This is a genomic window from Microtetraspora sp. NBRC 13810 (genome assembly GCF_030268685.1).
GTDB lineage: Bacteria > Actinomycetota > Actinomycetes > Streptosporangiales > Streptosporangiaceae > BSRQ01.
In genome coordinates, this window is sequence record NZ_BSRQ01000011.1 from 57,672 (window position 1) to 281,317 (window position 223,646).

215 protein-coding genes, 2 tRNA genes and 3 pseudogenes (1 of these 220 only partly in view) are annotated in these 223,646 nt (G+C 71.8%); 114 read left to right on the forward strand and 106 right to left on the reverse strand.

The window, feature by feature from the left end; translation table 11 throughout:
* The 3 genes from QSK26_RS22205 to ispH all read right to left on the reverse strand — a co-directional run.
* Positions 1-773: the beginning of a 1-deoxy-D-xylulose-5-phosphate synthase gene (locus QSK26_RS22205; RefSeq protein WP_285777146.1), read on the reverse strand. 1,069 nt of this gene lie to the left of the window's left edge; 773 of the gene's 1,842 nt are visible here — the first part of the coding sequence; its start codon is at positions 771-773; the stop codon falls past the left edge of the window.
* 98 nt (positions 774-871) lie between these two features.
* On the reverse strand, positions 872-1,915 hold the full coding sequence (locus QSK26_RS22210) for a polyprenyl synthetase family protein (protein ID WP_285777147.1): 1,044 nt from the start codon (positions 1,913-1,915) through the stop codon (positions 872-874).
* A gap of 41 nt (positions 1,916-1,956) precedes the next feature.
* Positions 1,957-2,904 (reverse strand): 4-hydroxy-3-methylbut-2-enyl diphosphate reductase, encoded by a 948-nt coding sequence (gene ispH / locus QSK26_RS22215; protein WP_285777148.1) that lies wholly within the window; start codon positions 2,902-2,904, stop codon positions 1,957-1,959.
* A gap of 293 nt (positions 2,905-3,197) precedes the next feature.
* Between ispH and QSK26_RS22220 the strand changes: the two genes are divergently transcribed.
* From QSK26_RS22220 to QSK26_RS22240, 5 genes are all read left to right on the forward strand, one after another.
* Positions 3,198-4,496, forward strand: coding sequence for an IS701 family transposase (locus QSK26_RS22220; protein WP_285777149.1), 1,299 nt, complete (start codon positions 3,198-3,200; stop codon positions 4,494-4,496).
* Between the two features lie 76 nt (positions 4,497-4,572).
* Positions 4,573-5,745, forward strand: a complete 1,173-nt coding sequence (locus QSK26_RS22225; RefSeq protein WP_285777150.1) for a 3-deoxy-7-phosphoheptulonate synthase — start codon at positions 4,573-4,575, stop codon at positions 5,743-5,745.
* Positions 5,746-5,800: 55 nt separating this feature from the next.
* Positions 5,801-6,571 (forward strand): 2,3-dihydro-2,3-dihydroxybenzoate dehydrogenase, encoded by a 771-nt coding sequence (locus tag QSK26_RS22230; RefSeq protein ID WP_285777151.1) that lies wholly within the window; start codon positions 5,801-5,803, stop codon positions 6,569-6,571.
* Positions 6,572-6,622: 51 nt separating this feature from the next.
* On the forward strand, positions 6,623-7,309 hold the full coding sequence (locus tag QSK26_RS22235; RefSeq protein WP_285777152.1) for an isochorismatase family protein: 687 nt from the start codon (positions 6,623-6,625) through the stop codon (positions 7,307-7,309).
* 27 nt (positions 7,310-7,336) lie between these two features.
* On the forward strand, positions 7,337-9,211 hold the full coding sequence (locus tag QSK26_RS22240; RefSeq protein ID WP_285777153.1) for an anthranilate synthase family protein: 1,875 nt from the start codon (positions 7,337-7,339) through the stop codon (positions 9,209-9,211).
* Between the two features lie 96 nt (positions 9,212-9,307).
* Here the strand turns inward: QSK26_RS22240 and QSK26_RS22245 are convergent, their stop codons facing one another.
* Both QSK26_RS22245 and QSK26_RS22250 read right to left on the reverse strand, forming a co-directional pair.
* Positions 9,308-9,751 carry a pyridoxamine 5'-phosphate oxidase family protein gene (locus tag QSK26_RS22245; protein ID WP_285777154.1) on the reverse strand — a complete coding sequence of 148 codons (444 nt, stop codon included), beginning with the start codon at positions 9,749-9,751 and terminating at the stop codon, positions 9,308-9,310.
* A gap of 37 nt (positions 9,752-9,788) precedes the next feature.
* Positions 9,789-11,177 carry an NDP-hexose 2,3-dehydratase family protein gene (locus QSK26_RS22250; protein WP_352244373.1) on the reverse strand — a complete coding sequence of 463 codons (1,389 nt, stop codon included), beginning with the start codon at positions 11,175-11,177 and terminating at the stop codon, positions 9,789-9,791.
* Positions 11,178-11,675: 498 nt separating this feature from the next.
* Between QSK26_RS22250 and QSK26_RS22255 the strand changes: the two genes are divergently transcribed.
* The gene (locus QSK26_RS22255) at positions 11,676-12,728 is read left to right on the forward strand and encodes a glucose-1-phosphate thymidylyltransferase (RefSeq protein WP_352244376.1); all 1,053 of its coding nucleotides are present in this window, start codon (positions 11,676-11,678) and stop codon (positions 12,726-12,728) included.
* Positions 12,725-13,699, forward strand: a complete 975-nt coding sequence (gene rfbB, locus QSK26_RS22260; RefSeq protein ID WP_285777156.1) for a dTDP-glucose 4,6-dehydratase — start codon at positions 12,725-12,727, stop codon at positions 13,697-13,699. The genes QSK26_RS22255 and rfbB overlap by 4 nt, the downstream gene beginning before the upstream one ends.
* Before the next feature lie 72 nt (positions 13,700-13,771).
* Here rfbB and QSK26_RS22265 read toward each other — a convergent pair whose 3' ends face one another.
* Entirely contained in the window at positions 13,772-17,059 is a 3,288-nt protein-coding gene (locus QSK26_RS22265; protein ID WP_285777157.1) for an ATP-binding protein, read from the reverse strand.
* A gap of 259 nt (positions 17,060-17,318) precedes the next feature.
* Here QSK26_RS22265 and QSK26_RS22270 point away from each other — a divergent pair, with 259 nt between their 5' ends.
* The 9 genes from QSK26_RS22270 (at position 17,319) to QSK26_RS22310 (ending at position 26,486) form a co-directional block, all read left to right on the forward strand.
* Positions 17,319-17,864: an NADPH-dependent FMN reductase gene (locus QSK26_RS22270; protein ID WP_285777158.1), complete on the forward strand. Its 546-nt coding sequence runs from the start codon at positions 17,319-17,321 to the stop codon at positions 17,862-17,864.
* 227 nt (positions 17,865-18,091) lie between these two features.
* The gene (locus QSK26_RS22275; RefSeq protein ID WP_285777159.1) at positions 18,092-19,522 is read left to right on the forward strand and encodes an alpha-L-fucosidase; all 1,431 of its coding nucleotides are present in this window, start codon (positions 18,092-18,094) and stop codon (positions 19,520-19,522) included.
* 39 nt (positions 19,523-19,561) lie between these two features.
* Entirely contained in the window at positions 19,562-20,395 is an 834-nt protein-coding gene (locus tag QSK26_RS22280; protein WP_285777160.1) for a phytanoyl-CoA dioxygenase family protein, read from the forward strand.
* A gap of 130 nt (positions 20,396-20,525) precedes the next feature.
* The gene (locus QSK26_RS22285; protein WP_285777161.1) at positions 20,526-21,632 is read left to right on the forward strand and encodes a nucleotide disphospho-sugar-binding domain-containing protein; all 1,107 of its coding nucleotides are present in this window, start codon (positions 20,526-20,528) and stop codon (positions 21,630-21,632) included.
* 54 nt (positions 21,633-21,686) lie between these two features.
* Entirely contained in the window at positions 21,687-22,808 is a 1,122-nt protein-coding gene (locus QSK26_RS22290) for a DegT/DnrJ/EryC1/StrS family aminotransferase (RefSeq protein WP_285777162.1), read from the forward strand.
* 25 nt (positions 22,809-22,833) lie between these two features.
* Complete coding sequence (locus QSK26_RS22295) at positions 22,834-24,081, forward strand: class I SAM-dependent methyltransferase (protein WP_285777163.1); 1,248 nt, start codon at positions 22,834-22,836, stop codon at positions 24,079-24,081.
* A gap of 31 nt (positions 24,082-24,112) precedes the next feature.
* Complete coding sequence (locus tag QSK26_RS22300) at positions 24,113-24,862, forward strand: class I SAM-dependent DNA methyltransferase (RefSeq protein WP_285777164.1); 750 nt, start codon at positions 24,113-24,115, stop codon at positions 24,860-24,862.
* Positions 24,859-25,488 (forward strand): dTDP-4-dehydrorhamnose 3,5-epimerase family protein, encoded by a 630-nt coding sequence (locus tag QSK26_RS22305; protein WP_285777165.1) that lies wholly within the window; start codon positions 24,859-24,861, stop codon positions 25,486-25,488. The genes QSK26_RS22300 and QSK26_RS22305 overlap by 4 nt, the downstream gene beginning before the upstream one ends.
* Positions 25,489-25,499: 11 nt before the next feature.
* Positions 25,500-26,486, forward strand: a complete 987-nt coding sequence (locus tag QSK26_RS22310) for an NAD-dependent epimerase/dehydratase family protein (protein WP_285777166.1) — start codon at positions 25,500-25,502, stop codon at positions 26,484-26,486.
* A gap of 43 nt (positions 26,487-26,529) precedes the next feature.
* On the opposite strand, the gene QSK26_RS22315 is transcribed toward QSK26_RS22310, so the two are convergent.
* On the reverse strand, positions 26,530-27,744 hold the full coding sequence (locus QSK26_RS22315) for a cytochrome P450 (protein WP_285777167.1): 1,215 nt from the start codon (positions 27,742-27,744) through the stop codon (positions 26,530-26,532).
* A gap of 361 nt (positions 27,745-28,105) precedes the next feature.
* On the opposite strand from QSK26_RS22315, the gene QSK26_RS22320 reads away from it, so the two are divergent.
* The 3 genes from QSK26_RS22320 (at position 28,106) to QSK26_RS22330 (ending at position 31,699) form a co-directional block, all read left to right on the forward strand.
* Positions 28,106-28,684: an NADPH-dependent FMN reductase gene (locus QSK26_RS22320; RefSeq protein ID WP_285777168.1), complete on the forward strand. Its 579-nt coding sequence runs from the start codon at positions 28,106-28,108 to the stop codon at positions 28,682-28,684.
* Between the two features lie 72 nt (positions 28,685-28,756).
* Positions 28,757-30,367, forward strand: a complete 1,611-nt coding sequence (locus tag QSK26_RS22325; RefSeq protein WP_285777169.1) for an MFS transporter — start codon at positions 28,757-28,759, stop codon at positions 30,365-30,367.
* Between the two features lie 282 nt (positions 30,368-30,649).
* On the forward strand, positions 30,650-31,699 hold the full coding sequence (locus QSK26_RS22330; RefSeq protein WP_285777170.1) for a hypothetical protein: 1,050 nt from the start codon (positions 30,650-30,652) through the stop codon (positions 31,697-31,699).
* A gap of 296 nt (positions 31,700-31,995) precedes the next feature.
* Here QSK26_RS22330 and QSK26_RS22335 read toward each other — a convergent pair whose 3' ends face one another.
* The 6 genes from QSK26_RS22335 to QSK26_RS22360 form a co-directional block, all read right to left on the reverse strand.
* Positions 31,996-33,339, reverse strand: coding sequence for an FAD-dependent oxidoreductase (locus QSK26_RS22335; RefSeq protein ID WP_285777171.1), 1,344 nt, complete (start codon positions 33,337-33,339; stop codon positions 31,996-31,998).
* 84 nt (positions 33,340-33,423) lie between these two features.
* Positions 33,424-34,593: an acyltransferase family protein gene (locus QSK26_RS22340; protein ID WP_285777352.1), complete on the reverse strand. Its 1,170-nt coding sequence runs from the start codon at positions 34,591-34,593 to the stop codon at positions 33,424-33,426.
* 260 nt (positions 34,594-34,853) lie between these two features.
* Positions 34,854-36,050, reverse strand: a complete 1,197-nt coding sequence (locus tag QSK26_RS22345) for an acyltransferase family protein (protein WP_285777172.1) — start codon at positions 36,048-36,050, stop codon at positions 34,854-34,856.
* Positions 36,051-36,157: 107 nt separating this feature from the next.
* Positions 36,158-37,756, reverse strand: a complete 1,599-nt coding sequence (locus QSK26_RS22350) for a class I adenylate-forming enzyme family protein (RefSeq protein ID WP_285777173.1) — start codon at positions 37,754-37,756, stop codon at positions 36,158-36,160.
* A 40-nt stretch (positions 37,757-37,796) separates the two neighbouring features.
* A complete protein-coding gene (locus tag QSK26_RS22355; RefSeq protein ID WP_285777174.1) occupies positions 37,797-38,339 on the reverse strand; it encodes an SRPBCC family protein in 543 nt (180 codons plus the stop codon).
* A 114-nt stretch (positions 38,340-38,453) separates the two neighbouring features.
* Complete coding sequence (locus tag QSK26_RS22360; protein WP_285777175.1) at positions 38,454-39,437, reverse strand: NADPH:quinone reductase; 984 nt, start codon at positions 39,435-39,437, stop codon at positions 38,454-38,456.
* A gap of 175 nt (positions 39,438-39,612) precedes the next feature.
* Here QSK26_RS22360 and QSK26_RS22365 point away from each other — a divergent pair, with 175 nt between their 5' ends.
* Together QSK26_RS22365 and QSK26_RS22370 are read left to right on the forward strand one after the other, a co-directional pair.
* Complete coding sequence (locus tag QSK26_RS22365; RefSeq protein WP_285777176.1) at positions 39,613-40,056, forward strand: nitroreductase/quinone reductase family protein; 444 nt, start codon at positions 39,613-39,615, stop codon at positions 40,054-40,056.
* A gap of 350 nt (positions 40,057-40,406) precedes the next feature.
* A complete protein-coding gene (locus tag QSK26_RS22370) occupies positions 40,407-41,198 on the forward strand; it encodes a DUF3050 domain-containing protein (protein WP_285777177.1) in 792 nt (263 codons plus the stop codon).
* Between the two features lie 340 nt (positions 41,199-41,538).
* Here QSK26_RS22370 and QSK26_RS22375 read toward each other — a convergent pair whose 3' ends face one another.
* Positions 41,539-42,336, reverse strand: coding sequence for a CPBP family intramembrane glutamic endopeptidase (locus QSK26_RS22375; protein WP_285777178.1), 798 nt, complete (start codon positions 42,334-42,336; stop codon positions 41,539-41,541).
* Between the two features lie 213 nt (positions 42,337-42,549).
* Entirely contained in the window at positions 42,550-43,233 is a 684-nt protein-coding gene (locus QSK26_RS22380; RefSeq protein WP_502888734.1) for a class I SAM-dependent methyltransferase, read from the reverse strand.
* A 227-nt stretch (positions 43,234-43,460) separates the two neighbouring features.
* Between QSK26_RS22380 and QSK26_RS22385 the strand changes: the two genes are divergently transcribed.
* The 5 genes from QSK26_RS22385 (at position 43,461) to QSK26_RS22405 (ending at position 47,624) form a co-directional block, all read left to right on the forward strand.
* Positions 43,461-43,634 (forward strand): hypothetical protein, encoded by a 174-nt coding sequence (locus tag QSK26_RS22385; protein WP_285777180.1) that lies wholly within the window; start codon positions 43,461-43,463, stop codon positions 43,632-43,634.
* A 211-nt stretch (positions 43,635-43,845) separates the two neighbouring features.
* The gene (locus tag QSK26_RS22390) at positions 43,846-44,142 is read left to right on the forward strand and encodes a nucleotide disphospho-sugar-binding domain-containing protein (RefSeq protein WP_285777181.1); all 297 of its coding nucleotides are present in this window, start codon (positions 43,846-43,848) and stop codon (positions 44,140-44,142) included.
* Positions 44,139-46,286, forward strand: coding sequence for an RNA polymerase recycling motor ATPase HelR (gene helR / locus QSK26_RS22395; protein WP_285777182.1), 2,148 nt, complete (start codon positions 44,139-44,141; stop codon positions 46,284-46,286). Before QSK26_RS22390 ends, helR begins: the two co-directional genes overlap by 4 nt.
* 215 nt (positions 46,287-46,501) lie before the next feature.
* On the forward strand, positions 46,502-47,032 hold the full coding sequence (locus tag QSK26_RS22400) for a hypothetical protein (RefSeq protein ID WP_285777183.1): 531 nt from the start codon (positions 46,502-46,504) through the stop codon (positions 47,030-47,032).
* A 7-nt stretch (positions 47,033-47,039) separates the two neighbouring features.
* A complete protein-coding gene (locus QSK26_RS22405; RefSeq protein WP_285777184.1) occupies positions 47,040-47,624 on the forward strand; it encodes a TetR/AcrR family transcriptional regulator in 585 nt (194 codons plus the stop codon).
* 10 nt (positions 47,625-47,634) lie between these two features.
* Here the strand turns inward: QSK26_RS22405 and QSK26_RS22410 are convergent, their stop codons facing one another.
* Positions 47,635-48,000, reverse strand: a complete 366-nt coding sequence (locus QSK26_RS22410) for a hypothetical protein (protein ID WP_285777185.1) — start codon at positions 47,998-48,000, stop codon at positions 47,635-47,637.
* A gap of 20 nt (positions 48,001-48,020) precedes the next feature.
* A complete protein-coding gene (gene yczR / locus QSK26_RS22415) occupies positions 48,021-49,505 on the reverse strand; it encodes a MocR-like transcription factor YczR (RefSeq protein ID WP_285777186.1) in 1,485 nt (494 codons plus the stop codon).
* Between the two features lie 309 nt (positions 49,506-49,814).
* Between yczR and yczE the strand changes: the two genes are divergently transcribed.
* Entirely contained in the window at positions 49,815-50,483 is a 669-nt protein-coding gene (gene yczE / locus QSK26_RS22420) for a membrane protein YczE (RefSeq protein WP_285777187.1), read from the forward strand.
* Between the two features lie 4 nt (positions 50,484-50,487).
* Here the strand turns inward: yczE and QSK26_RS22425 are convergent, their stop codons facing one another.
* Both QSK26_RS22425 and QSK26_RS22430 read right to left on the reverse strand, forming a co-directional pair.
* The gene (locus tag QSK26_RS22425) at positions 50,488-50,961 is read right to left on the reverse strand and encodes a hypothetical protein (RefSeq protein WP_285777188.1); all 474 of its coding nucleotides are present in this window, start codon (positions 50,959-50,961) and stop codon (positions 50,488-50,490) included.
* 84 nt (positions 50,962-51,045) lie between these two features.
* Positions 51,046-52,374, reverse strand: a complete 1,329-nt coding sequence (locus QSK26_RS22430; protein WP_285777189.1) for an MFS transporter — start codon at positions 52,372-52,374, stop codon at positions 51,046-51,048.
* Between the two features lie 178 nt (positions 52,375-52,552).
* Between QSK26_RS22430 and QSK26_RS22435 the strand changes: the two genes are divergently transcribed.
* From QSK26_RS22435 to QSK26_RS22450, 4 genes are read left to right on the forward strand one after another with little or no spacing between them, the layout of a single operon-like run.
* Positions 52,553-52,702, forward strand: coding sequence for a hypothetical protein (locus QSK26_RS22435; protein WP_285777190.1), 150 nt, complete (start codon positions 52,553-52,555; stop codon positions 52,700-52,702).
* Positions 52,699-53,544, forward strand: coding sequence for a shikimate dehydrogenase (locus tag QSK26_RS22440; protein WP_285777191.1), 846 nt, complete (start codon positions 52,699-52,701; stop codon positions 53,542-53,544). The genes QSK26_RS22435 and QSK26_RS22440 overlap by 4 nt, the downstream gene beginning before the upstream one ends.
* Positions 53,545-53,555: 11 nt before the next feature.
* A complete protein-coding gene (locus tag QSK26_RS22445; protein ID WP_285777192.1) occupies positions 53,556-55,283 on the forward strand; it encodes a bifunctional sugar phosphate isomerase/epimerase/4-hydroxyphenylpyruvate dioxygenase family protein in 1,728 nt (575 codons plus the stop codon).
* 9 nt (positions 55,284-55,292) lie between these two features.
* Positions 55,293-55,949, forward strand: a complete 657-nt coding sequence (locus QSK26_RS22450; protein WP_285777193.1) for a TetR/AcrR family transcriptional regulator — start codon at positions 55,293-55,295, stop codon at positions 55,947-55,949.
* A gap of 35 nt (positions 55,950-55,984) precedes the next feature.
* Here QSK26_RS22450 and QSK26_RS22455 read toward each other — a convergent pair whose 3' ends face one another.
* Together QSK26_RS22455 and QSK26_RS22460 are read right to left on the reverse strand one after the other, a co-directional pair.
* The gene (locus tag QSK26_RS22455) at positions 55,985-56,914 is read right to left on the reverse strand and encodes a CU044_5270 family protein (RefSeq protein WP_285777194.1); all 930 of its coding nucleotides are present in this window, start codon (positions 56,912-56,914) and stop codon (positions 55,985-55,987) included.
* Complete coding sequence (locus QSK26_RS22460) at positions 56,911-57,477, reverse strand: RNA polymerase sigma factor (RefSeq protein WP_285777195.1); 567 nt, start codon at positions 57,475-57,477, stop codon at positions 56,911-56,913. The genes QSK26_RS22455 and QSK26_RS22460 overlap by 4 nt, the downstream gene beginning before the upstream one ends.
* A 498-nt stretch (positions 57,478-57,975) precedes the next feature.
* Here QSK26_RS22460 and QSK26_RS22465 point away from each other — a divergent pair, with 498 nt between their 5' ends.
* The 4 genes from QSK26_RS22465 (at position 57,976) to QSK26_RS22480 (ending at position 60,459) form a co-directional block, all read left to right on the forward strand.
* A complete protein-coding gene (locus QSK26_RS22465) occupies positions 57,976-58,377 on the forward strand; it encodes an NUDIX hydrolase (RefSeq protein WP_285777196.1) in 402 nt (133 codons plus the stop codon).
* Between the two features lie 287 nt (positions 58,378-58,664).
* Positions 58,665-59,102, forward strand: a complete 438-nt coding sequence (locus QSK26_RS22470) for a Rieske (2Fe-2S) protein (RefSeq protein ID WP_285777197.1) — start codon at positions 58,665-58,667, stop codon at positions 59,100-59,102.
* 110 nt (positions 59,103-59,212) lie between these two features.
* A complete protein-coding gene (locus QSK26_RS22475; protein WP_285777198.1) occupies positions 59,213-59,902 on the forward strand; it encodes a hypothetical protein in 690 nt (229 codons plus the stop codon).
* Positions 59,899-60,459, forward strand: a complete 561-nt coding sequence (locus QSK26_RS22480) for a DUF6529 family protein (protein ID WP_285777199.1) — start codon at positions 59,899-59,901, stop codon at positions 60,457-60,459. Before QSK26_RS22475 ends, QSK26_RS22480 begins: the two co-directional genes overlap by 4 nt.
* A 9-nt stretch (positions 60,460-60,468) precedes the next feature.
* Here the strand turns inward: QSK26_RS22480 and QSK26_RS22485 are convergent, their stop codons facing one another.
* Together QSK26_RS22485 and ggt are read right to left on the reverse strand one after the other, a co-directional pair.
* Positions 60,469-61,518, reverse strand: coding sequence for an LLM class flavin-dependent oxidoreductase (locus QSK26_RS22485; RefSeq protein WP_285777200.1), 1,050 nt, complete (start codon positions 61,516-61,518; stop codon positions 60,469-60,471).
* 303 nt (positions 61,519-61,821) lie between these two features.
* Complete coding sequence (ggt, locus tag QSK26_RS22490; RefSeq protein WP_285777201.1) at positions 61,822-63,678, reverse strand: gamma-glutamyltransferase; 1,857 nt, start codon at positions 63,676-63,678, stop codon at positions 61,822-61,824.
* Between the two features lie 240 nt (positions 63,679-63,918).
* Between ggt and QSK26_RS22495 the strand changes: the two genes are divergently transcribed.
* Positions 63,919-66,042 (forward strand): transglycosylase domain-containing protein, encoded by a 2,124-nt coding sequence (locus QSK26_RS22495; RefSeq protein WP_285777202.1) that lies wholly within the window; start codon positions 63,919-63,921, stop codon positions 66,040-66,042.
* A gap of 81 nt (positions 66,043-66,123) precedes the next feature.
* Here the strand turns inward: QSK26_RS22495 and QSK26_RS22500 are convergent, their stop codons facing one another.
* On the reverse strand, positions 66,124-66,471 hold the full coding sequence (locus tag QSK26_RS22500) for a hypothetical protein (protein ID WP_285777203.1): 348 nt from the start codon (positions 66,469-66,471) through the stop codon (positions 66,124-66,126).
* Positions 66,472-66,849: 378 nt separating this feature from the next.
* Here QSK26_RS22500 and QSK26_RS22505 point away from each other — a divergent pair, with 378 nt between their 5' ends.
* Entirely contained in the window at positions 66,850-67,395 is a 546-nt protein-coding gene (locus QSK26_RS22505) for an RICIN domain-containing protein (protein ID WP_285777204.1), read from the forward strand.
* A 101-nt stretch (positions 67,396-67,496) separates the two neighbouring features.
* On the opposite strand, the gene QSK26_RS22510 is transcribed toward QSK26_RS22505, so the two are convergent.
* Positions 67,497-69,593: an FUSC family protein gene (locus QSK26_RS22510; protein ID WP_285777205.1), complete on the reverse strand. Its 2,097-nt coding sequence runs from the start codon at positions 69,591-69,593 to the stop codon at positions 67,497-67,499.
* 105 nt (positions 69,594-69,698) lie between these two features.
* On the reverse strand, positions 69,699-71,084 hold the full coding sequence (locus QSK26_RS22515) for a hypothetical protein (protein WP_285777206.1): 1,386 nt from the start codon (positions 71,082-71,084) through the stop codon (positions 69,699-69,701).
* Between the two features lie 444 nt (positions 71,085-71,528).
* Between QSK26_RS22515 and QSK26_RS22520 the strand changes: the two genes are divergently transcribed.
* On the forward strand, positions 71,529-74,510 hold the full coding sequence (locus QSK26_RS22520) for an AfsR/SARP family transcriptional regulator (RefSeq protein WP_352244374.1): 2,982 nt from the start codon (positions 71,529-71,531) through the stop codon (positions 74,508-74,510).
* 92 nt (positions 74,511-74,602) lie between these two features.
* The gene (locus QSK26_RS22525; RefSeq protein ID WP_285777208.1) at positions 74,603-75,253 is read left to right on the forward strand and encodes a M15 family metallopeptidase; all 651 of its coding nucleotides are present in this window, start codon (positions 74,603-74,605) and stop codon (positions 75,251-75,253) included.
* On the opposite strand, the gene QSK26_RS22530 is transcribed toward QSK26_RS22525, so the two are convergent.
* On the reverse strand, positions 75,254-76,126 hold the full coding sequence (locus QSK26_RS22530) for a LysR family transcriptional regulator (protein WP_285777209.1): 873 nt from the start codon (positions 76,124-76,126) through the stop codon (positions 75,254-75,256).
* Positions 76,127-76,187: 61 nt separating this feature from the next.
* Here QSK26_RS22530 and QSK26_RS22535 point away from each other — a divergent pair, with 61 nt between their 5' ends.
* The 3 genes from QSK26_RS22535 to QSK26_RS22545 all read left to right on the forward strand — a co-directional run bounded on the left by QSK26_RS22535 (position 76,188) and on the right by QSK26_RS22545 (position 79,375).
* The gene (locus tag QSK26_RS22535; RefSeq protein ID WP_285777210.1) at positions 76,188-76,673 is read left to right on the forward strand and encodes a nuclear transport factor 2 family protein; all 486 of its coding nucleotides are present in this window, start codon (positions 76,188-76,190) and stop codon (positions 76,671-76,673) included.
* Between the two features lie 414 nt (positions 76,674-77,087).
* Complete coding sequence (locus QSK26_RS22540) at positions 77,088-77,927, forward strand: alpha/beta hydrolase (RefSeq protein ID WP_285777211.1); 840 nt, start codon at positions 77,088-77,090, stop codon at positions 77,925-77,927.
* Positions 77,928-78,067: 140 nt separating this feature from the next.
* Positions 78,068-79,375 (forward strand): YibE/F family protein, encoded by a 1,308-nt coding sequence (locus QSK26_RS22545; RefSeq protein ID WP_285777212.1) that lies wholly within the window; start codon positions 78,068-78,070, stop codon positions 79,373-79,375.
* A gap of 21 nt (positions 79,376-79,396) precedes the next feature.
* On the opposite strand, the gene QSK26_RS22550 is transcribed toward QSK26_RS22545, so the two are convergent.
* Positions 79,397-80,275, reverse strand: a complete 879-nt coding sequence (locus tag QSK26_RS22550) for a helix-turn-helix transcriptional regulator (RefSeq protein WP_285777213.1) — start codon at positions 80,273-80,275, stop codon at positions 79,397-79,399.
* 103 nt (positions 80,276-80,378) lie between these two features.
* On the opposite strand from QSK26_RS22550, the gene QSK26_RS22555 reads away from it, so the two are divergent.
* Positions 80,379-81,326 (forward strand): DNA polymerase domain-containing protein, encoded by a 948-nt coding sequence (locus QSK26_RS22555; RefSeq protein ID WP_285777214.1) that lies wholly within the window; start codon positions 80,379-80,381, stop codon positions 81,324-81,326.
* Between the two features lie 25 nt (positions 81,327-81,351).
* Here the strand turns inward: QSK26_RS22555 and QSK26_RS22560 are convergent, their stop codons facing one another.
* Together QSK26_RS22560 and QSK26_RS22565 are read right to left on the reverse strand one after the other, a co-directional pair.
* Complete coding sequence (locus QSK26_RS22560) at positions 81,352-82,581, reverse strand: glycosyltransferase (RefSeq protein ID WP_285777215.1); 1,230 nt, start codon at positions 82,579-82,581, stop codon at positions 81,352-81,354.
* Between the two features lie 236 nt (positions 82,582-82,817).
* Positions 82,818-84,041, reverse strand: a complete 1,224-nt coding sequence (locus QSK26_RS22565; protein WP_285777216.1) for a hypothetical protein — start codon at positions 84,039-84,041, stop codon at positions 82,818-82,820.
* Positions 84,042-84,235: 194 nt separating this feature from the next.
* Between QSK26_RS22565 and QSK26_RS22570 the strand changes: the two genes are divergently transcribed.
* Both QSK26_RS22570 and QSK26_RS22575 read left to right on the forward strand, forming a co-directional pair.
* Positions 84,236-85,165, forward strand: a complete 930-nt coding sequence (locus tag QSK26_RS22570) for an NAD-dependent epimerase/dehydratase family protein (protein WP_285777217.1) — start codon at positions 84,236-84,238, stop codon at positions 85,163-85,165.
* On the forward strand, positions 85,162-85,998 hold the full coding sequence (locus tag QSK26_RS22575; protein ID WP_285777218.1) for a glycosyltransferase family 2 protein: 837 nt from the start codon (positions 85,162-85,164) through the stop codon (positions 85,996-85,998). Before QSK26_RS22570 ends, QSK26_RS22575 begins: the two co-directional genes overlap by 4 nt.
* Here the strand turns inward: QSK26_RS22575 and QSK26_RS22580 are convergent.
* The 6 genes from QSK26_RS22580 to QSK26_RS22605 form a co-directional block, all read right to left on the reverse strand.
* Entirely contained in the window at positions 85,884-86,417 is a 534-nt protein-coding gene (locus QSK26_RS22580; RefSeq protein WP_285777219.1) for a GtrA family protein, read from the reverse strand. The genes QSK26_RS22575 and QSK26_RS22580 overlap by 115 nt on opposite strands.
* Positions 86,410-87,141 (reverse strand): class I SAM-dependent methyltransferase, encoded by a 732-nt coding sequence (locus QSK26_RS22585; RefSeq protein WP_285777220.1) that lies wholly within the window; start codon positions 87,139-87,141, stop codon positions 86,410-86,412. The genes QSK26_RS22580 and QSK26_RS22585 overlap by 8 nt, the downstream gene beginning before the upstream one ends.
* Positions 87,141-88,301, reverse strand: coding sequence for an NAD-dependent epimerase/dehydratase family protein (locus QSK26_RS22590; protein WP_285777221.1), 1,161 nt, complete (start codon positions 88,299-88,301; stop codon positions 87,141-87,143). The genes QSK26_RS22585 and QSK26_RS22590 overlap by 1 nt, the downstream gene beginning before the upstream one ends.
* A gap of 309 nt (positions 88,302-88,610) precedes the next feature.
* Complete coding sequence (locus tag QSK26_RS22595; RefSeq protein WP_285777222.1) at positions 88,611-89,507, reverse strand: hypothetical protein; 897 nt, start codon at positions 89,505-89,507, stop codon at positions 88,611-88,613.
* Positions 89,504-90,061 carry an RNA polymerase sigma factor gene (locus QSK26_RS22600; protein WP_285777223.1) on the reverse strand — a complete coding sequence of 186 codons (558 nt, stop codon included), beginning with the start codon at positions 90,059-90,061 and terminating at the stop codon, positions 89,504-89,506. The genes QSK26_RS22595 and QSK26_RS22600 overlap by 4 nt, the downstream gene beginning before the upstream one ends.
* 83 nt (positions 90,062-90,144) lie before the next feature.
* Positions 90,145-90,933: a helix-turn-helix transcriptional regulator gene (locus QSK26_RS22605; protein ID WP_285777224.1), complete on the reverse strand. Its 789-nt coding sequence runs from the start codon at positions 90,931-90,933 to the stop codon at positions 90,145-90,147.
* A 177-nt stretch (positions 90,934-91,110) separates the two neighbouring features.
* On the opposite strand from QSK26_RS22605, the gene QSK26_RS22610 reads away from it, so the two are divergent.
* On the forward strand, positions 91,111-91,476 hold the full coding sequence (locus QSK26_RS22610; RefSeq protein ID WP_285777225.1) for a nuclear transport factor 2 family protein: 366 nt from the start codon (positions 91,111-91,113) through the stop codon (positions 91,474-91,476).
* Positions 91,477-91,529: 53 nt separating this feature from the next.
* Here QSK26_RS22610 and QSK26_RS22615 read toward each other — a convergent pair whose 3' ends face one another.
* On the reverse strand, positions 91,530-92,018 hold the full coding sequence (locus QSK26_RS22615) for an NUDIX domain-containing protein (RefSeq protein WP_285777226.1): 489 nt from the start codon (positions 92,016-92,018) through the stop codon (positions 91,530-91,532).
* A gap of 111 nt (positions 92,019-92,129) precedes the next feature.
* On the opposite strand from QSK26_RS22615, the gene QSK26_RS22620 reads away from it, so the two are divergent.
* Both QSK26_RS22620 and QSK26_RS22625 read left to right on the forward strand, forming a co-directional pair.
* Positions 92,130-92,957: a universal stress protein gene (locus QSK26_RS22620; RefSeq protein WP_285777227.1), complete on the forward strand. Its 828-nt coding sequence runs from the start codon at positions 92,130-92,132 to the stop codon at positions 92,955-92,957.
* Between the two features lie 158 nt (positions 92,958-93,115).
* Complete coding sequence (locus QSK26_RS22625; protein ID WP_285777228.1) at positions 93,116-94,489, forward strand: MFS transporter; 1,374 nt, start codon at positions 93,116-93,118, stop codon at positions 94,487-94,489.
* A gap of 264 nt (positions 94,490-94,753) precedes the next feature.
* Here QSK26_RS22625 and QSK26_RS22630 read toward each other — a convergent pair whose 3' ends face one another.
* On the reverse strand, positions 94,754-95,323 hold the full coding sequence (locus QSK26_RS22630; protein WP_285777229.1) for a DUF6624 domain-containing protein: 570 nt from the start codon (positions 95,321-95,323) through the stop codon (positions 94,754-94,756).
* A gap of 67 nt (positions 95,324-95,390) precedes the next feature.
* Positions 95,391-95,975, reverse strand: a complete 585-nt coding sequence (locus tag QSK26_RS22635) for a peroxiredoxin-like family protein (RefSeq protein ID WP_285777230.1) — start codon at positions 95,973-95,975, stop codon at positions 95,391-95,393.
* A gap of 71 nt (positions 95,976-96,046) precedes the next feature.
* On the opposite strand from QSK26_RS22635, the gene QSK26_RS22640 reads away from it, so the two are divergent.
* Positions 96,047-96,658 carry a TetR/AcrR family transcriptional regulator gene (locus tag QSK26_RS22640; protein WP_285777231.1) on the forward strand — a complete coding sequence of 204 codons (612 nt, stop codon included), beginning with the start codon at positions 96,047-96,049 and terminating at the stop codon, positions 96,656-96,658.
* 23 nt (positions 96,659-96,681) lie between these two features.
* Here the strand turns inward: QSK26_RS22640 and QSK26_RS22645 are convergent, their stop codons facing one another.
* A complete protein-coding gene (locus QSK26_RS22645; protein ID WP_285777232.1) occupies positions 96,682-97,455 on the reverse strand; it encodes an MBL fold metallo-hydrolase in 774 nt (257 codons plus the stop codon).
* 25 nt (positions 97,456-97,480) lie between these two features.
* Complete coding sequence (locus QSK26_RS22650) at positions 97,481-98,029, reverse strand: hypothetical protein (protein ID WP_285777233.1); 549 nt, start codon at positions 98,027-98,029, stop codon at positions 97,481-97,483.
* Positions 98,030-98,372: 343 nt separating this feature from the next.
* On the opposite strand from QSK26_RS22650, the gene QSK26_RS22655 reads away from it, so the two are divergent.
* From QSK26_RS22655 to QSK26_RS22665, 3 genes are all read left to right on the forward strand, one after another.
* Positions 98,373-99,527 (forward strand): inorganic phosphate transporter, encoded by a 1,155-nt coding sequence (locus QSK26_RS22655; RefSeq protein ID WP_285777234.1) that lies wholly within the window; start codon positions 98,373-98,375, stop codon positions 99,525-99,527.
* Entirely contained in the window at positions 99,524-99,736 is a 213-nt protein-coding gene (locus tag QSK26_RS22660) for a hypothetical protein (protein WP_285777235.1), read from the forward strand. Before QSK26_RS22655 ends, QSK26_RS22660 begins: the two co-directional genes overlap by 4 nt.
* 86 nt (positions 99,737-99,822) lie before the next feature.
* On the forward strand, positions 99,823-100,644 hold the full coding sequence (locus tag QSK26_RS22665; RefSeq protein ID WP_285777236.1) for a DUF1206 domain-containing protein: 822 nt from the start codon (positions 99,823-99,825) through the stop codon (positions 100,642-100,644).
* 22 nt (positions 100,645-100,666) lie between these two features.
* Here QSK26_RS22665 and QSK26_RS22670 read toward each other — a convergent pair whose 3' ends face one another.
* Positions 100,667-100,858 carry a DUF4236 domain-containing protein gene (locus QSK26_RS22670; RefSeq protein ID WP_285777237.1) on the reverse strand — a complete coding sequence of 64 codons (192 nt, stop codon included), beginning with the start codon at positions 100,856-100,858 and terminating at the stop codon, positions 100,667-100,669.
* A gap of 185 nt (positions 100,859-101,043) precedes the next feature.
* On the opposite strand from QSK26_RS22670, the gene QSK26_RS22675 reads away from it, so the two are divergent.
* Positions 101,044-102,204, forward strand: a complete 1,161-nt coding sequence (locus QSK26_RS22675; RefSeq protein WP_285777353.1) for a UDP-N-acetylglucosamine--N-acetylmuramyl-(pentapeptide) pyrophosphoryl-undecaprenol N-acetylglucosamine transferase — start codon at positions 101,044-101,046, stop codon at positions 102,202-102,204.
* A gap of 3 nt (positions 102,205-102,207) precedes the next feature.
* Here QSK26_RS22675 and QSK26_RS22680 read toward each other — a convergent pair whose 3' ends face one another.
* On the reverse strand, positions 102,208-103,179 hold the full coding sequence (locus QSK26_RS22680) for a hypothetical protein (RefSeq protein ID WP_285777238.1): 972 nt from the start codon (positions 103,177-103,179) through the stop codon (positions 102,208-102,210).
* A gap of 99 nt (positions 103,180-103,278) precedes the next feature.
* On the opposite strand from QSK26_RS22680, the gene QSK26_RS22685 reads away from it, so the two are divergent.
* The 3 genes from QSK26_RS22685 (at position 103,279) to QSK26_RS22695 (ending at position 106,211) form a co-directional block, all read left to right on the forward strand.
* Positions 103,279-104,055, forward strand: coding sequence for a DUF4184 family protein (locus QSK26_RS22685; RefSeq protein WP_285777239.1), 777 nt, complete (start codon positions 103,279-103,281; stop codon positions 104,053-104,055).
* A gap of 59 nt (positions 104,056-104,114) precedes the next feature.
* Positions 104,115-104,984 (forward strand): LLM class F420-dependent oxidoreductase, encoded by an 870-nt coding sequence (locus tag QSK26_RS22690; RefSeq protein ID WP_285777240.1) that lies wholly within the window; start codon positions 104,115-104,117, stop codon positions 104,982-104,984.
* Positions 104,985-105,245: 261 nt separating this feature from the next.
* Positions 105,246-106,211: a hypothetical protein gene (locus tag QSK26_RS22695; RefSeq protein WP_285777241.1), complete on the forward strand. Its 966-nt coding sequence runs from the start codon at positions 105,246-105,248 to the stop codon at positions 106,209-106,211.
* Positions 106,212-106,315: 104 nt separating this feature from the next.
* On the opposite strand, the gene QSK26_RS22700 is transcribed toward QSK26_RS22695, so the two are convergent.
* A complete protein-coding gene (locus QSK26_RS22700) occupies positions 106,316-107,074 on the reverse strand; it encodes an SDR family NAD(P)-dependent oxidoreductase (protein WP_285777242.1) in 759 nt (252 codons plus the stop codon).
* Between the two features lie 62 nt (positions 107,075-107,136).
* On the opposite strand from QSK26_RS22700, the gene QSK26_RS22705 reads away from it, so the two are divergent.
* Positions 107,137-107,598 (forward strand): MarR family winged helix-turn-helix transcriptional regulator, encoded by a 462-nt coding sequence (locus QSK26_RS22705; RefSeq protein ID WP_285777243.1) that lies wholly within the window; start codon positions 107,137-107,139, stop codon positions 107,596-107,598.
* Between the two features lie 25 nt (positions 107,599-107,623).
* Here the strand turns inward: QSK26_RS22705 and QSK26_RS22710 are convergent, their stop codons facing one another.
* The 7 genes from QSK26_RS22710 to pstS all read right to left on the reverse strand — a co-directional run bounded on the left by QSK26_RS22710 (position 107,624) and on the right by pstS (position 114,947).
* Positions 107,624-109,432 carry a serine/threonine-protein kinase gene (locus tag QSK26_RS22710; protein WP_285777244.1) on the reverse strand — a complete coding sequence of 603 codons (1,809 nt, stop codon included), beginning with the start codon at positions 109,430-109,432 and terminating at the stop codon, positions 107,624-107,626.
* Positions 109,433-109,651: 219 nt separating this feature from the next.
* Positions 109,652-110,092, reverse strand: coding sequence for a hypothetical protein (locus tag QSK26_RS22715; protein WP_285777245.1), 441 nt, complete (start codon positions 110,090-110,092; stop codon positions 109,652-109,654).
* 367 nt (positions 110,093-110,459) lie between these two features.
* Complete coding sequence (locus QSK26_RS22720) at positions 110,460-111,149, reverse strand: response regulator transcription factor (protein ID WP_285777246.1); 690 nt, start codon at positions 111,147-111,149, stop codon at positions 110,460-110,462.
* A 51-nt stretch (positions 111,150-111,200) separates the two neighbouring features.
* Positions 111,201-111,977: a phosphate ABC transporter ATP-binding protein PstB gene (pstB, locus tag QSK26_RS22725; protein WP_285777247.1), complete on the reverse strand. Its 777-nt coding sequence runs from the start codon at positions 111,975-111,977 to the stop codon at positions 111,201-111,203.
* 8 nt (positions 111,978-111,985) lie between these two features.
* Positions 111,986-112,861, reverse strand: a complete 876-nt coding sequence (gene pstA, locus QSK26_RS22730; RefSeq protein WP_285777248.1) for a phosphate ABC transporter permease PstA — start codon at positions 112,859-112,861, stop codon at positions 111,986-111,988.
* The gene (gene pstC / locus QSK26_RS22735) at positions 112,858-113,832 is read right to left on the reverse strand and encodes a phosphate ABC transporter permease subunit PstC (RefSeq protein ID WP_285777249.1); all 975 of its coding nucleotides are present in this window, start codon (positions 113,830-113,832) and stop codon (positions 112,858-112,860) included. The genes pstA and pstC overlap by 4 nt, the downstream gene beginning before the upstream one ends.
* Positions 113,833-113,837: 5 nt before the next feature.
* The gene (gene pstS / locus QSK26_RS22740; protein ID WP_285777250.1) at positions 113,838-114,947 is read right to left on the reverse strand and encodes a phosphate ABC transporter substrate-binding protein PstS; all 1,110 of its coding nucleotides are present in this window, start codon (positions 114,945-114,947) and stop codon (positions 113,838-113,840) included.
* A gap of 360 nt (positions 114,948-115,307) precedes the next feature.
* Between pstS and QSK26_RS22745 the strand changes: the two genes are divergently transcribed.
* Entirely contained in the window at positions 115,308-116,912 is a 1,605-nt protein-coding gene (locus tag QSK26_RS22745; protein WP_285777251.1) for a carboxylesterase/lipase family protein, read from the forward strand.
* A 12-nt stretch (positions 116,913-116,924) separates the two neighbouring features.
* On the opposite strand, the gene QSK26_RS22750 is transcribed toward QSK26_RS22745, so the two are convergent.
* Positions 116,925-117,179: a hypothetical protein gene (locus QSK26_RS22750; protein WP_285777252.1), complete on the reverse strand. Its 255-nt coding sequence runs from the start codon at positions 117,177-117,179 to the stop codon at positions 116,925-116,927.
* Between the two features lie 56 nt (positions 117,180-117,235).
* Between QSK26_RS22750 and QSK26_RS22755 the strand changes: the two genes are divergently transcribed.
* The 5 genes from QSK26_RS22755 to QSK26_RS22775 all read left to right on the forward strand — a co-directional run bounded on the left by QSK26_RS22755 (position 117,236) and on the right by QSK26_RS22775 (position 121,024).
* A complete protein-coding gene (locus QSK26_RS22755) occupies positions 117,236-118,114 on the forward strand; it encodes a helix-turn-helix domain-containing protein (RefSeq protein ID WP_285777253.1) in 879 nt (292 codons plus the stop codon).
* A 47-nt stretch (positions 118,115-118,161) separates the two neighbouring features.
* Entirely contained in the window at positions 118,162-118,932 is a 771-nt protein-coding gene (locus tag QSK26_RS22760) for a DUF6879 family protein (RefSeq protein ID WP_285777254.1), read from the forward strand.
* Positions 118,933-119,034: 102 nt separating this feature from the next.
* A complete protein-coding gene (locus tag QSK26_RS22765) occupies positions 119,035-119,340 on the forward strand; it encodes a hypothetical protein (RefSeq protein WP_285777255.1) in 306 nt (101 codons plus the stop codon).
* Positions 119,337-120,476 carry an NAD(P)-binding domain-containing protein gene (locus QSK26_RS22770; protein WP_285777256.1) on the forward strand — a complete coding sequence of 380 codons (1,140 nt, stop codon included), beginning with the start codon at positions 119,337-119,339 and terminating at the stop codon, positions 120,474-120,476. The genes QSK26_RS22765 and QSK26_RS22770 overlap by 4 nt, the downstream gene beginning before the upstream one ends.
* Positions 120,473-121,024 carry an NUDIX hydrolase gene (locus tag QSK26_RS22775; protein WP_285777257.1) on the forward strand — a complete coding sequence of 184 codons (552 nt, stop codon included), beginning with the start codon at positions 120,473-120,475 and terminating at the stop codon, positions 121,022-121,024. The genes QSK26_RS22770 and QSK26_RS22775 overlap by 4 nt, the downstream gene beginning before the upstream one ends.
* 52 nt (positions 121,025-121,076) lie before the next feature.
* Here QSK26_RS22775 and QSK26_RS22780 read toward each other — a convergent pair whose 3' ends face one another.
* Positions 121,077-121,589, reverse strand: coding sequence for a GbsR/MarR family transcriptional regulator (locus QSK26_RS22780; protein ID WP_285777258.1), 513 nt, complete (start codon positions 121,587-121,589; stop codon positions 121,077-121,079).
* An 86-nt stretch (positions 121,590-121,675) separates the two neighbouring features.
* Between QSK26_RS22780 and QSK26_RS22785 the strand changes: the two genes are divergently transcribed.
* Together QSK26_RS22785 and QSK26_RS22790 are read left to right on the forward strand one after the other, a co-directional pair.
* The gene (locus tag QSK26_RS22785) at positions 121,676-122,614 is read left to right on the forward strand and encodes an ABC transporter ATP-binding protein (RefSeq protein ID WP_285777259.1); all 939 of its coding nucleotides are present in this window, start codon (positions 121,676-121,678) and stop codon (positions 122,612-122,614) included.
* Positions 122,611-124,206, forward strand: coding sequence for an ABC transporter permease (locus QSK26_RS22790; protein WP_285777260.1), 1,596 nt, complete (start codon positions 122,611-122,613; stop codon positions 124,204-124,206). Before QSK26_RS22785 ends, QSK26_RS22790 begins: the two co-directional genes overlap by 4 nt.
* A 111-nt stretch (positions 124,207-124,317) precedes the next feature.
* Here the strand turns inward: QSK26_RS22790 and QSK26_RS22795 are convergent, their stop codons facing one another.
* The gene (locus QSK26_RS22795; protein WP_285777261.1) at positions 124,318-125,055 is read right to left on the reverse strand and encodes an SDR family oxidoreductase; all 738 of its coding nucleotides are present in this window, start codon (positions 125,053-125,055) and stop codon (positions 124,318-124,320) included.
* Positions 125,056-125,247: 192 nt separating this feature from the next.
* On the opposite strand from QSK26_RS22795, the gene QSK26_RS22800 reads away from it, so the two are divergent.
* Positions 125,248-125,940, forward strand: coding sequence for a TetR/AcrR family transcriptional regulator (locus tag QSK26_RS22800; RefSeq protein WP_285777262.1), 693 nt, complete (start codon positions 125,248-125,250; stop codon positions 125,938-125,940).
* A gap of 292 nt (positions 125,941-126,232) precedes the next feature.
* Here the strand turns inward: QSK26_RS22800 and QSK26_RS22805 are convergent, their stop codons facing one another.
* Positions 126,233-127,339, reverse strand: coding sequence for a sulfite oxidase (locus tag QSK26_RS22805; RefSeq protein ID WP_285777263.1), 1,107 nt, complete (start codon positions 127,337-127,339; stop codon positions 126,233-126,235).
* A 151-nt stretch (positions 127,340-127,490) separates the two neighbouring features.
* On the opposite strand from QSK26_RS22805, the gene QSK26_RS22810 reads away from it, so the two are divergent.
* Both QSK26_RS22810 and QSK26_RS41855 read left to right on the forward strand, forming a co-directional pair.
* Positions 127,491-128,501 carry a lytic transglycosylase domain-containing protein gene (locus QSK26_RS22810; RefSeq protein ID WP_285777264.1) on the forward strand — a complete coding sequence of 337 codons (1,011 nt, stop codon included), beginning with the start codon at positions 127,491-127,493 and terminating at the stop codon, positions 128,499-128,501.
* A gap of 98 nt (positions 128,502-128,599) precedes the next feature.
* A pseudogene (locus QSK26_RS41855) lies at positions 128,600-129,025 on the forward strand (LysR family transcriptional regulator); the annotation flags it as partial.
* Positions 129,026-129,055: 30 nt separating this feature from the next.
* Here the strand turns inward: QSK26_RS41855 and aspS are convergent.
* The 3 genes from aspS to QSK26_RS42125 all read right to left on the reverse strand — a co-directional run bounded on the left by aspS (position 129,056) and on the right by QSK26_RS42125 (position 132,240).
* A complete protein-coding gene (aspS, locus tag QSK26_RS22815) occupies positions 129,056-130,372 on the reverse strand; it encodes an aspartate--tRNA(Asn) ligase (protein ID WP_285777265.1) in 1,317 nt (438 codons plus the stop codon).
* 421 nt (positions 130,373-130,793) lie between these two features.
* Entirely contained in the window at positions 130,794-131,216 is a 423-nt protein-coding gene (locus QSK26_RS22820) for an SPW repeat protein (protein WP_285777266.1), read from the reverse strand.
* A gap of 472 nt (positions 131,217-131,688) precedes the next feature.
* Positions 131,689-132,240, reverse strand: a complete 552-nt coding sequence (locus QSK26_RS42125) for a type IV toxin-antitoxin system AbiEi family antitoxin (RefSeq protein ID WP_502888732.1) — start codon at positions 132,238-132,240, stop codon at positions 131,689-131,691.
* A 197-nt stretch (positions 132,241-132,437) separates the two neighbouring features.
* On the opposite strand from QSK26_RS42125, the pseudogene QSK26_RS22830 reads away from it, so the two are divergent.
* The 7 genes and pseudogenes from QSK26_RS22830 to QSK26_RS22860 all read left to right on the forward strand — a co-directional run.
* Positions 132,438-132,920 (forward strand): annotated as a pseudogene (locus QSK26_RS22830) (nucleotide disphospho-sugar-binding domain-containing protein); the annotation flags it as partial.
* Positions 132,921-133,033: 113 nt separating this feature from the next.
* Positions 133,034-133,282: a hypothetical protein gene (locus QSK26_RS22835; protein WP_285777268.1), complete on the forward strand. Its 249-nt coding sequence runs from the start codon at positions 133,034-133,036 to the stop codon at positions 133,280-133,282.
* Positions 133,283-133,430: 148 nt separating this feature from the next.
* Positions 133,431-133,688, forward strand: a complete 258-nt coding sequence (locus QSK26_RS22840) for a hypothetical protein (protein ID WP_285777269.1) — start codon at positions 133,431-133,433, stop codon at positions 133,686-133,688.
* Positions 133,689-133,778: 90 nt separating this feature from the next.
* On the forward strand, positions 133,779-134,075 hold the full coding sequence (locus QSK26_RS22845) for a HesB/IscA family protein (RefSeq protein WP_285777270.1): 297 nt from the start codon (positions 133,779-133,781) through the stop codon (positions 134,073-134,075).
* A 155-nt stretch (positions 134,076-134,230) separates the two neighbouring features.
* Complete coding sequence (locus QSK26_RS22850) at positions 134,231-135,328, forward strand: NAD(P)-binding domain-containing protein (RefSeq protein WP_285777271.1); 1,098 nt, start codon at positions 134,231-134,233, stop codon at positions 135,326-135,328.
* A gap of 65 nt (positions 135,329-135,393) precedes the next feature.
* Positions 135,394-136,473, forward strand: a complete 1,080-nt coding sequence (locus tag QSK26_RS22855; protein ID WP_285777272.1) for a M4 family metallopeptidase — start codon at positions 135,394-135,396, stop codon at positions 136,471-136,473.
* Positions 136,474-136,508: 35 nt separating this feature from the next.
* Positions 136,509-136,832 carry a protealysin inhibitor emfourin gene (locus QSK26_RS22860; RefSeq protein ID WP_285777273.1) on the forward strand — a complete coding sequence of 108 codons (324 nt, stop codon included), beginning with the start codon at positions 136,509-136,511 and terminating at the stop codon, positions 136,830-136,832.
* Here QSK26_RS22860 and QSK26_RS22865 read toward each other — a convergent pair.
* From QSK26_RS22865 to QSK26_RS22880, 4 genes are all read right to left on the reverse strand, one after another.
* Complete coding sequence (locus QSK26_RS22865; protein WP_285777274.1) at positions 136,826-137,839, reverse strand: polysaccharide deacetylase family protein; 1,014 nt, start codon at positions 137,837-137,839, stop codon at positions 136,826-136,828. The two genes, QSK26_RS22860 and QSK26_RS22865, sit on opposite strands and share 7 nt — an antisense overlap.
* Positions 137,840-137,994: 155 nt before the next feature.
* Positions 137,995-138,903, reverse strand: coding sequence for an NADP-dependent oxidoreductase (locus tag QSK26_RS22870; RefSeq protein WP_285777275.1), 909 nt, complete (start codon positions 138,901-138,903; stop codon positions 137,995-137,997).
* Positions 138,904-139,011: 108 nt separating this feature from the next.
* Positions 139,012-140,112 carry a glycerophosphodiester phosphodiesterase gene (locus QSK26_RS22875; RefSeq protein ID WP_285777276.1) on the reverse strand — a complete coding sequence of 367 codons (1,101 nt, stop codon included), beginning with the start codon at positions 140,110-140,112 and terminating at the stop codon, positions 139,012-139,014.
* A 42-nt stretch (positions 140,113-140,154) separates the two neighbouring features.
* Positions 140,155-142,221 carry a SpoIIE family protein phosphatase gene (locus QSK26_RS22880; protein WP_285777277.1) on the reverse strand — a complete coding sequence of 689 codons (2,067 nt, stop codon included), beginning with the start codon at positions 142,219-142,221 and terminating at the stop codon, positions 140,155-140,157.
* 466 nt (positions 142,222-142,687) lie between these two features.
* Here QSK26_RS22880 and QSK26_RS22885 point away from each other — a divergent pair, with 466 nt between their 5' ends.
* Positions 142,688-143,482, forward strand: coding sequence for an SDR family NAD(P)-dependent oxidoreductase (locus QSK26_RS22885; RefSeq protein ID WP_285777354.1), 795 nt, complete (start codon positions 142,688-142,690; stop codon positions 143,480-143,482).
* Between the two features lie 8 nt (positions 143,483-143,490).
* On the opposite strand, the gene QSK26_RS22890 is transcribed toward QSK26_RS22885, so the two are convergent.
* A complete protein-coding gene (locus QSK26_RS22890) occupies positions 143,491-144,303 on the reverse strand; it encodes a GNAT family N-acetyltransferase (RefSeq protein WP_285777278.1) in 813 nt (270 codons plus the stop codon).
* A gap of 43 nt (positions 144,304-144,346) precedes the next feature.
* Positions 144,347-144,940: an NADPH-dependent FMN reductase gene (locus QSK26_RS22895; RefSeq protein WP_285777279.1), complete on the reverse strand. Its 594-nt coding sequence runs from the start codon at positions 144,938-144,940 to the stop codon at positions 144,347-144,349.
* A 181-nt stretch (positions 144,941-145,121) separates the two neighbouring features.
* Between QSK26_RS22895 and QSK26_RS22900 the strand changes: the two genes are divergently transcribed.
* The 3 genes from QSK26_RS22900 (at position 145,122) to QSK26_RS22910 (ending at position 150,915) form a co-directional block, all read left to right on the forward strand.
* Positions 145,122-148,814 carry an AfsR/SARP family transcriptional regulator gene (locus QSK26_RS22900; RefSeq protein ID WP_285777280.1) on the forward strand — a complete coding sequence of 1,231 codons (3,693 nt, stop codon included), beginning with the start codon at positions 145,122-145,124 and terminating at the stop codon, positions 148,812-148,814.
* A 55-nt stretch (positions 148,815-148,869) separates the two neighbouring features.
* On the forward strand, positions 148,870-149,199 hold the full coding sequence (locus QSK26_RS22905; RefSeq protein WP_285777281.1) for a DMT family transporter: 330 nt from the start codon (positions 148,870-148,872) through the stop codon (positions 149,197-149,199).
* A 165-nt stretch (positions 149,200-149,364) separates the two neighbouring features.
* On the forward strand, positions 149,365-150,915 hold the full coding sequence (locus tag QSK26_RS22910) for an OmpA family protein (protein WP_285777355.1): 1,551 nt from the start codon (positions 149,365-149,367) through the stop codon (positions 150,913-150,915).
* Positions 150,916-150,928: 13 nt separating this feature from the next.
* On the opposite strand, the gene QSK26_RS22915 is transcribed toward QSK26_RS22910, so the two are convergent.
* Entirely contained in the window at positions 150,929-152,635 is a 1,707-nt protein-coding gene (locus QSK26_RS22915) for an AMP-binding protein (RefSeq protein WP_285777282.1), read from the reverse strand.
* A gap of 183 nt (positions 152,636-152,818) precedes the next feature.
* On the opposite strand from QSK26_RS22915, the gene QSK26_RS22920 reads away from it, so the two are divergent.
* The 6 genes from QSK26_RS22920 (at position 152,819) to QSK26_RS22945 (ending at position 156,338) form a co-directional block, all read left to right on the forward strand.
* Positions 152,819-153,016, forward strand: a complete 198-nt coding sequence (locus QSK26_RS22920) for a hypothetical protein (protein ID WP_285777283.1) — start codon at positions 152,819-152,821, stop codon at positions 153,014-153,016.
* Positions 153,017-153,246: 230 nt separating this feature from the next.
* A complete protein-coding gene (locus QSK26_RS22925) occupies positions 153,247-153,393 on the forward strand; it encodes a lasso RiPP family leader peptide-containing protein (protein ID WP_285777284.1) in 147 nt (48 codons plus the stop codon).
* Positions 153,394-153,407: 14 nt separating this feature from the next.
* Entirely contained in the window at positions 153,408-155,225 is a 1,818-nt protein-coding gene (locus QSK26_RS22930; RefSeq protein ID WP_285777285.1) for an asparagine synthase-related protein, read from the forward strand.
* A gap of 68 nt (positions 155,226-155,293) precedes the next feature.
* Positions 155,294-155,719: a lasso peptide biosynthesis PqqD family chaperone gene (locus QSK26_RS22935; RefSeq protein ID WP_285777286.1), complete on the forward strand. Its 426-nt coding sequence runs from the start codon at positions 155,294-155,296 to the stop codon at positions 155,717-155,719.
* Entirely contained in the window at positions 155,716-156,171 is a 456-nt protein-coding gene (locus tag QSK26_RS22940) for a lasso peptide biosynthesis B2 protein (protein WP_285777287.1), read from the forward strand. The genes QSK26_RS22935 and QSK26_RS22940 overlap by 4 nt, the downstream gene beginning before the upstream one ends.
* Positions 156,168-156,338 (forward strand): hypothetical protein, encoded by a 171-nt coding sequence (locus tag QSK26_RS22945; protein WP_502888733.1) that lies wholly within the window; start codon positions 156,168-156,170, stop codon positions 156,336-156,338. The genes QSK26_RS22940 and QSK26_RS22945 overlap by 4 nt, the downstream gene beginning before the upstream one ends.
* 272 nt (positions 156,339-156,610) lie before the next feature.
* Here QSK26_RS22945 and QSK26_RS22950 read toward each other — a convergent pair whose 3' ends face one another.
* Both QSK26_RS22950 and QSK26_RS22955 read right to left on the reverse strand, forming a co-directional pair.
* Complete coding sequence (locus QSK26_RS22950) at positions 156,611-156,817, reverse strand: DUF397 domain-containing protein (RefSeq protein ID WP_285777288.1); 207 nt, start codon at positions 156,815-156,817, stop codon at positions 156,611-156,613.
* 13 nt (positions 156,818-156,830) lie between these two features.
* Positions 156,831-157,691 carry a helix-turn-helix domain-containing protein gene (locus QSK26_RS22955; protein WP_285777289.1) on the reverse strand — a complete coding sequence of 287 codons (861 nt, stop codon included), beginning with the start codon at positions 157,689-157,691 and terminating at the stop codon, positions 156,831-156,833.
* A 458-nt stretch (positions 157,692-158,149) separates the two neighbouring features.
* Between QSK26_RS22955 and QSK26_RS22960 the strand changes: the two genes are divergently transcribed.
* The 7 genes from QSK26_RS22960 to QSK26_RS22990 all read left to right on the forward strand — a co-directional run bounded on the left by QSK26_RS22960 (position 158,150) and on the right by QSK26_RS22990 (position 164,602).
* Positions 158,150-158,578 carry an ATP-binding protein gene (locus QSK26_RS22960; protein ID WP_285777290.1) on the forward strand — a complete coding sequence of 143 codons (429 nt, stop codon included), beginning with the start codon at positions 158,150-158,152 and terminating at the stop codon, positions 158,576-158,578.
* Positions 158,579-159,101: 523 nt separating this feature from the next.
* Complete coding sequence (locus QSK26_RS22965; RefSeq protein WP_285777291.1) at positions 159,102-159,860, forward strand: endonuclease/exonuclease/phosphatase family protein; 759 nt, start codon at positions 159,102-159,104, stop codon at positions 159,858-159,860.
* Positions 159,861-160,487: 627 nt separating this feature from the next.
* Complete coding sequence (locus QSK26_RS22970; RefSeq protein WP_285777292.1) at positions 160,488-160,799, forward strand: ABC transporter permease; 312 nt, start codon at positions 160,488-160,490, stop codon at positions 160,797-160,799.
* Positions 160,800-160,879: 80 nt separating this feature from the next.
* Positions 160,880-161,146 carry a hypothetical protein gene (locus tag QSK26_RS22975; RefSeq protein WP_285777293.1) on the forward strand — a complete coding sequence of 89 codons (267 nt, stop codon included), beginning with the start codon at positions 160,880-160,882 and terminating at the stop codon, positions 161,144-161,146.
* Positions 161,139-162,176 (forward strand): polyprenyl synthetase family protein, encoded by a 1,038-nt coding sequence (locus QSK26_RS22980; RefSeq protein ID WP_285777294.1) that lies wholly within the window; start codon positions 161,139-161,141, stop codon positions 162,174-162,176. Before QSK26_RS22975 ends, QSK26_RS22980 begins: the two co-directional genes overlap by 8 nt.
* The gene (locus tag QSK26_RS22985) at positions 162,166-163,353 is read left to right on the forward strand and encodes an oxygenase MpaB family protein (RefSeq protein ID WP_285777295.1); all 1,188 of its coding nucleotides are present in this window, start codon (positions 162,166-162,168) and stop codon (positions 163,351-163,353) included. The genes QSK26_RS22980 and QSK26_RS22985 overlap by 11 nt, the downstream gene beginning before the upstream one ends.
* Before the next feature lie 100 nt (positions 163,354-163,453).
* A complete protein-coding gene (locus QSK26_RS22990; protein WP_285777296.1) occupies positions 163,454-164,602 on the forward strand; it encodes a carboxylate-amine ligase in 1,149 nt (382 codons plus the stop codon).
* A gap of 10 nt (positions 164,603-164,612) precedes the next feature.
* Here QSK26_RS22990 and QSK26_RS22995 read toward each other — a convergent pair whose 3' ends face one another.
* Positions 164,613-165,674 carry a hypothetical protein gene (locus QSK26_RS22995; RefSeq protein WP_285777297.1) on the reverse strand — a complete coding sequence of 354 codons (1,062 nt, stop codon included), beginning with the start codon at positions 165,672-165,674 and terminating at the stop codon, positions 164,613-164,615.
* Between the two features lie 159 nt (positions 165,675-165,833).
* On the opposite strand from QSK26_RS22995, the gene QSK26_RS23000 reads away from it, so the two are divergent.
* From QSK26_RS23000 to QSK26_RS23010, 3 genes and pseudogenes are all read left to right on the forward strand, one after another.
* Positions 165,834-166,328 carry a hypothetical protein gene (locus QSK26_RS23000; RefSeq protein ID WP_285777298.1) on the forward strand — a complete coding sequence of 165 codons (495 nt, stop codon included), beginning with the start codon at positions 165,834-165,836 and terminating at the stop codon, positions 166,326-166,328.
* Positions 166,285-166,413: pseudogene (locus QSK26_RS23005) on the forward strand (polysaccharide lyase family 8 super-sandwich domain-containing protein); the annotation flags it as partial. The gene QSK26_RS23000 and the pseudogene QSK26_RS23005, both read left to right, overlap by 44 nt.
* Before the next feature lie 89 nt (positions 166,414-166,502).
* Positions 166,503-166,637, forward strand: a complete 135-nt coding sequence (locus tag QSK26_RS23010) for a hypothetical protein (protein WP_285777358.1) — start codon at positions 166,503-166,505, stop codon at positions 166,635-166,637.
* Positions 166,638-166,654: 17 nt separating this feature from the next.
* Here the strand turns inward: QSK26_RS23010 and QSK26_RS23015 are convergent, their stop codons facing one another.
* Complete coding sequence (locus QSK26_RS23015; RefSeq protein WP_285777299.1) at positions 166,655-167,404, reverse strand: nucleotidyltransferase domain-containing protein; 750 nt, start codon at positions 167,402-167,404, stop codon at positions 166,655-166,657.
* A gap of 135 nt (positions 167,405-167,539) precedes the next feature.
* Here QSK26_RS23015 and QSK26_RS23020 point away from each other — a divergent pair, with 135 nt between their 5' ends.
* Complete coding sequence (locus QSK26_RS23020; protein ID WP_285777300.1) at positions 167,540-168,703, forward strand: lipase family protein; 1,164 nt, start codon at positions 167,540-167,542, stop codon at positions 168,701-168,703.
* A gap of 104 nt (positions 168,704-168,807) precedes the next feature.
* Positions 168,808-169,842, forward strand: coding sequence for a ketopantoate reductase family protein (locus QSK26_RS23025; RefSeq protein ID WP_285777301.1), 1,035 nt, complete (start codon positions 168,808-168,810; stop codon positions 169,840-169,842).
* Here QSK26_RS23025 and QSK26_RS23030 read toward each other — a convergent pair.
* Genes QSK26_RS23030 through QSK26_RS23060 form a run of 7 tightly spaced genes read right to left on the reverse strand, consistent with a single transcriptional unit; the run spans position 169,805 to position 179,105 of the window.
* Positions 169,805-170,626: a glutamate ABC transporter substrate-binding protein gene (locus tag QSK26_RS23030; protein WP_285777302.1), complete on the reverse strand. Its 822-nt coding sequence runs from the start codon at positions 170,624-170,626 to the stop codon at positions 169,805-169,807. The two genes, QSK26_RS23025 and QSK26_RS23030, sit on opposite strands and share 38 nt — an antisense overlap.
* 10 nt (positions 170,627-170,636) lie before the next feature.
* Positions 170,637-172,121: a GlnX family signal transduction membrane protein gene (locus tag QSK26_RS23035; RefSeq protein ID WP_285777303.1), complete on the reverse strand. Its 1,485-nt coding sequence runs from the start codon at positions 172,119-172,121 to the stop codon at positions 170,637-170,639.
* A gap of 5 nt (positions 172,122-172,126) precedes the next feature.
* Entirely contained in the window at positions 172,127-173,083 is a 957-nt protein-coding gene (locus QSK26_RS23040) for an FHA domain-containing protein (protein ID WP_285777304.1), read from the reverse strand.
* A 10-nt stretch (positions 173,084-173,093) separates the two neighbouring features.
* Positions 173,094-174,380, reverse strand: a complete 1,287-nt coding sequence (locus QSK26_RS23045; protein WP_285777305.1) for a VWA domain-containing protein — start codon at positions 174,378-174,380, stop codon at positions 173,094-173,096.
* Complete coding sequence (locus QSK26_RS23050; RefSeq protein WP_285777306.1) at positions 174,377-175,276, reverse strand: PP2C family protein-serine/threonine phosphatase; 900 nt, start codon at positions 175,274-175,276, stop codon at positions 174,377-174,379. Before QSK26_RS23050 ends, QSK26_RS23045 begins: the two co-directional genes overlap by 4 nt.
* Positions 175,273-177,918, reverse strand: coding sequence for a tetratricopeptide repeat protein (locus QSK26_RS23055; protein ID WP_285777307.1), 2,646 nt, complete (start codon positions 177,916-177,918; stop codon positions 175,273-175,275). Before QSK26_RS23055 ends, QSK26_RS23050 begins: the two co-directional genes overlap by 4 nt.
* Entirely contained in the window at positions 177,915-179,105 is a 1,191-nt protein-coding gene (locus tag QSK26_RS23060; RefSeq protein WP_285777308.1) for a hypothetical protein, read from the reverse strand. Before QSK26_RS23060 ends, QSK26_RS23055 begins: the two co-directional genes overlap by 4 nt.
* A 249-nt stretch (positions 179,106-179,354) precedes the next feature.
* Here QSK26_RS23060 and QSK26_RS23065 point away from each other — a divergent pair, with 249 nt between their 5' ends.
* A complete protein-coding gene (locus QSK26_RS23065) occupies positions 179,355-179,900 on the forward strand; it encodes a type 1 glutamine amidotransferase domain-containing protein (protein ID WP_285777309.1) in 546 nt (181 codons plus the stop codon).
* 63 nt (positions 179,901-179,963) lie between these two features.
* On the opposite strand, the gene lipB is transcribed toward QSK26_RS23065, so the two are convergent.
* From lipB to QSK26_RS23080, 3 genes are all read right to left on the reverse strand, one after another.
* Positions 179,964-180,599, reverse strand: coding sequence for a lipoyl(octanoyl) transferase LipB (gene lipB, locus QSK26_RS23070; protein ID WP_285777310.1), 636 nt, complete (start codon positions 180,597-180,599; stop codon positions 179,964-179,966).
* Positions 180,600-180,618: 19 nt separating this feature from the next.
* Positions 180,619-180,837, reverse strand: a complete 219-nt coding sequence (locus QSK26_RS23075) for a PspC domain-containing protein (protein WP_285777311.1) — start codon at positions 180,835-180,837, stop codon at positions 180,619-180,621.
* 84 nt (positions 180,838-180,921) lie between these two features.
* Positions 180,922-181,431, reverse strand: coding sequence for an HAD domain-containing protein (locus QSK26_RS23080; RefSeq protein ID WP_285777312.1), 510 nt, complete (start codon positions 181,429-181,431; stop codon positions 180,922-180,924).
* Between the two features lie 122 nt (positions 181,432-181,553).
* Here QSK26_RS23080 and QSK26_RS23085 point away from each other — a divergent pair, with 122 nt between their 5' ends.
* Positions 181,554-183,074 carry a M28 family metallopeptidase gene (locus QSK26_RS23085; RefSeq protein ID WP_285777313.1) on the forward strand — a complete coding sequence of 507 codons (1,521 nt, stop codon included), beginning with the start codon at positions 181,554-181,556 and terminating at the stop codon, positions 183,072-183,074.
* 222 nt (positions 183,075-183,296) lie between these two features.
* A complete protein-coding gene (locus QSK26_RS23090) occupies positions 183,297-184,136 on the forward strand; it encodes an undecaprenyl-diphosphate phosphatase (protein ID WP_285777314.1) in 840 nt (279 codons plus the stop codon).
* Between the two features lie 61 nt (positions 184,137-184,197).
* Here the strand turns inward: QSK26_RS23090 and QSK26_RS23095 are convergent, their stop codons facing one another.
* The 4 genes from QSK26_RS23095 to deoC all read right to left on the reverse strand — a co-directional run bounded on the left by QSK26_RS23095 (position 184,198) and on the right by deoC (position 188,419).
* A complete protein-coding gene (locus QSK26_RS23095) occupies positions 184,198-184,506 on the reverse strand; it encodes a hypothetical protein (RefSeq protein ID WP_285777315.1) in 309 nt (102 codons plus the stop codon).
* A gap of 492 nt (positions 184,507-184,998) precedes the next feature.
* Entirely contained in the window at positions 184,999-185,865 is an 867-nt protein-coding gene (locus QSK26_RS23100; protein ID WP_285777316.1) for an aldehyde dehydrogenase family protein, read from the reverse strand.
* 182 nt (positions 185,866-186,047) lie between these two features.
* On the reverse strand, positions 186,048-187,475 hold the full coding sequence (locus QSK26_RS23105; protein WP_285777317.1) for an aldehyde dehydrogenase family protein: 1,428 nt from the start codon (positions 187,473-187,475) through the stop codon (positions 186,048-186,050).
* Between the two features lie 5 nt (positions 187,476-187,480).
* Positions 187,481-188,419 carry a deoxyribose-phosphate aldolase gene (deoC, locus tag QSK26_RS23110; protein ID WP_285777356.1) on the reverse strand — a complete coding sequence of 313 codons (939 nt, stop codon included), beginning with the start codon at positions 188,417-188,419 and terminating at the stop codon, positions 187,481-187,483.
* A gap of 237 nt (positions 188,420-188,656) precedes the next feature.
* On the opposite strand from deoC, the gene QSK26_RS23115 reads away from it, so the two are divergent.
* Entirely contained in the window at positions 188,657-188,821 is a 165-nt protein-coding gene (locus tag QSK26_RS23115; RefSeq protein ID WP_285777318.1) for a hypothetical protein, read from the forward strand.
* Positions 188,822-188,990: 169 nt separating this feature from the next.
* Positions 188,991-191,846 carry an ATP-binding protein gene (locus QSK26_RS23120; RefSeq protein WP_285777319.1) on the forward strand — a complete coding sequence of 952 codons (2,856 nt, stop codon included), beginning with the start codon at positions 188,991-188,993 and terminating at the stop codon, positions 191,844-191,846.
* 192 nt (positions 191,847-192,038) lie between these two features.
* Here the strand turns inward: QSK26_RS23120 and QSK26_RS23125 are convergent, their stop codons facing one another.
* The 12 genes from QSK26_RS23125 to QSK26_RS23180 form a co-directional block, all read right to left on the reverse strand.
* Positions 192,039-192,866, reverse strand: a complete 828-nt coding sequence (locus tag QSK26_RS23125; RefSeq protein WP_285777320.1) for a CAP domain-containing protein — start codon at positions 192,864-192,866, stop codon at positions 192,039-192,041.
* A 309-nt stretch (positions 192,867-193,175) separates the two neighbouring features.
* On the reverse strand, positions 193,176-193,742 hold the full coding sequence (locus tag QSK26_RS23130) for a TMEM165/GDT1 family protein (protein ID WP_285777321.1): 567 nt from the start codon (positions 193,740-193,742) through the stop codon (positions 193,176-193,178).
* Positions 193,743-194,009: 267 nt separating this feature from the next.
* Positions 194,010-195,479, reverse strand: coding sequence for a glycosyltransferase family 39 protein (locus QSK26_RS23135; protein ID WP_285777322.1), 1,470 nt, complete (start codon positions 195,477-195,479; stop codon positions 194,010-194,012).
* A gap of 336 nt (positions 195,480-195,815) precedes the next feature.
* On the reverse strand, positions 195,816-196,880 hold the full coding sequence (locus QSK26_RS23140; RefSeq protein WP_285777323.1) for a UDP-N-acetylmuramate dehydrogenase: 1,065 nt from the start codon (positions 196,878-196,880) through the stop codon (positions 195,816-195,818).
* A gap of 35 nt (positions 196,881-196,915) precedes the next feature.
* Positions 196,916-197,995, reverse strand: a complete 1,080-nt coding sequence (locus QSK26_RS23145) for a glycosyltransferase family 2 protein (protein WP_285777324.1) — start codon at positions 197,993-197,995, stop codon at positions 196,916-196,918.
* A gap of 46 nt (positions 197,996-198,041) precedes the next feature.
* Positions 198,042-198,470, reverse strand: a complete 429-nt coding sequence (locus tag QSK26_RS23150; protein WP_285777325.1) for a MaoC family dehydratase — start codon at positions 198,468-198,470, stop codon at positions 198,042-198,044.
* Positions 198,467-198,916, reverse strand: coding sequence for a MaoC family dehydratase N-terminal domain-containing protein (locus QSK26_RS23155; RefSeq protein WP_285777326.1), 450 nt, complete (start codon positions 198,914-198,916; stop codon positions 198,467-198,469). Before QSK26_RS23155 ends, QSK26_RS23150 begins: the two co-directional genes overlap by 4 nt.
* Positions 198,917-199,265: 349 nt before the next feature.
* On the reverse strand, positions 199,266-199,430 hold the full coding sequence (gene rpmG, locus QSK26_RS23160; RefSeq protein WP_093169131.1) for a 50S ribosomal protein L33: 165 nt from the start codon (positions 199,428-199,430) through the stop codon (positions 199,266-199,268).
* A gap of 76 nt (positions 199,431-199,506) precedes the next feature.
* A tRNA-Met gene (locus tag QSK26_RS23165) sits at positions 199,507-199,580 on the reverse strand.
* 140 nt (positions 199,581-199,720) lie between these two features.
* Positions 199,721-199,793 (reverse strand) — tRNA-Thr (locus tag QSK26_RS23170).
* An 83-nt stretch (positions 199,794-199,876) separates the two neighbouring features.
* Complete coding sequence (locus tag QSK26_RS23175) at positions 199,877-200,110, reverse strand: transposase (RefSeq protein WP_285777327.1); 234 nt, start codon at positions 200,108-200,110, stop codon at positions 199,877-199,879.
* Positions 200,111-200,186: 76 nt separating this feature from the next.
* Positions 200,187-200,777, reverse strand: coding sequence for a C40 family peptidase (locus QSK26_RS23180; RefSeq protein ID WP_285777328.1), 591 nt, complete (start codon positions 200,775-200,777; stop codon positions 200,187-200,189).
* A 341-nt stretch (positions 200,778-201,118) separates the two neighbouring features.
* Between QSK26_RS23180 and QSK26_RS23185 the strand changes: the two genes are divergently transcribed.
* The gene (locus tag QSK26_RS23185; protein ID WP_285777329.1) at positions 201,119-202,999 is read left to right on the forward strand and encodes a sensor histidine kinase; all 1,881 of its coding nucleotides are present in this window, start codon (positions 201,119-201,121) and stop codon (positions 202,997-202,999) included.
* Positions 203,000-203,340: 341 nt separating this feature from the next.
* Complete coding sequence (locus QSK26_RS23190; RefSeq protein ID WP_285777330.1) at positions 203,341-203,985, forward strand: response regulator transcription factor; 645 nt, start codon at positions 203,341-203,343, stop codon at positions 203,983-203,985.
* A 110-nt stretch (positions 203,986-204,095) separates the two neighbouring features.
* On the opposite strand, the gene secY is transcribed toward QSK26_RS23190, so the two are convergent.
* Entirely contained in the window at positions 204,096-205,409 is a 1,314-nt protein-coding gene (secY, locus tag QSK26_RS23195) for a preprotein translocase subunit SecY (RefSeq protein WP_285777357.1), read from the reverse strand.
* A gap of 159 nt (positions 205,410-205,568) precedes the next feature.
* Here secY and QSK26_RS23200 point away from each other — a divergent pair, with 159 nt between their 5' ends.
* On the forward strand, positions 205,569-206,183 hold the full coding sequence (locus QSK26_RS23200) for a hypothetical protein (RefSeq protein WP_285777331.1): 615 nt from the start codon (positions 205,569-205,571) through the stop codon (positions 206,181-206,183).
* Positions 206,184-206,252: 69 nt separating this feature from the next.
* Here the strand turns inward: QSK26_RS23200 and QSK26_RS23205 are convergent, their stop codons facing one another.
* Positions 206,253-206,654, reverse strand: coding sequence for a carboxymuconolactone decarboxylase family protein (locus tag QSK26_RS23205; RefSeq protein WP_285777332.1), 402 nt, complete (start codon positions 206,652-206,654; stop codon positions 206,253-206,255).
* A 102-nt stretch (positions 206,655-206,756) separates the two neighbouring features.
* Between QSK26_RS23205 and QSK26_RS23210 the strand changes: the two genes are divergently transcribed.
* The 3 genes from QSK26_RS23210 (at position 206,757) to QSK26_RS23220 (ending at position 208,999) form a co-directional block, all read left to right on the forward strand.
* Positions 206,757-207,176 carry a LysR family transcriptional regulator gene (locus QSK26_RS23210; protein WP_285777333.1) on the forward strand — a complete coding sequence of 140 codons (420 nt, stop codon included), beginning with the start codon at positions 206,757-206,759 and terminating at the stop codon, positions 207,174-207,176.
* An 87-nt stretch (positions 207,177-207,263) separates the two neighbouring features.
* Complete coding sequence (locus QSK26_RS23215; RefSeq protein WP_285777334.1) at positions 207,264-208,379, forward strand: hypothetical protein; 1,116 nt, start codon at positions 207,264-207,266, stop codon at positions 208,377-208,379.
* Between the two features lie 62 nt (positions 208,380-208,441).
* Positions 208,442-208,999 (forward strand): DUF1707 SHOCT-like domain-containing protein, encoded by a 558-nt coding sequence (locus tag QSK26_RS23220; protein WP_285777335.1) that lies wholly within the window; start codon positions 208,442-208,444, stop codon positions 208,997-208,999.
* Here the strand turns inward: QSK26_RS23220 and QSK26_RS23225 are convergent.
* Positions 208,953-209,909, reverse strand: a complete 957-nt coding sequence (locus tag QSK26_RS23225; protein WP_285777336.1) for a class I SAM-dependent methyltransferase — start codon at positions 209,907-209,909, stop codon at positions 208,953-208,955. The two genes, QSK26_RS23220 and QSK26_RS23225, sit on opposite strands and share 47 nt — an antisense overlap.
* 108 nt (positions 209,910-210,017) lie before the next feature.
* On the opposite strand from QSK26_RS23225, the gene QSK26_RS23230 reads away from it, so the two are divergent.
* Together QSK26_RS23230 and QSK26_RS23235 are read left to right on the forward strand one after the other, a co-directional pair.
* Entirely contained in the window at positions 210,018-210,314 is a 297-nt protein-coding gene (locus QSK26_RS23230) for a hypothetical protein (protein WP_285777337.1), read from the forward strand.
* Positions 210,311-211,222, forward strand: a complete 912-nt coding sequence (locus QSK26_RS23235; protein ID WP_285777338.1) for a hypothetical protein — start codon at positions 210,311-210,313, stop codon at positions 211,220-211,222. The genes QSK26_RS23230 and QSK26_RS23235 overlap by 4 nt, the downstream gene beginning before the upstream one ends.
* A 50-nt stretch (positions 211,223-211,272) precedes the next feature.
* Here QSK26_RS23235 and QSK26_RS23240 read toward each other — a convergent pair whose 3' ends face one another.
* The 3 genes from QSK26_RS23240 to QSK26_RS23250 all read right to left on the reverse strand — a co-directional run bounded on the left by QSK26_RS23240 (position 211,273) and on the right by QSK26_RS23250 (position 213,704).
* Entirely contained in the window at positions 211,273-212,184 is a 912-nt protein-coding gene (locus tag QSK26_RS23240) for an efflux permease Rv1217c-related protein (RefSeq protein ID WP_285777339.1), read from the reverse strand.
* A gap of 73 nt (positions 212,185-212,257) precedes the next feature.
* A complete protein-coding gene (locus tag QSK26_RS23245) occupies positions 212,258-212,800 on the reverse strand; it encodes an ATP-binding cassette domain-containing protein (protein WP_285777340.1) in 543 nt (180 codons plus the stop codon).
* A 73-nt stretch (positions 212,801-212,873) separates the two neighbouring features.
* On the reverse strand, positions 212,874-213,704 hold the full coding sequence (locus QSK26_RS23250) for an oxidoreductase (protein WP_285777341.1): 831 nt from the start codon (positions 213,702-213,704) through the stop codon (positions 212,874-212,876).
* Between the two features lie 229 nt (positions 213,705-213,933).
* Here QSK26_RS23250 and QSK26_RS23255 point away from each other — a divergent pair, with 229 nt between their 5' ends.
* Positions 213,934-214,650 carry a GbsR/MarR family transcriptional regulator gene (locus QSK26_RS23255; RefSeq protein ID WP_285777342.1) on the forward strand — a complete coding sequence of 239 codons (717 nt, stop codon included), beginning with the start codon at positions 213,934-213,936 and terminating at the stop codon, positions 214,648-214,650.
* A gap of 485 nt (positions 214,651-215,135) precedes the next feature.
* Here QSK26_RS23255 and QSK26_RS23260 read toward each other — a convergent pair whose 3' ends face one another.
* The gene (locus tag QSK26_RS23260) at positions 215,136-215,372 is read right to left on the reverse strand and encodes a hypothetical protein (protein WP_285777343.1); all 237 of its coding nucleotides are present in this window, start codon (positions 215,370-215,372) and stop codon (positions 215,136-215,138) included.
* 218 nt (positions 215,373-215,590) lie between these two features.
* Between QSK26_RS23260 and QSK26_RS23265 the strand changes: the two genes are divergently transcribed.
* The 3 genes from QSK26_RS23265 to QSK26_RS23275 all read left to right on the forward strand — a co-directional run bounded on the left by QSK26_RS23265 (position 215,591) and on the right by QSK26_RS23275 (position 217,613).
* On the forward strand, positions 215,591-215,713 hold the full coding sequence (locus QSK26_RS23265; RefSeq protein ID WP_285777344.1) for a hypothetical protein: 123 nt from the start codon (positions 215,591-215,593) through the stop codon (positions 215,711-215,713).
* Positions 215,714-215,865: 152 nt separating this feature from the next.
* A complete protein-coding gene (locus QSK26_RS23270; RefSeq protein ID WP_285777345.1) occupies positions 215,866-216,780 on the forward strand; it encodes an ATP-binding cassette domain-containing protein in 915 nt (304 codons plus the stop codon).
* Complete coding sequence (locus tag QSK26_RS23275; RefSeq protein WP_285777346.1) at positions 216,777-217,613, forward strand: ABC transporter permease; 837 nt, start codon at positions 216,777-216,779, stop codon at positions 217,611-217,613. The genes QSK26_RS23270 and QSK26_RS23275 overlap by 4 nt, the downstream gene beginning before the upstream one ends.
* A 229-nt stretch (positions 217,614-217,842) precedes the next feature.
* Here QSK26_RS23275 and QSK26_RS23280 read toward each other — a convergent pair whose 3' ends face one another.
* From QSK26_RS23280 to QSK26_RS23295, 4 genes are all read right to left on the reverse strand, one after another.
* Positions 217,843-220,587 (reverse strand): alkaline phosphatase family protein, encoded by a 2,745-nt coding sequence (locus tag QSK26_RS23280; protein WP_285777347.1) that lies wholly within the window; start codon positions 220,585-220,587, stop codon positions 217,843-217,845.
* A 3-nt stretch (positions 220,588-220,590) separates the two neighbouring features.
* Entirely contained in the window at positions 220,591-221,946 is a 1,356-nt protein-coding gene (locus QSK26_RS23285) for an ABC-2 transporter permease family protein (protein ID WP_285777348.1), read from the reverse strand.
* Entirely contained in the window at positions 221,943-222,989 is a 1,047-nt protein-coding gene (locus tag QSK26_RS23290) for an ABC transporter ATP-binding protein (protein ID WP_285777349.1), read from the reverse strand. The genes QSK26_RS23285 and QSK26_RS23290 overlap by 4 nt, the downstream gene beginning before the upstream one ends.
* Positions 222,990-223,213: 224 nt before the next feature.
* Positions 223,214-223,646: serine hydrolase domain-containing protein (locus QSK26_RS23295; protein ID WP_285777350.1), on the reverse strand; the 433-nt coding region annotated here is incomplete at its 5' end.

The following is a 223,646-nucleotide window of genomic DNA, read 5'->3' on the forward strand; positions in this document are numbered from 1 at the left end:
TCGAGCTCGTTCTCCTCGGTGTGCACGAAGCCGCGGCCCTTCTCGGTGACCGCGTGCACGACCACCGGACCGCCGAGTTCGCGTGCCCTGGTCAGCGCGGACTCCAGCGCCTCGATGTCGTGCCCGTCGACCGGGCCGAGGTAGGACAGCCCGAGCTGCTCGAACACTCCCGGCCAGGACTGCCCCTCGCGCAGTACGGCCAGGTGGTCGGCCAGGCCGCCGATGGTCGGCGCGTAGGAGCGCGTGTTGTCGTTGAGCACGATGATCAGCCCGCGCTCGGGACCGCCGGCGATGTTGTTGAGCGCCTCCCAGGCCATGCCGCCGGTGAGCGCGCCGTCTCCGATGACCGCGACCACCGCCCGGTCGCGCACGTCACGGTAGGCGTCCGCGCGGGCCAGGCCGTCCGCGTACGACAGCGAGGTCGAGGCGTGCGAGTTCTCCACCAGGTCGTGCTCGGACTCGGCCGCGGACGGGTAGCCCGACAGGCCGTCCGCCTGCCGGAGCCGGTCGAACCCGGCCCGCCGGCCGGTGAGGATCTTGTGCACGTACGACTGGTGGCCGGTGTCCCACACCAGCCGGTCGCGCGGGGAGTCGAAGACGCGGTGCAGCGCGATCGTCAGCTCCACCACGCCCAGGTTCGGGCCCAGGTGCCCCCCGGTACGGGAGACCCGGTCGATGAGGAACTCGCGAATCTCGGCGGCCAGCACGTCCAGCTCCGCCATGTCCATCTGCCGCAGCCGGACCAGTCCATCCAGCGAGTCCAACAAGGCCAACGTGATCACTCCTAGAGCTAGTCCGGCCGGTTCCTGTTCACGGGGCGACGGCGCCGCCCGGATGCCCGTGACGCGCGGTCCCGGGCACCCGCGGCCGCTCACCGATCCCGGTAGGCGACTTCCAGCGCCATCTCTGTCAACTCGGCGCGCCAGGCATCGTCTACGGGCGCCTGGGCGATCGATTCGCGGGCCCGCTCGACCAGGTCGCCGATGTGCTTCTCGATCTGGTCGCCGATCCCGATCTCGGTGAGCCGCTCGCTGATCCGGCCGGTGTCCCAGTCCGGCGCGTCGAGCAGCCGCCGGACGTGCTCGTCCCGCTGCGCGGCCCAGGCGAGCAGCAGCGTCATCTTGTGCTGGTGCAGGTCGTGGCCGACCGGCTTCCCCGCGGCCCGGCTGTCGCCGAACGCGTCGATCATGTCGTCGCGGAGCTGGAACGCCTCGCCCAGCGCCTCGCCGTACTCGGCGAAGACCGGCGCCAGGTCGTGCCGGCCGGCGATCGCGGCGCCGAGCAGCAGCGGCCGGTGGATGCTGTAGCGCCCGGACTTGCACACCGCGATCCAGCGCAGCAGTTCCGGCTCGATCACCGATTCGGCGGCCACCGCCAGGTCCAGGTACTGGCCGACGGCGATCTCGGTGAGCAGTTCGTCCCAGACCTCGCGGGCCTGCGGCGACAGGGTGCCGGCGAGCCGGCCGGCGTAGATGTTGGCCAGATCGCCGGAGAGGATCGCGACCCCCTCGCCGAACCGGCGCGCCTCCCCCCGCCAGCCGCGCACCTGGTGCTCGGCGGTGTGCCGGACGTGCACGGCGGGCGCGCCGCGGCGCGAGTCGGCCGCGTCCAGCACGTCGTCGTGGATGAGGGCGCCCACGTGCACCAGCTCAAGCCCGGACGCCACGTCCACGATCGTGGTGTCGTCGAGACGGCCGCCGGCCGCGAGGAACCCGCTCACGCAGAACGCGGGACGCAGCCGTTTGCCGCCGGCCCGTACCAGCGCGGCCACCGCGTCCACCGGCACCTCGGCCCGGCGGTCCACCGTGCCCCAGCGGGCCTGCTCGGCGTCGAGGAAGGCGGTCAGCCGCCGTTCCACTCTCTCCATCAGCGAGAGGCGGAGCCGTCGTGCCTCCGTCACCGTGGTGTCCAACATCTGCAGTGCTCCTCCCTGCGGCCTCAACCGTCCCTACCGGCTCAAGTCGTCGCGGAGCCGGTGAGCCTGGCGGGCGGCGCGAAGACGACGTTCTCCTTCGCGACGCTCTCGATCTCCACATCGCTGTAGCCGTGCTCGGCCAGCTCGGCGAGCAGCTGGTCGACCAGGATCTCGGGCGCGCTGGCCCCGGCGCTCACCCCGACCGTGCCGACGCCGGCCAGCCAGCCGGAGTCGAAGTCGGTGACGTCGGGCACCAGGTGCGCCGGGACGCCGTGCCTGCGGGCCACCTCGACCATGCGGATGGAGTTGCTGGAGTTGCGTGAGCCGACGACCAGCACCAGGTCGCTGCGGGGCACGATGGCCTTGATGGCGTCCTGCCGGTTCTGGCTCGCGTAGCAGATGTCGTCGGTTCCCGGCCCCAGCAGGTCGGTGAACCGGCGTTGCAGCACGCCGATGATGTCCCTGGTCTCATCCACCGACAGCGTCGTCTGGGTGAGGTAGGCCACCGGCGTGTCCGGCGCCAGTTCCAGCCGCTCCGCGTCCTCGACCGTCTCGATGATCACCGTCTGCGTGGGCGCGTGCCCGTAGGTGCCCTCGACCTCCTCGTGGTCGGCGTGCCCGACGAGCAGCAGGGTGCGGCCCTGGACGGCATAACGCTTGGCCTCCTGGTGCACCTTGGAGACCAGCGGGCAGGTCGCGTCGATCACGTCGAGCTGCCGCGCCTGCGCGTTCTGCCGGACCTGCGGTGAAACACCGTGGGCGGAGAAAACGCAGACCGCGCCCGCCGGCACCTCGTCCTCGGAATCCACGAACCGCGCGCCGCGCCGTTTCAGCAGCCCGACCACGTAGTGATTGTGGACGATTTCCTTGCGTACATAGATAGGTGGCCCGTGGCGTTCAAGGGCCAGCTCGATGATGTTGATCGCCCGGCGTACCCCTGCACAGAAGCTGCGGGGTTCCGCAAGAATTACCTTCTTCTTCACCTGCATACCGACTCCGCTTCCACGCCGCCCGGCGGGTAGGCATTTCCAGCCATGACACAGACCGGACGCCGGAGAGTCAATCTGCACGGCAAGGAGTTAGCAGTAATCAGCCATGCATGGGCAGCCACCATGTACCACCCCTGCTCGGCATGATTCCGTCACCGCCTGCGGCCCCCGGAGCTGAACATTGCTGCCTTATTGTCATTCATCCTGAGGACAGGAAATCCATAGCATCGGGGAATCGAAGTCGCTGGAGAAGATCGTTTCCGGCAGGTGAAAACGACAGCCTGGGGACTGCCATGAGAACCGCCGACCTGAGATCCCTCGAACCGTCCGGCACGGACGCGACCGCGACGCGCTCGGTGGCGCCGCCGGCCATGCCGGTCGCCGGCGCCCAGAGAACACGCTCAGGCGCAGACGATCCGGCACAGGCCGTGGCGGATCCCAAGACGGTGTTCACCGAGCTCTGCGCGGCGCTGTTCGCCTTCCTGCGTCGCAGCGACCAGCGCAGGAAGGGCGAGGACTACGTCCGCGGCCTGCTGGAGGCCCCCGGGCGCAAGTCGATCCGGAGCATGGCGGCGATCCTCGGCGGCAGGGGCACCGCGCAGAGCCTGCACCATTTCATCTGCAGTTCCACCTGGGACTGGGTCCCGGTACGCCAGAGCCTGGCGCACTATCTCGTGGACACGACGCCGCCGGCCGCCTGGGTGCTGCGCCCCATGGTGATCCCGAAGGCCGGACAGCACTCCGTCGGCGTGGGCAAGTACTTCTCCCCTGCCGACGGGCAGATGCTCAACGCCCAGCAGGCCATCGGTCTGTGGACCGCTTCGGAGCAGTTCACCGGTCCGATCAACTGGCGGCTCCACCTGCCGGTCGCCTGGTTCGAGGAGGTGCAGGGCGACGGCCGGGCGGCACTCCTGGCCGGGGCCGGATCGGACCAGCCCAGCGACTGCGCGATCGAGGCGTACATGGAGGCGATGTCGGACTGGGGCCTGCCGGCCCGGCCGGTCGTGGTGAACCTGGAGACCACCCAGACGATGCCGGTCGTCCGCGCGCTGCACTCCATGGGGTCCAGGTTCGTCGCCAAGATCGGCGGTAACGTGCCGCTCACCGTGGACGACCCCGCGCTGACCGGCTACGGGGCGAGCACGCTCCCGGCCCGGCAGATCATGCACGCCGCCCGCAGGCTGCGGCGGCCGGTGATGTGGCCGGGTCAGTCGGCGAACGGGATACGGGGAACCAGCCTGCTCGCCTCCGTGCGGGTGCGCGAGGCCCCGACGGCCGACCAGGCGCCGGCGTCCATCCGGCGCGGGCGGCGGCTGCTGCTGTGGGGGGTCGCGGAACACGGCGGGAGCTGGCCGGGCGAGCTGTGGCTGAGCGACCTGGGCACCACCCATCCCGCCGCCCTGCTCCGGCTGAGCAGGCTCTCCGCCAAGGTGGACCACGACTTCAGCACCGTCTCCGAGCAGGTGGGCATCCGCGACTACGTCGGACGCTCCTATGCCGGGTGGCACCGGCACATCACCCTCGCCTCCGCCGCGCACGCCATCGCCGTACGGTCCGCCTTCTCCACGTGGCCGTTGAACAGGGCTTCTTGAGACACGACGGTTCGCGAGGCCGACCGTACGTTGCCGCACCACCGCCTCGCCACTCGCTTCGTTCAGGGAGACACCAGTGGAGGACGAGCTACTCAAGATCCGGTCGAGACCCGCGGCACAGCAGCCGGAGTGGGGGGACGCCCCGCTCCTGACCACGGTGCACAGGCGGCTTCGGAACAGTCCCGGGCTGGTGTGCGGCGATGACGTCTCCCGCCTGCGCTCGGTCCTGGCGCGGGTGGCGGCGGGGCAGGCGCTCGTCGTCCTGGCCGGCGACTGCAGCGAGGACCCGGCCGAGTGCACCGCCGCCTCCGTCGCGCGCAAGGTCGGGCTGCTGGACCTGCTCGCCGGCACCCTCAAGATGATCACGGGCAAGCCGGTCGTGCGCGCCGGGCGCATCGCCGGTCAGTTCGCCAAGCCCCGCTCCCGTCCCACCGAGCGCCGGGGCGACGTCACGCTGCCGGTGTACCGGGGCCACATGGTCAACAGCCCCGACCCCGATCCGCTCCGCAGGAGGCCCGACCCGCTGCGGATCCTGGCCGGTTACCGGGCGGCGGCCGAGGCCATGTCGCAACTGGGCTGGCTGGGCGACCGGACCGGGTTCGACATCGACCCGCCGGTCTGGACCGCCCACGAGGCGCTGCTCCTCGACTACGAGCTGCCCATGCTCCGCCGGGACGCGCACGGACAGCATCTGCTCGCCTCCACGCACTGGCCGTGGATCGGCGACCGGACCCGGGACGTGGACGGCGCGCACGTGTCGCTGCTGTCCATGGTGATCAACCCGGTGGCCTGCAAGATCGGCCCCGGTGTCACGACCGGCGAACTCCTGGAGCTGTGCCGGCGGCTGGACCCCGGCCGCGTCCCCGGGCGGCTGACCCTGGTCGCGCGGATGGGTCCCGAGGCCGTGGCCGACCGGCTTCCCCCTCTGGTGGCGGCGGTGCGCGGCGCCGGACATCCGGTGATCTGGCTGACCGATCCGCTGCACGCCAACACCGTCACCACCCCCAGCGGGCTGAAGACCCGCTACGTGGACACGGTCGTCCGCGAGGTCCAGCGGTTCCAGATCGCGGTCACCAGCGCCGGCGGCGTCGCGGGCGGGCTGCACCTGGAGACCACCCCGGACGAGGTGACCGAGTGCGTGGCCAACAGCTCGGACGACGACCGCGTGACCGACAAGTACACCACCTTCTGCGACCCCCGGCTCAACCCGAGCCAGGCCGTGTCGGTGATCTCGGCCTGGACCTGGTGACCAACGACCCATCGGCGGCGACTTCGAGCCCCGCCGTATCGAGGAGGGAACCGCGATGGACAACGGCATCGCCGTCGTTACCGGTGCCGCGAGCGGAATAGGCGCGTCGGTCGCCCGTGCCCTGGGGAAGCTCGGGGTCACGGTGGCCGCCGTGGACTCCGACGCCGACACGCTGCGGCGCACCACCGAGAAGCTCACCGCGGACGGACTGCACGCCGTGGGGTACGCGGCCGACGTGGCGGACCGCGCCGAAGTCGAGGCGATGGCCGAGGCGGTCGAACGTGACCTGGGGCCGGTGGACCACCTGGTCAACTGCGCCGGGATCCTCCGCCTGGGCCGGGTCCTCGACCTCACCCGGGACGACTGGGCCGCCAGCCTCGCGGTGAACACGACCGGCGTCTTCAACACCTCGCAGGCTCTGGTCCGGCGGATGGTGCCGCGGTCGCGCGGGGCCGTCGTCACCGTGGTGTCCAACGCGGCCACCACCCCCCGGATGGACATGGCCGCCTACGCGGCGTCCAAGGCGGCCGCCGCGGCGTTCACGAAGTGCCTGGGGCTTGAGGTCGCCGGGTACGGGATCCGCTGCAACATGGTCGCCCCCGGCTCGACGGACACCCCGATGCTCAGGTCGATGTGGACCGGCGAAACCGGCCCGCAGACGACGATCGACGGGCGGCCCGAAGCCTACCGGCTGGGCATCCCGCTGCGCCGGCTGGCGCGTCCGGACGACATCGCCGAGGCCGTGCTCTTCCTGCTGTCCGAGCGCGCGGCCCACATCACGATGCACACGCTGACCGTCGACGGAGGAGCCACCCTCGGCACCTGACCACCTTCGGGCACCGAAGCGTCACAAGCGCACCCGACCGAAAGGAAGACCATGCCCGGTATCCCGGCCATCAGCCCATATCCACTGCCCCAACAGGAAGATCTCCCCGGCAACGTCGCCGGGTGGTCCGCCGATCCGGACCGCGCCGTGCTGCTCATCCACGACATGCAGCGCTTCTTTCTCCGGCCCTTCGCCGCCGCCCCGGAGCTCAGGGAGACCCTGGTCGGGAACATCGCCCTGCTCCGCGAGCGGTGCGGCGCGCTCGGCGTCCCGGTGGCGTACACCGCGCAGCCGGGGAGCATGACCGACGAGCAGCGCGGCCTGCTCAAGGACTTCTGGGGGCCCGGCATGCGGGTGGATCCCGCCGACCGGCAGATCGTCTCCCCGCTGCTGCCGGGACCCGACGACTGGATGTTCACGAAATGGCGCTACAGCGCCTTCCACCGCTCCGATCTCCTGGAACGGATGCGCCGCCACGACCGGGACCAACTGATCATCTGCGGCGTTTACGCGCATGTCGGCGTGCTGATGACCGCCGTCGACGCGTTCACCCACGACATCCGGCCGTTCCTGGTCGCCGACGCCGTCGCCGACTTCTCCGCCGAGTTCCACCGGATGACCATCGAGTACGCGGCACAGCGTTGCGCGGTGGTCGGCACGACCGACGACATCCTCGCCCGACTCGGTGCGGCCACGACCGGCCAGGCCGCGGGGCATCTCCACGAGGCCATTCGCTGACCAAGACCGAGGAGGGAGGGAGCATCCGTGAGCCCGCACCCGCTCGACCTGGCACTGGCACCGCAGCCGCCCGCCTTCGCCCTGCTCCACCGGCCGGAGACGACCGGCCCCGGCATGGTGGACGTCATCGTGGGCGACGTGTCCACCCCGAGCACGCTGGCCGGGCTGCCGCTGTCCGACAGACCGGGGGAACCGACCGGTCCCCGCCATGACGTGCTGGCGGTGATCCCCTATCGGCAGATCGCCGAACGCGGCTACGCGTGCGTGGACGACGGCGCGCCGCTGATCGCGCTGACCGTCACCGACTCGGCCACGGTGCCGATCGGCACGCTGCTCGCCCGCATCCCCGAGACGGAGATCCGGCTGTCCGGCGGACGCTTCGACGTGGACGACGAAACCTACGCCGAGACCGTCCGGGCGGTGATCGAGAACGAGATCGGCCGCGGCGAGGGGTCCAACTTCGTCATCAAGCGCTCGTTCGTCACCGAGATAACCGGCTACACCCTGCACAGCGCGCTGGTGCTGTTCCGCCGGCTCCTGGAGCGCGAGTCCGGCACCTACTGGACGTTCATCGTCCACACCGGTGACCGGACCTTCGTCGGCGCCACCCCGGAACGGCACATCAGCCTGCGCGACGGCACCGCCGTGATGAACCCGATCAGCGGCACCTACCGGTATCCGCCGTCCGGCCCCACCCTGCACGAGGTCATGGACTTCCTGGCCGACCGCAAGGAGGCCGACGAGCTCTACATGGTGGTCGACGAAGAGCTCAAGATGATGGCCCGGATCTGCGACCTGCGGCTCCACGTGGAGGGCCCGTACCTCAAGGAGATGGCCAAACTCGCGCACACCGAGTACTTCCTGCACGGATGCAGCACCCGCGACCCGCGGGAGATCCTGCGCGAGACCATGTTCGCCCCCACCGTGACCGGCAGCCCGCTGGAGAACGCCTGCCGGGTCATCAGCCGGCACGAACCGCAGGGCCGCGGCTACTACAGCGGCGTCGTCGCGCTGATAGGCAGCGACGAGCACGGGGGCCGCACGCTCGACTCGTCCATCCTGATCCGCACCGCCGAGATCGACCGCGGCGGCCGGCTGCGGATCGGCACGGGTGCCACGCTCGTACGCCACTCCGACCCGGCCTCCGAGGTCGCCGAGACGCACGCCAAGGCGGCGGGGCTGCTCGGGGCGTTGCAGGCGAACGGGCAGCGGTCGCTGGGCGAGCACCCCGAGGTCCGGGCCGCGCTGGAACGCCGCAACGCGGCCATCTCCACGTTCTGGCTGTCCCGGGGCTCGGAGAAGATCCGCCTCGACCAGACGCTGGCCGCCCGCCGGGTCCTGGTCGTCGACGCGGAGGACACCTTCACCTCGATGCTGGACCACCAGCTCCGCTCGCTGGGGCTGTCGGTGGCGGTCCGGCGCTTCACCGAGCCCCGCGACTTCGACGACTACGACCTGGTGGTGATGGGGCCGGGCCCCGGTGATCCCTGCGACCGGGCACACCCCAAGATCGCTCACCTGTACGCGGCGGTGCGCACGCTGCTGGACGAGCGGCGGCCGTTCCTCGCGGTGTGCCTGAGCCACCAGGTGCTCGCCGCGATCCTGGGCTTCGACCTCGTCCGCTGTCAGGTGCCCAACCAGGGGCTGCAACGGGAGATCGACCTGTTCGGCGCCCGGGAGCGGGTGGGGTTCTACAACTCCTTCACCGCCCACAGCAACAGCGACAAGGTGGAGGTGGCCGAGACGGGGCTGGTCGAGGTGAGCAGGGACATCGCGACCGGGGAGGTGCACGCGCTACGCGGGCCGCACTTCGCCTCGATCCAGTTCCACGCGGAGTCGCTCCTCACCACCAACGGCAACCAGATCATCGGCTCGCTGTTGAGGGACGCGCTCGGTACCTGACCCGGAACGTCGTAGGTGCGAAGACGACCGGCCCCGCCACGATCGGGGACGAGCGAGGCCGATCGCACCGGACGACGTTCCGGGCCCGCGCTGTGCCTACAGTTCGGCGAACTCCGTCGTGGCGTCGTAGGTGAGCCACCGTTCCGGCCGGATCCTGACGAGGACCATGTCGTCTATGTACTCCTTGGTCGCCGCGATGTACCGCTCGGCCAGGTTGGGTTCGAGATAACGCATCGCGCTCGCCTCGTACCAGTCCATGGAGACCGACTCCTCGATCGAGACCGGTCCCTCGACGGACACGTACTGGAAGGGAACCTCCTCGGTCTGCACGAGGAAGGAGCATCGGCCCGCCACCCGGAGCAGGGCGAGCTTCCGGGTGTCGCCCCCGGTGGCGAACTCGATCTCGCCACCCGGCTCGTAGCGGTAACTGACCGGCACCGCCAGCGGCGCCCGTCCGCCGGGACGGGCGACGCTCACCACCCCCACGTGCACATCCGCCAGAAACCGCTCACGCTCCGACACGTTCATTCTCGATGACAACGATCTCTCCTCACTGAATCGTTTCGAGGCCGCCGGATCACCACCGGACCGCCCGGGTGTTGAAGCAGGCCAGAAGGGTCCTCGCCTGAACGTTCACGTAGTGCGGATGCCGGACCAGCGAGTTGAGCTGACCGGGCGTCACCCAGCGGAACCCGGTGGGCGGCGTGAGCGGCACCTGCGTCTCGTCCACCTCGATCACCAGGTACCGGCTCTCGGCGTTGCGGAAGCGTCCGCCCTCTTCGCTGAGCACGGCCTGGTACCGGATGCGGGCCGGGTCCGCGGACAGCGCCAGGTCCACGAACGGAGGGCGGGCCTCGGCGGCGAGGTGGGCGTAGTTGGCGGGGATGTACTGGATGGTGGGCCCCAGCTCCAGCGTGTCGAGGAAGCCGCCCTCCACCCTGGCGTGCACGAGCACGTGCGGGACCCCGCCGATCCGGCGGACGAGGAAGGCGACGACCCCCTCGCCGCAGGGTTCGAAGAGCGGCTGCGTCCAGCCGGTGACCTCCCGGTTGCCGCCGCGCACCGAGACCGCCACGACCCGGAAGTGCCGGCCGTCCTCACGCTCCATGGCGGAGTCGCCGCGCACCCAGCCCGGCACGGCGGACAGCGGGACCGGCTCGGCCGACACCTGGTGCCGGGAGCGCTCCGCGGTCAGCCAGGACAGCAGGTCGGCGTCGGTGTGCATCACGGCCGACGGCCCGCACCCGACCGGGGCGCAGGCGAGCACCGTGCGGGAGTCCATGTTCACCACGTTGTCCAGGGTGAGCAGCTCGCCGAGCTGGCCGAGGGTCAGCCAGCGGAAGTCCCCGAGGACGGGCACGTCGCCGAACACCTCGACGATCATGTTGCGGTTGCGCTTGCGCAGGAACCACGCGCCGTGCTCCGACTGCAGGACGTCCGCGAGCACCCGGCCGTGCCGGTCGGGATCGGTGAAGTACTCCAGGTACTTCACATCCGCGCCCTGGTGGGCCCTGGTGTAGTTGCTGCGGGTCGCCTGGACGGTCGGCGAGAGCTGGACCACGTTCGGGTTGCCCGGCTCCATCTTGGCCTGCATCAGGAAGTGCAGGACCCCGTCGAACTCCTTGGCCAGGATGCCGAGGATGCCGACCTCGTGCTGCCTGATGATGGGCTGGTACCACTCGGGGACCAGGGCTCCGCCGGTGGTCACGTGCAGCCCTTCGACGGTGAAGAACCGCCCGCTGCGGTGGACCAGGTTTCCGGTGCCCGTCTCGAAACTCCAGCCGTCCAGCTCCGCGAACGGGATCCGCTCGACCGAGAACCCGGCGGCCCGGGAGCACTCGGCGATCCAGCCGGCGACCTCCTCGGTCCGCATCCGGCGCCCCTCGCGATCGGCGGCGGACCGCGCCATCCGCGCGGGGAGGTCGAGATCCTCCCGCGGCCGCAGGCCGGAAGACTCTGCGCGCACCTGAGATCCCTTCATAATAGAAGATGATCTATAAATCGCGCAGAATAAGCAAAGGCGCTCCGGAAGTCTGTCAGGTCGCAGCCCCGCGAAATCGCGCGGCGACCGCCGGCGGCACCCGGACGGCAGATCGCGGGAGCCGAATCTGACACACTCCGCCGCAAAGTCCGAAGGGCGCCTCCCCGGTCGGCCTATATTGGTGCCGGTATCTCTGATCAGCACACGCGTTAACGTGTCCAATTACGGTGCGCGAACGCATTGAAGCCTTTCGGCCCCAGGTGTCCGCGCACGCGGGCGTCCGGTGCGCGATCCCGGTTCACGACCCCGTGACCAGGGCGTCTACCCGGCCGCCGTCTCCCACCGGGGCGGCGGAAGCGGTTGGAAGGGTGCACTCCGATCGGCGGGACCACAGGTGCCCGCCGCACCGAGTTTTTCGCCCGGAGTCAACGTTCCAAAGGAACTCTTCGGGCTTTCTGAGAGGGGTCGTTCGTGAAGGCTCTGGTGTTGGCGGGCGGGTCGGGGACCCGCCTTCGGCCGTTCAGCCACTCACTCCCGAAACAGTTGATCCCCATCGCCAACAAGCCGGTCCTGGAACACGTGCTGGGCAACATTCGTGACCTCGGGATCACCGATATCGGGGTAATCGTGGGAGACCGTGCCGGTGACATCGTCAATGCCATCGGCGACGGCACCCGGTTCGGCGCCTGGGTCACCTACATCTCCCAGCCGGAACCGCTGGGCCTGGCCCACTGCGTACGGCTGGCCCGGGACTTCCTCGCCGACGACGACTTCGTGATGTACCTGGGGGACAACATGCTCCCCGACGGGGTCGCCGACATCGCCAGGGAGTTCATGGCCACGCGGCCCGCCGCCCAGGTGGTCGTGCACAAGGTGAGCGACCCCGAGTCGTACGGCGTCGCCGAGCTGGCCCCCGACGGCGCCGTGGAGCGCCTGGTCGAGAAGCCGAAGGAACCCAGCAGCGACCTGGCCCTGATCGGCGTCTACTTCTTCACCCCGGCCGTCCACACGGCGGTCGCGGCCATCGAACCGAGTGACCGCGGCGAGCTGGAGATCACCGACGCGATCCAGTGGCTGGTCGAGAGCGGACACGACGTCAGGGCCCGGGAGTACACCGGTTACTGGAAGGACACCGGCCGCGTGGACGACGTCCTGGAGTGCAACCGTCGGCTGCTCGACGGGTTGCGGCCCGCCGTGCTCGGCCAGGTGGACGACGCCAGCGTGCTGACCGGGCAGGTCGTCGTCGAAGCCGGCGCCCGGGTGATCCGCTCCCGTATAGAAGGGCCCGCGATCATCGGCGCGGGCAGCCTGGTGGAGGACAGCCACGTCGGCCGGTACACCTCCATCGCCCGCGACTGCGAACTGCGGCAGGCGAGCATCCGCAGCTCCATCGTGCTGGAGTCGGCCACCATCACCATGCTGCACGACGTCTGCGACTCGCTGATCGGCCGGTCGGCGTCGGTGGGCTCGCCCGACGGCGGCGCCGGGCACCGCCTGATCGTCGGCGACCACACCCGGGTGGAGGTCGCGGCATGAACCTCCTGGTCACCGGCGCGGCCGGGTTCATCGGCTCGACGTTCGTGCGCACGCTCCTCGACGACGGGTACCCGGAGCTGGCCGGCGCCCGGGTCACCGCGCTGGACAAGCTGACCTACTCCGGCAACCGGGACAACCTGCCCGCCGACGGGCCACGCCTCACGTTCGTGCACGGCGACGTGTGCGACCGCGAGCTGCTGCGCCGGGTGCTTCCCGGGCACGACGCCATCGTGCACTTCGCGGCGGAGACGCACGTCGACCGGTCCATCGAAGGGGCAGACGAGTTCTTCCGCACCAACGTGCTGGGCACCGACACGCTGCTGAACACCGCCCTGCACTGCGGCATCCAGCGGGTGGTGCACGTCTCCACCGACGAGGTGTACGGCTCCATCGAGGAAGGGTCGTGGACCGAGGAGCGGCCGCTGCTGCCGAACTCCCCCTACGCCGCCTCCAAGGCGAGTTCCGACCTGGTGGCGCGGGCGTACTGGAGCACCCACCGGCTCAACGTCTCGATCACCCGGTGCTCCAACAACTACGGCCCCTACCAGCATCCCGAGAAGCTCATCCCGCTGTTCATCACCAACCTGCTCGAAGGCGAGCACGTGCCGATCTACGGCGACGGCTGCAACGTGCGCGAGTGGATCCACGTCGACGACCACTGCCGCGCCGTGTACCTGGTGCTCACCCGCGGGCGCTCGGGCGAGGTCTACAACGTCGGCGGCGGCAACGAGCAGACCAACCTCGCCGTCACCGAACGGCTGCTGGAACTCTGCGGCGCGGACCGCTCGGCGATCCGCATGGTGCCCGACCGCAAGGGCCACGACCTGCGGTACTCGGTCGACGACACCAAGATCCGCCAGGAGCTCGGTTACGAGCCGCGGATCCCCTTCGAACGCGGCCTGGCCGACACCGTCGCCTGGTACCGGGGCAACATCGGGTGGTGGAAGAGCACGAAACACGCCGCCGGGTGACATCCGGGAAGGTTCGCGCGGCCGGGGTGAGCGTGCGGCGCTCCCCCGTTCCGGGCGTCCCGCGCGGGCGGGCTAGAGCAGGTCGTCCTCGCCGAGGCGGGTGACGCAGGCGAGCTGCCTGACCAGTTCGCCGGGCTCCAGCGCGGCGCCCAGCTCCAGCTCGGCCTCGAACTCCTCCGCGTTCAGCACCGCGCGCACCGCCGTCGTGGTGCGCTCGATGTCACCGCGCTCCGCGGCGGGCAGCGGCACGCCGACCGACTGCCTGGCCGCGCCGGCGGCGCCGAGCAACCGCACGGCGTGCCGATGGTGACCGGCCAGGGCCTCCGCCCCGGCCAGGCCCTCCAGGGCGAGCGCGATGGCCCGCGGGTCCCGTGACGCGCGCGCCGCGGCGAAGCCGTTGAGCTGCAACGTCAGCGTCGCCCGCACCTCGCCGCGCAACTCGGCGATGTACCCGAGCTCGGCCATGATGAGCGCCACGCCGCCCGCCTCCTCGGAGGCGATCCAGTCCAGCACGTTGCGCAGGTGCCGCTCCGCGGCGTCGAGCCTGCCCTCCCTGCGCGCCCCCAGCCCCAGCCCCAGCTCGGCGTACTTCTCCCCGTAGGCGTCGGACTGCCCGGCGGCGATCCGCATCGCCCGCTCGTGGAACTCCCTGCTTCCCGCGTGGTCGCCGGTCAGCATGGCGACCCGGCCCAGGCCCGACAGCTGCCACGCCACCTCGGGCCACAGGCCGAGGTCCTCGGCGACGCGTAACGCCTCCCGATGCAGCCGGGCGGCCCGCTCGTAGTCCCCGACGACCACCGCCAGCGTCGCGAGCGGGCTGGTGGCCTGGACCTGCCCCCACAGGTCGCCGAGCGCGCGGAACATGCGCAGGCTCCGCCCGCCGTCGCCCTCGACCACCGCCAGGTCGGCGCGCATCAGGGCGTGCCAGGTGCGCAGGCTGAGCACGGCGGCCACCCCCCACTGATCCCCCAGGGCGCGGAACCCGGCGGTGGCCCGCTCCATCAGATCCCGGCTCACCGCCTCCTCCCCCATGTTGGACAGGGCGAAGGCCACGAACCACTGGGCCCTGGCCCGGTCGGCCGGCTCGTCGATCTCCTCGCAGTGCCGCTGCGCCGACTTGACCAGCTCCACCGGGAAGGAACCGGCACGCATGATCAGCGTGATGCCGGCGTGCCACACCGTGACCTTGGCCCGCAGGGCGACCGGCGCGGGGCCGTCGATGGCGAGGGCCGCGCCCAGCGCCCTGCGGCATTCGCGCAGCCGGCCTCGCAGGTACCGGTACCAGGCCGTCGCGTCGGCCAGCCGCAGTGCGAGCTGCGCGTCCCTGCGCCGGGTCGCGGTCTCCAGCGCGTCGCGCAGGTTGGAGGTCTCCTCGTCCAACCGGCGCAGCCATTCCCGCTGGCGGTGCCCGCGCAGGTGCGGGTCGGCCCGCTCGGCCAGCTCCGTGTAGTGGCGTGCGTGCCGGTCCCGCACCCACTCGGCCTCCCCGGCCTCCGCCAGGCGCTCGGCGCAGTAGGCGGCCACCGACTCCAGCAGCCGGTACCGCGGACCGCCCGCCTTGCTCTCCGCCACGGTGACGAGCGACCGGTCGACGAGGCGGGCCAGCAGGTCGAGCACGTCCCCGGCGGCGACGCCCGCTCCGGAGCACACCGCTTCCGCGGCTTCCAGCGAGCAGCCGTCGGAGTGCACGGACAGCCGGCGCAGCACCGTGCGCTCGGGATCGGACAACAGGTTCCAGCTCCAGTCGATGGTCGCCCGCAGCGTCCGCTGCCGGGCCGGGGCCCTGCGCGCCCCGGACGAGAGCAGCCGGAACCGATCGTCCAGCCGGTTGGCCAGCTCCCGCACCCCCAGCGCCCGCACCCGGGTGGCGGCGAGCTCCAGAGCCAGCGGGATCCCGTCCAGCCGCCGGCAGATCGCCGCGACCGCGGGCGCGGTGTCGCCGTCGAGGACGAACCCCGGGGCCGCGGCGGACGCCCGCTGCACGAACAGCCGCACGGCGCTGCTCTCCTCCAGCGCCGCGGGCTCGGTCTCGGCGCCGGAGTCCGGCAGGTCGAGCGGCGGCACCGGCCACAGTTGCTCACCCGGCACGCCCAGCGGTTCCTGACTGGTCGCCAGCACCCGCAGCTCCGGAGCGGCCCGCAGCAGCAGCCCGGCCACCTCGGCGACCCCGTCGACCACGTGCTCGCAGTTGTCCAGGACCAGGAGCACCCGCGCGCCGCGCAGCGCGCCGGTCAGCCGGCCGATCAGCTGGCCGGACCCGCCCGCGGCGGAGCCCGCCACCGCGTCGTCGCGGATGCCCATGACCTCGGCCACCCCTTCGGCCACCGCCTCCGCCACCGCCGTCGCCGTATCCGGTACGGCGTGCCGCCCGCGCCCGGCCAGCTCGACGATCCACACGCCCTCGGGGTAGGCGCCGACCAGTTGCGCGGCCACCTCAAGGGCGAGGCTGGTCTTGCCCACGCCGCCGGGTCCGGTGAGGGTCACCAGCCGACCGGCGCCCAGCAGGGAGACGACACCGGTGACCGCCTGCGACCTGCCGATCAGCTCGGTGACCGACGCCGGCAGGTTGGACCGGTGGTGCGCCGCCCGGGGGCCGGGGGCGGGCGCCGGCTCCAGCGCCGGGTCCTGCTCCAGGATGGCCTGGAACAGCGCCGCCAGGCCGGAGCCGGGGTCCAGCCCCTGCTCGTCGCGAAGTCGTCTGCGCAAATCCTGATAGCTCTGCAGCGCCTCGCTCTGCCGTCCCGAGCGGTACAGCGCCCGCATCTGGGCGGCGCGCAGCCGCTCGCGCAGCGGGTGCAGGGCCACCAGGTCGGCGAGCTCGCCCACCAGCAGGCTGTGCTCACCGAGGTCCAGCCTCGCCTCGGCCTGGACCTCCAGCGCGGTCAGCCGCTGCTCCTCCAGGCGGGCGATCACCGGCCAGGCGAACTCCTCGTCGGCGAAGTCGGAGAGCGCCGGGCCCCGCCACAGGGCGAGCGCCTCGGAGAGCAGCGCCGCCCGCGCCCTGGCCTCCCCGGTGGCGTGCGCCCGGCCCAGCAGCCGCTGGAAACGCACGGCGTCCACCGAATCCGGCTCCGTCTGGATCAGGTAGCCCGAGGGACCGAACACGACGAGGTCGCGCCCGCCGGACTCGGCCTCCTCCAGCGCCCGGCGCAGCTGCGACACCTTCGCCCGCAGCGCGCCCCCGGGTTTGCCCGGCGGGAACTCGCCCCACAGATCTCCGATCAGCCGGTCGACGGCCACCGGCCGTCCCTCGTGCAACAGCAGATCGGCGAGCAACGCGCGCACTTTCAACTCAGGGACCCGGACCGCCCGCCCGTCGTCGGTCCACACCTTGAGCGGTCCCAGCACCCCGAAGCGCATATGACCAAGGTAACTCAGCGGAACGACAAACCTACGGCGAAGATCAGAACCCGCCCGCCGGCATATCCGGCCACTCCCGTCCGGATATGCCGCGCGACAGGAAAACCGGATATGCCGCACGGCAGGAAAAAGGCGATGGTCTGCCATGCATCTGCTATCCCACAGCCAGGGTGAACGTTCCTACAGTGAGGCTCCGACCGATACCCGGAACAGCCAGGCCGGAGGGGAGACGATGCGGACCAGGGTCCTTCGACTGACTGTGATCATCGGAAGTGTCAGAGAGGGACGGTTCGGACCGACCGTCGCCCAGTGGTTCGTTGATGCGGTCCACCAGTTCGGACAGTTCGAGCTCGACGTCATCGACCTGGCCGACGCCCGGCTGCCGTCGGTCATCACCGGCGAGGCCCCGCCCGAGGTGACGGCGTTGCAGCCGCGGATCGCCGAGGCCGACGCCTTCGTGATGGTGACCCCCGAGTACAACCGCGGCTATCCGGCGTCCGTCAAGACCCTGATCGACTGGTACGTCGAGGAATGGCGGGCCAAGCCGGTCGGGTTCGTGTCGTACGGCGGCAGGGGCGGCGCGCTGCGTTCCGTGGACCACCTGGGGTCGGTCTTCAGCGATCTGCACGCGGTGCCGCTGCGGGACACGGTCAGCTTCCACAGCGTGGAGACGCAGTTCGATTCCGCCGGCCGGGTGAGAGCACCCGAGGAGTGCGGCCTGGCCGCCAAGACGCTGCTCATGCGACTGCTGTGGTGGTCCACCGCGCTCAGCGACGCCCGGGCCGCCCACCCTTACCAGACCTGAGCACCCGCCGAGCATTTATCCGGCCGATAAACGACGCCTTTTCGGAAAAGGGAATTCGATGGGACGCGGCGGGCCGGGACGCATCGGACGAGCCGTCCCCGGCTTTTCTCCCGAAGGTGACACAGTCGGCGGCGGATGCAAATCCCGGTAACGGCGCAAACCTACGATAGGTCCAACGGTGCCCAGGCTGCGCGCAGCATGCTGAACGACGAACATCTGGATGAACCATGGAAGCGACGAGCACGAACAAAGCGAACGACCGGGTGCCCCTATGGTTCGACGATGCCAAACTCGGAATCATCATTCACTGGGGATCCGCCGCGATTCCGGCCTATGCGCCGATGCGGAGATCGCACGTTCCCGACCCGTTCGTCGACGCGGACGCCTATGAGCGCGTGGAGTCCACGACCTGGTGGCGCACCGATCCGGACGCGATGATGTACCAGAACGCGCTGGCACTGCCCGGAAGCGCGGTCGCGCGCTACCACGCGGAGACCTACGGAGACCTGCCGTACGAGGCGTTCGTCGAGCGGTTCCGCACCGAGACGATCCCCGGCTGGGACCCCCGGCCCTGGGCGGAGCTGTTCGCGCAGGCCGGGGCCCGCTACGTGGTCTTCAGCGTCAAGGCCGAGGACGGCTTCCTGCTCTGGCCGAGCGACCACCCCAACCCGCACCGCAAGGACTGGCAGTCCGACCGGGACGTCGTGGGCGAACTCGCCGACGCCGTGCGCGGGCACGACATGCGTTTCGGCGCCTACTACAGCAGCTGGGACTTCTCCTTCTCCGACCCGCCGGTCCACGACCTGAAGTCCGCGATGGTCGCCGTGCCCCAGGGAGCCGACTACCGCGACTACTTCGTCGCGCAGTGGCGTGAGCTCATCCGGCGGTACCGGCCGTGCACCCTGTGGAACGACTACGGCATGTCCCCGCCCGGCACCGACCTGACGGAACTGTTCTCCTGGTACTACGAGCAGGTTCCCGACGGGCTGGTCAACGATCGCTTCGATCTGCCCAAGCAGACCAGCGGGGAGATTCCCGCCGACTACGTCACGCCGGAGCGGACCACGGTGGGCCCGGAAGGGCGCCGCTGGGAGGCGCTCTGGCCGCTGAGCCAGAGCTACTGCTACAACCGGCAGGAGACCGACGCCGATCACATCAGTTCCACCAAGCTGATCCACTGCCTGGCCGACATCGTGGCCCGCGGCGGGAACATGCTGGTCAACGTCGGCCCCACCGGCACCGGGGCCATTCCGTGGGCCGAGTCCCAGCGGCTGCTCGCGCTGGGCCACTGGCTGCGGACCGACGGTGAGGCGATCTACCGGACCCGCCCCTGGACGACCGCCGTCGGGATCACCGACGAAGGCATCCAGGTGCGTTACACCAGCACCTCCGAGGCGGTGTACGCCATCGTCCTCGGTACTCCACGAACCGCGGCGGTCGGGCTGGACGTCCGGCTGGCGCCCGGGGCCGAGGTCCAGCTCGTGGGCCGGGCGGGAACGCTCCGCACGACGGACTCCCCGCACGGGACCGTCGTCGAGCTGCCCGCGCCCCTCGACCAGCGCCCCGCGTTCACCATCCGGATGACCCCGCCGGGCACCGTGCGCCCTTTCGCCGGCGCGGCCGGGACGACGGCACCGCGGGCGGAGAACTCACATTGAGGCACGGCACACGAAGGGAAGGGCTTGGCAATGCAGGTCATGAGTGAATCGACGGCGCCGGGGATGTTGTCGGACCAGGCGGTGGCCCGGTATCACGACCAGGGATTCCTGCACGTCCCCCAGTTGCTCACCCCGGCGGAGGTCGCGGAGTTCCTTGAGGAGGGGAAGAGGCACTTCGCCCTGGAAGAGGCGCGGACGCACGGCCCCAACGAGGGGGTCAGGACCCACGAGCTCGACGAGGGGCTCGTCGTGGAATGGGTCAACCACGCCGGGCTGGACAACGACGTCCTGCGCAGGCTGTCGTGCCACCCGCGGATCGCCGAGGTGGCCGAGACGCTGGCGGGCGGGCCGCTCCGGCTGTTCAAGAGCGACCTCTACCGTAAGAAGGCGGAGTCGACGCTCACGCCCATCCACCACGACGAGGTGTTCTTCCCGTTCAGCGCCAGGTCGGCGCTGACCGCCTGGGTCGCCCTGGTGGACGTGCCGGCGGAGAAGGGGTGCCTGAGCTTCATCCCCGGCTCCCATCGGGTGGTCGTGCCCCCGTCGGCCGACAAGGACCCGATGGACGCGCTCGTCGAGGCGGAGGACCCCTTCAGCCGGTGGCCGGAGCTCGCCTACCAGCCGTTCGTCACCGTCCCGGTGCGGGCCGGCGACGTCACCTTCCACCACGGCCGGATCGCGCACTGGGCCGGCGCCAACAGGACGGACTCGACCCGGTTCTCCCTGATCACGATCTACATGGACGCCGCCGCCACCTTCCAGGCCACGTCCATCCACAACCTGCTGAACCCCGACGACCCGGACCTCGGCGGTCACCGGCCGGGTCAGCAGCTGGACGGCGACCGCTTCCCCCTGATCGCGAACGGCGGATAGCGGGCTCAGGACGGCGCCGCGCCCGACCGCGTCTCTCCCCGCCGTGAGGCGCCTGGGACGCCCCGGGCCCGGCGGTCCGCCCGAGGGTCACGCGAACCGGCGGCCACAGTTCCCGACCAGAGCAGGAGTCATGAAGGCGCTCTTCATCCCGGGAAACAGCCCGGCGACGATTTACACCCATGCCGCACTCGCCACGGCCGTGCGCAACGCCGGCCACAGCGTGTTCGTGGCCGGGATCAACTGGTTGCTGCCGGACATCGCCAGCGTGGGGTTGTCCGCGGTGCAGATCTCCCCGCTGTCCGAAGCGGATGTCTTCGCCTTCATGGCCCAGATGCCGGAGGACCCGGAGGAACTCGCCCGGGCGTCGGGCCGGGTCTACGCGGAGATCGCCGTCGAGGGCCTGCAGCCGCTGCTGGAGATGTCCGAGTACTGGCGTCCGGATGTGGTGGTCGGCGGCCCCATGTTCTACGGCGCCCCGCTGCTGGCCCACCACCTCTCGATCCCGTCCGTGCTGCTGGAGTGGGACCGGGGTGACGCGTCGATCTACGACCCGGGTGCGATGGAGGTGCTGCGGCCCGTGCTCGACGAGCTGGGCATCGACCGGCTGCCCGGCCCGGATCTGCGGATCGACATCTGCCCGCCGAGCCTGCGGCCATCGGACGCCCCGCCGGCGCAGCTGATGCGGTTCGTGCCGGTCAATCCGCAGCGCGCGCTGGAGCCGTGGATGTACGCCAAGGGCGACCGGCCGCGGGTGTGCATCACCGGCGGCAGCCGGGTGTTCCGGGGCGACGCGCTCCGGCGGCTCGCGGCCGGCATCGGCAAACTGGGCGTCGAGGTCATCATCGCCGCTCCGGAGCCGGTCGCCGCGCAACTGCGCGAGGAGCTGCCCGACGTGCGAGCCGGTTGGATACCGCTGGACGTGCTGGCCCCCACCTGCGACGCGATCGTGCACCACGGTGGCGGCGCCACGGACATGACCTCGCTGGCCTCCGGAGTGCCACAGCTGATCGCCATCCAGGACGTCTCCGTCGTGGAGATGCGGCGGCTCGCCGACGCCGGTGCCGCGATCATGCTCGGCCCGGACGAACAACAGTCGGAGAACATCGTCGCGGCGTGCGAAGAACTGCTCGCCAACCCCGACTACCGCGACCGGGCACGTGGGCTGGCGCAGGAGATCGCCACGCTGCCGCCGCCCGCCGAAGTCGTCGGTCTCCTCGAGAACCTGGCAACCGGCTGACCGAGCGCCGGTCAGGCGTGCGCACGGTTTGCGTGAACCTTGGAAGGTGTATCAGTGTCTACGCGCGTATGGGACTACCTGCCGGAGTACAAACGCGAACGCAAGGACATCCTCGAAGCCGTCGAGAGGGTCTTCGAATCCGGGCAGCTCGTCCTGGGTGAGAGCGTGCAGGGCTTTGAACGGGAGTTCGCGCTCTACCACGGCGTGCCACACTGCGTCGGCGTGGACAACGGGACCAACGCCGTCAAGCTCGGCCTGGAAGCACTGGGCGTCGGGCGGGGCGACGAAGTGATCACCGTTTCCAACACCGCGGCCCCGACCGTGGTCGCCATCGACGGCGCCGGGGCCACGCCGGTGTTCGTGGACGTGCGCGAACACGACTTCCTGATGGACACCACCCAGGTGGCGGCGGCCATCACACCGCGCACCAAGGCCCTGCTGCCAGTGCACCTCTACGGGCAGTGCGTCGACATGGCCCCGCTGCGGCGGCTCGCCCAGGAGCACGGGCTGAAGATCCTGGAAGACTGCGCGCAGGCGCACGGCGCCCGGCACAACGGCCGGCTCGCCGGCACCCTCGGCGACGCCGCCGCGTTCTCCTTCTACCCGACCAAGGTCCTCGGAGCCTACGGCGACGGCGGAGCGGTCATCACCTCCGACGACGCCACCGAGCGCAACCTGCGCCGCCTGCGCTACTACGGGATGGAGGAGGTGTACTACGTCGTCCAGACCCCCGGGCACAACAGCCGCCTGGACGAGCTGCACGCCGAGATCCTGCGGCGCAAGCTCACCCGGCTGGACGACTACGTCGCCGACCGCCAGGCGGTGGCCGAGCGCTACGCCGAGGGGCTGGCCGACCTCACCGGCCCCGCCGGGCTCGTCCTCCCGTCGGTGAACCCGGAGAACGACCACGTCTACTACGTGTACGTCATCCGCCACCCGCAGCGCGACCAGATCATCGAGCGCCTCAAGGCGTACGACATCGCGCTGAACATCAGCTACCCGTGGCCGGTGCACACCATGACCGGCTTCGCGCATCTCGGCTACGCCAAGGGCTCGCTGCCGGTGACCGAGCGGCTGGCCAAGGAGATCTTCTCCCTGCCCATGTACCCGTCGTTCCCGCGCGACCTCCAGGACAAGGTGATCGGCGCACTGCGCGACGTGCTGACCAGCCTCTGATCCCCCCTGTGAAAGGAGCACCACCATGACGGACCTGGCGAAGGCGGCACCGAGCGTGTCGGTGTGCCGGATCTGCGAGGGCGCCGTCCACGAGTTCCTCGACCTGGGACGCCAGCCGCTCTCCGACGCGTTCCCGCAGGCGGGCGAGACCGCCGGCGAGTTCTTCTACCGGCTCGCCGTGGGCGTCTGCGACGGCTGCACGATGGTCCAGTTGATGGAGGAGGTCCCGAGGGAGCGCATGTTCCACGAGGACTACCCCTACTACTCGTCCGGCTCCTCGGTGATGCGCGAACACTTCGCCCAGACCGCCCGGGACCTCATCAGGACCGAGCTCACCGGCGGCGACCCGTTCATCGTCGAGATCGGCTGCAACGACGGGATCATGCTGAACACCGTCCGGGATGCGGGCATCCGGCACCTGGGCTTCGAGCCCTCGGCGAGCGTGGCCAAGGTGGCGCAGGACAAGGGTGTCCGGGTGCGCACCGAGTTCTTCGAGGAGTCGACCGCGGTCGCCGTGCGCTCCACCGACGGTCCCGCCGACGTCATCTACTCGGCGAACACGTTCTGCCACATCCCCTATGTCGCGTCCGTACTGCGCGGCGCGGACGCGCTGCTCGGCCCCGACGGGGTGTTCGTCTTCGAGGATCCCTATCTGGGGGACATCGTGGCGAAGACCTCCTTCGACCAGATCTACGACGAGCATTTCTTCCTCTTCTCCGCGACCTCCGTGCAGGCGATGGCCAGGCGGTTCGGTTTCGAGCTGGTCGACGTGCGGCGGCTGCCGGTGCACGGCGGCGAGGTGCGTTACACGCTCGGCCGGCCCGGGATGCGCGAGCCGACCCCGGCCGTCGCCGCGTTGCTCGACGCCGAGCGCGCCGCCAGACTGGCCGACCCGGAGACGCTGCGAGGCTTCGCGGCCAGCGTCGCCCGGGTGCGTGACGACCTGGTCTCGCTGCTGAAGGAGATCAAGGCCAACGGGCAGAAGGTCGTCGCCTACGGCGCGACCGCCAAGAGCGCCACGGTCGCCAACTACTGCGGGATCGGACCGGACCTGGTGGCCTACGTGTGCGACACCACCCCGGCCAAGCAGCACCGGTTGACGCCGGGCATGCACATCCCGGTGAAGCCCGCCAACGCGTTCCAGGAGTCCTACCCGGACTACGCGCTGCTGTTCGCCTGGAACCACTCCCAGGAGATCATGACCAAGGAGCAGGGGTTCCGCGAGTCCGGCGGGCGCTGGATCCACTATGTGCCCGACGTGCACGTCACCTGAGAACCGTACGCCATGAGCAGGGGGTTCACCGATGAGCAAGCGCGAGCTCTCCGGCATCTACCACCGTGCCGACCTCTATGACGCGATCTACCGCGGGCGCGGCAAGGACTACCAGGCCGACTCGATGGCGATCGCGAAGCACATATCCGAGCGGAACGCCTCGGCGGCCTCCCTGCTGGACGTCGCCTGCGGTACCGGGTCGCACCTGAGACACTTCGCCGGGCTGTTCGCCCATGTGGAAGGGGTGGACCTGGCCCCGGACATGGTGCGGCTGGCCAGGGAGAACCTGCCCGGCGTCCCCGTGCACGAGGGGGACATGTCCGGGTTCTCGCTGGACGGCACGTTCGACGCGATCACCTGTCTGTTCAGTTCCGTCGGCTACCTGGGCGACGTGGCACGGCTCGACGCCACCCTGCGGTGTTTCGCCGAGCATCTCAACCCGGGCGGCGTCATCGTCCTTGAGCCGTGGTACTTCCCCGACAACGCCACCTCCGGCTCGGTGGTCGGCGACCTCGTCACCGTCGGCGAGCGGACGATCTCCCGGGTGTCCCATGCGGTGCGCCGGGAAGGGGCTCACCACATGGAGGTGCATTACCTCGTGGCCGACCGCGAGTCCGGGATACAGCACTTCTCCGACACCCACATCCTGTCGCTGTTCGACCGCCGGCAGTACGAGTCCGCCTTCGAGAAGGCCGGGTGCGCGGTGGAGTTCCTGGCACCCGGGGAGTCCGGCTCCGGCCCCGGTCTCTTCGTCGGCACCAAGCCGCGGAGCACGGGATGAGCACCGTACGGGCTCGCGAACTGGCGGTCGAGGGGGCGTTCGAGTTCACCCCGCGGGCGTTCCCCGACCACCGGGGGTTCTTCGTCTCGCCGTTCCAGGAGTCGGCGCTCGTCGCCGCGGCCGGGTTCCCGCTGTTCCCGGTCCGGCAGCTCAGCTACAGCCTCTCGCGCCGCGGCGTCATCCGCGGCGTGCACTACACGGCCACGCCTCCCGGCATGGCCAAGTACGTGCACTGCGCCAGGGGAAGGGTCCTGGACCTGGTGGTCGACGTCCGGGTGGGCTCGCCCACCTACGGCCGCTTCGACACGGTGCTGCTCGACCAGCGGGATTTCCGTTCGGTCTACTTCCCGGTGGGCGTCGGGCACATGTTCGTCGCACTGGAGGACGACTCCATCATGTCCTACGCCCTCGCCGGGGAGTACGCGCCGCGGCACGAGCGGGCGGTGTCGCCGTTCGATCCCCGGCTGGGACTGCCGATCCCGGACGACATCGTCCCCGTCCTGTCCGACCGGGACCGGCACGCCCCCACCCTGGAGGAGGCCGAGGCGAACGGCGAGCTGCCGCTCTACGCGAGGTGCCGCGAACTCGAAGCGGAGTTCGCGCGCACGCTCACGCCGAGCCCGTGACCGCCGAGCCCGTGACCACCCAGCCTGTGACCGCCGAGCCCGTGACCGCCGACCCCGTGACCGCCCAGCCCGTGACCGCCGGGCACGCCGTCGTGCTGGGCGGAACCGGCTGGGTCGGCAGGCACGTCTGCGCGGCGTTCGCCCGGCACGGGTACAAGGTCACCGTGGTGGCCCGCCATCGTGCCCCGCACCTGGCCGGCCACGCGTTCCAGCCGTGCGACCTCGCCACCGCCACTCCCGGGGCCATCGAGGAGCTGCTGCGTTCCGAACGCACCGACGTGGTGGTCAACGCCACCGATGCGGCGAACGCGGCCGACGGCTGGGACCGCACCGAGGCCGACCTGACCCTGATGAACGTGGACTCGGTCGAACGCCTGCTCACGGCGGTCGGCAGGCTGCCCTGGGAGCCGCGGCTGGTGCAGATCGGCACGGTCCACGAGTACGGCCCGGTCGTCGGCCTGATCGGGGAATCCGTCGAACCCCGGCCGGCCAACGCCTACGCCCGCACCAAACTCCAGGGTTCGGAGGCCGTGCTCGACGCGGCCCGAGCCGGCTCGGTGCGCGGCGTCGTGCTGCGCCTGGCCAACGTGTGCGGCCCGCATCCCTCCCCGGCGAGCTTCCCCGGCAAGCTGCTCGACTCCCTGCGCAGGGCCGCCGCGGGCGAGCACGTCTCCCTGACCGTCGCCGACGCCCACCGTGACTTCCTGGACGTGCGGGACGCCGCAGAGGCCGCGCTGCTGGCCGCGCGGGCCACCGTCACGGGCACGGCGATCAACCTCGGCAGCGGCGTCGCGGTCAGCATGCGTGAGCTGGTGACGCAGTTCCTGGCCGTCACGGGGCTGCCGGCGACCGCCGTCTCGGTGCGCGACGCCCCGGTGCCGAGCCTCGGCGGCGACTGGACCCAGGTCGATGTGGAGCCCGCGCGCCGCCTGCTGGGCTGGCGTCCCCGCACCGACCTCCGGCGATCATTGCAGGCGATGTGGGAGGCCCGGGGCTGACCCCCGCGCGTCGCGGAGAGCCGCGGCACGCGGGGGCCGGTCCTCAGGCGGCCTTGGCGGCGAACCGGATCGGCAGGCTGTTGATCCCGCTGAGGAAGACCGACTCGGCGATGCGCGGCTCACCGGCGAGCTCGATCTCGCCCACCCGGCCGAGGAACTCCGCGAAGAGCAGGCGCATCTCCATGCGGGTGAGGGGCGCGCCCAGGCAGTGGTGCGGGCCGCGACCGCCGAACGCGACGTGCTTGCCGGCTCCCTCGCGGGTGACGTCGAACCGCTCGGGGTCGGTGAAGACCTGCTCGTCCCGGTTGGCCGCCGCGTAGGACAGCATCAGCCGGTCACCCTTGCGGACCCGGACCCCGGACACCTCGGTGTCGGCCTGGGCGGTCCGCATGAAGTGCCGTGCGGGAGAGGTCCACCGGAGCATCTCCTCCACGGCGTTGGGGATCCGCTCGGGCTCACGGCGCAGCAGCTCCAGCTGCTCGGGGTGGCGGAGCAGCTCGAAGAGCCCGCCGTTCATGGCGAAGCTCGTCGTCTCGTAGCCGGCGTCGGCGATGAGCATGTAGTAGGTCGTCAGCTCGGGCTCTTCCAGCAGTTTCCCGTAGACGGTTCCGTTGGAGATCGCCGAGGCGAGGTCACCGGTCGGCGTCTTGCGCCGGGACGCGGTCACCTTGTCGAAGTACGCCAGGCACTCCAGCCAGTTCCGGTACGCCTCGTCCGGATCCTTGTCCCACACCATGATCTGGGTGAAGCGGTGCATCAGGTCGTAGTCCTGGTCCGGGAGTCCCAGGATCGACATGATCATCCTCAGCGGGTACCGTCCGGCCACCACGCGGGCGAAGTCGACCTCCGGGCCGCCGGCCAGCAGCTCGTCGACGCTCTCCCTGGCCAGCTCGGTCGCGTGCTGCTCCACCTGCTGCATGGTGCTGTACTTGAACCAGCCCTGGGCCAGCGCCCGGTACACCCGGTGGTCCTCGCCGTCACGGTGCGGCAGGGGCTTCAGGTCCTCCTGCGCCGTCTCGTCCGGCGGCTCCGCGTCCGCGAGGATCGGGCCCGGACGGTTGGTGAAGAGCTCGGGCTGGCGCTCGATCTCCATGATGTCGTGATACCGGGTGACCAGCCAGAACGGGAGGAAGCCCGATCCCTCCACCCACACGACCGGCTCGTTGCGGCGGTACTCGCCGAGCATCTCGAACATGGCCTCTGGCTGGGTCCAGGCGGACCTGTCCGCCAGAGCCCGGGGGGTCAACGTGATCGTCATTCCGCACCTCGCGTGTCGCCGGTTCGTACGGCCGGCCCAACCGGCCTGACGGTCCGTGGTCGGCCCGCCTGGCGGCGCAGATCGCCGGCCACCGCACGAGGCTCGTGCGTCCCGCGCGCATTCCGGCAGGCGGAAGGCGGCCGACTGGCGATCTGCCCACGATTGAACCCTGACAGCGAGCCCCTGCGGCGGGAACGGCTGAAGGTGGAGTTTGTCACATACGGCCGTACCGCCAACCGTGCCGCCGGCCGTCGCGCCATCCGCACCCGGCCCTAACTCGACCCGAACTCCGCCATAACAGCGTGCCCGCATTCTTGACACACCAGATCCTCAGGCGAGTCGTGCGGAGGGAGGGGGAGCGGTGTCCGAGGACCGGCTGAGAATCGCGATCATCATCGGCAGCATCCGCACCGGCCGGTTCGGCCCCACAGTGGCCAACTGGTTCGCCGCGCAGGCATGCCGGCACGGCGAGCTCGACGTCGACGTCATCGACCTGGCCCAGACCTGGCTGCCGGACATGATGACCGACGACGGGGACACCCCGCCGCCGGTGCGTGACCTGGCGCCGTGGCTGGCCGCGGCCGACGCGTTCGTGATCGTGACACCGGAGTACAACCACAGCTTCCCCGCGTCGCTGAAGAACGCCATCGACTGGTACGGCGACGTGTGGAAGGCCAAGCCGGTCGGTTTCGTGTGCTACGGCGGCCGTGCCGCCGGCCTGCGGGCCGTGGAAGCGCTGAAGCCGGTGTTCACCGAACTCCACGCGGTGAGCGTCCGGGAAACCGTCAGCTTCCACAACTATCCGCAGCAGTTCGACGCCAACGGCCAGCCCACCGACCCCGACGCTTGCAACGCAGCCGCCAAGAACCTGCTCGACCAGCTCATCTGGTGGGCCCTCGCGCTGCGGGAAGCTCGCGCCAAGCGTCCGTACGGCTCCTGAACGCCGGAGACCCGGCGCGTCATCACAGCCCGGTACCCCAGGGCGCCACGACCCACATCGAAAGGAATTCCCATGTCCTCCATCGCTCCACCGGAGTCCGAGGGGCGAGCCGGACCACGAGAGTGGATCGGTCTGGCCGTGCTGGCCCTGCCCACGATCCTCATCGCCCTCGACCTGACCGTGCTGTACATGGCCATCCCGCACCTGGGCGCGGATCTGAACTCCACCAACACCGAAGTGCTGTGGATCACCGACATCTACGGCTTCGTGATCGCGGGCTTCCTCATCACGATGGGCACCCTCGGGGACCGGATCGGCCGGCGGAAACTGCTGCTGGTCGGCGCGGTCGCGTTCGCGGCGGCCTCCGTGCTGGCCGCCTACTCCACCTCCTCCGAGATGCTGATCGCGGCCCGGGCCTTGCTGGGCCTCGCCGGAGCCACGCTGATGCCCTCCACCCTGGCGCTGATCAGCAACATGTTCAGGGACGCCAAGCAGCGCGCGATGGCCATCGGCATCTGGCTGACGTCCTTCTCGATCGGCGGCGTGGTCGGCCCGGCCATCGGCGGTGCCCTGCTGGAGTGGTTCTGGTGGGGTTCGGTGTTCCTGATGGGCGTGCCGGTGATGGTGCTGCTGCTGATCACCGGGCCCCTCCTGCTGCCGGAGTACCGCGACTCGTCGGCGGGACGGCTGGACCTGGCCAGCGTGGCGCTGTCGCTGGGCATGATCCTTCCCGTCATCTACGGCATCAAGGAGATCGCCAAGGACGGGGTGCAGCTCATCCCGATCCTCGCCATCGTGGTCGGCCTCGCCATCGGCGTGCTCTTCGTACGCCGCCAGCGCACGCTGGCCAGCCCGCTGTTCGACCTGCGGCTGTTCAAGAACCGCAGTTTCACCGGCGGCCTGGTGGCGATGTGGCTGGGCCAGCTCACGTTGTACGCCTTCGGGTTCTACTTCGCCCAGTTCCTGCAGTTGATCGAGGGGCTGTCGCCGTTGCAGGCCGGGGTGTGGTTCCTGCCGATGGGCCTCGCCACCATCGTCGGCGCCATGCTGGCGCCGATGCTCGCCGCGAAGTTCCCACCGGCCATGGTGATCGTGGCCGGCCTGCCGATAGCGGCGGCCGGGTACGCTGTGCTCGCGCTTCTCAACGTGGATTCCGGCCTGGCGTTCCTGATCTCCGCGAGCATCCTCATCTCGATCGGCATCAACCCGCTCCTGTCCCTCAGCGCCGGCATGATCGTCAGCTCCGCCCCGCCGGACAAGGCCGGATCGGCGTCCGCGGTGATGGAGACCTCCGGCGAGTTCGGCGCCGGCCTGGGCATCGCGATCTTCGGCACCATCGGCACGGCCATCTACAGCAACCAGATCGCCGAGTCGATGCCGGACGGCGTGCCCGCCGCGGTGGCCGAGACCGCCCGGGACAGCTTCGCCGGCGCCTTCGCGGCCGCGGGTGAGCTGTCCGCGGCGGTCGGCGACCAGCTCATCGCCGTCGGCCGCGTCGCGTTCCTGAACGGGATGAACGTCGTGCACGGCATCGCCGTCGTCGTGATGGTCATCATCGGCTGCCTCGTCATGGTCACGCTCCGGCACGTACCGCCGATCGGGTCGGAGGCCCCGGCGGAGGAGGCGGCGCCCAAGTCGGAGGAGCCCGACGCCCGCCCCGACACGGTCGGCACCACGAAATAGCCCCTGCGCGATGCGAAACCCCGGCCCCCGCGGGGCGCCGGAGAGCGGGAAAGGCTCATCGAGCGGTGGCCCCGTCCGCCCCACCGCGGCGGGCGGGGCCACCGCGTCGTGAGCACGGGAAAACGCAGCATTCATGGCAATGAATTGTCATCGGGCCGGTGATGGGGACACCCTCACCGGCCACCGAATACTGGACGTCAATGGACCCGCGTTTCTGCCGTATCCGGCGCAAGGGATGACAGAAACGGGGTTGCACGAAATTCGCCCCGAAGGAGCCGCATAATGCTGAGAAATTGGCGGAGCACGACCGCCATGGTGAGAATGCGGGCGCTGGCCGCCGTGACGACGGCCGCCGCCCTGGTGCTGAGCATGGCCGGCCCCGCCCAGGCCACGCCCGCCAGGGCCCCGGCGACCGGCGTCGCCCACGACATCGACGACTCGGGGGTCATCGTCGGCTACGTCGACGACGCCGCGGGTGAGCGGCGTGCGGTGCGCTGGAACCTCGACGGCACGGTCACCGAACTGCGCGCCCGGCCCGGCGCCACCACCAGCCGGGCCTACGGGATCAACGCGCGCGGCGTCATCGTCGGCGAATCCCAGGGGCTCCCGGTCCAGTGGAACACCAACGGCACGATCACCGAGCTGGCACATCCGCAGCCCGGCGTCTACGACCCGTACCGGATCAATGAGAACGGCTTCATCTCGGGCTGGTCCGGCGGGACGACGGCGCCGCGTCCGGTCAAGTGGAAGCCCGGCGGCAGGATCGCCGAGCTGCCGCTGCTCCCCGGCGGGCGCAACGGCCAGCCCTGGGGGATCAACGGGAGCGGCGTCATCGTCGGCGACTCCGAGATCCTCGACGGCGGCGAGTACGAGTGGCACGCGGTCCGGTGGAACACCGACGGCACGATCACGGACCTGGCCCCGGCCGGGGCCGTCGGAAGCACGGCGTACGACATCAACCCGAGCGGCGTCATCGTCGGCCCCTCCTGGACCGCCGATGGTACGTGGCGCGCGCTGCGGTGGAACGCCGACGGCACCACCACCGACCTGCCCGCGCTGCCCGGCGGCTCCACCCCCTACCCCATATCGATCAACGCGAGCGGTGTCATCGCCGGCTACTCCCTGAACTCCGCGGGCAAGTGGCGCGCGGTGCGCTGGACCCCCGACGGCAGGATCACCGCGCTGCCCGGACTGCCGGACAGCGCGGAGGACTTCGTCTGGGGCATCAACCGGAAGGGCGTCATCGTCGGCTACTCGGTGAACGCCGCGGGCGAGTCGCGCCCGGTGCGCTGGGGCCCCGACGGCAGGATCAGCCACCTGCCCGGCCTCTGACCTCCATGACCGACGCGTGGCCCGTCGCTTCCGGCGACGGGCCACACTCGTGCGCGCAGGCGGGTGCGCGCAGGCGGGTGCGCGTAGACGGGTGCACGTAGGCGGGACGACGCCGCACGACAGGGTCTCGCAGAAGCGGCGCCGTACGGTGGGGCCTCGCGGAGGCGGCGCCCCCTCGCGGAGGCGGCGCTCGCAGGGCGCGGGGCCGGGGCGTGGCCGGGGACGCGAGCGGGGCGCCCTCCCGGTGGTCTCGGGAGGGCGCCCCGTGTCGAACTCGGGCGCGTCGCGGCGGGAGCTCAGCCCGCGGCGGTCAGCGCGTGCGCGGCCCTGGTGCCGGAGAGCAACGCGGCCTCGGTGGTCGGCGAGTTGAAGTAGTCGCCGGCGAAGGCGACCGGCGGGCGCAGCCTGCCGATCACCTCGGCCGACTGGCGGTACCGGCCCGGCGCCGGGATCGGGAACCCGAAGGGACGCTCGGCGATCTGGAACGGCTCGGGGTCGGCGGGGAAGTCGCGCCACAGCGTGTTGAGCAGGGGCGTGACGGTCGCGAACTGCTCCTCCGGGGACGCGCCGAGCAGGCGCCGGGTGAGGGCCCTGCCCGGGTAGGCGAACACCAGCAGCTTGTCGACCGGCCGCCCCTGCTCGTCGCGTACCTTGCGGGGGTAGGTGATCATGTTCCGGATCGGCGGATCGGCGGAGCCGCCCGCCACGATGTGCGCCTCCGCCGGCAGGCTGCCGTGATCCACCAGGTAGGCGAACGAGATGGCGGGTTCGTACTCCTGCGTCTCCAGGAACGCGCGCGTCTCGCTGCCGACGACGTCGGCGGGCAGGGTCGCGGTGAGCTTGGCGGCGATCGGCGCCGGGGTGGCGACCACCACGTCGTCGAAGACCTCGCTGACCGGCTCGCCGACCGGCGTACGGGCGCTGACCTGGACCCCCGACCCGGTCAGTTGCAGGTCGGAGACCTCGTGCCCGAAGCGGGCGTCGGCCCCCTCGGCGAGGCGTTCCGCCAGGACCTGCATGCCGCCGCGGAACACGTAGAAGTCCGAGCCGCCGAGCCAGGCCAGCAGCGCCCGGCCGTGCACGTTGGAGACGTCCTCGCACCTGAAGTTCCAGAACCCCTCGACCTGCGGGCGCAGCAGGAAGTCGAAGCCGCGGGGGGACATGTACCGGTGCGCGAACTCGGCGATCGAGGTGCCGTCGTCGAACGGCGCCGCCTTCAACGGGTCGAACAGGTCCATCTGGTCACGCCGGAGGACCTCTCGTATCCCGGCCAGCGCGAAGGCGAACCTGTCCCGGAGCGAGGCGAGGGGGTATTTGAGGACGTTGATCGGGGAGTCCGATGAGAGCGGTACGGCGTCGCCGCCGTCGGAGATGTAGACGCTGCTGGAGATCTTCACGAGCTCGTCCTTGAGCCCGAACTCCTCGACCAGCTTCGACATCAGCGGGTAGAAGCTGACGTACATGAGGTTGATGCCGACAGTGGGCTCGATCTCCGGCCGGTGCCACGAGCGCGCCCGCCCGCCGAGTCCTTCTCCCACCTCGAAGATCACGACCTCACGGCCGCTCCTGACGAGTTCCCTGGCCGCCGCACATCCGGCCATCCCCCCACCGATAACTGCGGTCCTCGCAACGGACCCCATTGACGGTCACCTCCACCGGATTGGCACGAGATTACGAGAAGTCTGGATATTGGGTCGCTCGTCGCCTGAAAGCAGCACGAGCGGTTATTGCAGTGAACCGCCCTGCGGTTGCGGCACCGCGGGGTCCGTCACCGGCCGGGCGAGCGGGCCCGGCCGCTCGCGCTTCGTCGCGAACCTGCGCTGGATCGGCTTTTCGACGAGCTCGTAGAGCAGCCAGGACGCCACCACGGCCAGGGCGAGGCTGACCGCGAAGAACCCGACGGCGGACAGGCTCGTCGCCTGGAAGTCGAGGCCGATCACGTAGAAGACCAGGGTGATCGCGAACACGTGCAGGAGATAGAAGGCGTAGGAGATGTTGCCGAGCCAGACCATGGGCCGGGTGGCCAGCAGGGATCGGCGGCCACGGATGTCGACCGTCGCCGCCGCGGCGATCAGCAGGATGATCGGGATGATGGTCGCCGCCGCTATCGCGTACAGCGTGGGGACGTTCAGCATCACGACGTAGCCGGCGACGAAGACCAGCGCGGCCGCCCACAGCGGAAGGTTGATCCACTTTCCGGTCAGCAGGATCCTGGCCAGGAGGATGCCGATCACGAACTCGGCCATACGGGTGAGCGGGAACATGTAGACGAACCACATCTCCCAGTTGTTCAGTCCCCAGAACACGGGCTCACCGGCCGGAAGCAGTCTCGTCAGCTGCGGGAAGCAGAAGATCAGGACCACCATTCCGCCGACCCAGTACCACAGCCGCTCCGGACGGATCCGGTTCAGCAGCACGAGGAGGAACGGGAAGCAGAGATAGAACATCGCCTCGATGGACAGCGTCCAGCCCACCGTGTTGAACGCGGCGCTGATCCCCAGGTCGCTCGACCACGCCTGGAGCAGCAGCAACTGCGGCACGACCGCCGAAGCCTGTTCGCCCAGGCTCGGATAACCGACCGACGCGCCCATCCAGGCGATGAACAGCACCGCCACCCCGAAGGCGACGAGGTAGTTGGGGTAGATCTTGAAGAAGCGGCGCCGCCAGAACTTGGCCGCGGTGTCACTCGTGCGGACCGACCAGGTCAGCACGAAGCCGCTCAGCACGAAGAAGACGGAGACCCCCACCGACCCGGCCATGACGACCGTCGCGTTGATCGCCTCGCCCAGCCCGCCCGGGGGGACGCTGACCGGATCCTGTAACGCGTGGGTGAGAAAGACCATGAACGCCGCCACCCAGCGCAACCCGGTCAGCGAATTCAACTGCGCGGGCATGTTCGCCACGGAGGCCGATTGTTTTGACTGCACGGCGGACACGACCGCCCCCATTCCCCAGGTTCTCGCGACCACCATCCCGGTGGCCATCACTGTGTGCACGACTTCGTTGGCACGGAGCCTCGTGCGAAGGCCACGACGCGCCGGATTTCACGGATGCCGAGCCGGAACGTAACAGCGTCTCGCCGGCGGCGGCCAGCAATAAATTCCGAATTCGTCAAGTCGGCGGGCAGGTCCCCGACGCCTGCCCGCCGTGCGACTCAGGGGGAGACTTCCACCTTCCCCGGCCGGTGTTCCACCGACGGCCGGCGCTTCGTGGCGAACCTGCGCTGCATCGGCCGCTCGACGAGCCCGTAAAGCGCCCAGGACGCCAGGATGCTCATCGTGAGCGTGACGCCGACGAACCCGGCGGTGTGCAGGTACGTGCCCGCCTGGAAGTCGAGCCCGATGATGTAGAGGACGAAGATGATCGAGAACAGGTGCACCAGGTAGAAGGCGTAGGAGATGTTGCCGAGCCAGACCATGGGCCGGGTGGCCAGCGGGGACCGCCGGCGGCCACGGATGTCGGCCGTCGCCGCCGCCGGGATCAGCAGCACGATCGGGATGATGGTCGCCGCCACGATCGCGTACGACTTGGGCACGTTCAGCGTCACCACGTAGCCGGCGGCGAAGATGACGCCCGCCAGCCACAGCGGGACGTTGATCCAGCGTCCGGCCATGACGATCCTGGCCAGCAGGATGCCGATCACGAACTCGGGCAGGCGGGTGACCGGCAGCACGTAGACGAACCAGTACTCCCAGCTGCTCAGGCCGAGGTACGCGGCGTCGCCGCCGCCGTCCGAGAGGAGGTCCGCCACCTGGGGGACGCAGAAGACCACGAGCACCAGCCCGCCGACCCAGTACCACAGCCGGTCCACCCGGATCCTGGTCACCGCCGCGAGCAGCAGCGGAAAGCAGAGGTAGAAGACCGCCTCCACGGAGAGCGTCCAGCTCACCGTGTTGAACGCGAAGGCGGCCTGGAGATCGGGCAGCCACGCGTGCAGCAGCAGCACCTGCGGGATGAGACCGGGGAGCTGGTCACTCAGGGGGGCGAACCCCACCTGCTCCCCCATCCACAGGACGAACACCACCGCGATGAGAAAGGCGACGAAGTGGTTGGGGTAGATCTTGAAGAAGCGGCGCCGCCAGAACTTGGGCGCGGTGTCGTTCGCGCGTGAGGACCAGGTGAGCACGAAGCCGCTCAGCACGAAGAAGACGGAGACCCCGACATAGCCGGCCAGGGCCACCCCCGTGTTGATCGCCGTGCCGACCTCTCCTTGCGGGACGGCGTTCGGCAGGTAGAGCGCGTGCGACACGAAGACCATGAACGCCGCCACCCAGCGCAGACCGGTGAGTGAGTTCAGCTGCGCAGGCATCTTCGCCGTGGAACCCGGTTCTTCCTTTTGTTCGATGGCCATGATGACCTCTTTCTCAGGTCCCGCGAACCACCGCCCGCAGGCCCTGCAACGGCGTGACCGGACTCGTCGGCGAACGGAGTTCTCTCACGCGGTGGTGTTTCAGCGGATCACGCCGGCTCCGGCCGGGAGTCGCCGGTGTACGGCCTGGCACCGGAACGCAGCAGTTTCGCCAGTTCCAGTCGTTTGATCTTCGTGGTGGCGGTCTGCGGCAGGTCCTCCTGGCGCCACTGCACCGGGTCGGCCATCTCCGGCAGCCCCGCGACCGCGGCCCGCCACGCGGCCGGGTCGAGCGGCGCGTCGTCCCGGGTGCTCACCACCGGCTGGGGCAGGTCGTGCTCGTTCGGGACGAGGATCACCTCGATCAGCTCCGGCAACCGCGTGAGCAGCTTGTCCTCGATCTCCAGGGTGCTGTCGATCCCCGGGATCTCGTCCACCTCGCGGTCCAGCATGTGCAGGCAGCCCCACTTGGTGCGGTAGCCGACGTCGCCCATGCGCCACCACTCGCCCTTGGCCTGCTTCTCCCAGCGCTCGTGCTCGCCCAGGTAGGTCACGATCCGCCCGTTGCTGAGCACTTCGATGTACCCCGGCGAGGACTTGGTCGGCCGCTTGCCGTCACGGCTGACCACCCGGACATCCGTCATCCCGGGGAAGGGCCGCCCGACGCACCTGGCGTCGAACTCCGCGCCGCCCTTCTTGCTGTAGGTGCGCGCGGCGATCGGGCCCACCTCGCTCTGGCCGTACGCCTGGGCGAAACGCGGCGCCCGGCGCCGTGAGGCGCAGAGCATCCGGTGCACGGTCCGCGGGTGGATCGCGTCGAAGGTGGAGCTGAAGTACTTCACGTTGGCCAGCGGCGCGCGCGGATCGTCCGCGAGCACCTCCCACCGCAGGAACGCGTTGGGGTGCGCCTCGATGAAGCCGGGCGGGAACCGGGAGAACAGGTCGGCCGCGGCCTTCGGGTCGTCGTCCCGCATGACGATCATCGGGTGCCCCTGGAGGACCGAGATGGGCATGGCGGTGTACATCCGGGAGTGCACGAACGACACGTGGATGGCGATGGGCTCGCTCCTGCGGACCGCCGCGGCCACGATGGTCGCCTGCGGACGGTACCGCGCCTGCAACGTCCGCCCGGTGTGCACGGCGAGCTTGGGAATGCCGGTGGTGCCGGAGGTGTGGGTGATCAGGGTCGGATGGTCCGGGGGCATGTTCACCGGCGTGACCCGGTCGACGCCGGCGAGTTCGGCCAGCGGGGTGGCCTCGGGGTGGGCGCCGGAGGCGAGCAGCACGTGATCGGCGAGCTCGAACACCTTGTCCGTCAGCTCGGTCTCCAGCTTGACCTGGTCGGTGACCAGGTGCGGCCGGCCCATGCGACGCATGAGCTCGCGCACCGTGGCGCCGTCCAGCTTGGGGGACAGCAGCGCGGGAATCGCCCCGATCCGGGCCAGCGCGCAGGCCAGCAGGGAGATGTCGAAACCGTGCGACTTGTACACCACGACGCGTTCCCCGGGACGGACCCGGGCGGCCCAGAGCCGGGAGGCGAAGTCGTCCACCAGGTCCGCGAGTTCGGTCAGGACCAGTAAGCGCCCCCGCTCGGGAGCGATGTCGAGCTCGTGGTCGAGGATCACCGGGCTGGCCGGGTGCCGCGCCGCCGCCCGGTCGTACAGCGTGCCGAGCCGGATCCCACGGTTGTTTATTCGTTGCAGGAACATGCGACTGCCTTCCTTCCCAGCTGTTTCACCCGCACCGGGGTCACGACGTTTCGATGACGTCCTTGATCCGCTTCAACGTCTCGGAGAGATCGCCTTCCAGCTTCGCCGCCCACTCGGATACGAAGCGCTTTCTCGCCGCTTCGTCCATATCCGCAACGATCTTGTGAATGCCGGTGGTCGCCTTCCCCATCCGGAAGTGGTGCGTCAGCACGCTGCCGCCGTCCGCGGGCCTGATGTCGAATCCCCAGACACTCTCCTGGTCGGCCCCGGCGTAGGAGAGCATCATCCAGCGGAAGGTGCGGCCGGGCTCGGCTGCGACGATGCGGCATTCGGTGTGCCAGACGCCACGCACCAGCGGCGCCCAGGCGACGACCTCCGGACTCCGCAGGTTCTCGCCGCGGAACACGGATCCTTCGGCCGCCGGCTCACCGGAGATCCAGACGCCGCCCTGGCATTCCGGGCTCCATTCGCCGCTGCGTGGCAGGTCGCTGACCACCGCGTAGACGCCTTCGGGGGTCGCCGATACGGTTATGTCCGCACTTAGTTTGAAAAGCGGGGATGAGTCGATAATCGATGCGCCCATGACTCGCATCCTGGCGACGGCCTCCCCCGGCGGGCCAGGCACTTGGCCAGGGTTCGTCAAGTTCGGCGCCGGGCCCGGGGGACGGGTCGCCCTCCCGGCCCCCGGTTGCGGACCTCAGCCCAGATCGGTCCTGAGCACGATCTTCCCGCCGGCGCCCGTGCCTTCCTCGACCCTGCGGTGCGCCTCGGCCGCGGCGCTGAGCGGCAGCGTCTCGGCGATGCGCGGGCGCAGCCGGCCGGCCGCGAGCAGGCGGTTGACGGACAGCGCCGCCGCGGCCAGCTCGTCCACGGTGGCCTGGGAGATCGCGAAGCCGGCGATCGAGCAGTCCTTCAGGTACAGCGGGCCGACCGGGAGCACCGGGCGGGTGAGCATCCCGGCGAGCAGCACGATCCGCCCGCGCTTGGCGAGCAGCTCCACCGCACGGGTCAGATCGTTGCGCCCCGCGGTGTCCACGTAGAGATCCGCTCCTCGCGGGCAGCGGTCGCGCAGCAGCGCGGCGGCCTCCGGATCCCGGTAGTCGACGACCTCCGCCGCGCCCAGGCTCCGGCACAGCTCGGCGTCGCGGGCGCTCGCGCTGGCGACGACCCGCGCCCCGGCCTCGGCCGCCATCACCACGAGCGCGCTGCCGACGTTGCCCGCGGCGCCCTCGACCACGACGGTGTCTCCGGGGCGGACCCGGCCATGGACGAAAAGGGCCAGGTAGGCGGTGGCCGCCGGGTGCGCGACGGCGACCACGTCCTCGAACCCGACGCCGCCGGGCAGGTGGTACAGCCGTTCCGCCGGGACGGCCGCCTGCTCGGCCGCGGCCCCCTGACGACCGGCGTGGCCGAGGCTGTTGCACCACACCCGGTCCCCGGGGGCGAAGCCGACGACCGCGGAGCCGGCCGAGGCCACCGTCCCCGCCAGGTCCCGGCCGATCACGAACGGGAAGTCGAGCGGAGTACGCCAGGCCCCCGATCGCACGAAGGTGTCCACGTGGTTGACCGCGGTGGCGGTGACATCGACCAGCACGTCATGCGGACCAGGTCGCGGAGCGTCGAGTTCTCCGTACTTGATGACTTCCGGCGGGCCGAACTGCTCGATATAGGCGGCGTGCATGATCCCATTCTCTGGATGTTCCGCCTCCCTCGGGCGGCCCACCGGAAATGTTCGTCATGTAGCCGCGGGACCATACCCGGCATCGGACCGCGGCGGCTACCTGCGACGGCGTGAAGATCTCCACATTGTCGAGCGTGACGGCCCCAAGATCGACATATTCCCGTAAACTGCGCGGATGCTTCCTAACCTCGAAGGCGAGGCAGGTGTTCGCGCCGAGCAGCGCCTGCAGGACCAGTCGATCATCTGGCTGACGACGGTCAACTCCGACGGGCAACCCCAGACTTCGCCGGTGGGATACACGTGGGATGGGACCACACTTCTGATCATCAGCAATCCCGGCGCCCCTAAGATCCGCAACCTGCGCGGCAACCCCAAGGTCTCGCTGCACCTGGACCTCGACGGCGACGCGGAGCAGTTCAGCGTCCTCACCGTCGAGGGCGTCGCCGAGATGGACCACGCCGCGCCGGGCGAGCCGGCGCCGCTGACCGAGAGCGAGGTAGCCGCCTACCTGGAGAAACACCTGGAGTCGATGCGCTGGGCCGGCCTGACCCCTGAGCAGACCTTCGCCGACTTCTCCACTGTGATCCGGGTGAAGCCCACCCGGGCCCGCTCCTACTGACCCCCTTCCGCAGAGCCGGCGACCGGAACCGGCTCCGCCCTTCCGGTCGCCCAACCCTCACCCCGTACGGCTCACCGCGAACGTCGCGCCGCGCTGCCCGGCGCCCGGCCCGAAAGCGCCGGAGAGCAGCGGAAACAATGCTTCGCACAGTGTGGTTAATCGGAGTGTCAGCGCACTTCCACTAAATTCGCCGCACGCTCCGGCGGCGGAGTTCATTGTCTTCCTAAATGGCCGTCACCCCTGCTTTCTGCCAGGCGCCCCGCAAGCCTTGCCATCTCCCTGCTATTGCGGAGGGCGACCCCCGCTGACGAGACTTCGAGGAGTTACATCCCCCTAAAAAGGAGCGTCCAATGTCCCGCTACGATTGGGGCAAAGAAAACACGGCCATCGACGAACTGAAGCTCCGGATCGAGCCGGTCCGGGCCGAGGTGATCAAGCATCCGATCTACAGTCGGCTCAGGACGCTCGATGACGTCAACGTCTTCAACGAGCACCACGTGTTCGCGGTCTGGGACTTCATGTCCCTGCTCAAGCGCCTCCAGCAGCAGCTCACCTGCGTGGAGGTGCCCTGGGTGCCACGGGGTTCCAGCGAGAGCCGGCGACTGGTGAACGACATCGTCCTGGTCGAGGAGAGCGACGAACTCGGCGAGGGCTTCATCAGCCACTTCGAGCTCTACGTCGAGGGGATGCGCCAGGCCGGGGCCGACACGGCGACGGTGCAGACGTTCCTCGACCTGATCGGGTCGGGCACGCCCGTCCCGGCGGCGCTGACCGAGGCCGGCGTGCCCGCCGCGGCCGCCGCCTTCGTCGGGCACACCTGGGACATCATCGAGAACGCCCCGCTGCACTGCCAGGCCGCCGCCTTCGCCTTCGGCCGCGAGGACCTCATCCCGGAGATGTTCGACCAGGTCATCAAGATCGACGACCACGGCGGCAAGCTCGCCAAGTTCCGCGACTACCTCGCGCGGCACATCGAGGTGGACGGCGAGGAGCACACCCCCATGGCCATGGCCATGCTCGCCGACCTGTGCGGCACCGACCAGAGCAAGTGGGACGAGTGCGCCGACACGATCAACGCCGCCCTCCGGGCTCGCGTCAACCTGTGGGACGGGATCGTCGAGGCGGTCAACGCCCGGTCTTGAGGCCGGCCGAGGCCCTCTGAGCGTCTCCCCCTCCAGCGGCCCGGACGAGTCGAGCAGACCGGGGCCACGGGGACAAGACCGTCCGTTCAGCCGGACGCGTCACCGTTGCCCGTGACCCTGGCCCGCTTCCCCGGGAAAACAATTCCCCGGGAAAGCGACTCGCTCATCGTGCCTTTTTCACCGAAAGCTCGAACACATTCATCAGCATGGCCGCCGGCGGGCGCGCAGAAATGCTTCCGCGCATTCGGCCAGGCTTCCGGATATCAGCCGGCACAGCATTTGCCCCGGCTTTCGACCTCGTTGTCCCGGCGTTCGACATCGCCTTCGCCGAGAAACGTCCTCAACCGTTCCGCGCTTCCGTTCCGGTCCGGTTCCACAAGGCCGACCGGCGCGCCGTCGCCAGGATGAGGAGCCCGGTGAGGGCCAGCGTGGCGATCTGGATCGCGAGCTGCACGCCGTACACGACCCCTTCGGTGGCGAACAGGCGGAACGCGATGAGCGTCCCGGTGTGCACCCCGACCGCCATCCACACCGTGCCGGTTCGCGCCCGCGCCGCGCCGCAGGCGAAGCCCAGCGCCACCCCGGACACGACGTAGAGCACCCCCTCGACGACCTCCGACGCCTCGCTGCCGAAGGAGATGAGGTGGAGCGCGCCGAACGCCACCGTCGTGACCGGCAGGGCGAGCCGGGCGGGCAGCGTGCCGTACAGGTGGCCGCGGAAGAGCACCTCGTCGGGGAAGCCCACGCTGAGCACGACGATGGCGAGGGTCAGCGGGAAGTACCCCACCAGTTCCGACCTGGCCTCGGGCGGCACCCAGGAGGCCGCGCCGAACGCGACGGAGAGGGAGTTGGACGCGAGGATCGCCACCGTGCCCACGGCGACGCCCAGCAGCGCCTGCGGGAGCGCCGCCCAGGTGAGCGGCATGCTCATCCCCTGCCACGGCTGCCTGGTCACGAATCTTCGCCACCCGAACACCAGGGCGAGCGCGATGAGGGTGGTGGCGACGGAGGAGTAGAGGCCGGTCACGGGGTTCGCCGGGTCGCTCAGCGGAGCCGTCAGGTAGATGCCGCCGAACACCGCCGCGATGAGGAAGGCGATCGTGATCAGGGTCGCCCACAGGGGCTTGGTCGCTTTCATGCCCGCGCGGGGGATACGGGCGCGTGACCCGGCGCGGTTCGCGCGATGGCGCGTTCGTCCACGGAAAGTGTCATGTCAGGACCTCGGCAAAAGGGATCGGCGTCACACGACTCAACATCGGCGACTGACGTATGCGCCGCCAATTTAGCCGGACAAATCCGGATTAGCCGGTCTCCTCATCTCACTCTGTCAAGTCACCGCCCCTCGTCCGGCTCAAGGTGCGGGCGCCGGGATGCGGTAGACGGACACGTGGGAACGCGACTCGGCCGTGAAGTCGGCTCCGGTCCAGTCCGCGTGCCTGCTCTCCAGCTCGAACCCGGCCAGCTGCGCCATGAGGTCGAGCTCGGCCGGCCAGATGTAACGGTGCGGAGTGCGGAACAGCTCGGCCTGCCTGCTCTCGTCGAACCTGAAATGGTGTGACACGACGTGCTGCCGCAGGACGTCGTAGGTGTCCAGGCCGATGTAGCCGGGCTCGGAGTGCCACACCGTGGCCTGCTGCCCCGACGGGAGCCTGCGCAGCTCGGGCACCCAGAGCTCGATCACGAACCTGCCGCCGGGTGCGAGGTGACGGGCGGCGTTACGGAAGCACGCGACCTGTTCGGCCTGGGTGAGCAGGTTGGCAATCGTGTTGTAGACGAGGTAGACCAGCGTGTACTCGCCCGGGGCGACGGCCGACGCCATGTCGCCGACGACCACCGGGATCGTCGCCTCGTCCGCCTTCGCCCGCAGTTGGCCGATCATGGGCAGTGACAGCTCGATGCCGGTGACGGACACTCCGCGCGCGGCGAGCGGGACGGCCACCCGGCCGGTTCCGATGGCGAACTCCAGCGCCCGTCCTTCGCCCGCGAGCACGGCGAGGCGGTCCACCGTCGGCCCCAGCACCTCGGGCGCGAACATGCCGGTGCCCGGCGTGTCATAGCGCCGGGCGGTCTCGTCGTCCCACAGCTCTTCCTGTCGCACATCCCCACGATCGCCACGGGCATGGCACGTTGTCCAACGATTTTGCGACCCGCAGCACGCGGGCGCCGGGGGCGGGCGCTGGGGGGCGGGCGTGCTTCGCAGCCGCGGTGCCGGTCCGGGTATGCGGTTGCGGAAGGGGTCGCCGCTTTGTCAGGGTGTCCGCTATGTGGTCCGATCCGGTGCGCCACCATGATCGCGGGCGCTGGCTGGCCGAGTTCGCCGGTCGCCTGCTCGTGGCCGGGCGGTCGGCGCCCGCCGACAGGTCCGCCGTCGCGCACGGACGCGACGACCGCCCCCGGGCGCACAGCGGCATGTACTTCCGGGGCGGCCCGTACTGAATCGCGAGGAGGCTGTCCGTCACAGCGGACGCCAGGAGGGAAAGGGGTTCACCCGCTCCTTTCCACTCTCAACGTATAGCGCACCGGGGGGCTTGCGGCAAGACCCGGGTCGTCCCGCAGAATCGTCGGTCCAGGCCGGAACCTGCGGAAACGGGGATGCGAAGTGCGTGTGTTGTTGTCGACGTACGGGTCACGCGGGGACGTCGAACCGGTGGTTGCACTCGCGGCGCGGTTGGGGGCACTCGGCGCGGGGGTGCGGGTGTGCGCGCCGCCGGACGAGGAGTTCGCCGAGCTGCCGGCCGGGGCGGGCGTGCCGCCGGTGCCGGTCGGCCGGGTGGCCGCCGTCGTGCACCACGGCGGCGCGGGCACCACGACGACCGCCGCCCGGGCCGGCGCGCCCCAGGTGGTGGTACCCCAGGCGGAGCGTTGTCGCGTAGCGAAGGCGTCTCGACCGGCGTGCCGTACGGCGATGGCCGCACGCGACCCCAGATCGGAGCCGATGCCGTGAATCCCCTGACCACCGGGGCGTTCGACCTTCCCGGCCACCTCGCCCCCAAGGCCGACCCGGCGCTGATCGCCGGTGATGAACGGCACTTCGCGGCCATCGCGGAGAGCCTCCGGCAGTCGATCGCCGAGCTGTCCGGCCGCCTCGACGCCGAGCTCAGGGCGCCCGGCGGCAAAGGCCGGCAGGCGATGGACCGGGACATGCAGATCCACCGGCTGACCGCCCGCCTGCGCGCGCTGCGTCGCTTCGGCCTGGACCTGTGCCTCGGGCACATGGTCGCCGCGGACGACTCCGAGCCCGTGTACGTCGGGCGACTCGGCCTCACGGACAGCGCGGGCCGGCGGCTGCTGCTCGACTGGCGCTCCCCCGCGGCCGAGCCGTTCTTCGGAGCGACCCACGCCAACCCGATGGGACTGGCGAGCCGCCGCAGGTATCGCTGGACCCACGGCCGGATCAGCGACTACTGGGACGAGGTGTTCACCCCGGACGGGTTCGAAGGGCACGCCGCGCTCGACGACCAGTCCGCCTTCATCGCCAGCCTGGGCGGCAACCGGTCGGCACGGATGCGGGACGTCCTCGGCACCATCCAGGCCGACCAGGACGCCGTCATCCGCGCGGGATCCCGCGGCGCTCTCGTCGTCGACGGCGGTCCGGGTACCGGGAAGACCGTCGTCGCCCTGCACCGCTCCGCCTACCTTCTCTACGCGGACCCCCGCCTGGGTCGGCGCCGGGGCGGCGTGCTGTTCGTCGGCCCGCACCAGCCCTACCTCGCCTACGTCGCCGACGTCCTCCCCAGTCTCGGCGAGGAGGGCGTGCGGACCTGCACGCTGCGGGATCTCGTCGCCGAGGGCGCCACGGCGGTGATCGAGGCCGACCCGGACGTGGCCCGCCTGAAGTCGTCCGCGGACCTGGTGAAGGCGATCGAGCCGGCCGTCCGGTTCTACGAGAACCCGCCCACCAAGGGGATGACGATCACGACCCCCTGGTCCGACATCCGGCTGAGCGCCGACGACTGGGCCGAGGCGTTCGAGGCACCGGACCCCGGTACGCCGCACAACGAGGCGCGGGACCAGATCTGGGAGGCGCTGCTCACGATCCTGGTGGACGGGCACGACGGCGACGCCCCCGCCGACCTGCTCCGCAAGTCGCTGCTGCGGGACAGGGAGCTGCTCACGACCTTCAACCGCGCGTGGCCGCTGCTCGAAGCGGCCGACCTCGTCGGAGACCTGTGGTCGGTACCCGCCTACCTGCGGTTGTGCGCGCCCTGGCTCAGCCCCGACGAGGTCCGGAAGTTGCAGCGCGCGGACGCCCAGGCGTGGACGGTGTCCGACCTGCCGCTCCTGGACGCGGCGCGGCAGCGGCTCGGCGACCCGGAGGCGTCGCGGCGCAAGCGCCGGCATGACGCCTCCGTCGCCGCCGAACGCGAGCACATGGCCGCGGTCGTCGACGACCTGCTCGCGGCCGACGACGACGGGGAAGGCGCGGTGACGATGCTACGCGGACAGGACATCCGGGACGCACTGGTCGACGGGACCGCACCGCCCGGCACCGAACCGGACCTGCTCGCCGGCCCGTTCGCGCACATCGTCGTGGACGAGGCCCAGGAACTGACCGACGCGGAGTGGCAGATGCTGCTGCTCCGGTGCCCGTCCAGGAGTTTCACCATCGTCGGGGATCGCGCCCAGGCCAGGCACGGGTTCACGGAGTCGTGGCAGGAACGGCTCCGGCGGATCGGGCTCGACCGGATCACCTTGGCCTCCCTGAGCGTCAACTACCGGACGCCGGAGGAGATCATGACGGAGGCCGAGCCGGTCATCCGGGCCGTGCTCCCGGACGCCAACGTGCCGACCTCCATCCGCAGCGGCGGCGTCCCCGTCGTGCACGGATCCGCCGCGGATCTGAGCTCGATCCTCGACACCTGGCTCGCCGCTAACGCCGACGGCATCGCCTGCGTCATCGGCGATCCCACATTCCGGACGACGTCCCGTGTCCGGTCGCTGACCCCGGAGCTGTCGAAAGGGCTTGAGTTCGACCTGGTCGTCCTCGTCGACCCGGAGGCGTTCGGCGAGGGCATCGAAGGAGCGGTCGACCGCTATGTCGCGATGACCCGGGCGACCCGGCAACTCGTCATCCTCACCGGCCGGTGACTGTGCCGGGGTGGGTGGCGCGCGCTGTCAGGGTCGCCGATCGTGATCCTCGTGGACAGGCCGTACACGGTGCCCGCCTTGATGGCCCACATGCGGCTCCATCTTCCCGCCTTTCCTTTCGCTGCTGTTTCGCCGACCGGCCGGGCGCCGTTCGCGCTCCACGTTCGGGCCGAAGGGGGTGTACCAGTGGTGTGTACCACCAGTACACTTCGGGCATGCGAGTCGTCGTCAAGACTGTGGGCACCCTGCTGTCCGCGATCCTGCTCACCTATCCGCTGTGGGCGCCGGAGTGGGGGCTTGGCATCCTGGGCGAGATCGGGGCGCTGGGCGTGCCCGGCGGTCCGATCGCCCTGGCCGCCTTCCTCGGGCTCGTCGCGCTGTACTGCCGGGCCCTTCAGCGGACCCTGGAACTCCTGCCCGCCGAGGCCAGGGCCGCGGCCCCCGGCTCGGTCTGGTGGATGTTCGCGATCCCCTACAACTTCACCGAGGACTTCTTCATCGTGCGCGCCGTCGCCGCCTCGATGGCCGCCCACGCCCAGGTGCCGGCCGCCTTCACCCGGCGCTGGGCGGCGATCGGGTACGGCTGGTGCGCCTTCCAGATCCTCTCGCTCCTGCCCGGCACGGCCGGCTACCTCGGCGGCGTCGTCGCCATCCCCCTGTGGGCCGCACACTGGATCATGACGGTCCGCGTCAACCGGAGACTCGCCGCCGCACGCCCGCCCGTCCCGCTCGCCCACGACCTCTAGGAGACCCGTGCCGCTTCCCCGCTTCGACCGGCTGCCGGCCGACGCGCGAGCCGCCATCCTCGCCGTCGCCCGCGCCCACTTCGCGCGCGACGGCAAGGACGCCGCGTCCTTCAACCAGATCATCGCCGAGGCCGGCATCTCCAAGACCTCCGCCTACCACTACTTCGACGGCAAGGACGACCTCTTCGCCGCCGTGGTCGCCGACGCGGGCGACCGTACGCTCGCCGCGCTCGGGCCGTGGGCCGACGTGGCGACCGAGGGCGAGTTGTGGGCGCAGGTGACCGCCGGCACGACCCGGCTGGTGGCGCACCTGCGCGAACACCCGGACGACCGGGCGGTGCTCGCCGCGCAGCCGTACCACGATCCCGCCGGCCGTTCCTGGATCCACCGGCTCGTCGCGAACGGCCTGCGCATCGGCCTGATCGACCCGCACCCGGATGCCGAACCGCTCACCGTGGCGACGATCGGCCTCTTCGACGCCCTCGACGCCTGGGCGCTCGACCGGCAGGACGAGCCGATCCCCTCCGTCGCGGAGACGCTCACCGTGTTCCTCGCCCGCCTGTGGAACACCGGCAGGGGCGACGCCGACTGAGCGCCGGGCGTTATCGGCCGGGCTCCGGTGGGCGCACGATGAGGTCCTCGGGCCGGGGAAGGCGGGCGGGCGCGTCATCCGGCGTGTAGAACTCCAGGTGGGAAAGGTAGCCGTCGCGCAGGAACAGCAGCACTCCGTCGCTCGTCCCGGCGATGTCGGCGGTCAGGAGGGCGCCGGTCACCACAGGGGCCGCGGACGCCCGGGGACCGTCCGGCACGCGCAGATCGATCGAGGCGCACCCGCACACGCACCCGCCGGTGACGAGGGCCCCCGCCACCTGGGAGCGCAACTCCGCACTCCCCGGAAAGTCCGCCGCGAGCATCGTCAGCAGCACCGCCCGCTCCCCCACCGTGAGCGATCGTCCCGGGCCGTCCATGACCCCACCCTAATCGCGGATCAGGCGATCCAGTGCGGCCGGGCCGCGACGGAGAGGGGAAGGTCGTCGGCGAGGGCGGCGGCGAGGCGGCGTACGGCCTCGCGGAGCGTGCCGGAGGGTGTCGTGTAGGGGATGCGGAGGCGCTGCTCGAAGACGCCGGGGTCGGTGGCGAAGTAGGCGCCGCTCTCGATCCGCACGCCGCAGGCCAGGGCGCGCTCGGACAGCGCGGCGGCGACGGGCTCGCCCAGATCCACCCAGATGGACAGTCCGCCGGGCGGCAGCCGCCAGGTCCACCCGGGGATGTGCTCGGACAGGGCGGCGACCAGCGTGGCACGCTGCTCGCGCATCTGGGCGAGGCGGGCCGGCAGCAGATCGTCGGTCCCGGTCAGGAAGGTGAGGGCCAGGAGCTGGTCCAGGACGGAACCGCCGATGTCAGTGGCGACCCGCTGACCGGCGAGCTCGGTCACCAGCCGCGAGGGGGCGCGCAGCCAGCCGATGCGCAGGCCGCCCCAGTGGGTCTTGCTCATCGAGCCGATGGTGACGACCTGACCGGCCCCGCCGGGCGCGGCGCGGGAGGCGAAGGGCGGCGGGGCGGGGACGTCGAGGGCGAGGTCGGCCAGGGTCTCGTCGACGACCAGCCAGGTGCCGGAACGCTGGGCGGCGCGCAGGACGCGGACGCGCTCCTCGTCCGGCATGAGGCAACCGGTCGGATTCTGGAAGTCGGGGATCAGGTAGGCCAGCCGGGGCACCACCTGCCGCAGGGTCGATTCGATGATCTCGATGTCCCAGCCGGTGTCGGTCACCGGGATGGAGACGGTACGGAGCCGGGCGCGGCGGATGGCCTCCAGCGCGTTCGGATAGGAGGGGTTCTCGACCATGATCCGGTCGCCGGGACGGCACATCAGCCCCAGGAACAGCGTGAGCGCGTGCTGGGCGCCGGAGGTCACCAGGATCTGGTCCGGCACGGTCACCAGGCCCCGCCGGGTGAAACGCTCGGCGACGGCCTCGCGCAGCTCCGGCAGGCCGTAGGGGTGGTAGCCGGGGGTGTGCGCGTGCTCGGCGAGCCGGGGGGCGACCTGGGCGAGAGCGTCGGCGAGCAGCCGGTCCGGTAACGCGGGGGCGGCCTTGGCCAGGTCGATCGCGGTGTCCTCGGATCGGAGGAACCGGGTGACGCCGCTGGGGGTGCGGCCTTCCGGCAGGGCCGTCCAGGTTCCGGAGCCCTGGCGGCTGTGCGCGTAGCCGCTCTCGCGCAGCAGGTCGTACACGGCGGTGACGGTGGCCCTGCTGGTGTTCAGGGCGGTGGCCAGCTCGCGCTCGGCGGGCAGCCTGACGTGCAGCGCGATCCGTCCGTCCAGGATCAGCTCGCTGATCGCCCGGGCGAGGTGGCGGTAGGCGGGCCGCATACCCGCCGGGTCGGGCAGCAGGGCGGCGAGCTGCCGGCTGCCCATCGCCCGCTCGACGCGGTCCCCCCTGTCCACAGGCTGGAACGGCTGCGCCTCGGCCATACCACTCTCCCAAGATTGGCCATGCCATCTGGGCCAATCACTGTACAGACTCGCCGCCAATGACTTGTACGACATATGACCACATCGGAGGCGACCGTCATGGTGCATGAGAGCACGGACGACACCCAGCCCAAACCCCGACGCCACGCCGGAGCCCCTGACGTGCGCCATGCCGGAGCCCCCGACATGCACGATGTCGGGAGACCTGGCGTGCACCATGACGGGGGTCCTGGCGTGCACCATGACGGGGGTCCTGGCGTGCACCATGACGGGAGACCTGGCGGGGAACACGCCGCCGTACCGCCACGGATGGGCCGGCCGCGCCCGGCTCCTCCACCCCTCACCTACCTCCCCTTCGGCGAGCGCCCGCTGAGACGCCTCCCCCAGTTGTTCATCGGTCTCGCGCTGTACGGTTTCAGCCTCTCGCTCATGGTGCGGGCCGCGCTGGGCGTCAATCCCTGGAGCGTGCTCTACGAAGGGCTGGAGCAGCACACCTCACTGAGCTTCGGCACGATCAGCGCCGTCATCGGCGCCCTGGTGCTCCTGCTGTGGATCCCGCTCAGGCAGCGGCCGACCTTCGGCACCGTGGCCAACATCGTCGTGCTGGCCTGCTCGTCCGACCTCGGCCTCGCGCTCGTCTCCCCGCAGCTCGGCCTGCCGGCCCGGATCGGCCTGCTCGCCGGGGGCGTCCTCCTCAACGGGTTGTCCGTCGCCGTCTACGTCGGCGCGCGCTTCGGCCCCGGCCCCCGGGACGGGCTGATGACCGGCGCGTCCGCCGTGACCGGGCGCTCGATCCGGCTCGTCCGCACGCTCATCGAGGTCGCCGTGCTCGCCGCCGGCTGGCTGCTCGGCGGGACCGTGGGCGCCGGGACGGTGCTGTACGCGCTCACGGTGGGATGGATCACCCAATTTTTCCTGCCGTGGTTCGCCCACCGGAGCGACGCCGAACGAGGCGACCGGGCGGCGCCGTCCCGGTAGGGGCTCACCGCTCGCGGACCCGCTCGGCCACCGCGAGCAGCTCACCGGCGCCGAACCGGCCGGTGTCGAGCGCGACGGAGACCGCCACCCCCGGCCTCACCAGCCAGAACACCTGATCGTCGGCCTTGAGGCCGGGCCGGGACCCGACCTGGACCGCCGTCCACGAGGACGGATCGCGCTCGTGATAGGCGGACATGAAGTCGCGCAGGTGGCCGAGCGTGCCGAACCGGCCGGCCCGCACGACGATGACCGTCAGATCGACGGCGTATCCGGCGGCGGTCTTCCTCTCCCAGACCCTTGAGGTGAACCGGACGCCGTCCTCCGGCTCGTACTCGAAGTCGGACACGCTCGGGCCCGCGTCACGCGGGACGTGACCGATCACGAACCCGTCAAGCATGTCGCCGCCCTCCGCCGCCGACGGCCCGGCCAGCGTCAGCACCAACCCGGCCGCGGCCACCAGAACTCGCATCGCTGTCATCACCCGGTGATCGTCACACACTCCGGAGTTCCCCCGTGACGCCCTGTGGATAACCCGTCCCACCAGCCGGACGCGACATCGGGACTATCGGACCGGGGCGTGTCCGAGTTCCTCGGTCGGGACGCGGTAGGTCTCGCGGGTGGTGGCCACGGCGATCGCGCTGATCCCGCACAGGATCGCGGTGAAGACGCCGACGCCGATCCAGCCCCGCAGGCCGAGCCAGCCGTCCGGTGACACGATCCCGGCGGCGGAGGCGACCGCGAAACCGGCGATCGCGAAGCCGATCTGGGTGCCGATCGCCATGCCGGACAGCCGGACCCTGGCGCTGAACATCTCACCGTAGAGGGCGGGCCAGATGCCGTTGGCGGCGCTGTAGACGACGCCGAGGGTGAGGATCCCGGTGACGAAGATCAGCGGATAGCTTCCGGAGTTGATCGCGGCCAGGTAGGCGAACATCATGACGGGGCTGCCGACGGCGCCGACGAGGAAGACCGGCTTGCGGCCGATCCGGTCCGAGAGCGTGGCCCACAGCGGGATCGCGACCAGGGCGACGGCGTTGGCCGCGATGCCGACCCACAGCATGGTGGCCTGGTCGAGCCCGATCTCGTCACTGGTGGCGTAGCTGAGCGCCCACACCGTGAAGATCGTGCTGACGGTGGCGACGAGGGCCGCGCAGACCACGCGCAGCACACCGCGCCAGTGGTCGCGGAAGAGTACGGCCAGCGGCATCTTCGGCACGGTCCCCTGGGCGACCTCCCGCTCGAAGACCGGCGTCTCCGCCAGCCTGCGGCGGATGACCCATCCGGCCACGGCGACTGCCACGCTGAGCCAGAACGGCACCCGCCAGCCCCAGCTCAGCAGTTGCTCCTCGGGGAGCGCCGCCACCGGGATGAAGACGAAGGTGGCCAGGATCTGCCCGAACTGCGTGCCGTTGAGGGTGAAGCTGGTGAAATAGCCCCGGCGGTCCGCGGGCGAGTGTTCCAGCGTCATCGAGTTGGCGCTGGCCTGCTCGCCCGCCGCCGACAGCCCCTGCAGAATCCGCAGCAGGACCAGCAGGACGGGGGCCAGGCCGCCGATCTGCTCACGGGTGGGCAGGCAGCCGATCAAGAAGGTCGACAGGCCCATCAGGATCAGCGTGAAGACCATGATCTTCTTGCGGCCGAACCGGTCGCCGATGTGACCGAGGACGAAGGCGCCCACCGGCCGGGCGGCGTACGCGACGCCGAAGCTGGCCAGTGACTGGAGCGTGGCGGTGGCCGGATCGGAGTCGTCGAAGAAGACCCTGGAGAAGATCAGGGCGGCGGCGCTGCCGTAGATGAAGAAGTCGTAGTACTCCAGAGCGCTGCCGATCCAGGCCGCGACGGCCGCTTTGCGTGGCGTGCCGTGCCGGACGCCGGGCGAACTGTCGGTCACGAGTGCTCCTCCGGTGCTCGTGTTCGGCGGTCCCCCGGCTACCGCACGATGTTACGAACTAGGTAGTTAATTAACGTAGGCGCAATCGTGCATCCGCCCCGGCGGCCTGTCAACACACCTTCACCCAATCCCGTTCGTGCGTTATAACTAACTCACTAGTCCGTACATTAGGAGTGAGATGCCCAGCGTCCAGGTCCTCGACGGACCCCGCCCCGACCTGCCCGGCACGCGCGAACCACACCACGACGGCGCGACGCCCACCGCCATCGCCCCCCGAGGCCACGACACCGGACCAGCCCGCCGCAGCCTCGCCGGGAAGGACCGATGACCTCCTTCCTGACCGGGCTGATCGGCTCCGGCATCGGCCCCTCGCTCAGCCCGCCGCTGCACGAACGCGAGGCCGCCCACCACGGACTGCGTTACGTCTACCGGCTGCTCGACACCGACGTCCTCGGCCTGGACGTGGGCGACCTGATCCGTACGGCCCGCCGCTTCGGCTACGACGGGCTCAACATCACCCACCCGTGCAAGCAGGCCGTGATCCCGTACCTGGACGAGCTGTCCGCGGACGCCCGTACCCTGGGCGCGGTCAACACTGTGGTCTTCGACGGCGGGCGCGCGGTCGGCCACAACACCGACTGGACGGGGTTCGCCGAGTCCTTCGTCCGCGGCCTGCCGGACGCGCCCACCCGCCGGGTCGTCCAGCTCGGCGCCGGCGGGGCGGGCGCGGCCGTCGCGCACGCGCTGCTCACCGGGGGCGCCGGCCAGGTCACGGTGGTGGACGCCGACCCCGCGCGGGCGACCGCGCTCGCCGCCGAGCTGACCGGGCGCTTCGGCCCCGGCCGGGCCCGTCCCGCGCCCCGGGACGGGCTCGCCGGGCTGCTCGCCGAGGCGGACGGCCTGGCACACGCCACACCCGTCGGCATGGCCGGGCACCCCGGGCTGCCGCTGCCCGCCGCGGCGCTGCACCCCGGCCTGTGGGTGGCCGACATCGTCTACCGCCCGCTGGAGACCGAGCTGCTGCGGCGGGCCAGGGCGCTGGGCTGCCGGACGCTGGACGGCGGCGGCATGGTCGTCTTCCAGGCCGCGCACGCCTTCCGGCTCTTCACCGGCCGCACGCCCGACACCGAGCGGATGCTCGCCCATCTGACCGAGCTGGTCACCGACTGAGGAGGAGCCCAGTGCGCACGTCCATCGCCACCGTGTCGGTGAGCGGCACCCTGACGGAGAAACTGGCCGCGATCGCCGCCGCCGGATTCGACGGAGTGGAGATCTTCGAGAACGACCTGCTGGCCTGCCCGCTGCCCCCGCAGGACGTACGGCGGCGCGCCGCGGACCTCGGGCTGTCGATCGACCTCTACCAGCCGATGCGCGACTTCGAGGCGATGCCGGCGCCCGACCTGCGCCGGGCCGAGCACAAGTTCCGGCTGATGGAGCGGCTCGGCGCGGACACGCTGCTCGTCTGCTCCAACGTCTCCCCCGCGGCGATCGACGACGACGAACTGGCCGCCGCGCAGCTCCGGCTGCTGGCCGAGCGGGCCGCCGGGCACGGCATCCGGATCGCCTACGAGGCGCTGGCCTGGGGCCGGCACGTGCACGACTACCTGCACGCGTGGCGGATCGTCCGGCTGGCCGACCACCCCAACCTGGGCACCTGCCTGGACAGCTTCCACATCCTGTCCAGGGGCGACGACCCGATCGGCATCGAGGCCATCCCCGGCGACAAGATCTTCTTCCTCCAGCTCGCCGACGCGCCCCGGCTCGCCATGGACGTGCTCCGGTGGAGCAGGCACTACCGCTGCTTCCCCGGCCAGGGCGGCTTCGACCTCGCCGGGCTGGTCCGGCACGCGCTGAACGCCGGGTACGCGGGCCCGCTGTCGCTGGAGGTGTTCAACGACCACTTCCGGCAGGCCGACGCCGGCCGTACCGCGCGGGACGGCATGCGCTCGCTCATCGGCCTGGACCAGGCCCTTCGCGGCGCCGAGCACCCCGCCGTGCCCACCGGCCTCGCGTTCGCCGAGCTCGCCGGCGGCGCCCCCGTCGGCGGGATGCTCGCCGCCCTCGGCTTCGCCCGCAGCGGCTCCCACCCCACCAAACCGGTCGAACTGTGGGAACAGGGCGCGGCCCGGTTGCTGCTCAACGCCACCGGGACCGGCCCCGAGATGATCGCCATAGGGCTGGACAGCCCGGACCCCGCCCGCGCGGTCGAGCACGCGGAGTCGCTGCTCGCGCCGGTGCTGCCGCGCGAGCGCGCCCCGGGGGAGGCGCCGCTGGACGCCGTCGCCGCCCCGGACGGCACGGAGATCTTCTTCTGCGGCACGGCCTGGCGCGGCGACTTCGGCCCCGCCGCGACGGTCCCCGGCGAGATCACCCACATCGACCATGTGGCGCTCACCCAGCCCTGGCACCACTTCGACGAGGCCGCCCTCTTCTACCGCAGCGTGCTCGGGCTGCGCCCGCAGGAGAGCGTGGAGCTTCCCGACCCGTACGGCCTGCTGCGCAGCCGGGCGATGGCCACCGCGCCCGCGCGGGACGAGCACGGCGCGGTGCGGATGGTGCTCAACGTCGCGCAGGTCGGCTCGGCGGACCCGCCGTGGCAGCACGTCGCGCTGGCCTGCGACGACGTCCTCGCCATCGCGCGCAGGCTGCGCGCCGATCATCCGGAGCTGCTGCTGCCGATCCCCGGCAACTACTACGACGACCTCGAAGCCCGCCACGACGTCGATCCCGCGCTCCGGGAGCTGGGCGTCCTCTACGACCGGGACGGGCACGGCGAGTTCCTGCACCTGTACACCGTCACGCTGGGCCGGGTCTTCTTCGAGGTCGTGCAGCGGATCGGCGGTTACCGGGGATACGGGGCGGTCAACACCCCGGTCCGGCTCGCCGTGCAACACGCGGGCAGTCAATAAGATGGCGGAATGACCCCGCAGCCCGCCACCAGGGAGCGTCGGCGCGACGCCGACCGCACCAGGGCGGAGATCCTCAAGGTCGCCGAGCAGGAGTTCACCAAGCAGGGTTACGCGGGGGCGCGGGTCGACGAGATCGCGGCTCTCATGCGCACCACCAAACGCATGATCTACTACTACTTCGGCAGCAAGGAACAGCTCTACATCGCCGTCCTGGAGAAGGCGTACGCCGAGGTCCGCGCGGCGGAGCGGACGGTGGACGTGGAGCACCTCGCCCCGGTCGAGGCCATCCGCACGCTGGCGGAGCTCACCTTCGACCACCACGACGCGCACCGGGAGTTCATCAAGCTCGTCGCCATCGAGAACATCCACCAGGCCGAGCACATCCGCAAGTCGGAGGCGCTGGCCAACCTGGGCACCCCCGTCCTCGACCTCATCGAGCGCATCCTCGACGCCGGGACGGCGAGCGGCGACTTCGTCACCGAGGCCGACGCCATCGACGTGCACATGATGATCAGCGCGTTCTGCGTCTTCCGGGTCGCCAACCAGCACACGTTCGGCACCCTCTTCGGCCGCGACATGACCGCCCCCGAGCACCGTGCCAGGCAGCGCCGCATGGTCGGCGAGATGATCGTCGGCTACCTCCGCGGCGAGGGCTCCCTGCGGTAGCCCTCGCCGCGTGCGGCGCCGGCCCGGGTGCCGGTTCAGCGCTGCCCGGGACCGTCCACGATCCTGGCCTCCAGCCTGGCCGTCAGGGTGAGGGGGGTACCGGCCGCGATCGTGCCGCCCTTGACGTCCGCGACTCCGGTGTACCCCTTGGTCTGCACGCCGGAGGTGCCGAGGAAGCGGTAGTCGACGGGGTCGAGGATGAGGTCGTAGCGGGCCGACTCACCGGTGTAGCTGAACGCCACCCCCCGCCTTCCGTCCGCGTCGGCGACCTCCGTGGCGACACGCACGCCGGGAATGGTGGCCAGGCCGCGGAACAGCGCCGCCCGCACCTCCGGCGGCAGCGCCTGGGTGCCCATGAGCTGGTAGACGGCCTGGAAGAGCTGTTCCTCCGCGGAGGGGGGCGTCTGGGGACCATCGACGACCCATTCCATGCCCTCCAGCTTCTGGCGGATCATCGCGAGAACCGACTCGGGGGTGACCGGCGCCCGGCCCAGGTCCGCCGCGCCGAGCCCCGGGTGGTTGCCCTGGACGAGGAGCCTGCCGTCGGGGTACAGGGCCGCCACCTGCTTGCCGTCCACGCTGGTCCACTGCTCCCAGACAACGCGCCTGGAGACGTCCACGCCGTAGCCCCCGTCCGCGGACTGCGGCGCCTGGAGCTCCCTGATGTACAGCCACTGGCCGGCGGACGGCACCTGCCCGCGATCGTCGTAGGCGGCCCGCGCGGCGCGTTCGCCCAGCTCCGACACGCTGGCCACCGGGGTCGTGCGCGGCTGGTCGCGGGCCACCACCACCCCGGTGCCCACCGTCACGGCCAGCGCCGCCGCGACCGCGAGCCGCCACCCGAGCCGCGGCGCGCGCCGCCTCTCCGGCTCCAGCGCCGCCGCCAGCAGCCGCCCGCGGGCGGCGTTCCCGGCCGCCGCCGTCATCGGCGGGGTGTCCCGCCGGAAATCCTTGATCGCCTTCATTCCGGCTCCTCGTCTCCTAGTACGGCTCGCGCCTTCCTTCTGGCCCGGTGCAGCCGCGACCGCACGGTCCCGACCGGGATGCCGAGCGCCTGCGCGACCTCCTCGTAACTGAGCTCCTCCCACGCCACCAGCAGCAGCACGTCGCGGTCGCCGCGGGACAGCGACGCCAGCGCCCCCGCCAGCTCGCGTTCCCTGTCCCCCGCGGCGACCCGGTCCACGACGACGTCGGCCACCGGCTCCGGCAGCGGGTCCACGCCGGTACGGGCCAGCGCCCGGAGCATCCGCTCCTCCTGCCGCCGGTGCCGCGCGACGAGCGTGGTGGCGATGCCGTACAACCACGGGCGGGCCAGCCGGTACGACGGGTCGTAGCTGCCGCGCCGGCGGAAGGCGGCCAGGAAGGTCTCGGCCACGATGTCGTCGGCCGCCTGCGTCCCGATCCGCCGCGCGGCGTAAAGATGGATCTGCCGGGCATACCGGTCGAACAGCAGCGCGAACTGCTCCGGATCGTCGGCGGAGCGCCTGATCAGTTCGGCGTCGTCGAGTTCGGCTGTCTCAACGGTCAACAGCCCTCCTTGGTGAGGTCGGTCGTTGCCCTGCTGTCTCCCGAAGTCCCCGGCCGGGTTCTCACCCCCGCACTCAGCGCAGAGGCCCACCATCCCCGGGAACCTCGCCGACCGCGGCGGCGAGACGAACGCCGTATTCCCGCACGCCGCCCTGGCGCTGGTGGCGGTGCTGCCGGGCGCAGGCGGCTGCGGGCAGGCGCCCTGGCCCACGATGGCGTGCTGCGCGGCGGCGCTGGCCGTGGTCGCGTGGCGGCCGTCGCCCCGCCCGGCGCAGGCGGATCGAGAGGACGCCGCGTACCAGGTCGAAGGTATCGCGCGCGGCCGGCCGGTTCTGGCCGGGAGCCCCCCCGCGAGCAGAACCGTGATCATCCTCCTCGTGCCGGGCGCGGCTCCCGGGATGCCTGCTTCGTTCCGAGACCTTCGAGACCTCTTGGCCGAGGTCGGTGCCGATGCCCGCTCGGTAGGATGCGCCGGGGTCAACAGAGTGGAGGCGGCGCGTTGGCGGCGGTCATCGACAAGGTGGCGTGGGTGCGGGTGGAAGACGGCAGGATTCTCAGCACGCGTTCGCGCGGCAAGGACGCCTACTACATCCCCGGCGGCAAGCGGGAGGCCGGGGAGAGCGACGCCGAGACCCTGGCCAGGGAGATCGAGGAGGAGCTCAGTGTGGCGATCCTCCCCGCCTCCGTCGCCCACCTGGGCACGTACGAGGCCCAGGCGCACGGGCACGCGGACGGCGTTCTCGTCCGGATGACCTGCTACACCGGCGACTACCACGGCACCCTCGCGCCGAGCAGCGAGATCGCGGAGCTGCGCTGGCTCTCCTACGCCGACCGGGACAGGGTCTCCCCGGTGGACCGGCTCATCTTCGACGACCTCAGGGCGTCGGGCCTGCTCACCTGACCTCGCCGCCGGAGACGCCGGAGACGCCGGAGACGCCGCGCGTGCCCGGCGTCCGGTCCCGCTCGGGCGGCCTGACCTCCGCAAGGACCCCGCCCGTGGGGGGGATGTGCACCGGGACATCGGACGATCTGTGCAAAAGGACGTGGTCGCCTCCCCCTCGCCCCGGGATGCTCGTCGCCGGGTTCCGGCGCAGGCTCGGAACAGCGCCCGCCGGAGCCCGTGGACCGAGAGAAGGGCGGAAGGCATGTACGTGAACGGTGGCGGGGCGCAGGTCAGGGGAGGCCGTGATGACTGAGTCCACGGACACGACCCGCCGGGCCGTCGTGCTGGGCGCGGGGAGCGCGGGACTGGTGACCATCCTGGCGGCGTGCGCCGGATACGGGAGCGGGAACGCCGGGCCCGCGGCGCCCGAGCAGGCGGCGGCGGACGGCGGCGGCCCGGCCGGTTTCGCGAAGACGGCCGACATCCCGGAGGGCGGCGGCAAGATCTTCACGACCGAGAAGGTGGTGGTCACCCAGCCCGCCGCCGGGCAGTTCAAGGCGTTCGGCATCACCTGCACCCATCAGGGGTGCGCGGTGGACGAGGTCGCCGACGGCCTGATCAACTGCCCGTGCCACGGGAGCAGGTTCAGCATCTCGGACGGCTCCGTCCAGGGCGGCCCCGCCCCTGAACCGCTTCCCGAGATGCGGATCAAGGTGGAGGGCGACGCGATCTCGCTCGCCTGACCGCCGGCGGCCTTTCCACGGCGCCGAGTGCGCATTAGTACGCAGACCCCATGGGCCGATCGGCCGCACCCTCGTATCCAGCACACATGCCAACCTGCGGGAGGAACATCATGGCGAGGGTCGGACCGTTCATCACCTTGGCGGCAGGGGGGATCCTCGCGGTGGCGCTCGGCGCGGTGAGCGTCGGCACCGCCGCGTCCCCCACCGCGAACACCGGCGCCGCGAACACCGCGGCCGGGAGCGGCGGCGCGACGGCGACCAGCTCGGCGACCACCTCGGTGGCGATCCCGCTGGTGACGGCCAAGCCGTCGAAGACCGCCGACCCCGCGCCGAAGCGCGCCGACTACGCGGGCAGGGTCAAGGCGGGCGGCCTCATGGCGGTGTCGGTCCGCGACGGCAAGGTGGTCGGCTACTTCTGCGACGGCAGGACCGAGGCGTGGTTCACCGGCAAGGCGCAGGGCGGGCAGGCCACCCTGCGCGGGTTCGGCGGCGCGAAGGTCACCACGACCCTCGGCGACGGCGGCGCGAAGGGCAGACTGTCCCTGGGCGGGAAGCGGTACGACTTCTCGGCCCCCTCGGTCAAGAAGCCCTCGGGCCTCTACCGGGCGAGCACGGTGGTCAGGGGCGCCCGGATCAGGGCGGGCTGGATCGTGCTGCCCAACGGCGACCAGGTCGGCTTCGCGGCCTCCGGCGACACCCAGGTCCCCACCCCGGTGCTGCGGCCCGGCACCGACCCGACGATCGACGGCACCCGGGTGGCCGCCAAGGACGTGGACGAGTTCATCGGGGAGCTGTCGTGACCGCCACCATGCAGTTGCGTCCGCCGAAGCGCGGCCTCGCCCCCCTGCTCGTCCCGCTGCTGGCCGGCGGCCTGGTGGCGCTGGCCCTCGGCGTCTACGGCCGGGCGCACCCGCCGGCCGGGTACGCCGTCGGCCTGGCCGGTTTCTCCGGCGCGCTCCCCATGAAGGCGTGGCTGACCACCGGCGTCCTCCTGCTGGCGTTCGTGCAGCTCGGCTCCGCCCTGGTCATGTACGGCAGGCTGCCGGTCGCCGCGCCGCCGTGGCTCGGCCCGCTGCACCGGTGGTCGGGCCGGGCCGCCTTCGTGCTGACGATCCCGGTCGCCTTCCACTGCCTCTACGCCCTGGGCCTGCGGTACGACGACGCGCGGGTGCTGGTCCACTCGCTGCTGGGCTGCTTCTTCTACGGCGTCTTCACCGCGAAGATGCTCGCCCTGCCGAAGCGCGGCCTGCCCGGCTGGTCGCTCCCGGTCCTCGGCGGGCTCGTCTTCACGTCGCTCGTCGGCCTGTGGCTCACCTCGTCACTGTGGTTCTTCACCACCATCGGGGTGACCTTCTGAGCCGGCGCGTCACGCGGTCGGCGCGACGGCCGGGGCCAGCAGCTCCCGCACCCGTGGCACGACCTCCTCGCCATAGAGGCGGATCGTGGTCAGCATCTTGTCGTGCGCGAGCGTGCCGGAGCTGTACTTGAGCTCGAAGCGGTCGGCGCCGAGCGCGCGCACGGTCTTCGCGATCTTCGCGGCCACCGTCTCGGGCGACCCGGCGTAGAGCGCGCCCTCGTCGGCCTCGGCCTCGAACCGGGCCCGGGTCGTCGGACCCCAGCCGCGCTCGCGGCCGATCCGATCGTGCATGTCCCGGTAGTGCGGCCACAGCTCTTCGCGCGCCTGCTCGTCGGTCTCCGCGATGTGGCCGGGCGAGTGCACGCCGATCGGCAGCGGAGGAACCTGGAGCTGGGTGAGGGCGCGCCGGTACAGGTCGGCGTACGGCGCGAAGCGCTCCGGCTGACCGCCGATGATCGCGAGCATGAGCGGCATCCGGTACCGCGCCGCGCGCACCACGGACTCGGGGCTGCCGCCGACGCCGATCCACGTGCGCAGCCGGCCGGACTCCGTCTTCGGGTAGACGTGCTGGTCCGTCAGCCCGGGACGCAGCCGTCCCTGCCAGGTGACCGGCCCCTCCTCCAGCAGATGGGAGAACAGGTCGAGCTTCTCCTCGAACAGCTCCTCGTACTGGGCGAGGTCGTAGCCGAACAGCGGGAACGACTCGGTGAACGACCCCCGGCCGAGGATGATCTCGGCCCGGCCCCCGGACACCGCGTCCAGCGTGGCGAACCGCTCGAACACCCGCACCGGGTCGTCCGAGCTGAGCACGGTCACCGCGGTGCCGAGCCGGATCCGCTCGGTACGGCCGGCGATCGTCGCCAGCACGATCTCCGGCGCCGACACGGCGAAGTCGTCCCGATGGTGCTCCCCGATGCCGATCGCGTCGATCCCCACCCGGTCGGCGAGCACGGCCTCCTCGACGACGTTGCGGATCACCTGCGCGTACGGCAGCCGCTCACCGCCGGCGCCGAGGGTGACGTCGCCGAACGTGTCGACCGCGAACTCCAGTGCTGACATCCTTCGCCTCTTTCTCTCCGGCGTGAGCAGTAGACGTGAACCACCACACCCTGGCCGGAATTCCACCAGGACGGCAACCACGGCGGAGCCTCCGGAAGGACGATACGCGCGGGCCGCTCTCCGGCGAACCGGGGGCCGGAGAGCGGCAGGTGGTCCGCGCCTACGACGGGACGGGAGGCCCGACGCTCTCGCCGGGCTTGAGGCGGTGGATGTCGGCGTGCGGCCGTTCGGCCTCGGAGGCGAGCACGCCCTCCGGGACCTGGATGTTGTTGATCAAACCGTCGTGGATCGTGGGGTCCCGGTCTACCAGCCTCCGGCGTGCCCGTCCTTGCGCGGGTCGGACCCGGCCCGGTAGACGCCGTTCACGGGCCGCTCGTACGCCTCGCCGGTGCGCGGGCCGTCGCCGGTGGGCAGGATCGGCCTGGGCAGGCGCGGGTCCGGTTCGAACAGGATGCCCTGGTAGCCGCCCGCGTGCCCTCTCGCCCGGTCGACCTGGTGTCCCATCTCTTGGAGCTTCGGCCCGACCAGGTCGAACAGGTAGGTGTCCAGGTCGGTGACGTCGTCGTCCTGGCTGTGGTCGAACCGGGCGACGTCGGTGGTGGCCTGGACGTTCATCCCCAGGTCGATCATGTTGATGATGTGCTGGGCGTGCGCCTGCGGCTGGGTGCCGCCGCCCATGTTGCCGAACGCCATCACCGGCTGCCGGTCCTTGGTGATGAAGCTGGCGATGATGGTGATGAAGGGCCGCTTGCGCGGTTCGACCACGTTGGGATGGTTCTCCTCAAGCGTGAAACCCGCTCCCCGGTTGGCCAGCACGAACCCGTGGCCGGGGATCGTGACCTTGGAGCCGAAGTCGGAGTAGTTGCTGTTCACCAGGGAGACCATGTTCCCCCAGCGGTCCGCCGTGGCGAAGTAGACCGTGCTGCCCATGTCGCTCCCCTCGACCTCGACCGGGGTCGCCCGGTCCGGGTCGATCCGGTCGCACAGCGTCGCCGCGTACTCCTTGGACAGCAGCCGGTCCAGCGGCGGCGCGGCGAACTTCGGGTCCGCGTTGTGGCGGTGCAGGTCGGAGTAGGCGAGCTTCTTCGCCTCGATGAGCAGGTGCCAGTACCGCGGGTCGCGCGGCCCCAGCTGGGCGAGGTCGAGGCCGAGCACCGGGGCGCACACGTCGAGGACGTTCAGCATCTCCAGGGCGGCGAACCCCTGGCCGGGCGGCGGGAGCTGGTGCACCTCGTAGCCGTGGTACTCCGCCGACAGCGGCGTCACCCACTCCGACTGGTATTTCGCCAGGTCGTCCAGCGCCATCACGCCGCCGGCGGCCTCCGACTTCGCGACGATGGCCCGGGCGATCTCGCCCTTGTAGAACGCGTCCCGGCCCTTCTTCTGGATCAGGCGCAGGGTGTGCGCCATCTCCGGGTTGCGGAAGACGCTGTACAGGTCGGGGGCCTTCCCGCCGGGCAGCCAGGTCCTCGCCGAGTCGGCGTCCCTGCTGAGCGCGTTGGCGGCGGATCTCCACTGGCCGTGCATCCGCTCGTGCAGGGGGAAGCCCTGCTCGGCGTAGGACGCGGCCGGTTCCAGCACGTCCTTGAAGCCCATGCTGCCGAAGCGCTTGAGGAGCGCGTCCCAGCCGGAGACGGTGCCGGGGACGACCGCGGAGTTGATCCCGCTGCCGGGCACCTCGTCCAGGCCGAGGGTGTCGGTGAAGTAGTCCGCCGTCCACGCCCGGGGCGCCCATCCGCTGGACGCCAAGGAGTAGAGCTTCCTGTCCTTCGCCGACCAGACGATCGCGAACAGGTCACCGCCCATGCCGGTGCTCATGGGTTCGACGACGCCCAGGGTGGCGGAGGCGGCGACGGCGGCGTCGATCGCGTTCCCGCCTTTCAGCAGGACGCGTTCGGCCGCCGCGGTGGCCAGCGGGTTGCTCGTGGCGGCGATGCCGTTGCGGGCCAGCACCTCCGAGCGGGTCTGGTCCTGGTACCCGACCGGCCGGGCCGCTCTGACCGCCCGGTTGTTCACCCCCGGGTTGGGCACGTCCGCCGCCGGCTTGCCGAACGGGGTGGCGGAGGCCGCCTGGCGTTGGGCGAGCCCGGTGCCCGGCCCTGCTGTGAGAAGGACGGCGAAGACGACGGCTGAGGAAAGTAATCGACCCTTGCGCCTCATGGGCTGTCTCCCTTGGCTGCATTCGAGCCCATTCAGCGTATACACAATACGGGATACAGCGTCAACCCGACCTTGACGGCGAGTGCTCGCCTCACGTCAGAGAGAGGGCGGCGGGCGCAGGGCGGTGACCTGCTGCTATATGTATTCGGCTATCGATCGATTCTCAATATCGATATTAGACATATGGCGCCCTGTTCTGTTTTGCTCCTGCTCTCTGCTGGACGAGAGCTAGGACATGGCATGCATCGGTCGGGGGCCGGGTCGAAATTCGCCCGCCTTGTCGTCGCGGGGGCGGCGGCGGGTGTGCTCGTCGCGGGAGTCGCGCTGCCGACCGTGGGCGGCGCCGGGTTCGGCCTCATGGCGGCGACGGAACGGGTGAACCTCGCCCCCAAGGACCTCGTCGAACCGCCGCCCGCCGAGGTGACGATCGTGCAGGACGCCAAGGGGCACGAGATCGCGCGGTTCTACGAGGAGTACCGGGAAGCGGTCAAGCTGGACGAGATGGCCGAGGTCATGCGGACCGCGATCGTCTCGATCGAGGACTACCGGTTCTACCAGCACGGCCCGATCGACCTCGAAGGCACGCTCCGCGCCTTCGCCAGGAACCTGCAGTCCGGCCAGGTGAGCCAGGGCGGCTCCAGCATCACCCAGCAGTACGTCAAGCAGGTGCTGCTCAACTCCGCCGGCACCGACCGCGAGAAGAACAAGGCGGTGGAGGCCAGCTACACCCGCAAGCTGGACGAACTGCGCTACGCGCTGGCGGTCGAGAAGAAGTACACCAAGGACGAAATCCTGGAGAAATATCTCAACATCGTGTACTTCGGCGCCGGTGCCTACGGCGTGCAGGCCGCGGCCGAGCGGTTCTTCGGCGTCGAGGCGAGCGAGCTCACCCTGCCGCAGGCCGCGACCCTGGCGGGAGCCGTACAGGATCCGAACGCCACCGATCCCCACCTGGGCGAGGAGCAGCGGACGCGGCTGCGCGAGCGGCGGGACGTCGTACTGGACCGGATGGCCGAGCTGGGCGCGATCACCCCGGGCGAGGCGGCCGAGGCGAAGGCCACGAAGCTCGGGTACCGGGGCACCCGGTTGCCCGGTGGCTGCGAGGCCAGCGAATATCCGTACTTCTGCGTCTATATGCGCAGCGAGATCCTGGCCGATCCCCGGTTCGGCAAGACGGCGCGGTACCGCGAGGAGCGGCTCGACCGCGGCGGCCTGACGATCAGGACCACGCTCGACCCGGCGGCGCAGGCGGCGGCGGACGACGCGATCCGGAAGTGGGTCCGCCCTTCGGACGACCCGGTCGCGGCGCAGGCGCTGGTCGAGCCGGGCACGGGGGCGATCAGGGCCATGGCGGCCAGCCGGCCGTACGGCGGGGACGCGGCACGTAACGAGATCTCCTACAACGTCGTCGCGGACGCCGCGCACGGCGGCGGTGTGGGCTTCCAGGCCGGCTCGACGTTCAAGACGTTCACCCTGCTCAGCGCCCTGAACAAGGGAATGAAGGTGGACGACGGCATCAAGGCGGGCGCCGGTTATCGCGCCCCCGCCTACTCGGCGTTCCAGAACTGCGCCGGCGAGAACGTCGGCGATCCGAGCCACGTGGTCACCAACGACGAGGGCTCCCCCGGCTGGAAGACCCTGAAGACCGGCACCTGGCAGTCGGTGAACACGTTCTTCATGGAGCTGGAGGAGCGCGTCGGGCTCTGCGACACGGTGCGGACCGCCCGGTCGCTGGGCATCCACCGCTCCGACGGGCGCAGGCTCCAGGAGTTCGAGACGTTCACGCTCGGCATCAACGAGATGGACCCGGTGACCGTGGCCGCCGCGTACGCCGGCATCGCCGCCCGCGGCAGGTTCTGCGCGCCGACGGCGATCACCCGGATCACCGACGGGAACGGCAGGGCCACCCGCTACCGGCCCGCCTGCCGGCAGGCGCTCGATCCGCAGGTCGCCGACGCGGCGGCCGACGTGCTGTCCGGTGTGTTCACCGAGGGCACGATGAAGGCCGTCGGCGGGATCGGCCGCGACGCCGCCGGCAAGACCGGCACCACCGACGACTACGCCGCCGCCTGGTTCGCCGGGTTCACCCCGGATCTCGCGGGCGCGGTCAGCATCGGCGACCCGCGCGGCTCGCAGGCCCACAAGCTGACCGGCGTCACCATCGGCGGCCGGTACTACGGCTCCGTCCTCGGCGCGAGCATCCCCGGCCCGATCTGGCGGGACACGATGCTCGCGGCGCTGAGGAACGTCGAGGCGACGCCGTTCACCCCGATCGACTCGGCCCGCTTCGGCGGCTGCGACCAGGGCTGCCGCCCCTCCGCTCCCCCGGCGGAGACCGATCCGGCCCCCGGCCTGGCCCCCTGACGTCCCGGCTACCCCGGCTCGCGGAGGCGGCGGCGCCCGCCCGGCTCCGCCGCAACCCTCACCGTTTTTAGAGAGAACGCCTCAATGGCGCGGCTGCTGGGCGATGTGGCAGGAATCTCCGCGTCGGCAGTCACCCTCCTGGATGCTGCTCTTCTGCATCAGGGTCTGGTATTTCAGATGCAGCCCGCGCTGCACGGTGGCGCTGTTCACCGACGAATAGTTCTGGTTGCGGTGACCGCGCGAGGCCGCCGAGGCGGAGACGCCGCGTTTGACGACGGAGGGATTGGGGTCGTTCCATCCGAGGGCCACCCGATCGCCCCTCACCTGCGACGACGCCGACGCGCCCGGCACCGTGCACAGGGCCGCGCCCGATGCGACGATCGCGACCGCGGCCATCTTCACGGCCGGGCCGGCAATATGGCGAACCATCTCTCTCCTTCGCCGTTCCTTCGATTCGGGACGAAGATTTTCTGCCCACCGCCGGAGGCCCTGTCCCGCTCCCGGCGTTTTCCCGGTGCGGCCGATTGCGCATTCTTTGTCACCATGACGACGAAGGCTTCCGCGACTGCCGGGCAACGACCCGAAAAGGGAATTCCGTTTGACCTTCGGAGTACGTCTCCCGATATACGGCAGAAACAACTTATATTCCGGCACATTATCGGACCGACCGGGCGATAAAGCCGGACCGGCGCGCGAGACCGCCCGTGACCTGCTGTTGGTCACGGAGAGATAAAAATAAGATGCGTTGAGTAATCGGCTGTGTTACCAAAGACCCAGAGGCTTCCAAGAGCACCCTCAGGAGGTTCGATGAAACTCGTTCACGCCGGTCAGGCCATGGCCGTCACCGCCGCACTGCTCGCCATCCCGTTCGCCGCGGCGCCGGCGGCGGGCGCGGTGACCGCAGACGCGCCGGAGCGGCTCGGCGCCAGGTTCACCGCGACCCTGGTGGCCCGGCACAGCGGCAGATGTCTCGACGTGTCCGGCGTCAGCACCGCCGACGGCGCCATCCTCCACCAGTGGTCGTGCATCAACGGCCAGCCCAACCAGGAGTGGACGTTCGTCGCGACCAGCAACGGTTACTACACCCTGCGCGCCTCGCACAGCGGCAAGTGCCTCGACGTGTCCGGCGTCAGCACCGCCGACGGGGCGCCCGTCCACCAGTGGACCTGTCTCAACAACCAGCGCAACCAGGAGTGGCGCCTCGCCCAGAAGGACAACGGATACTTCTCACTGGTCGCCCGGCACAGCGGCAAATGCCTCGACGTGGCGGGCGTCAGCACGGCCCAGGGAGCCCCCGTGCACCAGTGGACCTGCATCAACGGCCAGCCCAACCAGGAGTGGCGCCTGGCGTGACCCGGCGACCGGGCCCTGCTCGCGCCTGAGGCCCGGCTGACCCCGGGCGGCCCCGTGACAACCGGTCACGGGGCCGTTCGCCGTCTCCCCCGGCCGCGGGCTCAGGGGTCGCGCGTCGCGAGCAGGCGTCTCATCGTCCGCACCGCCTCGGCCATCTGGCCGGTCTCGTAGACGATCGCCCGGCGGGTCACCGTCGCGTCGCCGAGCGCCTGTCTGAGCGTGGCGTGCGCGTCGCCCAGCGCCGGGACGACCGCCCCCGCCCGCCCTGCGCGCAACGCTCCGGCCAGACCGCCCAGCACCTTCTCCAGCCGTTCGGCGAAGGGGCACACCTCGGGCAGGGGCAGGTCGTCGCACTGGAGGACGTGGGCGTGCAGGGTGAGCACGGCCTGCGCGTACCTGCGGGTGGCGCCGACGAAGCCGATGGCCCGCTCGGGCTGGTACCTGCCCTTTCCCGGCTCGCCCAGCATCCGCTCCACCGACGCCTGGGCGTTGGACCTCGCCAGCCGGGCCCGCACCAGGGCCGAGTGCAGCGCGTCGGCGTCACGCGGGCACGGCTCGGCGTAGGCGCTCAGCACGGCGCGGCCGTACCGGGCCTGGGCGTCGAGCAGCGCGGCGAGTTTGCCCGCCGTGCTGGCGCCCTCCCATGTGGGCCACACCGCGTACGCGATCAGCGCGAGGACGCCGCCGATCGCGGTGTCGATGAGCCGTTCGACACTGGTGTCGCCGCTCGGCAGCCCGTTGACCGCGAGCAGGAAGACGATGTACCCGGTGACGAAGACGGCGAAGAGCGTGTAGTTCGCCCGGAAGACCACCAGGGCCGCGAAGGCGAACACCGCGACGAGCACGACGAGCGCGTACGGGCCGGGGCGGAGTTCGGCGGCGATCAGCGTGGCCAGGACGACGCCGACGGCGGTGCCGAGGATGCGCGCGATCCCGCGGACCATCGTGGTGCCGTAGTCGGTCCTCAGCACCAGCAGCGCGGTGAGCCCCACCCAGTAGCCGCGTTCGATCGGCAGCACCCGGTAGAGGAGGGACGCGACCACGAGGACGACGGCGAGACGGACCGCGTGCCGGAACATCTCCGAACGCACGTTCAGGTTGGCCCGCAGGGTCAGCAGCGTGTCGTGCACGGGGAGCACCGGCCGCTGCGCGTACCTGCCGCCGGACTCCCCCGGCCGGTCCCCGGCACCGCCCTTCTCCGGGCCGGCCGCCAGCCGGGCCGCCTCCCGCAGGTGCCCGCGCAGGATCCCGACGCGGTCCGCCGCGTCCGGCGGCAGCTCTCCCTCCGGCGGCCCGCCCGCCGTCTCCAGCACCGCCGGGGCCGCGACGGCGGCCCACCGGCGCGGCTGCGGGGAGACGAGGGCCGCGGCGATCGACCGGCAGGTCCTCGCGGCGGCGGCGAGGAGGCCGTCGATCCGGGCGACCTGCTCCTCTTGCCCGTCGGCGGCGAGGACCCGGCGGGTGGGGGCGACGGCGACGAGCTCGATCCGGATGCGCTCCGCCTCGTCCAGCAGCGCGTAGAGGCGCAGGCGGCTGCGCTCGCGGCCCCACGGGTTGGTGTCGATCAGGGTCCACACGGCGCCGTCGAAGGTGTCTGCGTCGGGCAGCGGCGACTCGTCCCGGGGCACCCCCTCGGCGTATTCGGCCAGCACCCGGTAGACGCCGGCCAGCGCCTCACGCTCGGGCCGGTTCGTGCGCAGCGGCCACACGCCCACGACGAAGACGATCTGGAGCAACCCTCCGGCGAGTACCAGGGACGCCTGGCCCAAGGCGTTCAGCGGTGACATCGGATAGTTCGTGAAGGCGACCAGCGCGATCGTCCACTGCAGCCCGACCACCGTGGCGGCCGGGCCGATCGAGGCCATCAGGCCCGCGGCGAACGCCCACACCCCGGTCAGCGGGACGACCAGCCAGGCGTAGGCTCCCGCGGTGGCGCCGACGAAGGTCGAGATCGCCGCGCCCGCGGCGGTGACGGCCATCGCGGCGAAGCGGGTGCCGTAGACGCCCTGGTAGGAGGCGAACCCCACCATGAGCGCCCCGATGGTGGCGGTCACGCCCTCGCCCGGCCGCCCCACCGCCGTGCCGACGAGCAGCGGGATCAGCACCCCCACGGCACAGCGCAGCGCGGGCAGGACCGACAGGTTCGCGGGTTCGACCCGCCGCAGGTCCCGTACCAGGCGCTTCACGGAGCCGGCCACCCCTCCATGGTGACCCACCCCGCACCCGTACCCGGCCGAAGGCCCCCGTCCGGAACCCGAGGTTCCGGACGGGGGCCTTCAATGGGCTGAGGTGTTCCGCGGCGGTCAGGCGTTCGGGACGCGGTCGAGGAAACCGACCGGGACGTTGGCGGAGGCGGGCTTGCCGAGGGCGGTCCACTCGTCGTAGGTGAGGGGCTTCTTCTTGCCGGCGTTGACCGCGTAGATGGTGCCGTCGCGCACGTCGCGCAGGTAGCTGCCGTCCGCGGGCATCGAGCCGAAGGTGTTGATCCACTCGATCGGGGCGTTGGCGAAGGTGGGGCTGCCCAGCGACTCGTACTCGGCCGGGCTCAGATGGTACTTCGCGCCGCCCACGGTGACGAAGATGGCGCCGTCCGCCGAGTTGCGCAGGAGGGTGCCCGGCTGCATGGGGCCGGTCAGCCTGTTGATGAAGCCGATCGGGACGTTGGTGGAGGCGGGCTTGCCCAGGGCGGTCCACTGCGCCAGGGTCAGGCCGTACTTCACGCCGCCCGCGATCAGGTAGATGGAGCCGTCCACCGGGTTGCGCAGGTGGGTGCCGTCCAGCGGGATGCCGTCGTACTCGTTGATGAACCGGATCGGGACGTTGATCGACCCCGGGCGGCCCAGGGCGTTCCACTCGGCGGCGCTCAGGCCGTACTTCGCGCCGCCGGCGATCACGGAGATGGAGCCGTCGGCGGCGTCACGCAGGTAGGTGCCGTTCCGCGGGTCCTGCGGCAGCTTCTTCATCCAGCCGGCCGGCACGGCGGTCATCGCGACCCCGGCGTAGCCCGACGCGGTCAGCTCCTCCATGCTGCCGAACCGGATCGGCGCGCCGCCGGCGATGACCGCGACGGTGCCGTCGGGCTCGCGGTAGAGGCGGCCCTCGACCGGGGTGACCGTGGCCGGCGCGTCATCCTTGATCTTCTTGTACCGGATCGGCGTGTAGGTGTTCATGTCCGCCCAGGTGTTGAACCCCACCTGGCCGTGCGAGTTCCTGACCGGCCCCTTGGCCCAGTCATTGTCGGTCGGCCCGTTCAGCGAATAGACATAAGCGCCGTCGGTGTGGTCGTTCGGGTCCTTCCACATGGCGAAGAGTTCGATGTGGCCGCTTTTCAGAATGGCGTCGCCGGGCTTGAGGTCGTGAATGCTGCCGAGCACCGTCTTGTTGCCGTAGTTCGCGAATCCGGTGGTGTTCAGGCTGGTGCTCAGGTGCCAGGCGAGGGACACGAAACCGGAGCAGTCGGTGCGGTACGTCCGGCCGTTGGCATCACCGGTCCAGCGGCTCTGGCTGTACACGACGTTCTTGTTCACCCAGAACTGCGCCCTGGTCAGCGTCTCGCTGCGAAGGATCTCGCCGTCCACGCCGGAGGCCGCCTGCGCGGGGACCGCCGACACGGAGGCGAAGCTGAGCGCGGCGGCCGCGGCGAGGCCGGCGGTGAGCGTACGGCGGGCGAAAATCTTCTTGGCGGCCATGAGGTTTCTCCTCGGGTAGAGAATTTATTGACAGGCGGTCCGGCGGAATCGTCCGCCGGATTCCGGAGGGGCTTTTGGCCGCTCCTTCCGCGGTCGGTCCGTGCCGATGACCGAAGATTGATCCAGGCCGCTCAAATCGAGCTGTAAGTCCGCTGCAGCGGGTTCTACAGGGACGCCCCGGCGGGGCCCGTGGCGCCGGGCCGGCGGGCGGGCGGCGCGGCCCGGCCGGGAACCCCGCCCCCAGGTCACGCCCGCTCCGCGATCTCCGTTGAACCGAAATTTGAGCCGGCGAACCATCTTGATCGCCACGGACTCTTATGTATCGTCCAGATGGGGCAAAACGGGGATCTACGGGAGGGCTGGATGGAGTTACGGCTCCTTGGTCCGGTGGAAGTGTGGTGCGCTGGTCGTCAGCTGCCACTGGGAGGAGCCAAACCGCGGGCGTTGCTCACCGCTCTCCTGCTCGACCCGGGGCGGGTGGTGCCCGCGGACCGGCTGATCGAGGCCGTCTGGGGGGAGGATCCGCCGCCGACCGCGCGGGCCGTGCTGCAGACCTACGTGGCCTCGCTGCGCCGGGCGTTCGAGTCCGCGGGGATGGCGGAGGTGATCGTCTCGCACCGGGTGGGCTATCTCGCCGAGGTGCCCGCCGACGCGATCGACCGCAACGTCTTCGAACGGCATGTCGCCGAGGGGCGGCAGGCGGCCAGGGAGAAGCGCCTGCGGGAGGCGAGCGACTCCTTCCACGCGGCCCTCGCCCTGTGGCGCGGCCCGGCGCTCGGCGGGATCGGCGACTCCTTCCTGCACGCGGAGGCGACCCGGCTGGACGAGCTGCGGCTCACCGTGGTGGAGGAGCGCGTCACGGCGGACCTCGCGGTGGGCCGGGACGAGCGGCTCATCGAGGAGCTCACCGAGCTGGTGGCACTGCATCCGGCCAGGGAACGGCTGCGCCGCGACTTCATGGTGGCCCTCTACCGGGCGGGCCGGCAGGCCGACGCGCTGGCCGTCTTCCGGCAGGGCAGGGAGGTGCTGATCGAGGAGCTGGGCATCGAGCCCGGCCCCGAGCTGCGGGAGGCCCACGAGCTGATCCTGCGGTCGGACCCGTCCCTGCTGAAACCCGCCGCCGCCACGCCGCCCGCACCCACTCCCGCTCCCGCAGCCACGTCCACGTCCACCGGCGGCGGCACCGGCCCGGTCCGCCAGCTCCCGCCGCCGCTGCCCGACTTCACCGGCAGGGACGCGGAGGCGACGGCGTTACGCGACCGGCTGACCGAGGCCGGCACCATGCCGATCTGCGTGATCTCCGGTCCCGGCGGCGCGGGGAAGTCCGCCCTGGCGCTGCACACCGCGCACGCGATCACCGAGTCCTACCCCGACGGCCAGCTGCACGTCGAGCTGCGCGGCACGACCGAGGCGCCCGCCACGCCGGAGGAGGTGCTCGGCAGGCTGCTGCGCGAGCTCGAACCGTCCACCGCGCCGCTGCCCGCCACCCTGGAGGAACGCGCGGGCCGCTTCCGCTCCCTCCTCGCCGGGCGGCGCAAACTCGTCGTGCTGGAGGACGCCCTGTCCGAACGGCAGGTCAGGCCGCTGCTGCCGGGCACCCCCGGCTGCGGCGTGATCGTCACCTCGCGCAACCGGCTGGCCGGGCTGGCCGGCGCCGCCTTCGTCGATCTCGGCGTGCTGCCGCAGCCGGACGCCGTCGCACTGCTCGCCCGCATCGCCGGCCCGGAGCGGATCGTCCCGGACTCCGAGACCGCCCGCCGCATCGTACGGCAGTGCGGCGGCCTGCCCCTCGCGCTGCGGATCGCCGGGGCACGGCTGGCGTCCCGCCGCCACTGGTCGGCCGAGCGGCTCGCCGAGCGGCTGGCCGACGAGCAGCGCAGGCTCGACGAGCTGGCCGTGGGAGACCAGGAGGTCAGGGCCAGCATCAGCCTCAGTTACGAGCTGCTTCCCGAGCCCGCCAAGGTCGCCCTGCGCCGACTCGGGCTGCTCGGCCTGCCGTACTTCTCCGTCTGGGTCGCCGCGGCGGCCACCGAGACGGACCTGGACGAGGCCGAGGACATGCTGGAACAGCTCGTGGACGCGTCGCTGGTCGGGGTGGAGGGAGTGGACGTCACCGGGCAGATCCGGTACCGGCTGCACGACCTCATCCGGTTGTTCGCCAGGGAGCGGGCGGCGCAGGAGGAGTCCGAGCACGAGCGCACGGCCACGGTGACCAGGGTGCTCGGCGGGTGGCTGTGGCTGATCGAGCGGCTCAGCAAGGCCGCGCCCACCGGCTGGATCCCGCTGCTCTCCGGCTTCCGGCTGGCCCGGCCGGTGGATCCCGAGGTGGAACGGGTCGTGCTGGCCGATCCGCACGGGTGGTTCAGGGCCGAGGAGGAGGCGCTGATCGTCGCCGTCGAGCTGGCGGCGGCGATGGACCTCGACGAGATCGCCGTCGAGCTGGCCTCCGCGCTGTCCTACGCCTTCGAGGGCAACCAGTACGTGTCCGACAACCCGTTCGCGGCCTGGAACCGCACGCACGAGGCCGCGCTCGCCGCCGCCCGGCGCAACGACAACGCCATCGGCGAGGCGACCCTGCTCGCCGGCCTGGGGCAGCTCTACTACGAGCGCGACCTCTACGCCGAGTCCCGCGAGTACCTCACCCAGGCGTTGTCCATGTTCCGGTCGGCCAAGGACGTCCGTGGCGAGGCGACCACCCTGGCCGCGCTCGGTGTCGCCTGCCGCGAACAGGGCTACCTGCCGGAGTCGCTGCACTTCCTCGACCGGGCCGACGCGCTGTGGGCCGGCCAGGGCGACCGGGCGGCGACCGCGCACGTCCGGCGGATCGCCGGCAGCGTACGCCTGGAGCAGGGCGACTACCCGCAGGCGTGGGCCGACCTCAACGCCGCCCTGCTGCTCTACCGGGAGGAGGGCAGCCGGCGCGGGGAGGCGCTGACGCTGCGCAGCATCTCGATGTACCACCGGGCGAAGGGCGAGCTGGACAGCGCGGAACGCACGGCCGTACAGGCACGGGACATCTGCGCCGCGATCGGCGACCGGCTGCTGGAGGCTTACTGCACGCGCTCGCTGGCGAAGGTACGGCTGCGCCTCGGCCGCCACGACGAGGCCCGCGGCCCGCTCCAGGACGCGCTCGCGGTGGCCCGCGATCTCAGCGACCGCTTCGGCGAGGCGTGCTCGCTGCGCACCCTGGGCGAGCTCGACCTCGCCGAGGGCCGGCTCTACCAGGCCAAGAGCCACCTGGAGCAGTCGCTCGAACTGTGGGACGCGCTGCGCTCCGCGCTCTTCCGCGCCCGCGTCCTGCGCGACCTCGCCCAGGTGCACCAGGCGCTCGGCGACGCCGCCACCGCCGAGAAGACCAGGGCGGAGGCGATGGAGATCTTCCGGCTGCACGGTTCCCGCGAGTACGGCGAGCCGCCGCCGCTGTAAGAACGGCTACAGCGTTTTTGTAGCACCCGGGCTCATCATGGGCGGCGGCGTTTCCGCGTGGAGCGCCCACGCTCGATCCCGGAGGGTCCTCCATGGCCGAATTCGTGCTTCTGTCCGACCCGCGGATCGCCGCGCTCCCGGTGAAGGAGTGCGGCGAACCGCTGGTGGACCTGCGCACCCTGCCGGTCATCCGTCTCGACCACCGTCTCGCCGATCCCGAGGGCGCCTTCGCGCACGTACGGCTGAGCGTGGCCGACCGGCTGGTGGCGGCGCAGACGCAGTTGCCCCGCGGGCTCCGGCTGCTCGTGGTGGAGGGGCTGCGCCCGTTCATGCTGCAACAGCGGTACTTCGCCGAGTCGGTCGCCGGCCTGCGCGCCGCGCACCCCGGGTGGGACGAGGACCGGGCGTGGATCGAGGCGAGCAAGTACGTCTCCCCGCCGGACGTCGCGCCGCACGTCACCGGCGGCGCGGTGGACCTCACCCTGTGCACCGAGGGCGGCATCGAGATCCCGATGGGCACCCAGGTCAACGCCACGCCCCCGGAGAGCGACGAAGCCTGCTACACCGACTGCGCCGAGATCTCCGAGGAGGCGCGCGGGAACCGGCACACCCTGGGCAGCGCCATGACGTCGGTGGGTTTCGTGAACTATCCGACGGAGTGGTGGCACTGGTCGTACGGCGACCGCTACTGGGCGCTGGTCACCGGCGCGCGCTATGCCAGGTACGGCGTGGGCGAACTGTGATCACGGGCCGGCCCGTCCGGGGAGGGCTTCGAGGAAGGCCGTCACCTGGGGGCGGTGGTCGGCGGGCCGCCAGGCGATGGCCAGGTCGGCGGGCGGCAGGCCGGTGACGGGACGGCAGGTGACGCCGGGGCGGGCGTACAGGTGAGTGTTGCCCTCGGCGAGCAGCGCGATGCCTAGGCCGCTGGCGACCGCCTCCAGCACCTCGTCGGCGGAGGTCGCCTCGGCGCCCACCACGACCTCGTCGCGCACGTCGAGCCCCAGCCAGAAGTCGCGGAGCGGGCCGGAGGCGGCGGGCATGGCGATGAACGGCTCGTCCCGCAGCTCGGCGAAGCCGATCTCGGTACGGCCGGCCAGCGGGTGGTCCGCCGGCAGGGCGGCGAACCTGCGCTCCCTGGCGAGGACGCGCACGGCGACGCCCTCCGGCGCGGGCAGCCACACGAAGGCGACGTCGCAGCTCCCGTCGGCCAGGCCGCCGCTGGGATCCTCCCAGCCGACCAGCCGCAGCGAGACGAGCCACCCGGGCATCCGTTCCCGGAAGCGGCGCAGCGCCTCGCGTTGCAGGTTGCGGCCCACCGAGGTCTGCATGCCGATCACCAGCGTGCCGGACGGCGCCGCCTGCCTGGCCGCGTCCAGCCCCGTCCCCCAGCGTTCCAGCATGTCCCTGGCCACGGGCAGCAGCGCGGCCCCCTGCCGGGTGAGACCCGCGCCGCCGGGCGACCGTTCGAACAGCGGGAAGCCGAGCTGCCGTTCCAGCGCGCGGATCTGTTTGGACAGCGCGGGCTGGGAGACGAACAGCCGCTCCGCCGCCCGGGTGAAGTGCAACTCCTCGGCCACGGTGACGAAGTACCGCAGATCGCGCAGATGGACGTCCATAGCCTTCGGTTATAACGGCATGTCTTGGACCGCAGAACCCATCGGTCTGGACAATCCCGGTATGAGAACTCGCAGGCTCGGCCGCCCGGGACTCACACTCACCCTGGCGACCGCGGCCCTCGTGACCGGATGCGCCACCCCGGCACAGCAGAACACGGCCCCCACCTCAGAAGCGCAGAGCACGGCCCCCGCTGCGGAGGGGCAGAGCACGGCCGCCGTCCCGGGAGTGGTGGCAGGGGCGGGCCTGGCCTACGTGGACGCGGTGAACGCCCGTGACCTGGACGCCCTCGTGCGGTCCTTCCTCCCGGACGGCGAGATCTTGGACGTCTCGCGTACCATCGCCGGCCACGACGCCATCAGGTCGTGGGCGGCCGCGGAGGTGATCGGCGGCTCGCTGCGGGTGCTGTCGGTCGCGGAGGACCGCGGGGACGGCCAGAAACTGCTGGTGCACTGGGCCCCGGCGGGCTCGGCAGGCTGGCGGGCGCACTACGACCTCACCTACCGCGACGGCCGCATCTCCCGGGCCGATCTCCAGTACGCCGACTGACCCCCGACCGGCGACCTCGCGCCGCCAGGGCAGCGTCCCCTCGTCGGTCAGGAAGGCGCCGGTCGGGCCGCCCCGCGTCCGCCGGCGCCGCCGCGACGACCACCACGGCTCCCTGTTCGGGGGTCAGGAAGCCCGGGTGGTCGTCGAGGTCGGTCGCGCACAAACCCGGTTTGACCACGTTGACCTTGACGGGGGTGTCCGCCAGTTCCTGGCGCCGTCGGCGGCGACATAGCCGCCTCCCTCACCCTGACCGCCAAGGAACGCGGCGAGGCGATCAACGCCGTCCGCTACCAGGGGATCATCCACGACTTCGTCATGCTCAACGCCCTGCGTGAGACCCATGCCGCCCAGGCCGCTATCGTCCAAGCGGCCGCGTTTCTCGCCGCCGTGCTCAACCCTCGCTAAGGAGCCGCCATGTCCACCGCCTACGACGACGAGCAGATCGCCCGCGCCAACGCCTCCGGCCGCACCCCGGTGGTGTTCGTGCACGGGCTGTGGCTGCTGCCCAGCAGCTGGGACAGGTGGGCCGCCGTCTTCGAGGAGGCCGGCTACGCGCCCGTCACCCCCGGCTGGCCCGACGACCCGGACACCGTGGCCGAGGCCAAGGCGCACCCCGAGGTCTTCGCGGACAAGACCGTGGGCCAGGTCGCCGACCACTTCGCCGCGCTGATCGGCCGCCTGGACCGCAGGCCGTGCGTCGTCGGGCACTCCTTCGGCGGGCTGCTCACCCAGATCCTCGCCGGACGGGGCCTGTCGGCCGCCTCGGTGGCGATCGACCCGGCGCCGTTCCAGGGCGTGCTGCCGCTGCCGGTGTCGTCGCTGCGGGCCGCCGCCCCGGTGCTCGGCAATCCGGCCAACATCCACCGCGCCGTCCCGCTCACCTACGAACAGTTCCGTTACGCCTTCGCCAACGCCGTCTCCGAGGAGGAGGCCAAGGAGCTGTACGAGACGTTTTCCGTGCCCGCTCCGGGGGCTCCCCTCTTCCAGGCGGCGGTGGCGAACTTCAACCCGTGGAGCGAGACCAAGGTCGACAGCACCAACCCGGAACGCGGCCCGCTGCTGATCATCTCCGGTGAGAAGGACCACACCGTGCCGTGGGCCATCGCCAACGCCTCCTACAAGAAGCAGCAGCACAACGAGGCGTCCGTCACCGAGATCGTCGAGATGCCCGGCCGCGGGCACTCCCTGACCATCGACAGCGGCTGGCGGGAGGTGGCCGACACCGCCCTGTCCTTCGTCAGCCGCTTCTGCTGACGGGTCCCGCCGACGGCGAACTCGCCCCCCACCACCCGCAACCGGTCCCCGGCGGGGGGCGCGACGGGTTAGGGTGCCATGAAGTCCGCCGAGGTCAGAACGTTCGGCGTCATCCCCCTACCCTTCCGGGAGCCTCAAGCATGGGTGCCGGTCACGCGCACGGTCCGACGCCGCCCGCCGGGCGCAGGGCGGTGTGGGCCGCGGCGGCGGTCATCGTGCCGCTGGCGGTCGCCACGGTGGCCGCCCTGGTGTGGATGTGGCCGCCCGGGCTGGCGGCGCCGGCGCCGTCCGCGGCGGGACTGGAGCGGGTGACCGGGACGATCACGTCCGTGGACCTGAAGCCGTGCCCGCAGGAGCCGCCGCTGGAGGGGGTGCCGCAGGCGGCGCAACCGCCGGAACCGGACCCGGCCACCTGCGGGGACGCCGAGGTGCTGCTGTCCAGCGGGCGGAACTCCGGCATCCACGTCACCACGGGCCTGCCCAGCGGGCCGGGCGCGCCGCGGTTCGCCGAGGGTGACGACGTGGTGCTGCTGCACATGCCGGCCAGCGAGCTGGACGCGCCGCCGTACCAGCTCTCCGATCACGACCGGTCCACGCCGTTGTGGTGGTTCGTCGCGGCGTTCGCGCTGGCGGTGGTGGCCTTCGGGCGGTGGCGCGGGGTGACCGCGCTGGTCGGGCTGGCCGTGACGTTCGTGCTGCTGCTGATGTTCGTGATCCCGGCGATCCTCGCGGGGGAGCCGCCGCTGCCGGTGGCCATCGCGGGGGCGGCGGCGATCATGCTGGCGGTGCTCTACCTCACCCACGGTTTCTCGCTGACCACCTCGACGGCCGTGGTGGGCACGCTCGTCAGCCTGAGCCTGACCGGCGTGCTGGCATACGCCGCCATCGGCGTCGCCCGGCTCAACGGCATCACCGACGACAGCTCGTTCTACCTGGACCTCAGCTACGACATCAACACCCAGGGGCTGCTGCTCGCCAGCGTCATCATCGGGTCGCTCGGCGTGCTCGACGACGTCACCGTGACCCAGGCGGTCACCGTGGCCGAGCTGGCCAGGGCCAACCCGTCGTACGGCTTCGCCAAGCTCTACCGGGCCGCCGCCCGGGTGGGCCGCGCGCACATCGCCTCGGTCATCAACACGATCATCCTGGCCTACTCGGGCGCGTCCCTGCCGCTGTTGCTGATCATCAGCGTCGGCGGGCGGCCGATCGAGGAGATCCTCGCCTCGCCGGTCCTCGCCCAGGAGATCATGCGCAGCGTCGTCGGCACCCTCGGCCTGATCAGCGCCGTGCCGATCACCACCGCGCTGGCCGCGCTGGTCAGCGCCCGAGGGGCGGCTGCCGAGGAGAAGAAGCCGGCCCGGCGCCGGCGGCGCGACGAGGAAGCGTGGGCCGCGCTCGCCCCGCACGACCACGCCGGCGAGGAGGCCGACTTCTGGCGGTCACGCTGAACCCGCGGGCCCCGGCGGTGCTCAGGGCGCGGGCCGGTGGGTTTCGCGGAGGGCGGTGGTGAGGTCGGCGAGGAGGTGGAGGGCCGCCTCGGACGGCGAACCGGGTTCGGCGTTGAAGACGGCCACCCGCTGGCCGTCGTCGTTCGGCAGGGTCATGAACTCCGCCGTCAGCGACATCTCCCCCACCAGCGGATGGCGGTAGACGCGGGCCTGGGTGCCGCAGTCCCCCACCGTGTGCGCGGCCCACAGCCCGGCGAACTCCGGGCTGCGCACGGTCAACTCGCCGACGAGACCGGTGAGCCCGGGGTCCTCGGGATGGTTGCCGGCGATCAGCCGCAGGTCGGCGACGGTGGAGCGGGCCTTGGCCGGCCAGTCGGCGTACAGCTCGCGGATGTGCGGGTCGAGGAACACCATGCGGGCGAAGTTGGGCCGGTCGGCGGGCCGGTCCGGGGCGCCGAAGTCCAGGTGGCCGGCCAGCAGCGCGTGGGCCATCGGGTTCCATCCGAGGAAGTCGGCGAAGCGTCCCATGACCAGCGCGGGCACGTCGCCGAACGACTCGATCATGACCCGCACGCCGGGCCGTACCTGCTCGGGCCTGGCCGGGCGGCGGCGGGCCTTCGGCTTGGGCCGGGCCAGGACGTACAGGTGGGCGCGCTCGGCGTCGTCCAGGCGCAGGACGCGGGCGACGGCGTCGAGGACGGCGTCCGAGGCGTTCGGGCTCTGCCCCTGTTCGAGGCGGGTGTAGTAGCCGGCGCTGACCCCGGCGAGCTGGGCGAGCTCCTCCCGGCGCAGCCCCGGGACGCGCCGCCGCCCGCCGTACGTCCGCAGGCCGAGGTCCTCGGGCCGCACCAGCGCCCGCCTCGACCGCAGGAACTCTCCCAGCTCCGCGCGCGTGTCCATGCCTTCCAGTATCGGATGTCCGGTTCCCGGGCTGCCTGCCCCTGACAGGGGCAGCCAGCGGGGAGTGTTGACCTCGCGGCCCCACCTGGGCATCGTGGGGCGGGTGACCAGCGATGAGACACGGGACGGGGTGTCGCTGACCAATCTCGACCAGCCCCTGTTCGACGGGTCGGACGCCACCAAGCGGGATCTGGTCGACTACCTGGACGCGGTGCGCGACCGCATCCTGCCGGCGTTGCGCGACCGCGCGCTGTCGGTGATCCGGGTACGGCCCGGCCAGAAGCCCTTCATGCAGAAGAACGTGCCGAAGTACACCCCGTCCTGGGTGCGGACGATCTCGGTGTGGGCGGAGGCGTCGCACCGGGAGGTGTCCTACGCCCTGTGCGACGACCGCCGTACGCTGCTGTGGTTCGGCAACCAGCGGGCGGTGGAGTACCACCCGGCGCTGGTCCGCGGGGATCGGCCGACCCATCTCATCCTCGACCTCGACCCGCCCGACGAGGACGACGCCTTCCCGCTCGCCGCACGGGCCGCGCATCTGGTGCGCCGGGCGTTGGACGACGCGGGGCTGGCCGGCGCGGTGAAGACCAGCGGGGCGAAGGGCGTGCACGTGTTCGTGCCGGTGGCGGCGGGCATCTCGATGGAGGACCTGGCCGCGGCCACCCGCGCGCTGGCCGCCCGCGCCGAGCGGGTCGATCCCGCCCTGGCCACCACGGCGTTCATCCGCGAGGACCGGGAGGGGAAGGTGTTCCTGGACTCCACCCGGGCGGGCGGGGCGACGGTGGTGGCCGCTTACAGCCCGCGTATCAGGCCGGGGACGCCGGTCTCCTTCCCGGTGGCCTGGGAGGACCTCGACCGGGTCACGCCCGCCGACTTCACCGTGCGTACGGCGCCCGGGCTGCTCGGGGACGGCGACCCGTGGGCGGCGCACATGCCCGACCCGCAGCGGCTGCCCGCCGACCTGATCGAGGAGGGGCACACGATCCCGGTCGCCCGCGTCCAGGCGATGCACGAGGGGAAGCGCCGGGCCCGCGCCCGCCGGGGCGGGTGAGCACGCCGTCAGCGGTCGCGGCGGGTCACTCCTCGCACCAGGCGCCGTCCCGCAGCGTCCACGACGCCGGCCGCGGCGCCCCGCCCGCGACGCCGACCGCGTCCAGCAGCAGCCGCGCCCGGTCGGCGCCGACGAGTCCCACCCGGCGGGCACCGCCCTCGGCCGCGGCCCGCTTCCTGCGCTCGACGCAGCCGAGGATCGCCTCGCCGAACTCCGCGGGCGTCGAGAAGCCGCTCAGGATGTCCTCGGACACGTCGGGCACGTCGCCGAAGGACCCGTCGCGCGCCACGACGGGCAGCCCGGCGAGGGCGGCCTCCCAGACCGCGATCCCCTGGGTCTCGGTGACGGAGGCGGTGACGAAGACGTCCACCCTGCGGTAGAGCTCGACCATCGTCCGGCGCGCCACCGGACCGGTCACCAGCAGGTTCCTGCCCAGCCTGGCCTTGGCCGCGCGGAGCCTGAACCACATCTTCGGGTCCTTGCACGGGCCGGTGAGGATCAGCGTCGCGTCCGGCCGGCGGGCCACCACGTGCGAGAAGGACTCGCAGAGGAAATCGATGCCCTTTTCCCTGCTCAACCGGCCGGCGTAGATGACACGGCCGTCCCGCGGGGTCGCCTCGATGGCCGCGAGCAGTTCGGCCGGCGGCATCCCGCCGGTGAGTTCGGAAACGTCCACCCCGGTCGGCAGCACGAATATCGGCCGTTCCACCCCGAGATCCTCCAGATATCGCGCGGTCGGGGCGGAGGGGGCGATAAGAAAATCGGCCTCGCGGGCGGTGTAGGCGAGAATCTCGCGGATCATGCGCGTTTTACGCGGCGCGTCTTCCTTTTCGGCTAATTCCCGGCGGCCCCGGTCCTCTTTACCGCGAAGCCGTACATAGGCCGGATAGACGAACAGCCAGGCAAGCCGATACTTGTCCAGGTAGGATTCGAAATCCGTGTGCCAGGAGAGCGCCACGGGAACCGACGACCTGCGCACCGCCTGGAGGGCCGCGAGGCCGACGGAGCCGATGGTCTGGATCGAGATGAAATCGGGCCGGAATTCGCGGATGCGCTGGGCCATGCGTTCCGCGGTGGCCACGGAGAGCGGATATCCGTCCAGCGGCGTGCGGACCGAGGGCACCCGCCAGTGCTGTACGCCCAGCTCGTCCACCTCGTGCGCGAAGCTCCGGCCCGGCGAGACCACGGCGACCGTGCACCCCATGGAGACGAGGCCGCGGGCCAGGGAGTCGACGGAAACGGCTATCCCGTCCACCCGCGGTGTGAAGGAATCCGTAGCGATCAGAACCCGGGTTGCAGGATTCAATTCAGTGCCCATCGATTCAAGGCTCGCGCATCCCGCGCCTCACTCACGTCAGCATGGTAGCCGCCGTTCCGGAGATGCGTAAGACACCATAAAGCGCGTTATCGCTGCCACCTTGGCCTCTTAACCGAGATATACGGGCAGGTTCATCCTGCGGTCACCCATTCGAGGGCGTTTCCGCGGCGCGGTCAGCCGGCCGTGCGCGCGGGGGTGACCGGTTCCGGGCTCGGCGGCACGGCGGCGGCGGCCCGCCTGGGCAGGGCGTAGACGAGGAACGGGATGACCAGCCAGGAGGAGAAGGCCCACCAGTGGTGCGCGGTGTACCAGTCCATCCCGATCAACTGGTAGAGGTGCAGGTAGCCGAAGACGGACCACAGGGAGGCCGCGATGATCGCCCCCCAGGTGCCCTTGCCGGAGCGCGCCAGGAGATAGACGACCGGCCACATGAGGTACTGCGCGCCGAGCCGGTAGGTCAGCACGAGGAAGACGAGCAGCAGGGCGAGGGTCAGGTCCACCGGGTCCGCCCTGCGCCACCACCAGCCCGCCGCGAGCAGGCCGATGACGAGGATCAGCGTGCCGATCCGCCCGAGGGTGGGATCGACCGCCTGGGCGCCGCCGGTCGCCAGCGCGGTCCAGCCCCAGTCGCCGACCACCGGCCGGGTGGACAGGATGCCCCTGACGAGGTCGGGCAGCCCGGTCAGCGGGGTGTCCAGGAACACCGAGCTGCTGAGCAGGAAGAGCGCGGGCACCGCGGCGGTCCAGCCGAGCACGGCGAGCCTGCTCCGCACGGCGGGGAGCGCGAGGGCCACCCCGGGCACGAGGAGCACCGACCAGTTGGTGCAGGTGACGGACAGGCCGACGAGCACGCCCGCCAGGTGCACGCGGCCCTCGCGGGCGGCCACCAGCGCGGCCACCCCGAAGAGCAGGGTGAGCGGCGGGAGCTGGCCGTGGATGGCGCTCACCATGATGCCCATCGGCACCAGCGCGTACTGGAACGCGCGCAGGTTGCCGCGGCCGGCGGCGAGCCTGGCCACCAGCGGGATGAGCGCGAGGTCGGCCAGCACGGGGACGATCCGGCCGGCGACGGTCCAGGACAGCCCCAGCAGGTCGCCCAGCTCGCGCTGCCCGGCCAGCACGTAGGCGAGGAGGGGCAGGAAGTGCCAGCCGCCGTCGCGCAGGTGCATCGTCGGGTTGAAACCGTCGCGCACGGCGTCCGCGGCGTCGGGGAAGTCGTGGATGAAGTCGTACGGCTGCGCGGGGTCCTGCGCCGCCGCCAGCATGATGACGAGGCGCACGACCGCGCCCGCGCACAGCGCCGCCCACAGCGGCGGGGCCCAGTTCCTGCGCTCGGCGACGAGTGCCACGACCAGACCGGCCAGCAGCGGTAGTCCCATGATCAGGGCCGGAGTCACACGTTCCCTCGGCTCGCGCGGGGCAGTTCGGGGCTGCCGTCATCAGGTGGACGAAAAGACCGTAGCGTACTCAGACCTGGAGATTGCCTGTGAGTGCGCACCGACCTCGCTGACCCGTCCCGAGCGGACGGCCGGGAGCCGGTAGGGTCTGTGGACGCAGTGACTCGGGGACGCGAAAGGAAAGGAAGCCATCCATGACGGAGTTTGCCGGAGCCCGTGTGCTGGTCACGGGAGGGGCGGGCTTCATCGGAAAGCGGCTCGTCGCGGCCCTGCTCGATGAGAAGGCCGAGGTGGTGGTCGCCGATCTGCGCCCCCACCCTGACCCGGCGGTGCGGTCGATCGTCGGCGACCTGTGCGACCCCGCGGTGCGGGACACGGTCGTCGAGCACGGCATCGACGGGATCGTGCATCTCGCCGCCGTGACCTCGGTGCTGCGTTCGGTGGAGGACCCGGTGGCCACCCACGAGCTGAACGTGGAGGCGACCGCCGGCCTGCTGGAGCTCGCCCGCGTCCGCGAGGTGCCGCGTTTCGTGCTCGCCTCGACCAACGCGGTGACCGGTGACGTCGGCAGCGCCACGATCAGCGAGCGGCTGCCGCTGCGCCCGCTCACCCCTTACGGCGCCACCAAGGCCGCCACGGAGATGCTGCTCAGCGCCTACTCCGCGGTCTACGGCATGAAGGCGGGCGCGCTGCGCTTCGCCAACGTCTACGGCCCCGGGATGCGGCACAAGGACAGTTTCGTCCCCCGTCTCATGCGGGCCGCCGCCGCGGACGCCGGTGTCCAGGTGTACGGCGACGGCAGCCAGTTGCGCGACTACGTGCACGTGGACGACGTCGTCCAGGCCATCCTGCTCGCCTGGCGGACCGGCCTGGCCGAGCCGATGATCGTCGGCTCCGGCACCTCCGTGAGCGTGAACGACCTGATCGACGCCGCCCGTCAGGTCACCGGGAAGCCGATCCCGGTGACGCACGTGCCGGCGAAGCAGGGCGAGATGCCGGCGGTCGTGCTGGACATCTCGGCCGCCAGGGCGCTGGGCTACCAGCCCCTGCACGACCTGGCCTCGGGCATGGCCACCGTCTGGCCGGACTTCATGGCCTCCCAAGGGGAAGGGGACGCGGCATGACCGTCCACCTGAGTGATCCGGAGATCGACGCCGCAGCGCTGGAGCAGTTCGTCGCCGACCACGGCGCCGACCTGCCCCCGGTGGCGATCGTCATCGCGGCCTACAACGAAGAGAACGGCATCGGCGAGGTCGTCCAGGGCATCCCGGCGATCATCGACGGGCTGGAGACGGCGACCGTCGTCGTGGTGGACGGCGCCGCCGACGAGACCGCCGCGGTGGCCCGCAAGGCCGGCGCCATGGTGTGCGACGTGCCGGTGAACCGCGGCCAGGGCGCCGCGCTGCGCCTCGGCTACCGCATCGCCCGCGAGGGCGGCGCCCGTTACATCGTCACCACCGACGCCGACGGGCAGTACGACCCGGCCGACATCCCCCGGATCCTCGCCCCGGTCACCACGGGCGACGCCGACTTCGCCACCGGCTCCCGGGTGCTCGGCCGGCAGGAGACCCACGACCGGGTCCGCCGGCTCGGCGTGCACGTCTTCGCCTGGCTGATCAGCCGGATGACCGGGCAGCGGATCACCGACACGTCGTTCGGCATGCGGGCGATGCGCGCGGAGGTCACCGGGGCGGTGGAGCTGCGCCAGCCGCAGTACCAGTCGTCCGAGCTGCTCATCGGCGTGATCTCGCACGGTTTCCGGGTCACCGAGGTGCCGGCGACCATGCGGCTGCGGGTCTCCGGCACCACCAAGAAGGGCGGCAACCTCGTCTACGGCTACCGCTACTCGCGGGTCGTGCTCGGCACCTGGTTGCGGGAGAGGCGCCGCGCCTCGACCGGCTCGCCGTCGCCCGCGGTGGGTGCCACCGCCGGACGCGTGTCCGCGAAGACGAAGTAGTTGAAAAGGTAGAACTTCCCGATGAACAGCAGGCCGTAGACCCCGAGGAAGACGGCACCGACGAACATCACCCGCGATCCGTCGGTGCTGAACAGCCGCTCCCCCCAGTCGTGGGCGACACCGGTCGCCCACGACGAGATGAGCAACCCGGCCACCGCCGTACCCCAGTACGGCAGCAGCTCGCGGATCGGCCTGGGCCTGCCGCGGCGGCGCCAGGCCCAGCGCCGGGTCATCGAGTAGTTGACCACGGCGCCCAGCGCCCACGCCGTCACCGAGGCGGCCCGCGGGCCGAGCAGGCCCAGCCCGTAGGACACCAGCAGGGTCACCTCGGTGATCACACCCGCGACCACCGAGCCGATGGCGTACCGGGTGAAGACCCGCCCGACCGCCTTGTGCAGCAGAGCGCGCAGGTCAGCCATGGCCCGGCACGCGCAGCACCCCGACGACGGACTGGCCGAAGGGGATCGGCAGCACCCGGTCGAGGACCTTGGTCACCGGCACGATGACCTTGTCGTAGAGGCCGACCGCCCCCGCCTTGGGGGAGCCGGCCTTGCCCATCCGCACCGCGGCCCACCAGGCCAGCCCGCCCAGCAGGTTGACCGGCCTGCACAGCTCGACGCCCAGCCCGGCGCGCCGCGCGGCGTCCCGCAGCGTGCCGGGGGTGTAGCGGCGGAAGTGCCCGACCTTCCGGTCGAATTCGCCGTAGAGGCTCTGGTAGGCGGGCACCCACAGCACGATGGTCCCGCCCGGGGTCACCGAGCGGGCGAGGAGGGTGAGGATCGCGGCGTCGTCCTCGAAGTGCTCCAGCACGTTGATCGCGATCACGGTCTCGACCGGGCGGTCCAGGACCGAGCCCGCGTCCAGGTCGAACTGCGCGGCCTCGACCTCCGGGCGACCGGTGAACCGGACTTTGAGCACCTCGACGGCGTCCGGATCGACGTCGGTGACGACGAGCCGGTCCAGCCCGGTGAACTGCGACGCGAACTCGCCGAGCCCGGCGCCGACCTCCAGCACGCTGCGCCCGCAGTGCGGGCTGATCAGGTCGTACTGGTAGCGGCGGTAGTTCGGCTTGTCCGGGCCGCCGTCCTCGCGCTCGGCCGTACGGCCGGTGGCCCGGGCGAAGGCACCCTCCTCGGCGCTCATCAGCCCGCTCCGCCCGCGGCTCCGCGCCAGGTGATCCGCGGCTGCATGATCGTCGGGTTCGCCCGCTCGGCATAACGCTTGGCGATGTCGAACAGCGACGTGATCAGCGTGTCGGAGAGCAGGTGCGGCACCAGGCCGAGCTCGACGAGCCCGGTGTGCGTGACCTTGTAGTAGTGCTCTTCCTTCTCGACGCGGGGGTTGTCGAGGTTGTGGATCTCCACGTCGCCGGGGAAGCTCGTCGCGATGGTCCGCGCGATGTCCGCGACGGACATCGACTCGGTCATCTGGTTGAAGACCCGGAACTCGCCGCGCTCGGCCGGGTTCTCACAGGCGAGCTGGACGCAGCGCACGGTGTCCCGGATGTCGAGGATGCCGCGCGTCTGGCCGCCCGTGCCGTACACGGTCAGCGGCTCGCCGAGCACCGCCTGGACGACGAACCGGTTGAGCACGGTGCCGAAGACGGCGTCGTAGTCGAACCGGGTGGCCAGCCGGTCGTCGAGCGCGGTCTCCGGGGTCTGCTGACCGTAGACGACGCCCTGGTTCAGATCGGTGGCGCGCAGCCCCCAGATCCGGCAGGCGAACTCCATGTTGTGGCTGTCGTGCACCTTGGACAGGTGGTAGAACGAGCCCGGCCGCTTGGGGTAGAGCACCCGGTCCTTGCGGCCCTTGTACTCGATGTCCAGCCAGCCCTCTTCGATGTCGATGTTGGGCGTGCCGTACTCGCCCATCGTGCCGAGCTTGACCAGGTGGATCTCCGGGTCGATCTCGGCGATCGCGTAGAGCAGGTTGAGGGTGCCGACCACGTTGTTGACCTGCGTGTACACGGCGTGCTTGCGGTCGATCATCGAGTAGGGGGCGGCCCGCTGCTCGGCGAAGTGCACCACCGTGTCCGGACGGAAGTCGCGGATCATCTGGTAGGTGAAGTCCGCCTCAGTGAGATCTCCCACAAAGGTCTCGATGGTCTTGCCCGTGAGCTCGTGCCACGTCGCGGTACGAGTCTGGAGGGACTCGATCGGCACCAGGCTGTCCGCACCCAGTTCGAAGTCGTACTGACGTCTGACGAAGTTGTCGGCCACGGCGACGTCGTGACCGGCCTGTGACAGGTGGAGGGCCGTGGGCCACCCCAGGTATCCATCACCGCCGAGGACCAAGATCCGCATAAATCCAATTTCCTGACTGTTTTACGCCAAGCATGCCATGTGCTCTGCGCACGGACGAACGATCTGTGCCCCTGAACGCCCATTGTGCGGTGGTCCCAAGTCGTACCACAAAAGGGTCGGTCATCTTTTCGGACGTGCAGACTTCACAGGTTGCCGTGACTCTCGCCCGCTACGCTGTCCGGGGTGCAGTGCCCGCCCACGGCCCGGTTATGCCAAGGGCTCGCAAAGCCGAGCCGCCGTGGGCGGACAGGTGCGGAGTGCTCCTAGCTGGCCGCGTTCTCCCCGCCGCCGTAGGGCGACGGGGCCGGGTCAGAATCCGGGGGGCGGGGTCGCGTCCGGGCCGGGCACGACGTGCAGGACGATCACGCCGTCGTTGTAGGAGTCCGCCGTCGCCACCGTCCAGCCGGGATCGATCCGGGAGACGGGCACGTTCTGCTCGAACTCGACGCCGTGGCCGCCGTCCCTCAGCGGCCAGTCGAGGTCGTAGGTCACCTTCAGGCCGTGCTCGCGCACGAGGCGCGCCGCCTCCGCCGCGGGGAGTCCCCGGAGCCGCACCCCGGCCATCGCCTCACCGGGCCAGCCGGCGTCGGCGGGATAGGCGTATTTCTCACCGGGCTTCGCCGGGCGGCCCAGCCTGACCTCCGCGGGCCCCTTGATGTCCGCGGTGACGCTGAACGCCGTCAGGCAGTCGTCGATCCGGTCCGAGCAGTCGCCCCCGGTGAACGTCGCCTTCGCGTCCGGGTCGGTCTTCTCGAACCCGAAGACGGGACTCTGCTGCCGAGGCGAGACGGGGATCAGCTTCACCGTCAGGTTGTCCAGGCCGACCTCGCGGAACGCCTTCTCCAGCTCGGCCGGATCGGGGTCCCCCTCGGTGAAGTAGAAGGCGTACTCGTCCCCGACCCGGTCGATCGTCACCGCCTGGCCGGCGTACACCTCCTCGGACGTCCGCAGCAGCGACGGCCCGAGGACGAAGGCCCCCGTCAGCACGGCGGCCACCGCCGTGCCGAGCAGGGCGCGGCGCGGGGAGGGCAGGGCGCGGCGCGGGTAGGGGCGGCGCGGGGAGGGCAGGATCCTGCGCCGGGCCGGGGCGGGTTCCAGCGCGAGGATCTCCGTCAGCAACGCGTCCGCCCCCGCGGTGGACGCCCGGCCGGCGAGGTCCTCGTCCAGCACCCTCGCCCCGTCCCTGAACATCCGGTCGTTGTTCACCTTGACTCCTCGATGAGCGGCCGTGCTTCGAAACGGGCCGACGGGCGGGTCCTCTCAAGCGCCCTGGCGAAGCGCTTGCGGGCCCGGTGCAGCCGGATCCGGGCGGCGTTGCGCGAGCAGCCGAGCACCTCGGCGATCTCGCCGGGGTCCAGCTCCTCCCAGACGGACAGGGCCAGCAGTTCGCGATCGTCGTCGGAGAGCAGGTCCATGGCCTCGCGCACGCCGTCGTGCTCGCCGCGGTGGGCGGGGGCGGCGGCGTAGAGGTGCTCGGTCTCGGCCGTGAGCTCGGCGTGCCGGGTGGCCCTGCGCCGCTCGCCGCGGCGGTGGTTGGCCAGGACCCGGCGGGCCACGCCGTACAGCCACAACCGGCCGGCCTCGCCGGGGGGCAGCTCGGCCATCCGCCGCCAGGCGATCACATAGGTCTCGGCCACGATGTCGGCCGCGTCCTCCGGGGAGGCACACCGGCGCACGGCGTAACCGAGGATCTGCTCGTACGTCCGCCGGTACACCGCCTCGAACCTGGACCGGTCGTCCTGTTCCACTTGTTCGTCCACACGTATCCTCGTCAAACCTTCCGAACGCTGCGGGCTTTCACCTCCTACGTGTCCGCGGGCGGCGGCGGAATTTCAGGCGCGTGCTACTCCGGGGGGCGCGGCGCCGGGTGGCGTGCCCGGCGGGCCAGGATCGAGGCCGTCGTCTCGTCCATCGGCAGGAACGCCTCCAGCTTCAGCTCGGCGAGCGTGATGTCCACCGCCGTGGCGAAGGTCGTGACCGTGGTGATCAGGTTGAGCTCGCCGTACGCCGTACGGGTGCGCATCGGGACCGCGAAGCCGAGCGGGCCGGCCGCCGGGCGTCCCTCCGGCAGGTACGCCCGCAGTTCGGCGATGAGCGCGGCGAGCCGGTCGTCGGGATTACGCTCGATCTCCGCCGCCAGCCGCTGCACGATGTGCTGGGCCCATTCGGCGAGGTTGACGATCCGCGGCGCCATCCCGCCGGGATGCAGCGCCAGGCGGTACACGTTGACCGGCGGTTCGAGCAGCCCGGCGGCGGCGCCGTCGGTGAACAGGGTGAACGCCGGGTTGGCCGCGACCAGGTCGCCGTACCGGTCGGCGACGATCGCGGGATAGGGCAGGTGGCCGTCCAGGACGTGCCGCAGGGCGGTGTGCACCGGCGCCATCACCGGGTCCGCCAGTGGGGTGCGCGGGTAGGCCGGGGCGTACCCGGCGGCGAGCAGCAGGCCGTTGCGCTCCGGCAGCGGCAGCTCCAGCGACTCCGCCAGCCGGATCACGATCTCCCGGCCCGGCTCGGCCCTGCCGCTCTCCAGGAAACTGACATACCGCTGGGTGGTGCCGGCCCGCGTCGCGAGTTCGAGCTGGCTGAGCCGCCGCCGGTTACGCCGCTCGCGCAGAGCCTGAGAGAAGTCCACCCGTCCAGTTCTAGCCCCCGTCCGGCGCGCCCGGCCATTCCCACCTGGGAATTGCCGCTCCGCACCCCCGCTGCGGAAGATGCCGCCCATGACCGAGACACCCGTTCCGTCCGGCAACGCGCTCGGCATCGCCCTGATCGTCCAGATCCTCCCGAGAACGAAGAAAGGCACAGCCCGATGACCGACCCGAACGACCTCGCCCGCCGCTACGTCGCCGTCTGGAACGACCCCGACCCCGCCGCCCGCCGTACCGCGATAGCCGCCCTCTTCGCCCCCGGCGCCACCCACCACACCCCCAGCCGCCAGGCACGCGGCCACGCCGAGCTGGAGGCGCGCGTCGCCGAGTCGCACGACACCTGGGTCGCCCCGGGCACCCACGTCTTCCGGGCCGTGCCCGGCGCCGACGGCCACCACGACGCGGTCCGCCTCAACTGGGAGATGGTGGAACGCGCCACCGGCACCGTGGCGAGCGTCGGCTTCGACTTCCTCACCGTCGACGCCGACGGCCGCATCCTCACCGACCACCAGTTCATCGACCGCTGACCCCGCCCCGGACAACGCCGGACCGCCCCCGGCGGGCGGGCCGGCTGGGGGTTTCACCGATCCTCGTAGTACTTCGCCATGACCCGGGTGTGCAGCGGGAACGCCAGCTCGCGCGGCCCGTCCAGCACCAGCCACTCGGTCGTCTCGGCCGTGGGCGCCATCGGGGGGAGGGCGGCCGAGGCGGTCCGCGGCCCGAGGGCGAAGATCAGCACGGTGCCGTCGGGGGCGCTGAGCACGTCGAAGAGGCGCACGTCGCACGCGGCCACGACCACCCCCGTCTCCTCGCGCAACTCCCGCACGGCCGCCTCCTGCCACGACTCCCCCACGTCGATGAAGCCGCCCGGCAGCGCCAGCCCGCCACGCCGCGGCTCCACGTCCCGCCGGACCACCAGCAGCCCGTCGTCCACCGGCAGCACCATCACCGCGACCGGCAACGGGTTCAGGTAGCTGGTGTTCCCGCATGCCGCGCAGACCCGCGGCCACGGCTGCCCGGCGGTGAACGCCGCCCCGCAGAAGGAACAGTGCGCGTTTCTGATCTCCACGCCCGTGAGACTAGTTTCCGATCCCAGGTCGAGAAAGACGTGGCCGGCGGATCGTGCGCGCATCGTCGCTGGGTAGGGGACCGGGGTACGCGTCCTCGGGGGGAGGCTGCGATGGAGGGCTACGATCCACGCCGGCCGGTGGTCGCCGGTTACGACGGTTCGGCGGCGGGCGAGGCGGCACTGAGGTGGGCGGTGCAGGACGCCCGGCTGCGATACGCGCCACTGGTCATCTGCCACGCCTGGCAGTGGCCTTTCGCCATGCCGCCGAGCGACATATCCGTGATGGACGCCGCGCAACGGCTCGCCGCGCAGGTGCTGCGGCGCGGCATGTGGATCGCCAGGTCGCTCGCCCCCCGCCTGGAGATCCGCACCCGCCTCGAACTCGGGTCCGCCGCCGGCGCGCTGCTCGTGGAGACCTCCTCCGACGAGCTCGTCGTGGTCGGGACGCACGGCCCGGTGGCCTTCGGGCGGCTCGGCGGCGCGACCACCGCGGCGCAGGTGGCGGCGCACGCGCACTGCCCCGTGGTCGTCGTCGGCCCCGCAGCGGCGCCGCCGCTGCGGGTCATCGTGGGCACCGACGGGTCGGCGGCCGACGGCCAGGCGATCGGGTGCGCCTTCGAGGAGGCCGCGCTGCGGCGGTGCGCGCTGTACGCCGTGCGGGCGTCGGTGGACATGGGCGGCGAGACGCGACCGGCCGCGCTGCGGCTCCAGCGGGCCGTGGCCCCGTGGTGCGTGAAGTATCCGGACGTGCAGGTCGTCACCGCGCTGGACAGCCGCCCGCCGCACGAGGCCATGCTGTCCGTCGCCGGCGACTCGGACCTCATCGTGCTGGGCGAGCCCGCCCCGTCCGGGCTGGGTACGACGGCGCGGACGGTGCTGCTGCACGCGACCTGCCCGGTGGAGGTCGTGCACCGGGCGCATCCCTGGACGAGCACGTAGCCCTGTCACCAACTGGCAAGCCCCTGTCACTCCCCGGCAAGGGAATCGCGCCGGCGCCATGCCATAGTCGAATTCGGACGGCGATTTCCTTTTTCGTCGCGAAAAGGCTGCGACACGGCGGGGAGAATGAACGATCCAGAATTCCCGGACAGGCGGACATGACGGACGTCCGGCATTCCGGGAAAAGCGGTTACCGGGCCGCGCTGGCGCATCCCGTGGGCGGCCGGCTGCTCGCCGCGAAAGCCGTTTCCGAACTCGGCGACTACGTGGGCCTCTCGGCGCTGCTGCTGCTGGCCTATTCCGGCAGCGGCTCGGTGCTCGGGTCGGCCGCCGTCTTCGCGGCGCACTCGCTGCCGGCGCTGCTGGTCGCCACCGTGTTCGGCGGGTGGCTCGACCGGCCACCCCGGCGGGCGGCGCTGGTGGCGCTGGCGCTGGCCGGCGGCGCGGTGCTCGCGGTGCCGCTGGCCGTACCGGAGACCGCGGTGGCCGTGGTGGCGGCGAGCCTGCTCGGCGGCGTGCGCGCGGCCTACCGGGGCGTGCACACGGCGGTGATCGCCGAGTCGGTGTCCCGCCCGCTGATGCTCCCACTGTTCGGCCTGTCCTCCGCGCTGCACATGTCGGCCCAGGTGGTCGGCCTGGCCGGCGGCGCCGGCGTGACGCTGGCGATCGGCGTGCGGTGGGCGCTCGCCGCCGACATCGTGTCGTTCCTGGTCACCGCCGCGATCCTGGCCACGCTGCCGATCACCGGCAAACGCCCGCGTGGGCCCCGCCCGCCGGCCACGCACGGGCTGCGCATCATCTGGTCGCACCCCACGTTGCGGCTGGTCGCGCTCACCACCTGGGCGACGTTCATCGGCTCGACGCTGCCGGAGACGGTCGCCCCTCAGCTCACCGAGGGCCCGTGGCTGCCCGTGCTGCTCGCCTCCTCGGCGGCCGGCGGCGCGGTCTTCTCCTTCGCCGCCGCGCGGCACCGGTTCCTGGAGGACGTCTCCCACCAGCTCCGGCTGGCGGCGGGGCTGGGCCTCGCCCTGGTGGCCGGGGCGGCGCTGCTGTCCGGCGGCGCGCCGGTCTGGGCGGTCGCGCTGGCCAACGCGGCGGTCGGGGCGGGCGGCGGCTGGGTGATCGGCGCCCAGGCCACCTTCGCCAGGCTGGCCCCCGCCGAGCACATGGGCCAGGTCGAGGCCACCATGGTCGCCTCCAACATCGCCGTCAACGGCGTCGGGATCCTGCTGCTCGGCGGCCTGGCGGTGGCCATGGGGCCGGGCGCCGCCTATCTGGCCGCCGGTACGGCGCTGCTGGTCGCCGCGACCGCCGCCGCCCGCCGCCACCGCGGATCCGGCGGGCCGGACCGGCCGCCGGACGAGCCGACACAGAAAGGAGACGCCCGTGCGCGGTCACGAGTGGCTGTGACTCAGGGAATTCGGGGGTTCGAAAAAGGAGACCGCGATGTGCAGTCACGGATGGCAGTGACGAAGTACGCGCGGTTTCGTACAGGAGAGGAGAAAGCCATGCGCGGCGTGGAGTGGGGTTAATCATCGGTAGTCACCGTCGATCACCGGAAAGGTGCTGATCATGCGCACTTTCGACTGGGGATAAATCCTCGGATTGACGCGGCCGCCTTCCCTGGCCGCGGGCGAGGGGCGCGGGGCCGTTCCGGCTCCGCGCCCCGTCGCGTTTCCGGCCCAGCTGTTTCCAGACCGCGCCCCGTCGCGTTTCCGGCCCAGCTGTTTCCAGACCGCGCCCCTTCTTCCCCCGTCCACGGGGCCGGGGGCCGGCAGGCGTCGCGGGGCACGTGGTCAGGACGGGAGGGACTTGAGCTCCGCCAGATAGTCACGCAGCGGTTTCAGCCCGGCGTCCGCGCGCCGCTCGTCCACCTCGGCCTCGTTCTCGATCGGGGTGTTCGGCTTCCACTCGCCCTCGGCGGACACCCCCCACTGCGTGCCGTACACCTGCGGGCGGCCTTCCGCGACCCGGACCCGGTCCACCAGGTAGGCCAGGTCGCTCGGGTCGGCGTCGCCGTCGTCGACGGCCTTCTGCATCAGGGCCAGCCCTCTGCGCTGGAGCGGGAGGTTCAGATCGGCGTGCTGGATGAGCAGCCAGGCGGCCTGGGCGCCGTCCTCGCCGACCAGCGCCCAGCCGGGCCAGCCGTGCTCGTCGAGGATCCGCGCCATGCGCTCGCCGTTGGCGCGGTCCGCGGAGGCCATGGCGTCCGCGGAACCGCCCGGCCGCCGCGCGGCCTGGTCCCGCTCGGCCATCTTCAGCAGTTCGGCGCGCAGCGCCGGGTTCCGCGGCGCCTCCGGCACGTCCTGGCCGCAGGCGGAGACCGCGAAGAGCGCCAGGAGGAGCAGGGAGAACAGTGCGCGCATGCCCAGCCCTTCGTCCGAACGGACTCGAACGTAACCCGGAACCGCGCACCCCGCCAGCGGTGCCGGCTCACCCGGCCGCCGGAGCCGGGCGGGCGCCCGCCGCCAGGGCGAGGATCTCGTCCACCGACCACTGGTCGTAGACGTGCTCGCCGTACTTGCCGGCCACGATCCGGCCCGCCGGGTCGATGAGGAAGTCGGCGGGCAGCCCGAGCCGCCCGCCGTGCGGACTACGGGAGGGGGCGCGGTCCCGGCCGCGGAGCAACCCCCATACGCCGCGCAGGACGGCCCGCACGATCGGCCCCCAGGCTCGCGGGCTCAGCAGCGCGCGAGGGGCGGACTCCACGCCGAACTCCGCGTACAGCCGCCTGCCGGGGTCGGCGACGACGGCGAAGGGCAGATCGGCCACGTGCTCCGCCAGTTCTCCGGCGGGCGAGTGGAACACGGCGACCTCGTGCACGCCGGCCGCCTCGATCTCGGCGTGCCGCCGGGCGATGGACCGCAGGTGCATGTTGCACACCGGGCAGCCGGCGAAACGCCGGAACTGCAGGTGGACGAGCCGGCCGGGATCGGGGACGGGGACCTTCCCGCCGAGGACGGAGGTGAGCTCGCGCCGGGTCACGACGGCGCCGGGCTCCATGCGGTGTGTGCCCATCGGGCACTCCCTTCGTAGGTGTACACCATACGCTTACCACTATAAACGTATGCCATACACTTTTGGCTGCCATGCCTCGTCCACGTTCGCTCGATCCCGCGCGGATCGCCGCCGCGGCCCTCGCCGTCATCGACCGCGCCGGGCTCCCCGCGCTGTCGATGCACGCCGTCGCCAAGGAACTCGGCATGAGCACCATGGCGCTCTACCGGTACGTGGACAGCCGGGAGGAGCTGGAAGGGCTGGTCGTCGAGCTGGTGCTGAGCACCGTGGAGGTCGAGCCGCCGTCCGGGCTGCCGTGGCGCGGGCAGCTCACGACGCTGGTCGAGCGGGTCAGGGACGCGGTGGCCGCCCATCCCCAGGTCGTGCCGCTGACGCTCACCCACCGGCACCGTTCGCCGAGCGTGCTGCGCTGGTCGGAGGCCGTGCTGCGAGTCCTCACCGGCGCGGGCGTCCAGGGCGTGGACCGGGTCGTGGCGCTGCGCGGGCTGCTGGCCTACGTCATAGGAGCGATCCAGCTCGAACACCTGGGACCGCTGTCCGGGCCCGGCACGGTCGCCATCGCCGGACTGCCGCGCGCGGAGTTCCCGCACATGGCCGAGACCGCCCGGCTCGCCGGGAGCGTCTCACCTGGCGAGGAGTTCCGCCGCGGCCTGGACCTCCTGCTCCGCGGCCTGGACGGCTGACCCGCCCGCCGGGGCGTGACGCGCTAAGGCGTGACGAAGGGTTCGGGGAAGTGGGCCGGGGCGAGGGTGCCGCCGGCGGCGCGGACGCGGTGAATGAGGTCCGCCCGGGTCGCCGCCGCCTCCCTGGAGTCCTCGTCGTGCGCGTAGACGATCGCGGGATCGGCGAGCTGGATCGGGTGCAGGATCACGTCGCCGGTGATGACGACGTCGCCCACCTCCACCACCTGGTGACCGGGGGTGTGCCCGGGGGCGGGGACGACGGTCACGCCCGGTGTCACCTCGGCCGCGCCGGACACGGTCAGCAGGGCGCCGTCGAGAGGGCGCAGGACCGCCTCGCTGATCGGGTGCGACGGGATGCCGTTGATCCAGTCCAGCTCGGCCTGCTGGACCACGTGCCGGGCGTTGGGGAAGACCGGGACGCCCGCGTGCACCGCGCCGCTGGCGTGGTCGCTGTGCAGGTGGGTGAGCACGACCACGTCGACGTCGGCGGGGGCGACGCCCACCCGGGCCAGCTCGGAGCCGAGCACGCCGGGGACCGGTGCCCAGGTCGAGGCGGTCGAGTCGGCGCCGCCGATCCCGGTGTCCACCAGGACGGTGGTCCCGGCCGGGTCGCGCAGCAGGAAGCAGTGGAAGTGCAGGATCCACCCGTCGGGCAGGTCGCCGGGCCGCACGCCGAGGAACACGTCGCTGAGCGGTCCGGCGAGCGCGCCGCCCATCGGCCCGATCGCGTCGCACAGCGGGATGACCTCGATCCCGGCCACCATGCGCGGCCGGAGGTGCGTGTCCGTGACTTCCACGGCGTCAGCGTAGTGCAGCCGCGCCTCAGGCCCGACCCGGGCGGATCCGGCCCAGCGGCTTGAAGACCGACAGCACGGCCGCGGCGAGGAGCATGGCGAGCTGGGCCGCCACCACGCCCACCTGCTCCCACCGCCTGCCGCCCCCGACCGCCGCCGCCCCCTCTGCGGCGGCGGCCATCCCCTCGGGGTCGAACAGGAACATGCCCGCCAGCACGGTCGCGACCAGCAGGACGAGCTTGCCCAGCACCCAGTAGTGGCGCACCAGCCCCCACCTGCTGGTCAGGGCGAGCACGATCCCGCTGATCAGGGCGATCACGCTGAGCGGGATCCCACCGGTGAACACCAGGGTCCCCAGCAGCCGGTAGGCGGCGTGCGCGAGCCCGATGTCGTCGGTCAGCGACGCCGTGACGTTAAGCACGACCAGCGCCCACACCTCGCCGATCAGTGCCACCGAGGCGACGACGTGCACGACCGTGACCGTCTTGCGGAGCGCCGGCGGCAGCCGCCGCCCCTGCCGCGCGGAATCCGTCCCCCGTCCCGCAGGCTCGGCCCCTCGTCTCACAGCCTCCGGCACGACCCTCACCTCCGCCGCGCCGGGCGACCTGCCCGGCGGTGTGTCCATCGTCTCCGGGCCGCCGCGCCCGCACATCCACCCGTGGAGGGGCCGCCGCCTACGATTCCCGGCGTACGGCCCGGCCGCGCGTGCAGTACCGCGGGAGGAGCGGACCTCGTACGGCCCGGCCGCGCGGGTCGTACCGCGGGAGGAGCCGGCGTCGGGTTCACCGCAGAGAAGAGCGTGGCCGCGCGGGAAGCGGCGACCGTGAGCACGTCCTCGCGACGACCCCCACCCCAGGTGAATTCTGGATGAACTCCCCACAGAAAGGACTACTCGCCTATATAGGTGTAAGTGGGTACGAATGGTCGCGAATCTCCTGTTGCTCGGGCTGGTGGTGTTCACCGCCCTCGCGTTCGACTTCTCCAACGGGTTCCATGACACGGCCAACGCCATGGCCACCTCCATCGCCACCGGCGCACTGACGCCCAGGGTCGCGGTCGGCATCTCGGCCGCGCTGAACTTCGTGGGCGCCTTCCTGTCCCTCAAGGTCGCGGCCACCATCGCCACCGGGATCGTGGACACCTCGGCGATCAGCCTCACCGTGGTCTTCGCCGGGCTCGTGGGCGCCCTGGCCTGGAACCTGACGACCTGGTACCTCGGCCTGCCGTCCAGCTCGTCGCACGCGTTGATCGGCGGCGTGGTGGGCGCGACCCTCATCGCGGCGGGCTCCTCGGCGGTGAAGGGGGGCGAGATCGTCTCGCACGTGCTCATCCCGGCCGTCCTCGCGCCGCTGGCCGCGATCGCCGTGGCCACGCTCGGCACCCTCCTCGTCTACGTGATCACCCGCAGGGTCCCCGGGGCACTCAGGACCAGAGGGTTCCGGCTGGGCCAGATCGGCTCGGCCTCCCTCGTGTCGCTCGCGCACGGCACCAACGACGCGCAGAAGACGATGGGCGTCATCACCCTCGCGCTGATCACCGGCGGCGCGATCGGCCGCGACGCGGGCACGCCGCTGTGGGTGATCGTCGCCAGCGCGACCGCGATCACCGCGGGCACCTGCATCGGCTCGTGGCGGGTGATCAGGACCCTGGGCAAGGGCCTGACCGAGATCGAGACACCGCAGGGCTTCGCCGCGGAGGGCACGTCCGCGGCGGTGATCCTCGCCTCGACGCACTTCGGCTTCCCGCTGTCCACCACCCACGTGTGCGCCGGCTCGATCGTCGGCTCCGGGCTGGGCAAGCGACTGGCCGAGGTGCGCTGGAACCTCGCCGGCCGGATGGCCGCCGCGTGGCTGGTCACACTGCCGTCCGCGGCGCTGGTGGGCGCGATCGCCTGGAAGGGGGCCGACACGATCGGCGGCGACGTGGGGGTCACCGCGGTGGCCGTCGCCGCCCTCCTCCTCGGCTGCGCGCTGTACGCGGCGTCGCGCCGGTCCCGGGTCACCGCCGCCAACGTGAACGAGGAGTGGACCGGCGGGCTCAAGCCGGCCGAGCGGACGAGGGAGCCGGTCACATGATCCACGCGATGGACTACGACGCGTTGTGGAAGGTGCTGCTCAGCGCCCTGGTGGGCGGCGCGGGGCTGGTCTCGGTCTTCTCCCTGGCACTGGTCGGCCTGTCCATCCGCACCTCCCACCGGGTCCTCGGCTGGACGGTCGCCGGAACCTGCCTGTCCGCCGTCGTCCTGGTCGTGGCCCTCGGCCTCTACGTCATGCTGGCCAAATGACCGTCCCCGGATCCCGGCGTTGTTCCCGGACCGCTTTTGTGGGCAGAGGATCCGCCCGCAACGAGGTGCCGAGATGAGGAGTGCCGATGAGTTCCGTGGGTTCGACGGGGCGCCAGGCTCGGGCCGCCGTACGCCGGACGGCCGGCAACCCGATGATGGATCGCCTGACCCGGATCGGCCTGGCCTGCCGGGGCGTGCTGTACGCGCTGATCGGCGTGCTCGCCCTGCAGGTCGCGTTCGGGAACGGCGGCGGGCAGGAGGCCGACAAGGGCGGCGCGATCGCCACCGTGGCCACCCTTCCCTTCGGTTCCGTGCTGCTGTGGGTGATGGTCGCCGGGTTCGCCGCGCTGACGCTGTGGCAGGTCTCCGAGGCGCTCGTCGGGCACGCCAAGGCGACCGACCGGGCCGAGTCCGCGGGCCGCGCCGCGGTGTACGTGCTGATCGTCGTCTCGCTGCTGAGCATGGTGCTGGCCGGTAAGACGACCTCCGACGACGAGAAGTCCCAGGACTTCACCAGGACGCTGCTCGACCTGCCGTTCGGGCCGTTCGTCGTCGGGCTGATCGGCGTCGGCCTCGTCGCCCTCGGGCTGTACTGGGGCTACCGGGGCGTGCGGAAGAAGTTCCGCGAGGAGCTGGACGAGAGCCGGATGTCCGCGCGCACCCGCACGCTGATGGAACGGCTCGGCGTGGTCGGCTACGTCGTCCGTGGGGCGATCGCCGCGCTGGCCGGCGTCTTCGTCGTCCAGGCCGCGATCACCCACGATCCCGACAAGGCGGGCGGCATCGACGACACCCTCAGGGGCTTCGCCGACTCCCCGGCCGGTCCGTGGCTGCTCGCGCTGGTCGCCGTGGGGCTGCTGCTCTTCGCGGCCTACTGCTTCGGCGAGTCGCGCTGGCGCCGCACGTGACCGGACCGGGACGCCGGGACGGCTAGTAGCGGCGCCCGCCCAGGGTCTTGCTCACGTGGAAGCCGCCGGGCAGCCGGACGCTGACGTGCCGGCGGCCGTCGGGGGTGGTGGTGACGTGGAACCGCCGGTTGCCGAAACTGTGGCCCACGCCGTGGCGTGACAGGTTGATCCGGAACGGCCCGACCTTGATCGACTTTCGGTAGTGCCAGCCCATGTGCGCTCCTCCGGCTTCGCATGGTGTACCGGGAGAACGAGCCGCACGCGCCGCGGGTTCCTGGCGGGCGGGCCGGTGTCCGGAGCACCCTCGTTCCTGTGAGAACGTGGGTGACGATCATGACACGCGACACCGTGGCGGAACCCGGCGTCCCGACCCTGCCCCTGACCCTGCGGAGGAACACCATGCCCGCGTCATCTCGGCCGGCCGTACGGCTCTGCGTCACCGGCGGCGGAACCGGCGGGCACACCTACCCCGCCCTGACCACCGTCGCCGCCGCCCGCGAGCAGGCCGCGGCCCGGGGCATGGACCTGGAGGTCATGTGGGTGGGCACCGCGACCGGGCTGGAGGCGCGGGTCACCGCCGAGCACGGCATCCCGTTCACCGCGATCACCACCGGCAAGGTCCGCCGCTCGCCCAGCCTGCGGGAGCTGGCCACCAACGTGGCGGACGCCTTCCGGGTGCCCCTCGGCATCCTGCAGGCGATCTCCGCGGTGCGCCGGCACCGGCCCGACGTGGTGCTGTCCACCGGCGGCTACGTCGCCGTCCCGATCGGCATCGCGGCCTTCCTGCTGCGCCGCCCGCTGGTGATGCACGAGCAGATCACCAGCCTGGGCCTGGCCAACCGGGTGCTGTCCAGGATCGCGACCCGGGTGGCGGTCAGCCACGCCAGCACGGTCGAGCACCTGCCGCCGTCGGCGCGGTCCAGGGCCGTGGTGACCGGTAACCCGGTGCGTCCGGAGATGCTGCGCGGCAACCGGGAGCGGGGGCTGCGGCACCTCGGGTTCGACGCCGGGCTGCCGGTGGTCTACGTCACCGGCGGGGCCCAGGGCAGCCGGCAGATCAACACGCTGGTCGAGGCCGTGCTGCCCCGGCTGCTCCCGCACGCCCAGGTGCTGCACCAGTGCGGCCAGGCCGGGATCGACCGGCTCTCCCAGGTCGCCGCCGCGCTGCCGGAGTGGATGCGGGCCCGCTACCGGCCGGTCGCCTTCCTCGGCGCCGAGTTGCCCGACATGCTGGCCGCCGCGGACATCGTGATCTCGCGCAGCGGCGCGGGGACGCTCGCCGAGCTGACCGCCGTCGGCAAGCCGTCCGTGCTCATCCCGCTGATCCCCACCGGCGGCGACGAGCAGCGGGCGAACGCGCGCCACCTCGCCGAGGCCGGCGCGGCCCGCGCCCTTCTGCACGCCGACCCGACCCCGGACCAGCTTCTCGCCGAGCTCGGCGGGCTGCTGGACGATCCGCGGCTCAGGGACGAGATGGCGCGGGCGGCGCGGGCGCTGGGCCGGATCGACGCGGCGGACGCGCTCGCCCACCTCGTGCTGACGACTCCGCCACCCCGGTGAACCTCAGGCGGCCCGTTCCGCGATGAAGGTGTTGAGCAGGGCGGCGCCGCTCTCGGCGTCGTCGATGCTGATCACGAGCCGGCCGCCGGAACGGAACCGCAGCACCAGGCACTGGCCGCCGCGGAGCATGATGGCCGAGCTTCCCGGCACCCCGCGCAGTCCCCAGCCGCCGACCTGGCTGGGGCACAGGGTCTCGGCCCTGGCGTCCTCGATCTTCGACAGGCCGATCCTGCGCACCGGCCAGCCCAGCGGGCCGAACCCGATGGTCAGGCCGGTCTCGGTGATCCGGACCGTGACCGCCGAGGTGAGCAGACCGGCGACGAGCACGACGCCCCCGCCGATGAGCCCGGCCACGGCGACGCCGCCGACGAACCCCGCCGCGCCGAGGAACCCGACCACCGCAAGCATCAGCGTGAAGACGCAGGTGCTGGCGATCAGCCACCTGTTGGTGACCCGGCCGACCCACACCGCGCGCTGTCCGGGCCGCAGCCGCAGGACCGGCCGGTCGCCCGCCGGGTCCGGTCCGTCGGGCTCCCCCCGGCCGAGGTAGCCGGCCAGCGCGCCGAGGCCCACGGCTCCGGCGAGCGTCGCGATGACGCTCCACCAGGCGATACTCGCCTCGCTCCACACCGGCACATCCAGGTTGGCGGCCAGCACGGTCGCCTGCACGCCCAGCGCGAGGCCGCCCCAGAAGGCCAGGAATCCCCACCAGCAGACGCGGTTGGCCCGCCGGGCGAGCGCCTGGCCGTGCAGCGCGATGCCCAGCAGGGTCACCCAGCCGACGGCCCACAGCACCAGCCCGCCGGTCAGGTTGGCGGCGAAGGACATGGCGCCGTCGGGCGCGGTGCCGCTCCAGTGGGTCGCCAGCGGTTCGGGCAGCCGGTCCCTGAAGTGGAAGGCCGCCGCCACCAGGATCGCGGGAACGCCCACCCCCGCCACTCCCGCGCCGAACAACGCATGCTTACGACCGGCCATACCGACCCCTTCCCACATAGTGCTAATGACACTAGCACCATAATGATGACTCCGGACAGTCCGGACAGAGGAAGATCGCTCGGCGGATAGCATGCGGCGGTGCCGTTCACGCCCAGCCACATCGCGGCCGTGCTGCCGTTGGTCTCGTCCGCGCGGGCCCGCCGCGTACTCGACCCCTGGGCGCTCGCCATCGGGTCCATGGCCCCCGACCTGCCGCTCTTCCTGCCGTTCCTCGGCGACTACCACGACTGGCACTCGCTGCCCGGGCTCGTGCTGCGCGACCTGCCCGCGGCGCTGGTGCTGCTGGCGCTCTTCCACGTGCTCTTCCGCGATCCGCTGGTGTCGCTGCTGCCGCCGGGGCTCGCCGGGCGGGCCGCGGACCTGCCCGGGTCCGGGCTCGGGCGGCTGCCGGCGATCGCCGCGGGCGCGGTGACCGGCGCGGCCACCCACCTGCTGTGGGACTCCTTCACGCACTCCTGGAGCGCGGAGTTCTGGGGCTGGCCGTGGCTGGCCGCGCCGGTCGCCGGCTGGGTGACCGTGCACCGGGTGCTCCAGTACACCTCCACCGTGGCCGGGCTCGCCGTACTGGCGTGGTGGTGCCACCGTGGCCTCACCCGGATGGAACCGCGGGCCGTACCCGGCCGGCTCGCCCTGGCCGGAGCCGTGCGCGCCGGCGTCCTGTCGGCGGTCGTGGCGGCCGGCTGCGCCGCCGGGCTCACCTGGCACCACGTCGACCCGCCCGACCCCGACCTCGGCTGGGCCGCCGTCGTCACCAAGGCCGGCATCGGCACCGCCGTCGGCTGCTTCCTCGCGCTGACCGTCTACGCCGCCGTCTGGCACGCCGCCCGGCTCGCCCGCCCGCGGCGGAACGGTTGAGCCGCTCCCCGGACGGAATGATGATCGGCAGTATGCCGGCCAGTCGACAGGAGCCAAACATGCAGATCGGTGTCGTCTTCCCGCAGACCGAGATGGGCGGAGACGTCGGCGCGGTACGCGCCTACGGGCAGGGGGTCGAAGAGCTGGGGTACCGGCACGTCATGGCCTACGACCACGTCGTCGGCGCCGACCCGGCGGTGCACCAGGGGTGGAAGGGCGTCTACGACCTGCGCTCCACGTTCCACGAGCCGATGGTGCTGTTCGGGTACCTCGCCGCGCTCACCTCGCTGGACCTCGTCACCGCGATCATCATCCTGCCCCAGCGGCAGACGGCCCTGGTCGCCAAGCAGGCGGCGGAGGTGGACCTGCTGACCGGTGGCCGGTTCCGGCTGGGCGTGGGGCTGGGGTGGAACAAGGTGGAGTACGAAGCCCTCGGCCAGGACTTCACCACCCGGGGGAGGCGCATCGAGGAACAGGTCGAGCTGATGCGCCGGCTGTGGACCGACGAGTCGGTCAGCTTCGACGGCGCCTTCGACCGGGTGACCGGGGCCGGGCTCGCGCCGCTGCCGGTCCAGCGGCCGATCCCCGTCTGGTTCGGCGCGCAGTCCCCCGCCGCCTACCGGCGGATCGGGCGGCTGGCCGACGGCTGGTTCCCGCAGGTGGGCCCGGGGCCGAAGCTGGAGGAGGCCAAGGCGCTCATCGGCGAGGCCGCCGCCCAGGCCGGACGCGACCCCTCCGCGCTCGGCATGGAGGGCCGGATCTCCTGGACGGGCGACCACGAGGCGGCGGCCGATCTCGCCCGCCGCTGGCGGGAGGCGGGCGCCACCCACATCGCCGTCAACACCATGAACGCGGGCCTGCGCTCGGTCGACGAACACCTCGCCGCCCTGGCCGCCGCCGCGGAGGCCCTCGACCTGCGCAAGAACTGACATTTCACGCCCTGCCCGGCGAAGGCGACGGTCAGGCGAGCACGAGGGTCCCCAGGCCCCGCGTGTGTGTGATCCGGCGCGGCGGCGCTCCTCCCGGCCGCCGCGACCACCCGGGGGACCGTGTCCGTGATCGGGTACGTGGCGTACGCGGTGCTGCGGCTCGTGCCCCGACTGAGCCGGGGGGTACTCAGGCGGCGGCGTACGGGATCCGGGAAAGTGACCTTCAATCAGGATTCAATCGGGCACCGAAGAATGGCTGACATGACGTTCTCCCCCGCCGGACGCTCCCTTTCCCCGATCCGGCACGGCGTGGTACTCCTCATAGCACTCCTCACCCTCACCGGCTGCGCCCTCGCCGGCGGCGGCACCGCGGACGGCACCGGGGACGGCACCTCCACCGCGGAGTCGGCGGCGACCCCGGCCGCCCCCGCCGCCCCCGCGACCGCCGACCCCGCCGCCGATCCGGCCACCGTCGCCGACCCGGCCGCCGATCCCGCTCCGGCCTCGGGTCCGGCCTCGGGTCCGGCCTCAGGTCCGGGTGGAGACTCCGACGCGGGGCAGCCGCAGGGGGCGGCCGTCGAGCCGGGCGGCGTGCTGGCCGACGGCAGCACGGTCGCCGCGGAGCTGACCCGCGCCGGGCAGCGCGACAGGTTCACCCTGGACCTCGGCGACGCCCGCGAGTTCTACGTCGCCGACGGGTCGGGCGACGGCATCCAGTTCCAGGTGTTCTCCGAGGTCGACGGCAAACAGCTGCAACCCGCCCCGTTCCCCCTGGTCAGCGGCACCACCGTCGTCAAACTGACGAAGACGGGCGGGCACCGGGTGGAGGTGTGGGGGGACACGAACGTCGTCGGGCCGTACGGCTTCCGCATCGCGACCGTGAAGGTGCGCACGTTCCCGGCGGCGCTCGGCCTGCGGGTCGGCGAGGACGGCCCGCAGGGCGCCGGGCGGCTGGACGTCCCCGGCCGGATCGACCGCTTAGAGTTCGACTCGGACGGCGCCGCCGCCGTCAAGGTCATCGGCGGCGCCGGCGCGTGCACCGCCATCCAGCTGGAGCTCACCGACGCCGCCCAGAAGAGCGTCTCCACCCCCTCCCAGCCGTTCCCCCTGTGCGGCTACGAGTTCGACCTGCCCCTCTCCGACGGGGACGGCCGCTACGCCCTGGTCGTCAGATCGGGCACCGCCAAGACCGGCCCCTACTCCTTCCAACTCGTCCGAGCCGGCTGACCGCACCACCGCCCGCCACCGGGCATGACCGCACCGCCGACCGGCACCGGGCATGACCGCACCGCCGACCGGCACCCGGGCCGGATGTTCGCGGGCGGGCGGTCCTAGCGGGTCAGGTGCCGCCCGCCTGCCACGGCGACGATCTCCGCGTTGACGTGCCCGTTGGCCGCCGAGCCGAGGTAGGCGACCGTCGAGGCGACGTCCTCGGGCGTGCAGATGCGGCCCGTCGGGCTCTTCGCCGCCTCGGCGTCGACGATTTCCTGCCCGAACCCGGGCCAGGTCAGCGCCCGCTCCGTCAGGGTGAAGCCGGGCCTGACGACGTTGGTGAGGATGCCGTGCCGGGCCTCCCGGGCGGCGAGCACCTTGGCGGCGGTCTCCAAGGCGGCCTTGACGGCGGGGTAGGCCACGCCCGCGGGCATCGGCTGGCCCACCACGTCGGACGAGATCACCACCAGCCGCCCCCACCCGGCGCTCCGCATGCCGGGCAGGACGGCGTCGATGAGTTCCATGGTCCCCGCCACGTTCACGGTGAGGCTGCTGGTGAGGGTGTCCCACGTCTCGCGGTCCCTCGGGGGCCAGGACACCGCGTTCGCGACGAGTACGGCGACGTCTCCCAGTTCCTCGGTCACCCGGCGCACCGCCTCCCGGGGCGACTCACGGTCGCCCTGGTCGATCCGCACCGCCATCGCCTTGCCGCCCGCCTGGCCGATCGAGTCCACCAGGGCGAGGGCCTCGCCCTCGTTGCTGTACCAGCCCGCGGCGACCAGCGCGCCCTCCTGGGCGAACGCCAGGGCGATCGCCCGGCCGATCTCACCGGACGCCCCCGTGACCAGCACGACCCGTCCGCCGATTCCGAGATCCATGACTGCTCCCAAATGGTTAGCCGACTATCTTTTAGCCGACTATACATCTATAGGATGAGTGGGTGGATCCAACCGAGGCGATGCGCGTCAACCGGGCGCTGAACAAGATGAGCAAGCTCTACCGGGCGGCGAAGGCGCGCAAGCTCGCGGCGCTCGGCCTCCATCCGGGACAGGACGTCCTGCTGTGGCTGCTGGCCCAGGAGCGCGGAGGGTTGACGGTGTCGGAACTGGCGGCGCGGATCGGGGTGGAGCCGCCGACCGCCACCCGCAGCCTGACCAGGCTGGAGGGCGGCGGCTGGTTCCGCCGCGAGGCCGTCGCCACCGACCGCCGTCAGGTCCGCATCGTGGTGACCGACGCCGGCCACCGGCTGGTGCCCGAGATCGAGCGCGCATGGGCGGAACTCGCCGACGAGGCCCTGGGCGACGTGGACGACGAACGACGTGAGATCGCGATCAGCGTCCTGGAGCGTGCCAACGACCGCCTACGCGGCCTCGTGGACGAAACCGCCCTGGCGGACGACTGACGGTCTCTACCCGGGCGGAGAGGGGTCAGGGGCGGCGTAGGGTGCCGCGGTAGTCGGCGCCGCCTCCGCCCTCCTGGCGGACGATGGCCAGGGTTCCGGCGGGGCCGAGGGTGAGGGTGGCGTCCCCGCCCACGCAGACCCGCTGCCGCGTCCGCACCTGCTCCACGGTCACTTCGAGGCTGGTGCCGCGGGACCCGGCCCGCAGCTTGACCGGCTGCTCGCAGTCGCCGTCCCGGTACGTCCCGGTGGAGCGTCCCGCCGGAAGGAGGAGCGTGATGACGGCGGCGTCCCCGCTCCCGTCCGACCGAGCGACCCGGCCCTGCCAGGTCCCCGCGAACTCCTGCGGAATCCCGCCGCCCGACGATCCCCGCGCGACCGGCCCGCTCACCGAACGGTCCCCGGCCGTGCCCGACTCCCCGCTCCTGCCGGAGTCACCGGCCGTCGAATTCCCGCTTCTCCCGGAGTCATCGACCGTCCCCGACTCCCCGGTCGCGCCGGGATCATCGGCGGCACCCGAATCACGTGCCGCCTCCGGCCCGCCGGTCGAGCCCTGGTCACCGGTGCCCCGGTCAACGGTCGTGCTCCGGTCGCCGGTCGCGCCGGAGCCGCCGTTCCCGGTACCGGACGCCCCCTGGTCCTCCGCCGGCTCCGAGCCACCGGCCGCCACGGAACCCGACGCGCCGTCCCGCACGCCGTCCGCCACCTCACCGCCGAACCTCGACAGCAGGTACACGGACGCGATCCCGGCCACCAGCACGGTCACGACCACGACCACGGCCACCGAAACGACCGGCCACGCCCGCGACCGCCGCCCACCAGCCGGACCAGGTCCGGAACCCCCTGTGTCGGAAATCCCTGGTCCGGAAACCAAAGTGCCGGAAACGTTGGTGCCAGGAACGGTGACGCCGGAAACGTTGGCGGAAACGTTGGTGCCGGAAACCCGGATGTCCCCATACCCGGGCGGAGCCGTGACCCCGGGGCCGTACGGAGTGGTGGTCCGGGAAGCGGCACCGGGCGGGTGCGTGGCGGCGGGGCCTGCGGTGGGGTCTACGAGGTGGACCAGGAGGGTGCGGGCGGCTGGACGGGCCGCCGGGTCCTTGGACAGGCAGGTGGCGAGGACCGTGCGCAGGGTGGGCGGGACGCCGTCGAGGTCGGGGTCCTGGCTGAGGATGCGGTGGAAGACGGCGGCGACGGTGTCGCTGCCGAAGGGCGCCCGGCCGGTGGCCGCGTAGACCATGGTCGCGGCCCAGGCGAAGACGTCTGCCGAGGGCGCCCCGTGCTCCCCTCTGAGCTGCTCCGGAGCCATGTACGGCGGGGTGCCGGACAGCGAGGAGGGGGCCGTGGCGGCGTCGAGCGGCCGGGCGATGCCGAAGTCGACCACGCGGGGGCCGTCGGGACCGAGGAGGACGTTGGCCGGTTTGAAGTCACTGTGGACGACCCCGGCGGCGTGGATGGCGGCGAGCGCGGAAGCCGTACCGACCGCGAGCCGGTCGAGGTCGCCGTCCCGCAGGGGGCCGCCGTCGCGCACCCGCTCCTGCAACGAGGGACCGGCGACGAACTCGCTGACCACGTAGGGGTCGGGCCGGTCGAGTTCGGCGGCCAGCACGCGGGCCGTGCAGAAGGGGGCCACCCGGCGGGCGGACTCCAGCTCCCTGGCCAGCCGGCGGCGGGTGCCGGGATCGGTGCCGCCCCGCAGGACCTTGATCGCCACCCGCCCGCCGGACGCGTCGCGCCCCTCGTAGACGACCCCCTGCCCGCCCTCGCCCAGACGCGCGACGACCTGGAACGCTCCCAGCGCGCGCGGATCCCCCGGTTGCAGCGGGCCACCGGCCATGAAGTCCTCCAACCACCTCGGGCGAACAGCGTAGCGACGCCCGCCGGGCACCCACCACGCTCACCCCGGCCCGGCCACCGGGGGGGCGTCAAGGAGGCGTCAGCACTCCGCTCATGGCCGTCCGCATCGCGCGGCGCGTCACCCCGCTTGTTCGTCCCGGTCCGCGAAGAGGCGTTCGCGCCCGCGCCGCGACGCCCGTCCGGTGCGAGGGCGAGCGGGTCAGACGTGGTGTGGGTCTCGCGCTGCCAGTTCGTGGCCCTGGGGGGTGGGCTGGGCGGGCAGGGTGATCGGCGGGAAGGGCCGGCCGTGCCGCCTGGCGCGGGTCACGAGGCCCCACAGCGCCGCGCCCGCGCAGCCGAGCAGCGCCGCCGCGGCGAACGCGCCCAGCCGGACCTCGTCCGCGCCGGCGAAGGTGAGGACGCCGAGGGCGTTCACCAGGAAACCGGTGGTGAGGAACCAGGCCATGACCCCGGTGGCGAGGGCGGCCATGGGATGTCGTGCCCACGCCGCGTAGGCCGCGACGGCGACGCCCATCGCGGCGGCCCGCAGCACCGTGTCGGCGGGCAGGACCAGCGCCACCAGCGCGCAGCACGCGACGCTGAACGCGAAGCCGCCCGGGATCAGGAAGCCGAGCGGCGGCCTCGGGTCGCGCTCACGCATACGCCGTTCCGTCACATCGTTGGTTCCCATACCTCTATGAAACCGCGCCGGTAGAAAAGGACATCCGATTCAGACGGCATTCATACGGCTTTACGACGGACCCTTACGGAATATTTATGGCCATCTCCCGGCGGGCGAACCAGCAGGTCAGCGGCCTGTCGCAAGGGTCATGGCAGGGTTCGCGTAGAGAATGCGTCCGGGACCTCGTGTGGGCGCCTGTGTTGAAGCAGGGCGAAAAGTCATGTTTCGGTCAGCCGTCGTGGCGGGCCGTACGGACCGGAGAAGGCGGCACCGGGCGGTACCCGTCCTCGAACGGCGAAGGCCGAGGCGATCCGCAGGGATCGTCTCGGCCTTCTTCGCCGCCGGCTCAGCCTGGGGTCACCATGCGGTAACCGACGCTGCGTACCGTCTGGATCAGCCGGTCGTCGTGGTCGCCCAGCCGCGCCCGGATGCGCTTGACGTGCACGGCGATCGTGTTGGTCGAGGTGGTGAAGGCGGAGTTCCACACGTGCCGCATGATCTGCTCGCGGGTGACCGTGCGGTCCACGTGGCGCATCAGATAGTGCAACAGCTCGAACTCGCGCAACGGCAGGTGCACGGTCTCACCGGCGACCCGGACCTGATACGCCTCCAGGTCCAGCTCCACGTGCCCGACGGAGATCGCCTTGCGCGCGGACCCGCCTCCCGGCATGGCGGCGTGGATCAGCGGCAGCAGTTCGGGCGACCGGTACGGCCGGGCCACGCAGGCGTTGGCGCCCGCGGTGAGCGCCTGGACCGCGTGCTCGGCGTCGTGGTCGCCGATGCCGAGCAGCACGGGCACCTCCCGGCTGGACCGGACCGCCCTGATCACCTCCACCGCGCCGAGGACCGGCAGCGCGGCGCTGACCAGCAGGACGTCGGGGTGCAGCGCCCCGACCTGGAGGAGCGCCTGCGCGCCGTCCCCGACACCCTGCACCTCGATGCCCTCGCGTTCGAGCGCCACCGCGAGGTCCGCCACCAGACCGGCCTCCGGATCGGCGACCAGCAGCAGGGGCCCCGTCCGAGTGTCCCCGTTCACTTCGGGAGCCGTCTGCGGCTGGATCACTCCCTTACCTCCAATGTCGTGCCATCATCCGAAGCGACCGGTGATGTAGTCCTCGGTCGCCTTCTCGGACGGGTTGGTGAAGATGCGCGAGGTCTCGTCCATCTCGATGACCTTGCCGGGCTGCCCCTGCCCGGCCAGGTTGAAGAAGGCGGTCCGGTCGCTGACCCGGGCCGCCTGCTGCATGTTGTGCGTGACGATGACGATGGTGAACTCCGACTTCAGCTCCACCATCAGGTCCTCGATGGCGAGCGTGGAGATCGGGTCCAGAGCCGAGCAGGGCTCGTCCATCAGCAGCACGTCCGGCTGGACGGCGATGGCCCGCGCGATGCACAGGCGCTGCTGCTGACCGCCGGAGAGCCCGGCGCCCGGCTTGTTGAGCCGGTCCTTGACCTCGTTCCACAGGTTGGCCCCGCGCAGGGACCGCTCCACGACGTCGTCGGTTTTGGACTTGGCCTGGCGGCCGTTGAGGCGCAGCCCCGCCGCGACGTTCTCGTAGATGGACATGGTCGGGAACGGGTTGGGCCGCTGGAAGACCATGCCGATCATGCGGCGCACGGACACCGGCTCGATGTCGCCCGCGTAGAGGTCCTGGCCGTCGAGCATCACCTTGCCCTGCACCCGGGCGCCCGGGATGACCTCGTGCATCCGGTTCAGTGTGCGCAGGAAGGTGGACTTGCCGCAGCCGGAGGGGCCGATGAAGGCGGTGATGGAGGCCGGCTCGATCGTCATCGAGACGTCCTCGATGGCCTTGTGCGAGCCGTAGTAGGCGTCCAGGCCGGAGACCGTGATCTGCTTAGCCATCTATCCCCCTATCGGTTCCTGGCGGGCGAGCGCCACCAGCCGATGAAGCGCGCTGCGAGGTTCAGCAGCATGACGATCAGGATGAGTGTGAGAGCGCCCGCCCAGGCGCGGTCCACGGCGACGTCGGTCGGGCGCGCCGCCTGGTCGAAGACGTAGAGAGGAAGGCCCATCTGGGGACCGTTGAAGGGGTCCTCGTTGATGGAGTCGGTGAAGAACACCGTGAGGAGCAGCGGGGCCGTCTCACCGGCGACCCGGGCGACCGCCAGCATGATGCCGGTGGCGATGCCGGTGAACGCGGTCGGCAGCACGACCTTCACGATCGTCCGCCACTTGGGCACGCCCAGCGCGTACGCCGCTTCGCGCAGGTCGTTCGGCACCAGGCGGAGCATCTCCTCGGCCGAGCGGACCACGGTCGGCATCATCAGGATCGACAGCGCGAGCGCGCCGGCGAACCCGGAGAACGGCATGCCGAGCGCGAGGATCCAGAAGGCCAGGATGAACAGGCCGGAGACCACGGACGGGATGCCCGTCATGACGTCGACGAAGAAGCTGATGGCCCTGCTCAGCTGCCCGCCCCGGCCGTACTCGACCAGGTAGATCGCGGTCAGCAGGCCGACCGGGACCGAGATCAGCGAGGAGAGCGCCACCTGCTCCAGGGTGCCGAGGATGGCGTGGTAGGCGCCGCCGCCCGCGTCCCTGGCGCCGATGTTGCGCATGGAGTGGGTGAGGAACTCCAGGTCCAGCCGGGCGACGCCGTGCTGGATCACCATCCACAGGACGGCGACCAGCGGGACCACCGCGATGGCGAACGCGAGGTAGACCAGGCCGCCGGCCAGCCGGTCCTTGAAGCGCCTGGCCGGGGAGATGTGCTGGACGGCGCTCATGCGGCGGCTCCCGAGAACTCCTTGCGCCGGGCGATGACCAGCCGGGCGGCGATGTTCACGACCAGCGTGATCGCGAAGAGCACCAGGCCGGAGGCGATGAGCGCGCCCCGGCCGATCGGCGTGGCCTCGCCGAACCCGTTGGCGATGTTCGCCGCGATGCTGTTGCCCTGCGCGGTGAGGATCTGGAAGCTGATGCCGAAGGTGGCGGGCAGGACGAGCGCCACCGCGATCGTCTCGCCCATCGCCCGGCCGAGGCCCAGCATGGCGGCGCTGATCACGCCGGGGCGCCCGAACGGCAGCACGGCCATCCGGATCATCTCCCAGCGGGTGGCGCCGAGCGCGAGGGCGGCCTCCTCGTGCGACCTGGGCACCTGGAGGAACACCTCGCGGGAGATCGCCGCGATGATCGGCAGGATCATGACCGCGAGGATGACCGAGGCGGTCAGCACGGACCGTCCGGCGACGCTGTCACCGGCGAAGAGCGGGATCCAGCCCAGGTACTCGTTGAGGAACTTCCACGGGCCGGTGATGAACGGCACCAGGAAGACGACCCCCCACAGTCCGTACACGACGCTCGGCACGGCGGCCAGCAGGTCGATCACATAGCCCAGGAGGCCGGCCAGCCTGCGCGGCGCGTAGTGGGAGATGAACAGGGCGACCCCGACGGCCACGGGCAGCGCCATGACCAGGGCCAGCAGGGAGCTGATCACGGTGCCGAAGGCGAGGGCGGCGATGCCGAAGGTCTGGGTGCCGTTCGGGTCCCAGATGACCTCGGAGAAGAAGTCGCCCTTGTTGACCCGCAGGGCGGGCACGGCCTCGACGACGAGGAAGACGGCGATGGCCGCCATGATGACCAGCAGGAGGATGCCGGCGCCCGTGGCCGCGTACCGGAACGGGCCTTCACCGCGGCTGCGCCGCGAGGCGGGCCGGCTGACCGGCCCGCCTGAGCGAGTACGTAGTGGAGTCGTCATCTGTGTTAGGAGATGGCCCCGACGGCGGTCCGGACCTTGGCGACCAGCGAAGCGGGGAGCGGGGCGTAACCGAGCTCGGTCAGCGCCGCCTGGCCCTCGTCGCTGGCGGTGTAGGTGAGGAAGGACTTGACGAGCGGGAGCTCCTCGGCGGACAGGCCCTTCTCGCAGGTGATCTCGTAGGTGACCAGGACGATCGGGTAGGCGCCGGCCGCACTGGTCGCGTAGTCGATCTTGAGGGCGAGGTCGTTGCCGGTGCCGATGACCTCGGCGGCCTCGACGGTCTTGCCGGCGCTCTCCGGGGTCAGCTCGACGAACTCGCCGGAGCCGTTGGCGACCTTGGCCTTCTGCAGGGAGGAGTTCTCGGCGTAGGAGAGCTCCACGTAGCTGATCGCGCCCTCGGTGGTCTTGATCGCCTGGGAGACGCCGTCGGAGCCCTTGGCGCCGACGCCCTTGGCCTCGGCCGGCCACGCCTTGCCCGGCTCGTAGGCCCAGTCGGCGGTGGCCTTGAGGAACTTGGTGAAGTTGTCGCTGGTGCCCGACTCGTCCGAGCGGTGGACGGCCTGGATGGCGGTCGAGGGCAGCTGGGCGCTGGGGTTGTCCGCCTTGATGGCCGGGTCGTCCCACTTGGTGATCTTGCTGTCGAAGATGCCGCCGATGGTCTTCGGCGAGAGCTGGAGACCGTCCACACCGGGCAGGTTGTAGACGACGGCGACCGGGCCGACCACCATCGGCAGGTCGATCGCGTTACCGGTCTTGCAACGCGCGTTGGCCGCGTCGGGCTCGCCCTTCTCGGGGTTCAGGGCCGAGTCGGAGCCGGCGAAGGCCACCGTGCCCTGCGTGAACGCCTGGACGCCGGCGCCGGAGCCGCTGGGCTGGTAGTTGATGCTCACACCAGGGTTGGCCTGCTGGAAGCTCTTCTTCCACTCGTCGATGGCGTTGGCCTGAGCGGAGGAACCCGCGGCGTTGATCGTGCCGCTGAGCGCGCTGCCGCCGGCGTCGGCCGCGGCCGGCGCGCTGGCAGTGTCGGTGCCACCACTGTTGTCATCGGTGCCACACGCAGCGAGCGAGAGCGCGCCGACGAGGGCGACCGCGGCGAGCCGGCCTACATACTTCACGGTTGGGTTTCCCTCCCACTTGGTCCTTGCAACGTTCCAGACATTAGGAGGGCAAGGTGACCCAATCGCCTATTAAAAAGTGACTGAAAGGTGAACTCTTCCGGTCTCAACCGTGGCGGCTACCGCAACCATTTCGTGACCTTACGATGCTGAGAACCATGAATCCGCAGGTCACAGTGGTATCGCCGGGGCCGGTTGACCGCAGGCCGCCACACGGCGTTTGTGACGCGTTCAGCTAAGCGTCCCTTAACCTTTGGTGCTGACCGTAACCCGGGGCGCGGCCCATGCTCTCAGGGGGCGGCCCGCGATGTTCACCGGGGGGCCCTCGTAGCGGGCGCAGGGATCTCGTAGCGTCTGCCCATGAGATCTTTATGGCGCTCTGCGACCACCTTGATAGCCGCGTTCCTGCTGGCCGGGACGGCGCTCCCGGCGGCGGCGGCCGGCTCACCCGGCGGCGGGAAGGGCGGGTCCGCGACGGTCCGCACCGACTCCGGCTGGGTGCGCGGCACCGCGGCCCGCGACCACACCCTCTTCCAGGGCATCCCCTACGCCGCTCCCCCGGTCGGCGAGCTGCGCTGGCGCTCGCCGCAGCCGGTCGCCCCGTGGCACGGCGTGCGCCAGGCGACCGCCCCCGGCGCTCGGTGCGCGCAGGTGACCGACAGCTGGGGCCTGCCCGGCAGCGAGAGCGAGGACTGCCTCTTCCTCAACGTGACCGTGCCCGCCTCGGCCTCCCCCGCCCGCCCCAGGCCGGTCCTGGTCTGGCTGCACGGCGGCGGCCTGAAGAAGGGGGCGGGCAGTGACTACGACGCCCGCCGGCTCGCCGTGCGCGGGGACATGGTCGTGGTGACGGTGAACTACCGGCTGGGCATCCTCGGGTTCTTCGGCCTGCCCGGCCTGGCGAACGGCGGCGCGTTCGGGATCGAGGACCAGCAGGCCGCGCTGCGCTGGGTGGCGCGCAACGCCGCGGCCTTCGGCGGCGACCCGGGCAACGTGACGCTCGCCGGGGAGTCGGCCGGCTCCCACTCGGTGTGCGCGCAGCTCGCCTCCCCCTCGGCCGCCGGACTCTTCCACCGGGTGATCGGGCAGAGCACCTCCTGCCGGATGGGCGACTTCGCCGCCGCCGGCTTCCAGCCCCTCCTCAACGTGCCGCTGTGGATGGCCCCGGAGAGCCACGACGGCTACGGGCAGTACCTGGCGAGCCTGCTCGGCTGCTTCGATCCGGCCACCCTGCTCGCCTGCATGCGCGGCAAGACGCCCGCCGAACTGCTCACCCAGCTCCCGCTGTCCCTGCCCGGCTACGGCAACGCCGTCCTGCCGGAGGACCCGGCCAAGGTCTTCGCCGAGGGACGGTTCCACCGGGTCCCGGTGCTGACCGGCATCACCCGGGACGAGGGCACGCTGTTCGCCGCGGAGATCATGTCCGGCCTGACCCAGGAGGGCTACGAGACTCGGCTGGCCCAGGGCTTCGGGGCCAAGGCGCCCGCGATCCTGGCGGAGTACCCGGCGGGCGGGCACGGCTCCCCGCTCCAGGCCGCCGCGGCCGTCATCGGCGACCTCGAATGGGCGTGGCCGGCCAGGGACACCGCCCGGCTCTTCGCCGAGCACGTGCCGACCTACTCCTACGAGTTCACCGACCGCTCCGCGCCCGCGCTCTACCCGCTGCCCGGCGTCCGGCCGCTGGCCTCGCACGGCTCCGAGCTGCCGTTCCTGTTCGACGTCTCCTGGGACTCCGCGCCGCTGACCGCGCCGCAGCGCCGGCTGGGTGACACCATGATCGGCTACTGGGCGCGTTTCGCCGCCACCGGCGATCCCAACCGTCCCGGCCTGCCGCGCTGGGAGCGGGTGCGGGCCGGGGACGCGACGCCGTACGTGCAGCGGCTGGACGTCGGCCCCGGCGGCGTCGGGCCCTACGACCAGGACGCCGCCCACAAGCTGGACTTCTGGGACACGCTGACCGGGCGCTGACCCGGCCGGGCGTCAGGCGTCCTGGCGCGCCGCGTCGTTGTACTCCCGCCACCTGCGCAGCAGGTCGGGGACCTCGCGGCGGAGGAAGGCGAAGAACCGGCGGGTCTCGTCCAGCCTGGCGCCCGCCGGGGTGTCCGCGCCGAGCACCTCGACGCCGTCGCGCGCCCCCTCCTCGAACCGCCGGTACACCGCGTCGCTGCTGGCCGCCGCCGCGTACCGTCTCCGCCATGCCCACCGGTAGCCCCGTTGGTGGCCATTAGCTCGCACTAATCCTTACCAAGGAGTCCTGAGCCGGATGCCCCGGCCGGGCATGATTATCTTTGATGAACTCGTCCCCGTCCTCGTCCGCCCAGGCCGCCCGTGTGCGCTTGGGGGCCAGGTTGCGAGCACTGCGCCAGGAGCGTGGGCTGACGGGCCGGGCGTTCGCGGCGGGGGCGGGCTGGCGGTCGGCGGCGAACGTGACGAAGATCGAGAAGGGGCAGTACGCGATCACGGCCGACACGGTGCGGTTGTGGTGCCAGGTATGTGGGGCGTCGGCGAAGCTGACGGCCGAGTTGCTGGCCGAGCAGGCGAACGTGGCGGACGCATGGGCGACGCACATGGAGCTGAACCAGGGCGGGCTCAAGGCGCGGCAGGAGCGGTTGCGCGGCATCTACTGGACGGTGGCCGTGCAGCGGGTCTACCAGACCCGCGTGTTCCCCGGCCTGCTCCAGACAGCGGACATGATCGCCTTCTACCTCGACCGGGTGCGGATAGACCAGCACGTCGAGATAGACGACGTCGCCGAGGCGGTCGCCGCGCGGCTCGCCCGTCAGGAGTGCTTGAAGCGCCCTGACGCCCGGTGGCTGTTCATCCTTGAGGAAGACGTCCTGTGGTATCGGCCGGGGTCGTTGGAGGCGCACCGGGGGCAACTCCAGCACCTGCTTGAGATGATGCGACGGCCCACGGTGTTCCTCGGGATCATCCCTCGGGGAATCGACCGGCGGGGCGTCATCACCGGCGAGTCGTTCACCATGGACGACGCCAGCCTTGTCTCGATCGAGCTGACCTCGGGTCACCTGAACATCACCGCGCCGCCCGAGGTGCGCCTCTATCTGGAGATGTGGGCGCGGCTAGAGTCGATCGCCGTCTACGGGCAGCAAGCGCGGGCGTTGATCCTCGAAGCGCTCAGAGCGCTTGACGGCCCGGACGACGGGGGGTGAAGTTCTCAGAACGGCTCGTTGTTTCTGGCCTCACCAAGGAGCACGCGATGACCAGCCCCCGCTTCACCCGCCTCGATTTCGTCGGCGGAGACGATGATTCCGACCGCGAGCACTGCCCGGCGGTGTTCGTCGATCCGCTGACCGGAGACTTCTTCTTCCAGGGTCGTCGGGTCACCGACCCGGCCGTACTGGAAATGCTCGCGGAGCACGCCGTACTCGCCTCTGACGAGGAGGTCGTGTGGTTGCCGGCCCGTATGCGCCAGGTCATTCTCGACGCCCTCACCGGCTACGAAGAGGGCAGGGTCGGGCACGGCGCTCCGGATTTCGAGCAGATGCTCGCGGGTGCCCGTCGCTCGGCGGTCCACCTGGAGTTGCGCGACTTCTACGGCCCGAGCGAGGACTTCGAATCGTGGCGGAGCGGAGGCCCGGCCCGCCTGTCGGACGATGGCGGCCGGTGGGACCGGCTGATCGGCGGCGCGGTCTCGCGGGGCGTCACGGTGCGCCGAGTCCGGGTCATCTCGCGCCCGGCGTCGGCCTACTCGCGGTGGCTGCACATGGTTACCGGTGAGAACATCCAGGCCGGTGAGGACGTCCGCTGGCTATGGCGGCCCGACGCGCTCGGCCTGCTCCTGCCGCACACCGACCTCTGGATGTTCGATCAGCGCCTGGTGGCGTTCAACCACAACAACGGCGAGGGCGAGCACGTGCCCGGTTACACCTACGTGACCGACCCGCGCGAGATTCCCGCGATCGTCGCGGCCGTGGAGATGGCGTGGGAGCGGGCCACGCCGCACGAGAAGTTCGACATCGACGGCTAAGCGCCCCTTACCAACCCTTACCAACTTTCTGGCCTCCGAGGGCCGACGCGAGCGAGTGTCAGAGGGCACAAGACCCCACCGCTAGCCCCTCCGGAGGAACACTTGCCGTCGTTCGACCGGCCCCGAGAGGCCGACACCGAGACCATCACCGATCCGCGCCGGGCTGCGCTGGAAGACCTTGGCGGGCTGCTCAAGGGCCAAGGCTTTTCCGTGGGCACCGAGGCGTTCCACCTGACGGCGAAGCGGCTGGGCGGGCGTCCGGTGGAGGTGTGGTGCCAGGCCCGCGCCGATGACGGGGGCCGCTTGTGGTTCACGTGGGCGGACGGCATCCCGCTCGTGGAGGCCGACCAGCCGACCGGTACGGTCGTCGCGGTGAAGATGGCATCGCGGCGGGTGGGGGCGTCATGACGGTGCTGGAGGACTTCGAGGTCTCGCGAGTGGATGCCTTCTTCAAGAAGGTCACCGGCCGATTCGAGCCCTCGGCCGAGACGATGGCTATGGTCATCACACACCTGCTGCCCGAGCGGCCCGCGTTCCTGCGGGCCGTTGCCCGAGCCGCGAGCATCGCGGCCGTCCTGCCCAAGCCCAAGTCGATCAACGCGGGGGCGCTGCGGGAGATCACCGGGCTCATGCCCGTCGCAGAGTTGGACCGCGCGGCCTTCGCTGACCCGGACCACGCCCTGAGCGTTCTAGAGGACCGGGCGGCCGGGCGCGACGTGGTGCTGCTCGACGTGGGCGGGTACTTCGCACCCTCCCTGGAGCACGTGTGCGCCCGGTTCTCGGGCCGGATCGTCGGCGTGGTCGAGGACACCGAGAACGGCCACCAGCGGTATGCGGCGTTGGACAAGCTGCCGTGCCCGGTGTTCAGTGTCGCCCGTTCTCCGCTCAAGGACCCCGAGGACTACTTGGTGGGGCAGTCGGTCACTTTTTCTGCGGAGGCCCTGATCCGCTCCCGTGGCGACATCCTGCAGGGCCGCGCGGCCACGGTGATCGGGTACGGGAAGCTCGGCCGTTCGGTAGCGGCGATGCTGCACGCCAAGCACGTCGCCGTCACCGTCTACGATCGCGACCCCGTCAAGCGCCTTCAAGCCCTCAGCCAGGGTTATCGGGCCGCTCCCGCCCTCGCCCAGGCGCTTGCCGGGTCCGGGCTGATCGTGTGCGCCACGGGCAACCTGGCGCTCAAGGAGGACGACTTCGCGGCCATCGCCAACGGCGCGTACATCGCCTCGGTGACCAGCTCCGACGACGAGCTGGAGCTGGCGGCCCTGAATGAGCTGTACGGGCGGACCCCGGCCGGGGAGCACATCACCCGGTACGCCCGGACGGGGCACTTCTTCTACGTGCTGGCCGACGGGAACGCGGTCAACTTCCTGCACGGCGCGTGCGTCGGTGCTTTCATCTTCCTGGTCCAGGCCGAGATCCTTGCGGCCCTGGCCACTCTGGCATCCGCCGGCCACGAGCCCGGCCTGCACGAGCTCGACAAGACCACCCGTTCGTTCATCGCGTCCACTTGGCTGCGCTACTTCGATGGAGCCCCTTCTTGAGCATCACCACCGACGAGATCCGCGAGACCGTCGCCCGGTACCTCGAACGCTACCCGGACGAGGCCAAGCACCTGGCGCCTCTCACCCGAGCGCTGGAGCGCGGCGACGTGGACCTGACGTCCCGCAAGACGTTCGACGGTGGGCACGTCACCGCCGGGGCCGTCGTCGTCAACGACGTCCGCCGCCTGCTGCTCATCCAGCACAAGACGCTCGGCCGGTGGCTACTGCCCGGCGGCCATCTAGAGGCTGAGGACAACGGGCTGATGCTCGCCGCGCTCCGCGAGCTGGAGGAGGAGACCGGAATCTCCTGGCACGGCACGGTCTCCCCGCCCGGACAGGACGTCACCCCCATCGACATCGACGTCCACTTGATCCCCGCCAACCCGACCAAGGCCGAGCCCGAGCACTGGCACGCCGACATCCGGTGGGCGTTCTGGATGGAGGACCCCAAGGTGGTGCTCCAGGCCGAAGAGGTCGAGGGCTACGCCTGGCGCACCTTCGGCGACGCCCCCACGCCGAAGCTCGCCGCCAAGCTGCCGAACCTCTGACCGTCCCGGCTCGTTGCGCCCGGCGCTGAGCGCCGGCTACCCGGCCGGGGCGTCAGGCGTCCTGGCGCGTCGCGTCGTTGTACTCCCGCCACCTGCGCAGCAGGTCGGGGACCTCGCGGCGGAGGAAGGCGAAGAACCGGCGGGTCTCGTCCAGCCTGGCGCCCGCCGGGGTGTCCGCGCCGAGCACCTCGACGCCGTCGCGCGCCCCCTCCTCGAACCGCCGGTACACCGCGTCGCTGCTGGCCGCCGCCGCGTACCACGACGCCTGGTCCACCCGGTAGCGGTCGCGGCGGTGGCCGGGGTCGCGCTCCCGGGTGACCATGCCGACCCGGATCAGATACTTCACCGCGCCGGAGATCGCCGAGGGGCCCACCTGGAGCATCTCGGCGAGCCGCGCGGCGGTGAGCGCGCCCTCGGGCGAGGCCATCAGCGCGACGAAGACCCGCGCCGCCATCCGCGGATAGCCCGACTCGGACATGATCAGCGCGAAGCGCTCGACGAAGCGCAGCGCCTCGATCTCCCGGTCGTCTCCGGTGCCGGTCGTCCCGCCGATGGTCTCCGCCATGCCCGCCTTCCCCTCGTCTCCACCGACCACCCTAACGGTCTTCCCAATATTCACGAAATTCGTGAAGTTCGTGTAGCTTGTCCGGTATGACGAATGCCATCTCGGTGTCCGGCCTGGTCAAGACCTTCGGCCGGACCCGGGCTCTGGACGGTCTCGACCTGACCGTCCGCACCGGCGAAGTGCACGGGTTCCTCGGGCCCAACGGCTCCGGCAAGTCCACCACCATCCGGGTGCTCCTCGGCCTGCTGCGGGCCGACTCCGGCACCGCGCGACTGCTCGGCGGCGACCCCTGGCGTGACGCCACGGCGCTGCACCGCCGCCTCGCCTACGTGCCCGGGGACGTCACCCTGTGGCCCGCGCTCTCCGGCGGGGAGACGATCGATCTGCTCGGCCGGATGCGCGGCGGCCTGGACCCCGCCCGCCGGGCCGGGCTGATCGACCGGTTCGAGCTGGACCCGCGCAAGAAGGGCCGCGCCTACTCCAAGGGCAACCGGCAGAAGGTCGCGCTGATCGCGGCGCTGGCCTCCGACGTCGAACTGCTGGTGCTCGACGAGCCCACCTCGGGGCTCGACCCGCTGATGGAGGCGGTGTTCCAGGAGTGCGTCAGGGAGGAGCGTCGCGCCGGCCGTACGGTGCTGCTGTCCAGCCACGTCCTCGGCGAGGTCGAGGCGCTGTGCGACCGGGTGAGCATCATCCGCGCCGGCCGCACGGTGGAGAGCGGCACGCTCGCCGAGCTGCGCCACCTCACCCGCACCTCGATCGAGGCCGAGCCGAGCACCGCCGCGCCCCGGCTCGCCGGGCTGCCGGGCGTGCACGACGTGCGGGTCACAGGCGACCGGGTGAGCTGCCAGGTGGACGGCGACGCGCTCGGCGCGGCGGTGCGCGAACTGGCCGCCACCGGGGTGCGCAGCCTGGTCAGCCGGCCGCCGACGCTGGAGGAGATGTTCCTGCGCCACTACACGACGGACCATACGGCGGGCGACACAGCGGGCGACACAGCAGGCGAGACGGCGGGGTCGCGATGAGCACGCTGACCGGCACCGGGAGCATGGTCCTGGTGATCCTGCGGCGGGACCGGGTGAAGCTGCTCGCCTGGTTCGGGCTCGTCGCCCTGATCGTGGTCGGTGTCGCCTCGGCCGTGGGCTCCGCCTATCCCACCGAGGCGGCACGCCGCGCCTTCGCCGCCACGACCAACGGCGATCCCGCGCAGCTCTTCATGATCGGCCCCATCTACGACACGTCGGCCGCCGGGCTCGGCGCGTGGCGGGTGCGCGGCCAGGCCGCCCTGCTGCTCGGCCTGGCGACCCTGCTCCTCGTGGTCCGCAACACCCGCGGCGAGGAGGAGAGCGGTCGCGCCGAACTGCTCGGCTCCACCGTCGTCGGCAGGCACGCCTCGCTCACGGCGACGCTGACCGTGGCGTTCTGCGCCAACCTGGTCACCGCCGCGCTGGTCACGCTCGGCCTGGCCGCCGTGGGCTTCCCGGTCGCGGGGTCGCTGCTCGCGGCGCTGTCGTTCGCCGCGTGCGGCTGGGTGATGGCCGGGACCGCGGCGCTGGCCGCGCAGCTCACCGGCGGCGCCCGTGCCGCCGCGGGCATCGCCTCGGCCGTGATGGCGGCGTGGTACGTGCTGCGCGGCGTGGCGGACGCGGGGCCGGCGCCGTGGGCGTCGTGGCTGTCGCCGTTCGGCTGGGCGCAGGGGGTGCGGCCCTTCGCGGGGGACCATGTCTGGCCCCTGCTGCCCGTCGCCGGGGCGGCCGTGCTGCTCACCGGGGCGGCGTACCTGCTGGCCGCGCGCCGGGACCTCGGCGCCGGTCTGCTCCCCGACCGGCCTGGCCCGGCCGCCGCCGCGCCGGGGCTGCGCGGCCCTTTCGCGCTGGCCTGGCGGCAGCACCGGGGCATGCTGGTCGCCTGGACCGCGGGGACGCTGCTGCTCGGCGCGGCGCTGGGCGGCACCGCGCAGGGCATCGCCCGGCAGCTCGGCGCGAGCGACGCGCTCCGCGGCCTGATCGAACGGATGGGCGGCGGCGCGCGCCCGGTGGACGGCTTCTTCGCCACCATCGTCTACCTGGCCGCCCAGGTCCTCACGATCTACGCGATCGAGGCGACCCTGCGCCCGCACGCGGAGGAGACCGCCGGCCGCGCCGCCGCCGTACTGGCCGGGCCGGTCGGCCGGGTGCGCTGGGCGGCCGGGCACCTGGCCGTCGCGGCCCTCGGCTCCGTCGTCGTGCTCGCCGGGCTCGGCCTCGGCATCGGCGTCGTCTACGGCCTGACCACCGGCACGGCGGCCCACGAGGTGCCCCGGCTGCTCGCCGCCGCGCTGGTCCGGGCGCCGTCCGTCCTGGTCCTCGCGGCCCTCGCCGCCGCGCTGTACGGCGTCGCGCCGCGTCTCGCCGCGCCGGTCACCTACACGGTGCTCGGCGGGCTGCTCGCCCTGGAGCTGGCGGTGGAACTCGGGGGCGCCGACGCGTCGATCCTGTCGCTGTCGCCGTTCGCGCGGACTCCGGCGCTGCCGGGGGCGGCGTTCACGGTGACGCCGCTGCTGTGGCTCGCCGCCGTCGCCGCCGCGCTCACCGCCGCCGGCCTCTTCGCCCTGCGCCGCCGCGACCTCACCGGGTAGGCCCTCAGGGCCCCGGTGCGGGGTGAGCAGGTCGGCCGGGCCGATCCGGCCGAGGAAGCACGCCCTGACGTGGTCGGCGACCTCGCTGACCTCCTGGGAGCACGCGGGCGGTCAGGCCAGGCCGCCGTTGACGTAGACGGTCTGGCCGTTGATCCATCGGCCGGGACCGGCGAGCAGGGACACCACCTCCGCGATGTCGCCCGGCGTGCCGAGCCGCTCCATCGGACTCCCCTTGGCGAACCGGGCGACGGTCTCCTCGTCCTTGCCGTGGAGGAACAGGTCGGTCGCGGTCGGGCCGGGCGCCACGGCGTTGACGGTGACGTCCCGGCCGCGCAGTTCCCTGGCCAGGATGAGGCTGATCGACTCGACGGCGCCCTTCGAGGCCACGTAGGCGGAGTAGCCGGGCAGCATCGTCCTGCGCACCGACGTCGAGAAGTTGACGATCGCGCCGCCCCTGCGCAGGCGGCGGGCCGCCTGCTGGTTCACCACGAAGGTGCCGCGGATGTTGACCCGGTGCATGCGGTCCAGGTCGGCCAGGTCGAGGTCGGCCAGCGGCGCCAGGACCATGGTCCCGGCGGCGTGCACCAGCACGTCTACGCCGCCGAACTCGCGCTCCACCGTGTCGAACAGATCGGCCACGGCCGTCTCGTCGGCCACGTCGGCCCTGACCGCCAGCGCGGTGCCGCCCGCGGCGGTGAGCTCCTTGACCGCCTCGCCGGCCGCGGCGTCGTCAGACGCGTAGACGATCACGACGGCCTGCCCGTCGGCGGCCAGGCGGCGCGCGGTCTCCCGGCCGATCCCACGCGATCCCCCGGTCACGATGGCCACCCGCCTGCCGTTCTGCCTCATGACGGTCTCCTTCGTCTGCACGGCGGCCCTCGGCCACCTCCCGAACACGCCGCTAACTCAAGCACGTAAACACCGTTATCGTCAACCTCGCTAACGCTTGGCCGTTATCAACGTTTCTCCACCCGCGACCCATAGAGCCACCTGCCCGTTCGCCATGCAGCCGAACGGCCGTGGTCCTGTACCGTCGATAACGTGGATCTGAGAACGCGGATACTGGAGGCGGCGGCCGACCTGCTCTCCCGCTCGACGGAGGCGGACTTCTCGACCCGGGCCGTGTGCGAGGCCGCCGGCATCGGCGCGCCCCAGCTGTACCGGCAGTTCGGCGACAAGGAAGGGCTGCTGTCCGCCGTCGTCGACTACGGCTTCGAGCGTTACCTCGCGGGCAAGCGCGCCGCCCGGCCCTCGGCGGACCCGGTGCGGGACCTCCGGGACGGCTGGGACAACCACGTCGCCTTCGCCGTGGAACACCCGAACTACTACCGGCTGATGTACTCCCCCGGCCTGTCCACCCCGCCGGAGGCCGCCGCGGAAGCCCACCGGCTGCTGCTCGGCGTGCTGGAGCGCTGCGCGGCGGCCGGCAGGTTGCGGGTGTCGCCGCAGGTCGCGGCCCAGATGGTGATGTCGGCCAACACCGGGGTCGCACTGTCCCTGATCACCCGCCCCGCCATCTACCCCGACCCCGGCTTCTCGGCCCAGGTGCGCGAGGCCGTCTTCGCCGCGGTCACCGTCCCCGGCGACGAACCCCCGGCCACCGGCCGCACCACCGGCGTCGCGGCGGCCACCCTCGGCGCGCTGCTGCGCGAAACGCCGCCCGCCGTCCTCAGCGCGGCGGAGACGGCCCTGCTCCACCAGTGGCTGACCGCGCTGGCCGACGCCCCCGAGTGAGGATTTCCTCATACGACTAAAACATGTGGCAGGAAATACGAAACCGTGGTTACCGTAGTGATCAGCACGGAAAAGAGTAATTCGAATAGACCGCACCTGCGGTTGTTCATCGGACGAGCAAGGACACGGGCTTCGGCCTGCCCGGCGGGAATGGCGCCCCCCGGGCGGACACGAAACCCCTACGCCCCGGGTACGGCTTACGCCACGCCCTACCCGGGGCGCGATTTCCCAGCTCAGCGGCCCGTCTGCGCATATTCTCCACTTCCGTGGGACCGCCGCGGAAAGCATTTCCTCAGGACGCGATACAGGCCACCGGGACGTGTTGCACGGCATTGTTGACGAAGCCGCCACGGTTCCATGCCTGGCCTTCCGGCTGGCTGTCGCCGTTCGCGGTGGTGGCCCTCGCGGAAAGCACATGACGGCCCGGGGAGGCGGCCCACTCGAAGGTGAAACGCCGCCACGCCCACGGGTGCCCGTCCGGTTCCGCCAGCGTCGCAGGCGACCACGTCCGCCCGCCGTCCACGCTGACGTCCACCCGCTCCACCGGCGCCCGCCCGGACCACGCCCGGCCCTCCAGCGTCACCGTCCCCGGGCGCACGACCCTCGCCCGGGACATGAAGTCGGGGAACCCCGGCGGCACGAGAAGCGCCCGCGGGTGAATCCTGGTGACCGGATCGCCCGGCTCGTCCGGCTCGTGGCGCACCCGGTAGGCCACACTCTGCTGGAAGCCGGTGAACGGCTCGGCGACCACCGTGATCTCGCGCAGCCACTTGACGTGCGCCATGCCGTACCAGCCCGGGACGACGAGCCGCAGCGGGAAGCCGTGCTGGGGCGCGAGCGGCAGGCCGTTCATCTCGTAGGCGAGCAGCACCTCGTCGCGGAGCGCCTCCGCGAGCGGCAGACTGCGCTGGTAGTCCTGCTCGACACCGCGCTCCACCCCGTGGTCGGCGCCGGTGAAGACCACCTCGGCGGCGGCCGGGTCGGCACCGGCCGCGGCGAGCACCTCGCGCAGCGGTACCCCGGTCCACTCGGCCGTGCCCACCGCCTCCACCAGCCACGGCTGGCTCACCGGCCGCGGCTCCAGGCGCGCCCGCCCGTTCCCCGCGCACTCCATCGTCACCCGCACGGTACGGCGGGGCAGCTCCTTGAGCTCCGCCAGGCCGAACGTCAACGTCTTCCCGACCAGCCCGCCGACGGTCAGCCGCCAGGCGGCCGGGTCGATCAGCGGGATGTCGTAGTGGATGAGGAGGTAATGCAGACCGAGTGGGGTGACGTCATACCTCAACGCTTCCAGCGGGATACCGTGGTTACGCGCCGCCAGGGCGAGCTCCTCGGTGGTGATGCCTGCCCCGGGATCCACCCGTCCCGGACTGCTGATCTCAGCCAGTGTCACGTCCATCCCCCAAGCATGCCCGTGGCCGCGCACCGTGGACCGTGCGGGAGGTAGGTTCCCCCCGATGCATCCCGAACCGACACACCCCCACCGAAACCACCCGTTCCGCGTCTCCTTGCCGCTTCCCCGCCGGGTGACCCGGGGGAGGTCCATCGCGGTGGCCGCCGTCGTCGCGGCTCTCGTGCTCTCGGGGTGCGGGGGCGCGGAAGGGTCCGGGCAGCGCCCGCCTGACGCCGGGGCTCCCGCGCCGGGCGGCACCACGCCACAGAACCCCGCCCAACCCGGATCCGCGGACACGACCGCTCCGCAGTCCGCCCCCGGCTCCGAGGGCGCCACCCCACCGCAGCCTGGATCCGAGGGCTCCGGTGAGCCCGCTCCCCCGCCGGGGCCCGAGCTGCCCGCCGCCGACGTCCCCCTTCCGAAGGACGCCGCCCGGCTGGCCGAAGCCCTGGAGACCACCTCCGGCGCCCTGCTCGACGCGATCGACGACTGGGTCGGGAACGGCGACCCGGGACAGGCGCGGCCCCCCGAACCGGTCGTGCTCCTCGCCCTGCACCAGCAGCGCGTCTACCGCCACCTCGCCCGGCGGCCGGACCTGGCGGACCGCACGTTCGACCGCCTCCCCGCCGCCCTCGCCCGCGCCGCCAGGGACAACGTCGAGGCCACCAGCGGCCTGTTCTCCCTCACCCGCCCGATCAGCGGCTCCGCGAAGTTCCGCGTCCAGCCCGCCGAACCGGCGGAGGTCCTGCTCGGGCACTTCAAGAAGGCCGAACGCCGGTTCGGTGTGGAGTGGGAGGTGCTGGCGGCCGTCATGCTGGTGGAGTCGCGGTTCGGCCGGGTCAGGTCGCCGAGCCACGCCGGAGCCCAGGGGCCGATGCAGTTCATGCCCGCGACGTGGAAGGCGTACGGCCTGGGCGGCGACGTCCAGGACCCGCGCGACGCCGTCCTCGGTGCCGCCAACTACCTGCGCGCCTCGGGGGCTCCCCGCGACTACCAGCGCGCCCTGCACGCCTACAACCCCACCCAGCCCTACATCGACGCCGTCCTCCTGCACGCCCGCCAGATCAAACGCGACCCCCGCGCCTACTACGCGTACTACAACTGGCAGGTCTACGTCCGAACCACCAAGGGCGACCGCCGCCTGACCGGCCCCGAACCCCTCGACTGACCCTGACGATGCGGCCGAACCGCCTCCCGGACATCGTGCTCCGGGTCACGGAAACGGCCGGTGAGGCAATTAGTGATGATCAGTTCGCGGCAGCTTGAGTGCTTCCAGGCGGTGGCGCGAGATTGCACTTCACTCGGGCGGCCGAGGTGTTGCGTATCGCGCAGCCGGCGTTGTCGCAGCACATCCGCAAGCTCGAACGGCAGCTCGGTCTGGTGCTGTTCGAGCGGAACAACCACTGGGGGGCGCTCACCCCTGCGGGGACGGCGCTCCTGGAACACGCCGAACGCGTCCTCGCCGATCTCGCCGCGGTCGAGGAGGAGATGCTCGGGTGGACCGGAGGGGTGCGCGGGCGGATCCGGCCGGGTGCGGCACGCGGGCTGATGACGCAGCCGGCGCGGGTCCTGGCGGTGTTCTGCGAGGCGCATCCTTCGGTGGACGTGGAGTTGCGCGAGCTGAACACCGAGGAGATGGCGGCGGCGCTGCGCGCGGGACGGCTGGACGTGGCGACCCTCGCCGCGCCACCCCCGCCGAATGACCGCCGGCTGGTATCCCCGCTACGGGGTGAGGCGGTTGGGGCCGCGGAAGAGGAAGGTGGCCTCGCGCAGGGAGTCGAGGGCCAGGAGCGTCATCAGGACACGGCCGAGGCCCAGGCCGAAGCCGCCGTGCGGCGGGCAGCCGTATCGGAAGGAGTCCAGGTAGTGCCGGATCGGCTCGGGGCGCAGGCCCTTTTCCGCGGCCTGGCGGAGCAGGACCGGGTGACGGTGCTCGCGCTGCGCTCCGGTGGTGATCTCCAGCCCTTTCCACAGCAGGTCGAAGCTGAGGGTCAGGTCGGGCCGGCCGTCGGAGCGCATGTGGTAGAAGGGCCGGACGCTGGCCGGGTAGTGCGTCACGAAGACGAACTCGTGCCCCGTCAGCTCTTTGACGTACGCGCCGAGGCGGCGTTCGCCCTCCGGGTCGAGGTCGGTCTTCTCCCCGGCCGGGTCCCACCCCCGGGCGCGCAGGACGCCGAGCGCCTCCTCCATGGTGATCCGCGGGAACGGCACCGCCGGCACGGTGACCTCGACGCCGAAGTGCTCCTTGACCGCCGGGCCGTGCCGTCCGGCGACCTCGGCGAGGGCGTGCGCGAGCATCCGCTCCTCGAAGGCCATCACGTCCTCGACGTCGTCGATCCAGGCGAGTTCCACGTCCACGCCGGTGAACTCGGTGGCGTGCCTGGCTGTGAAGGACGGCTCCGCCCGGAACACCGGGCCGACCTCGAAGACCCGGTCGACGCCCGCCGCGATCGCCATCTGCTTGAAGAACTGCGGCGACTGGGCGAGGTAGGCGCTGCGGCCGAAGTAGCCCAGCTCGAACACCTCGGCACCGGACTCCGACGCGGTTCCCATCAGTTTCGGGGTGTGCATCTCGGTGCAGCCCTCGCCGTAGGCGAACTCGCGCATGCCCTGCTCGGCGGTGGTCTGCACGGCGAACAGCAGCCGCGCCGCCGGACGCCTGCGCACGTCGAGGTGCCGCCAGTCGAGCCGCTGCTCCAGGCCGGTGCGCTCGTCGATCGGCAGCGGCGTCTCCGCCCTGCCGGCGATCTCGACCGCCGCCGGGACGATCTCCAGGCCGCCGAGCCCGACGACGGGGTTGGCGGTCACCCGGCCGACGACGCGGACGGCGGACTCCGGGGTGAGCCCCTCGATCGTGCGCTCCAACTCGTCGCCGGCGCGCCTGTTGGTCACCTGGACCGTGCCGGTGTGGTCGCGCACGAGGACGAACTGCATCGTGCGCTGGCGGCGGAGCGCACTCGCCCAGCCTGAGACGGATACGGTCTTTCCGAGGTGTTCTCGCAGGTCGGAGACGAGAACCCGGGTTTTCTGGTGGATCATCGCAGTCCTCCGGGGACCTTGGCGTGATCCCTTGGGAGTGCGGGCGAGAAGGGGACTCGCGGTACCACCGCACCTTCGCCGCCACGGCGGGCGGCCTCGTGGGGCCCGATGACGGGGGCCGGCCGGCGGGGCATTTCCTCCCCACGCTCAGGAGTGTCTTCCCCAACGGGCCGTGAGACCGCCTTCACAGCTGGGGGCGGCTCTCTCGGCTCACCTGAGCCCGCGGGTACTCGTCTCCGTCAACGCTTTCCCCGGACGCTAGCCAGCCCCCCGCCCTCCGGGCAACCGGATAACCCCACCCCCAAGGACACCGGTCCTGGACCTCGCCCGACGAAAGCGCCTGAGGTCCTCACCCCCGGAAGACGGCTGAGGTGGGACCCTCGCCGGGTCCCACCTCTCCTATCGTTTCGATCGTTTCGAGTTACGAGCGACGGGCCATGCCCATGCCCGCGGTTGCCAGGCCGAGGGCGAGCAGAATCGCCCCGATGACCACGTTGTTCCAGATCGTCGCCGTGGTGGCCATGGGGCCACGGATGGCCCAGGGCGCCGCTATCGTCCACAGCCCGATCAAGGGCAACACCCAAGTGATCCCGTGGGTGCGGCCGAAGGCGAAGCTGAACCCGAGACCCAGAAGGGCGACCGCGAGACCCGTGACCAGGTTGTTCACGGTGATGCCCGGCAAGCCGTTGAATCCGATGATCCACGGCGAGATCGCGAGGTAGAGACCGGCGAGCATCGTCAGCCCATCGGCCACCTGCGCTCTGGGACTCGCTCCGGCCAGTTCGTATCGCTCGCGCATCCGCACGATGTCGGGATGCGTCCCGATGTCAGTGCCGTGCGTCATGCGTCTACACCTCCTCCGAGGAACCGCAACGGGACCATCTCCCGTCTCTCGAAAACTCCCATGCCCCCAAAATCCTGGTCGATGCATCCCCTGTGACCTGCGCCGACGGCCGTCGCCGCAACGGCTTTGCCGTAGGACACGCCGCCGAAAAAATACGGAAAATGTGACCAAGGCCACATCTCGGGATCCGCCGCGGGCGATGCCTTCGGCAGCCCGGCCCCATGCCCTGCCGAAGGGATGACCCTGACCGCGCAAAGCCTCAGGCCATGGCAAACCACACCCTCGCGCACGGCCGGATCCCGGCAAAGGACCTCTGACCCTCGTGGCGGCGGGCCGGCCACGCCGCTCCCAGGACGTCCGGCGAGGTCGTGATCATGAGCGGCGCCGCGCCGCGCGCACCCGGGCCTGGACGTGCAGCAGCCGCCGGGGGTCGGGCCGCCAGCCCCGGTCGAGGAGGGCCGTGGCGACCTGCTCAGCTCTCCGGGGGCGAGGCGGCTCCCCGGTCGGCCAGCCGCAGGACCTCGCGCAGCCGGCGCGCCTCGCCGGCGCGGGACAGCGCGCGACCGCGGGCGGCGAGGGCCTCCCTGCGCACGCCGGCCCGCAGGAACTGGTCCAGCGCGGTCACCGCCTCCAGCCGCGGCAGATGGAGCACGCAGTCGAACGCCGTGCGCTCCAGGGTCGTCACCCGGACCCCCTGGTGCGCCGTCACGTCGGCGGCCACGAGGAAGCCCTCCCTGACCAGGCAGCCGGGAACGTCGAACCCGGGCGGCACGACGAGCTCCATCGGCCACGGCTCGGCCCCGCCGCGAAAGGGCCGGGTGCTCACCCCCCCACACGTGCGCGGCGGTCTTGCCCCAGGCCACGACGCGGGCGTCCAGCCTGGTGAGACGCCGCGCGCGGACGAGGAACGGCTCGGCCCCGGGAGCCGGGAGGACGGGCGGATCTGGTTCACGCATGCCGCCCAGCCTCCGCCGCCGACCCCGGGTACCGGCCGCCGGAACGCGATTCTGTGGACGACGCCCACAACCGGCGGCCCACCTGTGGAAACTCACCGGGTGGAAACCTGATGACCGGCGGTAAAGCGGTCGGTTATCGTGACCCGCATGGGTTACCAGATCTACGAGTGAGGCGACGAGCCCCGTCCCCGACCGCGCGCGGCCACCGCTGAGCCGCCGGCGCGGCTTTCACCCGTTTCCCTGATCTGGAATCGCCCTCCCGGAAGGTTCCGCCTACACCAACCTGCCGGGGTTCTACCGGGAGTGCCTGGCCGCGTTCGGTGACCTGCCCGGATGGCACGTGGTGCTGCAGATCGGCAGGCACGTCGATCTCGCGGACCTCGGCGAGATCCCGGGCAACGTCGAGACGCACCCGTGGGTGCCGCAGCTCGCCATTCTGGAGCAGGCCGACGCGTTCATCACGCACGCCGGGATGGGCGGCGCCGGTGAGGGGCTCCACTGCGGGGTCCCGATGATCGCGGTGCCGCAGGCGGTCGACCAGTTCTCCAACGCGGACCGGCTCGTCGAGCTCGGCGTCGGCCGCCGGATCGACACCGAGCGGGCCACCGCGGAGACGCTCCGCGCCGCGTTGACGGAGCTCACCGGCGACCCGGGAGTGGCCGCCCGGTCGGCCGCGATCCGCAAGGAACTGCGCGCGGAGGGCGGCACCACGCGGGCCGCCGACCTCATCGAGGCGCGGCTCCGCTGACGCTCCCGCCGCCGGGCGGGCAGCCCCTCGCCCGCTGGCCCGAAACCAGCGCTCTCACCTGGGGTTTCTTCCCCTCAAGGCGGGTAAGGCCCGCTTTGGGAGGAGGACTGCTCATGGCTCTCATCGACCGCGAGTGCGTACGGCGGCTGCTGGACGCCTCCAACGCGGACGCGACCCTGGTGTTCGTCCGGGGGGAATGCGTGGTCATGCCCGATGCCGAGATCGACGACGCCCACCGCGGGCTCGTCGTCATCCGGCAGCGGGACCTCGCCGGCCTGCTCCCCGGCGGCCCGCCTACCGAGGAGCGCCTGGACGTCATCGCGCACCGGCTCGACAACGTCGTCCGCGACCTGGGCGCCTGAGCGCCCGGCCATCAAGCATATGCGCAGGTCACACGTTACGAAGCGGTCCTTTCGGGCAGCCCGGAACGCAGGGAGGGGGCGGACCGTCATGGTGAGAAGCCGGCGACAGGCGCCCGGGAAGCACGAGGGACGACCGGGCGGGACACTCGTGACCAGCGAGCACGACGTGATCAGGAAGTGGGCGCAGCGGCGCAGGGCCGAGCCGGCCACGGTCCCCGGCACCGGGCATGACGGCAGGCCGGGCCTGCTGCGGTTCGACTTCCCCGGCTACGGGGGCGCGGGCCTGACGCACATCTCGTGGGATCGGTGGTTCGAGACCTTCGACGAGCGCGAGCTGCGGTTCGTCTACCAGGAGCGCCGCGAGGACGGCGGGGACAGCAACTTCTTCCGGCTGGATCGGCCCTGACGCGGCGGCCCGAGGCTCCGGGGGCGGCGGTCTGGGTCCGCCGTCCCCGGGCGACACGAACGGATCACGGCACACAACGGAAGGCGAGGGATGGCCATGCTGGTCCTGACCGAGAACGCCGTAGCGGCGATACGCGACCTGATGGTGGGCGAAGACCTGCCGGAGGACGCCGGGCTGCGGATCGCGTCCAAGCCGGGTGACGCGGCCGCGCTGGAGCTGTCCCTGGCGACGACGCCGGAGGACGGCGACCAGGTGATCGAGCGGGAGGACGTACGCGTCTTCCTGGAGCCGACCGCCGCCGCCACCCTCGACGACCGGACCCTGGACGCCGACGTCGCCACCGGCGGCGCCACCCCCACGTTCCGCGTCACCCGCCGCACCGGCTGACCCACCACCCGCCGCCACACACCCCGCGCGGGAGAAACGCCCTGCGCGCGGGGAGCCCGAGCCCTGCGCGAGGAGATCTGCGTGGGTGGACACGCCGGCCCGCGCCCGGCCCGGGGAGCGGGAAGCGCCGCGGGGGCCGCGCGGTTGGAGTGGGCGTGGACAAGGTGGACGTGGTGGTGATCGGCGCCGGGCAGGCGGGGTTGTCCAGTGCCTATTTCCTGCGCCGTTTCGGCTTCGCGCCGGGCGCGGGCTTCGTGGTGCTCGACGCGGGCGACGGGCCGGGCGGGGCGTGGCGGCATCGTTCGCCCACGCTGACGATGGACAAGGTGCACGACGTGTTCGACCTGCCCGGCACGCACCGGGAGCAGGCCGGGTTGACGCTGCCCGCGGCGTCGGTCGTGCCCGGGTATTACGCCGCCTACGAGCGCAGGTTCGAGCTGCCGGTGCTGCGTCCGGTGACCGTGCGCGCGGTGACCCGCGGCGAGCGGGGGCGGCTGCTGGTCTCCGGCCCGGCCGGGCGATGGGCCGCGCGGGCGGTGGTCAACGCCACCGGCACCTGGACCCGCCCGCACTGGCCGTACTATCCCGGCGCGGCGGACTTCCGGGGCAGGCAACTGCACTACGCGGACTACCGGGGTCCGGACGGCTTCGCGGGGCTGGACGTGGTCGTGGTCGGCGGCGGCACCTCGGCGGCGCACGTCCTGTCCGAGGTGGCCGACGTGGCCGCCGGCACGATGTGGCTCACCCGCCGGCCGCCGGTCTTCCACGACGGCGCGTTCGGCGAGGAGATGCGCCGCGAGGCGGTGGCCAGGGTGGAGCAGCGGGTCCGCGCGGGGCTGCCTCCGGGGAGCGTGGTCGGCGCCACCGGCCTGGGTTATACCGTCACCGTACGGCAGGCCAGGGAGAAGGGGGTGCTCAACCGGTTGCCGATGTTCTCCCGGATACTTCCCGACGGTGTGCAATGGGCGGACGGGCATACCGCGCACGCCGACGTGATCGTGTGGGCCACCGGCTTCCGTTCGGCGATCGACCATCTCGCCCCGCTGCGGCTGCGCGAGGCGGGCGGCGGGATCCGGCTGGACGGCACCAGGGTCGTCGCCGAGCCTCGCCTGCACCTGGTCGGCTACGGGCCCTCGGCGAGCACGATCGGGGCCAACCGGGCGGGCCGGGCCGCCGCGGCCGAGATCCGCGATCTGCTCCGCGAGCCCGCCGCTTCGGATACGGCGCAACATGCGATGACCCAGCCGACATAGCACCCTAACCAACTAGGTATGCCCATACTCATGCGCTTGCCAAAAAATGGGCGGACTCTAAGCGCATGACCCTTCTTTCTCAACCGCCGGTGTGCTGCATCGCGCCGCCCGACCTGCTCCGCGCGGTCGCCGAGGGCGGCAGTCCCGAGGAGCGCGAGATCGCGCTCGCGACCCTGGCCACGGCGGAGACCGCCCGAGCGCAGCGGGTGTCCGTCACCGGGGCGCTGCGCCAGCTCAGCCTGACCATCGCCGACGCCGCCCCGGCACCGGGCAAGGTGCGGTCGATCTACGACGTCGAGCACGGCGGCTACTACGACCTGCCCGGACGCAAGGTGCGCGCCGAGGGCGACGCGGACACGGCCGACGCGGCGGTGAACGAGGCGTACGCCAACTCCGGCGTCACCTACGACTTCTTCCGCGAGGTGTTCCAGCGCGACGGCATCGACGGCCGCGGGATGGAGATGGTCTCGTCGGTCCACTACGACATCGACTACGACAACGCCGCCTGGACCGGCCTGCAGATGATCTACGGCGACGGGAGCGGCACCGTCTTCCGCAAGGGCTCGCTGACCAGGGCGCTCGACGTCGTCGGGCACGAGCTGACCCACGGGATCACGCAGTACACCGCCCAGCTCGTCTACAACCGGCAGTCCGGCGCGCTGAACGAGTCGTTCTCCGACGTCTTCGGCTCCCTGGTGAAGCAGTACAGCCTCCGGCAGACGGCCGACCAGGCCGACTGGCTCATCGGCGACGGCATGCTCGGCTCCTCCCTCCAGGGGGTGGCCCTGCGCTCGATGAAGGCGCCCGGCACCGCGTGGACCGTTCCCGGCGGCGGCAAGGACAACCAGCCCGGCCACATGGACGACTACGCCGACCTGCCCGACCACGAGGACAACGGCGGCGTGCACATCAACTCCGGCATCCCCAACCACGCCTTCTACCTCGCGGCCACCGCCATGGGCGGGCACGCCTGGGAGCGGGCGGGCCGGATCTGGTACGAGACGCTCACCCGGCGGCTGCACGCGCGGGCCACCTTCGCCGAGGCCGCCGAGGCGACCGTCGCGGAGGCCGGGCGCCTCTTCGGGGCCGACGGCGAGGAGCGGAAGCACGTGCGGGCCGCCTGGCAGCAGGTCGGCGTCATCTGATCGCGGCCGGGGGCATCGGCCTAGGATTGTCTGACATGAAGGTGTCGATCGTCCGCCGCGGCGGGTTCGCCGGCCTGGTCACCACCACCACCGTCGACTCCGCCGCGCTCCCGGCCGAGCAGGACGCGGAACTGCGGGCCCGCGTCAGCAGGTCCGGGCTGCTCGACCTGCCCGCGCGGGCCGGCGGCCCGGGGCCGGGCGCCGACCTGTACGACTACGAGGTGCGGGTCGAGGACCGGGGCGGCGCGCGCACCGTGCGGATCGGCGAGCGGGAGCTCACCGGCCCGCTGCGCGACCTCGTCGGCTATGTGGCCTCCCTGCCCGGCGCCACGAAACGCACCGGGCCGCCCGGTCAATAGGCCAGCGCGTAGCGGGAGAACGCCTTGGCCGCGAAGGGCTCCTTGAACTTCGGGTACGCCACGGTGGCCACGTTGCCGTCCGAGGTGTACCGCTTGTCCGGGTTGGCCTTGAAGTAGTCCAGCCACGCCACCGAGCAGAAGCGCTTGCAGTCGCCGGTCTTCTCGTGCGACCGGATGCGCGGGATGCCCAGCGGGTCGAACTCCTTGGCGAAGGGCGAAGGCCCCGGCGTGTACCCGGCCAGGAACACCCCGCCGTAGTCGTAGCGCACTCCCTCGGCCGACCCGCGCTTCGCCCACTCCTTGGTGGTGGGCTGGTTGCCGTACGGCAGTGCCAGCGAGGCGGGGGCGGTGCTGATGAGGTTCGTGATGAGCCGGTGGCCGGCCACGATCTCGTTGTACACCGCCTTCTTGTCCCGGCCGCGCAGGTTCAGGTGGTCGAAGGTGTGGTTGCCGATGTCGAAGCCGTGGTCCTGCAGCCAGCGCAGGATCTGGACCTGCTCCTCGGGCACGCTGAGCCCGAACAGGTCACGGGTGACGTAGAACGTGCCGACGGGCCGGAACTCCGGGTGCCGGCGGGCCACGTCGAGCATGATGCCGACGGCGGTGTCCGGGTTCGGCGTGCCCATCCCGTCCAGGGCGAGCTGGGAGGGCGAGGAGTCGTCGAAGGTCAGCACGACCGGGTGCTTGCCGGCCGGGATGCCGATCTTCCCGGTGACGTACTCCCGGGCCGTGATCGGCACGTAGTCCTCGGCGACCAGCCGTTCCAGCTCGGCGCGGAACTGCTGGGGCGTCAGGTCGTCGGGCCCCGTGGCGTCCTTGACCACCCGGTGGTACATGAGCACCGGGATCTGCCCCAGTTCGTTCGCCTTGGCCGAGGCCGCGGCGGCGGTCGCGGCCTGGCGGGCCTTCTGCTTGGCCACCGCCGGGTTCTCGCGCGGCGCGGCCACGTTCTCCACCCCATCGCTCTGCCAAGGCAGGCAGCCACTGATCGCGAGCACGCTCGCCATGGCTATCCCGGCGCGGCCAACCCCGATACGCCCCATGAGTCCCCCGTTCGGGCGAAGAAGATATGGCCGATGTACCCCTCTGACCTGCACCTTCACACGGCGATCAAGGCAAAGGAGTAGGCCGCGCCCGGCACGGATTTCCCCAGGGGCGTCCCTCAGACGACCAGCACGACCTTGCCCCGGCCGTGGCGGGTCTCGACGTCGCGGTGCGCGTCGGCCGCCCGGTCCAGCGGGTAGCGGTTCCTGATGAGGACACGCAGGTCGCCGCTCGCGTACAGCCCGGCCAGCTCGGCGAGCCTGTCGGCCGACCGTGCCGCCCTGGTGGTCTGCACGCCCAGCTCGGCGGCCCGGCCGTGATCGGCGATGGTGAGGATGCGGTCGCGGTCCTTGACGAGGTCGAGGGACGCCGTGAGCGCCTCGCCGCCCGCGCCGTCCAGCGCCGCGTCCACGCCGCCGGGCGCGAGGGCGCGCACCCGGTCCACCAGGCCAGGGCCGTACGTGACCGGGATCGCGCCCAGGGAGCGCAGGTAGTCGTGGTTGGCCTCGCGGGCGGTGCCGATCACGGTCGCGCCCCGCAGCCGGGCCAGTTGCACGGCCGCCGCGCCGACCGAGCCCGCCGCGGCGTGCACGACGAACGTGTCCCCCGCACCGACCGCGAGCTGGCCGAGCGCGATGTGCGCGGTCTGCGTCCCGGCGGTGAACCCGCCGGCTACATCCCACGGCATGGCGGGCGGCTTGGCGGTGACCTGGTCCGGGTTCACCACGATGTACTCGGCGTAGCAGTCGAAGGTGTTGAACCCGAGCACCTCCTGCCCTTCGGCGATCCCGGTCACCCCTTCGCCCACCTGGTCCACGACCCCGGCGAACTCGTTGCCCAGCACCCGGGGGAACGTCTCCGGCAGGCCCGGCAGCTTCCACCCCCCTCGGACGGCGCAGTCGATGGGCTGGACGCCGGCCGCCCTGATCCGCACCCTGATCTGTCCGTCCCCCGCCTGGGGTGTCGGCACCTCGACCGGCTTGAGCACGTCCGGGCCGCCGTATTCGTGAATCGCCGCCGCTTTCAATGGCCTGTCCCTTCTTGATGTGTGCGGCCAGCGTGCAATCTGAAGGGCGGTTGAGGTCAAGACGAAGAACCCCCGGCGGGAGCGCCGGGGGTTCTGGTGTGGCACGGGTCAGTCGCGGGCGGCCAGGGTGGCGCGGGCGATGCCCGGGTCGTCGGAGAAGACGCCGTCCAGGCCGGTGTCGTAGAGCTTGTTCAGGTAGCCCATGACGTCGCCGGTGGCGCCGGCGTAGGCCGGGCTGTTCGGGTCGCCGAGCCGGTGGTCCACCGGGAGCTGCGAGTTCTCCGGGCGCACCGTCCAGGCGTGCACGATGAGGCCGGCCCGGTGCGCGTCCCGGACCAGCGTCGTCGGCGCCAGGGTGCGGCCGTCGGGGCCGGTCGGGATGATCCGGGCGTTCGCCACGCCCACGCCGTCCGCGTAGCCCGCGATGTCCCGCAGCCCCGCCGGGGTCACCATCCGGTCGTAGGTCAGCGGGTCGCCCGCCGCCACCCGGTCGTACGGCGCGCCGCTCGCGTTGACGAGCTGGGCGAGGCGCACCTTGGTCCTGCGGCTCAGGTCACGCAGGTTGCCGGTCTCGAAGGACTGGATGATGACCGGGTCGCGCTGGTCCCGCCAGCCGCGCCTGGCCAGGCCGGCGAGCAGCGGCTCCTCCAGGGACAGCCCGATGGAGTCGAAGTACGTGGGGTGCTTGGTCTCGGGGTAGACGCCGACACCGTGCCGCTGGGCGAGCTGCACGACCTCGTCCAGGGTGGGGATCTGGGCCAGGCCGTTGAAGGCGGTGTTGGCCGGGCGGATGTCCGGGATGCGCTCCTCGGCCCGCAGGGTGCGCAGCTCGGCGAGGGTGAAGTCCTCGGTGAACCAGCCGGTGATCGCCGCGCCGTCGATGGTCTTGGTGGTGCGCCGGCCGGCGAACTCGGGGTGGTTCTCGACGTCGGTGGTCTGGCTGATCTCGTTCTCGTGCCGGGCGACGAGCACGCCGTCCTTGGTGGAGACCAGGTCGGGCTCGATGTAGTCGGCGCCGAGCGCGATCGCCGCCTCGTAGGCGAGCAGGGTGTGCTCGGGCCTGATGGCGCTGGCGCCCCGGTGCGCGATGACGATCGGATCCTCGGCTCGCCGGTCGGCGGTCGCGGTGGAGGGGTGCAGCACGACGGCGACGGTACCGCCCGCGATGACGGCGACGGCGGCGGCCAATAATTTACGGATCATGGTCATGCCCACGCACGATAGGGGGATCAGGCATACGCCACGTGGCCGTCAGGTGCCGTGACGGCGACGGATCTCCAGTCGGTCCCCGACCCGCAGAGCGATCATCGCGATGTCGTCCTTGCCGGAGGATCCCACGCCGTCCAGCAGCTCGTCACAGAAGATCTCCAGCGGTTCGCGGGCGAGGGCGCCGGCCTGCCGGGCCAGCCGGTCCAGCCCGTCGTCGAGGTGTTCGCCCGGGTGCTCGATCAGGCCGTCGGTGTAGAGGAACATCGTGCTCTGCGGCTCCAGCGGCTCGACGGCGCTGGGCCGCCGGGTGTCGGCCAGCACGCCCAGCAGCGGGCTGCGCGCCTCCTGGAGGTAGCGGGTGCCGCCGTCCCTGGTCACGAGCAGCGGCGGCGGGTGGCCCGCGCAGGAGTAGTGCGCCTGCCAGCCGCGATCGCCGCGGGCCTCGATCCTGGCGAGGACGCAGGTCGCGGTGTACTCGCCGCACAGCGCCTCCATCGCCAGGTTCAGCCGGCGCAGGATGTCCCCCGGGGGTTCCTCACGGTCCACCGCGAGCGCTCTGAGCATGTTGCGCAACTGGCTCATCACCACCGCCGCGGGCAGGTCGTGACCGGCCACGTCGCCGATGGTCAGCATGGGGGAACCGTCGGTGAGGATGAACGAGTCGTACCAGTCGCCGCCCACCTCGGCCGCCGAGGGGCTCGCCCGGTACCGCGCGGCGATCTCGATCCCGGGTACGACGGGCGGCTCGGCGAGCAGGCTCTGCTGGAGGGCGAGCGCCACCCGCTGGGTGCGGCGGAACTCCACCGCGCTGCTGAGTGGCGCGTGCGCGTGGTCCAGCATGCGACGGATGAGGGCGACGTCCCCGGCGCTGATCGGCGCGCGGTCGCCGCAGGTGGCCGCGGCCACCACCGCCGCCACCGCGCCGTCCACGATCAGCGGCAGCAGGACCGCGCTGTTCGCCGACGCGGCCGAGAGCCACGAGTCGATGCCGGAGGACATGATCGTGCCGGAGGATCTCAGACGTGGGTACGAGGTGTAGACCGCCCGGCGTTTCTGCACGGCCCGGGCGAAGCCGCTGTCCGGTGAGAAACGTTCCTGCCGGTGCGGATGGAGCGGGGGCAGTCCCATCCGGACGGCGGAGGCGACCCGGTCGGCCGGCAGCGGCTCATGGCCCGGCCGTTCCGAGACGTCGGGGAGCAGGTAGACCGCGCACCCGTCGGCCAGCTCGGGAACGACCACCCGGCACAGCGCGGACAACATGTCCTCGACGCGCACGATGCCCGCGGTGACGGCGGCGGCGCGTTCCAGCAGTTTCTTACGGTGGGCCTCCTGCCACTGGCGTTCCACATCCGTGCTGGTGCCCACCCACTCGACGATCACCTCGTCCTCCCGTACGGGCACCGCGCGCGCGTGGTAGCGCCGGTAGCCGCCGGAGCGGGTGCGCAGCCGGTAGGTGTGCTCCCAGAGCGGGACCATCTCCTTCAGGGCGCGCGACCACGACTCCATGGTGGCCGGGCGGTCGTCCGGGTGGATCACCTGCAACCAGCCGTCGTCCCGGAACTCGTTCCACGTCTGGCCGGTCAGCCGTTGCCAGCCGGGACTGGGTTCGATCATGCCGCCCTGGGGCGAGGTCACCCAGATGATCGGGGTGGCCGCCCGGACGAGGCTCTCGAAGCGCTGGAGGGCGCGGCGGCGCTCCTCGGACAGGACCCGGACCTGCTGCCCGGCGACGACCTGTTCGGTGACCTCGACCAGCACGCACAGCACGCCGGACATGCCGTGGCCGAACGGGATACGGGAGAGGGTGATGGTGAAGTAGCGCTCGAACGCCGACCGCCCGCGGATCTCCAGCGGCGTATCGGCGAGGCTGAACGGCTCGCCCGTACGGTAGACACGGTCGAACTGCTGGAAGAGGTCCTCCTGCAGCAGATCCCGGAACACGTGACGGAGAGGCTCCCCCAACGGCCTGTCGCCGAAGAACTCCCGATAGGCGGAGTTCGTGTAGACCAGCGTGTGATCCGGCCCACGGGTGACCCAGACCCCGATCGGCGCAGGGTCGAAGATCTCCAGCCCAAGACCGCACGGTTCCTCTACGTAGGAACCACTCATTGCGTATAACCCCCGATTAAGGCGTGTGCCCCCACACGCGCCTTGCGTCCGCATTGTATGCCCGGCCTGCGCGAATGTATGTGTTCACCTCCCGCGCAGCGACGACACGGGCGGATCCCCCGGCCCGGCCGTGCCTCCCTGGACCCGCGGGCACCGGGGGAGCCGCGGCGTTCACCGCACGCGACCGGACCGGCCACGCCGACCGCTCCGCGGGCGGAGACGAACCCGCAGGTCAGGGCCGGAGTTTAAAATTTTTGCCCCCGGATTGACTTGCATTTGGCGACGAACCAGGATGCATGGAGAGGGCTTTGCTCCCCCTGTCACGGCGGCAACTCGTCCGAGGTCACGAGCGCGCCTCGGGCGAGTGCCGACCGCCGAGCCCCCTCCCCCCGCCCGCCCCCGGCGCCTGATCACCCACGCCCGTCCCCCTATGGTGGAAGAGAAGATCCGCGAGAGGGGACGCGCCGTGCACATCGACCTCAAGGGCAGGACCGCGATCGTCACCGGATCGTCCCAGGGCATCGGACTCGCCATCGCCACCGGCCTCGCGGAGGCCGGCGCGCGGGTCGTCCTCACCGGGCGCGGCGCCTCCCGGCTGGAGGCCGCGGCGGGCGCCGTACGCGACCGGGCGGCCGGGGCCGACGTCGTCACCGTCGCCTCCGACCTGGCCACCGAGGACGGCGCCGCCGCGCTGACCGGCGCCGTGCCGGACGCCGACATCCTCGTCAACAACCTCGGCGTCTTCGGCTCCCGCCCCGCGCTGGAGATCACCGACGCCGAGTGGCGCGCCTACTTCGAGACCAACGTCCTCAGCGCCGTCCGGCTGACCCGGCACTACCTGCCCGCGATGAAGGCGCAGGGCTGGGGCCGGGTGCTGTACATCGCCAGCGACTCGGCGATCGCCACCCCGGCCGAGATGATCCACTACGGCATGTCCAAGACGGCGCTGCTGGCCGTCTCCCGGGGTTTCGCCAAGGAGGCCGCCGGCACCGGTGTCACCGTCAACTCGGTGATCGCCGGTCCCACGCACACCGGCGGGGTGGAGGAGTTCGTCTACGAGCTGGTGGACCGGAGCCTGCCGTGGGAGGAGGCGCAGCGCGAGTTCATGCGCCGGCACCGCCCGCACTCCCTGATCCAGCGGCTCATCGAGCCCGAGGAGATCGCCGGGATGTGCGTCTATCTCAGCTCCTCGTTCGCCTCGGCCACCACCGGCGGCGCCCTCCGGGTGGACGGCGGCTACGTGGACGCCATCCTGCCCTGACCCGCGGGTCAGCCGAAGTGCGTGCTGGCGTAGTCGTCCACGGGGCGGTAGCCGAGGGCCTGGTAGATCGAGTTCGAGGTGGGGTTGGCCAGGTCGGTGAAGAGCAGGACGCGCTCGGCTCCCGCGTCGATGGCGCTGCGGGTGGCGGCGTGGGTGGCCGCCGCGCCGTAGCCGCGACGGCGGGACCGCGGCGGCGTGTAGACCGGGCCGATGCGCGACATGCCGGCGATCGGACTGGACAGCGCGGCCAGCGCGACCGGTTCTCCCCCGGCCTCCCACAGCACGATCTCCCGCTCCGCGATCCGGCCGCGCACCGGGGTCGTGGGATCGACGCCGGCGTTGGCGGGCTCGGCCTCGGCGAAGAACGCCCGGTACCAGGCGACGACCAGTTCCTCGTCCCCGGCCTCCGCCGCGCGCGCCTCGCCGTCCACGGCATGCGGGCGCAGCTCGCCGAGCCGGTACAGGCGCATCGCCATCCGGTCCCTGACCGGCCGGGGCCAGGCCGCGCCGAACGCCGCCACCGTCTCCCGCGGCCCGGAGACGCCCCGCACCTCACGCCCGCGCAGCGCCTCGGCCAGCGCCCCGATCGCCTCGCCGGGGAGGTCGCCGAGGATGAGCGGGAACGGCGGCGTGTGCACGACCACGCCGGCCACCGCGCCGCCGCCGGTGTACCAGCCGAGCAGCATGCCGTTCTGCTCGTCGCCCTGGCGGATCCGGTTCAGCACGGTGAGCGGGACCGTGGACCGTACGGGATCGCGCAGCAACCACGCCTCGGCCTCGGCCGGGAAACCCTGGAGATCAGCGGTGAACGACCATCCCATCCGCAAAGCATCGCAGACCGGCACCAACCGGAACATCCGGATTTCAGGCGGTGTACGGGACGCTGCGCCGGGCGTCACGGAGGGCGCGGGCCCACCAGGTGAGCTGGTCGAGCATGCCGGACACCTCCGCGTGGCAGGAGGCGGTCGGCCGGGGCCAGCTCCCGTCGGGGGCGAAATGGTCCCAGTAGCGGGGAAGGCTCACCGCGGCGCGGATGGTCACGGCGTGCACCTCGGTGAAGACCTGCCTGAGCTGGGCGATGGCGTGCAGGCCGCCGGACTCCCTGCCGTAGGCGACGAAGGTGACCGGCTTGGCCTGCCACTCCTCGTAGAACCAGTCGATGGCGGTCTTGAGCGGCGCGGGGAAACCGTGGTTGTACTCCGGGGTGACCACCACGAAGGCGTCGGCGGCGGCCAGGCGCGGGGCCAGCGCGCTCACCTCGGCGGGCGGGTCGTCGTCGTGGTCGGCGAGGGTCTCGGGCAGGCGCGCCTCGGCCAGGTCGATCAGGTCGAGGCACAGGTCGGCGCGCCGCTCCGCCTGGGCGGCGAACCATCCGGCGACCGTCGGGCCGAACCGGCCGTTGCGGGTGCTGCCGATGATGACCCCCAGCCGGAGCCGATCCTCCCGGGACTCTGGCATCCTTACCGCCTCCTGCGCTCGTCGCGGCTCGCTGTGGTTCCGCGGTGGTTCCGCTGTGGTTCCGCTGTGGTTTCCACGGTGCCGGACCGGGCTTTCGGCGGGCTTCCGATCCGTTGACGGTCCGCCCCCCAGGGGCCGTAAGCGACGCCGTGCCCGGTCATACCGGGTTATCGTGACGCTCATGCTTTTTGGGGTGCTGGGTCCTGTCTCGGTGTGGACGACCGGCGGCGACCCCGTCACGGTTCCCGGCGTGAAGGTCCGCGCCCTGCTGGCCGACCTGCTGCTGCACGAGGGCCGGGCGGTGCCCGCCGGCCTGCTCATCGACGACCTGTGGGGCGACGACCTGCCCGGCAACCCGGCGGGCACCCTGTCGGCCAAGGTGTCGCAGCTGCGCAGGGCACTGGAGGACGCCGAGCCGGGCGGCAGGAAACTGGTGGTCTCCGGCCCGGCGGGGTACCGGCTGCACGCGCCCGCCGACGGGGTCGACGCCGGCCGGTTCGCCGCGCTCACCGGACAGGCGCGGCGGAGCGCCGACCCGGGTACCAGGGCCGCGCTGCTCACCGACGCGCTGGCGCTGTGGCGGGGCCCGGCGTTCGCCGACTTCGCCGACGAGCCGTTCACCCGGGCCGCGACCGCCCGCCTGGACGAGCAACGGCTGACCGCCTGGGAGGACCTCGCCGAGGCCCGTCTGGCGCTCGGCGACCACGGCCCGCTCTGCGGCGAACTGGCCGACCTGCTCACCGCCCACCCGCTCCGCGAACGGCTGCGCGCCGCGCACATGCGGGCCCTCTACCGCGCCGGACGGCAGAGCGAGGCGCTGGACAGCTACGAGCGGCTGCGCTCCCTGCTCGCCGAGGAGCTCGGCCTCGACCCCGGAGCCGAACTGGTCGCACTGCACCGGGCCATCCTGACCCAGGACCCCGAACTGACCGCGCCGAACCGGACCGTCCTGCCCCAGGACCCCGGACCGGCCGCCACGGGCCAGACCCTCCTCGCCCAGGAGCCCGGACCGGCCGCCACGGGCCAGACCGTCCTCGCTTGGGATGCCGGACCGGCCGCGATGGGCCAGACCGTCCTCGCCCGGGAACCCGGATCGGCCGCGACGGGGCGGGCCGTCCTCGCCCGGGAGTCCGGATCGGCCGCTTCGGGGCAGGTCGTCCCCGCCGGGGGCCCCGGGGCGGCCGCGACGGGCCGGGAAGCGTTCGCCGAGGCCCGCCCGGCGACCAACCTGCCCGCGCCGCTGTCGGAGCTGATCGGCCGGCAGGAGGCGATCGCCGAGGTGCGCGCCCGGCTGGCGACCGACCGGCTGGTGACGCTGACCGGCCCCGGCGGCGTGGGCAAGACCCGGCTGGCCGTGGAGACCGGACGCGGGCTGCTGGACGGCTTCGCCGACGGGGTGTGGCTGGTGGAACTGGCCGGCTTCGACCGGCTGGAGTCGACGGCCTCGCTGGTCGACGTCGTGATGACCGCCCTCGACCTCCGCGATCCCGTCTCCCCGGCCGGCCCGGCGGACCGGCTCGCCCGCGCGCTCGCCGCCCGGCGGCTGCTCCTCGTGCTGGACAACTGCGAGCACGTGGTCGACCAGGTGGCCGAGCTGGCCGCCGGGCTGCTCGGGGCCGCCCCCGGGCTGCGCGTGCTGGCGACCAGCCGCGAGCCGCTGGGCGTCCCCGGCGAGGTGGTGTGGAGCGTCCCCCCGCTGGAGGTACCCGCCCGCGGCGCGGCCGGCGACCTCGCCGAGCTGGCACGGTCGAGCGCCGTACGCCTCTTCACCGACCGGGCCGCGGCCGCCGCGCGCGGCTTCACCCTCGACGCCGACACCGCCGAGGCCGTGACGGTGCTGTGCCGCCGGCTCGACGGCATCCCGCTGGCCCTGGAGCTGGCCGCGACCAGGGTCAGGGCACTGGGCGTGCAGGGGCTGGTGGCCCGGCTGGACGACCGGTTCCGGCTGCTGGTCACCGGTCACCGCGGCGCGCCGCCACGTCAGCAGACCCTCACGGCCATGATCGACTGGAGCTGGGAGCTGCTCACCGGCCCGGAGCGGATCGTCCTGCGCCGCCTCGCCGTACACGCCGACGGCTGCACCCTGGAAGCCGCGGAGGCCGTCTGCGCCGACGCGCAGGACGGCCCGCGTCCCGCCGACGTGCTGGACCTGCTGGCCCGGCTGGTGGACCGGTCGCTGGTCGTGGTGGTGCACGGGGCCGAAGGACCGCGTTACCGGCTGCTGGAGTCGGTGGCGGCCTACTGCGTCGAGCGGATGCACGAGGCCGGCGACCTGGACCCGGTACGGCGGCGCCACCGCGGCTACTACACCGAGCTGGCCGCGCGGGCCGAGCCGTACCTGTACGGGCACGACCAGCGGATATGGCTGCGACGGCTGGACGCCGAGGCCGCCAACCTGCGTGCCGCGCTCGACGGCGCGGTGGCCGGCCGGGACGCCGCGCAGGCGCTGCGGCTGGCCTGCTCCCTCACGTGGTACTGGTACCTGCGCGGCCGGCTGGCCGAGGCCGGGCGCTCCCTGGCCGCCGCGCTGGCCGTCGAGGGCGAGGCGCCGCCCGCCGTACGGGCCAGGGCGCTGGCCTGGCGGGCGGGCATCGCGCTGCTGCACGGCGACGGGACCACGTGGGTGACCGGGCGGGACGCGGCGCTGCGGCTGTACGACGACGCGGGGGATCCGGCCGGGCGGGCGCGGGCGGAGTGGTTCCTGGCCGGGGCGTGGCTGAGCTCGGGCGACATGGCGGGCGCCGCCGTCCTGCTCGACCGGGCGCTGGCCGATGCCGTCGCGCTCGGCGACCGCTGGGGGGAGGCGGCGGCGCTGGTCATCCGGGCCAAGATCGCGCACTTCCGGGGCGACCTCGCCGGCCTGGAACGCGACGGCACCCGGGCCGACGCGCTCTTCGCCGAGCTGGGCGACCGGTGGGGCCGGCTCCAGGCCACCGAATGGCTCGGCGGGCTGGCCGAGATGACCGGCGACTACGAGCGGGCCGAGCGGCTGCACCGGGACGGGCTCAGGATGGCCGAGGATCTCGGGCTCTGGACGGAGGTGGCGGGCCGGCTCTGCTGGCTCGGCTGGCTCGCGCTGCAGACCGGTGAGCACGAACGCGCGATGGAGCTCGGCGGCCGGGCCGTACGGCTGGCCGCCGACCAGGGGCACCAGCCGGGACTGATCTTCGCCGAGACCGTTCTCGGCTTCGCCGCCCGCCGCCGGGGCGACCTGTCCACCGCAGAAACCCACCTCCACAACCTGCTGTCGCCGGAACACGCCCCCGCGCGAGCCCCCGAGCAGAACCCTGCCCGAGACCCTGCGCGCGACTCCGAGCAGGACCCTGCCCGAGCCCCCGAGCAGGACCCTGAGCGGGACCCGGACGCCGAGATCCCCCTCCACCTGCCGATGGTCATGATCGAGCTGGGCTTCACCGCCGAGCTGCGCGGCGACGCGGCCACCGCCTATCGCCTGCACAGGGCGGCGTTCGACGCGGCGCTGCGCAACGACGCCCCGCGCGATCTGATGTTCGCCCTGGAGGGGCTGGCCGGGGCCGTCTCGCTGGCCGGGCGGCACGAGCACGCCGCCCGCATGCTCGGCGCCGCCGCGGCGGCCCGCGAGGCGGGCTCCCTCCCCCTCGCGCCCATCGAACGCGACGACGTCGACCGCGTCATCGCCCGCATCCGCACGGCCCTGCCCGAGGCCGCGTTCGCCCGCGCCCACGCCGAAGGCGGCACCCTCACCCCCGCCGAGGCCGCGGCGGCCGACCCCGTGCCCGAGACCCCGGCGTCGCTCCTCGCCACCACGACCACCGGCGGCGCGGGTGGCCCCACCCTACTCGCGCTTCCCACCGAGGACCTCCTGGGGCGCGGCACCGCCCCGAAGGCGCCGTGACCGCCGAAGGTAAAGTGAAGGGCGTGAACCCGACCCCCGCCCCCTCGGACTGACCGTGGCCTGGCTCATGCTCGCGGGCGCGATCATCAGCGAGATCTTCGCGACCCTGTCGTTACGCGGCACCGCCGGCTCGTTCCGGCCGCTGCCCGTGCTGGCCGTCATCGTCGGCTACGCGATCTCGTTCACGTTGATGGCGGGCGCGCTGCGCACGCTCAACGTCGGGATCGTCTATGCCATCTGGTCCGGCATCGGCACCGCCGGCGTCGCCGCGCTCGCCGCCGTCCTGTACGGCGAGCGGCTCAACCTCGTCGCCGTGGCCGGGATGATCCTGATCGTCGTCGGCGTGGTCGTCGTCGTCTCCTCAGGGGCCACCACGCACGGCTGACGTCCGCCGGAAATCCAGCCGGCGGATCGGTGAACCGCGGGCGCCGACCACCTCCTGGTAGCCCGCCCAGTCGCATATGGTCATCCGAAAGCCCCCATTCATTCTGGCAAATACGGCATTATCCCTTGAATGCGGCATCGAACACTTTTTACGGCTGTATTGGTGATGATGGTGGCGGGTTGCGGCATATTGCCCGTCGGGCAGGCGGGTTCCGCGCCGCCGTCGTCCGCCCCCGCCGCGACCGCCCCCGCCGCGTCGGCACCGGCCGCGACCGGGACGCCCGCCGCGACCGCGGCCGGGGACGCCGACACCCGGCCCGCCCTGGCCACCACGCACAGCTCGCTCAGCCCCGCCTACCAGATCGACCTCGTCGGCCTGAACCGGGTCGCCGGACGGTACCTCGTCATCCAGCTCAGGCTCTCCAACACCGGCACCGAGGACATCTCCTGGGTCTCCGACCTGCGGGACAACATGCGCGAGGCGCGCCCGTTCCGGTGGGTGTCCGGGATCGGGGTGCTGGACGCGGCGGCGGGCCGGTGGCTGCTGCCGTACCAGCCGTCGGACGCCGACTGCCTGTGCACCGACGAGCGACGCGACGGGCTCGGCCACTTCCTCGACGCCGGCGAGTCGATCACCGTCTTCGCCGTCGTGCCCGCCCCTTCGGGGAACCCGGCGACCACCACCGTCGTCACCCCGGCGGCACCGCCCATGATCGACGTGCCGATCAGCGACGACCCGGTGACGCCGCCGCCGGGACAGATCGTCCCCGACCCGGCCGCGCAGCCGGTCACCGAGATCAGCCACCCGCTGCTGGCGCCCTCCGAAGCCCTCGACGGGACGGAGGAGACCTCCGACGACGGCACCGACGTGCACGTCAACCTCTCCTCCGACGTGCTCTTCGCGGTGAACGAGGCCAAGCTGACCTCCAGGGCGAAGTCCCTGCTCGCGCGCACCGCCAAGCAGATCGACGACTCCCCGGCCGGCACGGTCGCCGTCGAGGGCCACGCCGACTCCTCCGGCACCGACGCGATCAACAACCCGCTCTCGCTGCGCCGCGCCGAGGCCGTGCGCGACGCCCTGACCAAGCTGCTCACCAGGTCGGAGGTGCGCTTCACGGTCAAGGGGTACGGCTCGCGCCGCCCGCTGTACAGCAACGAAGAGGAGGAGGGACGCCGCCGCAACCGGCGCGTCACCGTGACCTTCGCCAAGCCGGAACCGCCCGCCCCGGCCCCCTCCGTACAGTCCCCGGCCGCGCAGTCGTCCGGCCCGCCTCCCGCCGGGCAGGGGCTCACGGCGCGCGCGAACGACGACGGGCAGCCGTTCGCGCTGGAGGTGACCGGCCTGCGGCGGCTCCCCGGCGACCTCGGCGTCCTCACCTACACGGTCACCAACGCCGGCGACGAGGCCGCCTGGAACCACGAGCTGCACCAATCCGCCGAGTGGCTGTCGTACAAGTACCAGGCGGCGAGCAACGTACGGCTGACGGACGAAGCCGCCGGGCGGCAGTATCTCCCCGGGCGGATCATGGTCACGGCGGGCGACGACACCGACGCCTACTGCGCCTGCTCGGACCTGTCGGGCGTCCGGCTGTCCGCGTCCAAGTTCGACCCCGGTGAGACGAAGGGGTTCTGGACCCTCTTCGCCCTCCCGCCAGCCGGTTCCACCGTCCAGGTCAAGATCGCACAGTATCCCCCGCTCCAGGTGCCCGTGCCCTGATCCCGCACGCCCGCTACGGGGTGCCCGGCCCGCCGGGCGAGGCGGTCCAGGTGACCTTGCCGGTCGGGGTACGGGTCAGCTCGGGGACGAACTCGATCGAGCGGGGGACCTTGTGCCGGGCGAGGTGCGCGCGCACGTGGGCCTTGAGGTCGTCCTCGGTGACCTCCTCGCCGGGCGCGCGCACCACGTAGGCGGCCAGCCGCTGCCCGAGGCGGTCGTCCGGCACCCCGGCCACGGCCACGTCGGCCACGCCGGGGTGGGCGGCCAGCGTCTCCTCCACCTCCTGCGGGAACACGTTCTCCCCACCGGAAACGATCATGTCGTCCTCCCGGCCGTCGATGAACAGCCGGCCCTCGGCGTCGAAGTGGCCCAGGTCGCCGGTGGCCATCAGCCCGTCCACGACCCGCCGCGAGCCGCCGCCGCTGTACCCGGCGAAGTGCAGGCCGCCGCCCACGTACACCCCGCCCACCTCCCCGGCGGGCAGCCCGCGCCCGTCCTCGTCCAGGATTCGCACGGCGGTGCCGCGCGGCGGGCGTCCCACGGTGCCGGGGGCGGCGCGCAGGTCCGCCGGCGTGGCGAGCGTGCCCCAGCCGGTCTCGGTGGACCCGTAGATGTCGTAGAGCACGTCGCCGAACGCGTCCACGAAGCCGGCGGCGACGTCGGGACGCAGCGCCGAGCCGCCCGCGACCACCACGCGCAGGCTGGAGGTGTCGAAGCGGTCGCGCACCTCCATCAGGCGGCGCAGCATGTCGGGCACCGCCACGAGGGTGCGGACCCGCTGCGACTCCACGGCGGACAGCACGGAGACGGGTTCGAAGCGGCGGGTCAGCACGACGGGACAGCCGAGCGTCAACGCGATGCCGTACCAGGCCAGGCCCAGGGCGTGGAACAGCGGCGGCGCGATCAGGATCGGCTCGCCCGACCGCACCGGCATCCTGGCCAGCATCGACGTGATCGGCACCGCCACCGCGGGCAGCGACAGGCGGCGCGGCGCGCCCTTCGGCGTGCCGGTCGTCCCGGATGTCAGCAGCACCAGCCGCCCCGCCCGCCGCGTCCCCGGCACCGCCGCCCCGCCCTCGGCCACCAACGCGTCCACCTGGGACACCCACCGCCCCTCCCCCCGGCTTCCGGTACCTTCGACCGCCGCCGCGCCCTCGGCTCCTGCCGCGCCCTCGGGTACGGCCAGCCCCGGCCTCCACCGCCTGGCGGCCTCCCCCAGACCGGACCTCCACTGCCCGGCGGCCCCGTCCTCGCCCTGGGTCAGCAGGGGCACGAACTCCTCTTCCAGCAGCAGGACGTCGGCCCGCTCGCGGGCCAGCACCCCGCGCAACTGCGGCCCGGCGAACCCGGTGTTCAGCAGCACGAGGTCGGCGCCGAGCAGCGACCCCGCGGCCATCGCCTCGGCGAAACCGCGGTGGTTGCGCCACAGGATCGCCAGCGTCCCACCCGGCCCGAGCCCGAACCGCCGGTGCAGCGCCGCGGCGAGACGCGTGGCCCGGCGTTCCAGCTCGGCGAAGGTGAGGGTGCCGTCCTCGTCGATGACGGCGGGCCGGTCCGGCCAGCGGGCCGCGGCGACGGCGAGCCCCGCCGCCGGCGTCAACCCGTGCCGGGCCAGCGCGAACGCCATCCGCGCGAACCGCCCCGGCGCCACCGGCCGCACCAGCCCGTTCCCGGCGAACGTCCGCAACGCCTCCACCCCGAACCCCAGCGCCCCGATCATCACCCCACCCCCGCCCCACCCCTTCCGCCATCGCCCCCCGCGAAACCCCCGAAACCGCTCCCCACACCGCGCCGGGCCCAAGGAGCAGTACAGACAGGCCCCGAAACCATCGCACGGTGCCGGCGAGGGCTTGGGAGTCGTGTGCGGAAATTGTCGGTGGGGCAGGAGAGAATGGGGAGCATCATGGTCATCACCCCTTCGCTTCCCTTCGCCGCCACCCGCTCGCCGCTGGGCGACATCATGGTGTTCTACATCGGGGCCGAGCCTCGCCTGACCCGGGAGCAGGCCCTCGCCTTCGCCGACCAGTTGCGTGACCTGGCGGCGGAGACGCCCGCCGGCGAGCCGGCCCTGTCGCTCGCCGGTCTCTCCCGGCTCGACTGATCCCGCCACTCTCCAGGCTCGACAAGACCCCGCCACCGTCTCCCGGCTCGGCTGAGCCCGGCCCATCACTCTCTCCCGGCTCGATATGAGCCCACCCCTCATGGTCGGCGCCGTGAAAAGACGGCGCCTCCACATCTGTCACTCTGGGTAATTTATCGACTACTCTCAGCCACCGAAGGTCCCGGTCACGACGTGTGGCCACCGACCGGTTCGGTGAAAGGAGATGTGTCATGGAGCTCACGGCAGAGCAGGCGGTCTACGCGCCACCGGCGCTCACCCTGGTGGGTGGATTCGCCGATCTGACCCGCGGTTTTCCCCCGGGTGACCTCTTCGACTGGCCGCCCCAGCCGTTCCAGTTCTTCAACGCGCAGGGCTGACGGGCGGGGTGACGATGCCGGGTGAGGTGTGGTTCGCCGTCCTGCCGGACAGCGAAGCCGGTCTCGCCGCGGCCGGGGCGCTGCGCCCGTACGTGGGCGAGGTGATCGTGCACGGGTCGGGCCGGCCCTGGCTCGCGGGCCGCTGGCCGGCCGGACAGGTCACCGTCGCCGAGGCGGGCGCGGCGCGCGCGGCGGTGATCGGGCGCTGTCCGATCACCGTCGCCGACCTGGCGGCGAGGCTGGCCGACATCCGCGAGGCGGAGCAGGCGGAGCGGCTCGTCGCGGGGCTCGCGGGCAGTTTCCATCTGGTCGTGTCCGTCGGCGGGCGGGTCCGGGTCCGCGGCACCGCCTCGGCCACCCGGCGCGTCTTCCACGCCCGCGTCGCCGGCGCCACCGTCGCCGCCAGCCGTTCCGACATCCTCGCCGCCGCCTCCGGCGCGGAGATCGACCCGGAGGTGCTGGCCTCCCGGCTGCTGCCGCCCGGCGCGGTGTACGCGCTGGAGCAGCGCAGCGTCTGGCGCGGCGTGTCGAGCGTCTCCCCGGACCACTGCCTGGTCCTGGACGCCCGCGGGCGGCACACCGAGCACCGCTGGTGGTCCCCGCCGGTCCCCGAGCTGACGCTCGGCCAGGGCGCGGCGGCCGTACGCGACGCGCTCGGCGCCGCCGTCGCCTCCTGCACCGCGGGCGGCGGCACGGTCAGCGCCGACCTGTCCGGCGGCCTCGACTCCACCAGCCTGTGCTTCCTGGCGGCACGCGGCCGGGCCGAACTCGTCACCAGCCACGCGCCGGGGCTCGATCCCAGCAACGACGACACGACGTGGGCGCGCCGGGCCGCCGCCGCCCTGCCGGTGGCGGTGCATCTCTCCGCCGATCCCGGGCTCACCCCGCTGTCCTTCGCGGGGATGGCGGGACCGCACGCCGCGCTGGAGGAGCCGGGCGGCTGGGTGCGCGACGCGGCCAGGCTGCACGACCTGGCGGAGCGGATGACCGCCAGGGGCTCGCGCCTGCACCTGATGGGCGGCGGAGGCGACGAGCTGTTCTCGCCGGTGCCCGCCCTGCTGCACGACCTGGTCCGCAGCCATCCGCTGCTCGCGCTCCGCCGGCTGCGCGCCCACCGGGCCGGACGGCGGCGCGGCCCGCTGGCGCCGGCGCTGCGCGCCCTGGCCGACCGCGGCGACTACGGCACCTGGCTGGGTTCCTCGGCCGCGCGCCTGGCGGCGGGACCGCCGCCGGCCACGGCGGCATCCGTCGGGTGGGGGCCGGAGCTGCGGATGCCGCCGTGGGCCACGCCGGAGGCGGTGGAGGCGGCGCGCGAGGCGCTGGTCGACGCGCTGGCGGCGGCGCCGGAGCCGCTGTCCCCGCAGCGCGCGCAGCACGCGGCGCTGCTCTACGTGCGCACCGGCGGCAACGGGCTGCGCCAGATCGACCAGGCCACCTCGCGGGCCGGCCTGCCGTACACCGCGCCGTTCCTGGACGACGCCGTGGTGGAGGCGGCGCTGTCGGTGCGGACGCACGAGCGCGGCGCGCAGGGGCGGTACAAACCGCTGCTGCGGGCGGCGATGGCGGGCATCGTGCCCGAGCCGCTGCTGACCCGCACAACGAAGGGCGAGTACGGCGTGGACGTCCACACCGGGCTGCGCCGGCATCGTGACGACCTGCTCGGCCTGCTGGACTCGTCGCTGCTGGCCCGCAGGGGCCTGATCGACGACGACGCCGCGCGGGCCGCGCTGCTCGACCCGCACCCGGCGGGGACCGGCCTGGCCCCGCTGATCCAGACGCTGACCTGCGAGGTCTGGCTGCGCTCCCAGGTGGCGTCACCGAAAGTCAGATGACACTCACGTTACGCAATCATCGCCGATGGACATACCAGAGCCGACCGAGGGGCTACCGGAGGGCCACGATGACGCTCACCCTGCGCGACGGTGTCAGCGCCACCCCGACCGACGAGGGGATGGTGCTGCTCGACGAACACGGCGGCCGATACTGGCAGCTGAACGACACCGGGGCCCTGGTCCTGGTCGCGCTTCTCGACGGCGCCACCCCCGGGGAGGCCGCCCGCCGGCTCCTCGACCGCCATCCCGGCCTCGACCCGGACCGGGCCCGCGACGACGTGTCCTCCCTGCTGACCTCGCTGCGGGTGGCCCGCCTCGTAAGCTCGCCGTCCAGCACGAAGCGGGCTGAACCGTCCCGCACCAAACCGGCTGAACCGTCCAGCACGAAACCGGCTACGGCCGGATCGTCCATCACGAAACGGGCCGCCGCGGAACCGGCCGCCGCCGAATCGTCCGTCGCGGGACGGGCGGCCGTGGAAGGGGCGCGCTCGTGAGCCGGCCGATGGAGCCGGTCGGGGGTGGCAGGCCGTCGCTGCGCCGCCGGGTCGCGGCGCTGCCCGCCGTGGGCGTGGCGCGGCTGCTCGCGCCGCTGCCACCGCATCGCATCCGCCGGGTGCTGCGCCTGGTGCGCAGGGGCGCCGGGCCGGCCACCGCCGCGCAGGCGCTGGCCGCGCGGGAGGCGGTCGTGTCGGTGAGCGCCCGGTGCCGGGGCGAGGGCTGCCTGGAGCGTTCCCTGGCCACGGCGCTGCTGTGCCGGATGGCCGGGACCTGGCCCACCTGGCACGCCGGCGTGCGCACCCAGCCGTTCCGCGCGCACGCCTGGGTCGAGGCGGACGGGCGGCCGATCGGCGAGCCGTACCCGACCGGCCACTTCCGGCCGATCATGACCGTGGCCGGTCCGCTGGCCGGTCCGGAGGCCGGGCCCGTCGGCGACCCCGCTCGGTGACCGCCGTTCGGGGGCACGCGGCGGTGCCGGCGATCCGGGCGGAGGGACTGGTCAAGTGGTACGCGGGGGTGCGGGCGGTACGCGGTATCGACCTGACCGTCGCGCCGGGCGAATGCTTCGGCTTCCTCGGGCCCAACGGCGCGGGCAAGCCGACTGCCAAGGTGTGACCTCTAAAGCACGGGTTACCATCCCATAACGGTCTTGGTCACCTGGTCAGCCCGTCTGCTTCGGCCACTTCGGGGGCAGCAGGCAGGGGCCGGAGGGTCAAGGCCGTCTTCGCGTGTGCGTTGACCGGTCGGCGTTCCTCGATCATCGGATGCCAACGATCACAGACGGCCTTGACCCGGAGGTTCCGGCCTGCTCGACTTGCCCCCTGGCCGATGTAGACGGGCTGGCCATCCCGGAGCGGAGCGCCCCGCCGGGGGCATCCAGCTAGTACTCAGCCATCGAAGTCGCCAGCCTTCATCCCTCGGAGGAAGCCCCTCCACGCCTCGGGAGAGAAGCCCAGGGTCGGCCCCTCGGGATCTTTGCTGTCACGGACGGCGACGATGTCGGGGAGGTTGTCCGCCACTTCCACGCAAGCCCCGTTCTGCTGGGAGCGGCGGCTCTTCCTCCAGACTGCATCCGACAGGTCATATCCAGTCATCAAGCACCTCCTGTCACCTGTCGGTCAAGGCTTTTTGGGCTGCAATAAGCATAGCTTGCGTGTCTGCGGGACTCAGTGCCACGGCTCTGAGGTGATCGAACGCAGTCGTGTAGTGGCGCACCTCTTCGGGCTTGTCTACGGAGAGGCTGCCGCCGATCGTCTCGGTGTAGACCACATCCGTCTCTCCCGGATCGGAGAAGCCAAGGACGATGAACGATCCAGCCGTACCGGGGTGCGCCCCCACGGTGTACGGAACGATTTGGATCGTCGTCTTACCTGCCTCACTGGCAGTGATCAGGTACTCAAGCTGGGCCTTCATGACTTGGGCTCCGCCGATGACACGGTGAATGACCGCCTCATCGAGGATCGCCCAAAGCTGCGGGCGGTCCGGTCCATTGAGAACCTTCTGACGAGTCATGCGCACCTCCAGTCGGCGCTGGACTTCGTCGTGATCAAGCTCTAACGGACCTCCAGCGATCAAGGCGCGTGCGTAGTTCTCGGTTTGCAGCAAGCCGGGGACGACGGCCAGTTCAAACGTGTGTATCGCGTCCGCCTCTTGCTCCAGCCCGATCAGGAACTCGTACCGGCTTGGGAGCACATCTCGGTACGAGTACCACCAACCGCGCTTCCGGGAGTCCTTGGCCAACTGAAGTAAGGCTGCGACCTGGTCCGTGTCCTTGAGTCCGTACAGCTCACACATCACGCGGACGTCGGTGGGGTGAGGCGCAGTGCGTCCGGTCTCGATGCGGAACACCTTGGTGTGGTGCCAGTCGAGATGGTTCGCAACCTCTTCCTGCGTAAGGCCCGACGCCTCCCGGAGACGCTTGAGTTCGGAGATGAGCTGCCGTCGTCGTACGGGGTTCTGGCCGGACATTTTGCATACCCCTTCCCATCAACCATGCATGCCACTACCGTGAACGCTACACGGTGCAGCCCTGCAAAAAACTGGGATGCACAGTGCGTGCTGGTACTGAGCATCTTAGTTCGGGACGTAACGCAAGGTCCGTGACCATCACTAGGGACGGTGATGATGCAGCACGAAGGCGCAGTCTTAGATACGGAGCGCACACGGTTCCTGGTGCTGGTGCGACTGGCCTGGGAGCTTCGCGGCCTGGGTGTGGCCGTGTCCGTAGAGATGGCTCCCACAGATGAGCCCTGGGTCCGGGTGCCTGTTGCCGGGAGTTCCATGCGGGTGGTGGCTCGGCCTCGTGGCGATGTGTGGGAGTTGGTTTGGGGCCGTGGCCGCAACCAGTGGGTAGACGCGTCTGAGCAGTACGCCGCACGGCTGGTTCGGCAGGCTGCTCTACGCCGTGTACGGCGGGAGACGAACCGGTGACGGCGACGACGCTCCCCATGAGTATGACGGTGCCCGGGGTCGGAGATGCCGTGCCGTTAGCACGTCACTGGGTCCGGCTGGTGCTGGGCACGGCGGGGTGCGTGATGCTGGATGACGCGCTGCTGACCGTGAGTGAGCTAGTAGGGAATGCGGTCAAGCACAGCCAATCAGGGTCTACGGGCGGGCTGGTCACGGTAGTGATCGGCTATCAGGGTCCTGAAATGACTCGTATCACTGTGATCGACGATGGCGGTGCGACGGTGCCTATGCCCCGCGAGCCCAATCATGATCTTCTTGATGTCTCGGGGCGTGGGCTGTGGCTGGTGAACTCGGTGTGCCGTGCCTGGGGGGTGACGGACACCGACGGTGGTCGGCGTGCGGTGTGGGCGTTGATCCCGGTAGCGGACAAGGTCTGCGACACGTGACGGGGCGGGGAGCGGAGTGTTCGGGTGGGCGCATCCGGCCACGCCACGTCAGGACGCGGACCAGCTTCGGTGGCAGGTGGTCACTGAACGCTCGGACCGCGTGCGGGTGGTGGAGTGGACGTGCCCCTGCCATCACCCCGTGTATGAGCTGTGCTCGTCCGGGGGGCTGCTGTTCATTCGCCGGTGGGACTCCGCGAACTGGGTCGAGTCGGACCGTTGGAGGCTCCACGAGGCGCGGGAGATGTGGGACAAGTTGCTGGCTGGTGCGTGTCGGTAGGTGACCTGCTCTTCTCCCCCTAGAAATTCTGGCGGGCTGACCGGGCGATCTTCATGGGCTCGGTATGCCGTGCCCCGCTGGGCTGACGGGCGACCCGCCAGGCAATACCCCCATGGCTACGAGGCGTGCCGGAACTGCTGTCCGGAGCGTGCTTTCTCCTTCGCACTCTCGTGGTCATGGGGACCACAGCGTCCACCGTGAGGCGCTGAGCATCTATCCCATCCGACGACTGCGACAGGAGAACTGATGACTTACCTGAAGGTGGGGACCTATAACCTGCTGGACGGCGGGCTGGGAGACGACGATAGCCGTCTTCGTCGTCAGCTCGACGTGCTCAAGGAACAGTGTCTGGACATCGTCGCACTCCAGGAGGCGAAGCACTGGAACCAGGACGGGGCCAAGCCGTTCCACCTGGCACAGAGCGTGCTGGGTATGCGGGGGTATCTCGCACAGTCGGCGCATCACGGCTGCCATCTGGTGACTCTGGTGGGTCCACGGGTGCGGGTCATCGAGGAGCGCCACGAGACCGGACATCCCTACTGGCACGGGGTGAACGTGCTCCGGACGGAAATCGACGGCAAGCCGGTAGATCTGATCAACGCACACCTTGCCCCGTCCGTCCCTGAGATCAGGGTTCAGGAGGCGCGGGCCTTACGGCTCCTGGTCGGCAGCAGGCCGGTCATTGCCTGCGGTGACTGGAACGCGGCGGCGTTGGAGGATGACCCGCGCATTGCGGAGGACGCGAACCCGGCTCGGAGCGAGCTGAAAACCGACCGTGGTCCGGCTCAGGCGCTGCTTGATGCGGGGCTGGTGGACGTGGGCGGGTATCTCCATGATCTCACGCCGACTGTGGGACATGCCCGTGCCGGGAGCGGCGTCTCCTATCGGGCCGATCGCATCTACACCACCGATCCCGAGGCGGCTTCGGATCACCGGTTGATCGCTGGTGACGATAGTGACCATGCCCTCGTCATGGCGGGCTTCGGCCATGTTCCCCGCTCGTAGTCCCTGGTAACGGGAGAGCGTCCAGCGGGCTGCTACGGCTGATCGGCGGCCCGCCCCAGGAAATGCGTGGACTGCCAGCCTTGCGGCCCGTTTTTGCGTGAGTCCGGGTCGCAAGGCTGGCCTTTGCATAGACGAACTTGGGCTCGTGAGCGTCGCTGTGTACAGAAACGCCGCGTGGAGTGCGGTGGGAGTGGCGTGGCGTGGCCGGCTGAATGTCCGCAGGACACCCGTAGGGCGACCGTAAAGGAGTTCAGTCGGCGACGGCACGGCTGGTCGCATGTCTGGTGTGGGCGGCAGTGCGGTTTCTGGTCGGCGGGTTGGTTGGTGCGGCGGGTCGGGTGGGCGGTGGGCGGCGTGGTCCGCGCGTGCGCGCCGGGCGGGCGCGGGGCGGGACCGGCCTCCAGGCCGCATGCCCGGTCCCGATGTCCGGGCGGCGCGGGCGGGCGTGCCGCGCCGTGCGGCGGCGCGGAGCGCTGCCGCCTGGACCCAGTAAAGAAACCATGAACCGTAGCCTGGTGGGTCACAGCGCCAGCAGGATACGACCGGTGACCGATTCGAGGGGCGGGGTGTCGGCGTCGATGGAATCCCAAAGGTCATCGGGGATGAGCTGAGGGTTTTCCATCGCGTGTGTGGTCTCAGACGGTGCTGGGCGCGCTGATGATGCCGATGATCTTTTTGTCCGGGGCGATGTTCCCGGTGCGTGGCCTGCCCGGCTGGCTCGCCTGGCTCGTGTCGCTCAACCCGCTCACCTACGCGGTGGACGCCGTGCGCCGGACCGTCGCAGGTCACCTGCCGGGCACGCCGGCGGGACCGCTGCTCACCGGGCCCAGCTGGGCCGGATGGCAGCCGCCGGTCCTCGTGGGACTGGCGGCGGTCGCGCTGCTCGGCGTCACCCTGCTGTCCGTCGCCGCCCGCCGCTTCGCGGACGCCACCCGCTGAGGTAAAGCCTTCTCCGCTTGAACTCCAACTCTCCGTAAGTTACATATTACTGTGAGTCGTCGAAGGAGGCATGGTTCGCGATGTCCGAGGAAGACAAGCCGGCCCGTCCCGCCGAGGAGATCCTGCTCACCCTGGCGGGTGCGGCCGACCTCGTGCTCGACCGGGTGGAGGTGGCCACGCGCCGCCTGCGGGCCACGCTCGGCCGGTCCGACCTGACGGAGCTGTTGAGGGAGGGGCACGACGATCTGAAGGCCCGGGGGCGGCTGACGCTCGGCCGCCATGTCCCCGAGTCCCATCTGGAGGTGCTGGCCAGGCGTGCCGCCGAGCGCCGGTCCCGCGATGTATGACGAGCGCGTCTTCCGCGCCCGGGTCGACGCCGCGCTCGACGCGTTCCTGACCGAGGAGACCGAGCAGGTGGTGGCGTTGCACGAGGCGCTGGCGCCGGTGGCCGACCAGCTCCGCAGGGCCGTCGCGGGCGGCAAGCGGCTGCGCGCGGCGTTCTGCTACTGGGGCTGGCGGGCCGCCTGGCAGCCGGACTCCGACGCCGTGATCAGGGCGGCCGCCGCCATGGAGCTGGTGCACGCGGCGGCGCTCGTGCACGACGACATCATCGACGACAGCCCCACCCGCAGGGGCGAGCCCGCCGCGCACGTCGCGCTCCGGGCGGCGGGCACCGGCCTGCCGCGCGACGACCACGGGACCGCCCTGGCGATCCTGGCCGGCGACATGCTCATGGCCTGGGCGTCGCATCTCTTCCTCACCTGCGGGCTGCCGCAGGCTTATCTGGGCCGGGCGAGAAACCTGTGGATCAAGCTGGCGAGGGAGCTGGTGGCCGGCGAGTGCCTGGAGATCCTCAACGGCGGGCGCCCGCAGGTCGGCCGCGCCGTGGAGATCATCCGGCTGAAGACCGCGAAGTACACCGTCGAGCGCCCCCTGCACCTCGGCGGTCTGCTGGGCGGCGCCCCGCGCGAGACCCTCGCCGCCTTCACCGCGTACGGCGTGCCGCTCGGCGAGGCGTTCCAGCTGCGCGACGACCTGCTCGGCGTGTTCGGCGACCCGGCGCGGACCGGCAAGTCCAACCTGGACGACCTGCGCGGCCGCAAGCCGACGGCACTGCTGGCCGCCGCGCTGGCCGGCGCGGGCGAGACCGACCGCAAAGAGCTGGAGCGGCTGCTGGGCGACCCCGGCCTCGACGCCGGAGACCTGGACGCCATCCAGGGCATCATGCGCCGCGCCGGAGCCCGTGACCACGTCGAGACCATGATCGAGGAGCGGGCGGCCTCCGCCCTCGGCGCCATCGAGCGGACCCGCATGCCGCCCGACGCCGCCCGCGCGCTGGCGGACCTCGTGGCGGCGACGACCACCCGTGACTCATGACCGACCGGAGGCGATCTCCCCGATGACCTACACGATCGAGTCGATGGACGCGCTGCGCAGGCAGGGCGACGAGCTGGCCGACGCCACCGTGCGCGAGCTCTTCGAGCACAGCGAGGTGGGCAGGTTCAACACCTTGATGCGCTGGTTCACCGTGTCCGGCCAGGTCCTGCCCGAAGGGCTGCCCGAGGTGGCCCGCGACTACCTGGAGGCGACCCGGCTGCCGCCCGACTGGGCCGACTGGGGGATCATGGAGCGGGCCCGCGAGTTCTTCCTGGACAACAACGCCCACATCTCCGCCGCGCTGGCCTTCGCCTCGATGCCGGCGGGCTACGCGGTGCCGCACATGGCCCGGCTGCTCAGCGCGACGCACGCCCTGGAGTACCCCTCCCGGCGGATGGCGGAGACCGGCCAGTTCACCGTCTACCTGATGCGCCCGGAGGCGTTCCAGGCGGGCGGCAGGTTCATCCCCGCCGCGCAGAAGGTGCGGTTGCTGCACGCCGCCATCCGTTACCACCTGCGGCAGCAGGGCCGGTGGGACGAGGCCGCGCTCGGCCGGCCGATCTGCCAGGAGGACATGATCGCCTCGCAGATGGGGTTCTCCCTCTTCGTGCTGGACGCGTTGCACCGGCTGGGCGTGCGGATGTCCCCGGAGGGCGCCGAGGCTTACTACTACGCCTGGCGGCTGGTGGGCGTCATGCTGGGCTGCGACCCGGCGGCGATCCCGCCGGACCTGTCGGCCGCGAGGGAGTTCAGCGACCTGTACTGGGTCCGGCACATGGGCCCCTCGGAGGAGGGCGCCCGGCTGACCGGGCAGCTCATCGCGATGTACCAGGAGGTCGTGCCGGGCACCCTCGTCGACCCGGTGGTGCCGGCGCTGATCCGGTTCCTGGTGGGCGACACGATGGCCGACTGGCTCAAGGTGCCGCGCTCGCCATGGGACTCCGTGGCCGCGCTGGTGCCCACCCTGCTCGGCGTCCTGGAGCGGATCGAGGACCGCGCGCCGTACGGCGGGCGGCTGCTCGACCTGGTGGGGCAGCTCGCCACGTCCGTGGAGCTGACCGCGCTCACCCGGGGGCGGGTGATGCACTACACGATCCCGGACGAGCTGAAGCGGGAGTACGGGGTGCGGACGGCCGGGCGGTGGGTCCCGCCGGCGCCGTCCCGGGCCGCGTTCTGAGGGGAGATCGGGTGCCATCCGCCCTTTCGGGGGGTATGTGGTCAATTGGCACTTCGCCCGCAGATCGGCCGCGGCCGAATCCCGTTCTGGACGGAGCCAGATGCGAGACACCGATCCCGACGAGCGCGACGGAGACGCCTCCGGCACCTCCCTGACCTTCGGCATCGAGGAGGAGTTCCTGATCGTGGACGCGCGGGACGGCCGTCCCGCGCCGGTCAACGCCCGGCTGACGGAGGCGCTCGGCGAGGGGGCGGGAGGCGCCGCCGAGTACACGGTGGAGCTGCTGGCCACCATGATGGAGTCCGCGGCCGGGGTCTTCACCCGGCTGGAGGAGCTGCGCGCCTTCCTGGCCGGTGACCGGAAACGGCTGGCGCGCGCCGCGGCCGACCTCGGGGTCCGCCTGGTCGCGACCGGCACCCCGGTCATCGGCCCGCGCGCGCCGCGAGTCGTGTCCGACAAACGCCGCTACCAGGACATGCGCTCGCTCTACGGCTTCCTGGTCTCCCAGCAGGAGACGTGCGGCTGCCACGTGCACGTGGGGGTGCCCGACCGGGAGACCGCGGTCGGCGTGGTCAACTGGCTGCGCCCGTGGCTGCCGACCCTGCTCGCGCTGTCGGCCAACTCCCCCTTCTGCGACGGCGTCGACACCGGGTACGCGAGCTGGCGGACCGTCGCCCTGTCCCGCTGGCCGGCCACCGCCGTTCCGCCGTACTTCGCCTCCGCCGCGCACTACGACGAGGTGACCGAGACGCTGCACCGGGCCGGCGTGCTGATGCGGCCGTTGAACCCTTACTGGCTGGCCAGGCCCTCGGGCCGGTTCCCCACCGTGGAGGTCCGGGCGGCCGACGTGGCGGCCACCGTGGACGAGGCCGTGCTCCAGGCGGCGGTCACCCGCGGCCTGGTCCGTACGGCGGGCGCCGAGCTGGCGGGCGGCGCCCGGGCCCCGGAGGTGGACGGCGGGCTGCTGGAGGCCGCCCTGTGGACCGCCGCGCGCTACGGGCTGGCCGGTCCCGGCGTGCATCCGATGACCGGCCGCCAGGTGCCGGCCGCCGAGCTGGCTCAGGAGATGCTGGACCGGATCCGGCCGGCGCTGCGCGAGCTGGGCGACGAGGAGGAGGTGGACCGGCTCGCCGCCGCGGTGTTCCGCACCGGCACCGGCGCCGACCGGCAGCGGGCGTCGCTGCGCGGAGCGGAGGTGACCGCCGCGGCCGGCGACCTGCTCGACGAGTTCGACATCGGCAGGACGTGAGCCGCCCGCCTCAGGGGTTCTCCTTGAGCGTGAGGGCGTAGTAGTCGACGTGGTAGCCGTCCACGCTCTGCGCGTGGTCGAACAGGGAGAGCCCGTACGGCGACTCGATGCCGAGCAGCCGGGCGGTGTCCACCAGCATGCGGGCCAGGTCGTGGCCCGGCACTTCGCCCGGCCCGTAGGAGGCCGAGTGGTAGCCGTCGCCCCCGTGGTCGTGGGTTGCCGGGACGTCCGACCCGCTGGTCCAGCCGAGCGGGCCGAGCCGGTCGTGCGGCAGCGCGAAGTCGCCCTCATCGAAGATCGCCAGCTCCAGCATGCCGTCACAGGCGATGCTGAACACCCCGGGGCCGTAGGTCCCCGGGATGCGGCCGTGCAGGCCGAGGGTCAGATCGATGCCCAGCGCCCTGGTCTCGGCGGGGAGCGTGGTCAGCATCGAGCCGAGGGAGGCGGCGAAGACGTCCCAGTCGTCGGTACGCCACATGCCGGGGATCCCCAGGCCGGCGTTGGCCGGGTCGCGCCGGGTGCCGAAGAAGCCGCCGAGCTCGTGCGGGTTGCCCTGCGCCTGCCGCCAGTGCCAGAACTCCACCGGGTCGTTGGGGTGCAGCACCAGCTCGGGGCCGTCCTCCGCGGCGTGCAGTTCGAGCGAGTCGTGCTCGCCCCGCCAGCGCCGGAACGGGCTCCCCCAACCGGCCGGCGAGTCGTAGAACGGGCCGGGGAAACCGGTGACGCCCATGATCGGCGAGGGGCCGAAGAGCCCGGTGAGCACGTCGGCCGCCCGGCGGAACGCGTCGGCCTTCGCCGCCGGGCCGCCCTCGGACACCTCGACCGGCACGTACAGGCCGACGTGGTCGCGGCCGTCCGCGTAGTCCTCCTCGTATTTCCCCACCCGGCGCACCCGGGCGTCGCCGGCGGCGAGGCCGGTGCGCAGCACGGGGCCGCTCCCGGTGTCGTGCCACTCCCAGCCCAGCCCGGCGGCCAGTTCGCGCAGCCCGCTCTCGCGCCACCCGCCGGGGTCGGCGGCCCGCAGCCGGGTGGCCAGTCCGGCGAGTTCGTCGTCGGTCAGCCTCGACGCCATCCGGTCACTCCCTCGATCGTTTCGTGACGGAAGAGGACCATACCGCCGTCCGCGACCTCCGAGCAGCGACCTTCGACGCCGTTCCGCCGACCTGCGGCGCAGGCGTCCGGCGTGGATCGCCGACCTGCAGCGCAGGCGTCCGGTGTGGATAATCGTCGCGTGGATCACGGACCCTCCAGGCGTCGGTTTCTCCAGCTCGGCGCGGTCGCCACGGCCGGGGCGCTGGGAGCGGTGACCCCGGCCACGGCCGCGCACACGCCGGACACCTCCTTCGAGCTGCTGCGGCGCCGGTGGCGGGACGTGAGCGCCGGGTCCGGGTTCGATCCGGCGGCGGAGCCGTACCGGGGGCGGCTGGCGCGGCTGGGGGTCCGGGCGGCCGGTTACCGGGACGCGATGGCGCCGGCGGCCGGGTCCCTGTGGCCGGACCAGCCGTTTCCCTCGTTCGTCGGCACGCCGACGCGGTTGCAGGCGATGGCGCGCGCCTACGTGCTGCCGGGCACCGGCCTGACCGGGGACGCGGAGCTCGCGCGGAGCGTGGCGACCGGCGTCGACCACCACCATGAGCGCGCGGGCGGTGCACCGCAGGCCCGGCTGGTGCGCCGCGCTGAGCATGGCGTCCGACCGGGTCGGCCACTACGAGCACGGCAACGGTGAGAACCTGCGCGGCTGGCACACCGGCTCGGGAATGCTCTACTGGTGGGCCCGGGACCACGGCGACCAGTACTCCGACGCCTTCTGGCCGACCGTGGACCCCTACCGGCTGCCCGGCACCACCGTCTCCACCCGGCGGCTGCCCGACGGCGCCGGCGAGGCGTGGGGCGCCGCCCGGTGGCCGCCGTCGTCGAGGGCCACCCGCTGCTCACCGGGGCCGCGACCGGCGCCGCGCTCACCCTCGCCTTCGGCCGCCTCGCCGGCCAGGAGGGCGACTCGAAGACGGTCACCGTACGGCTGCCGCCTCGATAGCGGGCGCCGCCGGTCGCTCAGGGCAGCGCGAGAGCCCGGTCGATGCCGTCGAGCATGAAGGCGCGGGCCAGACCGGCCCTGCGCAGCCGCCAGGCCGGCGACAGGGCGCGCGGCGTGCCGTACCTGCGGTCGTGGATGTCGCTGACCATCTCGGCCGGGGCGCCGAGCTTGAGCAGCACCGGGAACGCCTCCCGCTTGGAGATCATCCCGCCGCCCTGGAGGGTCACCGTGGCGCGGGCCAGGCTGAGCGGGCCGGCGTCCACCCACATGTCGCGCAGCCAGAGCCGCCGCCTGCCCGCGACCCTGCGCCAGTAGCCGTCCAGCTCGGTGCGGATGAAACGGGTGAGCTCCTGGTCGCTCACCGCCGGGACCAGGCCGGTGGGCGGCGGGCCGATCAGGGCCACCCCGTCGGTGAGCAGCTCGCGGCGGATGACCGGGGACACCGTGCGGTCGAACAGCTCCTCGAAGGCCCAGGTGGGGTGTTCGACGCCGACGTCGGCCAGGCGGTCGCGGTTCAGGTAGGAGCAGTGCAGCTTGGCGGCGACCGGGAAGTCGGCGGCCAGCGCCTCGTGGACGCGGCGGATCTCCCTGCGCCGCACGGCGTCCACCTCGCCCGCCACGACCGCCAGCAGGTCGAAGTCGCTGCGGCCGAGCTGGAAGTCGCCGGTCGCGAGTGAACCGTGCACCCAGACGGCGATCACCGGAACCGCCCTGGCGATGTCGATCACGAACCGTTCGACGAGCGCACCCGCCACATCATGCGACATGGTGACGACTATCGCACGGTCCCAGACCAGGCGGCGATAGCGGCGCACTCCGCTCTTGACACCCGGTTACCCACGGGTAAACATCGGCTCACGGCGCCGTCCCTCTTCGACAACTTCCCCCGGAGGACGGGTCACATGGGCTTTCGTGTGCGCGTGAGCATGGCCTTCACCTCGATCGCGATCCTGGTCCTGTCCGCACTCGGGCTCGTCGCCCCGACGGCGGCGACCGCGGCGATGGCGGGCGACGTGCTCGCCGCCCAGCGGGTCACCGTCTACCTGGTGCCGGGGCAGTTGCTCAAGGTCCCGGTGAACGCGTGGAAGATCCTTTATCACTCCACGTCCGCGACCGGCACCGCCAACCAGGTCTCCGGGCTCCTGCTGGTGCCGAAGGCGGGCTACTCCGGGACCCGGCCGATCATCGGTTACGCGATCGGCACCCACGGTCTCGGCGACCAGTGCGCGCCGTCCAACCAGATGCAGGCGGGCACCGATCCCGAACTCGCGCTGGTGAGCCTGCTCCTCGCCCGCGGCTGGGCGGTGGCGGTCACCGACTACGAAGGGCTGGGCACACCGGGCGACCACACCTACATGGCCGGCGTCTCCCAGGGCCGGGCCGTGCTCGACTCGATCCGCGCCGCCGCCCGGGTGCCCGGTTCCGGGCTGTCCGCCGGGGCGCCGGTCGGCATCGTGGGCTACTCCCAGGGCGGTTCCTCGGCGGCGTGGGCGGCGCAGCTCCAGCCGGCGTACGCCCCCGACCTGAAGCTGCGCGGCGTGGCGGCCGGCGGGGTCCCGGCCGACCTGCGCCAGGTCGCCGAGAACGTGGACGGCACGGACAACTTCGGCCTCGCCGCGGCGGCCGGCATCGGGCTCGACGCCGCCTACCCCGAGCTCCGGCTGGACGACTACCTGACCCCGGAGGCCACCGAGCTCTTCGACGACGTCAGGGACGACTGCCTGAGCGCCATCAACGAGAAGACGGCCGGCCGCCGGCTCGCCGACCTGACCACCGCGAACGTGCTCGCGCTGCCCGCCTGGCAGGCCCGGCTGGCCGAGACCCGGATCGGCGGCATCGCGCCCAGGGCGCCGATCTACCTGTTCCACGCCAAGGGCGACGAGATCATCCCGGCCTCGGTCGGCGACACGCTGCGCCGCGAGTGGTGCGCGCAGGGCGCCCGGGTCCTGTGGACGAAGCTGCCCGCTCCCAGCCACGTACTCGGCGCGGTCGGCGGCACCCCGCTGGCCGTCCAGTGGCTCGCCCACCGCTTCGCCGGTCTCCCGACGCTGAGCAACTGCCCCTGACCCGGCGCCCCCGGCCCCCGCGCTCGGCGGGGGCCGGAGCCACAGGCCAGCACGTCACGCCACCTAAGACGCTAAATCCGCTTAAGTCGTGACAGGATCGGACAATGCGCTACATCGTGATCGGGGCCGGGGCGATCGGCGGGACCATCGGCGGGCGGCTGTTCGAGAGCGGGCACGAGGTCGTCCTCGTCGCGCGCGGCGCCCACCACGACGCCATGCGGGCGGACGGGCTACGGCTGACGACACCCGAGGGGACGGTCACCCTCCCGGTCCCCGTGGCGCGCGGGCCGCAGGACGTGACCCTGCGCGGCGACGACGTGCTGGTGCTGGCCGTCAAGACGCAGGACTCGCTCGCCCTGCTCGACGAGTGGGCGCGGGCCCCGGTCGCGGACGGCGAGGGCGGCACCGCCGGCGAGCGCCTGCCGCTGGTCTGCGCGCAGAACGCCGTCGAGAACGAACGCCTAGCCCTGCGCAGGTTCGCCCGGGTGTACGGCATGTGCCTCTGGCTTCCCGCCACCCACCTCGACCCCGGCCACGTGATCGCGTACGGCACGCCGAAGTCCGGCATGCTGCACCTCGGCCGCTACCCGGGCGGCGCGGACGAGGTCGCCGGGCAGTTCGCGGCCGACCTGGACAAGAGCTCCTTCGCCGCCTTCGCCGTGCCCGACGTGATGCGCTGGAAGTACGCCAAACTGCTGGGCAACCTGGGCAACGCGGTGGACGCGCTGTGCGGCCGGGTGCCCGGCATCGACAAGCTCGTCGAGCGGGTGGCCGCCGAGGGCAGGGCCGTGCTCGACGCGGCCGGCATCCCCTACGCCACCGCCGAGGAGGAACGCGCCAGGCGCGGCGACCTGGTGGGATACGGCCGGGTGGAGGGGGCGGCCCGGTCCGGCGGCTCCTCCTGGCAGAGCCTCGCCAAGGGCAGCGGCTCCATCGAGGCCGACTACCTCAACGGCGAGATCGTCCTGCTCGGCCGCCTGCACGGGGTGCCCGCCCCGGCCAACGAGGTGCTGCGCCGCCTCGCCGGGCAGTACGCCAGGGAGCACCGGCCGCCCGGCTCGCTCACCCCCGACGAGCTCACCCGGCTCGTCGAGGACGACCTCAGCCGCACCCTTCGAACTGGGGGACTGTCAGGGTGAGGTTGAGCCCGGTCGGCCCGAACCACTTCTCCAGCAGCTTCTTCGCGGTGCCGTCCTGGTACATCTCGGTGATGGCCTTGTTGACCGCCTCGCAGCCGTCCACGTCGCCCTTGGCGATGCCGACGCCGTAACGCTCGTCGCTGAAGGGCGCATTGACGATCTTGATGGACCGGTCCTCGGTGCCCGCGAAGCCGGCCAGGATCAGATCGTCGGTGGAGACGGCGTCCACCGAGCCGTCCTTCAGCTTGTCCAGGCACTCGCTGTAGGAGGCGGTCTCCACCAGCCGGACCGCGACCTTGCGCTCCTCGCTCACCCGGCGCCAGGAGTTGGAGCCCGTCACCTGGCACAGGCTCCGGCCGCGCAGGTCGCGCACGTTGTCGATGCCCGTCTCGGCGGCCCGCACCAGGGTGTCCTGGTGCGCCACGTAGTAAGGCCCGGCGAAGTCGACCTTGGTCTTGCGCTCGGGGGTGATCGAGTAGGTGGCGAAGATCAGGTCCACCCTGTGCTGCCGCAACAGGTTCTCGCGCTGCGCGGAGGGCGCGGGGACGAACCTGAAGTCGGTGAAGCCCAGCTTGCGGGCGACGTACGCGGCGACGTCGATGTCGAAGCCCTCGTAGCCGCCGTTCGCGTTGCGCAGGCCCAGACCGGGCTGGTCGGGCTTGACGCCGATGGTCAGGGTCTCCTTGTCCAGGATGGACGCCTGCGCGCCGCCGCCCAGGCCGCAGCCCGTCGCCGCCAGGACGAGGGCGAGGGCCACGGCGACGCCGGTCAGCTTGTTCTTCACGACATGCCTCTCAGCGGTACTCGGACAGCCGGGGAGCGACACCGGCGAGGATGAGCAGGACGGCGAGCACGGCCGCGCCGGGCAGGATGAGATCCCAGCCGGAGAGCGCGTCGTCACCGTCCCGGATGGCCTGGTCGAACGCGTCCTTGTGCAGGTCGATCAGGCCGACCAGTTCCTTGTCGTAGTTCTCGAAGGCCCCGGCGAGCGGCCCCATCCGCAGCGCGATCGCCGACCGTACCTGGTCGCGCTGCACGTCGAGGCGCATCGCGCGGTCCTGGAACTGGAAGTCCCGGTAGTCGCCGAGCACCTCGCGGACCGCCGCGCGCTGGCCGGGCAGCGTGATGTTCGCCGCCTCCGCGCCGAGGAAGCCCAGGAAGTCCGGCCGGTCCCGGTAGCCCCCGACCGCCTTGTCCACCCCCGCGTAGTACTTCTCCAGGTTGCCGCCCGGGGTGTAGAGCACGGACTGCGACTTGTCGAGATAGACCTGTTCGTAGGTGTCCGCCCGCTCCGGGTCGAGCAGGTAGCGGCTCTGGTCCCCGTGCATCGTGTTGCCGATCGCCCGCGCCCTGGACAGCGCGAGCACGGAGGTGAACCCGTCGTCGTTCGCCATCCGCAGCTCCGCCGCCTCGGTCGTGAGCAGCGAGGCCGCCGAGACCGTCAGCACGGCGACGGCCACGGTCGCCGCCACCAGCGCCGGGTTGGTCACCCGGCGGAACCGGCGGGCGAGGTAGACCTGGAGCCCGACGAGCACCAGGATCGTGCCGAACCCGGCCACGATCACCAGCCCGCGCCCGGTGGTCACCGCCGAGCTCTCCTCCTCGTACGTCTTGCGCACGATGGTGCCGCTGTCCAGCGTGAGGTTGTACGCCTTGGGCAGCAGGTCGAGCCGCATCAGGTCGGTGGCCTGCCGGTAGAGGTCGATCACCCGCTGCGGCGGCGGCCCCGCCGGGTGCCCGGCCTGCTCGTCCAGCAGGATCGCCTGCGCGGCCAGCCGCTCGTACCGGCCCAACCCGTCGAGCACCGAGCGTACGGTCATCTGCTCGGTGCCGTCCCCGATGGCCAGTTCCGCGGCCTGGAGCACGGCCCGGCTCGCCTCGGCCCTGCGCTGGTCGTACCGGTTCAGCGCCTCCTGCCGGCCCTTGCCCAGCCCGACCTCCCTGCCGATCAGCAGCACGTTCGCCACCTGGGCGTCCATGTCGCTCAGCGCGAAGTACAGGTCGGCGGTGGCCACGACCTGCGGTCCGGCGTCGTGGCCGATGACCTGGAGGCCGTCCCTGGCGTTCCCGATGGTCAGCGCCGTCGCGGTGAAGAGCAGCGCGACCGCGGCCACGCCCACCCCGGCGAGGAGCCGGATGCGGCTCGGCACCGTACGCCGCCGGCGCGGACGCCCGGCGGGCGGCGGCGCGGCGGGCGGCACGGCCGGGGTCGCGCCCGGCCCGGCCGGCGTGGGGGCGGGCGCTGCGCCGGCGGGAGGCGCGGTGACGGGGGTGCTCACGGCGGTCAGCCTTTCCTCAGCGTGATGACGGTCCATGCGCCGAGCCGGATCCGGTCGCCGTCGCCGACCGGGACCGGGACGTTCTGCGCGAGCGGCACGGGAGAGTCGTTGACCGTGGTGCCGTTGGCGGAGCCCGGGTCCACCAGGGTCCAGGAGCCGTCCGGCTGGGCCAGCAGCACGGCGTGCAGATGCGAGACGCCGGGGTCCTCGGGCGGGCCGCTCAGGTCGATCTCCGGGGTGAGGTTCCGCGACCGGCTGTACCGGCCGATGCGCACCTGCCCGCCCCGTACCGGGAACCGGCGCTCGGGGCAGTAGGGCGGGAACGCCACCCGCGGCGCGTCGGGACCGCCCTGCGCGATCACGCTCTCGTAGTACGCGCGGTCGGCCACCACCACCGCCTCCCACCCGCCGGCCGGCCCCGACTCCGCCGCCGGCCGGGCGGCTGCCCCGGTCCAGGACGGCGTGTAGGCGCCGGTCGCGGCGTAGGAACCGGTCTCGGGCGGTGCCTGCGGACCTGAGGTGTGCGGCGGGTGGGCGCCGGTACCCGTCTGCGGCTGGGCTCCGGCGCCCTGGGGCGGTTGGGCGGTGGGGAGGGGGTAGCCGGAGGCGGGGATCTGGCGGGAGTGGCGGGAGTCGCCGCTGGTGCCCGGGATGGGGCGGGCCGGCGCCGCCCCGAGGCGCGGGGTCTGCGCCGACTGCTGCGCCATGCGGACCGCGCCGGACACCTCGACGGCGAAGTCGTAGCCGCACTCCTCGCAGAACCGGCCGGTGCGCCCGGCCTGGCAGTCCGGGCAGCTCGTCCGGCCCTCCCCCGCGCCGGCGGCGGCCGGGGCGGGCGGCGCCGGGGACGGCGGCGCGGCGGGCGCGGCTGAGGCGGGGGTCGGCGCGGCGGCCATGCTCATGCCGCAGACGTCGCAGTAGTCCGTCGCGTCCGAGGCGTGGCCGTCGGGGCAGGTGGCCATCGCTTCCTCCCTAGCTCTCGGGATCCTTGCGCAGGCGTGTGGTACGGACCGACCGGGCGTCCAGCGCGATCTCCGCGGCCTTCTCGACGTTGCGCTTGAGCCTCGCCGTACCGGTGTCCGGGTCGAAGTCGATGACGTTGTCCAGCAGCCGGGCGGTCTCCTCGTTGCCGGCCTTCTCGGCCAGGCCGCGGGCCCGGCCGAGCCGTGCGGTGGCGAGCTCCAGGTCACCCTCCTTGCGGGCCTGGAGGCCGTCCTGGATGAGCTCGGCCAGCTCGGCCTGCCCGGTGTAGTGCGCGACCCGCTGGTTGATCCGGGTGGACTGCGCCAGGTCGTCGCTCCACAGTGCCAGCACGTTGCCCGCGGCGTACTGGAAACCGGTCTCCGGGGCGACCACCTTCACCCAGGCGGCGCGCATCTCCTGGCCCACCACTCCGGGCTGGACCTCGACGCAGACGTGGTACTCCCGGCTTTCCGCGCCCCACGAGCCGGTCGGGTAGTCCCCCGCCTGCGGCCCGGCCTCGGTACGGCGGGCGGTGAGGTCCTCCAGGGTGGGCGAGACCTGCTTGACGAACTTCAGCCTGGCGTTCTGCGGGGTCCACACCCGCAGGGCGACGTCGGCGACCGCCTTGCCCATGGCCGTCTGCGCCATCGCCCGGAAGTCGGCCTCCAGGTCCTTGGGGTCCGGGATGTCCATCACGGTGCCGAGCAGCGTGGAGGAGATCTTGCGCAGCTCGGCGACCACCCAGGCGTCGCCGACTCCCCGGCAGTCGCAGACGAACTTGCCCGTGCAGTAAGCCAGGTCGGCGTCGAACTCCCAGGACTTCTGGTGCTCGTTCTTGCCGTCGGTGAGCAGGATGGCGTGCTTGATCGCGTGCGGGAACGGCTGGAAGAGGTCGGCGGCCAGACGCAGCCAGCGGCCCATCGCGGTGCCGCCGTCCGCCTGCAACCGGCCGATGGCGTCCTTCGCGGCCTGCCTGGTGTGCGGGTCGGCCTGGATCAGCCGCTGCTCCGGCGGGAAGATCATGTGCGCGTGCGCGGTGCCGGCGACGATCGCGAAGAAGACCCCGTCGCGCAGGGTGTCCACGGCCGCCTGGGCCGCCTTCCTCGCTTCGGCGATCTTGCCGTAGGCCATCGAGCCGGACGTGTCGACGATGACGACCTCGGCTGCCTGCGCCGCCGGGGCCGCCTGCGCCGCGCCGGTGGACTCGACGGTGAGGACGGCGTGCACTTCCTTGCCGCCCGCGGGGAGGTACTTGTTCTGGTCCACGCGGATCGTGAACCCGGGCTGCTCGGTCACTGGAGAGGGCTCCCCTTCTCGAACGGGATCACCAGCACGGTGATGTTGTCGCGTCCCCCCGCCTGCAGCGCGAGCCGTACCAGGGCCTGGGCCGTGGGCAGGGGGGAACCCGCGGCGTGCGGAGCGGCGGCGGCCATCTCAGCGGCGGACGGCAGGTAGTTCCACAGGCCGTCGCTGCACACGAGGACCGCGCCGGGGCCGTCCGGCTCGAACGTCTTCACCTGCGGGAGCACCTCGCCCGCGTCCGCGCCCAGCCAGGCGGTCAGCATGCCGCCGTCGGTGGCGTCGTCGGCGGTGAGGCGCACCGGGCCGGCGCCCAGCCAGTAGGCCCGGCTGTCCCCCGCCCAGCCGACCGTCACCCGGCCCGGGGTCACGATCGCCGAGACGTAGGTGCAGGCGGGCGCGTCCTCGAAGGTGCCGAGGGTGGCGACCGCCGCCGCGGCCCTGGCGACCGCGATCCTGGTCGCCCGCACGTGTCCCGCGCCCGTCCGCAGCTCCGAGACCAGGGCCGCCGCCCCGGTCTCCGCCGCCGTCTGCGAGGCCGCGTCCGGTCGCGGCGAGGACGAGACGCCGTCGCAGACCACGCCGGCGATCGTGACGTCGTCCACCGCGGCCAGCGCCATCGCGTCCTCGTTGCGGCTGTGCCGCAGCCCGCGGTCGCTGACGCCGGCGGCGGTGCCCGTCTGGGTGGCCACCTGGATCTCGGTGTGGTCCCTGCCGGTCGGCTGGCGCACCCCGCAGCGCCCGCAGTAGCCGTCCTGGCCGAGCGCCGCCGCACCGCACGCCGTGCACGCCCCGGGGGCGCCGGGCCGGATCGCCCGCCCGCAGTCCTCGCAGAACGCCTCCCCGGCGAGCACCGGGTAGGCGCAGTGCGGGCACATCGAAGTGATCGTCATACCCACGTCCTCGGGCGCACCAGGTTGGCCTTGTCCACGAGGGCGTGCCGCTCCGGCCGGATGGTGGACGCGCGGGCCAGCGAGCGGTAGACGCGCTCCAGCTCGGCGCGCACGCCGCGCTCGGTGAGCGGCCGGCCGAGCAGCTTCGTGCGCTGCTGGGACCGCCCGCCGGCGGCGAGCCAGGCGAGCGCGGCCTCCAGCACCTCCGCGGCCAGCCTGCCGTGCCGGACCGCGTCCAGCCCGAGGTCGCTCAGCCGCTCCCCGGCGCCCACCAGCTCGTCCACGTGCCCGCCGGCCGCGGCCTCCCCGCGTACGGCCGCGGCCACCGCCGCCATCTGGGCCGAGACGTGATGGCTGGACGTGGTCGGCACCTCGTCGAGCACCCGGGTGGCCGCCTTCCTGTCGCCCTCCGCCAGCCTGGCCCTGGCCAGGCCGAACGCGGCGCTCACGTAGGACCGGTCGGTGCGCCAGATGACGGTGTAGTGCCGTGCGGCCTCCCGCGGGTCGCCCGCGCACTCGCGGCTGAACGCCAGGGCGAGCCTGGGCGCGAACTCGCCGGGCATCCGGTAGTAGAGGTCGTCGAAGACCCTGATGGCGTCCGCGAGGTTGCCCCAGGCCAGGTCGCGCAGCCCGTGGTACCACAGGACCCGCCAGTCCCACGGCGCCTGCCCGGCCACCTCCTGCAGCACCGCGTTCACCCTCGGGTTGCGCTGTTCGACCAGCGCCCTGACCAGGGCGAGCCGGGTCTCGACGGTGGGCGTGGGGGCGGCCTCGATCAACCGGACCAGGTCGTCCAGGGTGCGCGCGGTCATGCCGGCGAGGTATCCCGCGGCGGGGTCGGCCGGGTCCACCAGCGGGGTCGGCAGCGCGCCCACCGCGGCGGCGGGGTCCAGCGGGACGAGCACCAGGCCGTCCCGCGCCCCCGAGCCGTTCCGCGCCGCCCCGCCGTTCGGCGCCATCCCACCGTGCGGCGCCGTCCCGGCGTGCGGGGCCATCCCGACGTGCGGCGCCATCCCGGCGTGCGAGGCCATCCCACCGTGCGGCGCCGTCCCGACGTGCGGGGCCGTCCCACCGTGCGGCGCCGTCCCGGCGTGCGGGGCGAGGGCGGTGCCGGTGGCCGCGGCGGGCGTGTCGCCCTCGGCCAGGGCGGTCCCCGCGGCCACCCGCTCCGGGCCGAACTGCGCCGAAGGCGCGGGGTAGGGGATGCCGTCCTCCGCCGCGCGGATCTCCCGCAGGATGCCGGTGAGCTGCTCGGCCATCTCGGCCGCGCTCGGGAACCGGCGGGCGGGCACCGGGTCGGTGGCCCGCTGGAGGAACCGGTACAGCGACTCGTAGTAGGCCAGCACCGGCACCTGGCCGGGCGGCGGCAGCGGCGTGGGCACGCCGCCGGTGACCGGGCTGAAGGGGAAGCTGAGCACGGCGAGCATCCGGCCGACCGTGTAGAGGTCGGAGACGACCGACGGCCCCTCGGCGGCGATCTCCGGGGCCTGGTAGCCGATGGTGCCGTAGATCGCGCTCTCCTGGTCGTCGACGTGCCGCACCGCGCCGAGGTCGATCAGCTTGAGCTGGTCCTCCACCTGGATCACGTTGGCCGGTTTGAGGTCGCAGTAGAGCAGGCCCCGGTCGTGCAGGTAGTCGAAGGCGCGCAGCACCTCCAGGATGTAGGCGATCGCCTGGCCGATGGGCAGCGCCTCGCGGTTGGCGGTGGCGCGCAGCCGGGCGCGCAGCATCTCCTGGAGCGGCCGGCCGCCGACGTACTCCATGACGATGTACCCGACCATCGTCATCGTGGCCGGGTCGGGATGCTGCACGAAGTTGAAGATGCGGACGATGTTGGCGTGGTCGACGCCGGTGAGGAAGCGGCGTTCGGCCTCGGCGGCGAGGAGCGCCTCGACGTCACCGGTGTCGAGCAGGCCCTTCAGCACGACCCACCGGCCGTCCAGGTTGAGGTCCGCGGCCAGGTAGATCCAGCCGAGGCCGCCGTGCGCCAGGCAGCCCTTCACCTCGTACTGCCCGGCGACCAGGTCACCGGGACGCAGCTTGGGGGTGAAGGAGAACCGGGTGCCGCAGTGCGGGCAGAATCCCTCGGTCCGGCCGGGACGGTCGTTCTTGGACCGGCCGACGGGCTTGCCGCACGAGCCGTTGCTGCAGAACCGCTTGTCCTCGGGCACCTCGGGGTTGTGCAGTACGACCTCGGACGGGTCGCGGTAGGGCACCGGCGGCACCGCGACCAGCCCGGCGCCGAGCAGGCCGCGCCGCGAACGCGTGCTTGAGGTGCTGCGGCCCGAGGCCGGGCCGCTGGTCGGCCCGGTGGCGGGAGCCGTGCCGGGCGCGGTGCCGGGGGACGTCCCCGGGTCGTAGGCCGCCCGCCCGCTCGACGTCGCCGGCCGCCAACCCGCGGGCTGGGCCCGCCACCCCGTGCCGGGCACGCCACCCTGGGTGCCGCCGGACGCGCCGGGGCCGCCGGGGACGGGCGGCGCCGGTGCGAAGGCGTGGGCCGCCGAGACGGGGGCGGATGCCGGCGGGGGCGCCGGCGGGGGCGGCGCGGACACCGGCGCCGCGACGGGCGGGGCGAGGCCGCACGAGTCGCAGTAGCCGTCCTGCACGGTCCCCGTACAGCCGGGGTGCGCGCACTTCGTCATCCGCCCGCTCCGATCTCCTTGATCGCCCGCTGGTAACCGGCCATCGCGACCGTCGCCTGGCGCAGGTCGCAGGGGGCCGTCCACAGCAGGTCGTGGGCCTGCCGGTAGAGGTAACCGAGCTCGGCGTCCTCGCCCGCGCCCAGCCGTACCGCCTTGGCCCGGAACGCCTCCAGCCGGCCGCGCAGCTCGTCGCGCCGGTCGATGAGACCGGTGACGGTGCCGGTCGTCGCGTGCGCCTGGGCCAGCGCGTCCGCCACGGCCCGCTCCAGCTCACCGGTACGGCGGGCCAGCTCGGCCCAGTCGCCCGCGGCGTGCGATCCGCCGAGCGCCGCGAGCCGGTCGCGCAGCGTGCCCGCCTGGTCGGGCAGGCCGGGGAGCACCGGGGAGGCGATCTTCACGAGGACCAGGTCGCGGGCGGCGCGGGCCGCGTCCTCCGCGGCGGCCACCGCGGCGATCCGCCCGGCCAGCTCGCGCACCCGCTCGCCGAACCCGGTCCTGATGGCCAGGGCGTCTTCGAGCACGCGGTGCCTGGCGGCGACGGCGGCGGCGATCCGGTCCAGCTCGACCTGCTCGCCCGGGTCGCCGGCGGCGTGGGTCAGCGGGTCGGCGCGCGCGGCGTCGCGGACGCCGATCAGCTCGCGGCCCAGGGCCTTCAGCTCGTCGTCCCCGTCGCCGAGGCGGAGCGACACCTCCCAGGCCGCCTTCCAGCCCTCCTCCGCCCGGCTGATCCTGGGCGCCAGGATGGTCCAGGCGGCGTCGGCCATGGCGACGAGCTGGGCGCAGTCGCGGTAGGTGGCGTCCATCCGGGTGAGCACCTGGTCGAGCGTGAGCCACTCACCGGCCGAACGGACCAGCGAGCGCCGCTCCACCGGCACGTCCTCGACCTTCATCTCCACCGAGGCGCCGGTGAGCAGCGCGGTCAGCTCGGCCAGCTCCGCCGTGCCCGGCCGGGACCTGCGGCTCCTGATCTCCTCGGCGCGCTCAAGGGTGCGCCGGTAGGCGTCGAACAGCCACCACAGCGTGACGATGCCGGCCCGGGCCTCGTCCCACCGCCGCCTGGTCTGCCCGCGCAGCTCGGCGCCGTCGAGGAGCCGGTGTCCGGGGTGGGCCTCCAGGTCGAGGAGATCGGTGGAGAGTCGTTCGAGCTGCGCGCGGCGCCGCTGCAGGGCATGGTCGACTCCCTCCATGCTCATTGGCGGCCCGCTCGTGCTCACCACTCCCCCGCCACCCTCGCGAAACAGCCCCCGGCTCTCTCGGCCCGACAAGTGTGCCCCTTTTACTTAATCTTTGTACATGCCGCACGCTCGTGCGCATTCTCTTTCGACGCCGATGCCGGCGATCTGGTTCGCGGCGGGCGGGACGTATTGGGGCGCATAGATCCCGGCAGGGCGGGCAAGGGCCGAATTTGGGAGAAAAACGTAGATCATGGGGGAACCATGCTTCAAGGTAAAACCATCGCCTTCCTCGCCGCTCCCGAGGGCGTGGAACAGGTCGAACTCACCGAGCCGTGGCGGGCCGTGCAGCAGGCGGGCGGCACGCCGCGGCTGATCTCCACGAAGCACGGGAAGATCCAGGGGTTCAACCATCTGGACCGGGCGGACACCTTCGACGTGGACGCCACGGTGGACGAGGTGTCGGCGAGCGACTTCGACGGCCTCGTGCTCCCCGGCGGGGTGGCCAACCCCGACTTCCTGCGCACCCAGCCCGCGGCCGTGCGGTTCGCCGGCGAATTCTTCCGGCTGGGCAAGCCGGTGGCGTCGATCTGCCACGCGCCCTGGACGCTGGTCGAGGCCGACGTGGTGCGGGGCCGTACCCTCACGTCGTGGCCGAGCCTGCGGACCGACCTGCGCAACGCCGGAGCCACCTGGGTGGACGAAGAGGTCATCACCTGTACGGACGGGCCGAACGCGCTGGTGTCCAGCCGCAAGCCCGACGACCTCAAGGCGTTCTGTCAGGCGTTCGTCGACGTGATGGGCTCCTGAGCCCGCCGATCCGGCGAGATTCGGCCCGGTACGCCCGCGCGGGCGTGCCGGGCCGGTCTGTGCTCAGGCGGCGTCGAACGCCTTCGTCACGGCGGCGCGGACCTCGGCCATGGTGGCCGGCAGGCCCTCGCGGGACGAGGAGGTCATGTCGACGTCGGGCATGCCGCAGGCGATCGCCCAGTCCCAGGGTTGAAGGTCGCCGTCGACGTTGAGCGCGAAGCCGTGGCTGGTGACGCCACGGCTCTGCCGCATGCCGATGGAGACGATCTTGCGACCGGTGGCGGCGGTCCACACGCCGGTCAGCAGCTCCGAGCCCGGCGGGGTGTCCCTGCGCTCGGCGGCGATGCCCAGCGTGTCCAGGGCCTTGACGAGGCGCAGCTCGACCTCGCGCACGTAGTCGACGATGCCCTCGTGCTCGCCCAGCTTGACGATCAGGTAGCCGACGAGCTGGCCGGGGCCGTGGTAGGTGAGCTGCCCGCCGCGGCCCGTCTCCACGACGGCGATGCCGTGGGACGGGTCGGGAAGGTGCTCGGCCGGCGTGCGCCGGCCGATCGTGTAGACGGAGGGATGGCTGAGCAGCCACAGCGTGTCCGGCCGCTCGTCACGCTGGCGCTCGGCCACCATCTCGGCCATGCGCTCCATGGCCTCTTCGTATTCGACCAGGTCATCCTGGATCACCGACAACGGCCGTTCCTTCATGGAAACAGCTTAGGTCGGGTCAGCGATAGAGCTGCTCCTTGGCCCTGCCCTTGCCCAGGTAGCCGCTGGGGGCCTTCGGAACGAAGATCCACATACCCAGGTAGATCAGGAACTGCGGGCCCGGCAGGATGCAGGAGATCAGGAACAGCAGCCGCACCGTGGTGGGCCGCCAGCCGAGCGCGTCGGCGATCCCGCCGCAGACGCCTGCGATCATTTTGTGCCTGGTTGAGCGGTACACTCTTTCCTCCCGGTGGACGTTCTCATCCGGTTCAACGAACCGCTGAACGGATCCCGTTCCACCGTGAGCCCTGAGAAAACCCTGTCAGGGTCGCCGGTCGAGCGCCTTGAGCCAGTCCCTGGCCTGCTCCAGGTCGGCATCGGTCAGGCCGAGCCGGGGTGAAACGTGCACCAGCAGGAAGTCGCCGACTCCGGGATGGTCCCTGAGATACTCCTCGTCGGGCTCCCAGGTGTGGTCGTCCAGCCAGACGAACGGCCGGCCCTTGACGTAGGCGGCGACGTGCGGGGTCTTGAACATCTCGCCGCCCCCGCCGGGCAGCGCGGGCCCGGGCACCTCGACGACGGGCAGCTCGGGCAGGCCGAGCGGCGGGCCGATCCACCAGTTGGCCTCGCGCTCCCAGGTGGTCGCCCAGACCAGCTCCGCCCCGGTGTCCGCGGCGAGCGCGAGCAGCGCGGCGCCGTGGCCCGGGTTGAGCTGCACCCGGTAGGTCTGGCCGTCCACCACGCATTCGTGGACCTCGAAACCGGGCAGCGCCCCGCCCAGCGGGTTGAGCACGCCGTCGACGTCGACCAGCAGCAGAGGGGACTCGGTCACGTGCGCAATGGTCGCGGGCGGAAGACGGATTTGTCTAGCCAAACCTGGTCGAACCCCTTCAGGCACGCTACCTTTCCTCCTTGACTCGGGGATCAAGGTACGACCCTCCTGGAGGAAGCCCGATGCGGCCACGCCCGCGAAGAAATCTGCTCCGCACCATCGCCCTCGCCACCGTCGTCGCGCTCCCGCTGACCCTCACCACACCGGCGCACGCCGGACCCGTCTCGGACGTGCTGTCCAAGCTCCTGGTCCAGAAGGTCAAGGGCACCAACGTCAAGAAGCACCTGGACGCCCTCCAGGCGATCGCCACCGCCAACGGCGGCAACCGGGCCGCCGGCAGCCCCGGCTACGACGCCTCCGTGGACTACGTGGCGGGCAAGCTGCGCAAGGCGGGCTACAAGGTGAGCTTCACCGACGTGGAGTTCCCCACCGGGTGGGAGGAGCTGTCCACGCCGGTCCTGGAGCAGGTCGCGCCGAACCCGACCGCCTACGCCACGCCGGCCGACTTCGTCACCGTGGTCTCCTCGGGCTCGGGTGACGTGACGGCACCGATCACGGTCGTCGACCCGATCCTGCCGCCCCCGCCGGTGCCGGGCTCCACCGCGGGCTGCGAGCCGGAGGACTTCGCCGGCTTCCCCGCCGGCAACATCGCGCTCATCCAGCGCGGCACCTGCCCGTTCGTGCAGAAGGCGGACAACGCCAAGGCCGCCGGCGCCTCCGCGGTCATCTTCTTCAACGAGGGCCAGCCGGGCCGTACGGACCCGTTCGTCTTCGACATCGCCGAGTGGCGTTACGGCTTCCCCGTGGTGATCACCAGCTTCGCCGTGGGCAACGCGCTGGCCGCGGCGCCGGGGGCCACGGTCCGGGTCAAGACCGACACCAGGATCGACATCGGCACGACCAGGAACGTCATCGCGGAGTCCCGCTTCGGCGACCGGGACGACGTGGTCATGGTCGGCGCCCACCTGGACAGCATGCCCGACGGGCCCGGCATGAACGACAACGGCTCCGGCAGCGCCGCGATCCTCGAGGTCGCCCTCCAGCTCAAGAACTACCCGGTGCGCAACAAGGTCCGCTTCGCCTTCTGGGGCGCTGAGGAGCTCGGCCTGGTCGGGTCCAACCAGTACGTCGCCGAACTCCCGGCGGCCGAGCGGGACCGGATCAAGCTCTACCTGAACTTCGACATGATCGCCTCGCCGAACTACGCCATCAAGCTCTACGACGGCGACGACTCCGACGCCACCGGCTCCCCGGCGGGCCCGCCCGGATCTGCGCAGATCGAGAAGCAGCTCGCGAAGTTCTTCGACAGCCGCCGCGTCGGCCACGTCGGCACCGACTTCGACGGCCGCTCCGACTACGGCGCGTTCATCGCGACGGGCATCCCGGCCGGCGGCATCTTCACCGGCGCCGAGACCTTGAAGACGCCGCAGGAGGCGGCGCTCTTCGGCGGCCAGGCCGGCGTGGCCTACGACGTCTGCTACCACCAGGCGTGCGACACCCTCGCCAACGTCAACCTGAAGGCGCTCGACCTCAACGCCGACGCCATCGCCTCCGCGACGGGCACCTACGCCTTCGACCTGTCCTCCATCCCGGACCGGAAGAAGTCCGCCGCCCGCGCCTCCGCGCTGCTCTCCACCTCCTGACCCGGCCCGGCGGCGTCCAGCCGGACGCCGCCGGCCTGCTGTACGGCGCCGCCCGGCCGGGCGGCGCCGTACGCTTTTCCGGCCCGTCCGTTTCCTCAACTTTCGTCAACTTCCACCAGGGTCGGGGACCATGGCCACGACCGCCCCGTGTCTCCGCTAGCCTCGCTAAGTCGTCACGAAAAGGCCGCCGGCACGTCCGCCGAAGCGGTCTCCCCTTGGAAGGTGTCACCCTTGATCGGCTGGTTCGAGGCAACGGTGCTGGGGGTGCTGCAGGGGCTCACGGAGTTCCTGCCGATCTCCTCCAGCGCGCACATCCGGGTCGTCTCCGCGTTCTTCGGATGGAAGGATCCCGGCGCCGCCTTCACAGCCGTCATCCAGCTGGGCACCGAGACGGCGGTGCTGATCTACTTCCGCAAGCGCATCGCGGACATCGTCGTCACCTGGACCCGCTCCCTGTGGACGCCGCACCTGCGCAGCGACCAGGCGGCCAAGATGGGCTGGTACGTGATCGCCGGCAGCATCCCGATCGGCATCCTCGGCATCACCTTCAAGGACCAGATCGAGACGACGCTGCGTGACCTGCGGCTGGTGGGCGCCTGCCTGATCATCTTCGGTCTGCTGCTCGCCCTGGCCGACTACATGGCGCGCAACGAGCTCACCCTGGACAAGCACCTCAACCTGCCGCACGCCCTCACCTACGGCGTGGCCCAGTCGCTCGCCCTGATCCCCGGCGTCTCCCGCTCCGGCGGCACCACCGGCGCCGGCCTGCTCCTCGGCTACCGGCGGGAGGAGGCCGCGGAGTACTCGTTCCTGCTGGCCATCCCGGCGGTGCTCATGTCGGGCGTGCTGGAGCTCTTCGAGATCGGCGACGGCCCGGCCCCCGACTGGGGCCCCACCATCCTCGCCACGATCGTGTCCTTCGTGGTCGGCTACGCCGCCATCGCTTGGTTCCTCCGCTACATCAGCAACCACCGCTTCACCGGCTTCGTCATCTACCGGGTCCTGCTCGGCATCCTGGTCATCACCCTGGTCAGCTTCGGCGTCATCCCCGCCCTCGGCTGATCCCGCACGCCACACACCCCACGGCCACCCCCCGGCTCCCCCGGGCGGTGGCCGTCATGCTTCAGTCCCCGGTGGCCGGGCGGCGGACGGTGACCTTGCGGTCGAGGGTGAAGAGCTTCCACTCCTCGCGGCGGGAGTGCACCGCGCGGCAGTGGTAGGAGACGGCCTCCACGTCGTAGGCCCGCCCGTCGTCGTCCACGCCGATGTGGGTGCCGAGGAGGGAGTCGGTCTGGAGCACCTCCCAGTCCCCCTGGTGGATCAGCGGCGCGCCGAGCGGGGCGAGGTAGTCCTTGACCAGGTAGGACACGATGTCCCCGGCACGCATCTGCTGTGGATCGATCTCCAGCTCTTCCCACATGCCGTCCGTCACGCCACTGATCCTCCGCTTACCGTCCATGCCCCATCAAGAACGCCGTCCCCCGAACCGCGATCGGCTCCCCCTGACACGATTCCAGCCCGCCCACCCTCGCACCGGAAAATCGCCGAACCGTTTCTGCGTAGATCAAAATCGGGTTTCGACCTACCCCTAAGACCCGCCACCCCCCATCGGCGTTGTCACCCCCCGCCGAATGCGACCGAATCGGGATCATGCCCGCCGATCGATGACAGGAAGGGTCTCACGAACCCCACGCCCTCCGCACCAGGAGCACCCGTCAGGCTCCTCCCCCCTCTTCTTCCGCATGCCGGTACGCCCGCGGTCATGTCCACCGATATCCCCTTTGGTGCACTACGTGGGCGACAATCTAGATCACATTGATATTTCACGCACCACCGAAAATGCGGCGAGGCCCACGGTCGTGGGCCTCGCCTGGGGAAAAGGGGTCCCGCCTGGGGAAAAGGGGTCCCGCCTGGGGAAGAGGGGTCAGATCCCGATCGGGTGCCAGACGGTCTTGGTCTCCAGGAACGTCGTCATCCGGTCCAGCCGCGGCTCGGCGAGCCAGCTCTCCTCGGCCGGGCGGAGCACCCGCTTGAGGTTCTCCGCCGCCTCCCGCTCACAGGTCAGGGCCAGGTCGGGCGGGCAACCGGTGAGATCGATGCCGTTGACGTCCATGTGCGCGGCGAGCCAGGGGGCCAGCTCCGCCGTCGGGCCGGTGAGCACGTTCACCACACCGGCCGGGAGGTCGGAGGTGGCCAGCACCTCGGCCAGGGTGATCGACGGCAGCGGCGCCCGCTCGCTCGCCACCACCACGCACGTGTTGCCGGTCACGATCACCGGGGCGATCACCGAGACCAGCCCCAGCAGCGGGCCCATCGGCGGCGCGATCACCGCGATGACGCCCGACGGCTCGGCGGTGGACAGGTTGAAGTACGGCCCGGCGACCGGGTTGGCCGCACCCCGCAGGGCGCCGATCTTGTCCGACCAGCCCGCGTACCAGACCAGCCGGTCCACGGCCGCGTCCACGAGTTCGCCGGCCTTGCGCGCCGAGACCCCGTCGGCCTCGGCCACCTCGCCGGCGAACTGCGCCCGCCTGCCCTCCAGCATCTCGGCGATCCGGTAGAGGATCTGCCCCCGGTTGTAGGCCGTCGCCGCCGACCAGCCGGGGAACGCCTTGCGCGCCGCGACCACCGCGTCCCGCGCGTCCTTGCGCGAGGCGCGGGACGCGTTGGCGAGGAAGTCGCCCTTCGAGGAGGTCACCGCGTAGGACCTTCCGCTCTCGGAGCGCGGGAACGCCCCGCCGATGAACAGCTTGTACGTCTTGCGTACGGCCAGCCGCCCGTTCTCACTCATCGCCGCGTCCCTTCCACGTGCTCTCGTGCGCCAGTCGTTCGGGCACGAAGCCCTGTCCGCAGCGGCTGACCCCGCCGTGGTGCGCGAACCAGCCGCGCCGGCGAGCGGTACGGCCGGCGCGCGCCATCGCGTGGCCCTTGGTCATCTGTGCCCGGCGGGACGACCGCCCCGGCCGGCGATGCTCACACATCGAGATACGCCTCCAGCCCGTGCCGTCCGCCTTCCCGGCCGTAGCCGGACTCCTTGTAACCGCCGAAGGGCGAGGCGGGATCGAAACGGTTGAAGGTGTTGGCCCAGACGACGCCGGCCCGCAGCTTGTCCGCCAGCCACAGGATGCGCGAGCCCTTCTCCGTCCACACGCCCGCGGACAGGCCGTAGGGAGTGTTGTTGGCCTTCTCCACGGCCTCGGCGGGGGTGCGGAAGGTGAGCACCGACAGCACCGGGCCGAAGATCTCCTCGCGGGCGATCCGGTGCGACTGGGCGACGCCGGTGAAGAGCGTCGGCGGGAACCAGAAGCCCTTGTCCGGCAGCGGGCAGGACGGCGACCACCGATCGGCGCCCTCCTGCTCGCCCGCGTCGGCCAGGGTGCGGATCCGCGCGAGCTGCTCGGCCGAGTTGATCGCGCCGATGTCGGTGTTCTTGTCCAGCGGGTCGCCGAGCCGCAGGGTGGCCAGCCGGCGCTTGAGCGCGCCGAGCAGCTCCTCCTGGATCGACTCCTGCACGAGCAGCCGGGAGCCCGCGCAGCAGACGTGCCCCTGGTTGAAGAAGATGCCGGTGACGATGCCCTCGACCGCCTGGTCGATCGCGGCGTCCTCGAACACGATGTTGGCCGCCTTGCCGCCGAGCTCCAGGGTGAGCTTCTTCCCCGTGCCCGCGACCGAGCGGGCGATCAGCCGGCCGACCTCGGTGGACCCGGTGAAGGCCACCTTGTTCACGTCGGCGTGGCCGGCCACCGCGGCGCCGGTGGCGCCCGCGCCGGTCACGATGTTCACCACGCCGGCCGGCAGCCCGGCCTGCACGCAGATCTCCGCGAAGGCCAGCGCGGTCAGCGGGGTCGTCTCCGCCGGCTTGAGCACCACGGTGTTGCCGCAGGCCAGCGCCGGGGCGATCTTCCATGCCAGCATCAGCAGCGGGAAGTTCCACGGGATGATCTGCCCGGCGACGCCGAGCGGCCGCGGGTCGGGACCGAAGCCGGCGTGCTTCAGCTTGTCCGCCCAGCCGGCGTAGTAGAAGAAGTGCGCGGCGACCAGCGGCAGGTCCACGTCGCGGGACTCTCGGATGGGCTTGCCGTTGTCCAGCGACTCCAGCACGGCCAGCTCACGGGCCCGCTCCTGGACGATCCTGGCGATCCTGAACAGGTACTTCGCGCGCTCGGAGCCGGGCAGCGCGCTCCAGGTCTCGAACGCCTTCCTGGCCGCCTGCACGGCCCGGTCGACGTCGGCCTCGTCGGCGCAGGCGATCTCGGCCAGCACCGTCTCGTCCGCCGGGTTGACGCTCTTGAAGGGGGTGCCGCCGCCCTCGGTGAACTCACCGTTGACGAACAGACCGTAGGAGGGCTTGATGTCGACGACGTCGCGCGACTCGGGTGCGGGTGCGTACTCGAATCTCATGGCGGTCAGTCCAGGGTGAAGTAGTCGGGGCCGGCGTAGCGACCGGTGGCCATCTTCTGCCGCTGCATGAGCAGGTCGTTCAGCACCGAGGAGGCGCCGAGCCGGAACCACGCGGGATCGAGCCAGTCCTCCCCGGCGGTCTCGTTGACCAGCACGAGGTACTTGATCGCGTCCTTCGTGGTGCGGATGCCGCCCGCGGGCTTGACGCCGACCATGCGGCCGGTGGTGGCGCGGAAGTCGCGCACGGCCTCCAGCATGACCAGGGTGACGGGAAGCGTCGCCGCAGGGGACACCTTGCCGGTCGAGGTCTTGATGAAGTCGGCGCCGGCCAGCATCGCCAGCCAGGAGGCCCGCCGTACGTTGTCGTAGGTCGCGAGCTCGCCGGTCTCAAGGATCACCTTGAGGTGCGCCTCGCCCGCCGCGGCCTTCACCGCGACGATCTGCTCGAAGACGGTGGTGTAGTCGCCCGCCAGGAACGCGCCGCGGTCGATCACCATGTCGATCTCGTCCGCGCCGGCCGCCACGGCCTGCGCGGTGTCGGTCACCTTGACGTCCAGCGAAGTCCTGCCGCTGGGGAACGCGGTCGCCACGCTGGCGACCTTCACCCCCGACCCGGCCAGCGCGCGTACGGCGTGCGGTACCAGGTCCGGGTAGACGCAGACCGCTGCGACCCGTGGCACGGAGGGGTCTGATGGATCGGGATGGGCGGCCTTCGCGCACATCGCGCGGACCTTGCCCGGGGTGTCGGCACCCTCGAGCGTGGTCAGGTCCACCATGGAGATGGCCAGATCGATGGCCTGGGACTTCGCGGTAGTCTTGATCGATCGTGTGCCTAGGGCTGCGGCTCGCTGGTCGGCGCCCACCCGGTCGACTCCGGGCAGACCGTGCAGGAAGGCTCGCAATGTGGCGTCTGAGGACGCCACCTCCGCGAGCGGAGTAGTCAGTGTTGACACCACCACAGCATCGCCGACCAGCGCGATTGATTCCAAACCGGACCGCCTGACATGCGAGGATTCCCGGCCGCCGGGAGCCTCTAAGGCGGGATGAGGCGGTCTTAGGCAGTCCTAGGACGAAGGTAGGTCCCTCTGAGGGCCCCAGATAAGGCATCCGTCCGATGTGCGGGACGGCACCTTAGGACGAACCTTGAAGTGTCAGGAAAAGGACACACCAAGGAGAACCCCATGGGTCCCGAGCTCCACTACCAGATGATCCACGACCGGGTATCCGAGCTGCACGAGCAGGCCTCGGCGCACCGGATCGCCCGGCAGGCCGCGAAGAGCCGCAAGGCACCGGAGGGGGCGGCCGACCGGCGCCACCGCTTCGCCTTCAAGCTCCGCGCGTCATGACCGTCCACAGAGAGCCCGGCCGAAACCTCCCTCTCGGCCGGGCCTCACAGCCTCCCTGACCGGTCGTTCGGTCACCCGTCCCTTGACCACAGACACCTTCGCCGACAGAAAAAAGGGGCGAAGGTCCAATTAAGGGCATGCCATGCTGGACCACATGATGGGTCGGGCTGTGAGCCCCGTCTTCGTCGGGCGGGAAACGGAGTTGGAGGTCCTGGCCGAGGGCTTCAGGGAATCGCGTAAGAGGTCCGCCTCCGCCGTCCTCCTGGGCGGTGAGGCGGGAGTGGGCAAGTCCCGACTCGTCGGGAGGTTCACCGAGGAGGCGGCGGAGGAGGGCGCGCACATCCTCGCCGGGGGCTGTGTCGAGCTGTCCAGCGAAGGTCTCGCCTACGCGCCGTTCACCGCCGCGCTGCGCCAGCTCGTCCGCGAGATGGGCACCGCCGAGATCACCGCCCTGCTGCCCGACGGCGCGGGGCGGGACCTCGCCAGGCTGCTGCCCGAGTTCGGCGAGCCGAACAGCGACGAGGAGTCCGACACCGCCCGCGCCCGGCTCTTCGAGCTGATCCTCACCCTGCTGGAGCGCCTCGCCGAGCGGCGGGCCGTGATCCTGGTCATCGAGGACATCCACTGGGCCGACCGGTCCAGCCGCGACCTGATCGCCTTCCTCAGCCGCAACCTGCACGCGGCCCCCGTCCTCATGATCCTCACCTTCCGCTCCGACGACCTGCACCGCCAGCACCCGCTGCGGCCGGTGCTGGCCGAGCTGACCCGGCTGGACGGCGTGCTGCGGACCGAGCTGCCCCGCCTCACCCAGGAGGAGGTCGGCGCGCAGATCGCCGGCATCACCGGCAAGGTCCCCGAATACCGCCCGGTCAACACGATCTACGAGCGCAGCGAGGGCATCCCGCTGTTCGTCGAGGCGCTGCTCGACGCGGGCGCGGAGTGCTCCTTCCCCGAGTCGCTGCACGATCTGATCATCGGCTCGGTCGAGAAGCTGCCCGAGGAGACCCAGCGGGTGCTGCGGGTCGCCGCGGCGGGCGGCATCCGGGTCGGGCACGGCCTGCTGTCCGCGGTCTGCGGCCTGTCCGACATCGCGCTGGAGGACGCCATGCGCCCGGCGATCGCGCGCAACGTCATCCAGGTGGACGACCGCACCTACGTCTTCCGGCACGCGCTCATCCGCGAGGCCGTACACGACGAGATGCTGCCCGGCGAGCACACCCGGCTGCACGCGAGGTACGCCGAGGAGATCGAGCGGGACCGGGAGCTCGTGCCGCGCGGCCGGGCCGCCATCGAGGTCGCCCACCACTGGTACTCCGCGCGCAACGACCTGTGGGCGCTCATCTCCGCCTGGGAGGCGGCCGACAAGGCGGCCAAGGCGTTCGCCTACACCGAGAAGCTGCAACTGCTCGAACGCGTCCTCACGCTCTGGGACAAGGTGCCCGACGCCGCCGAGCGGATCGGGGCCGACCACACCACCGTCCTGGAGATCGCCTCCGTCGCCGCCTCCAACAGCGGCGAGGTGGACCGGGGCACGAAGTTCGTCAAGGCCGCGCTCGCCGAGCTGGACGAGCAGAAGGAACCGGAACGGGTCGCCGAGCTGGTCGTACGGCTGGCCGGGTTCCAGATCGAGAAGCGCAGACCCGGCGCCCTGGAGAACCTCCGCTACGCCGAGTCCCTCGTCCCGAACGCCGGAGCGGCCCGCTCGCACGTGCTGGGCCGGCTCGGCCGCTTCCTCATCTTCAGCGGCGAGATCGTCGAGGGCGCCGCGCTCACCCAGGAGTCGCTGCGCATCGCCAGGAGCATGAACGACGAGGCCCAGGAGGCCGACCTGCTGCTCGACCTGGCCAACGGCCAGTCGATCTCCGGCCTCCTCGAAGCCACCATCGCCACCAACGAGCACGCCCGCTCGATCGGCACCCGGCTCGGCTCACACCGCCTCACCCTGCGCGCGGTCACCAACAACGTCGACGCCCTCAACAACCTCGGCCGCTCCGAGGAGGCCATCGAGCTCGCGATCGAGGGCGAGCGGCTGTCCAGGAAGTACGGCAGGTACCGGATCCAGGGCACCTTCATCGCCAACAACCGGGCCGAGGCGCTGGAGGCGCTCGGCCGGTGGGACGAGGCCGTGGAGGTGGTCGAGGCCGCCCTCGCCAAGGACCCCGGGCTGCGCACCCGCCACCACCTGCGCAGGGTGCGCGGCGACATCGCCGTGGGACGGGGCGAGATGGAGGTGCTTGAGGCGGTCCTGCACGAGATGGAGGCGTTCACCCGGCCGACCGCCGACTTCACCCAGGAGACGACGGGCAACGTCCGGCTGCTGATGGGCTGGTACAAGCTCCGCGGTGAGCCCGAGGAGGCGCTGCGGGTGGCCGAGCAGTCGCTGAACGAGCTGGTCCACCCGAGCAAGGCGATGCTCGGCTGGCGGCTGCTGTCCCAGATCCACCTGGTCTGTGCCACGGCCGCGCCGGTCGATCTGCGCCGGGCCGCCGAGGTGCAGCAGCTTGCCGACCACGTGGCCGCCAGGCTGTCCGTGGACGGGCCGGTCGCCGAGGCTTACCGGTACATGTGCCAGGACCGGTTCGACGAGGCCGCCGCGATCTGGGACCGCCTCCGGCGTCCGCTCCCGCACGCGACGTCGCTGTGGCACGCCGCGCTGACCGCCGTCCAGACGGGCGACCGCGAGGGGGCCGCGGACCGGCTGCGCACCGCGCACCCGCTGGCCCAGGCCATCGGCGCCACGCCGCTCACCGAGGAGATCGAGGTCCTCTGCCGCCGCATCGGCGCCCACCTGGACGGCGACGCCGACGCCAGCACCCCCGCCGGCGCCGAACTCCTCACCCCGCGCGAACTGGAAGTCCTCCACCTCGTCGCCAAGGGCCGCTCCAACCGCGAGATCGCCGCCGAACTGTTCATCTCCGCCAAGACAGTAAGCGTCCACGTCTCGAACATCCTCGCCAAACTCGGCGTCTCCAACCGCGGCGAAGCCACCGCCGCCGCCCACCGCCTCTCCCTCCTAACCCCCTAACCCTCTAACCCCCTAACCTCACACCCTGTAACCCCGCCCTCCCTCCAAGGCGCCGCGTCGGCGAGAAGAAAAGCGGCCGTACCCGGCGCCCCCGTACGGCGCGACACCACACACACCCGCCGACGCGGCCCACAAAAAAGGGGGCACAACGCCGGCGGAGAGTGCAGGGAGAGGGTCAGTGGAGGGAGAAGGTCAGTGACGGCCGAAGTCCTGGGTCCAGTAAAGGCCCCTGGCGCCCTTGGCCTCACCCACGCCGATGTGCGTGTAGGTGCAGTTCATGATGTTGGCCCGGTGGCCGGGGCTGTCCAGCCACGCCTTGACGACGACGGCCGCGGTGGGCTGCCCCATCGCGATGTTCTCACCCCACGCGCGGATCGGGGAGAAGCCCGCGGCGGCGATGCGGTCACCGGGGTCCCGGCCGTCCTGGGAGTCGTGGGAGAAGTATCCCTTGGCCGCCATGTCCGAGGAGTGCCCCCGCGCGGCGGTGTGCAGCTTCGCGTCGTGCGTCAGCGGAGCGCACCCGCCGGTCCTGCGCGCCTCGTTGGTCAGGCGCACGACCTCTTCCTCCACCGTCGAACCGACGGTGCCGGTACCGGTGCCGCCGCTCGGACTGGTCGAGGGGGCGGGTGTGGAGGTCGGCACCGCCGTGGTCGAGGGGGCGGCTGTGGAGGTCGGGACGGCGGTGGGCGTGGGAGCGGGTGTGGTGGAGGTCGGGGCGGTGGTGGGCGTGGGGGCGGGGGTCGCGGCGGGCGCGCAGCCGAGCTGTACGCCCTTGGAGCGGGAGGTGTTCCCCGCGCCGTCGGTGACGACGACGTAGTACGTGCGCGGTGAGGTGGTGCACGGGGCCGCCGCGGCGAACCGGCCGTTGCGGACGATCGTCCTGGCCTGCTTGACGACCTGGTCGGCGCCGGAGCGGGCCCACTTGAGCTGGATACGCAGGGCTGCGGCCTGCGTGCACCCGGCGCGGGACGCCTCGGCGCGGATGGAGGTGGGCGTGGCCGCGGGCAGAGACGCGGCCACGCGGCACTCCGCGGCCGGGGTGGGAGTTCGGGTCGCGGCGTGCGCCGCGGTTACGGGTGTGATGATCGCTGCCAGACCGCCGAGGCACGCGAGTGCCTTGATGAGTCTGTGCATGTGGTCCTCCAGGAGAGTTTCGGACACCTGATGAACCACGCATTCTGGCCCGCCAAAACGGACATGTCAGGAGAATTCTGAGAATATTGGGGCTCCAGGTAAACCTGAGGACCCCTCCAGACGTGTCACATCTCCTGTGTCACAGCACTTCCGGCACTCTGGGACCGATCCAGGACCCGGCTCAGATTTCCCGGATCAGACGAGGGCCTCGGCGATCAGGATCACCCCGAAGATCGCGAACGCGATGGCGGCGCCGTACCTGATCACTCGCTCGGGCAGATGCTTGCCGAGCATGCGGCCGACCACGATGGCGAGGGCGTCGGCGGCGACCATGCCCACGGTCGAGCCGATCCAGGTGCCGAACCAGCCGTGCTGGGTGGCCAGGGTGATGGTGGCCAGCATGGTCTTGTCGCCGAGTTCGCTGAGGAAGAAGGCCACGGTGACGGCGATGAGGGCGGACCGGGTGGTGCGGGACGCCTTCTGCGACTCGGCCTCGGTCAGCTCGTCCCCGCGCAGCGTCCACAGTGCGAACCCGAGGAACGCGATGCCGGCGACGAGCGTGATCGCCGTGGTCGGCAGCAGGTCGCCGACGACGCCGCCCAGCGCGACGCTGAAGAGGTGCACCACGGCGGTGGCGATGGTGATCCCGGCCAGCACCGGCCCGGGTTTGAACCTGGTGGCGAAGGTCATCGCCATGAGCTGGCTCTTGTCGCCGAGCTCCGCGACGAAGATCACCGCAAGACTGATCCAGAACGCTTCCAAGGGGTCGCCCTTCCATCATGCGCGACCGGGCGGAAGCGAACACCCGGGAGATCCTGCGGGCACGGCTTCGGCCCGGCAGCGCTCACAACGCATACTGCCAGGCCGAAGGTCTCGTCCGCCCGTTTCAGGCCCGCGCGACCGGGCGCCGTGGCGCCAGCGTGTCGATCACGCGATTGGGACTACTCCCCTTCGGTGTTCCAGAAGACCCTAACATCCCCCCAAGCCCACCCGCCGCACCCCCAGCACGACACGTCGGCGGGCAAAGACTCACCCGTCACCCCGTTCGTAGAGGCGTACGGCGTAGCCGAGGACGCGGGTGACGCGCACCTGGCGGTAGTCGTCGCGGAGCAGGTCCCGTTTGGCCCGGTCCCGGGAGGAGGACAGGTCGGCGTCGGCGGCGTGGGAGCGGCTGACCGTCCAGATCCGCGGCGCGTCGCCGATGGACGCGACGATGTCCTCGGGCGGCAGCTCGCGGCCGGCCAGGGTCCCGGAGGCCGGGCCGGAGAGCTTCAGCGCGGCGTCGCGGGCGTGCCGGAACTCCACCGGGTACGCCTCGGCGACCAGCCGCCGCACCGACGGCAGGAACAGCACGACATCCCCCGGCCGGGCGCCCTGCCCGACGAGACGGGCCGCCGCCGCCGGGTCGTCCGGGCGGCTGTCGATCCGGCGCACCTGCTCCTGGGCGGGCAGGCCGAGACCGGCGACGAGCGCCACCGGCAGCACCCCGGCCACCGCGGGCAGCCGGGGCAGTCGTGCGCCCGCGGCGGCGCCCGCCCCGATCAGCCAGGACAGCCCCAGCATGGAGTAGAGAACGTACCTGTCCGCGTAGAACGGATGCGCCTGGGAGATCAGGAGCAGCGCCGCGGGCGGCAGCACGGCCAGCGGCAGCGCGAGGAGCGGCAGCCCGACCGGTCCGGCGCGGTCCGCCCGGTGGAGCACGGCGAGCCCGGCCAGGACCCCGGTGACCGCGAGCAGCACGCCGCCCCCGGCGAACCGCGTGACGAGCGCGCCCGCCGTCGCCCAGGTCGGCACGTCGAGATGGGAGACCTGGTCCTGCTGCCCGTAGGCGATCCAGCCGACCGGCGCGGCGCACAGCAGCCCGGCCAGGCAGGCCACGGCCCACCGCCACAGTACGGCGAAGCCCACCCGGCAGGCAGCCAGCGTGACCGCGTGGGCCAGCAGGAAGAACGCGGCGAAGAGGTTGAGCAGGCAGGCGAGCGCCACGGCGGCGGCGTACCCCGCCCACCAGCGGAGCCGGCGCGGCTGTTCGGCGGCCCGTACCAGCAGGTAGCAGGCGAGCACGACGGCGGCGGCGACCAGCGCGAAGGAGCGGGCCTCCTGCGCGTGGTAGACGACCACCGGGGCCAGGGCGTAGGCCGTTCCGGCGAAGAGGCCGGCCGCCGGGGAGCCCAGGCGGCGGCCGACGACCGCGACGCCCAGCGCGGCCCCGGCGGTGGCCAGCAGCGACGGCACCCGCAACAGCACCTCGGGCGACGGGCCGGCCCCCGCGACGCCCAGCAGGACGTGCACGAGCAGGTAGTAGACGCCGTGCACGGCGTCGACGGTGCCCAGCGTGTCCCACAACTGCGGCAACGGCCGCCCGGCGAGGGCGAGCGTGGTGGCCTCGTCCTGCCACAGCGACCCCCGCCCGATCCCCCACACCCCGGCCACCAGCGCAACCCCCACCGGCACCACCACCGCCAGCCGCGCCGCCCACCCCACCCCGGGCTTCCCCACCCCCGAGGACGGCTCCCCCGACGCGCCGGCTCTGGTACCCGGGAACAACTTCCCTGACGCGCCCGGAGGCGACTCCTCGCGCTTCCCCTTCCCCGCCCCCGGGGACGGCTTCCCGCCGGCGCGGCCGGGGGACGGTACGTCCTTCTCCCCGCGGAGCGTGGCACCCGGGGCCGACCGCGCGATGTGTGAGTCCATGGACTCCCACTGACACACAGCCGCCCGATTATGCGCACCCCGTACGGAGTCCCGGAAAATTCACCTTCCCGCCGCCCGAGACCAGTCCGCGGGCGGTCGGGGGCAGCCCGCAGGCGGTCGTCTCAGAGGGCCAGGCTCACCTCAGAGAGCCAGGCCCACCATGATCGGCTCGTTGACCAGTGTGACGCCGAACTTCTCCGCGACGCCGTCCCGCACCTCGCGGGCCAGCAGCAGAAGGTCGTCCGCGCTGCCCGACATTCCGGGATTCGTCAGGGCGAGGGTGTGCTTGGTGGAAATGCGCACCGGGCCGCGGGCGTACCCCTTCGGGAAGCCGGCCTGCTCGATCAGCCAGGCGGCCGGGACCTTCACCGTGCCGTCCGGGTTCTCCCAGCGGGGGAAGCCGGAGGCGCGCAGTTCCAGTTCGGCGGCCTGGTCGGGGCGGAGGACCGGGTTGGTGAAGAAGGATCCGGCGCTGCGCGTGTCGGGGTCGGCGGCGTCCAGCACCATGCCCTTGGACCTGCGCAGCTCCAGCACGGCCTGGCGGGCGTCGGCCACCGGCACCCGCTCGCCGAGCGCGACGCCCAGCCTGGCCGCCAGTTCCTTGTAGGCGATCGGGCCGGACAGCGCCGGGCCGGAGCCGGTGCCGCGTTCCAGCGCGTAGGTGACGTCCAGCACGAGGTAACGGGCGAGGTCGGCCTTGAACGCGCTGTGCCGGTAGGCGAACCCGCACCCGGCGGCGTCGATCTCCCGCGTCTCGCCGGTGACCCGGTCCAGCACCCGGACCCGGATGATCGTCTGCGCGACCTCCTGGCCGTACGCGCCGACGTTCTGGATCGGGGTGGAGCCGACGAGGCCGGGGATGCCGGACAGGCACTCGATGCCCGCCCATCCCTCGGCCACGCTCCGGACCACCAGCGCGTCCCAGTCCTCGCCGCTCTGCGCCGTCACCAGCACGCGGTCCCCGGCGTCCGCCACCTCGACACCGCGCGAGGCCACCCGCACGACGAGGCCGTCGAAGCCCGCGTCGGACACCACCAGGTTGCTGCCGCCGCCCAGCACGAGCACCGGCTCGCCGGCCCGGTCGGCCCGGAGCACCTCGGCGGCCAGCTCACCCGCCGTACCCGCCTCGACGAACGCCCCGGCCGGTCCGCCCAGCCCCAACGTGGTGTACGGCGCCAGCCGCACACCCGACAAACGCTCGGTCATGAATCTTCCTCACACGCCGGTAGGGTCAGGCCAGCCTACGGCGTGCGGGAGGGTCCGCTCGTGCGCAGGAGGTTCAGCACGCGGTCATGAGTACGCCGGGACTCCCGGTCCTCGTACGCCTGGTCGACGTCGTCGCGGCCCCGTTCCTGGTGGACCGGCAGCCTCGCCTCCGGCACCACCAGCTCCCCCGGCAGGGTGAGGGAGAACTCCAGGTCGGCGTGCCGGTGGAAGAAGGCGCGGTCGGGGAAGCCGCCCGCCTCCAGCGCCGCGGAACGCCTCACCGCGAACAGGTTGCCGCGCAGCGCGCGCACCCGGCCGGGTCCGGCGTCGTGCCACTCCCCCTCCGCGCCGGGCTCCGCGCCGCGCCAGCCGGCCGCGGTCGCCCCGGCCCGCACCGCCTCGACCAGCGGCGTGACGGCGTCGCCGTCCAGGACGGTGCTGGTCTCCAGCACCACATGCACGTCCGCCGTGTCGATCCGCAACAGCTTCGTACGGCTCGCGCCCCAGCCCGCCGAGCCGTCCCGCCAGTGCGGGCGCTCGGCGACGTGCAGGTCCCGGATCCGGCCCGGGTGCGCGGCGGCCAGCTCGTGCAGCACGGTGCCCGCGCCCTCGACGTCGCCGAGGTCCAGCGCGAGGATCCCGGCGTCGGTGTGCGCGATCAGCGCGTCCACGCACTTGCGCAGCTCGGCCGGTCCGCCGTCCACGACCAGCCCGACCGTCACGTCGGGCGTGGGCCTCTTCGCATACTCCTGGGTGCCGCCGGCCACGCCGACCGCCTCGTTGACGCGGGAGACGGCCAGGCTCGCGTCCCACAGCACCTGGGAGGCGACCATCGCCTCGGTGCCCGGGGACTCGCCGGTCTCCTCTTCCTCCTCCGCCGCCGGGGGCGGGTCCACGGCCGCGGAGACCGGGAGCGCGGCCACGGTGGGCCACACCTCGAACGGCGGTTTCGGCGTCAGCTCGAACCCGCCGGCGGTGTCGTGGACCAGCCAGCCCGCTTCCTCGATCTCCGCCCGCAACACGTCCGCCGCCGCGAAATCGCGCTCCGCTCGTGCCTTGGCCCGCTGCTCGGCGAGCCCGGTGACATGCCTCGGTGGCTCAGTCGCTTCGCTCACCCTGGTCACGCTACCCACGCGAACCGGCGTTAAAAGGACCGTCAGGCTAGGCGAGCTGGACCACGGCCCGCGCCCTGGACAGCACCCGGGAGTCACCCGACCGCGCGGTCAGGGCGACCACCACCCGCTTGTCCTCAAGCTTCTGCTCGATCACACCGCTCACGGTGACGGTCGCGCCCTGGTCGTCGTCCGGGACGACCACCATGGAGGAGAACTTCACGCCGTAGTCCACCACGGCGCCGGGGTCGCCCGCCCAGTCGGTGACGAACCGGCCGCCCTGCGCCATGGTGAACATGCCGTGCGCGATCACGTCCGGCAGGCCGACCGTCTTGGCGAAGCGCTCGTTCCAGTGGATCGGGTTGAAGTCGCCGGACGCCCCCGCGTACATGACGAGGCTGACCCGGCGCACCGGGTAGTCGGCGGCGGGGATCTCCAGGCCGACCTCGACGTCGTCGTACCTGACCGTCGCGCTCACGCCGCGCCTCCCCGCTCCACGATGGTGTTGTAGGTCGTGCACACGTGCTCGCCGTCCAGCGTCGTGACGTCGCTCTTGACGGTCAGCACCTCGTTGCGGCCGATGCTGCGGATGTCCGTGATCGTCGAGGTGCAGAGCAGCTCGTCACCGGCCCGCACGGGCCTGGCGTACTCGAACCGCTGCTCGCCGTGCACCACCATCGCGAAGTTGAGCCCCAGCTCGGGATCCGCCAGCGCCTCGCCCGCACCGGCGAGGGTGAACACGATGGGGAAGGTCGGCGGCGCGATGACGTCGGGATGGCCGGCCGCGTGGGCCGCCTCGCGGTCGCGGTAGATCGGGTTGTTGTCACCGATCGCCGCCGCGAACTCTCTGATCTTCACGCGGCTGACTTCGTAGGAGCTGGACGTCTGGTACGTCCGGCCGACGAAATCGCGGTTCAGGGCCATCGTCTCGGGGCTCCTTCGGGGATACGAGAGCTGCTGAGGCCGACGGCGACAGAGCGCAGGCGTCGACCCGCCCCTCACCAGGGATCTGCCCCGACCGGCCGCCCACAACCTATGGGCCCGCGTCGGCCCGGCCGCCGGAGTTTTGACTCTGCCGAGACGGCCTTGACACAGAAGTGATCTCCGGCCGGATGGCCGGGACGTCACAGCCAGCCGGACAGCCCGGCCGGACACACCTCGGCCGGACACGGTGAAATAACGCTCGGCAGCTCGGAATCCCGGAGCGCCGACACCGGTCGCGCCCGCCTTGCCCCCCACATACGGCTTCGGCGGGCGACCGGAGGAGAAGCGCTTAGCGGGTCTCGCGGTGAGGCTGGTGCGTCTTGCAGTTGGGGCAGTACTTCTTCAGCTCAAGCCGGTCCGGGTCGTTGCGCCGGTTCTTCCGCGTGATGTAGTTGCGGTGCTTGCACTCCTGGCAGGCCAGCGTGATCTTCGGCCTTACGTCGGTGGCAGCCACGTGGGAGTGCCTTTCTACGTTCGGGACTGATGGACAACCCAGGCCAGGCCACCCTCGTGGGGGCCCGGCAGGGTAGTAGCGGAGGCCGGACTTGAACCGGCGACACAGCGATTATGAGCCGCTTGCTCTGCCTGACTGAGCTACTCCGCCTGGTAGATGCGTCGAAATCGACCAGCTACGCAAGGATACCCGACCCATGCGGGTATTGCGCACCTGGCCGAATCGCGTGACCGAGTGAGAATCACCCAAGCCAAAAGCCCCAACCACTGGTCAGGGCTTAAGAGCGGTCGAGCCCCTTTACGGAATCGAACCGTAGACCTTCTCCTTACCATGGAGACGCTCTGCCGACTGAGCTAAAGGGGCCTGTCTCGCTTCGCTCTGCTTTGCGCTTCGCGCTGCGGACAGGTGTAACCATACACGGCCCTCTGGGCTGATGCGAATCGGAATCACGGGGCGGAGGAGGCGCCGATCACGGCCTCTCGCCGGGTGTGGACGGCCTCCCGCCGGGCGAAAGGGATCACCTCACACAGATCGGCCAGATCGACGTGCCGGGCCACCTCGGCGACGGACACGCACTCGGCGATCAGCCGGCCGTGCCTGTGCAGCCGGAGGACCTGATGACCTGCGAGGACGCCAGGAGTGATCTCTATCCCGTCGGGACCCACGAATCGGCTGTTCACGAGGGGACAGACTAGGACCGCGCCCCGACAGTTTCACCAGGCGACACCCGTCCCGTACCGATCGGGCGCACCAGCGCTACCAGGCGGTCTTGAGGCGGTAGTACCCGATGAGGTCGCGCAGCACGGTGACGTCGTCCAGCCGGACCCGGGTCCCGGTGCGCAGGGCGTTGATCATCTTGCCGTCACCGACGTAGATGCCCACGTGGTGGGTGCGCAGCCCGTCGCCGGTGGGTTTGCCGTAGTAGACGAGGTCGCCGGGCAGCACGTCCGGCGACGCGACCTGACGCAGCCGGAGCAGGTGGTCGTCGGTGGTGCCCATGCCGAGCACGTCCTGCCCGAAGGCCAGGTCGTAGATCCAGCGCACGAGCCCCGAGCAGTCGAGCCCGACCGTTCTGGCCGCCGGGCAGGGCCGGATCGACCCGCTGTAGCCCAGGCAGGTCCCGCGCGAGGGGCCGGGCGACGCGGCGTGCCCGCCGCCCCACGAGTACGGGATCCGGCCGCCGTCCCACCCCGGCAGCCCCTGCCCGTCCCGCACCGCGTACGCCAGCGCCGCCGCCGACGTCAGCCGCCCCTCCCAGTCCGGCACCCTGCCCACCTGCGGCACCGCCGCCACGGCACACACCAGCAGGACCACTCCCACCAGCACCGCCCGGACGATTCTCCTCACCTTTCGGATTCTGCGTCATGACAGGCGATACCGCTGCTTCCACAGCTTCCTTCCGGGGCCACTGGACACCTGATGGATCACTGATGGCGGAAGAGCCGTCGAGCCTCGACGGCGGGGCCACGGGTCCCACCACGCTTTGAGAGGAGGGCCGAACCGCCGCGAGGGTGGGGGCGCGCCTTCACGTGGGTGGGGCGGGGGTGCGTCTGGACGAAGGTGGGGGCGGGGTGCCGCCGGTGTGGGGGTGGTTTCGCTAGAATCACGGCTACTGCTACGGGAGAAGAGCTTCGGCGCTCGCGGGAGTGTGGGCCCGCCGACCTCGCTGATCGCGTCCGTGGGGGAAGGTGACCGAGCACACGCATCCGAGCACCCACCGGCACGCCGGGCGCTCCGCCCGCCAGGTGCCGGGCGCGAGCCCGCCCACCGTGCGAGCCGAACGCGACACACCGCCCACCACGACGGCAACCGATCACAACACCACGCTCACCACGTCGGCGACCGGTCACGACACCGAGCTCCCGGCGGCGACCGTGGCGGCGCGGGACAGCACTCTCACCACGACGATGACGAGGTACGACGCCGTGCCATCCGCGGCGGCGACGGGGCGGGACACCGCGCCCTCCATGGCGATGACCGCGCCCTCCATGGCGATGACCGCGCCCTCCATGGCGATGACGAGGTACGACACCACGCCATCCACGGCGGCGACGGGGCGGGACTCCGGGCTCACTGCGGCGACGGCCGGGCTTGACGCGTTGCTCGCGGCGGTGATCGGGCTGGTGGCCGCCTTCGGCTCGCTCGCCGCCGTCGAGGGGCTGTGGCCGGGCTGGGTGCCGGCATCCGTCGTGGCGGTCGGCGGGGTGGTCGCCTGGTGGCGTTCGGCGCCGCTCGCCGCCTTCGCGGGGGGCGCTTCGGCGATCTTGATGGTTCTGGGGCACACGTCGTGGCCCGCGCTGGTCTGCGGCGCCCTGGTGGGCTTCGCGGTGACCCGGTGGCGGGCGCCTGGTGGGACACGGTGGACCGCCACGATGCCCAGGCTCACCCGGGTGGGCGACGTGCCGGTCATCCTGGTCCTCGCGTGGTCCGGCTGGCTGGCCGTTCCCTGGTCCCTCGGCGGCCCGGCGCAGGTCCGCCCGCCGGCCGCCGAACCCGCCCACCGCGACACTCCCTCAGCCGCAGCCGGCCTCACCCCGCCCCGAGCCCCGTCCCCCCTCACTCCCGTACGCACACGGCAGGCGGAGGCCACGCCCCGGACGCAAACCCCGGCAGGGGTGGCGAACGTCCCGCAGAGCGCTACGGAGGTCGCGTCGCTGGCCGGGGTCTCCGCCGCAGCGACGCAGGCCGACAAGGAGGCGCGGGCGGACGAAGCGACAGCGGGGACCGGAGTCTCCGTCGTAGCGGCGCGGGCGGGCGAAGTGGTGGTGCGGGGCGATGAGGAGGCGGTGCGGGCGGGTGAGGTGGCGGTGCGGGCGGTGCTGGAGGAGCGGCGGCGGATCGCGGGTGAGGTGCACGATGTGGCCGGGCACGGGCTGGCGGCCATCGCCATGCAGGCCGGGATCGCGCTGATGATGCTGGACGAGCAGCCGGAGCAGGCGCGCGAGTCGCTGGAGGCGATCCGCGCGACGAGCACCCGAGCCCTCGCCGAACTCCGAGCCGCCCTCGACACGATGCACCCACTCCCCGCACGAACGACGAACACGACGCTCCCGTCCCCCTCCCCCTTCCCGTCCCCGTCCCCGTCCCCGGCAACGGCAACGGCAACGGCAACGGCAGGGGCAGGGGCAGCGGTGCCGGCAACAGCGGCAGCGGACGCCGTGCGGGGCGAGCCGGGGTTGCGCCATCTGCGGCAGGTGGTGGACGCCGTGCGGGCGGGCGGGCTTCCGGTGGAGCTGGAGGTGGGTGAGCTGGGCGGGGTGCCGCATGCGCACGTGGACGCCGCCGTGTACCGGGTGGTGCGCGAGTCGCTGACCAACGTGCTGCGGCATGCCGGGCCGACCAGAGCCGTGGTCCGGGTGGCGCACGAGCCGCGGGCGGCCGGGTCGGGCGACCTCGTCGTGGAGATAGCCGACCGGGGGCGCGGGGTGCCGGGCGGCACGCTCGCCGAGGGGCGTGGCCTGACCGGTATGCGCGCCCGGGTCGAGGCGGCCGGCGGCGGGTTCACCGCGGGCCCGCGCGAGGACGGCGGCTTCCGGGTGGTCGCCCGCTTCCCCAAGGCGACGGCGTGACGACCCCCCAAGGCGATTCCATGACCAGAGCCCCGCGGAAGAACCCCGTAACCAGAGCCCCGCAAACCAGCCCGCAACAGAGCCCCACAAACCAACCTCGCGACCAGAGCCCCACGGGAGAACCCCGTGACCAGAGCCTCACGGAAGAACCTTGTGATCAGCCCCGCAAACCAACCCCGTGATGAGAGTCCCCCGAAAGAGCCCGGTGATCAGAGCTCTTCGAAGAGCCGCCGTGCCCTCGGTCCCTGGGGCGCATCCGTGAGCCGTGACGTCGGGGTCGCCGCGTGATTGCGGACGCGCGGGGCGGTGGTGTGGGTGGGGAGCCGATCAGGGTGGCGGTGGTGGACGATCAGGAGGTCGTCCGGATGGGGTTGCGGGTGCTCATCGAGCGGGAGGCCGACCTGGAGCTGGTCGGGGAGGCGGGGGACGGGGGCGGCGCGGTGGAGTTGGTGCGCGAGACCCGGCCGGATGTGCTGCTGCTGGACATCCGGATGCCCGGCATGGACGGCGTGCAGGCCCTGCGGGCCATCTCGGCCGAGCCCGAGCTGCGCGGCACCAAGGTCGTGGTGGTGACCACGTTCGAGCTCGACGAGTACGTCTTCGAGTCGCTTCAGGCGGGGGCCAGCGGGTTCATCCTCAAGGACAACGCGCCGGCGGAGCTGGCCCAGGCCGTACGGGTGGTGGCGGCGGGTGAGGCGCTGCTGTCGCCTTCGGTGACCCGGCGGGTGATCGGCATGTTCGGTCGGCACGTGGCCGACGGGATGGCTCCGGTGGCGGGGCTTGAGGAGCTGACGCCCCGGGAGCGGGAGATGGTGGCCTGGGTGGCGACCGGGCGTTCCAATGACGAGATCGCCCGGGAGCTGGTGCTCAGCCCGCAGACCGTGCGCACGCACGTCAGCCGGGCCATGGTCAAGCTGCATGCCCGCGACCGCGCCCAGCTGGTGGTCTTCGCCGTACGAGCCGGGCTGACGATCCCCGGGCGGTGACCCGGCCACGACGGCCCGCCCGGGAAGCCCTGCGACCGCCCGGGTAGACCCGGCGGCCCGCCGGGGAGGGACCGGCGGAAAGCCGGGAGCGGTCCGGCGGGTAGGCGGGTTTATCTGAGGAAGCCTTCGTAGTGGCGTTGCTGGAGTTGGCTTTCGATCTGTTTCACGGTGTCCAGGCCCACGCCGACCATGATCAGGATGCTCGCGCCGCCGAACGGGAAGTTCTGCTGCGTCTGCGGGTCGCCGAGCAGCACGAAGGCGATGATCGGGATGACGGACAGTACGCCGAGGTAGGCGGCGCCGGGCGCGGTCAGCCGGTTGAGCACGTAGCCGAGGTACTCGGCGGTCGGCCGGCCGGGCCGGATCCCCGGGACGAACCCCCCGAACCTCCGCATGTTGTCCGCGACCTCGACCGGGTCGAACGTGATGGACACGTAGAAGAACGTGAACGCCACGATGAGCGTGAGATACGTGAAAACATAAACGGGATGGTCACCGGAAACGAGGTAGGCCGATATCCAGCCGGTCACCGGATTCGGCTGCCCGCCGTCGAGGAATCCCACGGCGAGTTGCGGCAGATAGAGCAGGGACGATGTGAAGATGACGGGGATGATCCCGGCCTGGTTGACCTTGAGCGGGATGTAGGTGCTGCTTCCGCCGTACATTCTGCGGCCGACCATGCGTTTGGCATATTGCACGGGGACGCGGCGCTGCGCCTGTTCGACGAAGACGACGGCGGCGACCAGGAATCCGCCGACGACCATCATCGTGACGAAGGCGACCACGTCCTGCCGGAGGATTCCGAGTAGATAGGCCGGGAAGAAGGCGACGACCTGGGTGAAGATCAGCAGGGACATGCCGTTGCCGACCCCGCGTTCGGTGATCAGCTCGCCGAGCCACATGACCGCGGCCGCCCCCGCCGTCAGGGTCACCACCAGCGTGACCACGGTCATGAGGTCCTGGCCGGTCAGCAGCGGGTGCGGGCAGTTGGGGAAGATGCCGCCGGTTCTGGCCAGTGCGACGAGTGTCGCCGCGTTCAGCACGGCGAGGCCGACCGCGAGATAGCGGGTGTACTGCGTGATTTTCGCGGTGCCGGAACTCCCCTCTTTCTTCAGCGCCTCCAGCCGGGGGATCACCACCGCCAGCAACTGCATGACGATGCTCGCGGTGATGTACGGCATGATGCCGAGCGCGAACACCGAGAGTTTCAGCATTCCGCCGCCGCTGAAGAACTGCACCGTCTGGTAGAAACCGGCGTTGTCCCCCGTCTGCGCCTGGGTCAGGCAGCGCTGCACGTTAACGACGTGCGCACCGGGCGCGGGCAGGAACTGGCCGAGCCGGAACAACGCGATCACGGCGAGGGTGAACAGAATCTTCTTGCGCAGATCCGGTGTGCGGAAAGCGCGGGCGAACACGCTCAGCACGGTCGCCGCACGGGGCTGGTGGGTCACAGCCGTGATTGTTCCGGCGGTCCGGTGCCCGGATCATCCGCCCGGACGCGGCTTCCGGCCTACGCGGATTCGCGTACACGGCCGGCGGAGGACGAGTGATCTTCGATCTGGGCGAAGCCGTACAATCCCGGGATGACTCTGGCGATCTGCCCCCTCACCCCCGAGGTCGTTCACCAGGTGGCCCGGATGGCCACCGTGCCCAGCGACGAGCGGTCCTTCGACAATTTCCTGGCCGGCCTGGGCTGGCGGTATGCGGGCGGCTTCGACGACTCCTACCAGACGGCCGCCGGGCAGGTCGTGTGGTCCACCCACTACGCCGCCTCGGGCCGGCCGGACCAGGTGGTGTGGGCCGCGTTCTGCGTGTACGACCCCGAGTACGACGACGAGCAGAACGCGGACTACCTCGCCGAGGTGTGGGGCGGGCCGGACGGCTGGACCCTGCGCCGTGAGGAGGGCAGGGCGGCCTTCGACCTGGCGTGGGACTCCGCGGCCGAGATGGTGGGCGGCATCCTCGGGCCGCCCGCGGTGACGGCGGTCGAGCGGGAGGCCGTCGGCGACGACCGGGAGGAGGAGTTCCGGATGGCCGTGTGGCGGAACGGCGACAGCGTGCTCGCCCTGGCCCAGGACGCCGACCCTGTGTGCTACTCGAACTTCGTCTCCGACTTCCTGGTGGCCGTCCGCTACCCGGCGGATCGCCCGCTGCCGCCCGCTGCCGACCTGACCGAGTGGTACCAGGGCCTCCAGTGAACCGGGCGCCCAGGACCGGCCGGAAGGCCACGCCCCCCAACGCGGGACGCCCCCGCTCAACTCGCGGGTTCAGCTCACGTTGGTGACCGGTAGGAGGCCGCGCTCGGCGAACACCTTCTTGGCGATGAGGGTGGCGTTGATCGCGCGTGGCATGCCGCAGTAGACGGCCGAGTGCAGCAGCGTCTCGGCGATCTCGGAGGCGGTCAGGCCCACGTTGAGCGCGGCGTTGATGTGCACGTCGAGCTCGATCTCACAGCCGCCCAGCGCGGTGAGCACGCCGAGGGTGACCAGTTGCCGGTCCCACGGCGGCAGCTCGGGGCGGGCGTACATGTCGCCGAACGCCCAGGCCACCACCTGGTGGCCCAGTTCGGGCGACACGTCGGCGAGCGAGCCGACGACCCGCTGTCCCGCTTCGCCGTCCACCTGTTCCAGAACCCGCATGCCGTGCTCGTAACGTTCCTGGCGGTTCATAGCGTCTCCTTCAGTGGGTGATGTCCCGATCCTGCCGCCGCCGGGATCCGAATCCGTCTGCCGGGAACCTCCTCCTATACTTCCCATGCCCTGGAGGTATGGATGGAACTACGGCTGTTGAGCTATGTGGTCGCGATCGCGGGGGAGGGCAGCGTCAGCGCCGCCGCGAGACGGCTGCACCTGAGCCAGCCGACGTTGAGCCGCCAGCTCCGCGAGCTGGAGCGCTCGCTGGGCGCCGAGCTGTTCACCCGCGCGGGCCGCGGCATCGCGCCGACCCCCGCCGGCGAGGTCCTGGTCCGGCGGGCGCGCACGGTGCTCGCCGAGGCGGAGACGCTGCTGGCGCTGGTGGCGGCGGGCTTCGGGGCCGCCGTGCTCCCCGACTCGCGCCGGGCGTTGCGCCGGGTCGGCGTGACGCCCCGGCCGCTGGCCGGCACGTCGACCACCCTGCACCTGGTGTGGCGCTCCGGCGACGCGAACCCGCTGGTGGAACGGGTCCGCGGCGCCCTGACCGACCTGGGATGACGTACCGTGCCGTGCCGAGGGCCGCCCGTTTCCCGGGGCCTTACCGGCTTACGACGGCCTTACCGGCGGCCGGGCATCGTCCCGTCCATGCCCGTCACCGCGCGCTCCGGCCACCCGGCCGGTTCCCGGGGAAAAGCCGTCGCCCTCGCACTCCCCGCGCAGGCGGCCCTCCTCGGCGCGGCCGTCTGCCTGCTGGATCTCACGGTCCTCCGGTCGGCCACGACCCGGTCGCGGCGGGACGTCGAAGGCATGGCGCTCCCTGCGGGCGCGCGCGCCGAACTGGCCGGGTACGAGACGCTGGCGGGCACCCGCCCGGCCCTGCTCTTCTTCACCGCCGCCACGGCCCTCCTCACCTGCGTCGCCGTCCCGCTGTGGCGCGGTTCGGCACCGGCCGCCTCCCCGGGGGGCGCGGCGGGCCGGGGGGTGGCGGCCGGGCTGTTGGGGGTGGGGTTCCTCACGCCGGTGTACCTGGCCGGCCTGCTCGCCGTGTCGTCGGTGGAGGCGTATCCCACGCTGTCCTGGGAGGTCGCGGAGGACCTGCTGGACGCGGCGATCCCCGGCTGGTACGGCCACGCCCGCGCGGCGCTGCTCGGCGTGGCGGCCGTGACGTACCCGGCGGCCGTGTGCCTGCTCGCCCGGCCCGCGGCCACCGGGTGGCGGGCGCGCCCCGCTCCCGGGACGGCGCTGCTGCTCCTGCGTCTCCTGCCGCTGTCCGGCGCTGTGGTCACGGTGCTCAACCTCGTCGCGATCGGCCAGGCGCGCCGGCAGGCCGAGGAGACGTTCCGGAGGGACCCGGACCACTACACGGGCGCGGGCGAGTTCTATCTGGACCAGGCGACCCGGACGACGTGGACGTACGCCCTGGCGCTCGCCGTCGCCGGGGCGGGCGCCCTGGCTCTGGCCGGTCTGGCGCGACGGCACGGGGTCACCGCTCCGCTGCTGGTCGCGCTGGGTGTCGCCGGGCCTCCCCTGCTGTTCCTGTGGCTGCTGCTCGCGGGCGGCACGCCGTTCGTGCTCGGCGGGGCGTCGGGTGAGCCCGTCCCGGTCGTCGCCGGCGACGGACCGCCCTGGTACCTCCCGGCGATCCTCACCCAGACCTCCCTGGCCGCCCTCGCCTACGTCGTGAGCGTCGCGCTGATCCTGCGGGCGGCCGGCAGGGTCTTCATGACGTCGCATCCCGGTGCTAACCTGACGTCAAAGTGACGCCATCCTTGGCGTCACAGCGTGTTTCGCCCGCCCCAGCGCGAAGGACAGGCCACGACACCATGCCGAATCATCTGCCGGAACCACTGGTACGCGTCTCCGACGAAGACCGGGACCGGACCGTCTCCCGGCTTCAGCAGGCTTTCGCCGAGGGATTCCTGACCTCCGCCGAGCTGGAGGACCGGATCGAGCGGGCCCTGACCGCCAGGTCCCGCGCCGACCTGACGCCGGCGGTCGCCGACCTGCCCGACGATCATCAGGTCGTGCGGCTGACCTCCACCGGCGGGCACCTGCGGCGGACGGGCGACTGGCAGGTCCCGCGGCTGCTGCGCGCCGAGTCCGAGTACGGCAACGTCCTGCTCGACCTGTCCGGCGCCCACATCGAGCACCCGGTGATCGACATCGACCTCCGCCTCGCGTACGGCTCCGCCACCATCGTCCTGCCGCCCGGCGCGACCGTGAACACCGACGAGGCGCTGACCACCTGGGGCAGCGTGAGCTGCAAACTCCCCGGCCGCCTGGGCCGCGGGCGACTGCACGTCCGGGTGACCGGCGAGGTCGCCTACGGCCACCTCAGGATCCGCCACCCGCGCCGATGGCTGAGGATCCGGCGCCGCTGACGCGTGCCACTCCGTCGGTGCGGTTGCCGGAGAGACGCGGCTTCCGGTCCACCGGGACCGTCCGGCACGGCGAGCGCGAGCACGTCATGCTCGTGATGCTCGTGCCGGCGGAGGACGCTCGGCCGGTGCGCTGGGCGAGACGCAGCTCCGTCAGATAGCGCTTGGTGACGCTTCCGCCGTACCGGCCGTCGATCAGGCCGCCGACGCAGGCGAGCAGGCCGTCGCGGGCCGCCGCCAGCAGGGCCAGGTGACCGGAGTAGGTGCGCAGCAGGTCGAGGTACTCCGCGGTCGCATACGTCAGCTCCCACTCGTAACGGTGGAAGGCCACCGGCCCGAACCGCCCCGACCGGCGCACCTCCTCGCCGTCACGCGGGATGCCGGCCGCGGCCGTCAGGCGCAACCCCGGCGGCGTCGCCGGATCGAACCGCTCGTAACAGTCCTGCACCTCGGCGAAGAACTCCGCGCTCCCGCCGGCCACATGGTGGGTGGCCACCGTCGCCAGCAGGCCGCCGGGCCGCAGCGCGTCCGCCGCCTTCGTCACCCGCACCGCCGGGTCGATCCAGTGGAACGCGGTCGCCGACACCACGACGTCGAACGGCTCCCGCGGCAACGGCCACTCCTCGAAGGCGGCGGTCACCACCTCCACCCCGGGGAACCGCGCCAGGTTGCGGCGTGCCACCGCCGCCATCTCGGCCCCCAGCTCCACCGCGACGACCCGGCATCCCGACTCCGCCAGCGGCGCCGTCGCCTGCCCCGTCCCGCACCCGATCTCCAGCACCCGGCACCCGGGCCCGGCCGACCCGAGAAGATCGTCGAACATCGCCTGCGGATATCCTGGCCGAACCCGGTCGTACAACTCCGCGACCCGCGTGAAACCTTTCCGCAACCGCTCCCGCTCCGCGTCAGCCACCCGAGAACAATACGGCCAAGCGCTCACGAGACGGGACCGGTTATCACGGCCCGGGACGGGCGAGTATCGTCCCTGGAAAAGTGGGCGGGACCAGGGGGAGCCGGGACGATGGCGAGCGACGACGTGGTGATCGACGCCGAGGGCAGGTACACCTCGGGGCGCGGCTTCGGGCAACTGGCGGATGAGCACGCTTCGTACCTCACCCGGCTGCGCGGCCATCTGGGCGAGGAGTCGCCGGTGCCGTACGAGGAGGTCTCCGGTCCCTACGCCGAGCTGATGGCCGCCTGGCTGGAGACGAGCGGGCAGGCGGCGGAGCGGCTGGGCTTCACCGGTGCGGCGCAGGTCATGATGGCCGACGGCAATGTCGCGACCGAGCGGGCCAACGAGCAGGTGAGCGCCTGGTGAGCGATCAGCTGGTCGGCGCCGGTTACGGGTTCTTCGGATCAGCCCGGCTGCCCGATCTGCCCGGTGTCGGCGTGCACGCGGACACCTGGGACGGGTCCGCCGGGCAGTCCAGGCAGATGGCCGACGACGGCGTGTCCGCCCTCCGGCTCGCCACCGCCAACCGCGGCCCGAGCGCCGGCGCCGCGCAGGAGCACGGAACCGGCACGGTGGGCGCCCTGCTCCAGGCGGGAAACCTCGGCTCCGTCACCGCGGGCGTCCTGCGCAGCCTTGAGGGCGTGAGCAACGCGATCAGATCCCATCTGGACGTGCTCGCCGGGATGGCGGGGATCGCGCTCGCCGCCGGTGCCGCCACGCCCGCGGGCCGCCTGCTGCTGACCCGGCTGCGCGCCGTGTTCACCCGCACCGCCGGCGCGCTCCGCCCGCTGATGCGGAAGTTCGGCGACATCATGCGCAGCCTGGCGGAGGCGGTGCGGCGCCGCGTCGGGACGAAGGGCGCCCAGAGCCCGCAGGCGGCGAGCCGGCCCATGTTCCCGCAGGCCGCCGAGTACGTGAACAACACCGTCCAGGGCGCCAAGGTCTCGCTGGGCAACGCGGAAAGGGTGATCCAGGAGAGGCAGCGGTTGATGACCCGGCTGAACTCGTCCTTCGACGACGGCACGCTCACCGCGGACGACCTCGCGCAGGTGCCCTACCTCCGGCAGAGCCCGACGTCGCACCCCCTGTACCAGGCCGAACGGCAGCTCGACAGCGCCCAGTTGACGGCCAACAACTACAACTCCGACATGAACCTGGCTGCCTTCAACTCGGCGAAGGATCTGCACCGCGACCTGGACGAGCTCATGGGCATCGAGGACGACCTGCTCCAGTGGCTACGCCGGAACAACGGCCTTGAGCCGTGGCCGGCCTGATCGGGGAAACTCTCCGCTGATCGCTCAGGAGACACGTGTGGGCACCTGCTCTATGACCTGCCGGAAGGCCGCCTGGATGCACCCCACCAGCCGATGGCCGCCCGCTGGAGCCGCAGGGCGAGCGCGAACGGCGAGCGCAGCCAGCCGGGCGCCGAGGCGCGGCCGGGACGCGGGGCCACCAGGGCGGCGCCGAGATCCCTGCGGCCCGCCAGCGTGTAGGCGCCCGCGACCAGGAGCCCGGCGAGGAGAGCCGAGAGGCCGAGCGGCCACCAGCGTTCGTCGGCCAGGACCCGGGTCTGCTGCGACCAGCCGATCGGGGACAGCCAGAACAGCGGACCGCCCTCCTGGCTCTGCATCGCCCCCGCGCCGCGCAGGGTCCACGCCGCGGCGAGCACCACGGCCGCGATCCCGTTGGCGCCCCTGGGGTGTTCGGTGATCTGGGCGGTGACCGCGGCGACCGCGGCGAACACCAGCCCGGCCGCGGCGAGGGAGGCGCCGAACAGCAGGGCGCTGCCGGTGGGAAACCCGATGCCGACCGCCGCGACGGCGGTGAGGACCGCGAGCACGGCGTCGCCGATCAGGGCCACGATCAGCGCGGCGGTGAGCTGGGCGTGCCGGCCCACGACGGCCGACCGGATGAGCTCGGCCCGGCCCGTCTGCTCCTCGGCCCGGGTGTGCCGGGTGACGAGCAGCATGTTCATCAGCGCGGCGGCCAGCAGGAACTCGACCCAGTAGGCGGCGAGGAAGTAGCTCTGCGAGGTGACGGCCCCGCCGCCGAAGACGGGCCCGGCGAGCGCCCGCATGAACGAGGCGCGGATCAGCTGCGTGGCCTCGGCCAGCGCCTCCGGCGTCGGGACGACGACGGTCGCGGCCGCATGGTGGAAGCGCAGGACGAGGGCCGCGACGGCGAGCACCCAGATCGGCAGCCTGACCCGGTCACGGCGCAGCGCCAGCCGTACCATGGCGCCGGTCCGGCCAGGTGGCCGCCCGCCGGTCCCGGTTCCGTACGGCTGCGCGCCGGGGTCACGGTGGCGGTCATGCCGCGTCCCCGGTGCCGTGGCGCTTCCCGTAGTGGCGGAGCATGAGCTCCTCCAGCGTCGGCGGATGGCTGACCAGCGACCGGATGCCGAATCCGCCGAGGTGCCGGACGGCGGCGTCGAGGTGTTCGCCGTCCACGCTGAACCGCACGCCGCCGTCCTCGATCCTCGCGTCGTGGACGCCGGGCAGATCCTGGAGGCCGGTCACCGGGGTCGTCGTACCGGCCTGGATCGTCGTCCGGCCCAGGTGGCGGATGTCCGCCAGCGCGCCCGTCTCGACGATCTTCCCGTCCCGGACGATGCTGATCCGGTCGGCGAGGTTCTCGACCTGGGCGAGGATGTGGCTGGACAGCAGGATGGTGCGGCCGGAGGTGGCCCGCATCAGGCCCAGCAGGATGCGGATGGTGGTGGACTTCCCCGCCCCGTTGGGGCCGAGGAAACCGTGCACCTCGCCGGTGTCGACGGTGAGGTCGAGCCCGTCCAGGGCGCGCGTCGGCCCGAACGTCTTGACGAGTCCGGATGTCTCGATGGCGGCGGTCATGGGTTTCTCCGATGAAGGGTCTCGTGGGGAGCGTCGTCCCGGTACGGCGGCGGGAGGCGGCGCGCGGGGGAGGTCAGGCGAGCGCCCCGGTCACCCGTGCGTCGAACTCGCGGTCGCTCAAGGACCTGTTGAGGTGCAGCAGGGCTTCGGCCTGCCAGCCGACGGCGTACCGGGTGTCCGGCCGGGCCGACTCGACGGCCTGCCGGATCGTCGTCGCGACGACGCCGGGGTCCGAGCCCGGCCCGTCCTGGCCCAGCCGCGCCTGCGTCTCCGCCACGCGTGCCATGGCCTCGGCGATCTGCCGGTAGGCCCCGTTTCCCGAGATCTCCCGCAGTTGCCGCGCCGTCCCGGCTTCGAACTCGGTCCTGATGATGCCGGGCTGGATGATGACGACGTCGATGCCGAACGGGCCGACCTCCATGCGGAGCGTGTCGGAGAACGCCTCCAGCGCGTGTTTGGACGCGTGGTACCAGGCGCCGAGCGGCAGGGCGATCTCGCCGCCGATCGAGGACACGTTGACGATCGTGCCCGACCGCCGTTCCCGCATCCCCGGCAGGACCAGTTGGACCAGCCGGGCCGGGGCGAGCACGTTGACCTCGAAGTGGTCCCGCGCCACCGTCGTCGGCGTGTCCTCGACCGCGCCGTGCACGACGGTCCCCGCGTTGTTCACCAGGACGTCGATCCGCCGGTGTTCGTCCAGGATGGTGCGGACGGCCCGCTGGAGGTCTTCTTCCTCGGTCACGTCCATCGGCAGGGGGTGACCTCCCGCCTCGCGGATCGCGGCCATCTTCCACTCCCGCCGCGCCCCGCCGTACACGATGTGGCCGCCGCGCAGGAGTTCGAGCGCGGTGGCGTGGCCGATGCCGGATGAGGCGCCGGTGACGAGGCATATCTTGGCAGCCATGCCAGGGGTCTCCTTGGGATTCACCGAGGGGGTTGGCGTCCCGGCGGCGTCGCCCGCGCCTCGGGGAGCCGGTGCGCGACGCCGCGTTCGGACACCTGGGAAGGCTACGGACGCGTTTTCGGATCCGGCAAGCTGGAAATGCCGTCGTCCCAGGTCAGAGCCGCATCGTTGGCGCAACGACGTTGTCGGCAAACGCAACACGCTGTCGCCGGCGGACATACTTGTGCGTGTGGGAGGCCATCTGACGTACGACGACCGCCGCAAGATCGCCGAAGGGCTGGCCGAAGGTCTCAGCTACGCGGAGATCGCCCGTCGCCTGGGCCGGCCGAGGTCCACCGTCGGCCGCGAGATCGCACGCAACGGCGGTCCGTACGGCTACCGCGCGGCCCGGGCGCAGCAGGCGACCGGATGGCGCGCCCGCCGCCGGCCGAGCCCGCCGCTGAGCGCGCCGGCCGCCGCGGACACCGGCGGGCGTGACCCCCGGGCGGTGCGGGAGTACGAGGACAGGCTCACCGCGGTGATGTCGGGGATGCCGCCGATGGCCGCCAGGGTGCTGGTCTGCCTGTTCACCAGCGACGCCGGCGACATGACCGTCGCCGACCTGGTCGAACGGCTGCGGGTCAGCCCCGCGTCGATCTCCAAGGGGGTCGGCTGGCTGGAGCAGGTCGGGCTGGTCAAACGCGAGCGTGACAGCCGGCGTGAGCGGTACCTGATCGACGAGGAGGTCTGGTACCGGGCGTGGCTGGTGGGCACCCGGTCGATGGCGCTGTGGGCCGACGCCGTCCGGGAAGGCGTGGACGTCCTCGGCGTCCAGACCCCGGCCGGCCACCGGCTGCACACCGCGAGCCGGTTCTTCCGGCTCCTCAGCGACGACATGGCCGCGGCGGCCGAGCATTACCGGCAGACCGTCTCCCCCGCCACCAGGAACGCCGACCGCGCGCCGTAGCGGGCGCCCCTGCCGGCTTCGGAAGGCACGCCGGCCCGAGGGGCTCGTTCCCGCGACTGCCGGGCAGGCCGGTGACAGGCGGCTAGAGGTGTGTCCCCTGGCCGGCCCAGGCGATGTCGTCCACCGCGAGGAACGGCTCGCCGGCCACGGTCGCGGGGGTCACGCCGGTGAACGCCACGACGTCCCGATGCAGATGGGACTGGTCGGCGTAGCCGCCGTCGGGCGCCGAACACCAGGGCCAGCGTGACAGCCGGGTGCGGGATCAGCCGGAGGCCGGCCGGGGTCCTGCCAAGGTCGCGAAACCCGGCCATGGTGACACCGGGCACCCGGCTGGGCCGCGCCGGTCGTGCGACGTCCCACACAGCCGCATCGTCACGATCGTGCACGGTCGGCCGCATCGTCCCATGCTACGTGCCCGTCTCCTCCTCATCCACGGGTCCGCCTCGCCGCCAGGTGACGGGGGAAGTGCCGATCGGTGGAGGCCGTCAGAGTGTGAGGCAGCCCGCGAGCGGGACTTCGGGCGGGATGGCGACGGCGCCGACGGGGTTGGCGACCGTGCCGGTCGTGCAGTTGGCCATCAGGACGGGGTCGATCTTCTGGATGGACTCCAGGACTGCGATCTTCGAGGGATCGGGGATGGCATGGGCGGGCGCGGCCGACAGGGCCATGCCGCCGCCGACGGTGATCACTACGGCGGCGACGTTACGGAAGGACGTGCGCACGGAACCTCCTCGCTGTGCGGGCGGGCAACCACGGGTCAGCACAGAGAGTAGTGTTTTGATCACGATTTGTAAACGGGATGAGAAACCGCCGTGCGGACGCCGATCCGGCGGCTCGCCAGAGGTAGGCGCCGCTTGACCGGAACGGCGTACTCAAGTTCAATACGAACTTACGTCCAGAGGTGGCCGCAGCAGACATCCCGTCGCCCTGCGGCTGCGCAATGTTGGGCGAAACGCCCAACCGAGGGAGTCACGGGATGTACAAGGAATTCGCCGCCGAGGCCGTGGTGTGGCTCGTGCCCATCGTGGTGCTGATCGGCCTCGCCCTCCTCATCACCTCCTGAGCGGCTGACGGCCGAGCCCCACCACTCAGGACTTCTCGCCGCGCCGGCGTGCCTCGGCTCAGGGCGGCCTCCCAGGTACGACCGTGGACATACGCGGAAGTTCCGACCGTGGACAGACGCGCCGGCGGGGATGGCTTTGACACCGTGTTCACGTGATCGAAGTCAGAGAGTTGACGAAGCGTTACGGCTCGACGCTCGCCCTGGACCGGCTGTCCTTTCACGTTCCCCCCGGGCGGGTGACCGGCTTCCTGGGGCCCAACGGCGCGGGGAAATCCACGACCTTACGCGTCATCGTCGGCCTGCACAGCCCGACGTCCGGCGTGGCCCTGGTCAACGGACGCCGATACGCGGAGATCAGCCGGCCGCTGCACGAGGTGGGCGCGCTGCTCGACGCCGGTGCCGTGCACCCGGGCCGCACCGCGTTCAAACAGCTCGCCTGCCTGGCCCGTAGTCACCGCATCGGCTCCGCAAGGATCATGGCGCTGCTGGAGCAGGTGGGGCTGCAGGACGTGGCGCACCGGCGCATCGGGGGTTTCTCGCTCGGCATGCGGCAGCGGCTGGGCATCGCGGCGGCGCTGCTGGGCGACCCCGGCGTCGTCCTGCTGGACGAACCGGTGAACGGCCTGGACGCCGAGGGCATCCGCTGGGTGCGCGGCCTGATGCGCACGCTCGCCGCGGAAGGCCGGACGGTGCTGCTGTCCAGCCACCTGATGAGCGAGATGGCCCTGACCGTCGACCACGTGCTCGTCATCGGCCGGGGCAGGTTGATCGCCGAGTCCTCGATGGAGGACCTCGCCAGGCGCTTCCGCCGCGACATCCTGGTCCGATCCCCGAAACACCTGGAACTGGGCGGAGTCCTGCGGGCCGCCGGCATGTCGGTGTCGTTCGGGCCGCGGGACGCCCTCACGGTGACGGGCGCCGACACCGCCACGATCGGCGATCTCGCCGCCGAGCGCCGCATCCCGATCCACGAGCTGACGCCGCGCGACGCCACGCTTGAGGACGTCTACCTGGAGATGACCGAAGAGGCCGCCGACTACCGCGCCGGCGGCGGAGAGAGCCGATGATCCCCACGACTCCGCGGACCGCACCGCCGAGGAACGTCGCGGCCGAAGTGTCCGCGCTCGCGTCCGTGCTGGACGCCGTCGCGGCGGAATGGCTCAAGCTCCGGACCATGCGCTCCGCATGGGCGCTCTCGGGCGGAGCGGCCGTGTCCACCCTGATCGGCCTGGTCGTCATCATGAGCCATGTGGGCTCCTACGACCAGGCCACACCGCAGGAGCAGGCGTCCTTCGAGAGCGCCGATCCAGCCGTCGCCGTCATGCCGTTGGTGGCGTTCTTCATCGGTTCGCTCAGTGCGCTTGCCATCACGACCGAGTACTCGACCGGTTCCATCGCCCCCAGCCTGGTCGCGGTCCCCCGGCGACGGATGCTGCTGGCCGCCAAGACCGTGGTGGTCACCTGTGTCGCGCTCGCCTGCGGCGTACTGTTCGCGAGCCTGTCGCAGATCGGCGCCGTTCTCATCCTGGGCGACCGGCCCGCGCCGCTCAATCCCTGGGCGCACTGGTGGGAGGCGGTCCCGCCCGCGACCGGCACAGCCGTCACCACCCTGGCCACCGGCCTCGTGGCGCTGGGACTCGGAACGATCCTGCGGTCGACGGCCGCGACGGTGGCGCTGATCGGGGCGCTCACCCTGGTGGTGCCGATGTTCGCGCACATGCTGCCGGAGCCCGTCCATCTGTGGGTGGCCTCGGTGCTGATTCCCAACCTCGCCCCCCAGATCGCGGGCGCGGACTCGGCGTATCTGCTGTCACCTCCCGCGGCGACGGCGGTCCTGGCGTTCTATGTGGTCGTGACACTGGCGGCGGCCGGTCTCAGCTTCTCGCGCCGCGACTCCTGATCTATCCCCGATGACCGGGCTTCCTGCCTCTGGTTTCGTCGCCGCTGTCACATCCGGCAGGTCTGCGGGGTTCTACCTCTGTGAACCCTGGCGAGACCGCGGAATCGCTGACGATCACCGGCTCGTACAGGCTCTTCTGAGCACCACGGACAGGCGCGAACCCGCGTCAGCAGGAGGGCCCCGGCCGGTGTCAGCGCCGGTCGGGGCCCTCCTTTGTGATCAAGCTGTGTCAGCCGTCGTGCTCCGGCGACGGGAGGTAGGCGCCCGGGACCTGGTCCGGCGTGTAGATCTCGTGCTCACCCGGGTAGGGCTTCTTCCAGTCGTGCGCCTCGTACCACGAGAAGTGGTCCATCTGCGCGGGGCTGGCGGAGTCGGCCCTGGCGTCGGGTCCGGTGAGCCGCTGCTGCGGCTTCCAGGCTTCCCACTTCGCCGCGATCTCCTTCTTGTCCGCGGGCACCTTCGCCGACGGCGGGGCCGCGGCGTTCGGGTTCTGCGGCGCCGGGGTGTCCGCGCCGCAGGCCGGCGGGGTCGGCAGACCCAGGGTCAGCGAGGTGCGGTTCGGCAGGAAGGTGAACGGCGTGTAGTCGGGCTTCTTGGCGAAGGCCCGGGTCATCGGGGTGGCGGCGCTGTCCTTCTGGTTCATCGGCTTGATCCCGAGGATCTGCTCGATGGTGCGGATCATGGAGATCTGCGTGTAGTACTGGCTGTCCACCTGGCCGTGCTGGGCCCAGGGGCTGATGATCTGGATCGGGGCACGGTGGCCGTCGACGTGGTCGAGGCCGGCCTGGGAGTCGTCCTCGACCACGAAGATCGCGGAGTCCTTCCAGTACTTGCTGTGCGAGATGGTGTCGACGATCTTGCCGACGGCCAGGTCGTTGTCGGCGACCTGAGCGGCCCCGTTCACCGGACCGCCGGTGTGGTCGCTGGAGAGCCAGAACATGTTCAGGTTCGCCGGCCCGTTGGCCTCGAAGTCACGCTTCCAGATCTCGGACCGGTAGATGTCCGGGACGCTGGTGTCGAACTTCGGGAAGCCGTGCACCGACACGTCGTTGAGCGACGGGATCGGCGAGGAGGAGTCCAGGGTGTAGGCGGTGTCCTGCCCCGTCGCCTCCATGTTCTTGGTGTCGCAGTACAGGTTCTGCCAGGTCGCGTCGGACGGCTTGGTCAGGAACTGGTGGAACTCACCGAAGTCCCGCACGGTCTGGCCCGCCGCCTGCGCACCGGTCCAGATGAAGCCGGTCCGCTGGTGGCCGAGAGCGTCGTCCTCGGTGTCGTAGCTGCGCAGGTACTCACCGGCCGAGGACTCGGTGTACTCCGGGTTGTCGGCCTGCATCAGCCAGTTGTGGCCCTCTGCCGAGTTGGTGCCGATGTCGTACGTGTTGTCGTACAGCCCGAACTGACGGGCCAACGCGTGCTGGTTCGGCGTCACGTTCTCGCCGTACTGGGCCAGCGACGGGTCGCCGTTGCCACGCGGGTCGTCACCGAGGACCTGGTCGTAGGTCCGGTTCTCCTTGACGATCAGGAAGACGTGCTTGATCGTCGAGGGGTCGCCGAGACGCTTCGGGACCGGCTCGGCCTTCTGCTTGTTGCCGTTGGCCACCTTGACGTCGTTCTTGCCCCAGCCGTTCTGCGCGAAGACCGTGGCCGTGGACCTGGCGATCTGCCTGTCGTCCGGCAGTGTGAACCGCTGCAGGCTCGACGTCGTGTCGTGGGTGCCGTGCCCGGCGCTGGTAGTGGGACGGCGGGCGTCGATGCCACGGGTGTTGGAGACCAGCACCTGGTCGCCGACGGTGGTGATCTCGGCGGGGAAGTAGTCCGTCGGGAGCAGGCCGACGTAGCTGACCGGCTCCTGCGGCGTCGTGTAGCGGTAGACGGCCACCGCGTTGGCGCGGCCGAGCGTCACCAGCAGGTGACCGTCGTCGGTGAGCGTCACCGCGTCGGGCTCGTAGCCCACCGCGGCCTCCGGCCACGGCTGGGTGGCGATGGTCTGGACGACCTCGTCCTTCGACGTGTCGATGACCGACACGTCGTTGGTGGCGGTGTTGGTGACGAACACCGTTCCGTTCTTGGCGTACATGGCGGTCGGGTGCAGGCCGACGTCGATGCTGGCGACGGCGGCCGGGTCGGCCAGGTCGATGACGCTGACCGTGCCGGTGGTGGTGGCACCGGTGTTCGGGTCGGCCGGCACCTGGGTGTTGTAGGAGTTGATCGTGGTGTCGCCGGGCTGGGCCGGACGGCCGCCCTCGTTGCTGACGTAGAGCTTGTCGCCGACCATGACGATGCCGCGCGGGGCGTTCCCCACAGCCCAGCTCTGCCTGATGGCCCCGGTCGCCGCGTCGATGGCGACCACCCGGTTCTGGCCGTTGACGGCGACGTACGCGGTGGAGCCGTCTGCCGAGAACACCGGCTGAGCCACCAGCGCGTGCCTGGGGCCGTCCGCCGGGATCGTGATGGACGTCGGGTTGGCGAGGGAGCCGTCCGGGTTCACGGTGAACCTGGTGAAGCCGTCGGTCTGGCCCAGCCACAGCTGCGAGCCGTCCGGCGAGTACGTGGGGCCTTCCTGGCCGACGGAGTTGCTGCCGATGCGCAGGTTCGCGGCCGCGTTGCTGCCGACGAGCTGCTGCACCTTCCAGTTCTTCAGGTCGACGACGGCGAGTGCCATCCCACCGTCGGTGATCGAGGCCGCGAGGTGGGTGCCGTCCGGGCTGACTGAGGACGACATGATCTTGCCTTCGTTGATGACGAGGCGCTCGCCGATCGGGTCGATGTACTGGTCGCCGGACACGACCAGGCCCTTGGCGGTGGTCTGGCCGACCTGCTCGGTGCCGAACACATCGGTGGAGGCGTAGGCCATACCCCCGCCGGCGACGACGAGGGCGGCGGTGGCGGCCGCGAGGAGGCGGACCCGGCGGCCGGTGGTTCGGTCGAAGAGCCCGGAACGGCTCTTCGTGACGCGTTGGCGCGTGACGTGCACTGTCTATTCCTTCGGGGTGCCTGCGAGCAGGTCGACGTTCCCGTCGAACTGCCACAAGGGGTTGGGCGCGTCCCCTGTCGGGGTGCGCACCTGGAAGTAGCCGTTGACCTCCTTTGGTCCGTCTCCGTCGGCGACGTACCGCCCGTCCGCGGTGACGTCGAGCTGGTAGATGGCGGTTCCCACGGCGGTCGCGCCGGGGAGGCGCCAGGAGACGACACACCGCCAGTCGTTGCCCGGTCCCTCGTCGAGGACTCGGGAGCCGCCCTTGTCGCAGGACGCGGTGGCCCGCAGCTGGGCCTCGGTGACGTCGGGGCGATGCAGCTCACGCGTCTGCAACCGGTAGAGGTGGGAGTACGCCGTGGCGAGCGAGTTCTGCAGCTTCCCCTGCTCGACCCCCGAGCCCGTGGCCGGGGTCAGGCCGGCGATCACGCCGAAGGCGACGACGACCAGTGCGGCCAGCGGCAGGACCGCCCCCACGAGGATCTGCCGGCCCGACCCGTCGTAGCTCAGGTCGGTGAAGTCGCGGCGCAGGAACATGCGGTAGGCCAGCGCGGTGGCGACGACAGCCCACGCGAGGCAGACGACGAGGCCGGCGAGGATGGGGCCCGCCTGCGCCGGGCTGGTGAACAGCCCGCGCCAGGCGAGGAAGGCATGGCTCGGCAGGGCCAGTTGCACGGCCACCGGCAGCGGGAGCAACTGCGCGAGCTGCAGCACGAAGGCGAGCAGCGCGGGCATCAGCAGCCCCATCGGAGAGCGGCCCAGGGCGACCGAGCCGAGCAGGCCGACCGCGGCGAACGCCAGCGTCGGCGCCAACGCGCAGGCCCACGCGAGCAGGACCGTGCCGGCCGCGTCCCCCGGGGCGAGGAGATGACCGTCCAGACCGGCGAGCTGCCCGTCGCCGACCGCGGCCAGGCCGCCGACGATGCCCGACGCGGCCAGCCCGGCCACGAGCAACAGGATCAGGGTGAGGCTGGCGAGGGTCTTCGCCACGAAGATCCGCTTCGGCGAGCGCACCGCCACGAGGAGGTGGCGCCAGGTGCCCAGCCGGTCCTCGACGGCGAAGACGTCGCCGGCGACCAGCGCCGTCAGCAGCGGGAGCGCCCAACTGCACGAGAAGTCCAGCACGACCAGCGACCCCGCCCAGCCCGTCGAGTTCATCCAACGGCCGAAGACCGTGTCGGAGGGCAGCGAGCTCTGCAGGCTCACCGCGGCCACGAAGGCCGCGGGGGCGATCCAGCAGGCGAGCAGCAGCAGGCGGATCCGCCACTGGGAGAGCAGCTTGACCAGCTCGAACCGGTAGCCGTGCAGCACGGGTGCCGGCCGGACGCCGCCCCGGGGTCCGGTGACGATCGCGGTCATCGCGCTTCCTCCTTCGCAGCCAGCGCGGGCTCGGCTTGCGCCGGTTCGGCCTGCACGGGGTCGGCCTGCGCCGGTTCGGGCTGCGCCGGTTCGGCCTGCGTGGGTTCGGGGCCGGTGCCGGTCAGGGCCAGGAACGCGGCCTCCAGCGGCGGCACCACGGGCCCCAGCTCTCGCAGCGCCACGCCCGCCTGCACGAGCCGCACGACCAGCTCGTCGAGGGCGGGCACCGGCCCGCGGACGACGACGTCGGCGTCCTGCCGTTGACCGGCGTCGTGACCGGGCACGACGCGGAGCCCGGGCGTCCGTGCCGCCAGCCGCTGGGCGGCCTCCGGGTCGGAGGTGACCAGCCGGTAGTCGAGCTCGCCGCTCTCCGCCGCGAGCTTGCCCACCGGCCCGGAGAAGACGATCCGCCCGGTGGCGAGAAGGGTGACCTCGGAGCACAGCGCGGCGAGGTCGTCCATCCGGTGGCTGGACAGGACCACCGCGGCCCCGTCCGCGGCGAGCCCGGTGATGACGCGGTGCACGTGGTACTTGCCGGCCGGGTCCAGGCCGTTGGCCGGTTCGTCGAGGACGAGCAGCCGCGGCCTGGTGAGCAGCGCGGCGGCCAGCCCGAGCCGCTGGCGCATCCCCAGTGAGAAGCCCCGGACCCGGTCGTCGGCGACGTCGGTGAGCCCGACCTGCTCCAGCGCGTCGCCGACGTCGGCGGTGTGCCCGGCGTCGTACCGGCGCAGCGAGGCCAGGGCGGCGAGGTTCTGCCGCGCGGTGAGCGAGGGGTAGAGCCCCGGTCCGTCCACGAAGCCCGCGACGCCGCCGGGGACGGAGAGCGTACGCCCGACCGGCGTGCCCAGGATTTCCAGGCTGCCCCTGTCCGCGACCGCCAGGCCCAGGAGCAGGCCGAGGAGCGTCGTCTTGCCCGCGCCGTTCGGGCCGACCAGGCCATGGACCTGCCCGCTCGGCACGTCGAGATCGACGCCGTCCAGTGCGATCACATCACCGAAGGACTTCGTGATCCCGCGAGCCTGGACTGCGGAGGTCCTGTGCATGCCGGTCTCCCTTGGCTTGATCTGCAAGCAAGAGAGAAAGGTAGATCTTTCAGATGGCCTTACGGCGGCTTGTCTTGGAACGTTCCACAAATCCCGTTCGACCCTGCGATAGCGTGATTGTCCCGAATCTGGAACGTTCCAAGCCCGCCGGACCCGGCGGTTCGCACGATCGCGCTGGTCAACGCACTCACGCCCGGGAACAAGGGGGCGGTCCTAGGTGCCCGTCACGACGGCCGCCCTCCGTTCGAAGACTTGAGGGCCATCGTGGCGAGGTGCCGGGCGATGCCGTTCGTGTCGGTGTCCTGCACGTTGCTGAGCACGACAACCGCGATGTCGTCATCGGGCAGGTACATGTTGCTCGCCGCGTAGCCCTGGAGAAGACCTGGGTGGTAGCGGAGCCGGTGCCCGTGGAGCCGGTCGACGAGCCAGCCGAAGGCGTACGCGGTTGACGGCAGGTTGAGGCAGCCGTTGGCGGGGCATGGCGCCTGGGGCGTGAACGCCTGCTTGACGGTGGCGGGTGGCGCGACCCGGTATGCGCCGAAGGACCGGTCCCAGCGGGCGATGTCGTCCACGGTGGAGTAGATTCCGGTCGCGGAGAACGCCTGGGAGCCGTTGATGGGCGCGGCCGGTGACCCGGGCGTGTAGTAGCCCTTCGCG

Excerpts from the sequence above, each read along its gene's own strand:
- QSK26_RS22210 (WP_285777147.1), bottom strand. The coding sequence starts at position 1,915 with ATGTTGGACACCACGGTGACGGAGGCACGACGGCTCCGCCTCTCGCTG.
- ispH (WP_285777148.1), bottom strand. The coding sequence starts at position 2,904 with ATGCAGGTGAAGAAGAAGGTAATTCTTGCGGAACCCCGCAGCTTCTGT.
- QSK26_RS22220 (WP_285777149.1), top strand. The coding sequence starts at position 3,198 with ATGAGAACCGCCGACCTGAGATCCCTCGAACCGTCCGGCACGGACGCG.
- QSK26_RS22230 (WP_285777151.1), top strand. The coding sequence starts at position 5,801 with ATGGACAACGGCATCGCCGTCGTTACCGGTGCCGCGAGCGGAATAGGC.
- QSK26_RS22235 (WP_285777152.1), top strand. The coding sequence starts at position 6,623 with ATGCCCGGTATCCCGGCCATCAGCCCATATCCACTGCCCCAACAGGAA.
- rfbB (WP_285777156.1), top strand. The coding sequence starts at position 12,725 with ATGAACCTCCTGGTCACCGGCGCGGCCGGGTTCATCGGCTCGACGTTC.
- QSK26_RS22265 (WP_285777157.1), bottom strand. The coding sequence starts at position 17,059 with ATGCGCTTCGGGGTGCTGGGACCGCTCAAGGTGTGGACCGACGACGGG.
- QSK26_RS22275 (WP_285777159.1), top strand. The coding sequence starts at position 18,092 with ATGGAAGCGACGAGCACGAACAAAGCGAACGACCGGGTGCCCCTATGG.
- QSK26_RS22280 (WP_285777160.1), top strand. The coding sequence starts at position 19,562 with ATGAGTGAATCGACGGCGCCGGGGATGTTGTCGGACCAGGCGGTGGCC.
- QSK26_RS22285 (WP_285777161.1), top strand. The coding sequence starts at position 20,526 with ATGAAGGCGCTCTTCATCCCGGGAAACAGCCCGGCGACGATTTACACC.
- QSK26_RS22295 (WP_285777163.1), top strand. The coding sequence starts at position 22,834 with ATGACGGACCTGGCGAAGGCGGCACCGAGCGTGTCGGTGTGCCGGATC.
- QSK26_RS22300 (WP_285777164.1), top strand. The coding sequence starts at position 24,113 with ATGAGCAAGCGCGAGCTCTCCGGCATCTACCACCGTGCCGACCTCTAT.
- QSK26_RS22305 (WP_285777165.1), top strand. The coding sequence starts at position 24,859 with ATGAGCACCGTACGGGCTCGCGAACTGGCGGTCGAGGGGGCGTTCGAG.
- QSK26_RS22315 (WP_285777167.1), bottom strand. The coding sequence starts at position 27,744 with ATGACGATCACGTTGACCCCCCGGGCTCTGGCGGACAGGTCCGCCTGG.
- QSK26_RS22325 (WP_285777169.1), top strand. The coding sequence starts at position 28,757 with ATGTCCTCCATCGCTCCACCGGAGTCCGAGGGGCGAGCCGGACCACGA.
- QSK26_RS22330 (WP_285777170.1), top strand. The coding sequence starts at position 30,650 with ATGCTGAGAAATTGGCGGAGCACGACCGCCATGGTGAGAATGCGGGCG.
- QSK26_RS22335 (WP_285777171.1), bottom strand. The coding sequence starts at position 33,339 with ATGGGGTCCGTTGCGAGGACCGCAGTTATCGGTGGGGGGATGGCCGGA.
- QSK26_RS22340 (WP_285777352.1), bottom strand. The coding sequence starts at position 34,593 with ATGCCCGCGCAGTTGAATTCGCTGACCGGGTTGCGCTGGGTGGCGGCG.
- QSK26_RS22345 (WP_285777172.1), bottom strand. The coding sequence starts at position 36,050 with ATGGCCATCGAACAAAAGGAAGAACCGGGTTCCACGGCGAAGATGCCT.
- QSK26_RS22350 (WP_285777173.1), bottom strand. The coding sequence starts at position 37,756 with ATGTTCCTGCAACGAATAAACAACCGTGGGATCCGGCTCGGCACGCTG.
- QSK26_RS22355 (WP_285777174.1), bottom strand. The coding sequence starts at position 38,339 with ATGGGCGCATCGATTATCGACTCATCCCCGCTTTTCAAACTAAGTGCG.
- QSK26_RS22360 (WP_285777175.1), bottom strand. The coding sequence starts at position 39,437 with ATGCACGCCGCCTATATCGAGCAGTTCGGCCCGCCGGAAGTCATCAAG.
- QSK26_RS22365 (WP_285777176.1), top strand. The coding sequence starts at position 39,613 with ATGCTTCCTAACCTCGAAGGCGAGGCAGGTGTTCGCGCCGAGCAGCGC.
- QSK26_RS22370 (WP_285777177.1), top strand. The coding sequence starts at position 40,407 with ATGTCCCGCTACGATTGGGGCAAAGAAAACACGGCCATCGACGAACTG.
- QSK26_RS22375 (WP_285777178.1), bottom strand. The coding sequence starts at position 42,336 with ATGAAAGCGACCAAGCCCCTGTGGGCGACCCTGATCACGATCGCCTTC.
- QSK26_RS22380 (WP_502888734.1), bottom strand. The coding sequence starts at position 43,233 with ATGTTCGCGCCCGAGGTGCTGGGGCCGACGGTGGACCGCCTCGCCGTG.
- QSK26_RS22385 (WP_285777180.1), top strand. The coding sequence starts at position 43,461 with ATGTGGTCCGATCCGGTGCGCCACCATGATCGCGGGCGCTGGCTGGCC.
- QSK26_RS22400 (WP_285777183.1), top strand. The coding sequence starts at position 46,502 with ATGCGAGTCGTCGTCAAGACTGTGGGCACCCTGCTGTCCGCGATCCTG.
- QSK26_RS22410 (WP_285777185.1), bottom strand. The coding sequence starts at position 48,000 with ATGGACGGCCCGGGACGATCGCTCACGGTGGGGGAGCGGGCGGTGCTG.
- yczR (WP_285777186.1), bottom strand. The coding sequence starts at position 49,505 with ATGGCCGAGGCGCAGCCGTTCCAGCCTGTGGACAGGGGGGACCGCGTC.
- yczE (WP_285777187.1), top strand. The coding sequence starts at position 49,815 with ATGGGCCGGCCGCGCCCGGCTCCTCCACCCCTCACCTACCTCCCCTTC.
- QSK26_RS22425 (WP_285777188.1), bottom strand. The coding sequence starts at position 50,961 with ATGACAGCGATGCGAGTTCTGGTGGCCGCGGCCGGGTTGGTGCTGACG.
- QSK26_RS22435 (WP_285777190.1), top strand. The coding sequence starts at position 52,553 with ATGCCCAGCGTCCAGGTCCTCGACGGACCCCGCCCCGACCTGCCCGGC.
- QSK26_RS22440 (WP_285777191.1), top strand. The coding sequence starts at position 52,699 with ATGACCTCCTTCCTGACCGGGCTGATCGGCTCCGGCATCGGCCCCTCG.
- QSK26_RS22450 (WP_285777193.1), top strand. The coding sequence starts at position 55,293 with ATGACCCCGCAGCCCGCCACCAGGGAGCGTCGGCGCGACGCCGACCGC.
- QSK26_RS22455 (WP_285777194.1), bottom strand. The coding sequence starts at position 56,914 with ATGAAGGCGATCAAGGATTTCCGGCGGGACACCCCGCCGATGACGGCG.
- QSK26_RS22470 (WP_285777197.1), top strand. The coding sequence starts at position 58,665 with ATGACTGAGTCCACGGACACGACCCGCCGGGCCGTCGTGCTGGGCGCG.
- QSK26_RS22475 (WP_285777198.1), top strand. The coding sequence starts at position 59,213 with ATGGCGAGGGTCGGACCGTTCATCACCTTGGCGGCAGGGGGGATCCTC.
- QSK26_RS22485 (WP_285777200.1), bottom strand. The coding sequence starts at position 61,518 with ATGTCAGCACTGGAGTTCGCGGTCGACACGTTCGGCGACGTCACCCTC.
- ggt (WP_285777201.1), bottom strand. The coding sequence starts at position 63,678 with ATGAGGCGCAAGGGTCGATTACTTTCCTCAGCCGTCGTCTTCGCCGTC.
- QSK26_RS22495 (WP_285777202.1), top strand. The coding sequence starts at position 63,919 with ATGCATCGGTCGGGGGCCGGGTCGAAATTCGCCCGCCTTGTCGTCGCG.
- QSK26_RS22500 (WP_285777203.1), bottom strand. The coding sequence starts at position 66,471 with ATGGTTCGCCATATTGCCGGCCCGGCCGTGAAGATGGCCGCGGTCGCG.
- QSK26_RS22505 (WP_285777204.1), top strand. The coding sequence starts at position 66,850 with ATGAAACTCGTTCACGCCGGTCAGGCCATGGCCGTCACCGCCGCACTG.
- QSK26_RS22515 (WP_285777206.1), bottom strand. The coding sequence starts at position 71,084 with ATGGCCGCCAAGAAGATTTTCGCCCGCCGTACGCTCACCGCCGGCCTC.
- QSK26_RS22525 (WP_285777208.1), top strand. The coding sequence starts at position 74,603 with ATGGCCGAATTCGTGCTTCTGTCCGACCCGCGGATCGCCGCGCTCCCG.
- QSK26_RS22530 (WP_285777209.1), bottom strand. The coding sequence starts at position 76,126 with ATGGACGTCCATCTGCGCGATCTGCGGTACTTCGTCACCGTGGCCGAG.
- QSK26_RS22535 (WP_285777210.1), top strand. The coding sequence starts at position 76,188 with ATGAGAACTCGCAGGCTCGGCCGCCCGGGACTCACACTCACCCTGGCG.
- QSK26_RS22540 (WP_285777211.1), top strand. The coding sequence starts at position 77,088 with ATGTCCACCGCCTACGACGACGAGCAGATCGCCCGCGCCAACGCCTCC.
- QSK26_RS22545 (WP_285777212.1), top strand. The coding sequence starts at position 78,068 with ATGGGTGCCGGTCACGCGCACGGTCCGACGCCGCCCGCCGGGCGCAGG.
- QSK26_RS22550 (WP_285777213.1), bottom strand. The coding sequence starts at position 80,275 with ATGGACACGCGCGCGGAGCTGGGAGAGTTCCTGCGGTCGAGGCGGGCG.
- QSK26_RS22570 (WP_285777217.1), top strand. The coding sequence starts at position 84,236 with ATGACGGAGTTTGCCGGAGCCCGTGTGCTGGTCACGGGAGGGGCGGGC.
- QSK26_RS22575 (WP_285777218.1), top strand. The coding sequence starts at position 85,162 with ATGACCGTCCACCTGAGTGATCCGGAGATCGACGCCGCAGCGCTGGAG.
- QSK26_RS22580 (WP_285777219.1), bottom strand. The coding sequence starts at position 86,417 with ATGGCTGACCTGCGCGCTCTGCTGCACAAGGCGGTCGGGCGGGTCTTC.
- QSK26_RS22585 (WP_285777220.1), bottom strand. The coding sequence starts at position 87,141 with ATGAGCGCCGAGGAGGGTGCCTTCGCCCGGGCCACCGGCCGTACGGCC.
- QSK26_RS22590 (WP_285777221.1), bottom strand. The coding sequence starts at position 88,301 with ATGCGGATCTTGGTCCTCGGCGGTGATGGATACCTGGGGTGGCCCACG.
- QSK26_RS22610 (WP_285777225.1), top strand. The coding sequence starts at position 91,111 with ATGACCGACCCGAACGACCTCGCCCGCCGCTACGTCGCCGTCTGGAAC.
- QSK26_RS22620 (WP_285777227.1), top strand. The coding sequence starts at position 92,130 with ATGGAGGGCTACGATCCACGCCGGCCGGTGGTCGCCGGTTACGACGGT.
- QSK26_RS22625 (WP_285777228.1), top strand. The coding sequence starts at position 93,116 with ATGACGGACGTCCGGCATTCCGGGAAAAGCGGTTACCGGGCCGCGCTG.
- QSK26_RS22630 (WP_285777229.1), bottom strand. The coding sequence starts at position 95,323 with ATGCGCGCACTGTTCTCCCTGCTCCTCCTGGCGCTCTTCGCGGTCTCC.
- QSK26_RS22635 (WP_285777230.1), bottom strand. The coding sequence starts at position 95,975 with ATGGGCACACACCGCATGGAGCCCGGCGCCGTCGTGACCCGGCGCGAG.
- QSK26_RS22640 (WP_285777231.1), top strand. The coding sequence starts at position 96,047 with ATGCCTCGTCCACGTTCGCTCGATCCCGCGCGGATCGCCGCCGCGGCC.
- QSK26_RS22655 (WP_285777234.1), top strand. The coding sequence starts at position 98,373 with ATGGTCGCGAATCTCCTGTTGCTCGGGCTGGTGGTGTTCACCGCCCTC.
- QSK26_RS22660 (WP_285777235.1), top strand. The coding sequence starts at position 99,524 with ATGATCCACGCGATGGACTACGACGCGTTGTGGAAGGTGCTGCTCAGC.
- QSK26_RS22665 (WP_285777236.1), top strand. The coding sequence starts at position 99,823 with ATGAGTTCCGTGGGTTCGACGGGGCGCCAGGCTCGGGCCGCCGTACGC.
- QSK26_RS22670 (WP_285777237.1), bottom strand. The coding sequence starts at position 100,858 with ATGGGCTGGCACTACCGAAAGTCGATCAAGGTCGGGCCGTTCCGGATC.
- QSK26_RS22675 (WP_285777353.1), top strand. The coding sequence starts at position 101,044 with ATGCCCGCGTCATCTCGGCCGGCCGTACGGCTCTGCGTCACCGGCGGC.
- QSK26_RS22680 (WP_285777238.1), bottom strand. The coding sequence starts at position 103,179 with ATGGCCGGTCGTAAGCATGCGTTGTTCGGCGCGGGAGTGGCGGGGGTG.
- QSK26_RS22690 (WP_285777240.1), top strand. The coding sequence starts at position 104,115 with ATGCAGATCGGTGTCGTCTTCCCGCAGACCGAGATGGGCGGAGACGTC.
- QSK26_RS22695 (WP_285777241.1), top strand. The coding sequence starts at position 105,246 with ATGACGTTCTCCCCCGCCGGACGCTCCCTTTCCCCGATCCGGCACGGC.
- QSK26_RS22700 (WP_285777242.1), bottom strand. The coding sequence starts at position 107,074 with ATGGATCTCGGAATCGGCGGACGGGTCGTGCTGGTCACGGGGGCGTCC.
- QSK26_RS22710 (WP_285777244.1), bottom strand. The coding sequence starts at position 109,432 with ATGGCCGGTGGCCCGCTGCAACCGGGGGATCCGCGCGCGCTGGGAGCG.
- QSK26_RS22715 (WP_285777245.1), bottom strand. The coding sequence starts at position 110,092 with ATGCGTGAGCGCGACCCGAGGCCGCCGCTCGGCTTCCTGATCCCGGGC.
- pstB (WP_285777247.1), bottom strand. The coding sequence starts at position 111,977 with ATGGCTAAGCAGATCACGGTCTCCGGCCTGGACGCCTACTACGGCTCG.
- pstA (WP_285777248.1), bottom strand. The coding sequence starts at position 112,861 with ATGAGCGCCGTCCAGCACATCTCCCCGGCCAGGCGCTTCAAGGACCGG.
- pstC (WP_285777249.1), bottom strand. The coding sequence starts at position 113,832 with ATGACGACTCCACTACGTACTCGCTCAGGCGGGCCGGTCAGCCGGCCC.
- QSK26_RS22745 (WP_285777251.1), top strand. The coding sequence starts at position 115,308 with ATGAGATCTTTATGGCGCTCTGCGACCACCTTGATAGCCGCGTTCCTG.
- QSK26_RS22755 (WP_285777253.1), top strand. The coding sequence starts at position 117,236 with ATGAACTCGTCCCCGTCCTCGTCCGCCCAGGCCGCCCGTGTGCGCTTG.
- QSK26_RS22760 (WP_285777254.1), top strand. The coding sequence starts at position 118,162 with ATGACCAGCCCCCGCTTCACCCGCCTCGATTTCGTCGGCGGAGACGAT.
- QSK26_RS22770 (WP_285777256.1), top strand. The coding sequence starts at position 119,337 with ATGACGGTGCTGGAGGACTTCGAGGTCTCGCGAGTGGATGCCTTCTTC.
- QSK26_RS22780 (WP_285777258.1), bottom strand. The coding sequence starts at position 121,589 with ATGGCGGAGACCATCGGCGGGACGACCGGCACCGGAGACGACCGGGAG.
- QSK26_RS22785 (WP_285777259.1), top strand. The coding sequence starts at position 121,676 with ATGACGAATGCCATCTCGGTGTCCGGCCTGGTCAAGACCTTCGGCCGG.
- QSK26_RS22790 (WP_285777260.1), top strand. The coding sequence starts at position 122,611 with ATGAGCACGCTGACCGGCACCGGGAGCATGGTCCTGGTGATCCTGCGG.
- QSK26_RS22795 (WP_285777261.1), bottom strand. The coding sequence starts at position 125,055 with ATGAGGCAGAACGGCAGGCGGGTGGCCATCGTGACCGGGGGATCGCGT.
- QSK26_RS22805 (WP_285777263.1), bottom strand. The coding sequence starts at position 127,339 with ATGGACGTGACACTGGCTGAGATCAGCAGTCCGGGACGGGTGGATCCC.
- aspS (WP_285777265.1), bottom strand. The coding sequence starts at position 130,372 with ATGATCCACCAGAAAACCCGGGTTCTCGTCTCCGACCTGCGAGAACAC.
- QSK26_RS22820 (WP_285777266.1), bottom strand. The coding sequence starts at position 131,216 with ATGACGCACGGCACTGACATCGGGACGCATCCCGACATCGTGCGGATG.
- QSK26_RS22835 (WP_285777268.1), top strand. The coding sequence starts at position 133,034 with ATGGCTCTCATCGACCGCGAGTGCGTACGGCGGCTGCTGGACGCCTCC.
- QSK26_RS22845 (WP_285777270.1), top strand. The coding sequence starts at position 133,779 with ATGGCCATGCTGGTCCTGACCGAGAACGCCGTAGCGGCGATACGCGAC.
- QSK26_RS22855 (WP_285777272.1), top strand. The coding sequence starts at position 135,394 with ATGACCCTTCTTTCTCAACCGCCGGTGTGCTGCATCGCGCCGCCCGAC.
- QSK26_RS22860 (WP_285777273.1), top strand. The coding sequence starts at position 136,509 with ATGAAGGTGTCGATCGTCCGCCGCGGCGGGTTCGCCGGCCTGGTCACC.
- QSK26_RS22865 (WP_285777274.1), bottom strand. The coding sequence starts at position 137,839 with ATGGCGAGCGTGCTCGCGATCAGTGGCTGCCTGCCTTGGCAGAGCGAT.
- QSK26_RS22875 (WP_285777276.1), bottom strand. The coding sequence starts at position 140,112 with ATGACCATGATCCGTAAATTATTGGCCGCCGCCGTCGCCGTCATCGCG.
- QSK26_RS22880 (WP_285777277.1), bottom strand. The coding sequence starts at position 142,221 with ATGAGTGGTTCCTACGTAGAGGAACCGTGCGGTCTTGGGCTGGAGATC.
- QSK26_RS22890 (WP_285777278.1), bottom strand. The coding sequence starts at position 144,303 with ATGGGATGGTCGTTCACCGCTGATCTCCAGGGTTTCCCGGCCGAGGCC.
- QSK26_RS22895 (WP_285777279.1), bottom strand. The coding sequence starts at position 144,940 with ATGCCAGAGTCCCGGGAGGATCGGCTCCGGCTGGGGGTCATCATCGGC.
- QSK26_RS22900 (WP_285777280.1), top strand. The coding sequence starts at position 145,122 with ATGCTTTTTGGGGTGCTGGGTCCTGTCTCGGTGTGGACGACCGGCGGC.
- QSK26_RS22910 (WP_285777355.1), top strand. The coding sequence starts at position 149,365 with ATGATGGTGGCGGGTTGCGGCATATTGCCCGTCGGGCAGGCGGGTTCC.
- QSK26_RS22915 (WP_285777282.1), bottom strand. The coding sequence starts at position 152,635 with ATGATCGGGGCGCTGGGGTTCGGGGTGGAGGCGTTGCGGACGTTCGCC.
- QSK26_RS22920 (WP_285777283.1), top strand. The coding sequence starts at position 152,819 with ATGGTCATCACCCCTTCGCTTCCCTTCGCCGCCACCCGCTCGCCGCTG.
- QSK26_RS22925 (WP_285777284.1), top strand. The coding sequence starts at position 153,247 with ATGGAGCTCACGGCAGAGCAGGCGGTCTACGCGCCACCGGCGCTCACC.
- QSK26_RS22930 (WP_285777285.1), top strand. The coding sequence starts at position 153,408 with ATGCCGGGTGAGGTGTGGTTCGCCGTCCTGCCGGACAGCGAAGCCGGT.
- QSK26_RS22935 (WP_285777286.1), top strand. The coding sequence starts at position 155,294 with ATGACGCTCACCCTGCGCGACGGTGTCAGCGCCACCCCGACCGACGAG.
- QSK26_RS22950 (WP_285777288.1), bottom strand. The coding sequence starts at position 156,817 with ATGACTGGATATGACCTGTCGGATGCAGTCTGGAGGAAGAGCCGCCGC.
- QSK26_RS22955 (WP_285777289.1), bottom strand. The coding sequence starts at position 157,691 with ATGTCCGGCCAGAACCCCGTACGACGACGGCAGCTCATCTCCGAACTC.
- QSK26_RS22965 (WP_285777291.1), top strand. The coding sequence starts at position 159,102 with ATGACTTACCTGAAGGTGGGGACCTATAACCTGCTGGACGGCGGGCTG.
- QSK26_RS22975 (WP_285777293.1), top strand. The coding sequence starts at position 160,880 with ATGTCCGAGGAAGACAAGCCGGCCCGTCCCGCCGAGGAGATCCTGCTC.
- QSK26_RS22980 (WP_285777294.1), top strand. The coding sequence starts at position 161,139 with ATGTATGACGAGCGCGTCTTCCGCGCCCGGGTCGACGCCGCGCTCGAC.
- QSK26_RS22990 (WP_285777296.1), top strand. The coding sequence starts at position 163,454 with ATGCGAGACACCGATCCCGACGAGCGCGACGGAGACGCCTCCGGCACC.
- QSK26_RS22995 (WP_285777297.1), bottom strand. The coding sequence starts at position 165,674 with ATGGCGTCGAGGCTGACCGACGACGAACTCGCCGGACTGGCCACCCGG.
- QSK26_RS23015 (WP_285777299.1), bottom strand. The coding sequence starts at position 167,404 with ATGTCGCATGATGTGGCGGGTGCGCTCGTCGAACGGTTCGTGATCGAC.
- QSK26_RS23020 (WP_285777300.1), top strand. The coding sequence starts at position 167,540 with ATGGGCTTTCGTGTGCGCGTGAGCATGGCCTTCACCTCGATCGCGATC.
- QSK26_RS23025 (WP_285777301.1), top strand. The coding sequence starts at position 168,808 with ATGCGCTACATCGTGATCGGGGCCGGGGCGATCGGCGGGACCATCGGC.
- QSK26_RS23040 (WP_285777304.1), bottom strand. The coding sequence starts at position 173,083 with ATGGCCACCTGCCCCGACGGCCACGCCTCGGACGCGACGGACTACTGC.
- QSK26_RS23050 (WP_285777306.1), bottom strand. The coding sequence starts at position 175,276 with ATGACGATCACTTCGATGTGCCCGCACTGCGCCTACCCGGTGCTCGCC.
- QSK26_RS23055 (WP_285777307.1), bottom strand. The coding sequence starts at position 177,918 with ATGACGAAGTGCGCGCACCCCGGCTGTACGGGGACCGTGCAGGACGGC.
- QSK26_RS23060 (WP_285777308.1), bottom strand. The coding sequence starts at position 179,105 with ATGGAGGGAGTCGACCATGCCCTGCAGCGGCGCCGCGCGCAGCTCGAA.
- QSK26_RS23065 (WP_285777309.1), top strand. The coding sequence starts at position 179,355 with ATGCTTCAAGGTAAAACCATCGCCTTCCTCGCCGCTCCCGAGGGCGTG.
- lipB (WP_285777310.1), bottom strand. The coding sequence starts at position 180,599 with ATGAAGGAACGGCCGTTGTCGGTGATCCAGGATGACCTGGTCGAATAC.
- QSK26_RS23085 (WP_285777313.1), top strand. The coding sequence starts at position 181,554 with ATGCGGCCACGCCCGCGAAGAAATCTGCTCCGCACCATCGCCCTCGCC.
- QSK26_RS23100 (WP_285777316.1), bottom strand. The coding sequence starts at position 185,865 with ATGAGTGAGAACGGGCGGCTGGCCGTACGCAAGACGTACAAGCTGTTC.
- QSK26_RS23105 (WP_285777317.1), bottom strand. The coding sequence starts at position 187,475 with ATGAGATTCGAGTACGCACCCGCACCCGAGTCGCGCGACGTCGTCGAC.
- QSK26_RS23115 (WP_285777318.1), top strand. The coding sequence starts at position 188,657 with ATGGGTCCCGAGCTCCACTACCAGATGATCCACGACCGGGTATCCGAG.
- QSK26_RS23140 (WP_285777323.1), bottom strand. The coding sequence starts at position 196,880 with ATGACCGAGCGTTTGTCGGGTGTGCGGCTGGCGCCGTACACCACGTTG.
- QSK26_RS23155 (WP_285777326.1), bottom strand. The coding sequence starts at position 198,916 with ATGGCCCTGAACCGCGATTTCGTCGGCCGGACGTACCAGACGTCCAGC.
- QSK26_RS23200 (WP_285777331.1), top strand. The coding sequence starts at position 205,569 with ATGACTCTGGCGATCTGCCCCCTCACCCCCGAGGTCGTTCACCAGGTG.
- QSK26_RS23205 (WP_285777332.1), bottom strand. The coding sequence starts at position 206,654 with ATGAACCGCCAGGAACGTTACGAGCACGGCATGCGGGTTCTGGAACAG.
- QSK26_RS23210 (WP_285777333.1), top strand. The coding sequence starts at position 206,757 with ATGGAACTACGGCTGTTGAGCTATGTGGTCGCGATCGCGGGGGAGGGC.
- QSK26_RS23215 (WP_285777334.1), top strand. The coding sequence starts at position 207,264 with ATGCCCGTCACCGCGCGCTCCGGCCACCCGGCCGGTTCCCGGGGAAAA.
- QSK26_RS23220 (WP_285777335.1), top strand. The coding sequence starts at position 208,442 with ATGCCGAATCATCTGCCGGAACCACTGGTACGCGTCTCCGACGAAGAC.
- QSK26_RS23230 (WP_285777337.1), top strand. The coding sequence starts at position 210,018 with ATGGCGAGCGACGACGTGGTGATCGACGCCGAGGGCAGGTACACCTCG.
- QSK26_RS23240 (WP_285777339.1), bottom strand. The coding sequence starts at position 212,184 with ATGGTACGGCTGGCGCTGCGCCGTGACCGGGTCAGGCTGCCGATCTGG.
- QSK26_RS23245 (WP_285777340.1), bottom strand. The coding sequence starts at position 212,800 with ATGACCGCCGCCATCGAGACATCCGGACTCGTCAAGACGTTCGGGCCG.
- QSK26_RS23250 (WP_285777341.1), bottom strand. The coding sequence starts at position 213,704 with ATGGCTGCCAAGATATGCCTCGTCACCGGCGCCTCATCCGGCATCGGC.
- QSK26_RS23265 (WP_285777344.1), top strand. The coding sequence starts at position 215,591 with ATGTTGGGCGAAACGCCCAACCGAGGGAGTCACGGGATGTACAAGGAA.
- QSK26_RS23275 (WP_285777346.1), top strand. The coding sequence starts at position 216,777 with ATGATCCCCACGACTCCGCGGACCGCACCGCCGAGGAACGTCGCGGCC.
- QSK26_RS23285 (WP_285777348.1), bottom strand. The coding sequence starts at position 221,946 with ATGACCGCGATCGTCACCGGACCCCGGGGCGGCGTCCGGCCGGCACCC.
- QSK26_RS23290 (WP_285777349.1), bottom strand. The coding sequence starts at position 222,989 with ATGCACAGGACCTCCGCAGTCCAGGCTCGCGGGATCACGAAGTCCTTC.